Raw genomic sequence first — 230,686 nt, 5'->3', positions numbered from 1 at the left:
GGGTTTTTTGCCGGCGCAAACCCGTCGAGAAACCAGGCATCGACCTGCTGATTGAGGGAGTCATCAAGCTCAAGGGTCAGCTCGTTGATATCGCCGAACCATAAATCGAGGGTCACGCGTCCGTCGTCAAGCAGCAGCCGGTGGCAGCCGGCAACGGGCAGCGGCCACTGGGCCTGCAGTTGTTCCGCCCACGGCGCCAGCTCCGGCCAGTGCCGGTGGGAGAGGGCCAGATCGGCGGCGGTGAGCGGAAATTTTTCAAAACTGATGAAATGTAATCTTTGCAGGGTAGCTTCGGGGTAGTCACGGTGAAAAACGTCGAACGCCTGCCACAGCGTAAGGAAGTTGAGGCCGGTGCCGAATCCGCTCTCCGCCACCACAAACAGCGACTGGGAATGAACAGGAAAGCGTTCACCGAGGCGGTTGCCGCCGAGAAAAACATAGCGGGTCTCTTCCAGACCGTTGTCATTGGAAAAGTACACGTCGCCGAAATCTCGGGAAACAGGTGTACCCTCAGCGTTGAATTCCAGGTTGGCAGGTTGTATGGCGTTTTGTTTCACGTAAGTTACTCGAATCTCAAGGCGTAGAACGATCTTAACGATGTGTGCCGGGAGGCGCAAATTTATACACAAAATGGCTGATCGGACTTGTTCGGCGTACAAGTGTACGCTATTGTGCGACTCGAAACTTAAAATAGTGCGACTTACAGAGGTATTGAATGAAACGTGCAGTGATTACTGGCTTGGGCATCGTTTCCAGCATCGGTAACAACCAGCAGGAAGTCCTGGCATCTCTGCGTGAAGGACGTTCAGGGATCACTTTCTCTCAGGAATTTCAAGATTCAGGTATGCGCAGCCACGTATGGGGCAACGTTAAGCTGGATACCACCGGTCTGATCGACCGTAAAGTGGTTCGCTTTATGAACGATGCCTCCATCTACGCCTATCTCTCAATGCAGCAGGCCGTAGAGGACGCTGGATTGAAAGAAGAAGTTTATCAAAATAACCCGCGCGTCGGTCTGATCGCCGGTTCCGGCGGCTCTTCAAAATACCAGGTGTTTGGCGCAGATGCGATGCGTAGCCCGCGCGGCCTGAAGGCCGTTGGCCCGTACGTGGTGACCAAAGCGATGGCCTCTGCCGTTTCTGCCTGCCTGGCCACGCCGTTTAAAATCCACGGCGTCAACTACTCTATCAGCTCCGCCTGTGCGACTTCCGCACACTGTATCGGCAATGCCGTAGAGCAGATTCAGCTGGGTAAACAGGATATCGTTTTTGCCGGCGGCGGCGAAGAGCTGTGCTGGGAAATGGCCTGCGAATTCGACGCAATGGGCGCGCTGTCCACCAAATACAACGAAACTCCGGACAAAGCGTCCCGTACCTATGATACGCACCGCGACGGTTTCGTTATCGCTGGCGGCGGCGGTATGGTTGTGGTTGAAGAGCTGGAGCACGCTCTGGCACGCGGCGCACACATCTATGCGGAAATCGTCGGCTACGGCGCAACGTCCGATGGCGCCGACATGGTTGCCCCGTCTGGCGAAGGCGCAGTCCGCTGCATGCACATGGCGATGCAGGGCGTTGACACCCCGATTGATTACCTGAACTCCCACGGTACCTCAACGCCGGTTGGCGACGTGAAAGAGCTGGGCGCAATCCGTGAAGTCTTCGGTGATAACAGCCCGGCAATCTCCGCAACGAAAGCGATGACCGGCCACTCGCTGGGCGCCGCTGGCGTACAGGAAGCGATCTACTCTCTGCTGATGCTGGAACACGGCTTTATCGCCCCAAGCATCAACATCGACGAGATGGACGAGCAGGCCGCAGGCCTGAACATCGTGACTAAGCCGACCGAACGTGCGCTGACCACCGTGATGTCCAACAGCTTCGGTTTTGGCGGCACCAACGCCACCCTGGTGATGCGCAAACACGACGCATAGTCAGTCAGTAATTGAAAAGGGAGCCAGCAGGCTCCCTTTTTTGCATTATTGAGAGAGCCTGGCGCAGGGAGGCACACTCACCTCGTCTTACTCTGCGAACTGGAGTAAAGCATGTCCGCAGCGACAAAAACAACGAATCCCTCTTCGGCGAATATTTCGCTATTTCGCATTACGTTTTCCGTCTTTCTGACCTACATGACCGTTGGCCTTCCGCTGCCGGTGATCCCTCTTTTTGTGCACCACGAGCTCGGTTTTGGCAACACGATGGTTGGCATCGCCGTTGGAATACAGTTTCTGGCGACGGTTCTGACGCGAGGCTACGCCGGTCGCCTCGCCGACCAGTACGGGGCGAAACGCTCGGTGCTGCAGGGGATGCTCGCCTGCGCGCTGGCCGGCGCCGCGTGGCTGCTGGCGGCGCTCCTGCCGGTATCGATTGTAGCGAAATTTGCGCTGCTGGTGCTGGGCCGGCTAATCCTTGGCTTTGGCGAAAGCCAGCTGCTAACCGGTAACCTGAGCTGGGGGCTGGGCCTCGTCGGGCCGACGCGCTCGGGGAAAGTCATGTCATGGAACGGAATGGCCATCTACGGATCGCTGGCGGCCGGCGCCCCGCTGGGGCTGCTGATCTACACGCAGTACGGCGTTGCGGTGCTGGCCTGCGTCACCATGGCGCTGCCGCTCCTTGCCCTCGCCATTAACGGCACGGTCCGCAAGGTTCCGGCGCACGGCGGCGAGCGTCCGTCGCTGTGGAGCGTTGTCGGTATGATCTGGCGTCCGGGGATTGGCCTTGGCCTGCAGGGGGTCGGATTTGCGGTGATTGGTACCTTCGTCTCGCTCTATTTTGCCAGCAACGGCTGGGCGATGGCCGGCTTTACGTTGACCGCTTTTGGCGGCGCCTTCGTGCTGATGCGCATCCTGTTTGGCTGGATGCCCGATCGCTTCGGCGGGGTGAAGGTGGCGACGGTCTCGCTGCTGATTGAGGCCGCTGGCCTGACGCTGCTGTGGCTGGCGCCGGATGCCTGGGTCGCCTTAGCCGGCGCCGCGCTGACCGGCTGCGGCTGCTCGCTTATCTTCCCGTCGCTGGGCGTGGAGGTGGTGAAGCGCGTTCCGCCACAGGTGCGGGGCACCGCGCTGGGGGGCTATGCGGCGTTCCAGGATATTTCATACGGTATTAGCGGTCCGCTTGCCGGGCTGCTGGCGACGTCTCTGGGCTACTCGTCCGTCTTCCTGGCGGCGGCGGTCTGCGCCGCGCTGGGTATCGTCGTCACCCTGGTATCACTACGCAAGTAGGCCTATGGCTCGGCCCTCGGTGAGTGAGGGCCGGCCGCCTTGCGCGGAAGATAGTACTTCACCTGAAACTCAAACATGTTGGTATAGAGGATCGAGTAGTCGATAGGCTGGTGCTGTTCGTCTATCGCCTGGGTCTGCATGCGGATGATGGGATCTTTGGTGCTGATATGTAACAGTTTAGCCAGCTCGGGGGAGGGGAGAATGGGGACAATCGATTCGTAGCATCCGTCTATTCTCACCCCGCAGTCATTTTCAATGTAGGCAAACTTCGATTTTTTCATATGGGCAATCGTCAGGTCCGGAAAGCGCGTTGCCGAAAGCCAGGTCTCTTCTAATTGCATCGCAATATTGTCGATAAAACGCAGTCTTTTAGCATAATAGACGGGTTCTCCGTGCTGCAGTTGCAAGCCTTTAGCTATTTCCTCTGATGCCGGCTGTAATTCAAATTTGAGAATTTGGCTGGAGGGGGTTTTACCTTCATTACGGGCGATTTCAGTAAAACTGTCTAAATGGGTAACGGAAGCCTGAAAATGTTTATTTCGGATCCACGTTCCGGATCCATGACGGCGCTCAATTAAGCCGTCCTCCTCCAGCGTTTTTAGCGCCTTACGCAGCGTATTGCGTGAAACATTATAAAGTTCTGCCAATTCCTTTTCTGCTGGCAGAAGATCTCCGACGCTATAGGCTGGACTATTAATTTTGTTCTTCAGTAAATTAACTACGTTTTTATAGACCACTTTTGAACCTCTTAAATCCTTTTATAAACATCATGTTGTCATCACTGTACGATGAAGTTACGTCAACACGTTCATTTATTTCTTTGCTTTTGAACAACTTTTACATTGCTAACTGTGATCAAAACTGCGGATAAGAAAATTAACAATTATTACAGTGCTCGTCAATTGAGCCTCTTGAACAGGAAAAGGTAAGGGATATGAAAAATATATTGTTAGTGTGTGCCGCCGGGATGTCCACCAGTATGCTGGTAAAACGAATGCAGGATCGCGCCGGGGGGGCTGGTATTGCCGCTAATATCAATGCGCTGGCTATTTCTGAAGCCAAGGAAAAAATAAAAAAAAATGAGGTTGACGTTGTGCTGTTAGGGCCTCAGGTGCGCTTTCAGAAAAATGAAATAGAGGAAATCGCGCAAGGAAGAATACCGGTAGCGGTCATCGATATGAAAAGCTACGGGCAAATGGATGGCCACGCCGTTTTAGATAATGCCCTACAACTGCTGGCAGGCAAGTAATTACGCTAAAATTGCTCCGCCCCGCAGGTCGGGTATTGATTTCCAGCACGCCGGATGTGAATGCCTTCATCAATGATTCGCTAGTGAACGTTAATTATTAGAAAAGGGTTAATCATGAGTTTTATGGATAGCTTTGAACGGGGTATGGAGAAAATTTTGGTGCCGGTGGCCATCAAATTAAACTCTCAGATCCACGTCTCAGCAATTCGGGATGCATTTATTTTATCGTTCCCGATCGTTATGGCCAGCTCGCTAATTATTCTTATTAATTTCGCGATACTTTCACCCGATGGCTTTATCGCCAGTATTTTACATCTGGGAACGCTCTTTCCGAATTTGGCCGACGCACAGCAAATTTTCACCCCGGTAATGAACGGCTCGGTCAACATTATGGCGATACTGATTACCTTTCTTGTCGCGCGTAATATCGCAATAAGCTACCAGCAGGACGATCTGCTGTGCGGGCTGACGGCGATCGGCGCCTTTTTTGTGGTCTATACGCCGTACGTTATCATCGATGGGCAGGCCTATCTGACAACAAAATATCTCGGGCCGCAGGGGCTGTTTGTGGCGATTATTGTCGCCATTATCTCCAGCGAAGTATTTTGTCGCCTGGCGCGCAATCCGAAAGTGACGATTAGTATGCCAGCCGCGGTGCCGCCGGCGGTGGCGCGTTCATTCAAGGTGCTGCTGCCTATCTTCTTCGTGATGATCTCTTTTTCGATTATCAACTACCTGTTAACCCGCATTTCGCCAAACGGTCTTAACGATCTGATCTATACCCTGATTCAGGCGCCGCTAAAGGACATGGGCACCAATATCGTCACCGTTCTGGTGCTCGGGCTGGTGGCGAACTTCCTGTGGGTGCTGGGGATCCACGGTCCGAATACGGTAGCGGCAATTCGTGAAACTATCTTCTCGGAAGCGAACCTGGAAAACCTCTCCTGGGCCGCCTCACACGGCAGTACGTGGGGAGCGCCGTATCCGATTACGTGGACCGGCATCAATGATGCGTTCGCTAACTGCGGCGGTTCCGGTATGACGCTGGGCCTGCTGATCGCGATTTTTATTGCCTCCCGGCGTAAGGATTATCGCGATCTGGCGAAGATGGCTTTTGTTCCCGGGCTGTTTAATATTAACGAACCGGTCATGTTTGGCTTACCGATTGTGCTGAACCCGATTTTGGTTATTCCGTTTATCTTCGTGCCTTTTATTAATTCGCTCATTGGCTACTTCTTTATCAGCATGGAGTTTATTCCGCCAATCGCCTACGCGGTTCCGTGGACCACGCCGGGCCCGCTGATCGCCTTCTTTGGCACCGGCGGAAACTGGCTGGCGCTGTTTGTTGGGATCCTGTGCCTGGCCGTATCAACGTTGATTTACTTACCGTTTGTCATTGCGTCAAATAAAGTGAATACCGCCGCTGCGGCACAGTAGCGCGCGCCCCTCTGGCTTTACCTGCCTTCGGCCTCATGGCTGAAGGCAAATTATAAAAATATAAAAGGTACCCTATGTATTCAAGTAAATTGAAGGTTAGCTTATTGTCTTTATCCGTTCTGCTGGCTATTTCGTCAAGCAATACGGTGGCGGCTAAATTAACGATTGAACAGCGTCTTGAATTGCTGGAATCAGAGCTGTCGGCGAATAAAAAAGAATTACAGAAAACGCAATCGCAGCTCTCGACGTATAAAGATAAAGTGGCCGTGCTGCAGAAAAGTATTAAGGAGAATGAACAGCGCAAGGTCACGGCCGGCTACCCAACGGCGGCCTCGCCGGTGGCTGAAAATATCGTCAATGAAAATAACGAAGTCGGTGAAAAATCGGCACCGGCACAGGTGAAGGCGACGCAGCAGGTGGCGGTTATCAATACCGACGGCAAGAAGGCCAGAGTGGAGAGTATTACCATGAAGGATCTCAGCAAATTCGTTAAGGACGATATTGGCTTCAGCTATCAGGGATATCTGCGCTCGGGGTGGGGAACGTCTAACCACGGCTCGTCCCAAACCTATGCCGCCGGCTCTCTGGGCCGCTTTGGTAATGAGATGAGCGGCTGGTTTGACCTGACCCTCAATCAGCGGGTCTATAGCCAGGACGGCAAAACGGCTAACGCCGTGGTGACCTTCGATGGCAACGTGGGCGAGCAGTATAACGACGCATGGTTTGGCGATACCAATAACGAAAATATCCTCCAGTTCAGCGATATCTTCCTGACGACGAAGGGCTTCCTGCCGTTTGCGCCGGAGGCTGATTTCTGGGTAGGGAAGCATAAATTGCCCGAATATGAAATTCAGATGCTTGACTGGAAATCGCTGACTACCGATGTTGCCGCGGGTCTTGGGATCCAGAACTGGACGCTGGGCGTTGGCCAGCTGGACGCCTCGCTCAGCCGCAATGACGTGGATGTCTATTCGCGCGACTTCTCCCGGACCACGCAAATGAATACTAACTCTGTCGATCTGCGCTATCGCAACATCCCGCTGTGGGAGAAGGGCTCGCTGTCGTTAATGGGGAAATATGCCTTTGCCAATAAGAGTGACGAGCAGAAGGAAAATGAGGATAACAGCGGCTACTTCAAGCTGAAAGACACCTGGATGGTGACCGGTATTGTACGCCAGGAGCTGGAGCGTAAAGGCTTCAATGAGTTTACGCTCCAGGTGGCAAATAACTCTTACGCCAGCAGTTTCTCGAACTTCTCCGGCGCCAGCAACTCAATGGCGCATGGCCGCTACTATTATGGCGACCACAGCAACGGGGTAGCCTTACGTCTGATTTCGCAGGGGGAAACGTACCTCGCCGATCGGATTATTATGGCGAATGCGCTGGTCTGGTCGCACGGCAACGATATCTATAGCTACGAAAGCGGCGCGCACAGCGACTTTGACAGCCTCCGGGCGGTCATCCGTCCGGCCTGGATTTGGGATACCTGGAACCAGAGCGGGGTGGAGCTGGGCTGGTTTGCGCAGAAAAATAAAACTCAGCAGGGCAAGGACTTGAAAGAGTCGGCGTATAAAACGACGCTCTACCATGCGCTAAAAGTGGGGCCAAGCCTGTTGGGATCGCGTCCGGAAATTCGCTTCTACGGCACCTATATCAACATTCTCGATAATGAGCTGTCGCAATACCGCTTTAACGACAACAGCAAGGATGAGTTTATGCTGGGCGTGCAGGCTGAGGTCTGGTGGTAACCGTCCCCTGACCAGAGTAACGCCCGTCTCGTGCGGGCGCTACCGTAACGGTGATATTAGCCGCCCCGTTTCTCTGGCGGCAGGCGCTACGCAACCATCAGCCATATCAGCGCCAGCGCGGCCAGCGCCAGCAGGATAAGCCACGGCTTTTTGAGCCGTGCGGAGAGCGGGGTGGCCTCCGTTTGCAGCGAGGGGATCGCCAGGGTTTCCTGGGCGCGCGCCACCCGCAGCACGAAAACTTTGTTTAACAGCGTCAGTATCTGGCTGGAGCTCAGCGCCGACTGCGGCGTCACGTGCCAGCTGTTGCGGGCAAAATCGGCGATCTTCTGCCACTCCTGCGCTTCCAGCGGCTGCTTCAGCGCGGCCTGCAGCGAGTTGAGCGTCGGGCTGGCCTGGGTGCTTAGCGTTTGCCGCGCCTGAAGCCAGTAGGAGAGCGGGGTAAAATGCGTTGCCGGGATCAGCTCGCCGGTTTTCACGCCGCACAGCTCCAGCATCGATTGCCAGATAAGCTTGCCGGGCTCGCCGGTTGCGGCGGCAAGGCGGGTCACCAGCTGATTCAGCGTGTTGTGTTCCGCCGGCAGCAGCGGGCGCAGCGTAGGCTGACGCTGTTGGGGCGACGGAATCGACAGCCGGCCGTTTTGCAGCAGCTGCAGCACGTTCTCAAGCTGCTGCTGGGTCAGCGCGTGTAGCGTAGTTTGGCCATAATTCTGGCGAATATAATCGCTTACCGCCTGACGATTGTTGCCCTGGCTCAGCAGCTCGCCGAGCTGCGCCAGAGTCTGACGGTGGCGATGGTTTTGCTGCGCAACGGTCAGGCGCTGGTTCAGGTGACTTTCGGCGGCGGCAAAGTGGCATGCCAGCAGCGGCGCATCGCCTTTCAGTCCCAGATCGTGCTTGATTCCGGCCCACACTTCCGCGTTCTGCTGCGATGTTAGCGCCACCAGGCGGGTGATCAGTCGCTCGAGAACGGTGCGTTGTTGGGTGGTCAGCGAAAGCTCCCCGGCGACGGGCGCACCGGAGGGAGCCGTCCCCGGAGGGCGATCGGACATACCTGAAACGGGTTGTGTCATGATTAATCCTTTCCGTATTACTGTACTGAGGCCCGGTGATGATGTTCCTGGCGGCGAGATTATGGCACACTTCCCCGGTTTACTCTCGTTCTCAGACAGGTACTGAACCGTGAAAATCCTCGTTGATGAAAATATGCCCTATGCCCGTGAGCTTTTTAGCCGTTTGGGCGAGGTGAGGGCGGTCCCCGGCCGCCCAATTCCGGCTGAAGCGCTGACCGATGCCGACGCGCTGATGGTCCGCTCCGTCACTAAAGTCAATGAAGCGCTGCTTGCCGGAAAGGCTATTCAGTTCGTCGGCACCGCGACCGCGGGCACCGATCATGTCGATCAGGCGTGGCTCCAGCAGGCGGGGATCGGTTTTTCCGCCGCGCCGGGCTGCAACGCTATTGCGGTGGTTGAGTATGTTTTCTCGGCGCTGCTGATGCTGGCCGAGCGCGACGGCTTTGCGCTGACCGATCGTACCGTCGGGATTGTGGGGGTGGGCAACGTCGGCGGACGGCTGCAAAAACGTCTTGAAGCTCTGGGGATTAAAACGCTGCTTTGCGATCCGCCGCGCGCGGATCGCGGTGATGAGGGCGATTTCCGCAGCCTCGACGAGCTGGTTCAGCAGGCCGATGTGCTGACGTTCCACACGCCTTTATATAAAGAAGGGCAGTACAAGACGCTGCACCTCGCGGATGAGGCGCTGATTAGCCGTCTGAAGCCGGGAACGGTGTTAATTAACGCCTGCCGTGGTCCGGTGGTGGATAACGGCGCGCTGCTGAAGCGCCTGCAGGCCGGGCAGCCGCTGAGCGTGGTGCTGGACGTCTGGGAGCCGGAGCCGGATCTTAACCTTGAGCTGCTGGATCGCGTGGATATCGGTACCGCGCATATCGCGGGCTATACCCTTGAAGGGAAAGCGCGCGGGACGACCCAGGTGTTTGAAGCCTACAGCGCGTTTATCGGCCATCCGCAGCAGGTTGCGCTGGATACCCTGCTGCCGGCGCCGGAGTTTGGCCGTATCACCCTCCACGGCGCGCTCGATCAGGCAACCCTGAAAAGGCTGGTCCATTTGGTGTATGATGTGCGCCGCGACGATGCGCCGCTGCGAAAAGTGGCCGGTGCTGCGGGTGAATTTGACAAGCTGCGCAAAAATTACCAGGAACGCCGTGAATGGTCTTCGCTGTACGTACAGTGCAGCGATGAGCAGGCGGCGACGCTGTTGCGGCAGCTCGGCTTTAATGCCATACATCATCCTGTTCGTTAATATCTTCTTAATGACCCTGTTGGATACTCCTGCAGGGTCGCTTTTTTCCGGAGTAAACCACCATGTCTGAAGGCTGGAATATTGCCATACTGGGCGCAACGGGCGCCGTCGGCGAAGCCCTGCTCGAAACCCTTGCTGAACGTCAGTTCCCGGTGGGTGATATTTACGCCCTGGCGCGTAACGAAAGCGCGGGCGAACATCTGCGCTTCAACGGTAAGTCGGTCATCGTACAGGACGCCGCGGAGTTTGACTGGACCCAGGCCCAGCTGGCCTTTTTCGCCGCCGGCGTCGAAGCTACGGCGGCCTACGTTGATGAGGCGACTAACGCTGGCTGTCTGGTTATCGACCTCAGCGGCCTGTTCGCGCTGGAGCCGGACGTCCCGCTGGTCGTGCCGGACGTCAACCCATTTGTGCTGGCCGATTACCGCAATCGTAACGTTATTGCCGTGGCCAACAGCCTCACCAGCCAGCTGCTGGCCGCGCTGAAGCCGCTGATTGACGAAGGCGGCCTGTCGCGTATTCAGGTCACCAGCCTGCTCTCCGTTTCCGCCCACGGTAAAAAAGCCGTCAGCGCGCTGGCAGGCCAGAGCGCTAAGCTGCTCAACGGCATGCCGATTGATGAAGATGATTACTTTGGCCGTCAGCTGGCGTTCAATATGCTGCCGCTGCTGCCCGATCGCGAAGGCAGCGTGCTGGAAGAGCGACGCATCGTCGACGAAGTGCGGAAGATCCTCCAGGACGAAGGGCTGATGATCTCCGCAAGCGTGGTCCAGTCGCCGGTATTCTACGGCCATGCGCAGATGGTTAATTTCGAAGCCATGCGTCCGCTGGCCGCAGAAGAGGCGCGCGATGCCTTTGCGCGCGGGGAAGATATCGAGCTGTCCGAAGCGCGCGAGTTCCCGACCCAGGTTGGCGACGCCTCCGGCACCACCCAGCTCTCCGTCGGCTGCGTGCGCAACGATTACGGGATGCCGGAGCAGGTTCAGTTCTGGTCCGTTGCCGACAACGTCCGCTTCGGCGGCGCGCTGATGGCGGTCAAAACCGCCGAGAGGCTGGTGCAGGAGTATTTTTACTAATGTCTGAGCTGGAGCAGCTGCCGGTCTATAAAATCGCGCTGGGCATCGAGTACGACGGCAGTAAATATTACGGCTGGCAGCGGCAGAACGAAGTACGCAGCGTGCAGGAGAAGCTGGAAAAGGCGCTCTCGCAGGTGGCGAATGAACCGATTAACATCTTCTGCGCGGGCCGCACCGACGCTGGCGTTCACGGCACCGGCCAGGTGGTGCATTTTGAAACGCGTGCGCTGCGTAAAGACGCGGCCTGGACGCTGGGCGTGAATGCGAATCTCCCTGGTGACATTGCCGTGCGTTGGGTGAAACATGTGCCGGACGCGTTCCACGCGCGCTTCAGCGCAACGGCGCGCCGCTACCGTTACGTTATCTATAACCACCGGCTGCGCCCGGGGGTATTAAGCCAGGGAGTGACCCATTATCACCAGCCCCTGGATGCCGAGCGGATGCAGCGCGCGGCGCAGTGCCTGCTGGGTGAGAATGATTTTACCTCGTTCCGTGCGCTGCAGTGCCAGTCGCGTACGCCCTGGCGCAACATGAAGCACATTAGCGTCACGCGTTACGGCGCATATGTGGTGGTCGATATCAAAGCAAACGCCTTTGTACATCATATGGTAAGGAACATTGTCGGCAGCCTGATGGAAGTAGGGGCCGGTAACCAGCCAGAGAGCTGGATTGCAGAACTTCTGGCGGCAAAAGACAGGAAGCTGGCCGCCGCGACGGCCAAAGCCGAGGGATTGTATCTGGTGTCGGTTGATTATCCGGCCCATTTCGATCTGCCGGTGATGCCGATGGGCCCGCTGTTTCTGGCGGACTGACGTATACGCCTCATCCTTCAGGCTGCCGCGCTGCCGGCCGCGCTGGTTTCCCCGGACTCGCCTCTTGAGGTGGGCCCGGGAGCTACCGTTCGGCCGCCTGGCTGCGCCGTGAAGGATTTTACGTATTGCTATTAAGGACTCAAACGGTATGGACCTGATTCGCTTTTTAATTGATTTCATCCTGCATATAGATGTACACCTGGCCGAACTGGTTGCCGAGTACGGTATCTGGGTTTATGCCATTCTGTTTTTGATTTTGTTTTGCGAAACGGGTCTGGTGGTGACACCGTTCCTGCCGGGAGATTCGCTGCTGTTTGTTGCCGGGGCGCTGTCTGCGCTGCCGACTAACGATCTGAATGTGCATCTGATGGTGGTGCTGATGGTTATCGCGGCGATTGTCGGCGATGCCCTGAACTACACGATCGGCCGGCTGTTCGGGGAAAAGCTCTTCAGTAATCCTGACTCAAAAATCTTCCGCCGCAGCTATCTGGACAAGACCCACGCGTTCTACGAGCGTCACGGCGGCAAAACCATTATCCTCGCTCGCTTCGTACCAATTGTCAGAACCTTTGCGCCATTTGTGGCGGGAATGGGCCACATGTCCTATCGTCATTTTGCGGCCTATAACGTGGTTGGCGCGCTGCTGTGGGTGCTGCTGTTCACCTACGCAGGCTACCTGTTTGGCGATTTACCGATCGTCCAGGAAAACCTGAAGCTGCTGATTGTGGCGATTATTCTCCTGTCCGTGCTGCCGGGAGTGATTGAAATCATTCGCCACAAGCGCGCGGCGGCGAAGCAGTCAAAATAATCACCGTAGCCTAATCTTCTTCGGGCGGAGCGCCGCCGCCCGAAGAGTGAAGTGTGAGCGGTACGACCACTTTTTTATCCCATGTGACGGGATGTTATGATTTAATGTGCAACATTCATGGTCTGTAAGGGTCAAAAATGGCATTATGCGCCCCTTACGACAAAACTGGCATCGACCAGGTTCAGGCAGAAAGGTTATCAATGAGCTGGATTGAACGAATTAAAAGCAATATAACTCCCACCCGCAAGGCAAGCATTCCTGAGGGTGTATGGACCAAGTGCGACAGTTGCGGTCAGGTATTGTACCGCGCAGAACTGGAGCGCAACCTGGAGGTTTGCCCTAAGTGCGATCACCATATGCGTATGTCGGCGCGTAATCGCCTGCATAGCCTGTTGGACGAAGGTTCCCTCGTGGAGCTGGGAAGCGAGCTCGAGCCGAAAGATGTGCTGAAGTTCCGCGATTCGAAAAAATACAAAGACCGTCTGGCGTCGGCTCAAAAAGAGACCGGCGAGAAAGATGCGCTGGTGGTCATGAAGGGCACCCTGTACGACATGCCGGTTGTCGCCGTTGCTTTTGAATTCGCCTTTATGGGCGGTTCGATGGGCTCGGTGGTGGGCGCGCGCTTCGTACGTGCCGTTGAGCAGGCGTTGGAAGACAACTGCCCGCTGGTTTGCTTCTCAGCGTCCGGCGGCGCGCGTATGCAGGAAGCGCTGATGTCGCTGATGCAGATGGCGAAAACGTCAGCCGCGCTGGCGAAAATGCAGGAGCGCGGTTTACCCTATATCTCCGTGCTGACCGACCCGACGATGGGCGGCGTATCGGCGAGCTTTGCGATGCTCGGCGATCTCAACATCGCGGAACCGAAAGCGCTGATCGGCTTTGCCGGTCCTCGCGTTATCGAGCAAACCGTACGCGAAAAGCTGCCGCCAGGATTCCAGCGCAGCGAGTTCCTGATTGAAAAAGGGGCGATCGACATGATCGTACGTCGCCCTGAAATGCGCCTGAAGCTGGCCAGTATTCTGGCGAAGCTGATGAATCTCCCGGCACCGTGCCCGGAGGTTCCTCATGAAGGCGACGCGGTACCGCCGGTACCGGATCAGGAACCAGAGGCCTGATAATGCAGAGGGCAGGCCTGACGGTGCTGCCCTTTTTTTATATTCAAATAGCTACGCGACATCATCCTGACCTGACCGCTTCGCGGCACGCTGAAGGATGAGCGTATTTACCGTTAACTCTTGCGGACATCATGGAAAAAGAACCTATTCCTCAGGCCACGTCGCCCCTGGCTACGTGGCTTTCTTATCTGGAGCATCTGCACAGCAAAACTATCGATCTCGGGCTGACGCGGGTGAACGAAGTTGCCGGGCGGATGGCGGTAGTGAAACCCGCACCGTTCGTCTTTACGGTGGCGGGAACCAACGGTAAGGGGACCACCTGCCGTACGCTGGAGTCGGTGCTGATGGCGGCGGGCTATAGGGTCGGCGTCTACAGTTCCCCGCATCTGGTGCGCTACACCGAACGCGTTCGCGTGCAGGGAGAGGAGCTGCCGGAAGCGGCGCATACCGCCTCTTTCGCCGAAATCGAAGCCGCGCGCGGTGAAATCTCCCTGAGCTATTTTGAGTTCGGTACGCTCTCCGCGCTGTGGCTGTTTAAGCAGGCGCAGCTGGATGTCGTTATCCTTGAGGTCGGGCTCGGCGGTCGCCTTGATGCGACAAATATTGTTGATGCCGACGTGGCGGTGGTGACCAGCATTGCGCTCGATCATACCGACTGGCTGGGGCCGGATCGCGAAAGCATCGGCCGCGAAAAGGCCGGTATTTTCCGCTCAGGCCGGCCGGCTATCGTCGGTGAGCCGGATATGCCTCATACCATTGCCGACGTTGCGGCGGAAAAAGGCGCGGTGCTGCGGCGTCGCGGCGTCGACTGGCGCTACGAGAGCGGCGAGCAGGGGTGGGATTTCAGCGACGAGCAGGGGACGCTGGCGGGACTGCCGCTGCCTCAGGTACCCATGCCGAATGCGGCTACGGCGCTGGCGGCGCTGCGCGCCAGCGGGCTGGCGGTGAACGAACGGGCGATTCGCGACGGCATTAAGCAGGCGATGCTGCCCGGGCGTTTCCAGATAATTGGCGAAACGCCGCGCGTGATCCTCGACGTTGCCCATAATCCGCACGCGGCGGCCTATCTGGCCGGGCGTCTCAAAAGCCTGCCGAAAACGGGGCGCGTGCTGGCGGTTATTGGTATGCTGCATGATAAGGATATTGCCGGTACGCTGGCAAACCTGATGGCTGAGGTTGATTGCTGGTACTGCGCGCCGCTGGAAGGGCCGCGTGGAGCAACGGCGGAGCAGCTGCTGGAGCATTTGCGTACGGGTAGAGCCTGCGCAGACGTCGCTCAAGCATGGCATACGGCTATGGCCGATGCCGGACCTGAAGATACGGTGCTGGTGTGTGGCTCATTCCACACGGTAGCGCACGTAATGGAAGAAATAGACGCGGGGAGAATCGGTGGCGAGTAAGTTTCAGAACCGTTTAGTCGGGACGATTGTGCTGGTGGCGCTGGGGGTTATTATCCTCCCAGGGCTGCTTGACGGTCAGAAAAAACACTATCAGGATGAGTTTGCGGCGATCCCGCTGGTGCCAAAGCCGGGCGATCGCGATGAGCCTGATATGCTACCGGCGGCAACGCAGGCCTTGCCTGCCCAGCCTCCGGAAGGGGCGGCAGAAGAGGTGAGGGCCGGAAATGCGGCGGCGCCGTCGCTGGATCCGTCGCGCATCCCGATAAACAATAACAGCTTCGACGATGTCCAGGAGCCGGTTGTCGCGCCGAAGCCGCAGCCGAAACCTCAGGCCCAGCCGAAGCCGCAACCTCAGCCGCAGCCGAAGCCGGTCGAGAAGCCGCAGCAGCCGCCGCAGCAAACTGTCGCCCAGACGCCGGCGCCGAAGCCAGCTGAAATTCCTGCGCCGACCGGCAGAGCCTACGTGGTGCAGCTGGGCGCGTTGAAGAACGCGGACAAGGTCAACGAAATCGTCGGTAAGCTGCGCTCCTCCGGGTTCAAGGTTTACACGTCGCCTTCAACGCCGGTGCAGGGGAAAATCACCCGCATTCTGGTTGGCCCTGATGCGTCGAAAGATAAGCTGAAAGGCCAGCTTGGCGATCTGCAGCAGCTGTCGGGTCTGAGCGGCGTGGTGATGGGATACACGCCAAACTAGCCTTGCTATTCAGTCTGATAGCGTTGAGAGCGCCGAGGCTTGTGCCGGGAAAGGAGGCATTCTTCCTTGTGCGGTCAGAACGGTGGGCCGTCGGGCCCGCCACCCCGCTTGCTGTCGGCGAGCGAAGGGGCTGAATCCCTTACCTGACGCGCCCTGCAGAGGCGAAAGGCAGCATGGCGTTGAATGTTTTTTCAGCGCCATTTTTATTTCTGTAGGGCACGGAAATCCCTACGCAAACGTTTTCTTTTTCTGTTAGAATGCGCCCCGAACCGGACGACAGGGCGTAAAATCGTAGGATGTATATGGTCTGGATTGATTACGCCATTATTGCGGTGATTGGTTTTTCCTGTCTGGTAAGCCTGATCCGCGGCTTTGTTCGTGAAGCGTTATCGCTGGTAACCTGGGGATGTGCTTTCTTTGTTGCCAGTCATTACTACACTTACCTGGCTGTCTGGTTCACGGGCTTTGAAGACGAAATGGTCCGCAATGGGATTGCTATCGCGATACTGTTTATCGCAACGCTTATCGTCGGCGCTATCGTTAACTACGTGATTAGCGCACTGGTAGAGAAAACCGGCCTGTCGGGTACCGACAGGGTGTTAGGGATCTGCTTCGGCGCCCTCCGTGGCGTGCTGATTGTCTCGGCGATCCTGTTCTTTCTCGATAGTTTTACCGGTATGGCGAAGAGCGAAGACTGGCAAAAGTCGGAGCTTATCCCGCAGTTCAGTTTCGTTATCAGATGGTTTTTTGACTATCTGCAGAGCTCGTCAAGTTTCTTGCCCAAAGCATAAGCGTTGGGATGTAGCTGAACGAGGAAAAGACGTATGTGCGGTATTGTCGGTATCGCCGGTGTTATGCCGGTCAACCAGTCGATTTATGACGCGTTAACGGTGCTTCAGCATCGTGGCCAGGATGCCGCAGGCATCATCACCATTGATGCAAATAATTGCTTCCGCTTGCGTAAGGCAAACGGGCTGGTGAGCGATATTTTTGAGGCTCGCCACATGCAGCGTATGCAGGGCAACATGGGGATCGGCCACGTCCGTTACCCTACGGCTGGCAGCTCCAGCGCCTCCGAGGCTCAGCCTTTCTACGTTAACTCGCCGTATGGCATTACGTTGGCGCATAACGGTAACCTGACCAACGCGCACGAGCTGCGTAAAAAGCTGTTTGAAGAAAAACGCCGCCACATCAACACCACCTCCGATTCTGAAATTCTGCTCAATATTTTCGCCAGCGAGCTGGATAACTTCCGCCATTATCCGCTGGAAGCCGACAATATCTTTGCGGCAATTGCGGCGACCAATCGGCAGATTCGCGGCGCCTATGCCTGCGTGGCGATGATTATCGGCCACGGTATGGTGGCGTTTCGCGATCCGAACGGTATTCGCCCGCTGGTGCTGGGCAAGCGCGATATTGGCGACGGCCGTACCGAGTACATGGTGGCCTCCGAAAGCGTGGCGCTGGATACGCTGGGCTTCGAGTTCCTGCGCGACGTTGCGCCGGGAGAAGCGGTGTACATCACCGAAAAAGGCCAGCTGTTTACCCGCCAGTGTGCGGAGAACCCGGTCAGCAACCCGTGCCTCTTTGAGTACGTCTATTTTGCCCGTCCGGACTCCTTCATCGATAAGATCTCCGTCTACAGCGCGCGCGTGAATATGGGGACTAAGCTGGGCGAGAAAATTGCCCGCGAATGGGAAGATCTGGACATTGACGTGGTCATCCCGATTCCGGAAACCTCCTGCGATATCGCGCTGGAAATTGCCCGTATTCTCGACAAGCCTTATCGTCAGGGCTTCGTCAAAAACCGCTACGTCGGCCGTACTTTTATCATGCCAGGCCAGCAGCTGCGTCGTAAATCAGTACGTCGTAAGCTCAACGCTAACCGCGCCGAGTTCCGTGATAAAAACGTCCTGCTGGTCGATGACTCCATCGTCCGCGGCACCACCTCGGAACAGATTATCGAGATGGCGCGCGAAGCGGGTGCGAAGAAGGTCTACCTGGCCTCCGCTGCGCCGGAGATTCGCTTCCCGAACGTCTACGGCATCGATATGCCGACGGCCACCGAGCTGATCGCCCACGGTCGTGAAGTTGATGAAATTCGGCAGATCATCGGCGCTGACGGCCTAATCTTCCAGGATCTGAACGATCTGATCGACGCCGTGCGGGCCGAGAATCCGGATATTCAGCAGTTTGAGTGTTCGGTATTTAACGGCGTGTACGTCACTAAGGACGTCGATCAGCAGTACCTGGATTATCTCGACTCCCTGCGTAACGACGATGCCAAAGCGGTGCAGCGTCAGAACGAAGTGGAAAACTTAGAGATGCATAACGAAGGCTAAACCACGCCTTTGTCGTTAAAGCCCGCCGTCGTCAGACTGCGGGCTTTTTGTTTTTCAGGCCCCGGTTAGCGGGCCACCGGACTTGCGTCCGGTGCTATAATCCGGCAAAGTCTGCGACTCTAAGCAGAAGGGGCAACCATCGTGAAACGACTTATCATTGGAATTTCTGGCGCCAGCGGTGCCGTTTACGGCGTGCGGCTGCTCCAGATATTGCGCGATGTCGCGGATGTTGAAACCCATCTGATCATGAGCCAGGCGGCGCGGCAGACCCTGGCGCTGGAGACCGACTACTCCCTGCGTGAAGTTCAGGGGCTGGCCGACGTCGTCCACGATGCCCGCGATATTGCCGCCAGCATCTCTTCCGGCTCGTTTAAAACCGCCGGGATGGTGATACTCCCCTGCTCGATGAAAACGCTTTCAGGGATTGTTCATAGCTATACCGATGGTCTGCTGACCCGCGCGGCGGACGTGGTGCTGAAAGAGCGTCGTCCGCTGGTGCTTTGCGTGCGCGAAACGCCGTTCCACCTCGGACACCTGCGTCTGCTGGTCCAGGCGGCGGAAATGGGCGCGGTTATCATGCCCCCGGTTCCGGCCTTCTATCATCGTCCGCAAACTCTGGACGACGTGATCAACCAGACGGTCAATCGCGTTATCGATCAGTTCGATATTACGCTGCCGCAGGACCTGTTTGCCCGCTGGCAGGGGGCCTGACCGCGCGCTAAAATAGTGCGCTTTATGATTCTTTGCGCCTCTATGGTGCAATTTTGTCGCCCCGATCAAATCCTCAACATTTAATTTGTTTTTTTGCGTTTCGACGCTGCGGTTTCTCCGTTAATACTGGTATCTTCCCTTTCAAGACAATTCTGCAACTTTATATTAACAAATTTAACGCTGTTTCCAGCACGCACTGAGAAAATGGCACAAAAACTGCAGGATACGTCGGCACTACACATAACTAACAACGCACCGCATAACAACATCACGACACTTAAGGGTATTGTATGAAGAAGACGATTCTGGCCCTCTCTTTAATTATGGGAATTAGCAGTGCTTCCAGCGTCTTTGCAGCTCTGCCGCAAAGCATCCGCATCGGTACCGATGCCACCTACGCGCCATTCTCCTCTAAGGACGCCAAAGGTGATTTCGTCGGCTTTGACATCGATTTGGGTAACGAACTCTGTTCGCGTATCAAGGTAAAATGTACCTGGGTAGGGAGTGATTTTGATTCACTGATCCCATCGCTGAAGGCGAAGAAAATTGACGCCATCATCTCTTCATTATCGATTACCGAAAAACGTCAGCAGGAGATAGCCTTCTCTGACAAGCTGTATGCCGCAGACTCCCGTCTGATTGCGCCGAAAGGTTCCACCATCCAGCCGACCCTGGAGTCGCTGAAGGGCAAGCACGTCGGCGTACTGCAGGGCTCTACTCAGGAGTCTTACGGTAACGAACGCTGGCGCAGCAAAGGCGTTGATGTGGTGGCCTATCAGAACCAGGACCTGATCTACTCTGACCTCGCCGCCGGTCGCCTCGACGCCGCGCTGCAGGATGAAGTGGCCGCCAGCGAAGGGTTCCTCAAACAGCCTGCCGGCAAAGATTTCGCCTTTGCCGGCCCCTCGGTCAAAGACAAACAGTTCTTCGGTGATGGCACCGGCATTGGCCTGCGCAAGACGGACGGCGAGCTGAAGGCTGCCTTCGACAAAGCGTTGGGTGAAATGCGTAAAGACGGCACCTACGACAAGATGGCGAAGAAGTACTTCGACTTTAACGTTTACGGTGACTAAGCATGCCGTGGGCCCGGTATACCGGGCCCTTTAGCGTGGCGATAGCTATCAATGCCCCTTATTGGTGCATTCGTCGTGTCGGCGTTTCATTTTGGTGCAAAAAATGCATAGTTAAGCGTTTCTGATGCGAAAAAATTTGCTCCCCGGCGCAGAATGTTTTGCCATATCGGGGAGAAAAGTGGCACGATAACTGGCTTAAGTACTTCTAATAAACCCATTAGAATGACAGTTTGTTGAGGATAGTTATGAAAAAACTGGCGTTGTCTCTTTCCTTAGCGCTGGCCCTTTCCAGCGTTTCCACGGTATTCGCAGCAATTCCGCAAAAGGTTCGTATCGGTACAGATCCCACTTATGCCCCGTTTGAATCGAAAAATGCGCAGGGTGAGTTGATTGGTTTTGACATCGATCTGGCCAAAGAGCTGTGTAAGCGCATCAATACGCAATGTACCTTCATTGAAAACCCGCTGGACGCGCTGATCCCCTCTTTAAAAGCGAAGAAAATCGATGCGATTATGTCTTCGCTTTCTATTACTGAAAAACGCCAGCAGGAAATTGCCTTCACCGACAAACTTTATGCCGCCGATTCCCGCCTGGTGGTGAAAAAGGGCAGCGATATCACGCCGGATCTGACTCGCCTGAAGGGCAAGCGTATCGGCGTGCTGCAGGGTACAACCCAGGAAACTTACGGCAACGAGCACTGGGCGCCAAAAGGGATTGAGATTGTCTCCTATCAGGGCCAGGACAATATCTATTCCGACCTGACCGCCGGCCGCATTGACGCTGCGTTCCAGGATGAAGTGGCGGCAAGCGAAGGCTTCCTCAAGCAGCCGGTAGGTAAAGACTATCAGTTCGGCGGCCCGTCCATTAAGGACGAGAAGCTGTTTGGCGTCGGCACCGGCATGGGCCTGCGTAAAGAGGACAACGAACTGCGCGAAGCGCTGAACAAAGCCTTCGCTGAAATGCGCAAAGATGGCACCTACGACAAGCTGGCGAAAAAATATTTCGATTTTAACGTGTACGGCGACTAACCATCACGCGTACGCCACCGCGCGTATTTTAGCGCGCGGTGGTCGATGATAGACAGGGCAGACAGCATGCTGTACGGGTTTTCACAGGTAATATTGCAGGGCGCTCTTGTCACGCTGGAGCTGGCCCTTAGTTCGGTTGTGCTGGCGGTCCTGATTGGTCTGGCCGGCGCCGGCGCGAAGCTATCGAGCAATCGACCGCTGGCGCTGGTATTTGAAGGCTACACCACCTTAATTCGCGGCGTGCCGGATCTGGTGCTGATGCTGCTGATTTTCTACGGGCTGCAGATCGCGCTCAACACGCTCACCGATGCGCTGGGGATGTCGCAGTTTGATATCGACCCGATGATTGCAGGCATCATCACGCTGGGCTTTATCTACGGCGCGTACTTTACGGAAACCTTCCGTGGCGCCTTCCTCGCGGTACCGAAAGGACATATCGAAGCGGCGACCGCCTTTGGTTTCAGCGGCGGGCAGACGTTTCGGCGCATTCTGTTCCCGGCGATGATGCGCTATGCGCTGCCGGGGATCGGCAACAACTGGCAGGTTATCCTGAAAGCTACGGCGCTGGTTTCGCTGCTGGGGCTGGAGGATGTGGTGAAAGCGACGCAGCTGGCGGGAAAAAGTACCTGGCAGCCCTTCTATTTTGCCATCGTCTGCGGCCTGATTTATCTCGTATTTACAACGATTTCCAATGGTGTGCTGCTGCTGCTTGAACGCCGTTATACCGTGGGCGTGAAGAGGGCTGACCTGTGATTGAGATTATTCAGGAGTATTGGAAATCCCTGCTGTGGACCGACGGCTACCGCTTTACCGGCGTCGCCATCACCCTGTGGCTGTTAATCTCCTCGGTGGTGATGGGCGGCGTGCTGGCGATTTTTCTCGCCATCGGGCGCGTCTCCAGCAATAAGTACATTCAGTTTCCGATCTGGCTTTTTACCTATATTTTCCGCGGTACGCCGCTCTACGTGCAGCTGCTGGTGTTTTACTCCGGTATGTACACGCTGGAAATTGTCAAAGGCACCGAGCTGCTGAACGCCTTTTTCCGCAGCGGCCTGAACTGTACGGTGCTGGCGCTGACGCTGAATACCTGCGCCTATACGACGGAGATTTTTGCCGGGGCGATTCGTTCGGTCCCCGCCGGAGAGATAGAGGCGGCGCGGGCGTATGGTTTTTCATCGGCCAAACTGTATCGCTGCATTATTCTACCCTCCGCGCTGCGCATCGCGCTGCCGGCGTACAGTAATGAAGTGATTCTGATGCTGCACTCCACCGCGCTGGCTTTTACCGCCACGGTGCCGGATCTGCTGAAAATTGCCCGTGATATTAACTCAGCGACCTATCAGCCGTTTACCGCCTTCGGCATTGCCGCGGTGCTGTACTTAATTATCTCGTATGTGCTGATTAGCCTGTTCCGAAAGGCGGAAAAGCGCTGGCTGCAGCATATAAAACCTTCTTCGACGCACTGAGAACGCCATGTCCGAAAATAAATTAAACGTTATCGATCTCCATAAACGTTACGGCGAGCATGAGGTGCTGAAAGGTGTCTCGATGCGGGCAGAAGCCGGGGACGTTATCAGCATCATCGGCTCATCGGGTTCCGGTAAAAGTACCTTTTTGCGCTGCATTAACTTCCTTGAGAAACCGAGCGAAGGCACGATCGTTGTTAGCGGGCAGAATATTGGCCTGGTGCGCGATAAGGATGGTCAGCTCAAGGTTGCGGATAAAAACCAGCTGCGCCTGCTGCGTACCCGTCTGACGATGGTATTCCAGCATTTCAACCTGTGGAGCCACATGACGGTGCTGGAAAACGTCATGGAAGCGCCCATTCAGGTGCTGGGACTGAGCAAGCAGGAAGCGCGGGTGCGGGCCGAGAAGTACCTGGCGAAAGTCGGTATTGACGAGCGTCAGCAGGTCAAATATCCGGTGCATCTCTCCGGCGGTCAGCAGCAGCGCGTTTCCATTGCGCGCGCGCTGGCGATGGAGCCTGAAGTCCTTCTGTTCGACGAACCGACCTCCGCGCTTGACCCTGAGCTGGTGGGGGAAGTGCTGCGCATTATGCAGCAGCTGGCGGAAGAGGGGAAAACGATGGTGGTGGTGACCCACGAAATGGGCTTCGCACGCCACGTTTCCTCGCACGTTATTTTCCTCCATCAGGGGAAAATTGAAGAGGAAGGCCATCCTGATGAGCTTTTCGGTAATCCGAAGAGCCCGCGTCTGCAGCAGTTCCTCAAGGGTTCGTTGAAGTAAATTTCACGTTCTCCCCGGCGGGGTTAACCCTGCCGGGACAGGATCGGCGCTCCAGGCGATAGATCCAGTCATCGTAGTCAACGCCGTCCAGATGCCAGGCCTTCTCGAGGATCTGGATCCGCCGGAAACCGTGCTTTTCCAGCAGCCGCGAAGAACCTGAATTATCCCCGATGACCCACGCATTAATCGCGTTAACGCCGAGCCGGGCAAATCCATAGCGGCAAACCTCCTCCAGCGCTTCGCTGGCATAGCCATGACCCTGAGCCTCAGGCAGCAGGGCGTAGCCGACGTCGGCTTCGTGCGGATTTTTACTGCTGATGCGCAGGCCGATGTCGCCAAGGGCCTTGCCGCAGCCATCGCGAAGTACGAATACGCCGGATGCTTCGCGCCGCGCATCGAAGACGTTTCGCAGCGCCTCCTCGTCAAGGATCGGCCCCATAAAGCGCATCACCTGAGGGTCGCTGCGCAGGCGCAGGAAAAAAGGCCAGTCGGATTCGGTGAACGGGGAGAGCAGCAGGCGCGAGGTGGTTAGCGTAATCATAAGCGGGCCATGACGGGGGATCGTCCGTTAACCTTAACACCAGAAAGTCCCGGATAACACGATCCTGTCCCGATCGTTGCGGCGGTTACCCGGCGGTTGGAGAGGCTGGCTGCGGCTTGTCGAGCCCGTGAAAATAGTGCATCACGGTTTCGCTCTGCTGGGAGGCCCGCAGCTGCAGGGCCAGATTCAGGCTGTCGAGGACCTCCGCGTGTACCACCAGCGGTGAGTCTGCCGCAATTCTTGCTTCCGCGACCAGCCAGCTGACAATGGTTTTCCAGCGCCACAGCGGCGAGTTGCCTTTTACGCGCTGTACGGGGCCGGGGAATTTGCCGGAGCCGCGCGCCCCGTCTTTCAGCAGGGCAACGGCCTGTCGTGAAAGACCGGTGAGTTCGGCGATATCGCTGAGGCCCACCAGCGTGGCGTCAACGGACTCGACCCGGGCGTTCAGCTTCGATGCGGATTCGATGTTATCGATGGCAGACAGAATCGCCCGTTCGAGCGATTCGCTGTCGCGATCGAACTCCAGATACACCGCCGTTCCGTAAAAACAAACCAGCGCGTCGGCACAGCCGGCGCGATACAGCGCGTCCTCGAGATCTGGCGTGTGGGCGCTAACGCCTGATAGCGTCAGGGTAAAGTTATAGAGGGTCATAGTTTGCGATCCTTATGATTAAACCAGGCCGTCGACGTTGAGCGACAGCGGTCGACCATCCTGATAATTTGCCTCGCGTGGTTCTCGGGAACGGCAGGAGTAGACCAGATGCTCATCATGTGTTCGCGATGATTGGCCGTACCGCACATGAGCCGTCCGAAACAGTGCGCGCTTTTCCCGCCAGCAATAAAAATCCACCCCCGGGCGCGAGCATAGTCGATGGCTGCCCTGATGTGCTTATCCGGATGTTCCTTCATCAATGTGTCCTCTGATACTGAACGTTGTGTTGACGATTGTCAACAGTGTTGTGCTGAAAAAACAAACACCGGGACGTTATGACAGAGAGCAGGAAAGGACGCTGGAACGAGCTTCACGGCGATAAATGAACGGCGGCGGGAGATTGGATTACTGCGAGAGAGCTTCCACGGGCGGCAGGCGAGCAGGAGAGTCCGGGAGAGCGGTAAATCTCCCGGGATTAAATTGGGTTAGCCAAGGACGTCTTTTAACGCTTCTTCTAAATCGTACCAGCGAAAGCCAAAGCCCGCGGCTTCCAGGCGTTTTGGCAACGCGCGCTGGCCGCCGAGCACCAGAACCGAAGACTCACCCATAAGCAGGCGTATTGCCGCCGCCGGGACGCGAAAAATGGCCGGGCGATTTAGCGCGTGGCCAAGCGCGTGGGCGAACTGTTCGTTGCGTACCGGATAAGGCGAAACCATGTTAAAGGGGCCGCGCAGGTCGTTATCCAACAGCCACAGAATAGCGTTAACCATATCGTCGATGTGGATCCACGCCAGATACTGCCTGCCGCTGCCGATAGGGCCACCAAGGCCGAGCTTAAAGGCAGGGGTCATTTTGGCAAGGATGCCGCCTCTCGATGCCAGCACAACGCCGGTTCGCAGCAGGCAGACGCGGGTGCGGTCGCTTTGCGCTTCGCAGGCCAGCTGTTCCCAGCGGGCGCAGAGTTTGTGGGTGAACTCATTGTGCGGGGGCTCTTCTTCGGTGACAACAACCTCCCCCAGGTCGCCATAATAACCTGCCGCAGAGCCGCTAATCAGCACCGCAGGCGGGGTGTCGCTGGCGTTGATGAGCGCGACCAGCTTTTGCGTAATATCCCAGCGGCTGTGGCACAGGCGCTGCTTTTGCTCCGCGGTCCAGCGCTTGTCGGCGATAGACTCGCCCGCCAGATTGATAACGGCGTCAATGTCGTTGAGGTGCTGGTGATTGTCAAAGCCGCGCCACAGCGTGACGCGGGGATCGAGCCGGGCACGGGCTTTTTCCGGGCTGCGCGTGGATACCGTTACGTTATGCCCCAGCTCAAGCAGCCGGGGGATGAGATGCCGACCAATCAGACCGGTACCGCCGGTAAGCAGAATCTTCATAGCGCCTCCCTAAGAAGCCTACCGCCGCCAGCTCATGGTCATGGATACCGAGTCGGCGTAGCGGAGTGCATAAAGTTTATCGATCTCAACTTCAGCATAAGTGACCCAGTGATGTTCGCATGCGATATCGAGCACATCCTGAGTTAATTTTTCCAGTAAGGAGAAGCGGTTATTCTCAATATGGCTGATGATGCGCTTGGTGATGGTGCGGTAATTCAGCGCATCGTTGATATCTTCGCTGTTGCGGGATTGATCCGCCGGGTAGTGGATGGCGACGTTGACCACCACATCCTGACGGTTAGCGATCTCTTCCTCTTTAATACCAATAAAAGTACGCAAGCGTAGGTTCTTTATACGAATAATGGCGTCTGGCTGAGACATTGCAGGCTTCCTTCGTGTTGTCATTTCCGCAATCATACATGAAAGCAGGTCGTGCGAGCAGGGGGTTAATATTGTTGAATTTTCAGCAACGCCTGGGCGGTTGCGGGGCGCTGGCGAATACGCTCGAACCAGTTATGCACCGCCGGGAAGTTTGCCAGATCGATACGCTGGCGCTGATGCGCGCTAATCCACGGCCAGCAGGCGATATCGGCAATGCTGTAGCGCTCGCCGCCGAGCCACGGGCTGACCTCCAGACGCCGGTTGAGTACGCTATATAGCCGCTGCGTTTCCACCTGATAGCGCTCAATGGCATAGGGAACCGTCTGCGGTGCCGAATGGTTGAAGTGCTGATTTTGCCCCAGCATCGGCCCCAGTCCGCCCACCTGCCAGAACAGCCACTGCAGCGTAACGTGGCGCTCGCGCAGCTCGCCGCTCAGCAGCTTTGCCGATTTCTCGGCGAGGTAGAGCAGAATGGCCCCGGATTCGAACAGGCTCAGCGGCGCTCCGCCGTCAGCGGGAACGTGGTCAACTATCGCCGGGATTTTATTGTTGGGTGAAAGGCTGAGAAACTGCGGGCGGAACTGTTCGCCCTTGTTGATATCGACCCGAATCAGCCGATAGGCCAGCTCAGCCTCTTCGAGGAACAGAACGATTTTTTGGCCGTTTGGGGTGGGTGCGTAGTAAAGATCGATCATGATGTCTCCCGCCGTCGTGGGTCGCCAGTTTTCGAGTATAGGTGACCTGGCGTATTACGGGAGAGCAGGGGGGAAATTCAGCGCGCCGCGGTGGAAGGAGCCCGCATTTCGCGCACCAGGGCGATAAACGCCTGCAGCCCCGGCGGGATATGGCGACGGCCAGGGTAGTAGAGGGAGAGGCCGCCAAAAGAAGGGCACCAGTCGTCCATCACGCTGATGAGCCTGCCGCCGGCAAGATCGTCCTGGATAAACCAGTCAGAAATAAACGCCAGCCCGATCCCCGCCAGCGCCGCGCGGTGAATGGCCTGCATCTCGCTAAGAATAATGCGTGGCGGGACGTTAAGCGCCATTTTTTGCCCATCCCGCTCGAGCTCCCAGCGATAAATGCCGCCGTGCGACATACGCATGCCAATCCCCTGATGATGCATAAGATCGTCCGGACCTAGCGGAACGCCGTGCCGGGCAAAATAGTCCGGGGTGCCGACGATCAGCATCCGCGCGTCGGGCGTCAGGGCGACGGCAATCATGTCCTGCGGCAGCGACTCCGCCAGGCGGATCCCCGCGTCGTAGCCTTCGGCAACGATATCCACCAGCCGGGATTCGGTGGTGATATCCAGGCGCATGGATGGATAGCGCTTGAGGAAGGTCTCGAAAATATCAAACAGCAGGGCAACGCTTTCGCTCGGCGCGTTGATCCGCAGCGTCCCGCTCGGCATTTCAGGCCGGGTGGCGACCTCCTCCGAGGCGCGCTGGATTTCGGCTACGGCGGGCGCTATCCGCTCAACGTACCGCTGTCCGGCTTCGGTCAACGCGACGCTGCGGGTCGTACGATTGAACAGGCGCACGTTCAGGCGGGCCTCTAGTCCGGCAACGGCGTTGCTGACGGCGGTCGCCGACATACCCAGCTCCCGGGCCGCTGCCCGAAAGCTTTGCCGGTGCGCGACGGCGAGGAGAACTTCGAGTTCGGTAATACCGCTACGCTGCATAATTATCCCGATTTTCGTAACAGACTGTATTGATTATACCCGCTTATCGCGGCAATACGACGCTCCTATACTCCCGGATATCCAACAAGATGGGAAAATCATTATGCTGAACATCGACCAAATTTATATCAACGGCCAGTTTGTCACGCCGCACGGTAGCGAAGAGTTTGCGCTGTTTAATCCTACGACCGAAGAGGCGATTGGCCGGGTCCGACTGGCTGACGAACGGGACGCGGAGCGGGCAATTGCTGCGGCAAAGGCGGCATTTCCGGCGTGGTCGCGGACGACGAAAGAGGAGCGCCTGGCAGTGCTGGAACGCATGTATCTTGCCGTTCAGGCGCGGGAGGCTGACCTGCTGGAAGCGATTGTCACGGAATACGGCGCACCGGCTTCCCGCTCGCAGTGGATGGCGGCGTGGCCGGCGCAAACCATCAGGCAGGCGATGGTCACGCTGGAGCGTTTTGAGTTCGTTGAGCAGGCCGGCCGCGCCCGGGTGGTGATGACGCCGGTCGGCGTCGCGGGATTGATTACGCCGTGGAACAGCGATGCCGGTTTTATCTGCAGCAAGCTGGCGACGGCGATGGCGGCGGGCTGTACGGCGGTGATTAAGCCGAGCGAGATGAGCGCCTGGCAGACGCAAATTATTAGCGAGGCGCTGCACGCGGCCGGGATCCCGGCGGGCGTATTTAATATCGTCACCGGGCGCGGCGAGGTCGTGGGGGATGTGATTAACCATCACCCCGATATCGCAAAAATTTCGTTTACCGGCTCCACCGCTGTAGGCAAACATATTATCGAAAGCGGGGCGCAAACGCTCAAGCGCGTGACGCTGGAGCTGGGGGGCAAGTCGCCCACCGTGATTCTTGATGATGCGGATATCGAGCAGGCGGTTCCTCTGGCGCTGGCGGCCGGGTTTATGAACAGCGGGCAGGCGTGCGTTGCCGGCACGCGTATTTTGGTCCCCGCCCGACGCCAGGCCGAGCTTGAGCAGGCTATCGTACAGGCCGTGGAAGCCGACTATACGTCTGGCGACCCGCGCGATCCGCGGACCGCGATAGGCCCGATGGTCAGCCATAAGCAGTGGCTGCGGGTGCAGGATTATATCCGCCTTGGCGAGCAGGAGGGCGCCCGGGTGCTGACGGGAGGCGTTGGCCGGCCGCAGGGCATGGAAAAAGGCTGGTGCGTTAAACCGACGGTGTTCAGCGATGCGTATAATCAGATGCGTATCGCGCGGGAAGAGATTTTTGGCCCGGTGCTGGTCATTATCCCTTATCAGGACGAGGCTGAAGCGATTGCGATCGCTAACGACACCGCGTACGGACTGAGCGCGCTGGTATTATGCGGCGATCGCCAGCGCGGGACGGAGGTGGCGCTGGCGATTGAGTCCGGGCGCGTGCTGGTCAATACCCTCGAACATGAGCCGCAGGCGCCGTTTGGCGGGTTCAAGCAATCCGGGGTGGGGCGTGAAATGGGGAGATGGGGAATGCAGGCCTATCTGGAGCCGAAAACGCTGCTCATTGGCTAGTGCAAAATCCTCATGGTGCGGTAAGTGACATCCCTCAGAAGACAGGATATGTTGCTTTATCGCCCCATTATTAATTGAGGATGCCATGAGCCAGCCGGTCATTACCCTGTGGTCCGATTCCGATTTTTTCTCTCCGTACGTGATGTCAGTCTACGTTTCCCTGCAGGAGAAGAGCCTGCCTTTTACGCTTAAAACCGTCAATCTGGATAGCGGCGAACACCTGCAGGCAGGCTGGAAGGGATACTCCGCCACCCGGCGCGTGCCGCTGCTGGAGGTTGACGATTTTGCCCTCAGCGAATCATCCGCGATTAGCGAATATCTCGACGAGCGCTTTGCCCCGCCGGAGTGGGAGCGGCTCTATCCCCACGATCTGCAGAAAAGAGCCCGTGCCCGTCAGGTTCAGGCCTGGCTGCGCAGCGATCTGCTGCCCATTCGCGAAGAGCGCTCTACCGACGTTATCTTCGCCGGGCAAAAGAAACCGGCGCTGAGCGCGGCGGGGCGCAGGAGCGCGGAAAAACTCTTCGAGACCGCTTCCGGGCTGCTGGCCCACGGCGGCACCAATCTCTTCGGCGAATGGTCAATTGCCGATACCGATCTCGCGCTTATGCTCAACCGGCTGGTGCTTAACGGCGATGAGGTGCCGGAGCGGCTGGCTGATTACGCCTCCTTCCAGTGGCAGCGGGCGTCCGTTCAGCGCTATGCCGCACTGTCGGCTAAACGCGCCGGCTGATTCGCCTTCGCGGTTCCGCTATCATGGGGCATCGTAATGCGTGGAGATGAAAAAATGCGGCTGATGTTTGCATCGGATATTCATGGCTCTTTGCCCGCCGCCGAGCGCGTGCTGGAACGGTTTGCGCAGAGCGGGGCGCAGTGGCTGATTATTCTGGGTGACGTGCTCAACCACGGGCCGCGTAACGCTCTCCCTGAGGGCTACGCGCCGGCAGAAGTTGCCGGGAAGCTCAATGGCGCTGCGGCGCGCATTATTGCCGTACGCGGCAACTGCGACAGCGAAGTCGATCAGATGCTGCTGGACTTTCCCATCACCGCACCCTGGCAGCAGGTTCTGACTGAAAGGTGTCGGCTGTTTCTGACTCACGGGCATCTGTACAGCCCCGAAAAATTGCCGTCGCTCTGCGCTGGCGATGTCCTGGTTTATGGTCATACTCATATTCCGGTAGCCGAGAAGCGCGGCGATATTTTTCTCTTTAACCCCGGTTCCGTGAGCATCCCCAAAGGGGGATTTCCCGCCAGCTATGGCCTCCTTGAAGGGGATCGACTGCAGGTTTTAGCTCTCGATGATCATCAGGTTATTGCAGAGGTGGCAATTAACCCGTAATTTACCCCCAACCGTAAAGACGCGCCGCAAGAGCGCTTTAAAAAGTAAGGTTTCCTGATGGCGGAACAGAACGATTTGGCAAGCACAGAATGGGTAGATATCGTTAATGAAAACAATGAGGTGATTGCGCAATCCAGCCGCGAGCAAATGCGCGCGCAGTGCCTGCGCCATCGTGCAACCTACATTGTCGTTCATGATGGGATGGGCAAAATTCTGGTGCAGCGTCGTACCGAGATAAAAGATTTTCAGCCGGGCATGCTGGATGCCACCGCCGGTGGCGTGGTGCAGGCCGACGAGCAGCTGCTGGATTCAGCGCGTCGCGAGGCCGAAGAGGAGCTGGGCATTGCCGGCGTACCCTTTGCCGACCACGGCCAGTTCTACTACGAAGATAAGCACTGCCGCGTCTGGGGAAGCCTGTTTAGCTGCGTGTCGCATGGCCCCTTTGCTTTGCAGGAAGAGGAGGTCAGCGAAGTGTGCTGGCTGACGCCGGAAGAGATCACCGCCCGCTGCGATGAGTTCACCCCGGATTCGTTAAAAGCGCTGGCGCTGTGGATGACCCGCAATGCCAACAACGAGTCGGCAAAACCGGAAAAGCAGGAAGAGGCCGAGTAGCCACCTAGCAGCTATCCCGCAGGCATAAACTGGAGACGATGGGTTTTCTGCCGCTCCAGTTTCCTTCATTAAGGCGCTCAAGAAGCGCGCGTCCAGCTTCAATACCAATCTTGTGATGCGGTACCGCCATCGTGGTTAGCGGCGGCTGGCAGACCCGGCTGACATCGCTATCGCCGAAGCCGACGACCGCCAAATCGTCCGGGACTTTAATACGCCGACGCTGGCATTCGTACAGCGCGCCGCACGCCAGCTCGTCGGAGACGCAGACCAGCGCATCCAGCTCCGGCCACGCCAGCAAAAATTCCGGTAGCTGCGAAGCGCCGGTGGAGAAACTGGGGGGAAGCGCGGCGTTAATCACCCTATTCGGCGACATATGGTGGCGCAGCATCGCTTTGTACCACCCCTGCAGATGCTGCTGAAAAATCCACTGCTCCTGGTTGGCGCACAGCAGGCCGATATTCTGATAGCCGCGATGAATGAGCATTTCGGTGAGCTCGAACATGGCGGCAACGTTATCAATGCCGATATTCATGTCAATCGGGTCGGCGCGCATGGCGCCCATCTCCATCACCGGAATCGACGCGTTATTCAGCCAGTGGCGGACGGTATCGCTATGTTCAACGCTGAGCAGAATGGCGGCCGCAATGTTCGATGCCAGCAGCGTTTCCAGCAGCGTCTCTTCCTGTTCAAGACGATGCTGCGACTCCGCCAGCATAATCTGATAACCCGCCGGCTGCAGCACCTGCTGAAGCCCGGCAAACATCGCGGAGCAGCCCGCTTCGGCAAGATTTGGCACCACCATGGCTATCGTTCTTGAGGAGGCGGAAGCCAGCGCGCTGGCGGCCAGATTGGGCATATATCCCAGCTCCTGCACCGCGGCTTCGATTTTTTCACGAAGCTTGTCGGAAACCTGCTCCGGCGTGCGCAGCGCACGCGAGACGGTCATCGTGCCCACGCCGGCAAGCTGGGCAACATCGGCGATCGTCACCTTACCGGTACTACGCCGTTTTCGGGTTAGAGACATACACATTCCTGCTGAACAGACGCTTTTCATTAGCATCCATCACTTTACGTTTCAGGGAGTATACGCCTTAAATCCACATTTTTGCTGCGTTTTCATATGATGATTGCGAATTGATAGCGCTATCACAATTTTGAATGTTATCTGTTGGTAGCGCTATCTTTGTGATCGCCGTCGCAGCTAACTGCTGTGCGCTTGAATAAAGTTTGCCCATCTTTTGCTAAAAGACGGGGGAGATAAAATGCTCAGTAAATGGATCTTTGATGCCACTATCACGCTCCGACAGAGCGTAGAAGAGTGGCCTCAGGCTCTTGAGGTTTGTGCCAGGCCGCTGCTCGAGGCCGGCGTTATTGCGCCAGAGTACGTGACCGCGATTGTGGAACAACATGCGAAGCTGGGACCCTACTATGTGCTGGCGCCGGGGCTGGCAATGCCGCATGCGCGGCCGGAAGAGGGGGCCAGAGGCCTCGGCCTTTCGCTGCTGAAGCTGGAGCAGGGCGTGTCGTTTGGTTCAGAAGAGTTCGACCCGGTCGATATTATTATTATGCTGGCGGCACCCGACAAGCATAGTCATATCGAGATGATTTCCGCGCTGGCTGAATTATTTTCCAGCGACGAAGATATGGAGCAATTACATCAGGCGAAAACCCTGGAGGAAATTAAAACGATAATCGCGCGATTCTGATCTTATTCATAACCTGATTTATAACCCATTACGCCCGGCGTGATGCGGACCAACTGTACCCAAAAAAGGTGATAACAATGAAAATTATGGCGATTTGTGGTTCTGGCCTGGGCAGTAGTTTTATGGTTGAAATGAATATTAAAAAGGTGCTTAAAAAGCTCGAAATAGAAGCGGAAGTTGAACACTCCGACCTCTCATCGGCAACGCCGGGAGCGGCAGATTTATTCGTGATGGCTAAAGACATCGCCGCCAGCGCCAGCGTGCCGGAAAGCCAGCTGGTGGTGATTACCAACATCATCGACATCAATGAACTCGAAGCGCAGCTGCGCGCGTGGTTCGCCAAACAATAACTATTTGTAGCGAGGCGGATATGTTTATCCTGGAAACGCTGAATTTTGTTGTTGATATTCTGAAAGTGCCCTCGGTGCTGGTGGGGTTAATTGCGCTGATCGGCCTGGTGGCACAAAAAAAATCATTTTCTGACGTCGTCAAAGGAACGATTAAAACCATTCTTGGCTTTATTGTTTTGGGCGGTGGGGCGACGGTATTAGTCGGCTCGCTGAATCCGCTGGGAGGCATGTTTGAACACGCCTTTAATATTCAGGGAATTATTCCAAATAACGAGGCGATTGTTTCTATTGCCCTCGAAAAATACGGCGCGTCAACCGCGCTGATTATGGCCTTTGGGATGGTCGCGAATATTATCGTCGCCCGCTTTACGCGGCTGAAGTATATCTTCCTGACCGGGCATCATACCTTCTATATGGCCTGTATGATCGGCGTGATCCTCACCGTGGCGGGCTTCGAAGGCGTGGGGCTGGTGTTTACCGGCTCGCTGATCTTAGGCCTGGTGATGGCGTTCTTCCCGGCGCTGGCGCAGCGCTATATGAAGCGAATTACCGGAACCGATGATATTGCCTTCGGCCACTTCGGTACCCTGGGCTACGTGCTTTCGGGCTGGATTGGCAGCGTCTGCGGAAAAGGCTCCCGCTCCACCGAAGAGATGAATCTGCCGAAGAATCTCAGCTTCCTGCGCGACAGCTCCATCTCTATCTCCCTGACGATGATGATTATCTACCTGATCATGGCCGTGAGCGCGGGACGTGAGTATGTGGAAAGCACCTTCAGCGGCGGCCAGAACTATCTGGTCTACGCCATCATCATGGCGATTACCTTCGCCGCCGGGGTGTTTATCATCCTGCAGGGGGTGCGCCTGATCCTCGCGGAAATCGTGCCGGCGTTTACCGGCTTCTCAGAAAAACTGGTGCCGAACGCGCGTCCAGCGCTGGACTGCCCGGTGGTTTACCCGTATGCGCCCAACGCGGTGCTGATCGGCTTCCTGTTCAGCTTCCTCGGTGGTCTGGTGGGGCTGTTCCTGCTCGGACAAATGAATCTGGTGCTGATTCTACCGGGCGTCGTGCCGCACTTTTTCACCGGCGCGACGGCGGGAGTTTTCGGCAACGCCACCGGCGGCCGTCGGGGGGCGATGATCGGCGCCTTTGCCAACGGCCTGCTGATCACCTTCCTGCCGGTGCTGCTGCTGCCGGTTCTGGGGGCGATTGGTTTTGCCAATACCACCTTCTCTGACGCCGACTTCGGCGCAATCGGCATCGTGCTTGGCAACCTGGCGCGCTACCTGTCGCCGTTTGCGATTACGGGTCTTGTTGTGGCGCTGTTCGCTCTGCTGGTTGCGTACAACGTCTTTGCGAAGAAGAAATCTGCGGGCAATGGCGCGCAGGAGAATACCGGAGCCAAATCATGAATGTGCAAGAAGTGACCCAACTGGCGCGCGACATTCGCGTCGCCACGCTTAAATCGCTGACCAATCTGGGTTTTGGCCACTACGGCGGCAGCATGTCGGTGGTCGAAACGCTGGCGGTGCTGTACGGCGCGGTGATGAAAATCGACCCCGCCGACCCGGACTGGCCGGAGCGCGACTACTTTGTGCTGTCAAAAGGCCATGCCGGCCCGGCGCTCTACAGCACCTTAGCCATCAAGGGCTATTTCCCGATGGAAGAGCTCAGTACGCTTAACCATAACGGAACTCGCCTGCCGAGCCACCCGGATCGCCTGAAAACGCGGGGAGTTGATGCGACCACCGGTTCGCTGGGGCAGGGGATTTCCATCGCCGGCGGCATGGCGCTCTCGCATAAGCTGGCCGGGCGTCCGAATCGGGTATTCTGCATTGTCGGCGACGGCGAGCTCAACGAGGGGCAGTGCTGGGAGGCGTTTCAGTTTATCGCCCACCATCGCCTGAATAACCTGACGGTGTTTGTTGACTGGAACAAGCTGCAGCTTGACGGCACGCTCGACGAAATTATCCGCGCCTTCAACCTCGAGGAGAAGTTCCGCGCCTTCGGTTTTGACGCCATCACCGTGAAGGGGGACGATATCGTCGGGCTGCTGGAGGCGGTACGGCCCGTGCCGGCCGCCGACGCCCGTCCGCGGGTGGTGATCCTCGACAGCATTAAGGGGCAGGGCGTGCCGTATCTCGAGCAGCTCAGCAACTCCCATCACCTGCGCCTGACGGATGAGATGACTGCGGCGCTGAACGAGACGATTCGTCAACTGGAGGCCGCACATGATTAACGTCGCACCCGCAGGACAAAAAGACGCCGTGGAAATGCGTAAAGTGTACGCCGGATTTGTTGCCCGGCAGATTGAGGCCGGGAGTGACATTATCGCCCTCGAAGCCGATCTGATGAGCTCGATGGCAATGGACGGCGTGGCGCGGGATTATCCTCAGCACGTGATCAATTGCGGCATTATGGAGGCCAACGTTATCGGGACCGCCGCCGGCCTGTCGCTGACCGGACGCCTGCCGTTTGTTCATACCTTTACCGCGTTTGCCAGCCGCCGCTGCTTCGACCAGCTGTTTATGGCGCTGGATTATCAGCGTAACAACGTCAAGGTCATTGCCTCCGACGCCGGCGTTACCGCCTGCCATAACGGCGGCACCCATATGTCGTTTGAAGATATGGGGATCGTTCGCGGCCTGGCGCACTCGGTGGTGCTGGAGGTCACCGATGCGGTGATGTTCGACGATATCCTGCGTCAGCTGATGACGCTCAACGGTTTCTACTGGGTGCGCACCATCCGCAAGCAGGCGCCGAGCGTCTACGCCCCGGGTTCAACGTTTACCATCGGCAAGGGCAACGTGCTGCGGGAAGGCGAAGATATTACCCTGATTGCCAACGGCATTATGGTGGCCGAGGCGCTGGAGGCGGCGCGACAGCTTGAGCAGGAGGGCGTTAGCGCGGCAGTAATCGATATGTTTACCCTCAAGCCTATCGACCGCATGCTGGTGAAAAATTATGCCGAGAAAACCGGGCGCATCGTGACCTGCGAAAACCACAGTATTCACAACGGGTTGGGCTCAGCCGTCGCCGAGGTGCTGGTGGAAACCTGTCCGGTGCCGATGCGCCGCGTGGGGGTGAAGGAGCGCTATGGCCAGGTCGGTACCCAGGATTTCCTGCAGAAGGAGTATGGCCTGACGGCCCATGACATAGTGTCGGCGGCGAGAGAGCTGCTGTAAATAAAAAAGGCGACCACGCGGTCGCCTTTGTTTTTACCGACCGGCGAAGGCGCCGGCGGAGAGTATTACTGCTGCTGCTGAGACGACTGAATCGCGGTCAGCGCGATGGTGTAGACGATATCGTCTACCAGCGCGCCGCGGGACAGGTCGTTCACCGGCTTACGCATACCCTGCAGCATCGGCCCGATGGAGATCAGGTCGGCAGAACGCTGTACGGCTTTGTAAGTGGTGTTACCGGTGTTCAGATCCGGGAAGATGAACACGGTGGCACGGCCGGCAACCGGAGAGTTCGGTGCCTTGGATTTTGCCACGTCAGCCATCACGGCGGCATCGTACTGCAGCGGGCCGTCGATCATCAGGTCAGGACGTTTTTCCTGCGCCAGACGCGTCGCTTCACGCACTTTTTCGACGTCACTACCGGCGCCGGAGGTGCCGGTGGAGTAGGAGAGCATCGCCACGCGCGGTTCAATGCCAAAGGCAATCGCGGAGTCTGCGGACTGAATCGCGATCTCTGCCAGCTGTTCTGCGGTTGGGTCCGGGTTAATCGCGCAGTCGCCGTACACGTAAACCTGTTCCGGCAGCAGCATGAAGAACACGGAGGAGACCAGAGAGCTGCCCGGCGCCGTTTTGATCAGCTGCAGCGGCGGACGAATGGTGTTGGCAGTGGTGTGTACCGCGCCGGACACCAGGCCGTCGACTTCGTCCTGTTCCAGCATCAGGGTGCCGAGAACCACGTTGTCTTCCAGCTGCTCGCGAGCAACCGCTTCGGTCATGCCCTTGCTCTTACGCAGTTCGACCAGGCGAGCCACGTAGCTTTCGCGAACCACTTCCGGATCGACGATTTCGATACCAGAACCCAGCTCTACGCCCTGAGCGGCGGCAACGCGGTTGATCTCATCCGGGTTACCCAGCAGCACGCAGGTTGCGATACCGCGTTCAGCACAGATTGCCGCGGCTTTAACGGTACGCGGCTCGTCGCCTTCCGGCAGAACGACGCGTTTGCCCGCTTTGCGCGCCAGCTCGGTGAGCTGGTAGCGGAAGGCCGGCGGAGAGAGGCGACGGCTGCGCTCGGAGGTCGCAGTCAGGGACTCGATCCAGTCGGCGTTGATGTAGCTTGCCACGTATTCCTGAACTTTCTCGATGCGCTCGTGATCGTCAACCGGAACTTCCAGGTTGAAGCTCTGCAGGCTCAGAGAGGTCTGCCAGGTGTTGGTGTTAACCATGAATACCGGCAGGCCGGTAGCAAACGCGCGTTCGCACAGCTTGCTCACGCGGGCGTCCATTTCATAGGCGCCGGTCAGCAGCAGCGCGCCGATTTCTACGCCGTTCATCGCCGCCAGGCAGGCTGCAACCAGCACGTCAGGACGATCGGCGGAGGTCACCAGCAGTGAACCTGCGCGGAAGTGTTCCAGCATGTGCGGAATGCTGCGCGCACAGAAGGTAACGGATTTCACGCGGCGGGTATTGATGTCGCCTTCATTGATGATGGTGGCATTCAGGTGGTGCGCCATATCGATTGCGCGGGTGGCAATCAGATCGAAGCTCCACGGCACCGCGCCGAGGATCGGCAGCGCGCTGCCGTTCTGCAGCTGAGCCGGATCGATCTTGACCACTTTCGCTTTCGAAGAGTCATCGAAAATTTCAGACAGGTCGGGACGGGTGCGTCCCTGCTCGTCAACCGGCGCGTTCAGCTTGTTGACGATAACACCGGTAATGTTGGTGTTCTTCGCGCCGCCGAAGCTGTTGCGGGTCAGTTCGATACGCTCGTTCAGCTGTTCCTGGGTGTCGGTGCCCTGAGACATCACGAAGACGATTTCAGCGTTCAGGGTTTTGGCGATTTCGAAGTTCAGCGACTGGGCAAACTGGTGTTTACGCGTCGGAACCAGGCCTTCTACCAGCACGACTTCAGCATCCTGAGTGCTTGCGTGATAGTTAGCAATGATCTCTTCCATCAGCACGTCTTTCTGGTTGCTGGACAGCAGCGACTCGACGTGGCTCATCTTCAGCGGCTCTGCGGCCGGAAGGTTGGAATTCGCGCGCACGATGGCGGTCGTCTGGTCAGGCGCATCGCCGCCAGCACGCGGTTGCGCGATAGGTTTAAAGACGCTCAGGCGAACGCCTTTACGTTCCATAGCACGGATAACACCGAGGCTGACGCTGGTCAGGCCTACGCTGGTTCCGGTAGGGATTAGCATGATTATACGGGACACGATATATCCTCTTTCGTTACCGCCAGTATCAGGCGGGATACAAAAACTGCACCCCCCAGCTTTCCGTCATACTTCAAGCTGCATACGCGTTGGCTTTTGCCCTTGCGGGCCGCCGCGACGACGGATTTGTCGCTCACCCCGGTCACGTACTTCTCTTACGCTCCCGGGGATTTGCTGCGTCGCCGCTTTCCTGCAACTCGAATTATTGAGGGTTATCGCTGGCGGTGTGCAATCAGGCGGTCAGACGGTTGGCGTCTTGCGCGATAACCAGCTCTTCGTTGGTCGGGATGACCAGTGCAGGGCGGGTACCTTCTTTGTTGATGAAGCCGGACTTGCCGAAACGGGCTGCCAGGTTGCGTTCATGGTCAACATCGAAGCCCAGTACGCCCAGTTTGCCCAGAGACAGTTCACGCACCATCGCCGCGTTTTCACCGATGCCGCCGGTGAAGATAACCGCGTCCAGACGACCGTCCATCAGCGCGGTGTAGGAGCCGATGTACTTCGCCAGGCGGTGGCAGTAAACGTCCATTGCGCGCTTAGCGTCTGCTTTATCCGCGTAGTTGTCTTCAACATAACGACAGTCGCTGGTGACTTCAGTCAGGCCGAGCAGGCCGGACTCTTTGGTCAGCATTTTGTTGATAGCATCAACGCTCATGCCCAGGGAGTCGTGCAGATGGAAGATGATTGCCGGGTCGATATCGCCTGAACGGGTACCCATGACCAGGCCTTCCAGCGGGGTCAGACCCATAGAGGTATCAACGCACTGGCCGTTACGGATAGCGGAAACGGAACCACCGTTGCCCAGATGGCAGGTGATGATGTTCAGCTCTTCAACCGGTTTGTTCAGGACTTTTGCTGCTTCCTGAGTCACGTAGAAGTGGCTGGTGCCGTGGGCGCCATAGCGACGGACGCCGTGCTCTTTGTAGAGGCTGTACGGCAGGGCGTAGAGGTAAGACTCTTCCGGCATGGTCTGATGGAACGCGGTGTCGAACACGGCAACGTTCTTGTTTTTCAGGTGCGGGAAGGATTTCAGCGCTTCAGCAATACCGATCAGATGCGCCGGGTTGTGCAGCGGTGCGAAAGAGGCGGAATCTTTGATGCCCTGAATGACGGAATCGTCAATCACCACGGAAGTGGTGTATTTCTCACCACCGTGAACGATACGATGGCCAATTGCGGTCAGCTGAGCAGACAGTTCTGGTTTTTGTGCCAGAATAGTGTTAACGATAAAGTTAAGCGCTTCACTGTGAGCGGCGCCAGCGCCTAAATCTGCTTCTTGTTTGCTGCCATCCATTTTCCATTTGATACGCGCTTCAGGAAGATGGAAACATTCGGCTAAACCGGACAGATATTCGTCACCGTTGAGAGCATCAATGATAGCAAATTTCAGTGAGGAACTACCGCAGTTCAGAACCAGTACTAGCTTACTCGACATGGAAGTACCTTTTATGATACGTGGCTAAAAAAACGTCATAGAGTCACAAAGCGTAGCGCAGGATGACATCGACATTTATGATTAACATCATGCCTTGTTCTGTTTCCGGGCACGATGAGATAAGTACATTTGATTTTATGCCATTTTGGATAATTTTCAGACAATGGCAGAATATGCGATAATTTGACTAACCTGGTAAAAGGGTCTATCGCCCTTTCAGGTGGGCACAGGATACCTGATTGCCGCACCCATTGCCAAAATGTTTTGAACGTTGTCATGCACAGTTGGTGTTTTGCACAAATATTTTAAGATTTATATGTAAAGTTGAGGTACAGCCATGTCGACACCCGAGAATCGCCCCGTTAGCTTTTTCAGCTTGTTTCGTCGCGGGCAGCATTACACAAAGACCTGGCCTTTAGATAAACGCCTCGCCCCGGTGTTTATTGAAAACCGCATTATTCGCGCCACCCGCTACGCGATTCGTATCATGCCGCCGGTCGCCGTCTTTACGCTGTGCTGGCAAATTGCTCTCGGCGGCCAGCTGGGTCCCGCGGTCGCCACGGCGCTGTTTGCGTTGAGTTTGCCCATGCAGGGACTGTGGTGGCTGGGTAAACGTTCGGTGACGCCGCTGCCGCCGTCAGTATTGAACTGGTTTTATGAAGTTCGCGGCAAGCTGCAGGAGGCGGGACAGGCGCTGGCGCCGGTTGACGGTAAGCCGGATTACCAGGCTTTAGCTGACACGCTTAAGCGCGCCTTCAAACAACTGGATAAAACTTTCCTTGATGATTTGTAATTCCCTAAGGAAAACGCATATAAAAGAAGGCGCATGATTAATGCGCCTTCTTTTTTCACGTCGTAAAGTGCCACAGGAGTCAAAAAATGGAAATGACCAATGCGCAGCGCCTGATTTTATCCAATCAGTACAAGATGATGACGATGCTCGACCCGGACAACGCTGAGCGCTATCGCCGTCTGCAGACCATCATCGAGCGTGGCTACGGGCTGCAGATGCGCGAACTGGACCGCGAATTCGGCGAGCTGACCGAGGAAACCTGCCGTACCGTCATCGATATCATGGAAATGTATCATGCGATGCACGTCTCCTGGACTAACCTCAAGGACGGCAGCGAAATCGACGAGCGCCGGGTGACCTTCCTGGGGTTCGACGTGGCCACCGAAGCGCGCCTCCTCGGCTACGTGCGCTTTATCGTCAACGTCGAGGGGCGCTATAGCCACTTTGACGCCGGCACTCACGGCTTCAATTCGCAAACGCCGATGTGGGAAAAATATCAGCGTATGCTCGCCGCCTGGCACTCATGCCCGCGCCAGTACCATTTGAGCAGCAACGAAATTAATCAAATTATCAACGCCTGATGGAGGTTTCCGTGCAGTGTAAAGGTTTTCTGTTCGATCTTGACGGGACGTTAGTCGATTCTTTGCCGGTGGTGGAACGCTCGTGGTGTACGTGGGCGGATCGTTTCGGCATCCCGCATGATGAAGTGCTGAACTTTATCCACGGCAAGCAGGCGATAACCTCTCTACGCCATTTTTTACCCGGGCGTAGCGAAGAGGAGATTCAGGCGGAATTCCGCTACCTCGAAGCGGTAGAGGCGCAGGATACCGACGGCATTACGGCGCTGCCGGGGGCGGTTGCGCTGCTGACTCAGCTGGATAGTGCAGGCATCCCGTGGGCTATCGTCACCTCCGGTTCGGTGCCCGTCGCCCACGCGCGCCATCGCGCGGGGGGCCTGCCCGATGCTAAAATTTTCGTCACGGCGGAGCGGGTTAAGCACGGCAAGCCGGCGCCTGATGCCTATCTGCTCGGGGCCGAGCTGCTGGGGCTGGCGCCGCAGGCGTGTGCGGTAGTTGAGGACGCGCCGGCGGGATTGCTTTCCGGGTTAAGCGCCGGATGCCGTACGATTGCCGTTAACGTGCCTGCCGACGCGCCGCGTCTCGATGAAGCAGACTTTGTGCTGACCAGCCTCGAAGAGCTGGAGATTGTCCGGCAGCCGGACGGCAACGTTAGCGTTACGCTTAAAGCATAATCTCATGATTTAGCCCCGCGCTGGCGGGGCTTTTTTGTGCCACAATTTCGACTCCATCTTCAGACAAGGATAAGTTGTGAACGGTGAACTGATTTGGGTGCTGTCTCTTCTTGCCGTTGCGGTCGTGCTTTTTGCCACCGGAAAAGTGCGCATGGATGCTATCGCGCTGCTGGTGATCGTCGCCTTCGTTCTCAGCGATACGCTGACTCTCAGCGAAGCGTTTTCCGGTTTTAGCGATCCGAACGTTATTCTTATCGCCGCGCTGTTTATCATCGGTGACGGCCTCGTGCGCACCGGCGTCGCAAGCAAAGTCGGCAGCTGGCTGGTGAAGGTAGCGGGCAGCAGCGAAACAAAAATGCTGATCTACCTGATGCTGACCGTCGCCGGGCTGGGCGCGTTTATGAGCTCCACCGGGGTGGTGGCTATTTTTATTCCGGTGGTGCTGAGCGTTTCTGCACGCATGAATACCTCCCCGTCGCGCCTGATGATGCCGCTGAGCTTTGCCGGGCTTATCAGCGGGATGATGACCCTGGTGGCCACGCCGCCTAACCTCGTAGTCAACAGCGAGCTGATACGCGAAGGGCTGCAGGGCTTTAGCTTCTTTAGCGTGACGCCCATTGGCCTGGTTGTTTTGGTGCTGGGCGTTTTCTACATGCTGGCGGTTCGCTTTATGCTGAAAGGCGACGAGAGCGAGCTGACGCGCGACGGGCGTAAGAGAAGCACCTTTCGCGATTTAATCAAAGAGTACCATTTAACCGGCAGGGCGCGTCGCCTGGCGATCCGCCCCGGCTCACCGATGATTGGCCTGCGCCTCGACGATCTTAAGCTGCGCGAGCGCTATTGCGCTAACGTGATCGGCGTGGAGCGCTGGCGCCGTTTTCGGCGGGTGATTGTGAACGTGAACGGGGTATCCGAGTTCCGCGCCCGCGACGTCCTGCTGATTGACATGTCGGCATCGGACGTCGATTTACGCCAGTTCTGCGGAGAGCAAATGCTTGAGCCGATGGTGCTGCGCGGGGAGTATTTCTCCGACCAGGCGCTGGATGTCGGCATGGCGGAGGTGACGCTGATCCCCGACTCGGAGCTTATCGGCAAAACGGTGCGTGAAATCGCCTTCCGCACCCGCTTTGGTCTCAATATTGTCGGCCTGAAGCGGGACGGTAAAGCCCTCGATGGCGCGGTGGTCGATGAGTCCCTGCAGCTTGGGGATATCATGCTGGTGGTCGGCAACTGGCGGCAGATTGCCCTGCTGGCGAAGCGCGGGCGTGATTTTGTGGTGCTAAATATGCCGATCGAGGTTAACGATGCCTCACCGGCCCACAGCCAGGCGCCGCACGCTATTTTCTGCCTGGTGCTGATGGTGGCCCTGATGCTCACCGATGAAATTCCCAACCCCATTGCCGCCATTATCTCCTGCCTTTTGATGGGGAAATTTCGCTGCATCAACGCCGAGAGCGCCTATAAGGCGATTCACTGGCCGAGCATTATTCTGATCGTCGGGATGATGCCCTTTGCGCTGGCGCTGCAGAAAACCGGCGGCGTGGATTTAGTGGTTCAGGGACTGATGGACGTTGCCGGCAGCAAAGGGCCCTATTTAATGCTGGGCTGCCTGTTTGTGATGTGCGCGGCCATTGGCTTGTTTATTTCAAACACCGCAACGGCGGTGCTGATGGCGCCGATTGCGCTGGCGGCGGCGAACTCAATGGGCGTGTCGCCTTACCCCTTTGCTATGGTGGTGGCGATGGCGGCTTCGGCGGCGTTTATGACTCCGGTATCTTCACCGGTTAACACCCTGGTACTGGGTCCCGGTAAATACTCGTTCAGCGATTTTGTGAAGATCGGCGTGCCTTTTACCGTGCTGGTGATGGTGGTTTGCGTGCTGCTGATCCCGGTTCTGTTCCCGTTCTGAGCCCGGTTTCCTCATGGCCCGGCCGTCGGCCGGGCTGGCGTCGATTTTACAGCGGGGAGTCCTGGCTGATTTCATCCAGAGAGAGATGAAAGCTCGGGACAAACACCTGCATAAAATAATCCATTTCATCGCTGCGGCGGGATTCCAGCGTTTTCTCGAGCCGGCCTTTGGCCAGTAAAAATTCGTTATTTCCGGCCGACAGCTCTTCGAGGCATTTCAGATAGGCGCAGAGCGCATCGGCCTGCTTGACGATTGATTTTTCCTCTTCGCTGTAGCTGTGTTCATCAATCAGCGGCGCAAAAATATCGCGCAGTTCGGCGGGGACCATATCGATCAGCTTCTGCTGGGCAATTTTCTCAATGGCCTTATATTCCTGGGCGATCTGCGAGTTGAAATATTTTACCGGTGTCGGCAGATCGCCGGTTAAAACTTCCGACGCATCATGGTACATCGCCAGTAGCGCAATGCGCTCGGCGTTAACGTTGCCCGCAAACTTACGATTCTTAATTGCCGCCAGCGCATGGGCGACCATGGCGACCTGCAGACTATGCTCGGACACGTTTTCGGTGCGCACGTTGCGCATCAGCGGCCAGCGGTTAATCAGCTTCAGGCGGGAGAGGTGGGCAAAGAAATGACTCTGACTCATAAGGACCCTTAATCAGTGACGACATCGGGTTCCATTGTGCGCAGGGATTGCCGCCGGATGCAAATACCGGCGGCGGGTTCGACTTATCAGAGCTGGTGATAGCCGGAGAGGAAGCGGCCGAAACGTGAAATGGCCATTTCCAGATCGTCTTCGCGAGGCAGGGTCACGATACGCACGTGATCCGGCCAGGGCCAGTTAAAGGCGGTACCCTGTACCAGCAGCACTTTCTCCTGCAGCAGGAAGTCGAGCACCATCTTCTGATCGTCGTGAATGTTAAAGCGCTTAGCGTCGATTTTCGGGAACATATAGAGCGCGCCTTTCGGCTTCACGCAGGAGACGCCCGGGATCTCGTTAATCAGCTCCCAGGCGCGGTTACGCTGCTCATACAGGCGTCCGCCGGGAACAATAAACTCGCTAATGCTTTGATAGCCGCCAAGGGCCGTCTGAATGGCATGCTGCGCCGGAACGTTGGCGCACAGGCGCATGGAGGCCAGCATTTCCAGGCCTTCGATATAGCCCTTAGCGTGTTTTTTCGGTCCGTTCAACACCATCCAGCCCTGGCGGAAGCCGGCGACGCGATAGGTTTTTGACAGGCCGTTAAAGGTAATCGTCAGCAGATCGGGAGCCAGCGCGGCGATCGAGTGGTGCTGGGCTTCGTCGTACAGGATCTTGTCGTAGATTTCATCAGCAAAGATGATCAGATTATGCTGACGAGCAATTTCGACGATCTCCAGCAGCAGCTCTTTTGAATAGACCGCGCCGGTCGGGTTGTTCGGGTTAATAATCACGATCCCGCGGGTGCGTGGGGTGATTTTTGCGCGAATATCGTCGAGATCCGGGAACCAGTCGGCGGACTCATCGCAAAGATAGTGCACTGCTTTACCGCTGGAGAGCGATACCGCCGCCGTCCACAGGGGATAATCCGGCGCCGGGACCAGCATTTCGTCACCGCTGTTCAGCAGCGCCTGCATGGCCTGGACAATCAGTTCCGATACGCCGTTGCCGATATAAATATCTTCAACCGTCACGTCGCGCATGCCGCGGGCCTGATAGTGCTGCATGATAGCTTTGCGTGCCGAGTAGAGGCCCTTAGAGTCGCAGTAGCCCTGGGCGGTCGGTAAATTACGAATGACGTCAACGAGGATTTCATCCGGGGCATCGAAGCCAAACGGCGCCGGGTTGCCGATGTTCAGCTTGAGGACTTTATTGCCTTCTTCTTCAAGGCGCTTCGCTTCTTTGAGAACCGGGCCGCGGATGTCGTAACAGACGTTGTCTAACTTGCTGGATTTTTCGATAGGGGACATGAATCTTTGCCTTTTTAGCTGTTATCGCCACTCCCTGCCGTGGAAGTCAGCTCGGAACAATGTACTCTTCATCCCCGCTGTTTTGAAGGGTTAGCAGGAGAAGATTTTGCTAATGTCCTTTTTTTAGGGTAATCGATTTATCTGTTGATTGGCTTTAGCGTTTATAGAATATGCCTGTAAGTCGTATTTTATTGGTCAGATATTGTGGTTTTATCGCCATATGATGAGCGTTTATCTGGTTTGAGGCGGTGGGGAGGTCCTGCGCTGATACTTTTTTGCTCACAAAAAAGCGCTATGCTTTTAACTAACCGGGGAAGACTGTAGCGGTAATGTTAAATATACTTAATAAAAACATTTAAGAGATTAATGAGTCTTATTTTTTGGCAATGAATAATCCTGGTTTTGTTAATTTAATTAAAGTCCTGAAAAAATGTTTAAAATTATCTTTAATAATACTGATTTGCCCTTATAAATAAGGCTGTTTTCGGTTAGGATGTCGTTGTTAATATCAAATAAACCCCGAAAATAATGCGGGTTTTCTTATTAATATATTGTTATTGCAGGCTTTTTGTTTGTCGTTCAGCAAGCTTTTGCGCAGGCAGACTGCGTATTGACGTGCAGGGCTGCGCTGTAGATGGCTTTTTTGAATCAGATCACATAAAGCGGCTCGCCGTAATTAGAAAAAGCTTAGGCGTACGAACAAAATATGACTCAGAGGTTCCGCACAATTGACGCGGACGAGTACTTTCAAATGCAATAACGTTCTTCCAGCTGTCGCCCGTTTCCTTTTTGCGGATGACACGAGGCTCAAGGAATAGCCGGAAACCTGGAGCACAGCATCAACAAGGCAGGTCAGCGATAGCTACCTGTGAGTGAAGCAACATGATAAATGCAAATCGTCCAATACTAAATCTCGACCTCGATCTGCTGAGAACGTTTGTTGCCGTTGCCGATTTGAGTACGTTTGCTGCCGCCGCTACGGCAGTACGCCGTACCCAGTCTGCGGTGAGCCAGCAGATGCAGCGGCTGGAGCAGCTGGTCGGAAAAGAGCTCTTTGCCCGCCACGGGCGCAATAAGCTATTAACTGAGCAGGGCATTCAGCTGCTCGGCTATGCGCGTAAAATTCTGCGCTTTAACGATGAAGCCTGCATGTCGTTGATGTTTAGCAGCCTGCAGGGGACGTTGACTATCGGCGCCACCGACGAAACGGCGGATACCATTTTGCCGTTTTTGCTTAATCGGATTGGCAGCTTCTACCCGAGGCTGACCCTCGAAATTAAGGTTCTCAACCATACCGAGGTAGTTGAGAGGCTGGCAGACGGTGCGATAGATCTCGCGTTGACCACCCATCAGTCTGACAGCTTTGAAATGCTGACGCTGCGCACGTCGCCAACCCTGTGGTACTGCGCGGCGGACTACGTGCTGCCGCACGAGGCGTCGGTACCGCTGATCCTGCTTGAGGGGCCCGGGCCCTTTCGGGATGATATTACCTCGGCGCTCAATAGCGCGAAGACGCCGTGGCATTTGGCCCACTCGGCATCCTCACTGGCGGGCGTTAAAGCGGCGGTGAAAGCCGGACTTGGCGTGACGGCGCGGCCGGTTGAGATGATGAGCCCCGAGCTGCGGGTGGTTGGCAAGAGCGACGGCCTGCCGGGATTACCGGATACTCGCTACGTTTTGAGCTGCGATCCGCAGAGCGTGAGCGAACTGGCGCAGGCCATCTTTCAGTCGCTGAGCCAGGACCATAACCCCTGGTCGTCGGACCCGCTCTTTACCCCCGAAGGGGGAGGCCATACCCTCATCTCCTGAGGGGGATTTAAGCCACATTGATCACAAAAAGCTGGTAACAAAATGTAAATGCAAAAAAGAGCCGCTGAGGTGAGAATTAGACCCTGCGGTTCTTTTTTTTCTTATTTTACAGTGGTTTTTAATATATTGTTGTTTTATTGTTATTAATATCAGTTGTTTAGCGACAATCCGACCGACACTTCTCTACTTTTCCCTGCACTTTCAATAGTTCATGCTAATGTTAAAAAACCGGCCAGTTTGTTGCTGTTTTTTTGGTTTAATTAACAAAAGCGTGTCACAGATCAAGAAAATACCCCTCCTTAGGGGGAGGAATCGAGGCTAAATCCTGTCAAAATAGACGGGTAATTATGATTTACAATGGAAACGGACACGATTCAACAACACTAAATCCAATTGGTATGCAAGGTTATTTCGCATAAAAGGGCATTTAATGTTAATGAAAAAAACCTAATGTAAATTAATGTTGTTAAAACTTTTGTTGAAGTTGACAAAAGGTTAAAGAAAGGGGTAAAAAGCCAGCGCATATGGCCTTCTACGATAAGTAGGGACGCTTTTTTGCAAGGTTATTTTTTTTATTCCTCCCCGTGAAACGCTGTGGCGTTCATCTGCCAGTAAGAGCAGAGGGTTTAGCGCTACACTTTTTTGGTTAAGCAATGCGTATGTCAACATCCACTGAAGTCATCGCTCATCATTGGGCATTCGCTATATTTCTCATCATTGCCATCGGCCTGTGCTGCCTGATGCTTGTCGGGGGCTGGTACCTCGGCGGTCGCGCGCGCGCGCGAAGCAAAAACACGCCGTTTGAATCGGGGATCGACTCCGTTGGTTCGGCTCGCTTACGTCTTTCTGCGAAGTTTTATCTGGTTGCCATGTTCTTCGTTATCTTCGACGTGGAAGCCCTGTATCTCTACGCATGGTCGACCTCTATCCGTGAAAGCGGTTGGGTTGGCTTTGTGGAAGCCGCAATTTTCATTTTAGTGCTACTGGCTGGTCTGGTTTATCTCGTTCGTATCGGCGCACTGGACTGGACGCCTGCGCGTTCCCGTCGCACGTTGGTTAACTCAGAAACAGACAGTCCCACTAACCGTCATATGCAGTAAAAGCGAGGCAATAAGATGGATTATACGCTCACCCGCATAGATCCTAACGGTGAGAACGACCGTTACCCCCTGCAAAAACAGGAGATCGTAACTGACCCCCTGGAGCAAGAAGTCAACAAAAGCGTGTATATGGGGAAACTCGAACACGCGCTGCATGACATGGTGAACTGGGGCCGTAAGAACTCAATCTGGCCCTATAACTTCGGCCTTTCTTGCTGCTACGTAGAAATGGTGACGTCATTCACTGCGGTGCATGACGTCGCGCGTTTTGGCGCAGAAGTTCTGCGTGCCTCTCCTCGTCAGGCTGACCTGATGGTGGTCGCGGGCACCTGCTTCACCAAGATGGCACCGGTTATTCAGCGTCTTTACGATCAGATGCTGGAGCCGAAATGGGTTATTTCCATGGGGGCGTGTGCCAACTCCGGCGGTATGTACGATATTTATTCTGTCGTGCAGGGCGTAGATAAATTTATTCCGGTTGATGTTTACATCCCGGGCTGTCCGCCGCGTCCGGAAGCTTATATGCAGGCGCTGATGCTGCTGCAGGAATCCATTGGTAAAGAGCGCCGTCCTCTCTCGTGGGTGGTTGGCGATCAGGGCGTTTATCGCGCCAATATGCAGTCGGAACGTGAGCGTAAACGCGGCGAACGCATTGCAGTGACCAATCTGCGGACTCCGGACGAGATTTAATTTGCGCCTGCGGGCGGCGGCAAAATACTTCGCAAATCAATCTACAACAGCGCGAAGCGTCGCCCGGCAGTCACCACGGACCTTTTGCAATGGTGAACAATATGACCGATTTAAACGCGCATGACGCCGCACCAGCCTGGCAAACCCGCGATCACCTTGATGACCCGGTGATCGGCGAACTGCGCAATCGTTTTGGCCCGGATGCCTTTACCGTTCAGCCAACTCGTACCGGCGTACCGGTAGTTTGGGTGAAGCGCGAGCAGCTGCTTGAGGTGGCCGATTTCCTGAAGAGATTGCCAAAACCTTACATCATGCTGTTCGATCTGCACGGCATGGACGAACGTCTGCGCACCCACCGTGACGGGCTACCCGCCGCGGATTTCTCCGTTTTCTATCACCTGATTTCTATTGAACGCAATCGCGATATCATGCTCAAGGTAGCATTATCCGAAAACGATCTGCGCGTTCCGACATTGACCAAACTGTTCCCTAACGCCAACTGGTATGAGCGTGAAACGTGGGAAATGTTTGGCATCGATATCGAAGGCCACCCGCACCTGACGCGCATCATGATGCCGCCGACCTGGGAAGGCCACCCGCTGCGTAAAGACTATCCGGCACGCGCCACCGAATTCGACCCGTTTGAGCTGACGAAAGCGAAACAGGATCTGGAAATGGAAGCGCTGACCTTCAAGCCGGAAGAGTGGGGCATGAAGCGCGGGACCGAAAATGAGGACTTTATGTTCCTTAACCTCGGCCCGAACCACCCCTCCGCGCACGGTGCTTTCCGTATCGTTCTGCAGCTGGATGGCGAAGAGATCGTCGACTGCGTTCCGGATATCGGCTACCACCACCGCGGCGCCGAAAAGATGGGCGAGCGCCAGTCGTGGCACAGCTACATTCCTTACACCGACCGTATCGAATATCTCGGCGGCTGCGTCAATGAGATGCCGTACGTGCTGGCGGTAGAAAAGCTGGCGGGTATTACCGTGCCGGATCGCGTCAACGTGATTCGCGTGATGCTCTCCGAGCTGTTCCGCATCAACAGCCACCTGCTGTATATCTCCACCTTTATTCAGGACGTTGGCGCCATGACGCCGGTGTTCTTTGCCTTTACCGATCGCCAGAAAATCTACGATCTGGTAGAAGCCATCACCGGTTTCCGTATGCACCCTGCGTGGTTCCGCATCGGCGGCGTCGCGCATGACCTGCCGCGCGGCTGGGATCGCCTGCTGCGTGAATTCCTTGAGTGGATGCCAAAGCGTCTGGATTCCTACGAAAAGGCCGCGCTGCGTAACAGCATTCTGATTGGCCGTTCGAAAGGGGTGGCCGCTTACAATGCGAAAGAAGCGCTGGAGTGGGGCACCACCGGTGCTGGCCTGCGCGCCACCGGCATTGGCTTCGACGTGCGTAAATGGCGTCCGTATTCAGGCTATGAAAACTTCGACTTTGAAATCCCGACCGGCGGCGGCATCTCCGACTGCTACACCCGCGTGATGTTGAAAGTCGAAGAGCTGCGCCAGAGCCTGCGCATCCTTCAGCAGTGTCTCGATAATATGCCGGAAGGGCCGTTTAAGGCGGATCACCCGCTGACTACGCCGCCGCCGAAAGAGCGCACGCTGCAGCATATCGAAACCCTGATCACCCACTTCCTGCAGGTTTCCTGGGGCCCGGTGATGCCGGCCAACGAATCCTTCCAGATGGTTGAAGCGACGAAGGGTATTAACAGTTACTACCTGACCAGTGACGGCAGCACCATGAGCTATCGCACCCGTATCCGCACGCCGAGCTATGCGCACCTGCAGCAGATTCCGGCGGCGATTCGCGGCAGCCTGGTATCCGATCTTATCGTATATCTGGGTAGTATCGATTTTGTTATGTCAGACGTGGACCGCTAATTATGCACGAAAATCAACAACCACAAACCGAGGCTTTTGAGCTGAGTGCGGCAGAACGTGAGGCAATTGAGCACGAGAAGCACCACTACGAAGACCCGCGTGCGGCGTCCATCGAAGCGCTGAAGATCGTTCAGAAACAGCGTGGCTGGGTGCCGGATGGCGCGATCTATGCGATCGCCGACGTGCTGGAGATCCCGGCAAGCGATGTCGAAGGCGTTGCCACCTTCTACAGCCAGATCTTCCGTCAGCCGGTTGGCCGTCACGTTATTCGCTACTGCGACAGCGTGGTGTGTCACATCACTGGCTATCAGGGGATTCAGGCAGCACTTGAGCAAAAGCTGAATATCAAGCCGGGTCAGACAACGTTTGATGGCCGCTTTACCCTGTTACCGACCTGCTGTCTGGGTAACTGTGATAAAGGCCCAAGCATGATGATTGATGAAGACACCCACAGTCATCTGACGCCGGAAGGAATTCCTGATTTGCTGGAGCGGTATAAATGAAAAACGTTATCCGAACTCCCGAAACGCATCCGCTAACCTGGCGCCTGCGCGATGACAAACAGCCGGTATGGCTGGATGAGTATCAGAGCAAAAACGGCTACGAGGGCGCCCGTAAGGCGCTGCTGGGCCTGGCGCCGGATGAGATCGTCAACCAGGTGAAAGACGCCGGCCTGAAAGGGCGCGGCGGCGCGGGCTTCTCCACCGGTCTGAAGTGGAGCCTGATGCCGAAAGACGAATCCATGAACATCCGTTACCTGCTGTGTAACGCCGATGAGATGGAGCCGGGCACCTATAAAGACCGCCTGCTGATGGAGCAGCTGCCGCACCTGCTGGTGGAAGGCATGCTGATCTCCGCGTTTGCGCTGAAAGCGTACCGCGGCTACATCTTCCTGCGCGGCGAATATATTGAAGCGGCGGTTCATTTACGCCGCGCCATTGCCGAAGCGACCGAAGCCGGCCTGCTGGGCAAAAACATTCTCGGCACCGGTTTCGATTTCGAACTGTTCGTGCACACCGGGGCAGGGCGCTACATCTGCGGCGAAGAGACCGCGCTGATTAACTCCCTCGAAGGTCGTCGCGCCAACCCGCGCTCCAAGCCGCCGTTCCCGGCGAGCTCCGGCGTGTGGGGTAAGCCGACCTGCGTCAACAACGTTGAAACCCTGTGTAACGTCCCGGCCATTCTGGCCAACGGCGTCGAATGGTACCAGAACATCTCTAAGAGCAAAGATGCGGGTACCAAGCTGATGGGCTTCTCTGGTCGAGTGAAGAACCCGGGCCTGTGGGAGCTGCCGTTCGGCACCACCGCGCGTGAAATCCTCGAAGATTATGCCGGCGGTATGCGCGATGGCCTGAAGTTTAAAGCCTGGCAGCCGGGTGGCGCGGGTACGGACTTCCTGACCGAAGCGCATCTCGATCTGCCGATGGAGTTCGAAAGTATTGGCAAGGCGGGCAGCCGTCTGGGGACGTCGCTGGCGATGGCCGTTGACCACGAGATCAATATGGTATCGCTGGTGCGTAACCTTGAAGAGTTCTTCGCCCGCGAGTCCTGCGGCTGGTGTACGCCGTGCCGCGACGGCCTGCCGTGGAGCGTGAAGATCCTGCGCGCCCTTGAGCGCGGTGAAGGCCAGCCGGGTGATATCGAGACACTTGAGCAACTGTGTCGATTCCTTGGGCCGGGTAAAACCTTCTGCGCGCATGCGCCAGGCGCGGTCGAACCGCTGCAAAGCGCCATTAAATATTTCCGCGACGAATTCGAAGCAGGCATTAAGCAGCAGTTCAGTAATACCCATGCAATCAACGGGATTCAGCCGAACCTGCTTAAGACGCGCTGGTGATTCCCACAACTCATTCAGGCTGTAGCAAGGCGGCAGTCTGAATGAGGAAGTGGTAACGATTTTTTTAATTTGGAAGCATGCTAATGGCTACGATTCATGTAGACGGCAAAGAATACGAGGTCAACGGAGCGGACAACCTGCTAGAGGCTTGTCTCTCTCTCGGTCTTGATATTCCATACTTTTGCTGGCATCCGGCGCTCGGCAGCGTCGGCGCTTGCCGCCAGTGTGCGGTGAAGCAATATCAAAACGCGGAAGACACGCGTGGTCGCCTGGTGATGTCCTGTATGACACCGGCATCGGACGGCACTTTTATTTCCATTGACGACGGCGAAGCGAAGCAGTTCCGCGAAAGCGTGGTTGAGTGGCTGATGACCAACCACCCGCACGACTGTCCGGTCTGCGAAGAGGGCGGTAACTGCCATCTGCAGGATATGACCGTGATGACCGGTCATAGCTTCCGTCGCTACCGCTTTACCAAGCGCACCCACCGCAATCAGGATCTGGGGCCGTTCATCTCGCACGAAATGAACCGCTGCATCGCCTGCTACCGCTGCGTACGCTACTACAAAGACTATGCTGACGGCACCGATCTGGGCGTTTATGGCGCTCACGACAACGTCTACTTTGGTCGCCCGGAAGACGGCGTGCTGGAGAGCGAATTCTCCGGCAACCTGGTTGAAGTCTGCCCGACCGGCGTATTCACCGATAAAACGCACTCCGAGCGCTACAACCGTAAATGGGACATGCAGTTTGCGCCAAGCATCTGCCAGCAGTGCTCCATCGGTTGTAACATCAGCCCGGGTGAACGTTACGGCGAGCTGCGTCGTATCGAAAACCGCTATAACGGCACCGTCAACCGCTACTTCCTCTGTGACCGCGGTCGTTTCGGCTACGGCTACGTGAACCTGAAAGACCGTCCGCGTCAGCCGGTTCAGCGCCGCGGCGACGATCTGATCGCCCTCAACGCCGAGCAGGCCATGCAGGGGGCGGCGGATATTCTGCGCCAGTCGAAAAAAGCGATCGGCATCGGCTCCCCGCGCGCCAGCCTCGAAAGCAACTTTGCGCTGCGCGAGCTGGTCGGCGCCGAGAACTTCTATACCGGCATCGCTAAAGCCGAGCAGGAACGTCTGCAGATGATGCTGACGGTGCTGCGCGACGGCGGTATTCATACCCCGGCGCTGCGCGACATTGAATCCTACGATGCGGTACTGGTGCTGGGTGAAGATCTTACCCAAACCGGCGCCCGCATTGCGCTGGCCGTACGCCAGGCGGTGAAAGGTAAAGCGCGTGAAATGGCCGCGGCGCAGAAAGTCGCCGACTGGCAGATTGCCGCGATCCTTAATATCGGCCAGCGTGCGAAGCATCCGCTGTTTGTCACCAATATCGACGACACCCGTCTGGACGACGTCGCCGCGTGGACCTACCGCGCGCCGGTTGAAGATCAGGCGCGGCTGGGCTTTGCCATTGCACACGCGCTGGATGAAACCTCGCCGGCGGTGGAAGGCCTGAGCAAAGATCTGCAGGGCAAAATTGACGTGATCGTCCAGGCGCTGGCCGGGGCGAAGAAACCGCTGATTGTCTCCGGAACCAACGCCGGCAGCATCGAGATTATTCAGGCCGCGGCGAACGTCGCTAAGGCGCTGAAAGGTCGCGGCGCAGACGTCGGCGTGACTATGGTTGCCCGCGCGGTGAACAGCGTCGGTCTGGGGATGATCGGCGGCGGTTCGCTGGAAGAGGCGTTGAGCGAGCTGGAAACCGGCGCGGCCGATGCGGTTATCGTGCTGGAAAACGATCTGCATCGTCACGCTTCCGCCGCGCGCGTAGACGCTGCGCTGGCGAAAGCGCCGCTGGTGATGGTCGTTGACCATCAGCGCACGGCGATCATGGAAAAAGCGCATCTGGTGCTCTCTGCGGCAAGCTTTGCAGAAAGCGACGGCACGGTGGTCAACAACGAAGGCCGCGCCCAGCGTTTCTTCCAGGTTTATGACCCGGCCTACTACGATGCGAATACCGTGATGCTGGAGAGCTGGCGCTGGCTGCATTCGCTGCACAGCACCGTCGACAACCGCCAGGTTGACTGGACGCAGCTGGACCACGTCATTGACGCAGTGGTGGCTAAGCTGCCGCAGCTGGCAGGCATTAAAGATGCAGCGCCGGACGCGAGCTTCCGCATTCGCGGTCAGAAGCTGGCCCGTGAACCGCATCGTTACAGCGGCCGCACGGCGATGCGCGCCAATATCAGCGTGCATGAACCGCGCCAGCCGCAGGACAAAGACACCATGTTTGCCTTCTCGATGGAAGGGAACAACCAGCCGTCCGCTCCGCGTTCGCAAATTCCGTTTGCGTGGGCGCCGGGCTGGAACTCCCCGCAGGCGTGGAACAAATTCCAGGATGAAGTGGGCGGTAAGCTGCGCCACGGCGATCCGGGCGTGCGCCTGATTGAGGCTTCCGCCGAGGGCCTGGATTACTTCACCGCGGTGCCGGAAAGCTTCCAGGCCGAAGAAGGGAAATGGCGGATTGCGCCGTACTACCATCTGTTCGGCAGCGACGAGCTTTCACAGCGCTCGCCGGTGTTCCAGAGCCGCATGCCGCAGCCGTATCTCAAGCTTAACCCGGAAGATGCCGCGAAGCTTGGCGTCAACGCGGGGGCGATGGTCTCCTTCAGCGTTGAGGGTCATCTGCTCAGCCTGCCGCTGATTATCTCTGCGGGCCTGACGGCAGGGCAGGTTGGCCTACCGATGGGCATGCCTGGCATTGCGCCGGTTCTGACCGGAGCGCGTATTGATACTCTGCAGGAGGCAAAAGCATGAGTTGGTTAACTCCGGATCTCATCGACATTCTGTTAAGCATCCTGAAGGCGGTGGTCATTCTGCTGGTGGTTGTCACCTGTGGCGCGTTCATGAGCTTCGGCGAACGTCGCCTGCTGGGTTTGTTCCAGAACCGCTATGGACCTAACCGCGTCGGCTGGGGCGGTTCGCTGCAGCTGGTTGCCGACATGATCAAAATGTTCTTTAAAGAGGACTGGGTTCCGCGCTTTACCGATCGCGTGATCTTTACTCTGGCACCGGTTATCGCTTTTACCTCGCTGCTGCTGGCCTTCGCTATCGTGCCGGTCAGCCCGTCGTGGGTGGTGGCCGACCTGAACATCGGCATCCTGTTCTTCCTGATGATGGCAGGCCTGGCGGTCTACGCGGTGCTGTTTGCCGGCTGGTCGAGTAATAACAAATACTCGCTGCTGGGCGCGATGCGCGCCTCCGCGCAGACGCTGAGCTACGAAGTGTTCCTCGGCCTCTCCCTGATGGGCGTGGTGGCGCAGGCGGGATCGTTCAATATGGGCGATATCGTCAATAACCAGGCGCATCTGTGGAACGTTATCCCACAGTTCTTTGGCTTTGTTACCTTTGCGATTGCGGGCGTGGCCGTGTGTCACCGTCACCCGTTTGACCAACCGGAAGCCGAGCAGGAGCTGGCCGATGGCTACCACATTGAATATTCCGGCATGAAGTTCGGCCTGTTCTTCGTCGGTGAATATATCGGGATTGTCACCGTATCGGCGCTGATCGTGACGCTGTTCTTCGGCGGCTGGAATGGCCCATGGTTACCTCCGTTCATCTGGTTCGCGCTGAAAACCGCGTTCTTCATGATGATGTTCATTTTGATCCGCGCATCATTACCGCGTCCACGCTATGACCAGGTAATGTCCTTTGGCTGGAAGGTATGCCTGCCATTAACGCTGATCAACTTGTTGGTAACGGCGGCTGTCATTCTCTGGCAGGCGCAATAAGGGGTGAATTGACCATGACCTTAAAAGAATTATTGGTGGGGTTCGGCACCCAGGTCCGCAGTATCTGCATGATCGGGATGCACGCCTTCGCCAAACGTGAAACCCAGATGTACCCGGAAGAGCCGGTATATCTGCCGCCGCGCTATCGTGGCCGCATCGTGCTGACGCGCGATCCGGACGGCGAAGAGCGCTGCGTTGCCTGTAACCTGTGTGCGGTAGCGTGTCCGGTAGGCTGTATCTCTTTGCAAAAAGCAGAGACCAAAGACGGCCGCTGGTACCCGGAGTTTTTCCGCATCAACTTCTCACGCTGCATTTTCTGCGGTCTGTGTGAAGAAGCGTGCCCAACCACGGCGATTCAGTTGACCCCGGACTTCGAACTGGGTGAATACAAGCGTCAGGATCTGGTGTACGAAAAAGAGGATCTGCTGATTTCCGGTCCGGGCAAATACCCGGAATATAACTTCTACCGGATGGCGGGTATGGCAATCGACGGCAAAGATAAGGGCGAAGCAGAGAACGAAGCTAAGCCTATCGACGTCAAGAGCCTGTTACCGTAAGGAGAGGGCAATGGAATTCGCTTTTTATATCTGTGGCCTTATCGCCATCCTCGCAACCCTGCGGGTGATCACCCACACCAATCCGGTGCACGCGCTGCTGTACCTGATTATTTCGCTGTTAGCGATTGCTGGCGTGTTCTTTTCGCTGGGTGCGTACTTCGCCGGGGCGCTGGAGATCATCGTCTACGCCGGGGCCATCATGGTGCTGTTCGTCTTCGTGGTGATGATGCTTAACCTTGGCGGCAGCGAAATTGAGCAGGAGCGTAAGTGGCTGCAGCCGGGGATCTGGATCGGCCCGGCCATCCTCTCCGCGGTGCTGCTGGTGGTTATCGTTTATGCCATCCTCGGTCTTAACGATCAGGGCATTGAAGGCAATGCGATAAGCGCGAAAGAAGTCGGTATTGCGCTGTTTGGCCCGTACGTACTGGCGGTGGAGCTGGCCTCCATGCTGCTGCTGGCCGGTCTGGTTGTTGCATTCCATATCGGCCGCGAAGAGCGCGTCGGTGAGGTGCTGAGCAACCGCCAGAACGATAGCGACAAAAGAAAAATGGAGGAGCACGCATGATCCCCTTAACACATGGACTGATCCTCGCCGCGATCCTGTTTGTTCTCGGTCTGACGGGTCTGGTGATTCGCCGCAATCTGCTGTTTATGCTGATTAGCCTGGAGATCATGATCAACGCCGCGGCGTTGGCCTTCGTGGTTGCCGGAAGCTACTGGGGTCAGGCCGATGGTCAGATAATGTATATTCTCGCGATCAGCCTTGCGGCTGCGGAAGCGAGTATCGGTCTGGCGCTGCTGCTGCAGCTCCATCGTCGCCGCCAGAACCTGAACATCGATTCAGTAAGTGAGTTGCGTGGATGAACATGCTTTCCTTAACCATTCTTTTGCCATTGATTGGCTTTGTGCTGCTGGCCTTTTCCCGCGGGCGCTGGTCGGAAAACCTCTCCGCCACCGTGGGGATGGGGTCGGTAGGCCTGGCCGCGCTGGTTACGGCCTTCGTTGGGATGGACTTCTTTGCTAACGGCAGGCAGGCGATCAGCGTTCCGCTGTGGACGTGGATGTCGGTGGGCGATTTCAACATCGGCTTTAACCTGGTGCTGGACGGTCTCTCCCTGACCATGCTCTCCGTGGTTACCGGCGTCGGTTTCCTGATCCACATGTTCGCCTCCTGGTACATGCGCGGGGAAGAGGGCTACTCCCGCTTCTTCGCCTACACCAACCTGTTTATCGCCAGCATGGTGGTTCTGGTGCTTGCCGATAACCTGCTGCTGATGTACCTCGGCTGGGAAGGCGTGGGCCTGTGCTCCTATCTGCTGATCGGTTTCTACTATACCGATCCGAAGAACGGCGCTGCGGCGATGAAAGCGTTTGTGGTGACCCGCGTCGGCGACGTGTTCCTCGCATTCGCACTGTTCATTCTCTACAACGAGCTGGGGACCCTGAACTTCCGCGAAATGGTCGAGCTGGCACCCGCGCACTTCGCGGCCGGCAACAACATGCTGACGTGGGCGACCCTGATGCTGCTGGGCGGCGCGGTAGGTAAATCTGCCCAGCTGCCGCTGCAGACCTGGCTTGCGGACGCGATGGCGGGCCCGACTCCGGTCTCCGCGCTGATCCACGCCGCCACCATGGTGACCGCGGGCGTGTATCTGATTGCGCGTACGCACGGCCTGTTCCTGATGACGCCGGAAATTCTGCATCTGGTGGGTATCGTGGGTGCGGTGACGCTGGTGCTGGCAGGTTTTGCCGCGCTGGTACAAACCGATATCAAGCGCGTGCTGGCCTACTCGACGATGAGTCAGATTGGCTACATGTTCCTGGCGCTGGGCGTTCAGGCATGGGACGCGGCGATTTTCCATCTGATGACCCACGCGTTCTTTAAAGCGCTGCTGTTCCTGTCGTCTGGTTCGGTGATCCTCGCCTGCCATCACGAGCAGAACATCTTCAAAATGGGCGGCCTGCGTAAATCGATTCCTCTGGTGTACGTCTGCTTCCTGGTGGGGGGCGCGGCGCTGTCCGCACTGCCGCTCATCACCGCAGGCTTCTTCAGTAAGGATGAGATCCTCGCAGGCGCGATGGCTAACGGTCATATCAATCTGATGGTTGCCGGCCTGGTCGGCGCGTTTATGACCTCGCTGTACACCTTCCGCATGATCTTCATCGTGTTCCACGGCAAAGAGCAGATTCACGCTCACGCGGGCAAGGGGATTACCCATCACCTGCCGCTGATTGTTCTGCTGGTTCTGTCGACCTTCGTTGGCGCGCTGATTGTTCCGCCGCTGCAGGGCGTACTGCCGCAGACCACCGAGCTTGAGCACGGTCGCGTGATGACGCTGGAAATCGTCTCCGGGATCGTGGCTATCGCCGGTATCCTGATCGCCGCATGGCTGTGGCTGGGTAAACGCACGCTGGTGACCTCCATTGCCAATAGCGCCCCTGGCCGCCTGCTCGGCACCTGGTGGTACAACGCCTGGGGCTTCGACTGGCTGTACGACAAGGTGTTCGTGAAGCCGTTCCTCGGCGTGGCGTGGCTGCTGAAAAGCGATCCGCTGAACTCGATGATGAACATTCCGGCTATCCTCTCCCGCTTTGCAGGTAAAGGCCTGCTGCTAAGCGAGAACGGTTATTTACGCTGGTATGTCGCGTCAATGAGCATCGGTGCGGTTGTCGTGCTGGCGCTGCTGATGGTACTGCGTTGAGTTTGTTGGCTGGGTGAGCGACTGCCGGATGGCGCTGCGCTTATCCGGCCGACAAACCCTAAAAGAATTTTAGAATTCGTTGAAAATCTGTTCCTGAGGTACAGGCGTCATCGGCGAAGTCAGACCGGAGACCGCCAGCGCAGAGCAACCGCAGCGTACGAAAGTGCGCGAGGATGATTCGCGAAGCTCACCCCTACGGGGCCGTCCTTACGGACGTTCAAAACGCGATGCGTTTTGTGCGAGCACTGGCAGGATTCGGGCTGGCGAGCGAGATAGCCTGATCAGGAGTAAATATAAGGGACATACTCAGCTATGTTATTACCCTGGTTAATACTAATCCCCTTTATCGGCGGGTTCCTGTGCTGGCAGACCGAACGCTTTGGCGTGAAGATGCCGCGCTGGATTGCGCTGATTACCATGGGACTGACGCTGGTTCTCTCACTGCAGCTGTGGCTGCAGGGCGGCTATTCTCTGACACAGTCTGCGGGTATTCCCCAGTGGCAGTCTGAATTTGTCATGCCGTGGATCCCTCGCTTCGGTATTAGCATTCATCTGGCAATCGACGGTCTGTCGCTGCTGATGGTGGTGCTGACCGGCCTGCTCGGCGTACTGGCGGTACTCTGTTCATGGCGCGAGATCGAAAAGTATCAGGGCTTCTTCCACCTCAACCTGATGTGGATCCTGGGCGGCGTTATCGGCGTGTTCCTTGCCATCGACATGTTCCTGTTCTTCTTCTTCTGGGAGATGATGCTGGTGCCGATGTACTTCCTGATCGCGCTCTGGGGCCACAAGGCTTCCGACGGTAAAACGCGTATCACGGCGGCCACCAAGTTCTTCATCTATACCCAAGCGAGCGGGCTGGTGATGCTGATTGCCATCCTGGCGCTGGCGTTCGTGCACTTCAACGCCACCGGCGTGTGGACCTTCAACTATGAAGATCTGCTGAAGACGCCGATGTCCCACGGCGTGGAATACGTGCTGATGCTGGGCTTCTTCATCGCCTTCGCGGTGAAAATGCCGGTGGTACCGCTGCACGGCTGGCTGCCGGACGCGCACTCCCAGGCGCCGACCGCCGGTTCCGTTGACCTCGCGGGGATCCTGCTGAAAACCGCGGCCTACGGTCTGCTGCGTTTTGCGCTGCCGCTGTTCCCGAACGCCTCCGCCGAATTTGCGCCCATCGCTATGTGGCTGGGTATCATCGGTATTTTCTACGGCGCGTGGATGGCCTTCTGCCAGTACGATATCAAACGCCTGATTGCCTACACCTCCGTTTCTCATATGGGCTTCGTGCTGATTGCTATCTATACCGGCAGCCAGCTGGCCTATCAGGGTGCGGTGATTCAGATGATTGCGCACGGCCTCTCCGCTGCCGGTCTGTTTATCCTTTGCGGCCAGCTCTACGAGCGCCTGCACACGCGTGATATGCGCCAGATGGGCGGCCTGTGGAGCAAAATTAAGTGGCTGCCGGCGCTGTCGATGTTCTTCGCCGTGGCGACCCTCGGGATGCCGGGTACCGGTAACTTTGTCGGTGAGTTCATGATCCTGTTCGGCAGCTATAAAGTGGTGCCGGTGATTACCGTGATCTCCACCTTTGGTCTGGTGTTCGCTTCCGTCTACTCGCTGGCGATGCTGCATCGTGCCTACTTCGGTAAAGCGAAGAGCGAGATTGCGGCGAAAGAGCTGCCGGGAATGTCGCTGCGCGAGCTGTCGATTGTTCTGCTGCTGGTGGTTCTGCTGGTGCTGCTGGGTTTCTTCCCGCAGCCGATTCTGGACACCTCACATGCTGCGATGAGCAACATTCAGCAGTGGTTTGTTAATTCTGTTTCTACTACAAGGCCGTAATTCGCCATGACAATAACTCCACAACAACTGATCGCACTGCTACCGCTGCTGATCGTCGGCTTGACGGTGGTGGTTGTGATGCTCTCCATTGCGTGGCGACGCAATCATTTCCTTAATGCCACGCTGTCGGTTCTCGGGCTTAACGCCGCGCTGATATCGCTTTGGTTTGTCGGTCAGAACGGCGCGATGGACGTTACGCCACTGATCCGCGTTGACGGCTACGCCATGCTCTACACCGGGCTGGTGCTGCTGGCGAGCCTGGCGACCTGTACTTTTGCCTATCCGTGGCTTGAGGGTTACAAGGACAATAAAGAAGAGTTCTACCTGCTGGTGCTCATCGCCGCGCTGGGTGGCATTCTGCTGGCGGGAGCAAACCATCTGGCGGCGCTGTTCCTCGGTATCGAATTGATTTCGCTGCCGCTGTTCGGCCTCATCGGCTACGCTTTCCGCCAGAAACGGTCTCTGGAAGCCAGTATCAAATACACCATCCTCTCCGCCGCAGCCTCTTCTTTCCTGCTGTTCGGTATGGCGCTGGTGTACGCGAACTCCGGCAATCTCTCCTTCCTGGCCCTCGGTAAGAGCCTGGCGGATAACACCCTGCACGAGCCGCTGCTGCTGGCGGGTCTGGGGCTGATGATTGTCGGTCTGGGCTTTAAGCTGTCGCTGGTGCCGTTCCACCTGTGGACGCCGGACGTTTATCAGGGCGCGCCGGCGCCGGTATCAACCTTCCTGGCCACCGCCAGCAAGATTGCTATCTTCGGCGTGGTGATGCGTCTGTTCCTGTATATGCCGGTAGGCAACAGCGAAGCGGTGCGCATCGTGCTGGGCCTGATCGCCTTTGCATCCATCATCTTCGGTAACCTGATGGCGCTGAGCCAGACCAACATCAAACGCCTGCTCGGCTACTCCTCGATCTCCCATCTCGGCTATCTGCTGGTGGCGCTGATCGCCCTGCAGAGCGGCGAAATGTCGATGGAAGCCGTCGGCGTCTATCTGGCCGGCTACCTGTTCAGCAGCCTCGGCGCCTTCGGCGTGGTGAGCCTGATGTCCAGCCCGTACCGCGGCCCGGATGCCGACTCGCTGTACTCCTATCGCGGCCTGTTCTGGCACCGTCCGATTCTGTCTGCGGTGATGACGGTAATGATGCTGTCGCTGGCCGGTATTCCGATGACGCTGGGCTTCATCGGTAAGTTCTACGTGCTGGCGGTCGGCGTGCACGCGCACCTGTGGTGGCTGGTTGCCGCCGTGGTGGTGGGTTCGGCGATTGGTCTTTACTACTACCTGCGCGTCGCGGTAAGTCTCTATCTGAGCGCGCCGGAGAAACTGAACCGCGATGCGCCGTCTAACTGGCAGTACAGCGCCGGCGGTATCGTGGTGCTGATCTCGGCTCTGCTGGTGCTGGTACTCGGCGTCTGGCCGCAGCCGCTGATTAGCATCGTACAGCTGGCAACGCCGCTGATGTAAAGCGGCTACGGCTGCAAAAAAACCGCCGGTCTGCGATCGGCGGTTTTTTTATGCGCGTCGTTAAGCCGGGCCAGCCCGTTTAGCGGATGGGATAGACCATAAAATCCTCCGCCAGCAGGGTCTGCGGGAAGATCTCCCTGCACTCCGCCAGCAGGCGCTGACAGCCCTGCAGGTCGTAGCGCGAGCTGAAATGGGTGGCGATAAAGGTGCCAACTCCGGCATCGCGCGCCAGCGCCGCCGCCTGCTGGCTGGAGGAGTGCCCGCGAGCGTTCGCCTTCTCGGCCATCGCCTGTTCCAGGGTGGTCTCATGAATCATGACGTCCACGCCGCGCGCCAGCTCAAGCGCCGCCGCACAGGGCGCCGTATCGCCAAAGATGGCCAGCTTTTTCCCCGGCGTCGTCGGGCCAAGATAGCGCCGGCCGTCGACGATGCGCCCGTCGGCAAGCTCGACGCTTAGCCCCTGTTTGAGCTGCTGAAACAGCGGCCCGGAGGGAACGCCATCGGCGATAAGACGGGCCGCGTCGAGGGTGCCGGGCTTGTCGTGCTCTTCAATGCGGTAGCCGTAGCACTCCACCGGATGGTTTAGCGGCCAGGCCGTGACCCGATATCCGGCGTCGTCCAGAATAAGGCCGGGGCCAACTTCGACAATATCCAGCGGATAATCGGTCCACGAGCCGCTGAGGCGCAGCGCCACTTCGACAAACTCCCGCAGCCCTTTTGGCCCGTAGAGGGTCAGCGGCAGCGAGTTACCCTGCATTGAGCGGCTGCACAGCAGGCCGGGGAGGCCAAACAGATGGTCGCCGTGAAGATGGGTAATAAAAATTTTATTCAGCTTGCCGGGGTGCAGGGCGGTATGCAGAAACTGATGCTGGGTGCCTTCTCCGCAGTCGAACAGCCAGACCTCCGCCGCCGTTGGCTGTTGCAAATTCAGCACGATAGACGTCATATTACGCGTACGGGTCGGCACGCCAGCGGATGTCCCCAAAAAAGTTAATTCCATCGTCCTGTGTCCTTAGGGCGTGAGTCAAAAAACAGAGTATACCCGTCATCCCTCAGGTTGCGCGCGCGTTGGCTAAGCTTGTCGTCTTCATGCCGCCGGAATGATGCCGGGCCCACTTCAATAAAGGAATAATAGATGATGATATGGCAGGATCTCCACCACAGCGAGCTGACCGTCCCGCAGCTCTATGCGCTGCTAAAGCTGCGCTGTGAAGTCTTTGTCGTCGAGCAAAACTGTCCCTACCAGGACGTTGACGGCGACGATCTGAGCGGTGAAAACCGTCATCTTCTCGGCTGGCGCGGCGATGAGCTGGTGGCCTATGCGCGGATCCTGAAAAGCGCAGAGGATTTTGAACCGGTGGTGATTGGCCGGGTTATCGTCAGCCCGGCGGTGCGAGGGGAGAAGCTCGGCTATCAGCTGATGGAGAAGGCGCTTGCCAGCTGCGCCCGCCTGTGGCCGCAAAAGGCTATCTATCTCGGCGCTCAGGCACATCTGCAGCACTTTTACGCCAGCTTCGGCTTCCAGGCGGTGACCGAGGTTTACGACGAAGATGGGATCGCGCATATCGGCATGGCCCGCGAGGCCGCAGCGGACCCGCTCCTGCCCAGGTAGCCGCAGGCTATCACGACTTCCTGAATGACGGGCAGGCAGCCAAAGGCCACTCCCTCATCGTGGGTACTGCTATTTCTTGCCAGGACCCCGTATAATGTGGGGTTTTTATCCTGTGGAGGTTTGCGTGCTGTCTGTTTCCGCTGCGCTGGAAAGCTTACGCGGCTGCCTGAGCGATGAGTTCCCCGCATCGCCCGGCACGCGAATTTTCGATGTTTCGTTTCCTCTCCAGGACGCGTTTGATCCCCTGCTGTGGTGCGGGCGCCAGCCTCAGTGGCCGCAGTTTTACTGGCAGCAGCGCAGCGGCGACGAGGAGCTTGCTGCGCTCGGGGCGGTGAAAAGGTTCTCTTCGCTGGCCGAAGCGCAGCGTTTTTTACAGCATCAGCAGCATCAGGATCTGCGTATTTGCGGTCTGAATGCCTTCAGCCCGCAGGTCGGAGCGCTGGTGCTGCCGAGGCTGGAGTGGCGTAGGGTAGGAGGAACGGCGTCGTTGCGGCTGGTGCTGTGCAGCGCGACGTCGCTACGCGAAGATGCTCATGCGGCGCGCGAGTTTCTGCACTCCTTGACGGCGGAGCAGGCGCGGCCCGCGGCGATACCTGAGCTACTCAGCGAACGGCACGTCCCGGAATACCCGCGCTGGCGTGAGCTTATCCTGCAGGCTACCCGGGCCATTGCGGCCGCAGAGATGGAAAAAGTTGTCCTGGCGCGCGCCACGGACCTGCGCTTTGCCGCTCCCTTATATGCCTGGTCGATTGTGGCCGCCAGCCGCCGCAGCAACTTTAACTGCTTCCATTTCCTGATGGCCTTTAGCCCGCAGCAGGCGTTTTTCGGCTCAACGCCGGAGCGGCTGTGGCGCCGGCGCGGCACGCTGCTGCGCACCGAGGCGCTGGCGGGTACCGTTGCCGGCCATGCTGACGATCGCCGGGCGCAGGCGCTGGCCGACTGGCTAATGCACGACGATAAAAACCAGCGGGAAAACATGCTGGTGGTGGAGGATATTTGCCAGCGCATGCAGGATGAAGTGCAGATGCTGGAGGTGCTGCCGCCGCAGGTGGTACGCCTGCGTAACGTGCAGCATCTGCGGCGCTGCATCTGGACGGCGCTAAACGCACCCGACGATACCCGCTGCCTGCACCAGCTGCAGCCTACGGCGGCGGTCGCCGGGCTACCCAGGCGGGCGGCGCTGGACTTTATCACTCAGAATGAACCCTTTATCCGCGAATGGTACGCCGGTTCCGCCGGCTATCTGTCGCTGGCACAAAGCGAATTCTGCGTGGCGCTGCGCTCGGCGAAGGTGGAAAACGACACCCTCAGGCTGTATGCCGGCGCCGGTATCGTCAGCGGTTCCGAGCCTGAACAAGAGTGGCAGGAAATTGAAAATAAAGCCGCGGGGCTGCGTTCGTTGCTGCTGAGAGAAATGTAGATAAACGATGCATATCAATACTCCATCACTTTGTATTACCTATACTTAGCCTCAATATTTGATATCGGACAATTTCATGTCAGTAAGCGCATTTAACCGACGCTGGGCGGCGGTGATCCTTGAAGCATTAACCCGCCACGGCGTGCAGCATATTTGCATTGCGCCGGGGTCGCGCTCGACGCCCTTAACGCTGGCAGCCGCGGAAAACCGCGCATTGATTCCCCATACTCATTTTGACGAACGCGGGCTTGGCCACCTGGCGCTGGGGCTGGCGAAGGCCAGCCGGCAGCCGGTGGCGGTCATCGTCACCTCCGGTACCGCCACGGCCAATCTCTATCCGGCGCTGATTGAAGCCGGGCTGACCGGCGAAAAGCTGATTCTGCTTACCGCTGACCGGCCGCCGGAGCTTATCGACTGCGGCGCCAACCAGGCTATCCGCCAGCCGGGCATGTTCTCATCGCACCCGTCCGAAACCCTCTCTTTGCCGCGTCCGTCGCAGGATATTCCCGCGCGCTGGCTGGTTTCAACCATCGACCAGGCGCTGGGCGCGCTGCATTCCGGCGGCGTGCATATTAACTGCCCGTTTGCCGAGCCGCTGTATGGCGATATGGACGATACCGGCGTGAGCTGGCAGCAGCAGCTCGGGGAGTGGTGGCAGAGCGATACGCCCTGGCTGCGTCAGTCGCTGCATCTCGGTAGCGAAAAGCAGCGCGACTGGTTTTTCTGGCGACAAAAGCGCGGCGTGGTGATCGCCGGGCGCATGAGCGCCGCCGAAGGCGTACAGGCCGCCGCGTGGGCGAAAATGCTCGGCTGGCCGCTGATTGGCGACGTGCTTTCGCAAACCGGGCAGCCGCTGCCCTGCGCCGATTTATGGCTGGGTAACGGTAAAGCGGTCAGCGAGCTGGAGCAGGCGCAAATCGTCGTTCAGCTGGGCAGCAGCCTGACCGGAAAACGCCTTCTGCAGTGGCAGGCGACCTGCGAGCCCGAGGAGTACTGGCTGGTCGATAATTTACCCGGCCGTTTAGATCCGGCCCAGCACCGCGGCCGCCGTCTGGTCTGCCCGGTGGGGGAGTGGCTTGAGCTGCATCCGGCGGAAAAACGCCAGCCCTGGGCAACGACGCTGCCGGTTCTCGCGCAGCAGGCCTGGCAGGCGACGGTGGAAAGCAGCGAGCGCTTCGGCGAGGCCCAGCTCGCCCACCGCATTCATCGCTATCTGCCGGATCAGGGGCAGCTGTTCGTGGGCAATAGCCTGGTGGTGCGCTTAATTGACGCGCTCTCGCAGCTGCCGGTGGGATATCCGGTCTACAGCAACCGCGGTGCCAGCGGCATTGACGGCCTGCTGGCAACCGCCGCCGGCGTGCAGCGGGCCAGCGCCCGCCCTCTGCTGGCGATCGTGGGCGATCTTTCTGCGCTCTACGATCTGAATTCGCTGGCGCTGCTGCGCCATGCCTCGGCGCCGCTAGTGCTGATTATTGTCAACAACAACGGCGGGCAGATCTTCTCTCTGCTGCCGACGCCGCAGGAAGAAAGGCGCCAGTTTTATTTAATGCCGCAGGATGTCAACTTCGGGCACGCCGCGGCGATGTTCGATCTCGACTACCACCGCCCGGGCAGCTGGGACGAGCTGGAGACGGCGCTGTCCGACGCGTGGCGCATCCCTGGCGCGACCGTGATTGAGCTGGTGGTGAACGAAACCGACGGCACCCATACTTTGCAGCAGCTGCTGGCGAGGGTGAGTCGTCTATGAGCCTGCACGCCGAGTGCGAGCGCGGCCAGGCCAATCAACCCTGGCTGATTTTTTTACACGGTTTTTCGGGCGACAGTCGCGAATGGCAGCCGGTCGGGGAGGCGTTTAGCGCCCGTTCGCGGCTCTATATCGACCTGCCCGGCCATGGCGGTTCCCGCGATATTCAGGTCGGTGATTTTGCCGATGTCTGCCGGCTGCTGCAGGAGACGCTGGATAGTTACAGCATCCTTAACTACTGGCTGATTGGCTACTCCCTCGGCGGGCGCATCGCGATGGCCTTTGCCAGCCAGCCGCGCGACGGCCTGTGCGGGCTGGTTGTGGAGGGCGGTCATCCGGGGCTCGTTGACGATAGCGAGCGCCTGCAGCGTCGGCGCAGCGATGCGGCCTGGGCCGAACGCTTTCGTCACGAACCGCTGCCCCAGGTCTTTGCAGACTGGTACCAGCAGCCGGTTTTCACCTCACTGGATGCGCTGCAGCGGGCGGACTTAATCGCGCTACGCAGCCGCAACCATGGCGCCAATCTGGCCGCCATGCTGGAGGCGACGTCGCTGGCGGTCCAGCCCGATCTGCGCCCGGCGCTGCGCGCCTGCCGCTTTCCTTTTCACTATCTTTGCGGCGCGCGCGATGACAAATTCCGCGCGATAGCCAGCGATCTCGCCGCGACGATACACGTTATTCATCATGCCGGGCACAACGCGCATCGGGAAAATCCCGCCGCGGTAACCGCCTGCCTGGCGCAGTTTTTAGCAAGTTAACTAAAGGACATTCTATGATCTCTCTTGATGAAGCCATGCTCTACGCCCCCGTTGAATGGCACGATTGTTCCGAAGGCTATACCGATATTCGTTACCAAAAATCGACGGACGGTATTGCTAAAATCACCATTAACCGCCCACAGGTGCGTAATGCATTCCGTCCGCTGACCGTAAAAGAGATGATTCAGGCGCTGGCGGATGCCCGCTATGACGACAATATTGGCGTCATTATCCTGACCGGCGAAGGGGACCTGGCGTTCTGCGCCGGCGGTGACCAGAAGGTGCGCGGCGACTACGGCGGCTATCAGGACGATTCCGGCGTGCATCACCTGAACGTGCTCGATTTCCAGCGTCAGATCCGCACCTGTCCGAAACCGATCGTCGCGATGGTCGCCGGCTACTCCATCGGCGGTGGCCACGTGCTGCATATGATGTGCGACCTAACGATCGCCGCGGAAAACGCCATCTTTGGTCAGACGGGGCCCAAAGTCGGCTCCTTCGACGGCGGCTGGGGCGCAGCCTATATGGCCCGCATCGTTGGCCAGAAAAAAGCGCGTGAAATTTGGTTCCTGTGCCGCCAGTACGATGCGCAGCAGGCGCTGGATATGGGGCTGGTTAACACCGTCGTCCCGCTGGCCGATCTGGAAAAAGAGACCGTTCGCTGGTGTCGCGAAATGCTGCAAAACAGCCCAATGGCTCTGCGCTGCCTGAAGGCGGCGCTGAATGCCGACTGCGATGGTCAGGCGGGTCTGCAGGAGCTGGCGGGTAATGCCACCATGCTGTTCTACATGACCGAAGAGGGCCAGGAAGGGCGCAACGCATTTAATCAGAAGCGTCAGCCGGACTTCAGCAAATTTAAACGGAATCCGTAATGCGCCGGGCGCAGGTTTACCGCTGGCAGATACCGATGGACGCGGGCGTGGTTCTGCGCGAACGGCGGTTAAAAACCCGTGACGGGCTGTTCGTCCAGCTACAGGAGGGCGAGCGCGAAGGCTGGGGAGAGGTTTCTCCTCTGCCGGGCTTTAGCGAAGAAACCCTGGAAGAGGCGCAGGCTGCGCTGCTGGCGTGGGCGACGGCCTGGCGTCAGGGACAGGATCTTCCTTTTCCTGCGCAGCCCTGCGCGGCGTTCGGGATCAGCTGCGCGCTGGCCGAGCTGAATGAGCAGCTGCCGCAGGCGGCAGATTATCGCGCCGCGCCGCTGTGCACCGGCGATCCGGACGAGCTGTTTGCCAGGCTCGCGGCGATGCCGGGCGAGAAGGTCGCCAAGGTTAAGGTGGGCCTGTATGAGGCCGTACGCGACGGCATGGTCGTAAATCTGCTGCTGGAGGCTATCCCCGAGCTGCGGCTGCGTCTGGACGCCAACCGCGCCTGGACGCCGCTCAAGGCGCAGCAGTTCGCAAAATACGTGGATCCGCAGTATCGCGATCGCATCGCTTTCCTTGAGGAGCCGTGCAAAACCCGGGCTGATTCCCGCGCTTTTGCCCAGGAAACCGGTATTACCATTGCCTGGGATGAGAGCCTGCGTGAAGCCGATTTTTGCCTGCAGGCCGAGGCGGGAGTTGGGGCGGTGGTGATTAAGCCAACCCTTACCGGTAGCCTGCAAAAAGTGCAGGAGCAGGTTGTCGCCGCCCACGCTCTGGGGCTGACGGCGGTCATCAGCTCCTCGATTGAGTCGAGCCTTGGGCTGACGCAGCTGGCGCGTATTGCGGCCTGGCTGACGCCGCAGACCGTTCCGGGCCTCGATACGCTGACGCTGATGCAGTCCCAGCTGGTGCGCCCGTGGCCTGAAAGCACGCTGCCGTGCCTGTCAACGGATGCGCTGGAGCCGCTGCTGTGATCTTTCGTGACTGGCCGTGGCGCCACTGGCGTCAGCGGCGGGGCGAGGCGTTTGCTCTGCGGCTGAACGACGATAGCCTGACCTGGCAGCAGCTGTGCGAACGGGTTGACGCTCTGACGGCAGGGTTCGTGGCTCAGGGCGTAGGTGAGGGCGATGGCGTTATTTTGCGGGCCTACAATCAGCCGGCGGCGCTGCTGGCCTGGCTGGCGCTGCTGCAGTGCGGCGCCAGGGTGCTGCCGCTTAATCCGCAGCTGCCGTCGGCAATGCTGGCGCAGCTGCTGCCGTCCCTTGATGTCCATCATCTGCTGGCGCTTAGCGGCGACGATCTCGCCCTCGGCTATCCGCGGCTGGTTATGCAGGCTGTCGCCGGCGACCGCAGCCTGGCCTGGAGTGAAGATCGTCTGGCGTCGATGACGCTGACCTCGGGTTCTACCGGGCTGCCGAAGGCCGCGGTGCATACTTTCCGCGCTCATCTCGCCAGCGCGCAAGGGGTGTTGGCGATGATCCCGCTGGCCACCGACGACGACTGGCTGCTTTCCCTGCCGCTGTTTCACGTCTCGGGGCAGGGAATTCTCTGGCGCTGGCTGCTGGCCGGATCGCGACTGACGGTGCGGGAAAAGCGGCCGTTAGAACAGGCTCTGCAGGGATGTAGCCACGCGTCGCTGGTGCCAACGCAGCTGTGGCGGCTGCTCAACGGCGATGCGCAGGTATCGCTGAAGGCCGTTCTTCTGGGCGGGGCGGCGATCCCCGTCGAACTGACCGGGCAGGCCCGGGAGAAAGGTATTCGCAGCTGGTGCGGATACGGCCTGACCGAATTTGCCTCGACGGTGTGTGCCAAAGAGGCCGACGGCGAGGCGGATGTTGGACAGCCGTTGCCCGAGCGGGAGCTGAAAATTGTCGACGGCGAGGTTTGGCTGCGCGGGGCCTGCATGGCGGCGGGCTACTGGCGCGACGGCGGGCTGGTGCCGCTGGTTAACGAGCAGGGCTGGTTTGCCACGCGCGATCGCGGCGAGCTGCGTAACGGTAGGCTGACCATCCTTGGGCGTCTGGATAATCTCTTTTTCAGCGGCGGTGAGGGGATCCAGCCGGAAGAGGTTGAGCGGGTGATTATGGCTCATCCGCAGGTCCGCCAGGCGTTCATCGTACCCCTGGATGATGCCGAGTTTGGCCAGCGTCCGGTGGCGGTGGTCGAAGGCGATGAACGGTGCGACATGGCGGCTTTAGTGGCTTGGGTCGAGAATAAGCTGGCGCGCTTTCAGCAGCCGGTACGCTGGCTGGCGCTGCCCGAGGCGCTGAAAACCGGCGGCATAAAGATTTCGCGTCGGGCGTTACGCGAGTGGGTCAACGCGCATCGGGACGATGGCGCTTAGAGCGGCGGATAACTATCGCCAGTAAATCTTTGAATCATCTTTTGATGAAGGGATTGAATACGTTTTTATGATTGCAGTGATGCCGCTAATGCTCATCAGGGCGAACTTTCATCGGCAAAATTCGCGGTAGCGCATTGCCCGGGCTAAGTCATCCTCAGCCCGGCGGTGCGGAGTCTGCTTTCTGTCTGTGGGTTAAAAATCAGAGCAATCCTTTCAGCGATAACGTCTTTCGCGTGGCGACGTTCAGATCGTAGCGCGGCAAATCCTCGACGCTGACCCACGCATAATCCTGAAACTCTTCGTTAATGGTGACTTCTCGGTTGGCGCTGACGCAATCGAAAATCAGATAGATCATGTAGATCTCCTCCTGCCGGCCGTCGCTATAGGTTTTGACCCGCACGTCGTCGCTGAAGGTCCAGGGCGTAATGCTCGTCAGCCGCAGGGCTTCACCCAGCTCTTCGCGAATTTCACGCCTCAGGGCGTCCTCAATGCGCTCGCCAGGCTCCACGCCGCCGCCTGAAAGAGCCCACTGGCCGGGAAAAACGCCGCGATCGTCGGCCATCCTGCAGAGCAGATAGTGCCCTTCATGTTGAATCAGCGGGCAGACAATAGTCCTTTGGCGCATGGTATCTCCTTTGGATGAACGGTTAGCAAAGCATCTGGCTGCCAGTTTGCGAGCCGCCTCGGTAAACCGCAAGCGAAAACGCGCGCCCGGCGTTGGCGGTGGTAGGGTGGGGTGAAATGACGGACAGGAGGTCAGCATGAGCCGGGCGACAGCGCACTTCCCGCATGATGCCGTGTTTAAGAGCCTGCTGTCGGACCGGGCGACGGCGGCGGATTTTTTACTGATTCATCTGCCGGAAAATTTACGCGAGCTGTGCGACCTGCAGACCCTGCATCTGGAGTCCGGCAGCTTTATTGACGACGATTTACGGGCAAGCCACTCGGATATTCTCTATTCCGTGCAGACCCGGACTGGCGAAGGGTATATCTATCTGCTGATTGAGCATCAAAGCTCTGCGGATCGGCATATGGCTTTTCGTTTAATGCGCTACGCCGTGGCGGCGATGCAGCGTCATCTCGATAAAGGCCTGCAGCAGCTGCCGCTGGTGATCCCGCTGCTTTTCTATCACGGTAAGGCGAGCCCCTGGCCGCACTCGATGCGCTGGCTGGACGGATTTTCACAGCCAGAGATAGCCGAAAAGCTCTATAGCCAGCCCTTCCCGCTGGTGGATGTGACGACTATCCCGGATAGCGAGCTCCTGCAGCATCGACGCGTGGCCATGCTGGAACTGCTGCAAAAACATATTCGACAGCGGGATCTGATGGAGCTTCAGGCACAGGTAGTCAGCTTATTAGCGCTGGGATACACTAGCGAAAGACAGCTGCAGACGCTGTTGCACTATATACTCCAGGCGGGGAGTACCGCCGATCCCGTGGCATTTCTGCGTCAGCTGGCGCAAAGCGTGCCGCTACAGCCGCATAAGGAGGCGCTCATGAATATTGCTCAGTTCCTGGAAGACCGCGGTCGTCAGGAAGGGATGCAGCAGGGAAGGCAGCAAGGGCTTGAAGCAGGGCTGGAGGCAGGAATAGAAAAAGGCCGACAGGAAGGTGAACAAAAGGCCGCCGAGCGTATTGCGCTGGCGATGATCGACAGCGGACTTGAATTGCCTCTGGTCGCCGAGCTGACCGGCCTGTCCCTGCAGTGCCTGGCGCAGCTTAAGCACTAGCGCATAACTTTCACAACGCGGCGGCCGGATGGCTGCCGCTTTTTTTACGCCGCTATTTTTTTTGCCGATGCCCGGCACTGACGCCTGACGACGCGCCACGACGGCGCGCAGAACGCCTCTTTTTACCAGACATCTTCCCCTCGCCGGCGCTAATGACGGCGCAGCGACCGGCCAAATCCTGCGTTCCGGTAGCAACTGCTTACAATCCCAACAATAAAGGTCGTTTTAGGACATTGATTCCTCAGCATTCGGCAGTACAATTCTGCGGTTTTTGGGACATCTTTGATTCTTGATTTCTGGATAGAGTAAAAAATGAAAAAATGCATATTAATCGGCCTTGCCGGGCTGGCGTTGGTCTCCACGGCGGCAAACGCTATCAGCGTCACCGGGCAGGCCGGTGAGCACTACACCAACCTTGGCGCGGGTTTTGGTACCGAATCAAGCGGACTGGCGGTAACCGGCAACTGGCTGCACAGCGATAACGACGGCGACGCGGCAGGTTTAGGGCTGGGTTTAAACATTCCTCTGGGGCCATTCCTGGCAACGGTGGGTGGCAAAGGCGTATATACCAATCCGAAAAGCGGTGATGAAGGGTATGCGGCAGCGGTCGGCGGCGGCCTGCAGTGGAAAATTGGCGACAGCTTCCGCCTGTTCGGCGAATACTACTATTCACCGGACTCCCTCTCCAGCGGTATCCAGAGCTATCAGGAAGCTAACGCCGGCGCGAGCTGGACGGTTATGCGTCCTCTGAGCATTGAAGCCGGCTATCGCTATCTGAACCTGGCAGGTAAAGACGGTAACAAAGATAATACCATTGCCGATGGCCCGTACGTCGGCGTCAGCGCCAGCTTCTGATCCCCGGGCGCGGTATCATGCCGCGCCGATTTCCTGTCTACCCAGCCCGCACCTTTGCGTTATAGTATTTCCACTTATCAGGCTGGAGTTCACAATGTTAAACGTGGAAATGCTGTCCACCGGCGACGAAGTGCTGCATGGGCAAATCGTCGATACCAATGCCGCGTGGCTGGCGGATTTCTTTTTTAATCAGGGATTGCCCTTAACGCGTCGCAACACCGTTGGTGACGATCTTGATTCTCTGATCGCTATTTTACGCGAGCGCAGTGAGCATGCGGACGTGCTGATCGTCAACGGCGGTCTGGGGCCTACCAGCGACGATCTCAGCGCGCTGGCCGCGGCAACAGCTAAAGGCGAGTCGTTAATTCTGCACGCCGGATGGCTGGAGACGATGACGCGTTTCTTTGCCGAACGCGGACGACCGATGGCGGAAAGCAACCGCAAGCAGGCGGAAATTCCCGCCAGCGCGGAGATGATCGACAACCCGGTGGGCACCGCCTGCGGTTTTGCCGTTCAGCTCAACCGCTGTCTGATGTTTTTTACCCCCGGCGTGCCGTCGGAATTTAAGGTGATGGTTGAGCAGGAGATTTTACCCCGCCTGCGCGAACGCTTCCCGCTGTCTGCGCCGCCGCTGTGCCTGCGCCTGACCACCTTTGGTCGTTCAGAAAGCGACCTGGCGCAAAGCCTCAACCCGCTGCCGCTGCCGCCTGGTGTGGTGATGGGCTACCGTTCTTCGATGCCAATTATTGAGCTGAAACTCACCGGCCCCGCTGAACAGCGCGACGCGATGCTGGCGCTGTGGCCAGAAGTGCAAAAAGTGGCCGGCGAGAACCTGATTTTTGAAGGTACCGAAGGGCTGCCTGCGCAGATTGCGCGCCGCCTGCAGGAGCGGCAGCTGAGCCTGACCCTCAGCGAGCAGTTTACCAGCGGCCTGCTGTCGCTCCAGCTCTCCCGCGCCAATGCTCCGCTGCTGGCGAGCGAAGTGGTTCCCGCCCAGGAGGAGACGCTGGCGCAGTCGGCCCGCTGGACGTCAGAGCGGCGGGTGAAGCATTTTGCCGGCCTGGCGCTGGCGGTCTGCGGCCAGGAAGCAGATTACCTGAACTTCGTGCTCTCCACCCCGGAAGGCACCCACGCGCTGCGGGTTAAGCTCAGCGTCACCCGCTACAGCCTGCAGGTTCGCCAGGAGGTTTGCGCGATGATGGCCCTGAATATGCTGCGCCGCTGGCTGAACGGCCAGCCGGTAGCCGGCGATCACGGCTGGATTAACGTGGTCGAAACGCTGTCGATTTAAGCCGCCAATCGCGCCGGGAACCCCTCCCGGTGCGTTTTCAGTCCAGCCCGCTGTACTTATTTTTAAATATTCTGTGCGCTATCCTCCCTTTATACGCTGCGAAATGTCCACCCCGCTGGAATAACGCCGCTCATCCTGACCTGCAGCGGATTATTGAGCAGAGCATTCGCCGCATTCGCGCGGCGGGCAAAGCGGCCGGCTTCCTTGCCGTCGATCCGAAAATGGCGCAAAAAAGCCTCGAGTGGGGTGCCAATTTTGTCGCCGTTGGCGTAGATACTCAGCTCTATACCGACGCGCTGGATAGCCGGCTGGCGATGTTTAAGCCCGGCGCACGGCGGGAGGAGGAAAAGGGGAGCTACTGACCCCCCGTAATCATGGCGCAGAGGTTCAGGACAGCGCCTGCGCCAGCAGGGTGATGGGATGTTCACAGCGCTTGCTGGTGGACATCTCAATCTGCCATTTGCAGGTTTCACAATCGGTCACCACAATATCGGCGCCGCTCTCCTCAATCTGGCGGAAGAGCGGCGCGCCGATGGCCTGCGAAGAAGCGTAGTTCTCCGATTTAAACCCGTAGGTACCGGCGATGCCGCAGCATTGCGAATCAAGGACCTCCAGCCTCAGCCCGGGAATTTGCCGCAGCAGTTCGAGGCTATACAGCGACCAGCCCATCTTTTCCATATGGCAAGGGGTGTGGTAGACCACCTTAAGCGGCAGCGGCTTTAGCGCCAGGGTTCGCCCGCCGTCAAGCTGGCGCCAGATCCAGCGCGTCGCCAGCTCAACGTTGTCGCGCACGTCGCTATTGTCAACATCCAGCACGTGCGGATACTCATCGCGCAGGGTGAAAGTGCAGGTGGAGGAGGTGGCGATGGTCGGTAGCGCGCTTTCGCGCATGGCGGCGACGTTACTCAGCGCCTGCCTGCGGGCTTTGGCAAAAAAGCCGTTGGCAATTAGCGGCACGCCGCAGCATTTTTCTTTGGACAGCAGCTGTACCCCGGTGCCCATGGCGTTCAGTACGCGGATAAGATCTTTACCCAGCTGCGGATGGTTGTAGTTGACGTAGCAGCCGTGAAAGAACGCGACCTGGTCGCTAAACTGCGCCTGCCGCGCGGCGAGCTGGCGGTATGCCCGGCGGAAAGTGCCGAAACCGTATTTTGGCAGCGTCCGACGGTGATCTATCCTGAGCGCCGTATCGAGCAGCCGGCGCACCGGCTGTAGCCCCGTTACGGCGTTGACCAGCGGCGCAAACGGCGTAGAAAGCGTGCCCATAAGATCCGTATGGCTCAGCACCGCATCGCGTAGGCTGGGCTTCTGCTGGCCGTACTGCGCCCGCGCCCGCTGGATAATATCGCCGATTTTAACGTCAGAGGGGCAGGCGACCTCGCAGCGCTTGCAGTTTATGCAGTACTTCAGCGCCTCGTCATACAGCGCGCCGTCTTTTAGCCGCAGCCGCTCGCCGTCGGGTCCCGCCTGCTTAGGGCCGGGATAGCGCGGATTAACCCGGCTGACCGGGCAGGCGGTGGTGCAAACGGTGCATTTGATGCAGCTCTCAAAGCGGGTATCGTTCATCGTTCGCCTCCGGCAAGGTCGTTGATCTGTTTGGCGACGTGCAGCGCGGTGACCGCGCAAACGCCGCCGCCGCATCCCAGCTGAATGGCGTCAAAGCCGCCAAGCAGAGAACCGGCGGCAAACAGGTTGTTGAGCGGCCGACCCTGCAGCAGCGGACGCAGCATCGCATCCGTTTTAAGGCCGAAGCGCTGCCAGGGCTGCGAGGCGAAGAAATCCCGCTGATACCAGCTCTCGCGCGGCATGCTCTGCTGTAGGTCGAGGCCCAGAATCGGCTCGCGCACGCCATCGCGCCCGGCGATCAGGCCGTTGCTGAAGAAGCTGCCGCTGGCCAGGACGGTAAAGCGTGGCCGCAGCGGGATATCGCCATGGTTACGCGTCCATACCCTGTTGACCATTCCATCCTGATGGCTGATTTTCATCACCTCATCTCCGGCCAGCCAGGTTCCTCCGCCGCGAATAAAGCGGCGCTGGAGCTGGCTATGCAGGCGCATTCCCGGAACCGAAGGGGGCAGAGTTGGCAGCAGGCGCAGCGGGCAGGGCAGGCGCTCCTGTAGCCACAGATACAGGTGGTTATCGCTAAGGCCAAAGCAGGCGGGCAGGATCAGCAGGTCGTGCTCCTGCGCCAGCGGAAGTAGCGCGGCCAGCAGCGCCGGCCAGTGGCGCTCGTCATCCAGCACTCTGGCGATATTGGCGGCGCGAAATTCGCTCGGACTCTCGCGCAGGACGTCCAGCAGCGGTAAGTCGATTTCCGCCGCGCCGGCGTTCATCCCCTGCTGATTAAGCGACGCGGCGGCGAGGTGCGGCTGGAAGTCGGCAAAGCCGCCGATCCCGACCAGGCAGGGGCGCAGGGCGGTTAACGGATAAACGGGAACTTCCTGCGGGGAGAGCCACGCGGCGCGCAGGGTGCCGAGTGGCGTAATGCGCAGATGCGGCCGGTCGGCATCGCCCTGCATCACAATGCCGCTGGCGGCCAGCAGCGCCTGGGTTTGCGCCGCGTAGTCCATGACGAGTTCGACGCCGATCCTCGCGTAGGGATGCTCCGGAGCCTGGCCTGCCAGCCGGGAGAGACCCTGGGCAACCTCGGTCACCTTTTCGCCGTCGGGCAGCTCGGATAGCAGGTCCAGCGAGGCGGAGGAGAAATGCAGCGCGCTTTGACCGCGGCTGACGATCGCGCTGCGCAAACCGTATTGATTCAGGCTCAGCCCGCAAAGTAGCCCGGCGAGCCCGCCGCCGATAATCGCGCAATCAAATTTCATCCTGCTGCTCCTTTTGCAAACCGCACAGCCCGAGATAGACCCAGCGGGTGAATTCACTTTCGCGCAGCGCATCGCCCCAGGCGACGGGCTGTACGCCTTTCCAGCGTTCGTTTAAAAACTCGGAAAGCTGGGTCAGCGATTGGGCCGGCGTGGCGACATTGAAGCGCTGCAGCAGCCCGGCGGCGCGGCAGGCGCACAGCTCGCCCTGGCAGGTCCCCATCCCGATTCGGGTGCGACGGCGTAAATCGAGCAGGTTGTTGACCGCTAAATTTTCTACCGCGTACTGCACTTCCCCCGCGGTAACCGCTTCGCACTCGCAGACCAGGCTGCGATGCTGGCGGCTATCGCCAAGCCAGGCGGGCGTGCGATCGCCGTGACGGTACACGGCCGATCCCCGCAGCGGCGCGGGCAGAGAGATGATTTTTTGCAGCGTTGTTTCGACCGGCTCGCGGGAACCTGGTAAAGGCGCGTCGGCGGTGGTGCAGGGGACGGTGTTGCCGAGCTTGCGGCAAACGGCGTCCGTCGCCCATTCCGCCATCAGGCGGTAGGTCATCAGCTTGCCGCCGGTAATGGTGATAAACCCGGCCATCCCGTCGCGTTCGGCATGATCCAACAGCACAATACCGCGGCTGACGCTACGACCGCTGGGATCGTTATCGCTGGCCACCAGCGGGCGCACGCCGGAGTAGGCGCGCAGCACCCGGGTGCGGGCCATGATGGGGGTCAGCTTCTCGCCTTCGCGCAGCAGGGTATCGACTTCCGCGGCGGTGACCCGATTATCGTCAATTTCATCGTAGGGAATATGCACCGAGGTGGTGCCAATCAGGGAGATGGTATCCCCGGGAACCAGAATATCCGCATCGGCAGGCTTGCGGCAGCGGTTGATAACGTGGCGGTTAATGCGATGGTCGAGGATCAGCAGCGATCCTTTAGCCGGAAACATCGCAATGCGCAGATCGGCATATTCCGCGATCCGCTGTCCCCAGATCCCGGCGGCATTGACCACCACGCTGGCGCGCAGCGTGCGGCTTTCGCGGCGCTTATGGTCATAGCACTGCATGCCGTGGACCCGATCGCCGCTGCGCAGCAGGCCGGTGATTTCGCACCCGGTGAGGATGGTGGCGCCGTGTTCGCGGGCGTCCAGCATATTGGCCGCGCTCAGACGAAACGGATCGACCGTGCCGTCGGGTACCTGAACGGCGCCGAGAAGCGCGGGATTGACGGTCGGCTCAATGCGCAGCGCCTCGGCGGGCGACAGCTGGCGGGTCTCAATTCCGGCCTGCCGGCAGGCGTGAATAAAGGTCTGCTGCCAGGCAAGGTCGTCTTCGGGTAAGGTAATAAACAGCCCGTTAGTCGGTTCCACACAGTGGCGGGCGATGCGGCGCAGGATGTGGTTTTCGCTGATGCATTCGCGCGCCGATTCGCCGTCGGTCGCCGCGTAGCGGGCGCCGCTGTGCAGCAGCCCGTGATTGCGCCCGGTCGCCCCGGTGGCGATATCGTGGCGTTCTACCAGGGTTACGCGCAGCCCGCGGAGCGCGCAGTCGCGGGCGATCCCTGCTCCGGTTGCGCCGCCGCCAATGACAATGACATCACATTCACCGGTCTCGGCCATCTCTCTATCCCTCTACTTTCGTTTTACGCCATTTAGCCACACAAATAGTACGTATTGTTTGATTTCGAGCATATTCGCGCGTTTATCGAGCATGGAATGTGATTTCATGCTCACAATGGAATTTTTTGTCATATTTTTGTAACAAAGCGTGCGATATTTCACAGTATCGTCTGCGAGGTTTCCCTACCATCGCGCCATATCAGAAGTGGGTGATTAAATTAGGTTTTTTTTTACCTGTACCCATAAAAGCAAATGGCAACGGAGGCTGCTATGTTAAGTATTTTTAAACCCGCGGCGCATAAAGCGCGTTTACCCGAGGCGGAAATTGACCCGCACTATCGTCGACTACGCTGGCAGATTTTTATCGGTATTTTCTTTGGCTATGCCGCCTACTATCTGGTGCGCAAGAACTTTGCGTTAGCCATGCCGTACCTGGTGGAGCAGGGATTCTCTCGCGGCGATCTCGGCTTTGCGCTGTCCGGGATCTCCATCGCCTATGGCTTTTCAAAATTCATCATGGGCTCGGTATCCGATCGCTCGAATCCGCGCATTTTTCTGCCGGCGGGGCTGATCCTGGCGGCGCTGGTCATGCTGGTGATGGGCTTTGTGCCCTGGGCGACCTCCAGCATCATGGTTATGTTTGTGCTGCTGTTCCTCTGCGGCTGGTTCCAGGGGATGGGCTGGCCGCCCTGCGGGCGCACGATGGTGCACTGGTGGTCGCAGAAGGAGCGTGGGGGCATCGTTTCGGTATGGAACTGCGCGCATAACGTTGGCGGTGGGATCCCGCCGCTGCTGTTCCTGCTTGGGATGGCCTGGTTCAACGACTGGCACGCGGCGCTCTATATGCCGGCGTTTGGCGCGATCCTGCTGGCGGTATTTGCCTTTGCCATGATGCGCGATACCCCGCAGTCCTGCGGCCTGCCGCCGATTGAAGAGTATAAAAACGATTATCCGGATGATTACAGCGAACAGCATGAACAGGAGCTCACCGCCCGGCAGATCTTCCAGCAGTATATTCTGCCAAACCGGCTGCTGTGGTATATCGCCATCGCCAACGTCTTTGTCTACCTGCTGCGCTACGGCATTCTCGACTGGTCGCCAACCTACCTGAAAGAGGTGAAACACTTTGCGCTGGATAAATCCTCCTGGGCCTACTTCCTCTACGAATATGCGGGGATCCCCGGAACGCTGATTTGCGGCTGGATGTCGGATAAGGTGTTCAGAGGCAACCGTGGGGCGACCGGGGTCTTCTTTATGACGCTGGTGACCATCGCTACCGTCGTTTACTGGCTTAACCCGCCGGGTAATCCGGGCGTTGATATGGCCTGCATGATCGTTATCGGCTTCCTGATTTACGGTCCGGTGATGCTGATTGGCCTGCATGCTCTCGAGCTGGCGCCGAAAAAGGCCGCCGGTACCGCGGCGGGCTTTACCGGGCTGTTTGGTTATCTGGGAGGCTCCGTTGCCGCCAGCGCCATCGTCGGCTACACCGTCGACTTCTTCGGCTGGGACGGCGGGTTTATGGTGATGATTGGCGGCAGCGTGCTGGCGGTGCTGCTGCTGATTGTGGTGATGGTGGGTGAAAAGCGTCATCACCAGCAGCTGAAACAGTCCTGAGGAATGAGCATGAAAACGGCAATAACGACCTTGATGACCGGGATTTTGCTGGCAGGCTCCACGCTGAGCTTTGCCGCTCAGGCGGGGGATAAGATAGTCATTGCCCACCGTGGCGCCAGCGGCTATCTGCCGGAGCATACGCTGCCGGCGAAGGCGATGGCCTATGCCCAGGGAGCCGATTATCTCGAGCAGGACCTGGTGATGACCAAAGACGATCGGCTGGTGGTGCTGCACGACCACTATCTCGATCGGGTCACCGACGTGGCGGAGAGATTTCCGCAGCGCGCGCGTCAGGATGGCCGCTTCTACGCGATCGACTTCACCCTGGCGGAGATAAAAACGCTGAAGTTCAGCGAAGGGTTTGAACCCAAAAACGGTAAGAACGTCCAGACCTTCCCGGGGCGCTTCCCGATGGGAAAAGCGGATTTTCGCATTCATACCTTTGAAGAGGAGATTGAGTTCGTTCAGGGGCTGAACCACTCCACCGGGAAAAATATCGGTATCTACCCGGAAATTAAAGCGCCGTGGTTCCACCATCAGGAAGGCAAGGATATCGCCACCAGCGTCCTGCAGGTGCTGAAGAAGTATGGCTACACCAGCAAGCAGGATAAGGTGTACCTGCAGTGTTTTGATGCCAACGAGCTCAAGCGCATCAAGAACGAGCTGGAGCCGAAGATGGGGATGAACCTGAACCTGGTGCAGCTGATCGCCTACAGCGACTGGAATGAAACCCAGCAGCGCCAGGCGGATGGCAAATGGGTTAACTACAGCTATGACTGGATGTTTAAGCCCGGCGCGATGGGGCAGATTGCCCAATACGCCGACGGCATCGGCCCGGACTACCATATGCTGGTGGCGGCGAACGCCAGGCCGGGCCAGGTGGCGCTGACCGATATGGTGAAAGAGGCGCATCGCCAGCATCTGGTGGTCCACCCCTATACCGTCCGCGCTGACCAGCTGCCGGATTACGCCACCGACGTGAACCAGCTGTTCGACCTGCTGTATAACAAGGCTGGCGTCGATGGATTGTTCAGCGACTTCCCGGATAAGGCGGTGCAGTTTCTGCAGCAAGAGGGGGAACGCCGCTAGCCCGCGGCGTGAATGGTAGACCTGTCCGCGCCGCGAATGGCAAACCTGTCCGCGCCGGCTGGCGCGGATGGGATGTTGTCGGGCAGCTACATCTCGATTTCGATATCGCTTTTTGCCCGGCAGCAGCAGGGCAAAATCTCTCCCGGCTGAATAAACGCCAGCGGCTCGGTCAGCCAGTCAACCTGGCCGGACACCAGCCGCGTGCGGCAGGAGCCGCAATAACCTTCACGGCACTGATACTCCACGTCGATATTATGCGATTCCAGGGCATCAAGCAGGCAGCGGTGCTCATCCTGACACTCGAGATGAGTGTCAGAAATTTTCAAAAAAATGCGTTTCATCAGAGCTGGAAGTTGCTCAGGTCGTCGGCATCGACTTCGGCATCGATCTGCCCCACCAGGTAAGAGCTGACTTCCACTTCCTGCGGCGCAACCTGCACGTTATCGGATACCAGCCAGGTATTGATCCACGGGATTGGGTTAGAGCGGGTCTGGAACGGCAGATCGAGGCCAACCGCCTGCATGCGGATATTGGTGATGTATTCGACGTACTGGCAGAGAATGTCGCGGTTCAGGCCAATCATTGAACCATCGCGGAACAGATAATCCGCCCACTCTTTCTCCTGCTGAGCCGCCAGCACGAACAGGTCATAGCACTGCTGCCTGCACTCTTCGGCAATGTCGGCCATTTCCGGATCGTCGACGCCGGAACGCAGCAGGTTCAGCATATGCTGGGTGCCGGTAAGGTGCAGCGCTTCGTCGCGAGCGATCAGGCGGATAATTTTAGCGTTACCTTCCATCAGCTTACGCTCGGCGAAGGCGAAGGAGCAGGCGAAGCTGACGTAGAAGCGAATCGCTTCCAGCGCGTTAACGCTCATCAGGCACAGGTACAGTTTCTTTTTCAGCTCGCGCAGGTTCACGGTGACGGTTTTACCGTTAACGCTATGGGTGCCTTCGCCCAGCAGATGCCAGTAGCTGGTCAGCTCAATGAGCTCATCGTAGTAGCTGGAGATCCCTTCCGCGCGCTTCTGAATCTGCTCGTTGGTGACGATATCATCGAAGACCATCGCCGGATCGTTGACGATGTTGCGGATGATATGGGTGTAGGAGCGCGAGTGAATGGTTTCAGAAAACGCCCAGGTCTCTACCCAGGTTTCCAGCTCAGGAATCGAAATCAGCGGCAGTAGCGCGACGTTCGGGCTGCGGCCCTGGATGGAGTCCAGCAGGGTCTGGTACTTCAGGTTGCTGATGAAGATATGCTTTTCGTGATCCGGCAGCGCCTGATAATCGATACGATCGCGGGAAACGTCAACTTCCTCCGGGCGCCAGAAGAAGGAGAGCTGCTTTTCGATAAGCTTTTCGAAGATGTCATATTTTTGCTGATCGTAACGGGCAACGTTAACCGGCTGGCCAAAAAACATCGGCTCAAGCAGCTGATCGTTTTTGGTCTGAGAAAAGGTGGTATATGCCATTAAATGTGCGTCCTGTGATGTTATTGCCCCTCGCTCCGGCCCTACAGACGGGGCCGGGCTTTGATGTTCCCTCGCCATGGGGCGAGGGGGGCGTTATCAGATCTTACAAGCGCCGCTTTCGCAGCCGTCGTCCTGGATGGATGGCGCCAAATCGTCCTGCGCATCTTCCGCGCCATCACGGGTGTTGTGATAGTACAGAGTTTTTACGCCAAATTTATAGGCATTGAGCAGGTCTTTGAGCAGCTGCTGCATCGGCACTTTTCCGGACGGGAAGCGCGTCGGGTCGTAGTTGGTGTTGGCCGAAATCGACTGATCGATAAACTTCTGCATAATGCCGACCAGCTGCAGGTAGCCATCGTTGCTCGGCATTTCCCACAGCAGCTCGTAGCCGTTCTGCAGCTTTTCGTAATCCGGAACTACCTGGCGCAGAATGCCGTCTTTCGAAGCCTTGATGCTCACATGGCCGCGCGGCGGTTCAATACCGTTGGTGGCGTTAGAGATCTGCGAAGAGGTCTCTGAAGGCATCAGCGCGGAGAGGGTCGAGTTACGCAGGCCGTGGGTTTTGATCGACTCGCGCAGCTGCTCCCAGTCGTAGTGCAGCGATTCGCTAACGATAGCGTCGAGATCCTTTTTATAGGTATCGATCGGCAGAACGCCCTTGGCATAGGTGGTTTCGTTGAACCACGGGCAGGCGCCCTGTTCGATAGCCAGCTCGTTGGAGGCTTTCAGCAGGTAGTACTGAATAGCTTCAAAGGTTTTGTGCGTCAGGTTGTTGGCGCTGCCGTCGGAGTAGCGTTTGCCGTGTTTTGCCAGATAGTAGGCAAAGTTAATCACGCCGATACCCAGCGTACGACGGCCCATGGCGCCGCGTTTTGCCGCCAGAATCGGGTAGTCCTGATAGTCCAGCAGCGCATCCAGCGCGCGAACCGCCAGCACCGCCAGATCTTCCAGCTCGTCCAGGCTCTCAATCACGCCGAGGTTGAACGCTGACAGGGTACACAACGCGATTTCGCCGTTTTCATCGTTGACGTCATCCAGCGGCTTGGTCGGCAGGGCGATTTCCAGGCACAGGTTGGACTGACGAACGGGCGCGATAACCGGGTCGAACGGGCTGTGGGTGTTGCAGTGGTCAACGTTCTGGATGTAGATACGGCCGGTAGAGGCGCGCTCTTGCATCATCAGAGAGAACAGCTCAACCGCTTTGATCCGCTGCTTGCGGATGCTGTCGTCTTTTTCGTACAGGGTGTAGAGACGCTCAAACTCGTCCTGATCGGCGAAGAAGGCGTCATACAGGCCCGGGACGTCGGACGGGCTGAACAGGGTGATATCTTCACCTTTCAGCAGGCGGGTGTACATCAGCTTGTTGATCTGTACGCCGTAGTCCATGTGACGAACGCGGTTCGCTTCGGTGCCGCGGTTGTTTTTCAGCACCAGCAGGGTTTCAACTTCCAGATGCCACATCGGATAGAAAAGGGTGGCAGCACCGCCGCGCACGCCGCCCTGTGAACAGGACTTCACCGCGGTCTGGAAGTGCTTATAGAACGGGATGCAGCCGGTGTGGAAGGCTTCACCGCCGCGAATCGGGCTACCGAGAGCACGGATGCGGCCGGCGTTAATGCCGATGCCGGCGCGCTGGGAGACGTATTTCACAATCGCGCTGGAGGTGGCATTGATGGAGTCGAGGCTGTCGCCGCACTCAATCAGTACGCAGGAGCTGAACTGGCGGGTTGGCGTACGCACCCCGGACATGATCGGCGTCGGCAGCGAAATCTTGAAGGTAGACACCGCGTCATAGAAGCGCTTGACGTAGTCCAGACGGGTCTCGCGCGGGTAGTTCGAGAACAGGCAGGCGGCGACCAGAATGTAGAGGAACTGGGCGCTTTCATAAATTTCGCCGGTCACGCGGTTCTGCACCAGATACTTACCTTCCAGCTGCTTAACAGCCGCATAGGAGAAGCTCATATCGCGATCGTGCACGATGAACGAATCCATCTGCTTGAACTCTTCTTCCGTGTAGTCTTCCAGCAGATGAGTATCGTATTTACCCTTGTTGACCATCTTTGTGACGTGATCGAACAGCGCCGGCGGCTCGAACTGGCCGTAGGCCTTTTTACGCAGATGGAAAATCGCCAGACGCGCGGCGAGATACTGGTAATCCGGAGCATCGCGGGAGATAAGATCCGCCGCGGCCTTGATGATAGTTTCGTGAATATCGGCAGTTTTGATGCCGTCGTAGAACTGAATGTGGGAACGCAATTCTACCTGAGAAATCGAAACGTTATTCAGTCCTTCTGCCGCCCAATCCAGTACGCGATGGATTTTGTCGAGATTAATACGCTCGGTTGTACCGTCGCGCTTTGTCACCAGCAGACTCTGATTCATGTGGATTATACCTGTCCGTGAAAGAAAATATCCCCCGCTTATCCACAGAGAGCCGTTGTGACTAACTCTGTGGATAAATACTATATGTAGGGGGTTGTAGATAAAAAGAACGCTATATGGTGAGTATTCTAGTAAGGATTCTTTTGAGTACAAGAGTTGATTTTGACGTTAAATTGAGGTTGCGGAAGCGTAATAATAGCCGGGCCCACGTCGCATAAGGCCTGGCGAAGATGTCAATAAACTCAAAAATAAAAATGAAAATTTGATCGAGTGCTGATTTCTTCAGCGCCAGGAAAAATTACGCGGCTTGATGCCGCGCAATCATCATATGAAAAACTGCTGACGTTATGCGTTTTTCGCCGTTGTATGCAACATATAATTAACATCTACCCCCGGAGCCAGCTTGAAGGTATTGGTTAGCGGATTGAAATGGAGGCCGGTAATATGCTGCTCTTTCAGATTTGTCTGATCCACCCAGCCGATCAGCTCGGACGGCTTGATAAACTTCTTCGCGTCATGGGTCCCCTTGGGCACCATCTTCAGCACGTATTCGGCGCCGACTACCGCCATCAGCCACGCTTTGCCGTTGCGGTTGATGGTTGAGAAGAAGACCTGGCCTCCGGGCTTAACCAGCCGCGCGCAGGCGTGGACGACGGACTGCGGGTCGGGAACGTGCTCCAGCATCTCCATGCAGGTCACCACGTCGTACTGCTGCGCATGCTTCAGCGCGTGCTCTTCGACGGTCTCCTGGACATACTCAACCTGAACGCCGCTTTCCAGCGCGTGCAGCTTCGCCACCTGCAGCGGTTCAAAGCCCATATCCAGCCCGGTCACCGTTGCGCCTTCCCGCGCCATGCTCTCCGCAAGAATGCCGCCGCCGCAGCCGACGTCGAGCACTTTTTTGCCGAACAGGCCGCCGGAGCGCTGCGCAATATAGCCCAGCCGCAGCGGGTTGATGCGATGCAGTGGTTTGAACTCGCCCTCTAAATCCCACCAGCGCGAGGCGACGGCTTCAAATTTAGCGATTTCATTATGATCAACGTTGTGGGCCACCGACGGTTTTTCGGCATTCATGGGCGCTTTTACTCCTTTTCAGTTCAGACCTGCGAGTATATCAGCAGACCGCCATGAATAAACCGTCTATACCCGTCGCCTTTCGCACCGCCTCTTCGTTGGCCGCACGCGCTCACCCGAATCACTCACTACGGTGAGCTCATCGGGACTCCCGCGTTTGCCGCCTTGATGCGGTACGAAATTCATTGGGTATACCCGTCGCCTTTCGCACCGCCTCTTCGTTGGCCGCACGCGCTCACCCGAATCACTCACTACGGTGAGTTCATCGGGACTCCCGCGTTTGCCGCCCTGATGCAGTATGAAATTCATTGGGTATACCCGTCACCTTTCGCACCGCCTCTTCGTTAGCCGCACGCGCTCACCCGAATCTGAGCTCATCGGGACTCCCGCGTTTGCCGCCTTGGCGCGGTACGAAATTCATTGGGTATAGGTTTACCGGTATCACCGCGGCTGTGTTATAATTTGCGACCTTTGAATCCGGGATACAGTAGAGGGATAGCGGTTAGATGAGCGACCTTGCGAGAGAAATTACACCGGTCAACATTGAGGAAGAGCTGAAGAGCTCGTATCTGGATTATGCGATGTCGGTCATTGTTGGCCGTGCGCTGCCGGATGTCCGAGATGGACTGAAACCGGTACACCGTCGCGTACTTTACGCCATGAACGTATTGGGCAATGACTGGAACAAAGCCTATAAAAAATCCGCCCGTGTCGTTGGTGACGTAATCGGTAAATATCACCCTCACGGTGATACCGCCGTTTATGACACCATTGTCCGTATGGCGCAGCCATTCTCCTTGCGTTATATGCTGGTCGATGGCCAGGGTAACTTCGGTTCTGTCGATGGCGACTCCGCCGCAGCGATGCGTTATACGGAAATCCGTATGTCGAAAATCGCCCACGAGCTGATGGCCGACCTCGAAAAAGAGACGGTTGATTTCGTTGATAACTATGACGGCACGGAGCGAATCCCTGACGTCATGCCAACAAAAATCCCCAACCTGCTGGTAAACGGTTCGTCCGGTATTGCCGTCGGGATGGCGACTAACATTCCGCCGCACAACCTGACGGAAGTGATTAACGGCTGCCTGGCCTATATCGACGATGAGGACATCTCCGTTGAAGGCCTGATGGAACACATCCCAGGCCCGGACTTCCCGACCGCCGCCATTATCAATGGCCGTCGCGGTATCGAGGAAGCCTACCGTACCGGCCGTGGCAAAATTTATATTCGCGCCCGCGCTGAGGTAGAAACCGATGCGAAAACCGGCCGCGAAACCATCATCGTGCATGAAATTCCGTATCAGGTGAACAAGGCTCGCCTGATCGAGAAAATGGCCGAGCTGGTGAAAGAGAAGCGTCTGGAAGGGATCAGCGCGCTGCGCGATGAGTCTGACAAAGACGGCATGCGCATCGTGATTGAGATCAAGCGTGATGCGGTGGGTGAAGTGGTTCTTAACAACCTCTACTCGCTGACTCAGCTGCAGACCTCTTTCGGCATCAACATGGTTGCGTTGCACCACGGCCAGCCGAAGATCATGAACCTGAAAGATATTCTTTCCGCGTTCGTGCGTCACCGCCGTGAAGTGGTCACCCGTCGTACTATTTTCGAGCTGCGTAAAGCCCGCGACCGTGCGCACATCCTTGAAGCCCTGGCGATTGCGCTGGCAAACATCGACCCGATCATCGAGCTTATCCGCCGTGCGCCAACGCCTGCGGAAGCGAAAGCCGGGCTGGTTGCCAGAGCGTGGGATCTGGGCAACGTGTCGGCGATGCTGGAACGCGCCGGTGATGACGCCGCGCGTCCGGAGTGGCTGGAGCCAGAGTTCGGCGTGCGTGACGGTCAATACTATCTGACTGAACAGCAGGCCCAGGCGATTCTGGATCTGCGTCTGCAGAAGCTGACCGGCCTTGAGCATGAAAAACTGCTCGACGAATACAAAGAGCTGCTCGAACAGATTGCTGAACTGCTGCATATCCTCGGCAGCGCCGACCGTCTGATGGAAGTGATTCGTGAAGAACTGGAAGCGATGCGCGAACAGTTCGGCGACCCGCGTCGCACCGAAATCACCGCCAACACCGCTGATATCAACATCGAAGATCTGATCAACCAGGAAGATGTGGTGGTCACCCTGTCTCACCAGGGCTATGTGAAGTATCAGCCGCTGACCGACTACGAGGCGCAGCGTCGCGGTGGCAAAGGTAAATCGGCCGCACGTATTAAAGAAGAAGACTTTATCGACCGCCTGCTGGTGGCCAACACCCACGATACGATCCTGCTGTTCTCCAGCCGCGGTCGTCTCTACTGGATGAAGGTTTATCAGCTGCCGGAAGCCAGCCGCGGCGCGCGTGGACGTCCAATCGTCAACCTGCTGCCGCTGGAAGCCAATGAACGTATCACCGCCATCCTGCCGGTACGCGAGTACGAAGAGGGCGTGAACGTCTTTATGGCGACCGCGAGCGGTACCGTTAAGAAAACGGCGCTGACCGAATTTAGCCGTCCGCGTTCAGCCGGCATTATTGCCGTGAATCTGAACGAAGGCGACGAGCTGATCGGCGTTGATCTGACGAACGGCGAAGACGAAGCGATGCTGTTCTCTGCTGCCGGTAAAGTTGTGCGCTTTAAAGAGAGCGCAGTCCGCGCCATGGGCCGTACCGCCACCGGCGTGCGCGGTATCAAGCTGGCGGGTGAAGATAAAGTTGTTTCCCTGATCATTCCGCGCGGCGAAGGTGCGATCCTCACCGTGACCCAGAACGGCTACGGCAAGCGTACTGCGGCGGATGAGTATCCGACCAAGTCCCGCGCCACTCAGGGCGTTATCTCGATCAAAGTGACCGAGCGTAACGGCTCCGTGGTGGGTGCGGTACAGGTGGACGATTGCGATCAGATCATGATGATCACCGATGCGGGCACCCTGGTGCGTACTCGCGTATCGGAAGTGAGCATCGTGGGTCGTAACACTCAGGGCGTGATCCTTATCCGTACTGCGGAAGATGAAAACGTGGTCGGCCTGCAGCGCGTTGCTGAACCGGTTGATGACGAAGAGCTGGATGCCATCGACGGCAGCGTGGCGGAAGGCGATGACGATATCGCGCCGGAAACCGACGCTGAAGCTGATGATGACATCGCCGAAGATGATGAATAATCTGCGGTAATGTTGCGAAAAGGGCCGGGAATATCCCGGCCCTTTTTATTTGCCCGGCGCGGGTGATCCAGAGAGTATAACGTTGCGACAAAACGTGTTTACCGCTACCTTAACCCCATTCTGTTGAGTCCCTGACGGCCGAGCATCGCCACATTGAAATATCTTGCTTCTTTTCATACCACGCTAAAAGTTTCACGCTACCTGTTCCGGGCGCTGGCGGTCCTGCTGTGGATGCTGATTGCTTTCGTCTCGGTGTTTTACATTGTTAACGCGCTGCATGACCGGGAGTCGGAGATCCGCCAGGAGTTTAACCTCAACGCCGATCAGGCGCAGCGCTATATCCAGCGCACGGCGGACGTCATTAAAGAGCTGAAGTATGTTGCCGGCAATCGGCCGGGCGGCGGCCGTGAAGGCGACGCGCCGCCGGCGCAAAATGGCGACATCGCGGTTCCGGACTTCGAACCGCTCTATCCGGATTCAGATTGCGGAGCAATGAGCGGTACCTGGCGCAATTCGCTGCAGTCTCTGGCATGGTTTATGCGCTACTGGCGCGACAATTTCTCCGCGGCTTACGATCTCAACCGTATCTTTTTAATTGGCAGCGATAACCTGTGCATGGCGAACTTTGGCCTGCGCGAGATGCCGCTCGAACGAGACCAGGCGCTGAAGGTGCTGCACCAGCGTATTGAGCAGTATCGCGACGCCCCGCAAAGCGAACGCGGCAGCAATCTGTTCTGGATTAGCCAGGGCGTGCGTCCCGGCGTCGGCTACTTCTACGCGCTGACGCCGGTGTATATGGCCAACCGCCTGCAGGCGATGCTCGGCGTCGAGCAAACGATTCGCATGGAGAGCTTCTTCACGCCGGGCAGCCTGCCGATGAACGTCACGATCCTTGACGACAACGGCCAGTCGCTTATCTCCCTCGCCGGGCCGGACGCTAAAATCAAGGGCGAGGCCCGCTGGATGCAGGAACGGATCTGGTTCGGCTACACTTCCGGCTTCCGCGAGCTGGCCATGAAGAAGAGCCTGCCGCCATCCTCCCTGAGCATCGTCTATTCGGTATCGGTAGACCAGGTCCTTGAGCGCATCCGGATGCTGATCCTCAATGCAGTAGTGCTCAATATTCTGACCGGGGTGATGCTTTTCGCCCTCGCGCGAATGTACGAGCGGCGGATCTTTATCCCGGCGGAAAATGACGCCCAGCGCCTCGAGGAGCACGAGCAGTTTAACCGTAAGATTGTCGCCTCGGCACCGGTGGGGATCTGTATTCTGCGCACCCTCGACGGCACCAATATTCTGAGTAACGAACTGGCGCATAACTACCTCAATATGCTGACCCATGAGGACCGGCAGAGGCTGACGCAGATTATTTGCGGCCAGCAGGTCAATTTTGTCGATGTGCTGACCAGCAATAATACCAATCTGCAAATCAGCTTCGTTCATTCGCGCTACCGTAACGAAAACGTGGCCATCTGCGTGCTGGTTGACGTCAGCGCCCGCGTCAAAATGGAAGAGTCGCTGCAGGAGATGGCGCAGGCCGCAGAGCAGGCCAGCCAGTCGAAATCGATGTTCCTTGCGACGGTGAGCCACGAGCTGCGCACCCCGCTGTACGGAATTATCGGCAACCTCGATCTGCTGCAAACCAAGGAGCTGCCGAAGGGCGTCGATCGTCTGGTCACGGCGATGAACAACTCGTCCAGCCTGCTGCTGAAGATCATCAGCGATATTCTGGATTTCTCGAAAATTGAGTCCGAGCAGCTGAAAATCGAGCCGAGCGAGTTCTCGCCGCGCGAGGTGATGAACCACATCTCGGCGAACTATCTGCCGCTGGTGGTGCGCAAGCAGCTCGGGCTGTACTGCTTTATCGAGCCCGACGTTCCGCAGCTGATGTCCGGCGATCCGATGCGTCTGCAGCAGGTCATTTCTAACCTGCTGAGCAACGCCATCAAATTTACCGATACCGGCTGCATCGTCCTGCACGTTCAGTGCGCCGGCGACTATCTGCAAATCAGCGTGCGCGATACCGGGGAAGGGATCCCGGCCAAAGAGGTGGTGCGCCTGTTTGACCCGTTCTTCCAGGTCGGCACCGGCGTTCAGCGCAACTTCCAGGGAACAGGCCTCGGACTGGCGATTTGCGAGAAGCTCATCAGCATGATGGACGGCGATATTGCCGTGGAAACCGAGCCCGGGATGGGCAGCCGCTTTACCATCCGCATTCCGCTGTACGGCGTGCAAAACGGTGCGCCGCTGCTTGCCGATGGCCTGGTGGAAAAATGCTGCTGGCTCGCCATTCACAACACCGCCCTGACGATGTTTATCACCTCGCTGCTCAATCACCACGGCGTTAAGGTGAAAAGCTATGCCGGCGAGGCGCCGGAAGCCGACGATATTTTGCTCACCGATGATGAGTCCTGTACCGGCTGGTCAGGGGCCGCGGTCGTTATTTTCTGCCGCCGGCATATCGGCATTCCGCAGGAGCGCGCGCCGGGAGAGTGGCTGCATAGCGTCACGACGCCGCATGAGCTGCTGCCGCTGCTGGGGCGTATCCTGCACGTTGACGTGGCCAGCGCCGAACACGGCCCGGCGCTCTCGGCGCCGGAAACGCAGACGGCCAATCACGATGACATGATGATTCTGGTGGTGGACGATCATCCGATCAACCGCCGCCTGCTGGCCGACCAGCTCGGATCGCTGGGCTATCAGTGCGTGACGGCGAACGACGGGGTTGATGCGCTGGGCGTCCTGAGCAAGCAGCATATTGATATCGTGCTGAGCGACGTCAACATGCCGAATATGGACGGCTATCGCCTGACGCAGCGTATTCGCGAGCTGGGAATGACGCTGCCGGTTATCGGGGTGACCGCCAACGCGCTGGCGGAAGAGAAGCAGCGCTGCCTTGAGTCGGGTATGGACAGCTGTCTTTCTAAACCGGTGACGCTGGATATTATCAAGCAAACTTTGACGCTGTACGCCGCACGGGTGCGTAAGAGCAGACAATAGGTCGGAGATCTCTGGGGGCGGGCTGCTATGGCGGGTCGTTGCCCCGGATACGACGCATGATGGTCGCGCCGTATCCGGGAAGGTGAGCGTTACTCTTTGTCGGTTGCGCTCAGTGAAACGGAAGAGAGGTAGTTCAGCAGGGCAATGTCGTTTTCTACGCCGAGCTTCATCATGGCCGATTTTTTCTGGCTACTGATGGTTTTGATGCTGCGATTGAGCTTTCTGGCAATCTCGGTCACCAGGAAACCTTCGGCAAACAGGCGGAGCACTTCGCTCTCTTTCGGCGACAGGCGCTTATCGCCATAGCCGCTGGCGCTGATTTTTTCCAGCAGACGTGAAACGCTTTCCGGCGTAAATTTTTTGCCTTTCTGCAGCGCCGCCAGCGCCTTCGGCAGATCGGTCGGCGCGCCCTGTTTCAGCACGATCCCTTCGATATCCAGATCCAGCACCGCGCTGAGGATCGCCGGGTTATTGTTCATGGTCAGAACAATGATCGACAGATCCGGGAAATGGCGCTTGATGTACTTGATCAGCGTGATCCCGTCGCCGTATTTGTCGCCTGGCATGGACAGGTCGGTAATCAGAACATGGGCGTCTAATTTCGGCAGATTATTGATAAGTGCTGTGGAGTCTTCAAACTCGCCGACAACGTTAACCCACTCAATTTGCTCGAGTGACTTACGAATACCGAACAGTACGATCGGATGGTCATCGGCAATAATTACGTTCATAGTATTCATGTATTAGGCTACCTTGCTACAGCAAGCTCTTGACGTAAACGTCAATGTCGCTGATGTATTTTTCTATGCTTTGCGCATCTTTTTCACGAATCAGATGCTCAAGCGTTTCACATAACTGTTTGCCGGGTATCAGGTTAAGCATAGCAAACGCCCCTTTGAGGCGATGCGCAGTCTGGGCCAGCGCAGCTAAATCGCTTGTTGCCAGCTCAGTATACAGTCTCTTAACATCATCCGGAACCGTATCGGCAAACAGCGCATAATAGCCGCTGGCGTGCAGTTCGGCGTTGCTCCCGCTTCCCGGAGGAGAAGGTTGCACGTTTTCTTCCGCCAGCTGCTGTTCAATCAGTTGCAGAATCGCTTCCTGCATGGCCGTGCTGATATTGAAATTGACGCACAGTTGGCCTGGACCTATTTTTCGTATTCCGACCTCATCATCGCTTAAAAGCAAGCCAGAAGCAGTAAGATTAGACGGATTATCCGTTAAAAAGAGATCGTATTCTTGACTTGTCAGCCTCTCATCCGGCGTGATGCAGCTCGCTCCCCAGCTTTCAAGCTGACGCACGACAACCTTTCGGACCTCATTAGCCGTAATATCAAGCAATACAACCACGTCATCCAGCAGATGTTCGCCGGAGTCGCTCTCTTCTTCACTGGCCGGCATTTTGAGGTGCAGGGAGTAGCGGGTGCCCAGAGATTCGCGCGCTTTGATATTCATCTGGCCGCCGAGCTTGCGCGTCAGGCGATCGCAGAGCCAGAAGGTGAGCGCATTGGCCTTACCGTACAGATCGGCCTGGGTATCGTTAAGGAACGGGAAGTGCATATTATCGATTTCGTTTGCCGAAACGCCGTTGCCGGTATCGATAATGCGGAAGGTCAGACGATCGTCCGCAGAGTCGTCCTTGCTCACCTCGAGGGTGATTTTACCGATCTGCGTGGTGGTGACCGAGTACTGAATGAGCAGCAGCAGCGTGCGGCGCAGCGCGTCGCGGTCGCCGTAGCGTTGCTCATTCGCCGCCAGGGCGTTGTTAATCAGCAGCTGCAGGCCTTTGCGCTTAATCACGGGCAGCACTTCCGGCACCACTTCATCGATCAGCTCCTGAATCGAGAACCGATCCGGCGTGCTCTTCCAGCTATCGCTTTCCAGCAGGTTTGCCAGCTGAATTTCGTCAACCAGCTGCACCAGCTCATCCGCGTGCTGCGCCAGCCTGCGGCTTTCGGCAATGCCGAGCGCGGCCGCTTCTTCCGCCAGGCTGCGGGCGGGCTGCTTCAGCGCGGCGCCAATATGCTGCATAAACGCGGTGCGGCCCTGCTGGTTTTTCTCGTACAGGCGCTGGGCCTGCTTGAGCTTTTTACTCACCAGTACTTCCCGATCCTGATCGCGGATGATGAAGATCTGCGTGCGCGGCGCGACCTGGCTGCGGTACTGGCGAATCTCATACAGTTCGTTGTTCACCGTAGCCTGAATCACGCCCTGATGCTGATCCGCCATGTTGGTAATATTTTGCAGGTTGAGGTGCGGCAGCAGATGATCGGCGATGGGGTTGCTGATAATCGTGCGGTTAGCTTCTAAATCGTGAACCAGCAGCCCCAGCGGCAGCAGCGAGACAATCTCTTCATTTATTGCCCGCAGCGTACGATGCTCGCCGCTGGCGGCAGAGGAGACGCTCGTCCCGGTCTGACGGCTGCGGCCGCTGTAGTGGCGAAAGGTCGTGAGGCCAAACAGGGTCAGCGCCAGCAGGCCGATAATCAGCAGGAGCGGCAGCAGCACGTTCTGCAGCGACTCAATCATCAGGGTGCTGAATGGTACCACCCAGATCAGGCGCATCCCGGTGGTATTAATGGCGGTGATGATTTCAATCCGCGTGCCGTTGAAGTTGATGCTGACGTTATCAGACTCTTCTTTATCCGGATTGCCGGTCGCGCTTTGTGACGGGTCAGGCTCAAGGCGGAAGCTGTCCAGGGTCATGCCCGGTGGGATCAAATCGTTAATCGGCAGGTCGAAAGCGACCACGGTGGCCAGATGACCCGGCTGGTTGAAGGTGGTCCGCAGGGTGAAGTAGTGGCCGTTTTGCCATGAAAGCTGGCGCAGCGACGAGAAGGTTTCTCTTTCGTCGAGCGTGTTAGCCTGCAGCAGCATTTCCGCGCGGCGGGACTCCACCACGTTGCTAATCGTCGACTCTTTAAAGCTGGAAGAAAGGTCTTTCAGCGGCAGGGTCGAGACCAGAATCAGGCTGTTATCCAGCCCGTTGAGGTAGTACATCGACCAGGGAATGGTCTCTGCGCCCCACAGAATATCGAGATAGTTGGAAATTTTTTGCGTCATTTCCAGCGTTGAGCTGTCATGAGAGCCAAAAATCAGCGCCTCGGTCTTACGCCGCGGCTTTTCCAGATAATAGACATCCTGCTTTAACCGCGTTTCCTGTAAACCCTCGCCGGCGGTGCTGGAAGAGGTGGCGGCAATATTGTCGTAAATTTGCCAGGTGGCATAGCGCCAGGCATCGATGCGCTTGTGCAGCGCATGGCTCACGTCGACAACCTGATAGCTTTTTTCTTTTAACCAGGCGTTGACCGCGCTTTGCAGCGTCACGCTCATCGTCGCCAGCAGGACGATGACCATTAAAATGAAGAAACGGGTGATGCTGCCAGGCATCAGGGTGAATTTTTTCTGGGTCATCGTGTAGCAGTGCGACTCATCAATGTTTGTAAGCAGGATGTTGCACCAAGGTAGCTGGTAGCAGAGTGAATTCGCTAAGCAGTATAAAGGCTAATTTATCAAATCCATACTACAGAATGGCCTTCGGCGCTTTTTTGCTTTGGGATTTATCTTAAAGGAGCGTTGACAATAAAAATGTACAGCGGGATTGATTCTGTACAGTTATTTGCCGATTGCCTGCAGGAAATAGCACGAAATAACAAGAAATTACCCGGATAAGGACTTCCTGATGCGCGGAGTGTTTGATTAATAACCGTTATTTTTATCGCGGCTAGCACGGGTATAATTAAAGTTATGTAAAGAAGGGTAAAAAAAACCGGATGCGAAGCATCCGGTCGAAATAGGGGTAAACAGACATTCAGAACTGAATGACGGTAATAAATAAAGTTAATGATGATAGCGGGAGTTATTCTAGTCGCAGGCGACCATTTTGTTTTGTCATTCAGTGCTATACCTGACGTGTCGTGTAACTATCTGATGATAATTGGAAAAAAATATTTTCTTGATTATTGGTGCTTATTTTACGATTTCTCATCGTTGCGAAAAGTTCCCTTGAATTTACAAACTGAAACATCTTGTGCGCATTTTGAAACACCTTAGAAGTTTTCGTATCATATTCTTGTTGGATTATTCTGCATTTTACAGCACAATGAATATAGCCGACTGATTAGAAGGGTAATCAGTAAGCAGTGGCATAATAAAAGGCATATAACAAACAGAGGGTTAATAACATGAAAGTTAAAGTACTGTCCCTCCTGGTACCGGCTCTGCTGGTAGCAGGCGCAGCAAATGCGGCTGAAATTTATAACAAAGATGGCAACAAATTAGACCTGTACGGCAAAATCGACGGTCTGCACTATTTCTCTGACGACAAGAGCGCTGACGGCGACCAGACCTACATGCGTCTTGGCGTGAAAGGCGAAACCCAGATCAACGACCAGCTGACCGGTTACGGCCAGTGGGAATACAACGTTCAGGCGAACAACACTGAAAGCTCCAGCGATCAGGCATGGACTCGTCTGGCATTCGCCGGTCTGAAATTCGGCGACGCGGGCTCTTTCGACTACGGTCGTAACTACGGCGTTGTTTACGACGTAACTTCCTGGACCGACGTTCTGCCGGAATTCGGCGGCGACACCTACGGTTCTGACAACTTCCTGCAGTCCCGTGCTAACGGCGTTGCAACCTACCGTAACTCTGACTTCTTCGGTCTGGTTGACGGCCTGAACTTTGCTCTGCAGTATCAGGGTAAAAACGGCAGCGTCAGCGGCGAAGGCGCGACCAACAACGGTCGTGGCGCTCTGAAACAGAACGGTGATGGTTTCGGTACTTCCGTAACTTATGATATCTGGGACGGCATCAGCGCTGGTTTCGCGTACGGTCACTCTAAACGTACCGACGATCAGAATGCTGCGGGCCTGCGTGGCGACGGCAAATATGCTGAAACCTACACCGGCGGTCTGAAATACGACGCGAACAACATCTACCTGGCAACTCAGTACACCCAGACCTACAACGCGACTCGTTTTAGCGGCAATGGTGATGTTGATTCCGTTAGCGGCTATGCAAACAAAGCGCAGAACTTCGAAGTGGTTGCACAGTACCAGTTCGACTTCGGTCTGCGTCCGTCCGTGGCTTACCTGCAGTCTAAAGGTAAGGACATCGAAGGTTTCGGCGATCAGGATATCCTGAAATATGTTGACGTGGGCGCGACCTACTACTTCAACAAAAACATGTCCACCTACGTTGATTACAAAATCAACCTGCTGGACGACAACGATTTCACCCGTCGTGCCGGTATCTCTACCGACGATATCGTCGCTCTGGGCCTGGTTTACCAGTTCTAAGCACGCTGAAGTCACGAAAAAGGCGCCTCTGGCGCCTTTTTTTATGCCTCGTTTAAGGTGGCTGGTGTACTCTTGCTGCCTTAGCTAGAGGAACCGATTTTATGGATATCACTTTTTTCCGCGCCGCGCTGCTCGGCGTTTGCGTACTCCTTTCCGGCTGTGATTCAGCCACCTCACCTGCAGCTCAAAAGAGTGCTGCGACCGTGCTGGACGGCAAAACGATGGGCACATTCTGGCGGGTCAGCGTCATTAACGTTGATCAAGCGAAAGCCCAGGCGCTGCGGCAGAAAATAGAGTCCCAGCTGGACGCCGACGATCGCCTGCTTTCCACCTGGAAAAACGATTCAGCATTGATGCAATTTAACCACGCCACCTCCACCGAGCCGTGGCCGGTTAGCGAAGCGATGGCCGATATCGTCACCATGTCCCTGCGCATTGGCGCGAAAACGCACGGCGCGATGGATGTTACCGTCGGGCCTTTGGTCAATCTCTGGGGCTTTGGCCCGGATAAGCAGCCGGTAAAAACGCCGGATCCTCAGCAGATCGCGGCGGCAAAAGCGCGGACGGGGCTGCAGCATCTGACGGTGATTAACCGCGCGGATCGCCAGTATTTACAGAAGGATATTGCGGATCTGTATGTCGATCTTTCGACAGTGGGTGAGGGCTATGCCGCCGATCATCTGGCGCGTCTGATGGAGCAGGAGGGCATTTCTCGCTATCTGGTTTCCGTCGGCGGCGCGCTGGTTAGCCGAGGGATGAACGCCGACGGGCAGCCGTGGCGGGTGGCGATCCAAAAGCCGACCGATCGTGAAAACGCCGTCCAGGCCATCGTCGATATTAACGGCCACGGAATCAGCACCTCCGGCAGCTACCGCAACTATTACGAGCTGGATGGCAAACGGATCTCGCACGTGATCGATCCGCAAACCGGCAGGCCGATCGATCATAAGCTGGTCTCGGTGACGGTGATTGCGCCGACGGCGCTGGAAGCAGACGGCTGGGATACCGGGCTGATGGTCCTCGGCCCGCAAAAGGCGCAGGAGGTGGTGAGAGAGCAGGGGCTGGCCGTCTATATGATCGTCAAAGAGGGGGAGGGTTTTAAAACCTGGATGTCGCCGCAGTTCCGTACCTTCCTGGTTGGCGAAAAGAATTAAACAGCAAGATTTCGGGTTTTATTCGGCGGGCGATGAATCAGACTGGCTATACACTTAAAGCAGGAGCCGATGATGAAACCGATTATTGCTGATACCGATGACCGCCGCTGGCAGGCGGTATGCGATCGTGATGCCCGCGCCGACGGTCAGTTTGTGTTTGCCGTGCTGACCACCGGCGTTTGCTGCCGTCCCTCCTGCCGCTCGCGGCGGGCGCTGCGGGAAAACGTCCGTTTTTACCCTGATGTGGCGGCCGCCATCGCCGACGGATTTCGCCCCTGCAAGCGCTGTCAGCCGGACAAAAGCGATCCGCAGCGGCAGAAGGCCGAGAAAGTTGCCAGAGCCTGCCGCCTGCTTGAGCAGGAAGCGCCCATCACCCTTGAGGCGCTGGCCCATGAGCTGGCGGTCAGCCCGTACCACTTCCACCGTTTATTTAAATCCGTCACCGGCATGACGCCGAAGGCCTGGCAGCAGGCGTGGCGCGCGCGGCGTTTACGGGACGCCCTGGCGCAAGGGGAAAAAGTGACCCCGGCGGTGCTGGCCGCAGGCTTTCCCGACGGCAGCAGCTACTATCGTCAGGCCGACGCCGTGCTTGGCATGACCGCCAGCCAGTTTCGCCGCGGCGGCGATGAAACCGATATCGTCTACACGCTCGGCGACTGCGCGATTGGCCGCTGCCTGGTGGCGCAAAGCGAGCGCGGAGTGTGCGCCGTATTGCCCGGAGAGGGCGACGCGCCGCTGGACGAGCTGCGCCGCCTGTTTCCCCGCGCCCGGCTTCTGCCCGGCGACGCGCATTTTTCCGGGCGGGTGGCACAGATTTTTGCCCACATCGACGATAGCCGCCAGACCATAGATCTGCCGTTGGATATTCGCGGCACCGCCTTTCAGCAGAGGGTTTGGCAGGCCCTGCGCCAGATCCCGGCGGGCGAAACGCGCAGCTACCGCCAGGTTGCCGAAAGTATCGGCCAGCCGTCCGCCGTCCGGGCGGTAGCGGGGGCCTGCGCGGCCAACCGGCTGGCTATCGTCATTCCGTGCCACCGGGTGGTACGCGAAGGCGGGGCGCTGTCCGGCTATCGCTGGGGAACCGCCCGCAAAGCTCAGCTGCTGGCCCGGGAAGCACAAACCGAGGAGTCGTAATGCTCGATCTTTTTGCCGATACGCCCCCCTGGCAGGAACCGCTGGCGTCCGGGGCCACCATTCTGCGGCGCTTCGCCCGCCAGAACGCCCCGGCTCTGCTGCAGGCGCTGCTGGGCGTTGCCGACGTTTCGCCGTTTCGCCAGATGGTCACGCCCGGCGGCTACACCATGTCGGTGGCGATGACTAACTGCGGGCCGCTGGGCTGGACGACCAATATGCACGGCTATCTGTATGCTCCCGGCGATCCGCTAACGGGGCGCGACTGGCCGCCGATGCCGCCGATATTCTCCGAGCTGGCCGCGCAGGCGGCGCTTGCCTGCGGCTACGCGGGCTTTGTGCCCGACGCCTGCTTGATCAACCGCTATCAGCCCGGGGCGAAGCTCTCGCTGCATCAGGATAAGGATGAGCGCGATCTGCGTGCGCCGATCGTTTCCGTATCGCTGGGGCTGCCGGCGGTGTTCCAGTTTGGCGGCCTGCAGCGCAGCGATCCGCTGCGCAGAGTGCTGCTGGAGCACGGGGACGTGGTGGTCTGGGGCGGCGAGTCGCGGCTGTTTTATCACGGTATTCAGCCGCTGAAAGAGGGCGACCATCCGGACACCGGCGCCTGCCGTTACAACCTCACCTTTCGGCTGGCAGGCGATAAAGAATAAAAATAAGAATTATTCTTGATGTCATCGGCGAGCAGTTTACACTGCTGGCTGTTTTGCTTGCCCGGATTGCTGTTATGGAACTTCTTCTTCTTGTTTGGCGCCAGTATCGCTGGCCGTTTATTTCCGTCATTGCCCTGAGCCTGCTCAGCGCGGCGCTGGGGATCGGGCTTATTGCCTTTATCAATCTGCGGCTGATGACCGTTGTCGATACCTCGCTGACGGTGCTGCCGGAGTTTCTCGGCCTGCTGTTGCTGCTGATGGCGGTGACGCTGGGCTCACAGCTGGCGCTGACGACCCTTGGGCACCATTTTGTTTTCCGCCTGCGCGGGGAGTTCATTAAGCGCATCCTCGACACCCAAATCGAGCAGGTTGAGAAGATCGGCAGCGCCTCGCTGCTTGCCGGCTTAACCAGCGACGTACGCAACATTACCATCGCCTTTGTGCGCCTGCCCGAACTGGTGCAGGGCATTATCCTGACCTTTGGTTCCGCCGCCTATCTGGCGTGGCTGTCGGGAAAAATGATGATGGTGACCGCGCTGTGGATGTCGATAACCATCTGGGGCGGATTTATGCTGGTATCACGCGTTTATAAGCATATGGCAACGCTGCGGGAGACCGAAGACAAGCTATACCACGACTATCAGACGGTGCTGGAAGGGCGCAAAGAGCTGACGCTCAATCGCGAGCGCGCCGAATACGTGTTTAATCATCTCTATCTGCCGGACGCACGCGAGTATCGTCACCATATTATCCGGGCTGATACCTTCCACCTCAGCGCGGTAAACTGGTCGAATATTATGATGCTCGGCGCCATTGGCCTGGTGTTCTGGATGGCCAACGGCCTCGGCTGGGCGAATACCGCCGTGGCGGCGACCTACTCTTTGACCCTGTTGTTCCTGCGCACGCCGCTGCTTTCCGCCGTGGGCGCGCTGCCGACGCTGCTCAGCGCCCAGGTAGCCTTCAATAAGCTGCACAAATTCTCCCTGGCGCCGTACCGTGCCGAATTCCCGCAGCCGCAGGCGCACCCGCACTGGCAAACCCTGGAGCTGCGCGACGTCTGCTTCCATTACCCGGACAACAGCTTCGCCGTCGGGCCTGTCAATATGACCCTGAAACGCGGCGAGCTGGTGTTCCTTATCGGCGGCAACGGCAGCGGCAAGTCGACGCTGGCGATGCTGCTGACCGGGCTGTATCAGCCGGCTTCCGGTCAGATCCTGCTGGACGGCGAGGCGCTGGCGATAGACCGGCCGGAAGACTATCGTAAGCTCTTCTCGGCGGTATTTACCGACGTCTGGCTGTTTGACCAGCTGCTGGGGCCGGAGGGCAAAGCGGCCGATCCTGCGCGGGTGAGCCAGTGGATGGAGTACCTGAAAATGACGCATAAGCTGCGGCTGGATAACGGCAGGATCCTCGATCTGAAGCTCTCCAAGGGGCAGAAAAAGCGCGTGGCGCTGCTGCTGGCCCTGGCTGAAGATCGCGATATCATCCTGCTTGATGAGTGGGCGGCGGATCAGGATCCGCACTTCCGCCGCGAGTTTTATCAGGTGCTGCTGCCGCTGATGCAGCAGATGGGTAAAACTATTTTCGCTATCAGCCACGACGATCACTATTTTCAGCATGCCGATCGCCTGCTGGAGATGCGCGCCGGCCAGCTGGCGGAGCTGACGGGCCTGGAGCGCGAGCTGGCGACCCGCGATGCGGTCTCCCGCACCGCCTGAAAGCCGCGCCTGCCGACCCACGGCGGGCGCTATTGTTGATTTTTCCGCCGGACGAACCCGCCGGCGGTTATTATTTCCCCCTCCTCGCGCTATGCTTAGGGCACCTGGCCTGCTGGTCGGCCAACTATTCTCACAAGGATTGCCTGACCGATGTCCGTTTTGCATAAAAAAAGCGCCAGATTGCGCGACGAAGAGCGCGCCCGCCTCATTTGGCTGCTGAGCACTGATAAAGCCGTTACCTCCTCGCTGTTGGGCAAATTAACGCTGGCTGAACGCTATGACGACGGCACCCTTGCCGACGATCTGGCGGAAGTGGAAGTGCTGGTTTCCCACCTGCCGCCGCCGGATCTTGCCGATGCCCTCGAGGCGCTGCCTTACGACGCGCGTAACGCGCTGTGGCGCCTGGTTGCCGACGATAAACGCGGTGAAGTGCTGCTTGAGGCGTCGGAAAGCGTTTGGGGCGACCTCATCGATAAGATGAGCGATCGTGAGCTGCTGTTTACGCTGCAAAATCTGGATATTGATGAGCAGGTCTATATCCTGCAGCATCTGCCGCAAGACCTGACCGCACGCCTGCTGGCGGAGATGCCGGCGGAGAGGCGGGCACGTATCCGTCAGATGATGCGCTACGCCGACAATACCGTCGGCGCGATCATGGAGTTTGAGGTGATCACCGTTCGCCCGGAGGCGACGCTCGCCGCGGTGCAGCGCTACCTGCGGCGGTTAGGCAAAATGCCGGAAAACACCGATAAGCTGTTTGTCACCACCCGCAACAAGCTGCTGCTTGGCGAGCTGGAGCTGCAGACCATCCTGCTCAACGATGCGCAGAAGCGGGTAGGAGAAGTCATGGAAGGCGATCCTGTGACCTTTCAGCCGCACGAAGAGGCGGAGAAGGTCGCGCGCACCTTTGAACGTGACAACCTGCTGAGCGCCGCGGTGATTGATGCCGACGGCAAGCTGATGGGGCGCCTGACCATCGACGAAATCGTGGACGTGGTGTATGAAGAGACCGATAACGATTTACGTCGAATGGGGGGGCTGAGCAACGATGACGACGTTTTCGCCCCGGTGAGCAAAGCGGTGAAAACGCGCTGGGCGTGGCTGGCGGTCAACCTGTGCACCGCGTTTATCGCCTCGCGGGTAATCGACGGCTTTGAGCATACGATTTCGCAGCTGGTGGCGCTGGCGTCGCTGATGCCGATCGTCGCCGGGATCGGCGGTAACACCGGAAACCAAACCATCACCATGATCGTACGGGCGATGGCGCTGCAGCACATTCAGCCGGGAAGCTTCTCGTTCCTGATCCTGCGCGAAATGGGGGTTGCGGTGATTAACGGCCTGGTGTGGGGCGGGATTATGGGCGCCGTAACCTGGTGGCTCTACAGCGATCCGCAGCTCGGCGCCGTGATGACGCTGGCGATGATGCTCAACCTGCTGATGGCGGCGATGATGGGGGTGATTATCCCGATGGTGATGGTGAAGCTGGGACGCGACCCGGCGGTCGGCTCCAGCGTGATGATCACCGCCATCACCGATACCGGCGGCTTCTTTATTTTTCTCGGTCTGGCGACGATTTTCCTGATGTAGTCGACGGCCTGCCGCGCAGCCTGCGTGGGATCAGCGCCATTGCTACCAGGCCTGCCAGAACGCCAATAGCCAGATTGCTGGTGCCTACCGTTGCGGCAACGGTCACCAGCATGACCAGCGTTTCCGGCCACGGATTACGCTTCAGCTCGGCCGGACGAAGGCTGTGCCAGCTGAAGGTTTTGGCCGCCACAATGACCATCACTCCGGCCAGTACCGCCATCGGAATTTTTGCCATTACTTCGCTCAGCACGGTGACCAGCAGCAGCAGCACCGCGCCGGCGGCGAGGGTGGAGACGCGGCTGCGGCCTTTACCCATTTCAACGTTAACAATGGTCTGACCAATCATTGCGCAGCCGGCGATGCCGCCGTAGAGTCCGGCAAGAATATTGGCGATGCCCAGCCCGGCGCTCTCGCGCGCTTTGCTGGACGGGGTCTGGGTCAGGTCATCGACTAATTTGGCGGTCAGCAGCGACTCCATCAGGCCGACAAAGGCAATGCTCAGGGCGCAGGGCCAGATAATTTGCAGGGTGTCGAGATTGAGCGGCACCAGCAGGGCGGTGAACCCCGGAAGCCCGCCGCTCATTGAGCCCTCATCGCCGACGGTAGGCAGCAGCTGCCCGGTGGTGACGGTAAACAGGGTTAACACCACGATGGCAATCAGCGGCGCGGGGATCGCTTTAATATAGCGCGGCGCCCAGAGGACAATCAGCAGCGTCAGGACGAACAGGCCGAGGATCAGCGGCTGCTTGCTCCAAAAATGGGGAACCTGGGCGAAAAAGATCAGAATCCCCAGCGCGTTGACGAAGCCGGTCATCACCGCCTGCGGTATAAACCGCATCAGCCGGGCCATGCCGCCCAAACCAAACAAAATTTGAATAATACCGGCCAAAATGACGGCGGGCAGGATGTAGCCGACGCCGTGTTGATGCACCATCGGCCCAATCACCAGCGCCACCGACCCGGCGGCGGCGGTAACCATTGCGGGCCTGCCGCCGAGTACCGACATCGCAAGGCACAGCACAACGGACGCAATCAGGCTGACCTTGGGGTCAACGCCGGCAATCACTGAAAAGGAGATAACCTCCGGAATCAGAGCCAGAGCGGTCAGAACGCCTGCCAGAGCCTCTCGTGTGAACAGCGATGGTGAACGAAGTACGTGGCGAATGGCGCCTGTTGAAGCGGACGTAGCGTGGTCTGGAGCCTGAGGCATAGGAAGTTCGCAGGTTAGTTTAAGCCGGGACGAGTAAGCCTGAGCTTGCGTGCGGTCTGTCACAAAACGGAGGATGATAGCGCGGTCGCGCCGCTTATACCAGTACAAAATGTGATTTGTGGTACACATTTATTAAACATTTTTATAACAGATCTCAAAACTCAACTTAAATTTTAAACAATATTTAAATTTTTTATCTTCAGTGTTACTTTGATTCCTGATAATCGTGTCACCTGCGCTAAATAAAAAAAGCGAGTAAAGTAAGGCTCAAATTCGATGAAGAAAAAGATGGCCGTACCCAGCTCACCGGCGGTTGGTTCAAATACACCTCGGACCAACACCCGCCATGAGCAAGAGACGGATGTACTGTTGATTGGCGGCGGCATCATGAGTGCCACGTTGGGAACCTGGCTGCAGGAACTGGAGCCGGATTGGTCTATTACCATGGTCGAGCAGATGTCCAGCGTTGCTGAGGAGAGCTCGAACGGCTGGAATAACGCGGGTACCGGGCATGCGGCGCTGATGGAGCTGAACTATACGCCCCAGACCGCCAGCGGGATCAACATCGACAAAGCGGTCGATATCAACGAATCCTTCCATATCTCTCGTCAATTTTGGGCCCACCAGGTCACGCGCGGCATTCTGAGTAAGCCGAAATCATTTATCAACAGCGTACCGCACATGAGCTTTGTGTGGGGCGAAGATAACGTCAACTTCCTGCGCGCGCGCTACGCCGCTCTGCAGCAAAGCGAACTGTTCCGCGGTATTCGCTATTCCGAAGATCATCAGCAAATTAAAGAGTGGGCGCCGCTGGTGATGGAAGGGCGCGATCCGCAGCAAAAGGTTGCCGCGACCCGTACCGAGGTCGGCACAGACGTCAACTACGGCGAAATTACCCGCCAGCTGATTGCCGGCCTGCAGACCCACGCTAACTTCTCCTTACAGCTTGGCACCGTTGTGCGTCGCTTCAAGCGCAACGCCGATAAGAGCTGGACGGTCACCCTGGCGGACGCGAATAACCGTCGCCAGAAGCGGGTCATTAAAGCCAAATTTATCTTTATCGGCGCCGGCGGCGCGGCGCTGACGCTGCTGCAGGAGACCGGTATTCCTCAGGCTAAAGAGTACGCGGGCTTCCCGGTTGGCGGCCAGTTCCTGGTGTGTGAAAACCCGGAAGTCGTTAACCACCATCTGGCAAAAGTCTACGGTCAGGCCGAAGTTGGGGCGCCGCCGATGTCGGTGCCGCATATTGATACGCGTATTATTGACGGTAAGCGGGTGGTGCTATTTGGGCCGTTTGCAACCTTCTCCACCCGTTTCCTGAAAAACGGCTCTTTGTGGGATCTTCTGGCATCGACCAATACCTCAAATATTCTGCCGATGCTCAACGTCGGTCTGGATAATTTCGATCTGGTGAAATACCTGATTAGCCAGGTGATGCAGAAAGATAAAGATCGCCACGAGGCGCTGCGCGAATACTATCCGGAAGCGAATAAAGGCGACTGGCGCCTGTGGCAGGCCGGCCAGCGCGTGCAGATCATTAAGCGCAACGGTAAGAAGGGCGTGCTGCGTCTGGGAACCGAAGTGGTCAGCGATGATGACGGTACCGTAGCGGCGCTGCTGGGCGCATCGCCCGGCGCCTCGACCGCCGCGCCGATTATGCTGCAGCTGATGGAAACGGTCTTTAAGGATAAGGTAAATTCAGCCGCCTGGCAGGCGAAGCTGAAAGAGATCGTTCCCTCCTACGGCCTGCGTCTCGACGGCAATTCCGCGGCGATTGAGCAGGCGCTGGCGTGGACCAGCGAGGTTCTGCAGCTGCGCTATGAGCCGGTTTCAGTCGCGGATAAAGCCCCTCAGGCAGAGCTGAAACCGCTGACGGATAGCAAACCGATAGCGGATATCGCGCTGTAGAAGGCAAAACCGACGGCCCTGGCCGCCGGTTTCTTATTGCCCGCGGTTAGCGCTCGACGGCATTACCGATAGTTTCGTCTGCTCGCCAGATTCGGTACTTCACCTGTACGTTATCCGGCGTGTAAACCACCACCGGCAGCCTGCTGTTGTAGCGCAGCATGCCGGCGTCACCCAGCCCTGCGGTGACAAACTTCTCCACCTTCTTCCCGTCCGGGCAGGCCATCATGGTCGAAACCGGCGACGTCACTTTATCAAAGACGAAATAGTCGTAGCCCCAGCCTTCGAGGGTTTTGCTTTCCAGCTGACCCCCCAGGCGATGGCGGTTGCAGTCGACTTCCAGCGTCTGGCCAATCAGCAGCTCAACTTTATAGGCCGATTCGTCCTGCTGCGGCGGCAGCTGGATCACCTGACGCTTCATGCCTTTCTCCGCTTTCGGATAGGGCGCAATCTTTTCCAGAGGCTGTTCGGCGGCCAGTGCGCTGGTGGAGACACAGGCAACGGTCAGCAGGGAAACAGCAAACGTAGCGATTTTTTTCACGATCGATCATCCTTTGTTATCGTTCTTCAACGCTAAAAGGCTATCACTGTTTGCGCTATTAGTAAGAGTTATTTACCAATATTTGCATATAAAATAGCGTGATATGCTGCTTTGTTGTTGTGGTGTATAGGAATTTACTGAAAGTAATCTTAACTAAAGAACTATTGTCCACTGAATTGTATAGGTTTATCGCACCATGCTTTTCTTCGCGAAACCAGCATTGATAATCATCAATGAAAAACTTAATTTTCGCATGAAATTATTTCAGTCGCGCCGCGTAATATTCACCGCTTAGAATGATTCATCAGGGAAATTAATTGAAACGGAATTGTTATTAAAATTAGATTATTTATATGAGTGATGATAGATGAAAGTGAATAAAGCCATGTTGGCCGCGGTACTGGGGATGACGGCAGCCTTAGCGGGCTGTACCTCCGAGGCGCAGCGTTTAGCCAGCTGTGAAGCCAAAGGCGTATCGAAAGATACCTGTTATTTAGCTGAGCAAAATAAACAAGCTGCCCTTAACGCCGCCTATGAGAAACAGGCGATGGAGAACGCTGCCAGCGCCGTACAGCACGCACAAGGCGCTAAGGGTAACGTAAAGCACTTTGCGGGGATGGAGATCAAGTCCACCGGTACCGGGATTACCGTTGACGGTAAACCGGCTGCGGTGATTGAGAAGGAGCCTAAGGCAACGGTCTACCAGCAGGGGCTGTACAATTTTATTGTTTATACCAACGGCAAGATTGCGGTGACTGAAAACGGCACTTTCAAAGGCTACGCAAAATAAGAGTATGGCTCGCGCCGCGAACACCAGGAGGGGCAGGCGGCTCCTCCTGGTTTTTGTCAGCCGCCGCCTAAGGCAGCTGACGTCGCGCCGCTAACGGCTTACTCGTCGCGGGGTAGCTTGCCTTCCTCGATAAACTCTTCATCAATTTCATCGGTATTGCCGGCGTGTTCGCGGCCTGAGAGCAGATTCCAGCAGGCGATAAACAGCGCGGCGATCAGCGGACCGATCACAAAACCGTTAATACCGTAAATCTCCATTCCTCCGAGGGTGGCGATCAGAATCATGTAGTCCGGCATTTTAGTATCTTTACCCACCAGCAGCGGACGCAGGATGTTGTCCACCAGCCCGATAACGATCACGAAGAAGCCGACGACAAACGCCCCTTGCCATAGCTGATCGGTGGCGAAGAGGAAGATGGCCGCGGGAACCCAGACGATGGCTGAACCTACCGCCGGGATCAGCGACAGAAACGCCATGATCGCGCCCCACAAAATGCTGCCGTCAATTCCGGCAACGTAGAAGGCAATTCCGCCCAGGATGCCCTGGACCAGAGCGACGGCGACGGTACCCTTCACGGTTGCCCTGGCGACGGCGGCAAATTTGGCAAACAGGTGCTGCTTAACGTAATTCGACAGCGGCAGGGATTCGAGGATCAGCAGCACCAGATACGGGCCATCCTTGAGCAGGAAAAACAGCAGATACAGCATGACGCCAAAGCTAATGGTAAAGCCGAAAGTCCCTTTACCAATCAGAAATGCGCTGCCGGCCAGGTACTGGCCTCCTTTCAGCGCCGCGTCTGAGAGCTGTTTCTGAATCTGCTCGGCGCTGTCGAGATTATGCTCAGAGAGGAAGCTTCTGACCCACTCCGGGAGATGGGCAAACAGGCTCGCCACTACCGACGGAAACTGGGTGTCATTGTGCTCAAGCTTGGTGTAAACCACGTTCAGCTCGAGCGCCAGCGAGGAGATAATAATCGCCAGCGGAGTGAAGACAATCAGGCAGATAATCGCCACGGTGAGCAGTGAGGCCAGGCCATTACGTTCACCAAGCTTAGCGCGGATCTTGTTCTTCACCGGATTGAAGATCACGGCCAGAATCGCCGCCCACAGAATGGCTGAGTAATAGGGAGAAAGAACATCAAAAAAGGCAAGGCTGACTATCAGCAGAATCAGGATAAAAAATCCCTTGGTAATTCCATTAACTCTCATATTTATCTTCCTGGCGTATGACTGATACAGTCGAATGATAGAAGCTATTCCTCGATTTACAATCAGCACTATCGCAGTTTATTTTGCGGCGCGGCTCAAGAGCGGCGCCGCGGGCAGGTTTGCGTCACCTTTTGGGCACAAAGAACCGATGAGGGGATATTTTATAGGTTCTGATACGCAGGAATAGCGAGTAAGCGTGGGGTTATTGTCCGGGCTCACTCGTTAACGCTCCGGCGAAAAGCAGGCATAAAAAAACCAGCCTTAAAAGGCTGGTTTTTCAGGGATTTTTGGTCGGCACGAGAGGATTTGAACCTCCGACCCCCGACACCCCATGACGGTGCGCTACCAGGCTGCGCTACGTGCCGACGCGTGGCGGTAATATTACCCGTTCTCCTGGCGAATGCAAGCGGGGAACGACCAATTGATTCATAATTAATCAATCAGTTAGCGATAAAGCGCTTTTCATCCGTCAGGATCTGCAGCAGCAGGCTGAGCTGCGGTTTGCGATTGTCGATCTTCTTACCGTCGCTATTCCAGGTGCTGTAGGTTCCGTTGTGGTTCAACACTACGGTGACCTCCGGTGAGGTGACCGCCAGCGTATCGCCGTTCGCCGCGGTGACCCAGCCGCGGCGGCGCGCAGGGCTAAACAGGTCCTCACCCTGCGAATACTCGTTCGCCGGGGTAGAGACGTGCAGCAGGCGCTGCATCAGCGTGGTCATCACGTCTTTGTTATCGGTCAGCGTCGCGATATTCTGCGCCGGAACGCCCGGCCAGTGAATCACCAGCGGAACCTGCAGCTGATCTCTCGACCAGTCAAACTTGCCGTGCTGAGGATTAAGCGGCATGCCGTGACCGGCGGTGACGATAACCACCGTGTTATCCAGCTTGCCCGCCTCGCGAAGAGCGTTGAGCACCCGGCCAATCTGCGTATCGACCTCGCCCGCCGCGCGGCTATAGCGGCGCACGAAGTTCTGCTGCTGGCCGTCGTCAAGCGAGGTGCCGTTGAGCGAAATCCACGAGAACCAGCGGTTTTCATCCTGAGCGTAGCGATTCAGCCAGCCAATCCACTGGTTTGCCGTCTGCTCATCGCTTTGGGTTTTGGCGACCGGCAGGGAGAAGTCGGACAGCAGCGCCTGGCGATAGAGCGGGCTGCTGAAGCCGTCGGAAGAGAACAGGCCCAGCTGATAGCCCTGCTGGTTGAGTGCGGTAATCAGCGCGGCCGGAATACGGGCCGACAGCACGCCGTCCATATAGCCTGGTGAAATGCCGTAGAACAGGCCAAAAATACCGTTATCGGTGCTGTTGCCTGAGCTCATATGCTGGGTAAAGTTGACGCTATCTTTGGCGAAGCCGGCAAGCTCCGGCATGTTCTTCTCGAAACGCGAGTAGTTCAGGTTATCAACGGTAATCAGCAGCACGTTATAGCCGGCGCCGAGGTCGCGATAGCGCAGATCGCTCAGCGGATACTGTACTGAGACGGCTTCCGGAGCGCCTTGCTCCACCAGGCGACGCTGGTAATCCTGCGCGTCCAGCAGGCCGTGTTTCTCAAGGAAGCGGCGCGCGGTCATCGGATAGGAGAGCGGCAGGTTCGCCCGCTGCATGGTAATCGGACGATAGAAATTAGCATCCGCCCAGATATAGATCAGGTGGCTGCTGATAAAAGAGATAAAGAAAAGCCAGGCGACGGGGCGCGCGTAGTGGCGGCGGCGCGTCAGGCTGCGCAGCTTCTGCCAGCTCCAGGTCGCAAAGAGCATTTCCAGCAGGAAGATAATCGGCACGCTGATAAACATCAGCTGCCAGTCCCGCGCCATCTCGTTCTGATCCGGGTTAATAACCAGTTCCCAGACGATAGGGTTAAGATGCAGGTGGAAGCGGGTGAAAACTTCGCTATCAATCAGCAGCAGCGTCATTCCTGCGGTGGCCAAAATGACCGACAGGAAGCGCATAAGCCGCTGTGATATCACGACAAAGGTTAGCGGAAAGAGGATCAGTACGTAGCTGGTAAAGACCAGGAAACTGAAGTGACCAACGAGGCTGACGTACGAAAAAATGCGTCCGCCCAGCGTCGTTGGCCAGTCGGCGACAAAAAGATAGCGGCTGCCGAGCACCATAGCCAACAACATGTTGAACAGGGCGAACCAGTGCCCCCAGCTGACCATCTGGGAGACTTTTTCTCGGTAGGGCTGACGAAGAGTCACCATATAAAGTTGTTGGTTATCCTTAGTGCGCCGGGTCGTCGTTGATTGAGGACTGCAGAGCCTGGGCAAAAGAACGGGCGATCGCCTGACGCTGCGCCGGCGCGACGCTACTATTGATCAGGTTGGTCACCATATTGCCTAGCACCATCAGTGAAAGGTCAACGGGGGCTTTGTGTGTTTCCAGCACGTTGGTCAGCTCGCTGAGCAGCTGTTCGACGTGTTCATCACTATAGCGGGATAATTGCGGCATAAAAGTCAAAATCTGTTTGTTCGTGAAAGGGCAACATATTACCGTAGCAGCAGCTTTTTTTCCGCATTTTTTCGCCACGGCGCAAAAGCGCGCAGGATCGCGAGTCTCCGCTAGCCGAAGAGTCACGCGCCGGTTGCGTCGCCGTCCCGGCGGTGGTTGAATACCGCCCGGTCTAAAAGGAGAGTTTAACATGAGTCTGGATATCGACCAGATTGCCCTGCATCAGTTAATTAAACGTGATGAACAAAACCTTGAGCTGGTGCTGCGCGATTCGCTGCTGGAGCCTAATGCGACGGTCGTGGAGATGATGGCCGAGCTGCATCGTGTCTACAGCGCAAAAAACAAGGCCTATGGCCTGTTTAATGAAGAGAGCGAGCTGGCCCAGGCGCTGCGCCTGCAGCGCAAAGGTGAAGAAGATTTTCTGCCGTTCAGCCGTGCGGCGACCGGTCGTCTGCGCGACGAGCTGGCGAAGTATCCCTTCGCAGAAGGCGGGATCGTTCTGTTTTGCCAGTATCGCTATCTGGCGGTTGAGTATCTGCTGGTGGCGGTGCTGAACAACCTGAGCAGCATGCGAGTCAACGAAGAGCTGGATATCAGCTCCACCCACTACCTGGACATCAATCATGCCGACATCGTGGCGCGCATTGATTTAACCGAGTGGGAGACGAACCCGGAATCGACCCGCTATCTGACCTTCCTGAAGGGCCGGGTAGGGCGCAAAGTCGCCGATTTCTTTATGGATTTCCTCGGTGCCAGCGAAGGGCTGAACGCCAAAGCGCAGAACCGCGGCCTGCTGCAGGCGGTGGATGATTTTGCCGCCGACGCGCAGCTGGATAAGTCCGAGCGGCAGAACGTGCGTCAGCAGGTTTACGCCTACTGCAGCGAGCAGCTGCAGGCCGGAGAAGAGATTGAGCTCGAATCGCTCTCTAAAGAGCTGGCGGGCGTGAGCGAGAAGAGTTTCCAGGAGTTTACCGCTGAACAGGGGTATGAGCTGGAAGAGAGCTTCCCGGCGGATCGCAGCACTCTGCGGCAGTTAACTAAGTTTGCCGGCAGCGGCGGCGGGCTGACGATCAACTTTGATGCCATGCTGCTCGGCGAGCGCGTGTTCTGGGACCCGGCGACGGATACCTTAACCATTAAGGGCACACCGCCGAATCTACGCGATCAGCTCCAGCGCCGGACGTCCGGCGGCAGCTGAAACCAATCCCCTCGGCTGCAGGCCGGGGGGATTTCTCTCCCTTACTGCGCGTCGGCGCGGATCGTTTCAATGCCGCATTGTGCCAGCCGCGCCTGCAGCATCTCATCCACCGGGCTATCCACCACCAGCGTAGCGGCAAGGCTCAGCTCGCCGATGGCAAAAGCCGACGCCGAATTCAGCTTCTCCTGCGAGGCCATCACGATGGTTTCCGCCGCCCGCGCGGCCAGCGCCCGCTTAATGCCCGCTTCTTCATAGTCCCCGGTGGTGAAACCCGCATGATGATGTACGCCGGTGACGCCCATAAAAAACAGATCGGCGTTGATCCGCGCAATGCCTTCCAGCGCCGCGGCGCCGACGGCGACCAGCGAATGTTTAAACAGGCGGCCACCGATCAGGATCACCTCAATCAGCGGCCGATCGACCAGCGCGACGGCAATGCCGGGGCTGTGGGTCACGATGGTGCAGGCCAAATCGGCGGGCAGAAACTTCACCATCTCGGTGGTGGTGGTCCCGCCGTCAACGATAACCACCTGGCCCGGATGAATAAGCGCCGCCGCCCGGCGGGCAATCGCCTGTTTTGAATCGATTTGCACGCTTCTGCGCGTTGCTATCGGGGCAACGGCGGCCGACGCCGGCAGCGCGCCGCCGTGAACCCGCTGCAGCTTCCCTTCCGCCGCCAGCTCGCGTAAGTCGCGACGAATGGAGTCCTCCGAGACGCCAAAGCGCTGGCTGAGCTCCCCCGACATGACCTGTTTCTCGGCGCTAAGAATCTGCAAAATGAGCTGCTTTCGTTGGCTGGCGAGCATGTGGTTTCCTTCATGTTTGATCTTGTTTGTGCATGATTGTGCATGTTATGGTGCCTTCTGTCACCTGGTAAGGAGCAAAACATGCACATTGACGCACCATACGTTCGCAATATCCGCGAAACGCTGCTATCCGATAACTGGTATACGCTCAAAACATATACCTTTGAGCTGCTGCGGCGGGACGGGCGCTGGCAGGAGCAGAGCCGCGAAGCCTACGACCGCGGAAACGGTGCCGTTATTCTTCTCTACAGCCGAGAGAAAAAAACCGTGGTTCTCATCCGCCAGTTTCGCTTTCCGGTCTGGATTAACGGCCACGACGGATTTTTAATTGAGGCCGCCGCCGGGCTTTTGGATAACGCCTCCCCGGAAGAGCGAATTATCGCCGAAGCGCAGGAGGAGACGGGCTTTCGGGTGACCCGCATTGAGCGCGTTTTTACGGCCTATATGAGCCCCGGTTCGGTCACGGAAAAGCTGTACTTTTTTATTGCCGAATATTCGGCTGACGACCGGCAAAGTAGCGGCGGCGGGCTGGCGGAAGAGGGGGAAGATATCGAAGTGCTGGAGTGGCCGCTGGAGCAGGCGCTGCAGGCTATCCGCGACGGCGAGATCGTGGATGCCAAAACCATCATGCTGCTGCAGCACCTGGCGCTTAATTCAGACTCGCTCCTTGCCGCAGAACGGGCAAAGAGCGACACGGTCTAGCGCAGCTGGCGGGCGATAGCGCTGTACATCAGCGCGGCCTCCAGCGGCTGGGCGCTAAACGAAGGCTCCGCCTGCGGCCAGGTTGACCACTGGACGATAACCAGATGCTCAGCGCGATTGACCATAATCACCTGGCCATATATGCCGAGCGCCCACAGGGAATCCTTCAGCCCCTGCTGAGCCGTAGGTTCGACGTTTTTGGCATTGGCCGGAATGGCGTTATTCCACCACTGGAATCCGTAAATTCCGTCCGGGTGCGCCGCGGAGACCGAGTTCTGCGCCTGAGTCCAGGCGGAGGCCATATCGAACCAGCCGTCAGGCACCAGCGATTTGCCGTTGGCCAGGCGTCCGTCCCGGGCGACAAACTCACCGAAGCGTCCCCAGTCTTCAAGCGTGGCGTTGAAGCCGTGGGCGCCGACATCGTGCTTGCCTTGCTGATAGGCATGCCACACGCCATCCTGGGCCATGCCGCCAGGCCGCCATAGCGTTTGCTCCAGCCAGGCGGCAAGGGGCATGCCGGTTGCTCGCTCCACGATATCCCCCAGCAGCCACGCCCCGCCGGAGGAGTAGGACCACTGCTCCCCGGCCGGATGGGCGCGTTTCAGGGAGGCGACGATCTTACGTACGCAGTCGTAGGCCCCCGGATGCGCCTCGCACTGGGTCAGCCGCGCGAAGTGGGACTGCGGATTGGTGTAGTCTTCATTCCACTCTACGCCGGAGGTGTGCTGGATAAGCTGCTTCATGGTGACGCCGTCCCAGGCGCTGCCCTTCAGCTCCGGTTCATAATCGGTAATCAGATCATCCAAAGAGTGGATTTTCCCCTGCTGGATGGCGATACCGACCAGCGTGGAGACCACCGCTTTGCCCACCGAGCGCGATGTCCACAGTGTGGTATCCGTGTTGCCGGCGCCGAGGTACTTATAGGCAATTTTACCCTCTTTCAGTACCAGGAAACCGGTGACGTCCTGGCGCTTCAGGTAGTCCCGCAGGTTCCAGGTGTGGCCGTTCAGCGTATAGCTGACATTGGTCAGCGGCTTATCCGCCTGCTGGAGCGCAGCGGAGGCGCCGTGGTGAAAGACGTCCCCGGCATAGTTACGATAGTCGTTACGAAAACCAATTACCCGATCGGTCCGATCCCAGCTGAGCATCTCTTTAGCCGCCGGCAGCGTTTTATCAAACGGCGTCGGGCAGGTATCGAGCAGCACGCCGCCGCACTCCTGCTGCGGCTGGGCCTGCGCCAGCGCGGCGCCGGGTAGGGCGGTAAGCATCAGCGCCAGCGCCAGCGGTTTGATCGTTTTTATACTTGTCATCAGAAATTCCTTGTTAGCCATTACAACCCGATGCGCAGTATATAAATCGTCGGCCGCAGGCTAAAATCAGCCGATGGGGGATTTTCCCCCGCAAGGATGGGATGGTATGAAAACGCTGCAGTACTCTTTTGCGCAAATTGAGGCTTTTGCCACCGTCGCCGAAACGGGCTCGCTGTCACGGGCGGCGATTCGCCTTGGCAAAGATCGCACCACGCTACGCGATCTGCTGGATTATCTGGAAGATGCGCTGGGTTACGCGCTATTCCTGCGCCACGGACGCAGCCTCGCGTTAACCGCGGAGGGGGAGCAGCTTTTTCGCCAGGCGCACCTGCTGCTGCGTCAGGCGCAGGCCTTTGAATCCTTTGCCCGGACGCTGCCGGGCACGGCCTGGCAGGAGCTGAGGGTGGCGTATGACCCCTTTGTGCCGCGCGGCTTTCTCTGTGCGCTGGCCGATAATCTTGCGCAGCGCCAGCTGCGGATGAGCTGCTGGAGCGCATCGCGTCGCGAAGCCGAACAGGCGCTGGCCGACGGCCATGCCGACCTGGCGCTATGCCAGGCCAATAACCGCACCCTTGGCAGCGAGATGGAGTGGCGCGCGCTGGGGACCGTTGAGCTGGGATTTTATGCCGCAGAGCGGCTGTTTGCCGGCTATGCGAGGCCGCTGACGCTGCTGAACCTGGCGCTGGTGCCGCAGCTGGTGATGCATCGCCGCTCTGACGATCAGATTGCCCGCCGGCTGCAGATCTCCGGCCATACGCAGTATATGAATGAAATCACGCTGCTGCGTCACGCCATGCAGCAAGGGCAGGGCTGGGGATTTTTGGCCGATCACCTTCAGGCGCAGCGCTGGGATGGGGTGAGTAAAATCGACACCGAGGTCGGCAGTCAGGGGCTGAACGTCACGATGGTGATGCTCTGGCAGCCGGGCATGAACAAACACCAGGATCTGAAGACGGTTATCGATTTAGCGCCGGCTCTGTGGGCGCAAAGCACATAACAAAACGCCCCGGACCTTGCGGACCGGGGCGTTTCATACAACAACTGCTATCGGCTATTAAGCGCGAACGAAGTCGATGTGAGACAGTTTTGGCTTGAACGGGTGACGCTGAACAGCCTGAACCTTAACTTTCTCTTCTTTGCCATCGATAACGATGGTCAGAACTTCACCGTAGAACTCAGCTTTACCCTGAATGTTCCACAGTTTGTCCTGGTCCAGCTCAATTGCTACCGGAGTAGCTTCGCCGCCATAAATGATGGCCGGGAATTTATTAGCTGCACGCAGGCGGCGGCTCGCACCCTTACCCTGCTCTTTACGTACTTCTGCGTCGATAGTAAACATTGATGTCTCTCTATATTTAAATCCTGCTACAGGCGACCCAGCAGCAGGCAGATGATCTGCTTTGCGAATGCAAAAGCGGGCGGCATTATAGCCGCCAGAGGTTTTTACGGCAATCAAAACCTCAGCCTTAATGCCGATTAACGCAGTTCGTTGGCCCGGCGGAAGCGTCCCTGGTAGTCGAACATTTTCTCCCGCACCTGCCAGTATTGCCCCTTCATGCGGGCGACGACAAAGTCCGGATGGCGCAGCAGCCCCCGCTGAGCAAGGATATCGGCGGCGGTTATCCAGCGCAGCGGCACGCCGGGCGTGCGGGTGTGCGGGCGAATAAACAGCTGTTCAAACGCGGTGCGCTGGGCGGGCGTCTGCAGGCGGAAGCGCTCGCTGACGTCGGCGCCGTCTTCATCGTAGTAGGTAATTTTCAGCCACGGGCCTTTGTCGTCGGCACCGTGCTGCAGATCCATGCCGCTACAGCGCAGCACCAGCGCGTCTTTAAGCTTCAGCGCCGCCTTCAGCATATCATCGGGATCGACGAGGATCGTGTCGCACTCGCGGCAGCGGCGGGCGGCGATATCGTTCTCCGCATTACACTGCGGGCAGTTCTTAAAGCGAAAACGAAAGTCACACTGCTCGCGATGGCCCTCATCATCCTCAAACCAGCCCTGACAGCGGCGGCCAAAATGTTCGATCAGCGTGCCGTCGGCGGTGGTTTTGCCCCAGAAGGTATTGGCAAAACCGCAGGCCGGGCAGAAGACCTGCACCGGCACGTTGTCGCTCTTGCCTTTCGGCGTCCCGACTTCGGGCGCGTAGAGGTCGTGCGGGTTGCCGGCATAGTCGAGGATCAGGCAGTCGGTTTTTCCCGGCGCCAGGCGCAGGCCGCGACCGACGATCTGCTGGTAGAGGCTGACCGACTCGGTCGGACGCAGAATGGCGATGAGATCGACATGCGGGGCGTCAAAGCCGGTGGTCAGCACCGCCACGTTGACCAGATAGCGGTATTGCTGGGCTTTAAACGATTCAATAATGCGGTCGCGCTGCGGGCCCGGCGTTTCGCCGGTAATCAGTTCGGCCTCGCCTGCGGGCAGCAGACCGGTGATTTCCCGCGCGTGCTCCACCGTGGAGGCGAAAATCATCACCCCTTTTCGCGTCTGGGCAAACTCAACGATCTGGCTGACGATATGCGGCGTAATGCGCTGCTGTTTTTTCAGCTCGTGATTGAGGTCGGCCTCGCTGAACAGGCCATTGCTCTGCGCCTGAAGGCGGCTGAAATCGTACTGCACTACCGGCATATCGAGCCGCTCCGGCGGCGTCAGATAGCCGTGTTTAATCATGTAGCGCAGCGGCAGTTCATAGATGCAGTCGCGAAACAGCGCCTTCTCGTCGCCGCGCACCATGCCATGATAATGGAACTGATAGATCCAGCCCTTACCGAGGCGAAACGGCGTGGCGGTGAGCCCAAGCAGCCGCAGCTGCGGATTGACCTGCCGCAGGTGGGCGATAATTTGCTGGTACTGGCTATCGTCGTCATCGCTGATGCGGTGGCACTCATCGACGATCAGCAGCGAAAACTCCCCCTGGAACTGCTCAAGGTTGCGGGCAACCGACTGCACGCTGCCGAAAACCACCTTACCGTGGCTCTCTTTGCGCTTCAGCCCGGCGGCAAAAATATCGGCTTCCAGGCCAAGGGCAAGATATTTAGCGTGGTTTTGCGCCACCAGCTCTTTGACGTGCGCCAGAACCAGCACGCGGCCGCGGGCCAGGCGCGCCAGCTCGGCAATGACCAGGCTTTTGCCGGCCCCGGTCGGCAGGACGATAGCGGCGGGCTCATGGTGGCGACGAAACCAGGCTAAGGTGGCATCGACCGCCTCTTTTTGGTAGGGGCGTAATGTAAAATTCATGGCTTCACAGGCGTTAATTAACTCGCAAATAGTATGCCATGAATCTTTTCCCTTGAGTGGCGTTAAGAGCCCGTTATACTAGCCAATGAATTTCTTCTTTTTCGGGCGCTTGCCCGCTCCAGCATTATTACAGGCTAAAAAAATCTCATGCGACTTGATAAGTTTATCGCTCAGCAACTTGGCGTCAGTAGGGCTATTGCCGGACGTGAAATCCGCAGCAGCCGCGTTCTGGTGGATGGTGAAATCGTGAAAGACGCTTCGTTCAAGCTCCAGCCGGAGCATGACGTTGAGTATGACGGTAATACGCTTACCCAGCAGAACGGCCCGCGCTACTTTATGCTTAACAAGCCGCAGGGTTACGTCTGTTCTACCGACGATCCGGATCACCCGACGGTGCTCTATTTTCTTGACGTGCCGGTGGCGCACAAGCTGCATGCCGCAGGGCGTCTGGATATCGACACCACCGGCCTGGTGCTGATGACCGACGACGGCCAGTGGTCGCACCGTATAACCTCTCCGCGCCACCACTGCGAAAAGACCTATCTGGTGACGCTGGAAAACCCGGTAGCTGAAAACACCGCGGAGCAGTTCGCGCAGGGCGTTCAGCTGCACAATGAAAAAGAGCTGACCCGGCCGGCGGTTCTCGAAGTGATTACCCCGACGGAAGTCCGGCTGACCATCAGCGAAGGGCGCTACCATCAGGTTAAGCGGATGTTTGCCGCCGTGGGCAACCACGTTGTCGGCCTGCATCGTGAACGAATCGGCGCGATCGCTATGGACGACTCTCTGGCGCCCGGCGAGTATCGCCCGCTGACGGAAGAAGAGATTGCCAGCGTTGGCGTTCAGCATGCGCGGAGTAAAACGTGACGGCAAAGCAGAATTCTTCCCTGGGGATTGTGTTTATTCTTGGCCTGCTGGCCATGCTCATGCCGCTGTCGATCGATATGTATCTCCCGGCGCTGCCGGTGATCTCGGCGCAGTTTAACGTGCCGGACGGCAGCGCGCAGATGACACTCAGTACCTATATTCTGGGCTTTGCCTTTGGCCAGCTGCTGTACGGCCCGATGGCCGACAGCATCGGCCGTAAGCCGGTTATCCTCGGGGGGACGCTGATTTTTGCCGCCGCCGCGGTGGCCTGCGCGCTGTCGCAGAGCATCGAAATGCTGATCGCCATGCGTTTCTTCCACGGCCTCGCGGCGGCGGCGGCGAGCGTGGTGATTAACGCCCTGATGCGCGATATTTATCCGAAAGAAGAGTTTTCGCGGATGATGTCGTTCGTGATGCTGGTCACCACCATCGCTCCGCTGGTCGCGCCGATGGTGGGCGGGGCGGTGCTGGTGTGGTTCAGCTGGCATGCGATATTCTGGATCCTTGCGGTGGCGGCGCTGCTGGCTTCGGCAATGATCGCGTTCTTCATTAGCGAGACCCTGCCGCCGGAGCGGCGGCAGAAGTTCCACATTCGCACGACCCTCGGCAACTTTGCCACCCTGTTCCGCCACAAGCGCGTGCTGAGCTATATGCTGGCGAGCGGCTTCAGCTTTGCCGGGATGTTCTCATTTCTGAGCGCCGGCCCGTTTGTTTACATCAAGATTAACCACGTTTCCCCGCAGCACTTCGGCTACTACTTTGCGCTGAACGTGGCCTTCCTGTTCGTCATGACCATGATTAACAGCCGCTTTGTTCGGCGGGTTGGGGCGCTGAATATGTTCCGCGCCGGGCTGTGGATCCAGTTCGCAATGGCCGTGTGGATGGTGGTCTGCGCGCTGTTTGATGTCGGCTTCTGGGCGCTGGTGTTCGGCGTGGCCGCGTTTATCGGCTGCGTGTCGATGGTCTCCTCGAACGCGATGGCGGTCATTCTTGATGAGTTCCCGCATATGGCCGGGACGGCCTCTTCGCTGGCGGGAACCTTCCGCTTCGGCATCGGCGCGATTGTCGGGGCGCTGCTGTCGATGGCAACCTTCACCACCGCCTGGCCGATGCTGATCTCTATCGCTTTCTGCGCCAGCAGCTCCATTCTCTTCTACCTCTACGCCAGCCGGCGGCGAAAAGTCGCGCTTTGAATCGCATTTAAGGGGGCTAATTCAGCCCCTTTTTTGATGCATATCAACCGCGGCGGGCTTCGTTATTCTGCTATTTGTTTCTTTTATGTAAAATCAATTAGTGTAAAAAGTCGCAATGTTGCGATAAAAAAGTTGTTTTGGATCACAGAAACGGGTACATATAGCCCCGATCGGTTCCGCAGCGAAACTATAAAGTTCTGGATAATAAGCGGTTAACCCCGGCGCCGCGTCGGTGTAAACGTTTTCCACGCTGATACAGGACTAGTTGTCAACAATGTGTTAATATTGATGTAAATTTATTGTGAAGCATTTTGCTTCCGGGGAAAACCAGGTGAATACACAGCAACTCTCTATCGTACACCGACTGCCGCAAAGCTATCGCTGGCTGGCCGGTTTTGCGGGTTCAAGAGTTGAACCGATTCCGCAAAACGGCGCGCAGAGCGAAAATAGCCTCGTGGCGCTGAAGTTACTCAGCCCGGACGGCGAGAAAGCGTGGCCGGTTATGCATAAGCTTAGCCAGGCGCTCAGCGACATCGAAGTCGACTGCTCCATCGTTGAGTGTGAAGGGGAGCCGTGCCTGTTCGTCAACATGCAGGACGAGTTCGCCGCCACCTGTCGGCTGAAAAATTTCGGCGTAGCCATTGCCGAGCCCTTCTCCGGCAACAACCCGTTCTGACCGTCAGCCCAGCGCCAGCAGCTGGCGGGTATACTCCTGCTGCGGAGCGGTAAATACGCGCTCGCACTCTCCCTGTTCGACCACCTCTCCTTGCCGCAGCACCATCACCTGATGGCATAGCGTCCGCACGACGCGCAGATCGTGGCTGATAAAAATATAGGCCAGCTGGTGCTTTTGCTGTAAAGCTTTCAGCAGGGCTAAGATTTGCGCCTGTACGGTCTTATCCAGCGACGAGGTCGGCTCATCCAGGACGATAAGCTGAGGCTTAACGATCAGCGCCCGGGCGATGGCAATACGCTGCCGCTGGCCGCCGGAAAACTCGGCCGGGTAGCGCAGGCGCGTTTGCGCATCCAGCCCCACCTCCTGCATCACCTGAATGACCGCCCGTTCACGCTCGGCGGAGGTGAGCGTCGGCTGGTGGACGCGCAGCCCCTCCTCAATAATCTGCAAAACGTTTAGCCGCGGGTTCAGCGATGAGTTCGGATCCTGAAACACGACCTGCATCCGGCGGCGTAGCGGCAGCATCTGCCGACGGCTGCGGCCCTGCAGCGTCTGGCCATCAAAGGCAATAATCCCTTCCGAGGCAATCAGGCGCAGCAGCGCCAGCCCGGTGGTGCTTTTGCCGGAACCCGATTCGCCCACCAGTCCCAGAGTTTCCCCCGCGCGTAGCTGAAAGCTCAGGGCGTTCACCACCCGATTATGCTCAACCACCCGGCGCAGAAGCCCCCGACGAACCGGGAAAGCGACGCTGAGCCCGCTCGCCGCGAGCAGCAGCGGCGCATCGGGCGCCAGCAGAACCGGCAGCCCCGCCGGTTCGCTATCCAGCAGGCGGCGGGTATAGGGATGCTGAGGGGCCGAGAAAAGGGCGCGACAGCCGTTCTGCTCGACGCAGCGCCCGTTTTGCATCACCGCCACGCGGTCGGCGAGCTGGCGGACGATGCTCAGGTTATGGGTGATAAACAGCAGCCCCATGTTCAGCTCCTGCTTCAGTTCCCGCAGCAGCTGCAGAATTTGCGCCTGCACCGAGACGTCCAGCGCGGTGGTCGGCTCGTCGGCAATCAGCAGCTCCGGGCGGGTGAGCAGGGCCATGGCGATCATCACCCGCTGGCGTTCGCCGCCGGAGAGCTGATGCGGATAGTCCGCCAGCCGGCGAGGGGCCTGGCGAATGCCGACTCGCTCCAGGCAGTCGAGAATCTCTCCCCGGGCGGCTTCTTTGCGCATTCCGCGATGCAGAGAGAGCACTTCATAGAGCTGCTTTTCCAGGGTGTGCAGCGGATTGAGTGACACCATCGGCTCCTGAAAAATCATCGCAATACGGTTGCCGCGCACCCCGCGCAGGGTTCGCTCATCGGCATGCAGCAGCGACTGGCCGTGAAAGCGGATATCGCCGCTGGGGTAGCTTACCGGCGGCGAGGGGAGCAGGCGCAGCACCGACAGTGCGGAAACGCTCTTGCCGGAGCCGGATTCGCCCACCAGCGCCAGGGTTTCCCCCGCCGCAATGTGCAGCGACAGTTCGCTGACGACGGTCTGGGTTTCGCCCTGCTGGCGAAAGGCGATGGAGAGATTGTCAATTTCTAACAGAGGCTGCGCCATCTTATACCGCCTTACTCGGGTCGAAGGCGTCGCGAACCGCTTCACCAATGAAAATTAAAAGCGTTAACAGTACCGCGACGGACAAAAAGGCGGCGATCCCCAGCCACGGCGCCTGCAGGTTGTTTTTCCCCTGCAGCAGCAGCTCGCCAAGCGAAGGCGAGCCCAGAGGCAGGCCGAAGCCCAGAAAATCCAGCGAAGTCAGAGTGGTAATCGAGCTGCAGAGAATAAACGGCAGGAAGGTGAGGGTGGCGACCATCGCGTTGGGCAGCATATGGCGCAGGATAATGCTGCGGTCGTTAACCCCCAGCGCCTGCGCCGCGCGGATATAGTCGTAGTTACGGGTGCGCAGGAACTCGGCGCGCACCACGCCCACCAGCGTCATCCAGCCGAAGAGGACGGTAATCGCCAGCAGCCACCAGAAGCCGGGCTGCACGACGCTGGAGAGGAGAATAATCAAAAACAGCGTCGGCATTCCCGACCACACTTCAATAAAGCGCTGCCCCCAGAGGTCGATTTTGCCGCCGTAGTACCCCTGGATGGCGCCCGCCAGCACGCCGAGAACGCTGGAAAAAAGGGTTAGCAGCAGGCCGAACAGAATGGAGATCCGCGTTCCGTAGAGGATCCGCGCCAGCACGTCGCCGCCGTTGGCGTCGGTGCCCAGCCAGTTCTGCGATGACGGCGGCGAGGGGAAGGGGGATTGGGTGGCAAAGTTGATGGTCGTCGCCCCGAAGCGCACCGGCGCCCACAGCACCCAGCCGTGAGCCTCGAGCTGCTTCTGCAGCCACGGATCCTGATAGTCGGCGGCGGTGGCAAAATCGCCGCCGAAGGTCTTCTCGCTATATTCTTTTAAGAGCGGAACGTACAGGCTGCCGCGGTACTGCACCAGCAGCGGGCGGTCGTTGGCGATCAGCTCCGCGCCGAGGCTGCAGACGAAGAAGATTAAAAATAGCCAAAGCGACCAGTAGCCGCGGCGGTTGTGGCGAAAACGCGCCCAGCGGGCCTGGTTGACGGGACTCAAAAATGACATCAGCGGCCCTCAAAATCGATACGCGGGTCGACCAGCGTGTAGCAAATATCGCTGACGATATTAAGCAGCAGGCCAATCAGCGTAAAAATATACAACGTGCCAAACATCACCGGATAGTCGCGCGAAACCGTCGCCTCATAGCCCAGCAGCCCGAGGCCGTTGAGGGAGAACATCACCTCGATCAGCAGCGAACCGGTAAAGAACATGCTGATAAACATCGCCGGGAAACCGGCTATAACCAGCAGCATGGCGTTGCGGAACACGTGGCGCCACAAAATCTGCTTTTCACTTACCCCTTTGGCGCGGGCGGTGACCACGTACTGCTTGCGGATCTCATCCAGAAAGCTGTTTTTGGTCAGCATGGTGAGCGCCGCAAAGCCGCCAATCACCGTCGCCAGCACCGGCAGCGTGATGTGCCAGAGGTAGTCGAGGATCTTCTGATACCACGGCAGGCTGTCGAAATTAGCCGAGACCAGCCCGCGCAGCGGGAACAGGTCGAAATAGCTGCCTCCGGCGAAAATAACGATCAGCAGAATCGCGAACAGGAATGCCGGGATCGCGTAGCCGATGATAATCAGCGTGCTGCTCCAGATATCAAAATGGCTGCCGTTGCTGACGGCTTTACGGATCCCGAGCGGGATCGACACCAGGTAGATAATCAGCGTGCTCCACAGGCCGAGGCTAATGGAGACCGGCATACTGTTTTTGATCAGCTGCAGCACCGAGGCGCTGCGAAACAGGCTGTCGCCAAAATCAAAGCGCAGGTAGTCGCCGAGCATTTTTAGGTAGCGCTCGTGGAGGGGCTTATCAAAGCCGTAGCGATGGGTTATCTCGGCGATGACCTCCGGGTCGAGGCCGCGCCCGCCGCGATAGTGGCCCTCGCTGACGTTGCTTACGCCGGTGCGTGCGTGGCTGGCGGCCATTCCGCTGTCGCCCGCGCCCGGTATCCCGCCGTGATTGCCGAACTCAACGGCGGCAATGGCCTGATCGACCGGGCCGCCGGGGGCAATCTGGACGATAAAAAAGTTGATCGTAATGATCGCCCACAGGGTGGGGATAATCAGCAGCAGTCGGCGGATCAGGTATGCGCCCATCGTCGTTCCTCAGCGTCTGTCCGCGGGCAGTTTTGCCGCTTTGTTAACGTCATACCACCAGCTGTCAAAGCCGGAGGAGTATACCGGCCGCGTTGGCGGGAACGAGAACTTGTCCCAGCGGGCCGTTCTGTCCTGCGCCATATACCACATCGGCAGCATGTAGTAGTTCCAGGTGAGCACCCGGTCCAGCGCGCGGCCTAAGGGCAGCAGCTTCTGCTTATTGCCCTGCCAGCGAATAATCTGCGCGATAAGGCGATCCACGACCGGGCTTTGTACCCCCGGCGCGTTGTAGCTGGAGTGAATATAGGCCGAGTCCCAGGAGATCTGCAGGTCGGTACCGGGCCACGGCGTCGCGCGCCAGACCACCGGCATCATATCGTAATCCCGGCTGCGGCGGCGATTGCTGTACTGGGAATTATCAACCTGGCGAATATCCATGGTGATGCCGAGACGCAGCAGGTTGTGCTGAAAGGGCAGCACCCAGCGATCGTTACCGCCGGCGGGCAGCAGCAGCTCAAAACGCAGCGGCTTCCCGCTCTTGCCGTTCACCCGGCGCTGGTTTTTCAACACCCACCCGGCCCGGTTGAGCAGGTCGTCCGCCTTCAGCAGATTCGCCCGATCGAAACCGCCGCCGTCGGATTGCGGCGGCTGATAGAGCGCGGTGAAGACCTCGGGCGGCAAATCTTTTTTCATCGGCGTCAGCAGGGCTAGCTCATCGGCATCGGGCGCCGCGCGGGCCGCGTACTCGGTATTCTGGAAATAGCTGTTGGCGCGGCTGTAGGCGTTGTAAAACAGCGCCTTGTTCATCCATTCAAAATCGAAGGCGAGGGTAATGGCCTCGCGCACCTGACGATCGGCAAAAACCGGGCGCTGAATATTGAAGGCCAGCCATTGGGTATCCTGCGCCGAGGTATTCTGATACTCATCCTTCACGATGTAGCCGCGCGTAAAGTTGCGCCCTACGTAGCGGGTGGCCCAGTTTTTGGCCATCGTCTCTTCCCGCCGGTCTACCGCGCCGGCCTTAAAGGCCTCAAAGGCGACGTTATCGTCGAGATAGTAGTCGTAGCGGAGCGTATCGAAGTTCCAGCGCCCGCGGTTGACCGCAAGATTGGCCGCCCAGTAGGTTTTAACGCGCGAGTAAACGATGTACTGACCCATCCGCCAGTCGGTAATGCGATAGGGGCCGCTGGCCAGCGGCGGGGTGGAGAGCGGATCGCTGAGCTTATGGTCGCGCCAGAATTTTTCCGGCATCACCGGCAGGGTAAACAGGCTGAGCATGTTCTCTTTGCCCGCCTGGCCTAACTCAATGCGCACGGTGAGCGGGGCGATGGCCTTGACGCTTGTGCCTTTGTAGTACAGGCGAAACTGCGGGACGCCTTCGGTCATAAACTTCTGGAAGGTAAAAGCGACGTCGCTGGCGCGGATCGGCGTGCCGTCATGAAAGCGGGCCTGCGGATTGAGGGTGACCTCCACCCACGAAAAGTCATCGGCGTAGCGCGCCCCGTCGGCAATCAGCGGATAGTAGCTGCCCGCTTCGTCGTCGGAGGTGGTGAACAGCGTATCGTACAGGGCATCGGTACGCACGCCGGGGTTGCCGCGCAGCGCATAGCGGTTGAAGTTGTCGAAGGTGCCAATGGAGGCGAGCGTGATGCCGCCGCCTTTTGGCGCTGTCGGGTCGGCGTAGGCGAAATGACTAAAGCCGTCAGGGTATTTCGGCTCGCCGATAATGGCGAAGCTGTGGCTTTCTTTCACGGCCTGCGCCTGACCGTTAAGGCTAATAAAAGTAACTAATATCAGGCAAATACGCGCGAACATGGCCAGGTTATTATCCTCTGTTAGCAGGCCCTGAGCGGGCCCGTCCATAGATTAAATCATCATCATCGCCCGGCGGCGGCGAAGTATTTCGCCGGTTCGTCGTGCGCGGCGAGCAGCGTTTCCAGCGGCAGAGGCCGGCTTATCCAGTAGCCCTGCAGGTAGTGCACGCCGTGCTTGCGCAGCCACTCCGCCTGTTCAGGCGTTTCAACCCCTTCGGCAACGGTCAGGAGCTGCAGGCGGCGGCTCAGCGTCAGCACTGCATCAAGCACCGGCGAGGTGACGGTTTCGGTTCCGATAGCCTGTACGAAGCCGCGATCGATTTTCAAAAAGTCGAAGTTGTAGCGTTCAAGATAAATCAACGCGCTGTGGCCGGTGCCAAAATCATCAATCGCAATTTCAAAGCCCTCCTCGTGCAGCCAGTCAAAGATGGCCAGCGATCGGTTCTTATCGATCATCGCGCGTTCGGTTATCTCCAGCACTACGCTAAAGTGATTGGCCGGCAGGGCGGCGGCAAACTGCCTTAAATCCGGCTTAAAGCTGTCGGCGTGCAGGTGGGCCGGGGAGATATTCAGCCCGAGCTTGCTCCCCGCCGGGAGGATCTTTTGCAGCGTTGGCGCATCGCGCGCGATCAGCGCCAGCAGATGGTGGGTCAGCGGCACGATCATCTGCTGGGTTTCGGCCAGGTTGATAAAGACGTCCGGGGGGATCTCGCCGGCCACCGGATGGCGCCAGCGCATCAGTACCTCAACGCCGCTAATGTGCAGGGTATCGGCTTTGACGACCGGCTGATAGACGATGTAAAACTGGTCGTTCTTTATTCCCATCAGGATTGCTTTTCGCGGATCGGACTTGATCGATAGCACGTAATAGCCCAGCAGTCCCGCCAGCAGCCCGCATACCACGCCCAACAGCAGAGCGTACTGGGTGTTTTCAGCCAGCCAGCTGTTGGCGTAGAGGTAGACCTTGAGCGGCAGCCCTTTGATCTGCACTTCGCGAATCGGCTCGGAGAGCATCGTTTGCGGGTTAACCAGCCTGTTGCTGAAGGTCGAAATAGCGCTGTTGTTGACCACCAGCGCAATGCCGCTGAAGTCATTTTGCCGGGCAGAATAGAGAATATAGGGCGTCAGGTTGGTATTAATTGACACGAAAATGCCGTCGTTACCGCCGTGCGGGCTGCGTACCCACATCGCCAGCGCCGAGCTTTTTGGCATCATCGGCGTACCCGGCAGAATGGCCATATCGATGGGTTTAGTGATATCGAGCTGCGGAATAAGCTGCTCCAGGGGGCTGTTCATTGGGCCGGTTGCCGAGGAGCAAAACGCCTGGCCATTTTTCACCAGCAGAAACGCCCGCACGTTTGGGCTGAACGCGGCATGGGCGGTCAGGCCCGAGGCAACGTTCTCGCAATCCCGGTCGACCAGCGGCTGCAGGTCGGCAATGGTCTGATTAAGCTCGTGGAAGTACTCATTCAGGTAAACGTTGACGTTTTTGATGATGGAGTCAAAGCGTTCCGCGCGGTTGTGATAGATAACCATAAATTGAATGCTACCGGCCAGCAGGGCGACGATAACCCCAATCAGTGTGCTGGTCAGCCAGATTTTACGCCGGGGTGAGAAGTAGCGGGTAAGCATAGGCTATAGTCAGTCCGTGTTTATGAGGCGCGCTAATGGGGTGACAGAAAAACGATTTCACCGTTTCCATTTAAAGACATAGCTTATATTGCGGCTTTGCGAGGCGATGAGCAAAAAAAAACACTGCTAAGGCAGTGTTTTTTAATTTCCGTTCGTCAGCCAAGGGAAAACTGACGACGGAAGAGATTACGAACGGCTCAGTACACGGCGCGCTTCGTTATAGCGCTTTTTCCAGTACGGCTCGTTCATGCTGGAGATGGTCACACCGCTGCTGGTGGAAGCATGAACGAACTGGCTGTTGCCGATGTAGATACCCACATGGCGGCCAGTGGAACCCGCTCTGAACAGGACTAAATCACCCGTACGCAGCTGAGAACGTGAAATCGATTTGCCGGAATCCTGCTGCTCTGACGTTGAGCGCGGCAGTTCCAGACCAAACTGTTCGCGGAAGGTGCGCTGCACGAATGCCGAACAGTCGATGCCTTTCCGGGTGCTACCGCCAAGGCGGTAACGCACGCCTTTCCAGCTAGCATACTGGTCCATCAAACGGGACTTAACGTCCAGATTGCTAACCATTGTTTCAAATTCATCCTGAGAGGCTTGCAGTGATGATAAATCGCCACTACCCACACCAAGCGTCTCAGAATGCATATTCTTTGCGGTACTACTTGTCGAGCTACAGGCAGAGAGCAAAACTGCCACTGCTATCGCGGGAACGACCCGCAGGATATATCTCAAAATCGGCTGAGATTTGACCATGTTGTGTGTTTTCCCTTGTTGTCCTTAACGACAATGTCGTTATAAAAAATGCCAAACGTGTTAGAGCCTAAATACCTGGCAGCAATGAGACAATTCCTTAAATCTAAATTTGTGCAGTAACGCACAATTTAATTCTGATGCCGGTTTTACGTTGCTGGAAAGGCAAAACGAGAATGAGATTACCCTATCAACACTGGGATGGCGAGCGGTTTTGCGAGATTTCTTATAAGAATTTTTGCGACAAAAAGTGAATCATCGGGAAAGGCCAAAATAGCGGCAGAGATGGGTAAAAAATATGCAATTACCTCATTTCTAAGACGATTAATGTGACAGAAAGATGATTGTGGGGATAAAAAAGGTGAAACATAAAAAAAGGGACCGAGAACGATCCCTTATGGATATTTAATAATATGCGACGGGAATGTTAATTTTTGTGCGTTCCAGCGGGCAGGGTCCGGTCGAACCAGGCAATCATTTTGTCGCTCAATGGGGTCAGCAGAACCCAGGGCGCGCCGACCAGCAGCGCGGTTAATGAACCGACGGCAATATCGGTAAACCAGTGGGCGCCAATCATCACCCGCGGGAAGGCAAACACAACGAAAATGGCGAGGGAAATAGCAAACGCCCGACGGCCAAAATAGCGCCACATGAAGGTGGCGAAAATCAGCAGCATCATCCCGTGATCGCCCGGGAAGCTATCCTTCGAGGCATCTTTGGTCGGGAATGAGACCACGTCGCTGACCTTAACGATACCGCTAAACGAGAGCGACGGGCTGGCGCGCTTAACCGGCATCAGGTGCTGCGCCAGCTGGTTTATCACCACCGCCGACAGCAGCATGACCAGGCCGATGATGACGATTCGGCGGCGGCCGGCGCTTTGCTCCTTCAGCCAGAAGCTCAGCATCAAGGCTCCCATCGCCAGCAGAGAGCAGGCATCGAAAGCGCGGTTGTTGATAATCGCCAGCAGCCAGGTATAGCCGCGGCTGACGCCGACGTTGTGGTTAAAGAAGTGGAAAATGGCGGAATCCAGCGGAAACCACAGCCCGTGGTTGGCGGGCAGATACCATGATAAAAAAAGCGCAATACCCGCGGCGTTAAGCAGCAGGATAAGGGAGATTCGGGTTTTATTCATAACGGTCGCATATTGTGTAAAACGGCGGCAAACATAGCCGCCTTAACTTAAACGTAGCCTCAACAGAGTGGCTTGTAGTGCATTCCAGTCCGCCTCGCCGTCGCAGATAAGCTCTATGCGGCTGTCCGGCGGGGCGACGTTCTGCGTTTCAATATTGAGGTCCAGCCCCTGACGGTTAATCCGCACCAGGCCTTCGGCAATACGCATCACGCCCTTCACGCGGCCCACCGGGGCCAGCCGCGCCCACTCCAGCAGGCCAACGGTATCGAAGATGGTATCGGCGTCAAAAATCCAGCCGCAGGCCCGGTAGCCCTGGCCTTCGTTGAGGCTGCGGCGCCAGCGCTGGTGGCCGGGGAGAGTCAGCGCCGCGAGGCCCTTTTTCTGCCCGTGGCCGTGCGTATGCTCCGCGCTCTCCGGCAGCGGGAGAAGGTTCAGCCGCGGCAGGTCCAGCAGCGCCGGGTCAATACTTCCCTGGGTGGCGCTGACGTGCAGGCGTTTGCCGGCATACTCCTGCCACCAGACGCTGAAGGCGCGCTCGCTTTCAGCGGTCATCCGGTCGGTTTTATTGCTGATAATGACGTCGGCGGCGGCCAGCTGATCGCGGAAGTTTTCATTAGCCACCGCCTTCGGGTCCAGAAGCTGGCGGGGATCGAGGACGCACAGCGTCGCGCGCAGGTCGATCCACGGCTCGTAGACCGCGGCGGTGAGAATATCGAGGATCTGTTTCGGATGACCGAGCCCGGTTGGTTCAATCAGCAGCCGGTCCGGCTTCCCCTGGCGCAGCAGGGTATTTAGCCCGACCTGCATTGGCAGGCCGTTGACGCAGCACATGCAGCCGCCGGGAATTTCTTTGAGTAATGCGCCGCTATCGGCCAGCAAAGCGCCGTCGATGCCCACTTCGCCAAACTCATTGACCAGTACGGCCCATTTTTCATCTGCAGGCTTGTGGGCCAGCAGATGAAGAATCGAGGTCGTTTTACCGCTGCCGAGAAACCCCGTGATCAAGTTTGTTTTGGTCACATTTTCTCCAGGATAGAAATGTAATGTTGTAACAGTTGAGACTATCCTGACGAAAAAATGGGGAAAAGAGAAGTCTTACGACGGACAGAAAAGAATTCTGTCCGTTAAACCGCAGAAATTGTTAAGAATCCAGCGCGGCGGCGACGGCTTCGCGCGCGCCCAGCGACGAGAGCTGGCGCCAGGCCGAGGTCACGTTGGCGACAAATTCGGCGCTGTGGGGAAGGTCGTTGCCAAAAATCTCTTCGAGGGAGAGCAGGGCGCTGACCCGCTCTTGCTCATTGCTGCCGGCGACCAGGGCGCGGATTTTCTCCGCCAGCGGATCGCGAACGTCAATCGGCTGACCGGCATCGTCCACGCCGCTAACGTAGCGCATCCAGCCGGCGACGCCAAGCGCCAGCAGCGGCCAGCGGCTGTCGCGGGCAAGATGCACCCGAATACCGTCAAGCATGCGCTGCGGGAGCTTCTGGCTGCCGTCCATCGCGATCTGCCAGGTGCGATGCTTTAGCGCCGGGTTGCTGAAACGTTCGAGAAGACCGTCGGCATAGCTCGTCAGATCGACGTCTTCAATAGAGAGCGTCGGCGCCTGTTCATCAAGCATCAGCCGGCGCGCGGCGGCGCGCAGCACCTCATCCTGCATGCAGTCGCTGATATGCGCATTGCCCGCAAGGTAGCCGAGCCACGCGAGGAAAGAGTGGCTGCCGTTGAGCATTCGCAGCTTCATCTGCTCCCAGGGCAGCACGTTGTTGGTCATCTGCACGCCGGCGGTTTCCCACGCCGGGCGGCCGGCGACAAAGTTATCTTCAACCACCCACTGAATAAACGGCTCGCAGCTGATGGCGCAGGGATCTTCGACGCCCAGCGCGGCGCTGATTTCCGCCAGCGACTCGTCGGTGGCGGCGGGAACGATGCGGTCGACCATCGTACCCGGGAAGCTGACCCGTTCAGCAATCCACTGCGCCAGCTCCGGGCTGCGTTTCTGTGCCATTCCCAGCACGGCGTTTTTCACCACGTGGCCATTGTCGGGAATGTTATCGCAGGAGAGCACGGTAAACGGCGGCAGGCGGCGCTCGCGACGGCGGGCAAGCGCCTCGACCAAAATGCCCGGCACCGACTGCGGCAGCGTCGGGTTATCCAGATCGTGCACGATGCGCGGCTGTTTGAGATCAAGCAACCCGCTTGCCGGGTCGATGCAGTAGCCTTTTTCGGTAATGGTCAGAGAGACGATAGCGACCTGCGGTTCGCAAAACTTCTCGATTATCGCCGGGAGCGAATCGAGCTTAGCGTTCAGGCACTCGTGCACCGCGCCGACCACGATAGCCTTATTGCCCTGCGCCCCTTTCTCCAGCACGGTAAACAGGTGATCCTGCTGGCGGAGCTGGCTCATCAGCCGATCGCCGCTGAACAGACTTATTTCGCAGATCCCCCAGTCGCCGCCGCTGGCGTTTAGCACCCGGTCGGTAAGCAGCGCCTGGTGCGCGCGATGAAAGGCGCCAAAACCAAAGTGCACAATACGCGAGCGCAGCTGGCTGCGATCGTAGCGGGGAAGCTGCACGTCTTCCGGTAGCGTAGCTGTAGCAATAGTCGTCATTCTTTACACACCTGATTAACCAATGATTAACACGGCCAGTGTAAAGTTATATGACAACAAATTAAATTGGTGAGCCGTATTTATACGCTTAGTGTGAGCTGGATCAATCAATTTAGCGGGATAAATTGACCCTTTTGCGGAAGCCTGTATGGTAGTCGTCATTGATGTTCGCGTTATTGGTATAACAACTTTAAAGGGGTATAGCGATGGAGCAAACCTGGCGTTGGTACGGACCGAACGATCCGGTATCGCTTGATGATGTACGACAGGCCGGCGCGACGGGCGTGGTTACCGCGTTGCACCATATTCCGAACGGGCAGGTATGGCCCGTTGAAGATATCAAGCAGCGTCAGGCGCTGCTGGCGGAAAAAGGGCTGACGTGGTCGGTCGTCGAAAGCATCCCGGTGCATGAAGAGATTAAAACCCATAGCGGGCAATATGCAACCTGGATTGCCAACTACCAGCAGAGCATCCGCAACCTTGCGGCCTGCGGGATTGATACAGTTTGCTATAACTTTATGCCGATCCTCGACTGGACGCGTACCGATCTGGAGTATCAGCTAGCGGACGGCTCGAAGGCACTGCGTTTTGATCACATCGCTTTTGCGGCCTTTGAGCTGCATATCCTGCAGCGCGCCGGCGCGGAGGCCGACTACACCGAAGAGGAGCAGCGCCAGGCGCAGGCCTACTTTACGGCGATGAGCGCTGCGGAAGTTGAAAAGCTGACCCGCAATATTATTGCCGGCCTGCCGGGAGCCGAAGAGGGCTACACCCTCGATCAGTTCCGCGCGCGCCTGGCCGAATATGACCATATTAATAAAGCGCAGCTGCGTGAGAATATGGCCGTTTTCCTGCGCGCCATCGTGCCGGTATGTGAAGAGGTGGGCGTGCGCCTGGCCGTTCACCCGGACGATCCGCCGCGTCCGATCCTTGGCCTGCCGCGCATCGTGTCGACCATCGAGGATATGCAGTGGCTGAAAGAGGTTGTTGATAGCATTAACAACGGTTTTACCATGTGTACCGGCTCCTACGGCGTGCGCGCCGACAACGACCTGGTGAAGATGATTGAAACCTTCGGCGATCGCATTCACTTCACCCATCTGCGATCGACCTGCCGCGAAGAGAACCCGAAAACCTTCCACGAGGCGGCGCACCTGAACGGCGACGTCAATATGGTGGCGGTGGTGAATGCGATCCTGAGCGAGGAGCTGCGCCGCAAGCGCGCCGGCGATCTGCGGCCGATCCCGTTCCGCCCGGATCACGGCCATCAGATGCTGGACGATCTGCGTAAGAAAACCAACCCGGGATATTCGGCGATCGGTCGCCTGAAGGGGATGGCGGAAGTGCGCGGCGTTGAGCTGGCGCTGAAGATGACGAAGTACCCGGAACTGCTGTAGGTCACACAGTACGTCGGATAAAAAAATGCCCGTCAGCGGCGATGCTGGCGGGCATTTTTGCGTTGATTATCGGTGATTAAGCCGCCGTTCGATTAGTCGGCGCGGCCCATATAGCGGCTCTCTTCGATATGGATACGAATGCGTTCGCCCGAGCTCAGGTATTCCGGAACCTGCACCACGAGGCCGGTGCTCAGGGTTGCCGGTTTGTTGCGCGCGCTGGCGGATGCGCCCTTGATGCCCGGCGCGGTTTCAACAATCTCCAGATCGACGGTCTGCGGCAGCTCCAGCGCCAGCAGCTGGCCGTCCCAGGTCAGAACCTGCATGTCCGGCATGCCGCCTTCCGGAATAAACAGCAGCTCTTCTTCAATCTGCTCTTTGGTGAAGATATACGGGGTGTAATCTTCTTTATCCATAAACACGTATTCGTTGCCGTCGACGTAGGAGAAGTCAACGTAGCGGCGGGTCAGGGTCACGGTATCGACAATGTCGTCGCCCTTAAAGCGTTCTTCAACCTTCAGACCGGTACGTACGTCGGCGAAACGCATTTTGTACAGCGTTGCTGCGCCACGGGCGCTCGGTGACTGAATATCAATATTTTTTACAATCAGCAGCTTGCCGTTGTAATTCAGCACCATACCTTTTTTAATTTCATTCGCTCTTGGCATTGCGGTAATCCTGTAACTTAAAGGGTCAAAATATCGCGTAAAACTACTCGCGCCGGGCCTTTCAGGCAAGTGGAATTCGCGCGTTTTGCTATCTTCGGATAAAACGTTTAGGCTGCGTCTGAAAAAGCACCGTTAAGAGAGCCATCTATGGAATGTCGTACTGACTGCGGTGCCTGCTGTATCGCCCCCTCTATCTCATCCCCGATCCCCGGCATGCCTGACGGCAAGCCCGCGAACACGCGCTGCGTACAGCTGTCGGCGGGCAACCTGTGCAATATCTTTGGCTCCCCGCTGCGCCCCAAGGTTTGCGGCAGCCTGCAGCCGGAGCGCGAGATGTGCGGAACCCGGCGCGATGAGGCAATGGCGTACCTTATTCATCTCGAACGGCTCACCGCCGGCTAGCGGCGCCGTTTTATCCCCTCGGCTTAAATATCCCTGATGCGCCACAGGCACAGCTGGGCGATCGCCCCCATGCCGAGCGCGATCCAGAATACCGCGTGATAGCTCCAGATCTCGGCGACCACGCCGGCCAGCGACCCGGCAATAATCCAGCCGACGCGGATGGTATTCGCGTACAGCGTGGTCGCTGCACCCGCCTGACCCGGCATTAAATCCTGAAAATAGAGCATGCCAATTCCCGCGAGGATGCCAATGAAAATGGCGTTCAGCAGCTGTAAAGCCAGCAGCAGCCCGGGAGTGTGAACCAGCAGCATGCCGACGTAAAACAGCAGCCCGGCGACGGCGGCGACGCGCATCAGAAAACGCTTGCCGAAACGGCGGGCGTAATAGCCGGCGATCAGCATCGTCGGAATTTCAAGACCGGCGGCGGCGCCCATCATTAATCCGGCCAGCTTCTCCGGCAGGTGCAGCTCATTAATAATATAGAGCGGCATATTAATGATGTAGAGGCTGTTGATCCCCCACATCAGCGTGCAGACGCTGAACAGCAGCAGCGCGTCGCGGCGATGGGTGCGCGGCGCCTCCAGCTGGCCCGACGCCGCCCTGGGCTCTTTGCGCATGCTGGGCAGAAAGAACCACACTATCGCCCCGCAGAATACAAAGGCGACGGCGGCGCTGAGGTACATCACGGTAAAGCCGAAGCCCATCGCCAGCGCGTAGGCCAGCGGTGGGCCGATCACCCATGCCAGCGACACCTGGGCGCGCAGAATCGAGCTGAACATCACCGCCTCGCGGCCGGTTTTATCCGCATGCTCGCGGGCAAGGGCGAACATCTGCGGGTTGGCGGTGGAGCCGAAGCTGCTGAGGAATACCCCGACGAAAAGCAGAACAAAGTAGCTGCGGTTCCATGCAAACAGCAGGCAGGCCAGCACCCCCAGCAGGCAGCAGAAGACGATCAGCTGCTTACGATCCCCGCGGCGGTCCGAGCGCCCGGCGAGAAACTGGCTCACCAGAATGCCGATGACCGCGCTACCGGTAAAAAAGAAGCCGACCATCGCCGGGCGCACGTGCACTTCATTAGTCAAAAACAGGCTCAGGGTGGGCGTTTGCAACGCGCCGGCAATCCCGGTCAGAAAGGCGACTATCAGGAAGGCGGAAGAGGTTAAATCGAACCCGCGTCGGGGAAGGGCGGCGCTGCTGTTTTGCATGTGCTGTTATCTGTGGTTTCAGGAGTCGCGAAGTTTACGCCGCCCGTCAGAAAATGAACAGTAGTATGGCACTAATAAATCAAAAAGGCGTTTCAAAATATGACGTTCAGCAAAATGCTGAAGCTGAGGCCGTTCTTGCGGTACGGCTTCAGCAAAAATGTGCGTTATCTCTAACTTCTGTTATCAGGCTGGTAACTTATCTTGCGCGGTGATTAAGAAAGGTACAGACTCATTGAAACGTTTCAGCGTCATCAGGGTTTTCTTCAGCAGCACGGTGACGCATTTTTTCACCTGGCAGCTGAAACGATTCAACTCAGCAGGAGAGGAGATCCATGTTCCAGTTATCTGTGCAGGATATTCATCCCGGCCAGCAGGCCGGTAATAAAGAAGAGGCAATTCGGCAGGTTGCTTCTGCGCTGGTAAGCGCAGGCAACGTGGCGGAAGGCTACGTTAACGGGATGCTGGCGCGCGAGCAGCAGACCTCTACTTTCCTTGGTAACGGGATTGCGATTCCGCACGGTACCACCGACACGCGCGACCAGGTGCTGAAAACCGGCGTCCAGGTCTATCAGTTCCCGCAGGGCGTGACCTGGGGGGAAGGGCAGACGGCCTATGTTGCCATTGGTATCGCCGCCAGTTCTGATGAACACCTCGGGCTACTGCGTCAGCTGACGCACGTGCTAAGCGATGATTCTGTCGCCGAGCAGCTCAGGTCTGCCACCACGGCGGAAGAGCTGCGCGCCCTGCTGATGGGTGAAAAGCAGAGCGAGATGCTGAAGCTGGATAACGACACGCTGAGCCTTGATATTGCAGCCAGCGATCTGCTGACCCTGCAGGCGCTGAACGCCGCGCGGCTGAAAGAAGCCGGCGCCGTTGACGCCGCGTTTGTCAGCCGCACCATTAACGATAAGCCGCTGAATCTGGGTCAGGGTATCTGGCTGAACGACTGTGCTGAAGGCAACCTGCGCAGCGCCGTTGCCGTGAGCCGCGCCGCCAGCGCATTCACCGCCGATGACCAGCCGGTCTCGCTGCTGATTACCGTCGCGATGGCCGACGAGCAGCCGACCGCGGTGCTCAGTCGCCTGAGCAATCTGCTGATTGATAAAAAAGCTGACCGTCTGCTGAAGGCCGACAGCGCAACGCTGCTGGCGCTGCTGACCAGCGATGATGCGATTGCCGAGGACGTGCTGAGCGCTGAATTTGTCGTGCGCAACGAGCACGGGCTGCATGCGCGCCCGGGCACTATGCTGGTTAATACCATCAAACAATTTTCCAGCGACATTACCGTCACCAACCTCGACGGTTCCGGCAAGCCGGCCAACGGCCGCAGCCTGATGAAGGTCGTGGCGCTGGGAGTGAAAAAAGGTCACCGTCTGCGCTTTACCGCCCAGGGTGAAGATGCGCAACAGGCGCTGGATGCGATTGGCGAAGCTATCGCCGCAGGCCTTGGGGAGGGCGCATAAATGAGCAGACGTGTAGCAACGATTACTTTAAACCCGGCATACGATCTGGTGGGTTTCACCCCGGAAGTTGAGCGCGGCGAAGTCAACCTCGTCCGCACCACCGGCCTGCACGCGGCCGGAAAAGGCATCAACGTCGCCAAGGTTCTGAAAGACCTCGGTATTGACGTCACCGTCGGCGGCTTCCTCGGCAAAGATAACCAGGACGGTTTTCAGCAGCTGTTTAGCGAGCTGGGAATTGCCAACCGTTTTCAGGTTGTGCAGGGCCGTACCCGCATTAACGTCAAGCTGACGGAAAAAGACGGCGAAGTCACCGACTTTAACTTCTCCGGCTTCGAGGTGACTCAGGGTGACTGGGAGCGTTTCGTCAATGATTCCCTGAGCTGGCTGGGTCAGTTCGACATGGTTTGCGTCAGCGGCAGCCTGCCGTCAGGCGTCAGCCCTGAGGCCTTCACCGAATGGATGATTCGCCTGCGCAGCCAGTGCCCGTGCATTATTTTCGATAGCAGCCGCGAAGCGCTGGTTGCCGGCCTGAAGGCGGCACCGTGGTTAGTGAAGCCAAACCGCCGCGAGCTGGAGATTTGGGCCGGCCGCAAGCTGCCTGAAATGAAAGACGTGATTGACGCCGCCCACGCGCTGCGCGAGCAGGGGATTGCCCACGTGGTTATCTCGCTGGGTGAAGAGGGCGCGCTGTGGGTTAACGCCTCCGGCGAATGGATTGCCAAGCCGCCTTCAGTCGAAGTGGTCAGCACCGTTGGCGCCGGCGATTCTATGGTTGGCGGCCTGATTTACGGCCTGCTGATGCGTGAATCCAGCGAGCATACTCTGCGCCTGGCCACGGCCGTTGCGGCCCTGGCGGTGAGCCAGAGCAACGTTGGTATTACCGATCGTACCCAGTTGGCCGCAATGATGGCGCGCGTCGACTTACAACCGTTTAATTGACAGCAGGAGAGGCATAATGAAAACGCTGCTGATTATTGATGCCGGACTCGGACAGGCTCGCGCCTATATGGCGAAAACCCTGCTGGGCACCGCGGCGCAAAAAGCGCAACTCGAACTGATTGATAACCCGAACGATGCGGAGCTGGCTATCGTCCTCGGCTCAACGCTGCCTGCTGACAGCGCGCTGAACGGTAAAAAGGTGTACCTCGGCGATATTAACCGCGCCGTTGCCCACCCCGAGCTGTTCCTCGGCGAGGCGAAAAGCCACGCCACGCCTTACGCCGCGCCTGCTGCGGCGCCCGCTGCGGCCAGCGGCCCGAAACGCATTGTCGCCGTGACCGCCTGCCCAACCGGCGTGGCGCATACCTTTATGGCCGCAGAGGCTATCGAAACCGAAGCGAAAAAACGCGGCTGGTGGGTGAAGGTTGAAACGCGCGGCTCCGTCGGCGCGGGCAATGCGATCACGCCAGAAGAGGTGGCGCAGGCCGATCTGGTTATCGTTGCTGCGGATATTGAAGTTGACCTGGCGAAGTTTGCCGGTAAGCCAATGTATCGCACTACGACCGGCCTGGCGCTGAAGAAGACCGCCCAGGAGTTTGAAAAGGCGCAGCTGGAAGCCAAACCGTATCAGCCTTCCGGGCAGAGCGGACAGCAGGCGGATAGCGCGAAGAAAGAGGGCGGCGGCGCCTATCGCCACCTGCTGACCGGCGTCTCCTACATGCTGCCGATGGTGGTGGCGGGCGGCCTGTGTATCGCGCTTTCCTTCGCCTTCGGGATTAAAGCATTTGAAGTGAAGGATACGCTGGCGGCGGCGCTGATGCAGATCGGCGGCGGTTCAGCCTTTGCGCTGATGGTTCCGGTGCTGGCGGGCTTTATTGCTTTCTCCATCGCCGACCGTCCGGGCCTGACGCCGGGTCTTATCGGCGGTATGCTGGCGGTGAGCGGCGGTTCCGGCTTTATCGGCGGGATCATCGCGGGCTTCCTCGCCGGCTACGTGGCTAAGCTTATCAGCAAGAAGCTGAAGCTGCCGCCGAGCATGGAAGCGCTGAAACCGATTCTGATCATTCCGCTGGTTTCCAGCCTGATTGTCGGTCTGGCGATGATCTACCTGATCGGCAAGCCGGTTGCCGGTATCCTGGCGGGCCTGACCCACTGGCTGCAAACTATGGGGACGGCTAACGCGGTCCTGCTGGGCGCCATCCTCGGGGCAATGATGTGTACCGATATGGGCGGTCCGGTGAACAAAGCGGCGTACGCCTTTGGCGTCGGGCTGTTGAGTACCCAGACCTACGCGCCGATGGCGGCGATTATGGCGGCGGGTATGGTTCCACCGCTGGCGATGGGTATCGCCACGCTGGTGGCGCGCAACAAGTTTGACAAAGGCCAGCGCGAAGGCGGTAAAGCGGCCCTGGTTCTCGGACTGTGCTTCATCTCCGAAGGGGCCATTCCGTTCGCCGCCCGTGACCCGATGCGCGTTCTGCCATGCTGTATCGTCGGCGGGGCGGTAACCGGCGCCATCTCCATGGCGATTGGCGCCAAACTGATGGCGCCGCACGGCGGTCTGTTTGTTCTGCTGATCCCAGGCGCCATTACGCCGGTGCTCGGCTACCTGCTGGCGATTGTTGCCGGTACGCTGGTTGCCGGTCTCTCCTACGCGGTGCTGAAGCGTCCGGAAGTGCAGGCGGTTGAAAAAGCAGCCTGAGTAAAACCTTGATAAGCAAAAGGGCCGATAATTCGGCCCTTTCTTTTTTTAGCAGTTGGGATTCTCCCGGCATCGACCTCAGGCCGAGGCTTCCGCCGTCTGCTGCGCCCGCAGCCAGGCAATCTCTTCCGCCCAGATATCGGGATTCACGGTCTCGAGGATCAGCGGAATACCGTCAAAACGGCTGTCCTGCATGATCCAGCGGAAAGCGTCGTGGCCGATATTGCCTTCGCCGAGGCTATGGTGGCGGTCGACGCGGCTGCCGAAGGTGCTTTTGGCATCGTTGAGGTGCATCCCGCGCAGGTATTTGAAGCCGACGATGCGCTCAAAATCGGCGAAGGTTTTCTCACACTCTTCGGCGCTGCGCAGATCGTATCCGGCGGCAAAGGCGTGACAGGTGTCAATGCATACGCCGACGCGGGATTTATCCTCCACGCCGTCGATAATGGCGGCCAGATGTTCAAACTTAAACCCAAGATTGCTGCCCTGACCGGCGGTGTTTTCGATAACCGCGGTCACGCCTTCGGTTTTTTCCAGCGCGATATTGATCGAGCGGGAAATGCGCGCCAGGCACTCCTCTTCCGCTATCTGCTGCAGATGGCTGCCGGGATGGAAGTTCAGCAGCGTCAGCCCCAGCTGCTGGCAGCGGGTCAGCTCATCAATAAAGGCTTCACGGGATTTTTCCAGCGCCTCTTCGACCGGGTGGCCGAGGTTGATCAGATAGCTATCGTGCGGCAGGATTTGTCCGGGAGCGAAACGGTATTTTTCGCAGGCGGCTTTGAATTCAGCAATGGTTTCGTCGCTCAGCGGCGCGGCGCGCCACTGGCGCTGGTTCTTGGTGAAGAGGGCGAAGGCGGTCGCACCGATTTCGGCTGCGCGAATGGCGGCATTGGCCACTCCGCCGGAGGCGCTGACGTGCGCTCCAATATATTTCATAAAAAACTCCAGTTAAGCCGCTGCGGGGTGGGTAATGATAGCGGCTTAACCGAAGAGTTACATCATCCTTAACATAGCCGTCATACTTCAGGCCATCAGGGCGTGGACCGCCAGGTTAATCGCGCCGCCGCCGACAATCAGCCAGACGAACAGCACTAATGCCATCAGCAGCGGTTTGGCGCCGGCTTTTTTCAGCGCGCTAACGTGAGTGGTCAACCCCAGCGCGGCCATCGCCATCGCCAGCAGTACTGTATCGAGCGTTACCAGCGCGTCGACCGCCGCTTTTGGCAGCAGGTGGAAGGAGTTAAATATCGCCACCAGGATGAACATAATGGCAAACCACGGGATGGTGATTTTGCTTTTCTCACCGCTGCCGGCCGGGGCCAGCTGCTTAACGCGGGCGGCGAGGAACAGCAGGAACGGTGCCAGCATCATGACGCGCAGCATTTTGGCAATCACCGCCGCGTTCTCAGCGTCCGGGCTCACCGCATGGCCTGCCGCAACCACCTGCGCCACCTCATGCATGGTCGAGCCCATATAGATGCCGTAGGCTTCCGGCGTAAACCAGTGCGCCAGCAGCGGATACATCGCCGGATAGAGGAAGATAGCCAGGGTGCCGAAAATCACCACCGTGGCCACGGCGACGGTCACCTTGCTGGCCTCAGCCTTCACCACCGGTTCCGTTGCCAGAATCGCCGCCGCGCCGCAGATACTGCTGCCGGCGCCAATCAGCCAGCTGGTGTGCTTATCCAGGCCGAAGATTTTCTGCCCGAGGACGCAGGCGATAAAGAAGGTGCTGGTCAGCGTCAGAACGTCAATGGCAATACCGCTCACGCCAACGTCGGCAATCTGCGCGAACGTCAGGCGAAAGCCGTATAAAATAATACCGAGACGCAGCAGATGCTGTTTGGCAAAGATCACGCCGCCGTCGCAGGGCTGCCATATTTTGGGATAGAGCGTATTGCCGACGACCATGCCGAACAGGATGGCCAGCGTCAGGGCGCTGAAGCCGGCGCCGGCGATAGCGGGAAAGCTGCCTGCCCAGAGCGCTGCGCCGGTCACCACGGCGGTAAGCGCCAGTCCCGGGACAAAATGCCACAGTGTGCGATGTTTTGTCGGTAAAGTGAGTGCTGTCATAACCTTCTCCTTTGTCTGCGTAAAGATTACGACGCGCTGGTTTAAATATAAAATTGATTATATATTTATAATCAATCGTAATAAGTGGTAAACAAGCCTCTTCGCGGCTCGGTACGGCGCTACGCGCCGATGGTCGGGACGGCGAAGAGTGATGTCGGATAGACGAGCAAGGAAGGGTTATGCATATCACGCTACGGCAGCTGGAAGTTTTTGCTGAAGTTCTCAAGAGCGGTTCAACCACCCAGGCGTCGCAAATGCTGGCGCTTTCGCAGTCGGCGGTCAGCGCGGCGTTGACCGATCTGGAAGGGCAGCTGGGCGTGCAGCTTTTCGATCGCGTCGGCAAGCGGCTGGTGGTCAACGAGCACGGCAGGCTGCTCTACCCGCGCGCGCTGGCGCTGCTGGAACGTGCTATTGAAATCGAGCAGCTGTTTCGCGGCGACAACGGCGCGATCCGCGTTTATGCCAGCAGCACTATCGGCAACTATATATTGCCGGAAATCATTGCCCGCTACCGCCGCGATTTTCCCGACCTGCCGCTGGAGCTGAGCGTCGGCAACAGCCAGGACGTGATTAACGCCGTGGCCGATCTGCGGGTGGATATCGGGCTGATTGAGGGGCCGTGCCACGCGGCGGATATCATCGCCGAACCCTGGCTGGCGGACGAGCTGGTGGTGTTTGCCGCTCCCGGATCGCCGCTGCTGGAGGGCGAAGTGACGCTACAGCGGCTGGCGGAGGCGCCGTGGATCCTGCGCGAACACGGCTCGGGCACCCGGGAAATCGTCGACTATTTACTGCTATCGCACCTGCCGGCGTTTCAGCTGGGGATGGAGCTAGGCAACTCCGAGGCTATCAAGCATGCCGTACGTCATGGACTTGGAATTAGCTGCCTTTCGCGGCGGGTTATCGCCGAACAGCTGGAGGTGGGATCGCTGGTTGAGCTGAGCGTGCCGCTACCGCCGTTAACCCGCACCCTGTGGCGGATCCATCATCGCCAGAAGCATATTTCCAAAGCGTTACAGCGTTTTCTGCGCTACTGCGAGGTGTAAAAACGCGGGGGCCGGGGCGTTCGGATGAAGAGAGGCGGGGGATTATTGCTGGCAATTCCGCGATTTAGTGCTTTACTAATAATCCATGTTCGATCATGAACCTCTCTTATAACTTTGTATTTGTACCGGATGGATCGCCGATCGTCTGCTACAATCTCGCCTCGTTTTTTTGATGGATAGCATTTTCACATGGTTTCGGATACTAAAACCACAGAAGCGCCCGGCCTACGCCGTGAACTGAAGGCGCGTCACTTGACCATGATCGCTATTGGCGGTTCCATCGGTACAGGTCTTTTCGTTGCATCCGGTGCAACTATTTCCCAGGCAGGCCCCGGCGGCGCGCTGCTTTCTTATATTCTGATCGGTCTGATGGTCTATTTCCTGATGACCAGCCTTGGCGAGCTGGCGGCGTACATGCCGGTGTCCGGCTCCTTTGCCACCTACGGTCAGAACTATGTCGAAGAGGGCTTCGGCTTCGCGCTGGGCTGGAACTACTGGTATAACTGGGCGGTGACCATCGCCGTTGACCTCGTTGCCTCGCAGCTGGTCATGACCTACTGGTTCCCCGATGCCCCAGGCTGGATCTGGAGCGCGCTGTTCCTCGGCATTATGTTCCTGCTGAACTGGATCTCGGTCAAAGGCTTCGGTGAAGCAGAGTACTGGTTCTCGCTGATCAAGGTCGCCACCGTCATCATCTTTATCGTTGTTGGCGTGATGATGATCGTCGGCATCTTTGAGGGCGCGCAGCCGGCGGGCTGGAGTAACTGGGGTATCGATGATGCGCCGTTTGCCGGCGGCTTTGCGGCGATGATTGGCGTGGCGATGATCGTCGGCTTCTCGTTCCAGGGCACCGAGCTTATCGGCATCGCCGCGGGTGAATCAGAAAACCCGGAGAAGAACATTCCGCGCGCCGTGCGCCAGGTGTTCTGGCGTATTCTGCTGTTCTACGTGTTCGCGATTTTAATCATCAGCCTGATTATCCCTTATACCGATCCGAGCCTGCTGCGTAACGACGTGAAGGATATTTCCGTCAGTCCGTTTACCCTGGTGTTCCAGCATGCGGGTCTGCTGTCTGCGGCGGCGATCATGAACGCGGTGATCCTGACGGCGGTGCTGTCGGCGGGCAACTCCGGAATGTACGCCTCTACGCGTATGCTCTACACCCTGGCCTGCGATGGCAAAGCGCCGCGTATCTTCGCTAAGCTGTCGCGCGGCGGCGTGCCGCGTAACGCACTGTATGCCACCACGGTCGTGGCGGCGCTGTGCTTCCTGAGCTCAATGTTTGGCAACCAGACCGTTTACCTGTGGCTGCTGAATACCTCGGGGATGACCGGCTTTATCGCCTGGCTGGGGATCGCCATCAGCCACTATCGTTTCCGCCGCGGCTACGTGCTGCAGGGCAACGATATCAACGATCTGCCGTATCGTTCCGGGTTCTTCCCGCTTGGGCCGATCTTCGCCTTTGTCCTGTGCCTGATTATCACTCTCGGCCAGAACTACGAAGCGTTCCTGAAAGACACCATTGACTGGGGCGGCGTGGCGGCAACCTATATCGGTATTCCGCTGTTCCTGGTTATCTGGTTTGGCTATAAGCTTGCCAAAGGCACCCGTTTTGTCCGCTATAGCGAAATGAAGTTCCCGCAGCGTTTTAAGCAGTAGCGTTATTGATTGCCCCATAAAAAAACCCCGGATCCCCGGGGTTTTTTTTCGTCATTAGATAATCAGAAGCTATAGGTCAGGCCCAGGGTATAGCGGCGGCCGTCGAGTACCGTATCGTAGGTATCGTAAGCAATCTGCTTATCGAGAACGTTATACACCCCGGCGGAAACCAGCAGGTTTTTGTTGGCGTTATAGCGTAAGCCCAGATCGACCTGCGTATAGGAAGGCGTGCCCTGAGCCATCGAGGTACGGCTCAGATACTCTGAGGTTTTCCCGCGGAAGTTCAAACGACTCCAGAAACCGACGTCAGGCGTGGCCTGCCAGTCCAGGGTGGTATTGAACATGTTTTTCGGCATTTTATTTAAAGGCTTACCGGAGAACTGGCCGCTTTTCTGTTCTGACTGGGTATAGGTATAGTTCGCCGTCCAGTTCAGATCGCGAGTTATCTTCCAGCCGAAGGTTGATTCCACGCCGCGCATGTTAGCCTTGTCGACGTTGACGCGATCGCTGACGAAATCATAGCTGGTATTGCCGATGGTGCAGGCCGGGTCGGACTTGCTGTTACAGCGGCGAACTTCGGTAATTTTGTTTTTAAAGTCGGTATTGAATAGCGTAAGGCCGGCGTTGAGGTTGTCGTTGTTATCCCACAGTAAAGCAATCTCTTCGCTCAGGCTTTTTTCCGGCTTGAGGTCCGGATTACCTACGATAATACCGTCAAGACGGCCGCCGCCGGTGACCTGGCCCCAGTTGGCGGAGGACTGACGGAGATCCGGCGCGCGGTAGCCAGCGGATACGCCGCCTTTCAGCGTCCACTGCTCGGCCAGATGCCATACGCCGTAGCCGCGCGGCGTCCAGTTGGTGCCGTAGTTTTCATCTTTATCCATGCGCAGGCCGCCGGTGAGCGTAAAGCTCTCGGTCATCGCCCATTCGTCTTCCGCAAACAGCGCCCAGCTCCAGCGAGTCAGCTTACTTAGTCCATCCGCCGCCTCCAGCTGGTTGCCTTTATCGCTGAGCTTCTCATAGCGATACTGGCCGCCCAGCGTCAGGGTGTGATCGCCAAGGAAAACCTGATTCTGGTTATTGAGCGTCGTGTTGTACGACTTCATTTTGCGCCCGGGGTTGTTGGTCTCTTCCTGCTGGGCATAGCTGGTGGTGTTGAAGTGCTCATAGTAGCCGCTATGGGTCAGCGAGTAGGTGGTGTGTTCGTAGCGGGATTCGCTTTTGCTGTTTGGCTTACAGACATCGCCGCGGCAGCTCTCCTCCGCCATCGACATTCCCGGCGTGCTGTTGCGATCCTGCAGTTCGCGCGCGTAGTCGAGATCGAAGTCGTTTTTGTCGTCAGGCGTGAAGTTCAGCGTGACGCCGCCGTTGCGCATTCTCTGCTCGTTGAAGCCGTTTTCGATTTTATCTTCCGCGCGGCGGGAGAGCAGGCCGGTGACTTTCGCCCCCAGTAATCCGTCAATCAACGGGCCGGAAGCGTAAAGGTTGCTCTGGAACAGGTCGCCGGAGTCGTTATTTTCCTGGAACGTTGCGTCGCCGTGCAGCGACCCGGTCCAGGCCTTGGTGTTAGAGATTTTTTTGGTAATGACGTTAATCACCCCGCCCATGGCGTCGGAGCCATAGAGTGAGGACATTGGTCCGCGGATAACTTCGATCCGCTCAATGGACTCCAGAGGCGGCAGCCAGCCCTGTTCGATTCCCGAGTTATCGCTGTTTGGGCGAGTGCTGCGGGTGCTGACGCGCTTACCGTTCACGAGGAAAAGGGTGTACTGGGATGACATGCCGCGGATGCTGATATCGCTGCTGCTTCCGCCGCCTGTGACCACCACGCCGGGTACGTCTTTTAGCGCATCGGTAACGTCGCGGTAGGCCTTATCTTCAATCTGCTGTTTGGAGATAACGGAGATAGAGGCTGGTGCATTCTGGATCTTTTGTTCAAAACCGGTGGCCGTCACGACCATGGTGTCTGAATCAGCTGCGTGAACAAGCGGTGAGATGGTGGCTGCGTAAATGGCGGCGGCCAGTACCTTAACGCGAGGTATAGTCATTTTTACATTCCATTTCAAATGAATAAATCTCCATCGGGATAACCCTGAGAACCGTATTTATTTGTCTTGTAAGAACTCTGAATGATGGAGAGAAGAAGGAGGGATTGTACAAAAAAATGTTATTTTGTAAACATTAATGATAATTGAAATCATTTGTATTTACTTTGTAATGAGTTAAATGATTTTAAAATCAGAAGGATAGGAGTGTGTAAAGGTGGAGGGCGTCAGCCCTCCTGTTTTATTTGATGAGATATTGAGCGTGAAAACGCAGGTGGTCTTCGATAAAGGAAGCAATAAAGTAGTAGCTATGATCGTAGCCGGGCTGAATTCTCAGGGTCAGCGGCCACGCCTTTTGACGCGCAACTTCGGCCAGCACCGCCGGCTGCAGCTGCTGGGCGAGGAACGCGTCGCTGTCGCCCTGATCGATAAGCGTGGGGATCGCGTCGCTGGCCTGGCTGGCCTGCATCAATGCGCAGCTGTCCCACGCCTGCCAGCTGGCTTCGTCGGCGCCCAAATAGGCGCTAAACGCCTTTTGCCCCCACGGCACCCGGGCAGGGTTGACGATCGGTGCAAAGGCCGACACGCTGGCGAAACGGCCAGGGTTCTTCAGTGCTATAATAAGCGCACCGTGACCGCCCATTGAGTGGCCGCTGATTGCGCAGCGATCGCTAACGTTAAACTGTGCGCCAATCAGCTGCGGCAGCTCGTCGCGAAGATAATCGTACATGCGAAAATGCGCGGACCACGGCGCTTCGGTGGCGTTGAGATAAAACCCCGCGCCTTTGCCCAGATCGTAGGCGCTATCGTCGGCGACGCTATCGCCGCGCGGGCTGGTATCCGGCATCACCAGGACCAGGCCTAGCTCGGCCGCGATGCGCTGAGCGCCGGCTTTGGTGGTAAAGTTCTCATCGTTGCAGGTCAGGCCGGAGAGCCAGTACACAACCGGCGGCGGCGTGCTATCGCGCTGCGGGGGTAAGAAGATGCTGAACGTCATTGAACAGTTCAGCGTGGTGGAGTCATGCCGCCAGCGTTGCTGCCGACCTTCATAACAGCGATGCTCTTCAAGCAATTCCATGCCGGGCTCCTCAGAAAAGGGGATACGCGAGTCTGCAGACCCTACTTTACGAATATAAGCGGTAGCGGCCGCTGGGTGATTCTGCGTATGTGGACGTAATTTTTCATCATACAGATATTTCATACACTCGTGAGCAACTTTCACTTTCTCCTTTCGGGAACATATTGCATCATTAATGCAACTTTTAGCCAACATGCTCCGGCGGCTGTGCTATTGAGAATGACGCGAAGTCGTTCTTTTATTCGGGAAGTGGCAACTGGCGGGCGTTAGACGATTGACCGGCGCGATGTGGGAGACGTGGGACCATACGTGCGCTATCGATAGGTCACGCAAATTTCAATAATTATCGTTTCGGCTACTAGATTATGTGCGCTACCTCACGCACAATGCATGCAAACTTTGCCCTCAGAAGAGCAAAGAGCGCCACACCTGCAGGAGAACATAAATGTCATCACTGAGCAAAGAAGCCATACTCGTTCATGAAGCGCTGGTCGCTCGTGGGCTGGAGACGCCGTTGCGTCCGCCAGTACAAGAAATAGATAATGAAACTCGCAAGCGTCTGATTGCCGGACACATGACTGAGATTATGCAGCTGCTGAATCTTGATCTTAGTGATGACAGTCTGATGGAAACCCCGCATCGCATCGCTAAAATGTATGTCGATGAGATCTTTTCCGGACTGGACTACGCCAGGTTCCCCAAAATCACCGTCATCGAGAACAAGATGCAGGTTGATGAAATGGTTACCGTGCGCGATATCACCCTGACCAGCACCTGCGAACACCACTTCGTGACGATTGATGGTAAAGCGACGGTTGCCTATATTCCGAAAGATTCGGTCATTGGCCTGTCGAAAATCAACCGCATCGTGCAGTTCTTCTCCCAGCGCCCGCAGGTGCAGGAGCGCCTGACGCAGCAGATCTTAACCGCGCTGCAGACCCTGCTGGGCACCAGCAACGTGGCGGTATCGATTGATGCGGTGCATTACTGCGTGAAGGCGCGCGGTATTCGCGATGCAACCAGCGCCACCACAACCACCTCGTTGGGCGGTCTGTTTAAATCCAGCCAGAATACCCGCCAGGAGTTCCTGCGCGCCGTACGTCACCACAGCTAAAATCGGAGCAGGGTACATGGAAAGAAACGTCACGCTGGACTTCGTTCGTGGCGTCGCCATCCTGGGTATTCTGCTGCTGAATATTAACGCCTTCGGCCTGCCGAAGGCGGCCTATCTCAACCCGGCGTGGTCCGGGAGCCTCTCCGTTAGCGACGCCTGGACCTGGGCTATTCTCGACCTGCTGGCGCAGGTGAAATTCTTGACCCTCTTTGCCCTGCTGTTTGGCGCCGGGCTTCAGATGCTGCTGCCTCGCGGCAAGCGCTGGATCCAGTCGCGTCTGACGCTGCTGGCGCTGCTGGGGTTTATCCACGGGCTCTTTTTCTGGGATGGCGATATCCTGCTGGCCTATGCGCTGGTGGGGCTGGTGGCCTGGAGAATGATTCGCGATGCGCATCACCTCAAATCCCTTTTTAATACCGGCGTGATGCTGTACGTCATCGGCGTGGCGGTGCTGGTGCTGCTTGGCGTCATTTCCGGCAATGCGCCGAATCGCTCCTGGGTGCCCGACGCGGCAAATTTACAGTATGAGCAGTACTGGAAGCTGAACGGCGGCTTCGAAGCGATAAGCAATCGTGCGGATATGCTGTCGGATAACCTGCTGGCGCTCGGCGCGCAGTACGGCTGGCAGCTGGCGGGAATGATGCTGATGGGCGCCGCCCTGATGCGCAGCGGCTGGCTAAAAGGGCAGTTCAGCCTCAGCCACTACCGGCGCACCGGCCTCCTGCTGGTCATCGCCGGAATGGCGGTCAATATCCCGGCGATTTTCGCCCAGTGGTATCTCGCCTGGGATCCCCGCTGGTGCGCGTTCCTGCTGCAGGCGCCGCGCGAGCTCGGCGCGCCGCTGCAAACCATTGGCTACGCTTCTTTAGCTTGGGGCTTCTGGCCCCAGCTGTGTAAGCTGCGTCTGGTGACCGCCATTGCCTGCGTCGGGCGCATGGCGCTGACCAACTACCTGCTACAAACCCTCATCTGCACCACGCTCTTTTACCATCTTGGCCTGTTTATGAAGTTCGACCGCCTGCAGCTGCTGGCCTTCGTCGTTCCGGTTTGGGCGGTAAACCTCATATTCTCACTCTTCTGGCTGCGTCATTTCCGCCAGGGCCCGGTTGAATGGCTGTGGCGTCAGCTTACCCTGCGGGCCTCAGGGACATCATTAAAGAACACATCCAGATAACGATCTCGATCACAATCGTTAACAAAATGAATGTAAGCGTTTTCAGGCGTGTGACCTCACTCACGTAGCGCGCCGCGCGTCGCTGCCAGAATAGCCACCTTGCTGAACACAGGAGGTGGGTGTGACGTATTGCAATTCTCTACAGGTCGGTGAGCATGATCACCATTCGTGATGTCGCCCGTCAGGCGGGGGTTTCCGTCGCGACGGTCTCGCGCGTGCTGAATAATAGCGCGCTGGTGAGCCCGGATACGCGCGAAAGCGTAATGAAAGCGGTAACGCAGCTGGGCTACCGGCCCAACGCCAACGCGCAGGCGCTGGCGACGCAGGTCAGCGATACCATCGGCGTGGTGGTGATGGACGTATCGGATGCCTTTTTCGGCGCGCTGGTGAAGGCGGTGGATACCGTGGCCCAGCAGCATCAGAAATACGTGCTGATCGGCAATAGCTACCATGAAGCGGAAAAAGAGCGTAACGCCATCGAAGTGCTGATCCGCCAGCGCTGTTCGGCGCTGATCGTGCACTCCAAGGCGCTGAGCGACGAGGAGCTCGGTGATTTCATGCAGCATATTCCGGGGATGGTGCTGATTAACCGCATTGTGCCCGGCTACGCGCACCGCTGCGTCGGTCTGGATAACGTCAGCGGGGCGCTGATGGCCACGCGGATGCTGCTCAACCACGGCCACCAGCGGATCGGCTATCTCTCCTCAAATCACGGCATTGAGGATGACTCCCTGCGCCGGGAGGGGTGGTTCAGGGCGTTACAGGAACAAAGCATTATTGCCCCCGACAGCTGGGTAGGCTCCGGCTCGCCGGATATGCAGGGCGGCGAGGCGGCAATGGTCGAGCTGCTGGGGCGTAATTTAGGCCTCACCGCCGTTTTCGCCTACAACGACAGCATGGCGGCCGGTGCGCTGACCACGCTGAAAGATAACGGCATTGTCGTGCCGCAACATCTGTCGCTGATTGGCTTTGATGATATCCCTATTTCTCGTTACACCGACCCACAGCTGACGACGGTGCGCTATCCTATTATGTCGATGGCAAAACTTGCCACCGAGCTGGCGCTACTGGGGGCTGCGGGGAAACTCGACCATGACGCTCGCCACTGCTTTATGCCGACCCTGGTGCGTCGCCATTCGGTGACCCAGCGGCAAATTGTGGGGCCGATCACTAACTGAAAAGGGCGGGGATGTAACCGCTTTCAATCTGTGAGTAAATTCACAGTATATTAACATTCAACTGATTATGATGGCCGCGTTTACCAGTCCTGACCATTTTGTCACGGTGATTAATCACTTTTACAACGGGAACAAGGCGCTAAACTGCGAGTAAAGCCGTACCTTTGGAGCGTTACCCTACACGGAAGACAGAATTTACAGTCGTGAACCTTGTTGTGCGGTAACGTTAATGTAACAACTTCCCGCCAGCCGTTTTCACACCAATGACCCTGCATAAAAAAAACCGGAGATTCCATGAATAAGAAGGTGTTAACCCTGTCTGCAGTTATGGCGAGTATGTTATTTGGCGCCGCGGCACACGCAGCTGATACCCGCATCGGCGTAACCATTTATAAATATGACGACAACTTTATGTCGGTGGTGCGTAAGGCCATTGAGAAAGACGGCAAATCAGCGCCGGACGTTCAGCTGCTGATGAACGACTCGCAAAACGACCAGTCCAAACAGAACGATCAGATTGACGTCCTGCTGGCAAAAGGCGTCAAGGCGCTGGCCATTAACCTGGTGGATCCGGCCGCTGCAGGCACCGTTATCGATAAAGCGCGCGGACAGAACGTCCCGGTCGTGTTCTTTAACAAAGAGCCTTCCCGTAAAGCGCTGGACAGCTATGACAAGGCGTTTTACGTCGGTACCGACTCTAAAGAGTCCGGTATTATCCAGGGCGATCTGATCGCTAAACACTGGAAAGCCAACGCCGGCTGGGATCTGAACAAAGACGGCCAGATTCAGTATGTGCTGCTGAAAGGCGAGCCGGGCCATCCGGATGCTGAAGCGCGTACCACCTACGTCATTAAAGAGCTGAATGACAAAGGTCTGAAAACCCAGCAGCTGCAGCTGGATACCGCGATGTGGGACACCGCTCAGGCGAAAGACAAAATGGACGCCTGGCTCTCTGGCCCTAACGCTAACAAAATTGAAGTGGTTATCGCCAACAACGATGCGATGGCAATGGGTGCGGTAGAAGCCCTGAAAGCGCACAACAAGAGCAGCATTCCGGTCTTCGGCGTTGATGCCTTACCAGAAGCGCTGGCGCTGGTTAAATCCGGTGCAATGGCCGGTACCGTGCTGAACGATGCCAATAACCAGGCAAAAGCCACGTTCGATCTGGCGAAAAACCTGGCGGACGGCAAAGAGCCGGCTGCAGGCACCAGCTGGAAGATTGAAAATAAAATCGTTCGCGTTCCTTACGTTGGCGTAGATAAAGACAATCTGAGCCAGTTTATCGGCAAATAATATTTAATACTCGGTTTCGAGCTGCGGGAGAATACCATTTCGCAGCTCGATATTTATCGAGTAGATGTACGGGCGTATCAGCTATAAATAAAATCACTCGGGAAGCGTTGAGACCAACGCCGCCGGTAAAATGGCAGCCTGAAGGATCGCCAGCCGCTACGCCCGATTATTCCTGATACAGAACCAGACCCTTATTTTGGCGCTAATTCGTCAGCTAAGGGTGTGCATGAACGCAGCCAGGTATAACTATGGTCAGTAATAATAGCGAACGGTCGGGCGAATTTTTGTTGGAAATGAGCAGCATCAACAAATCATTTCCTGGCGTCAAGGCACTCGATAATGTCAACCTGAAGGTCCGTCCTCATTCTATTCATGCATTAATGGGCGAGAACGGCGCGGGAAAATCGACATTATTAAAATGCCTTTTTGGGATCTATCAAAAAGATTCCGGCAGCATTCTTTTTCAGGGAAAAGAGATCGACTTCCATTCGGCGAAAGAAGCCCTGGAAAACGGCATCTCAATGGTTCACCAGGAATTAAACTTAGTATTACAACGTTCGGTAATGGACAACATGTGGCTGGGGCGTTATCCCACCAAGGGCATGTTTGTCGATCAGGACAAAATGTATCGCGATACCAAAGCGATATTTGATGAACTGGATATTGATATTGACCCGCGCGCGCGCGTGGGGACGCTATCGGTATCACAAATGCAGATGATTGAAATTGCGAAGGCATTTTCCTATGACGCCAAAATCGTCATTATGGACGAGCCGACGTCGTCGCTGACCGAAAAAGAGGTCAACCATCTGTTTAAGATCATCCGTAAGCTGAAAGAACGCGGCTGCGGCATTGTCTATATCTCCCACAAAATGGAAGAGATTTTCCAGCTGTGCGATGAGATAACCATCCTGCGCGACGGCCAGTGGATTGCCACCCAGCCGCTGGAAGGACTGGACATGGATAAGATCATCGCCATGATGGTCGGCCGCTCTCTGAACCAGCGTTTCCCGAACCGTGAAAATACGCCGGGCGAGGTGATTCTTGAGGTGCGCAACCTGACGTCTCTGCGTCAGCCGTCGATCCGCGACGTCTCCTTCGACCTGCACAAGGGCGAAATCCTCGGCGTGGCCGGGCTGGTGGGGGCCAAGCGTACCGATATCGTTGAGACCCTATTCGGCATTCGCGAAAAGGCCAGCGGGACGATCAAGCTCCACGGTAAGAAAATTAATAACCATAGCGCCAACGAAGCCATTAACCACGGCTTTGCGCTGGTTACCGAAGAGCGCCGCTCTACCGGGATTTACGCTTATCTCGATATCGGCTTTAACTCCCTGATCTCCAATATTAAGAAATATAAAAATAGGGTCGGTTTGCTGGATAACTCACGCATGAAAAGCGATACCCAATGGGTTATTGACTCCATGCGCGTGAAGACTCCAGGGCAGCATACGCAAATTGGTTCGCTGTCCGGCGGTAACCAGCAGAAGGTTATTATCGGCCGCTGGCTGTTAACCCAGCCGGAGATTTTGATGCTTGATGAACCGACCCGCGGGATTGACGTCGGCGCTAAGTTTGAAATCTATCAGCTGATTGCCGAGCTGGCAAAAAGAGAGAAAGGGATCATTATTATTTCCTCCGAGATGCCGGAGCTGCTGGGTATTACTGACCGTATTCTGGTAATGAGCAACGGTCTCGTTGCCGGAATTGTTGAGACAAAAACCACTACGCAAAACGAAATTTTACGTCTTGCGTCGTTGCATCTTTAAGATCAGGGGCTTGCGATGAGCGCATTAAATAAAAAGAGTTTTCTCACCTACCTGAAGGATGGTGGGATTTACGTTGTTCTTTTGGTCCTGCTGGCCATTATTATTTTCCAGGATCCCACCTTCTTAAGTTTACTCAACTTAAGTAACATTCTGACCCAGTCCTCGGTGCGTATTATTATCGCGCTGGGCGTCGCGGGGCTCATCGTCACTCAGGGGACCGACCTGTCAGCCGGACGTCAGGTTGGCCTGGCGGCGGTTATCGCCGCAACGATGCTGCAGGCGGTGGATAACGCCAACAAGGTCTTCCCGGATATGGCAACCATGCCAATTCCGCTGGTGATCCTGCTGGTGTGCGCGATTGGTGCGGTGATTGGCCTGATTAACGGCATTATCATCGCCTACCTTAACGTAACGCCGTTTATTACTACCCTGGGCACCATGATCATCGTTTATGGGATCAACTCCCTGTACTACGATTTTGTTGGCGCCTCGCCGGTTTCCGGATTTGACAGCCACTTCTCGCACTTCGCTCAAGGGTTTATTGCGCTGGGGACGTTCCGCCTGTCGTATATTACCTTCTACGCGCTGATTGCCGTCTTCTTCGTCTGGATCCTGTGGAACAAAACCCGCTTCGGCAAAAACATCTTTGCTATCGGCGGCAACCCGGAAGCGGCGAAGGTTTCAGGGGTTAACGTGGCCCTTAACCTGCTGATGATTTATGCCCTGTCCGGCGTGTTTTACGCCTTCGGCGGGCTGCTGGAGGCCGGGCGAATTGGCTCCGCTACCAACAACCTCGGCTTTATGTACGAGCTGGATGCGATTGCGGCCTGCGTCGTCGGCGGCGTCTCCTTCAGCGGCGGCGTGGGTACCGTGTTCGGCGTGGTTACCGGCGTTATCATCTTTACGGTGATTAACTACGGGCTGACCTATATCGGCGTGAACCCGTACTGGCAGTATATTATCAAGGGCGCCATTATTATCTTCGCCGTTGCGCTGGATTCGCTGAAATACGCGCGCAAAAAATAACGTTCGATGCTTATCAGGCCCGCGCACTGCGCGGGCTTTTTTTTGGCTGTCTTATCGTACGGCGCGGCCCGCTACTTCTCTTTTTGCAGCTCCAGCAGCTGCTCAGGCGTTACCGCCGGATAGGACTGCGCCCCTTGAGGAACCTCTTGCTGCGACGGAATCGGGATCAGCGGGCCCAGAAAACGCGGCTCACGTTTGAACACGTAGAGGTCCGCGAGGGCGCCAAAGCGCGCGCCGAACTCACGCAGCCGCACGTTCCACATATCTTTTGGCGACGGGACCGCATAGCACTGCGCCTGAATGCCCATATGCAGGGCGATAAACAGCGCGCGCTCGCAGTGGAAGCGCTGGGTGATGATAATAAAATCGTTGGTGTCGAACACCTTGCGGGTCCGCACGATAGAGTCGAGGGTGCGGAAGCCGGCGTAGTCGAGCACGATATCTGCCGGATCGACGCCAGCTTTAATCAGGTCCCGGCGCATCGTCATCGGCTCATTATAGCTCTGCAGCGCGTTATCGCCGCTGAGCAGCAGATAGTTCACCTTGCCGCTGTTGTAGGCGTTGAGCGCGCCCTGAATACGGTAGCGGTAGTATTGATTGATGACCCCGGTGCGGTAGTACTTGGCGGTGCCGAGCACCACCCCAACCTGACGGTAGGGCAGATCCTGCAGTTCATCGTAGATATAGGGCGCGGTTTTCCAGCTCATCCAGCGGTCAAGACCCAGCACGGTCAACAGCAGCAGGCCGAACAGGACTAACAGGCTGTATAACACACGCTTTAACATTAACCTGGGCTCAACGGTAGACAATGAAGTGTTCAGGCTACTTTACCCGCCGGGCAAGAGCAAGAAACCATCGTTTGATTGCGGGGATTTTCAACAAAACGGGCCCGAGGCCCGTTTTATGGGTGATTTAACCGAGCAGCACGCGGTCAATACTGTGACAGCCGAGGGCTTTCAGCGTGGCCGCGGTGGCATCCCACTGGATCAGCGGCGCATCGGCTTTCTCGGCGAGAATGGCCCGCTGGATATCGGCATAATCATAGCCGTTCAGGCTGAGCAGGTTGAGGGCGCCCTGCAGCGGCGGCAGCGTCGGGTTAAAGGCGGCGTTTTCGGCATAGCTACCGGAGAAGAGCGTGCCGTCCTTCAGCTCCAGCGCGACGCCCGACGGCGACTGGCTGTAGGGCATGTGGCAGCGGTTTGCCGCCCGGATCGCCGCCTGCGCCAGCGCGTCGCCGCTCAGCGGGAAGCCGTGATCCTGCTCGTCCATCAGCAGCGTTTTGATCTCCAGATCCTTAGGACCAAACGCGTCCGGCAGATAGTGCTGCAGCGAATGCGCCTCGCGGCCCGGCAGGTGGATGCGCAGCACCTGGCTACTGTTGAGCTCATTCATAAACTGACGACAGTGGCCGCAGGGCGTGTAGTTAACGGTGATGGCCAGCAGGGATTTTTCGCCGCGTAGCCACGCATGGCTGATGGCGCTCTGCTCCGCATGGACGGTTTGCTGCATGGTCGCGCCGAGGAATTCCATATTGCCGCCGAAATACCAGCGCCCGCTGACGCCGCGCGCGATAGCGCCAACGTTAAAATGCGAGAGGTCGGCGCGCGCGCAGGCGGCGGCCAGCGGCAGCAGGGCAAAGGCCAGCGCGTCTTCGTCGAGGCCGGTTGCGCTTTGCAGCGCGGCGACCTGGTCTGCATCGAGCATGGCCGGGAAATGCGGGTCGGTCAGCATCGGGGCGATTGCCGTCTGCAGGTCTGCCGTCAGTTGAGGGAGAGCAGCTTGAAAACGTGGGTGCATGGCGTTGCCTCATAACAATGTAATGGAAATCTAGTGTACGGGCGGCGATGGCCTGTATATGTGATTAATATCTCATTGTTTGTGCAACTCCATTGCGTTGCATTAATAAATGTGACTTTAATCACAATTTATCCCACCGCGGCTAAAATGACCGGGAACAAAAACGGCGCAACCAGGGAGGTAATAATTCCGCACAGCACCAGCGCCAGCGAGCTGAAGGCCCCCTCCTGGTAATCCAGCTCCGCGCAGCGCGCGGTGCCCAGCGCGTGCGAGGCGGTACCCATCGACAGGCCGCGTGAGGCCTTGGTGCGGATGCGCATCAGGTTGAGCAGCGTATGGCCGAAAACCGCGCCGAGGATGCCGACGAAGATAACGCATACCGCGCTGATTGCCGGAATACCGCCAATGCTGCCGCTGACCGCCATCGCAATCGGCGTGGTGACCGATTTCGGCATGATCGACGCGGCGATTTGCGGCGTTGCGCCCATTAACAGCGCCACGGTGGTCCCGGTGACCATCGCCACCACGCTGCCGATAAAGCAGATGGTAATAATCGATTTCCAGCGGGCGCGAATCTGGTGGAGCTGCTCGTATAAAGGAAAGGCCAGCGCCACCACCGCAGGCTGCAGCAGATCGTTGAGGATCTTACTGCCCTGAAAATAGCGATCGTAGGAGATGCCGGTCAGCAGCAGAAAAGGGATGATGACCACCATCGCCACCAGCAGCGGGTTGAGCAGCGGAAATTTAAAGCGCGCTGCCAGCCTGCGGGCGAGGAAAAACACGATCAGCGTCAGCGGCAGTGACCACCAGATTTCATGCATCATTTTTGCTTCCTTTTTGGCCGACCACTTTGCGTTCGCCGTGCACCAGGTGAGAGCTCCAGCTGACAACCAGAAAAACGACCAGCGTGCTGATGGTACAGGAGACGGCGACCGGGCCGAGCTGAGCGCGGAGCAAATCCCAGTACTGCATTACGCCCACGCCGATGGGCACGAACAGCAGCGCCATATAGCGAATCAGCACGTTACAGCCGGGATTAACCCACTTCGGCGGCATAATCTGCAGCGCCAGCAGGACGAACAAAATCAGCATCCCGATAATGCTGCCGGGGATGGTGATGGGCAGCAGGGAGGCGATAAAAATCCCGGCGTACAGGCAGGCGTAAATCAGCACAAAAGCCCGCAGATACTGCCAGATAATAATCAGTGATTGACTCATGGTAATAACCCTTGATGAACCGCATTCATCATACAATTAAACCCGGAAATGTGCTACCGATCACATCATGAATAATACGCATAGCGGGGATAGATAAATGGAAGCCCCGCGCGGGCAGCGACACGGCTACGATGCCTGCGATAAATAATCAAGAAACCGGCTGAGGGCAAGCGATGGCGTTTCACTTTTTCGCCAGAATACCCCGACGCTACCTTTTTGTTCGATGCGCGGCAAATTAAGAATTGCCAGCTGCTGCTGTTCGGCAAAGCGCTGCGCCAGACGTAAAGAAAGAATAGAGATCATATCGCTGCTTTGCAGCAGATTGCTGGTGACGTTCATCGACGCCGACTCGATGGTATTTTCCGGCAGCATAACGCCGTTATCCACCAGGGCGTTGTCAATGCTCAGGCGGATCGGCGTGCCGGTTGGCCAGACTATCCAGCGCCAGTGGGCGAGGTCGGCCCAGCCGAGGCTCGGCATCTGCGCCAGCGGGTGATCGGGGCGGGCGACGAAGCACACCGGCTCGGTGTACAGCACCCGATAGTTAAGCGGCAGCTCCAGCGCCCGTCCGCCCACCCGTCCCACCACGACGTCCACCACTCCGGAGAGCAGATCGTGAAGCAGGGGGGTCATCACCTTTTCCTCAATGTTCAGATGCAGGCTCGGCATCTCCTTGAGCAGCGAGAGAATGGCCAGCGCAACGCAGTCGGTGGCCACCGGCGAACAGCCGATCATCAGGCTACCCACCAGCCCGCCCTGTTTAAAGCGCTCGATCTCATACTGCGAGCGGGACATATCGTTGATCAGCCTCTGGGCGTGCTGCAGCAGCAGCTTGCCGCCTTCGGAGGGGCGTAGGCCTTTGCTATGGCGTTCGAACAGCAGCATGCCGACCTCTTCTTCAAACTGAGTCAGCCATTTAGAGAGCGCGGGCTGGGTAATATTCATCATTTTCGCCACCTGCGTCAGGTTGCCCTGCTCGCCGAGCGCCACCAGCATTTGCAGATGATGCAGCTTCAGTTTTTGCGTCCAGTTTGCCATTAGCTATAACCTCCAGGTTATGTCTATGCCCGAGATACCATTGTACATTTCATCGCCTGGGTTACAAAATCGCAACATAAAAGAAATAAATACAACATCTCCTCCTCCCTACACTGAGGCATAACGATGACTCAACGACGTGAATTGCAAACGCTGCTGGACGCCGCTCCGATAGGTGCCCGGCAGTGGCGCGTGATTATCTGCTGTTTTCTGGTGGTCATGCTTGACGGTTTTGATACCGCCGCCATTGGTTTTATCGCCCCCGATATTCGCGCCCACTGGCAGCTCAGCGCCAGCGAGCTCGCGCCGCTGTTTGGCGCAGGCCTGCTGGGCTTAACCGCCGGCGCTCTGCTGTGCGGTCCGCTTTCCGACCGCTTCGGTCGCAAGCGGGTCATTGAGTTCTGCGTCGCGCTATTTGGCCTGTTTAGCCTGCTTTCGGCCTTTTCCCCCGACCTTGAGACGCTGGTTATCCTGCGCTTCCTCACCGGCCTTGGCCTCGGCGGGGCGATGCCGAACACCATTACCATGACCTCGGAGTATCTGCCCGCCCGGCGGCGCGGCGCGTTGGTGACCCTGATGTTTTGCGGCTTTACCCTCGGTTCAGCGTTAGGCGGCGTGGTCAGCGCCCAGCTGGTGGCGCAGATTGGCTGGCACGGCATCCTGGCGCTAGGCGGCGTTCTGCCTCTGCTGCTGGCCGCGGCGCTGCTGGCGGTGCTGCCGGAATCCCCGCGCTGGCAGATCCGCCGCCGGCTGCCGCAGCCGGTGATTGCGAAGACCGTCGGCGCCATTACCGGCGAGCGCTATGAGCACACCCATTTCTGGCTGGATGAACCGGCCACCGGCGCCAAAGGCAGCATCGGCCAGCTTTTCGTTGGCCGCCAACTGCCCATTACCCTGATGCTGTGGGTGGTGTTCTTTATGAGCCTGCTGATTATCTACCTGCTTTCCAGCTGGATGCCGACGCTGCTCAACCATCGCGGCATCGACCTGCAGCATGCCTCATGGGTCACCGCCGCTTTCCAGATTGGCGGCACCTTCGGCGCGCTGCTGCTCGGCGTGCTGATGGATCGCTTCAATCCGTATCGGGTGCTGGCGCTGAGCTACTGCCTGGGCGCGGTCTGCATCGTGATGATTGGCCTTAGCGAGAATGGCCTGTGGCTGATGGCGCTGGCGATTTTCGGCACCGGGATTGGCGTCAGCGGTTCGCAGGTGGGTCTTAACGCGCTGACGGCCACGCTCTATCCGACCCAGAGCCGCGCCACCGGCGTCAGCTGGTCAAACGCCGTCGGCCGCTGCGGAGCCATCGTCGGCTCTCTCTCCGGCGGCATGATGATGGCGATGAATTTCTCATTCGATACCCTGTTTTTCGTCATCGCCGTTCCGGCCGCGATTAGCGCAGGAATGCTGATTTTGCTGACCCTGGTGGTCCGCAATCCGATTACCGTACCCGACGCGCTGCCCTCCGCGGGCATCGTGAATAAATAAGGAGAACAATCATGTCTCAGCACGCAACGGAAGTTCCCGGCGGTCGCCAGCAGTTTTACGAGCATATATCGGGCCAGAACCTGACGCCTTTGTGGGAGTCGCTGCATCATCTGGTGCCGAAAACGCCGAACGCCAACTGCGCGCCGGCCTACTGGAATTATCAGGAAATTCGCCCGCTGCTGCTGGAAAGCGGCCGGCTGATTGGCGCCAAAGAAGCGGTGCGCCGGGTGCTGGTGCTGGAGAACCCGGCCCTGCGCGGCCACTCCTCTATTACCTCCTCGCTGTATGCGGGTTTGCAGCTGATCATGCCCGGCGAGGTGGCGCCGAGCCATCGACATAATCAGTCGGCGCTGCGTTTCGTCGTGGAGGGCGAAGGGGCCTTTACCGCCGTTGACGGCGAGCGGACGGCGATGCGTCCCGGCGACTTTATTCTCACTCCGCAGTGGCGCTGGCACGACCACGGCAACCCCGGCGATGAGCCGGTTATCTGGCTCGACGGCCTCGACCTGCCGCTGGTGAACTATCTGGGCTGCGGCTTTGCCGAAGATTACCCTGAGGATCAGCAGCCGGTCACCCGCAAGGAGGGCGACTATTTGCCGCGCTACGCCGCCAATATGCTGCCGCTGCGCCACCAGGTGGGCAACTCCTCGCCGATCTTTAACTATCGCTATGACCGCAGCCGCGATGCGCTGCATGAATTGACAAACATGGGGGCCGCCGACGAGTGGGACGGCTACAAAATGCGCTACGTCAATCCGCTCACCGGCGGCTACCCGATGCCGTCAATGGGCGCGTTCCTGCAGCTGTTGCCTAAAGGCTTTAGCTCGCGGACCGCGAAAACCACCGACAGCACTATCTACCACGTCGTCGAAGGGAGCGGGCAGGTTACCGTCGGCGAGCAAACCTTTACCTTCCAGGCGAAAGACATCTTCGTGGTGCCGACCTGGCACGGCGTCTCTTTCACCGCAGCGCAGGAGACGGTGTTATTCAGCTTCTCGGACCGCCCGGTCCAGGAAACCCTCGGCCTGTTCCGCGAAGCGCGCTACTAATCATAAGGACTCGATCATGACTCAATACGTTTTTGCTCCCCAGGCCCCGGTTACCGTTCCCGTTGTCGGCAGCGATGAACAGTTCCCCGTGCGCCGCGTCTACTGTGTGGGGCGTAACTATGCCGCTCACGCCCGTGAAATGGGCTTTGACCCGGACCGCGAGCCGCCGTTTTTCTTCTGTAAACCGGCCGATGCGGTGGTGGCGGTTGCCGCAGGCGAAACCCTCGATTTGCCCTATCCGGCGCAGACGGACAACTACCACTACGAAATCGAGCTGGTGGTGGCGATCGGCAAGCGCGGCAGCGATATTCCGCTGGAGCAGGCTCACGACTATATCTGGGGCTACGCGACCGGCCTCGATATGACCCGCCGCGACCGCCAGATGGAAATGCGCCAGATGGGGCGTCCGTGGGAAATCGGCAAGGCGTTCGATCTCTCCGCGCCGGTTGCGCCGCTGCACAGAGCGGATAGCGTGACGGTCAATGAGGCGGCGATCTGGCTGCAGGTGAACGGCGAAGACCATCAGCGTAGCGATATTCGCCATCTGATCTGGTCGGTTAACGAAACCATCAGCTATCTCTCCGGCTTCTTCGAGCTGCAGCCCGGCGACCTGATTTTCACCGGCACCCCGGAAGGCGTTGGCGCGGTAGTGAAAGGGGATGTGATTAGCGGCGGCGTGGATGGCCTGACGCCCATCGCCGTGCGCGTGGTATGAGGTGAGCGATGAAGCTATACAGTTTTTTCAATAGCTCCGCTTCATACCGGGTGCGTATCGCCCTGGCGCTGAAGGGGATCGCCTACCAGAGCGTGGGCGTCAATATTCGTATCGGCCAGCAAAACGCCCTCGAGTACCGACGGTTGAATCCGGTCGGGCTGGTGCCTACGCTGATGACCGACGAGGGCGAATCCCTGGGCCAGTCGCTGGCGATCGCCGACTGGCTCGACCGGCACTATCCGCAGACGCCGCTGTTGCCCCAGCAGGATCCGGCGCGGATGCGGGTGCTGGAGATCGTCTACGCCATCGCCTGCGATATTCATCCGATTAATAACATGCGCGTTTTGCGCTACCTTAGCGATGAGCTGAAGGTGAGCGAAGAGGACAAACAGCGCTGGTATGCGCACTGGGTCCAGCAGGGGCTCAGCGCGGTGGAGCAGCTGCTGCGCCACGCCCGGTCCGGCGCGTTCTGCGTCGGCGAGACGCCGACGCTGGCCGACTGCTGCCTGGTGCCGCAGTGGGCCAACGCCCAGCGCATGGGCTGCGACCTGAGCCACTATCCGCGCTGCCAGGCGGTCTATGACGCCTGTACCCGGCTTCCGGCGTTTATCGCCGCCGCGCCGGAAAATCAACAAGACAAAATTCCGGCCTAGGGGGACAGAGCATGGCGAAAGTGACGCGAGCAACGATTGTCGGCGGGGGAATTGGCGGCGCGGCGACGGCGCTCTCCCTGGCGCGCCAGGGCATCAAGGTGATGCTGCTGGAGAAGGCCCATGAGATCGGCGAAATTGGCGCCGGCATCCAGCTTGGCCCCAACGCCTTTTCGGCGCTGGATAGCCTGGGCGTGGGCGAAATAGCCCGCCAGCGCGCCGTCTTCACCGATCACATCACCATGATGGATGCGGTGAATGGCGAAGAGGTGGTGCAGATTAAAACCGGGCAGGCTTTCCGCGACCATTTTGGCGGCCCCTACGCGGTTATCCATCGGGCAGATATTCATGCCACCGTCTGGGAAGCGGCGTTAACCCATCCCGACGTGGAGTACCGCACCTCAACCCAGGTGGTCGATATCCGCCAGAGCGCCGACGAGGTGACGGTATTTGACGATCGCGGCAACGGCTGGAGTGCGGATATCCTGATCGGCTGCGACGGCGTGAAGTCGGTGGTCCGCCAGAGCCTGCTGGACGACTCGCCGCGGGTCACCGGCCACGTGGTGTACCGGGCGGTGGTTGAAGCGGCGGATATGCCGGAAGATTTGCGCATCAACGCGCCGGTGCTGTGGGCCGGGCCGCACTGCCATCTGGTGCACTACCCGCTGCGCGGCGGTAAGCAGTATAACCTGGTGGTGACGTTCCACAGCCGCCAGCAGGAGGAGTGGGGCGTACGCGACGGCAGCAAAGAGGAGGTGCTCTCCTACTTCCAGGGGATCCATCCGCGCCCAAGGCAGATGCTGGATAAACCCACCTCGTGGCGGCGCTGGTCCACCGCCGATCGCGAACCGGTCGAGAAGTGGGGCAACGAGCGTATCACTCTGGTCGGTGACGCGGCCCATCCGGTGGCGCAGTATATGGCCCAGGGCGCCTGCATGGCGCTGGAGGATGCGGTCACCCTTGGCAAAGCGCTGGCGCACTGCGACGGCGATGCCGCCCGCGCGTTTGCGCTGTATGAATCGGTGCGAATTCCGCGCACCGCGCGCATCGTCTGGTCAACTCGGGAAATGGGGCGGATCTACCATGCCGCAGGCGTCGAACGCCAGGTACGCAACCTGCTGTGGAAGGGCAAAACCCAGGCCGAGTTCTATCGCGGCATCGAGTGGCTGTACGGCTGGAAGGAAGATAACTGCCTGCAGCCGCGCTAGCGCAGGCCACCGCGGCGCCGGCGGCGGGAAAACCCGCACGGAGCCCTTTCAACCGGCACGGAGAGGCGCTAACATAGCGCCTCTTTTTTTCCGGGCAATGAATAACAATATGCGGGTATTACTGGCGCCGATGGAAGGCGTGCTCGATTCGCTGGTGCGCGAGCTGCTGACCGAAGTCAACGATTACGATCTGTGCATCACCGAATTTTTGCGCGTGGTGGACCAGCTGCTGCCGGCAAAATCGTTTTACCGACTCTGCCCGGAGCTGCATCACCACAGCCGGACGCCCTCCGGAACCCGCGTGCGCGTGCAGCTGCTCGGGCAGTATCCGCAGTGGCTGGCGGAGAACGCCGCCCGGGCGGTGGAGCTCGGCTCGTGGGGCGTTGACCTGAACTGCGGCTGCCCGTCAAAGCTGGTTAACGGCAGCGGCGGCGGCGCGACGCTGCTGAAGGATCCGGAGCTGATTTATCGCGGCGCGAAGGCCATGCGTGAAGCGGTGCCTGACCACCTGCCGGTGACCGTAAAAGTGCGCCTCGGCTGGGACAGCGGCGAGCGGCGGTTTGAAATTGCCGACGCCGTACAGCAGGCGGGCGCCAGCGAGCTGGTGGTTCACGGACGCACCAAAGAAGAGGGCTACAGGGCGGAGAGCATCAACTGGCAGGCGATCGGCGAGATCCGCCGCCGTCTGACGATCCCGGTGGTGGCCAACGGCGAAATCTGGGACTGGCAGAGCGCGCAGGCGTGCCTGGCGGCCACCGGCTGCGACTCGGTGATGATCGGCCGGGGAGCGCTGAACGTGCCGAACTTAAGCCGGGTGATAAAATACAACGAACCGCGGATGCCGTGGCCGCAGGTCGTGCTGCTGCTGCAAAAATATACCCGTCTGGAAAAGCAGGGCGATACCGGCCTCTATCACGTAGCCCGCATCAAGCAGTGGCTCAGCTATTTACGTAAAGAATATACCGAAGCGCTGGGGGTATTTAATGAGATCCGTACCCTAAAAACCTCTGCCGAAATTGCCGCCGCTATCGCCCGTTATTAATCTCAGGAGTGTTAATTCGCTCACAGATTATTACTTAGGAAGTTTCTGCTGATGGGAATTTCACTAAGGGAGTGATATTGTGCCGTTCTAATATTCAGGGTTGCTACTGATTACAGGCAAAACCTAAGCACTTCCGCCAGTCGTGGTGGGGAGTGCTTAGGTTTTTTTTTGCCTTCAATTTATGGGGGGTTTAATTATTAAATAAAACAATGAGTTGTAAATAAAGGTGCGATGCGGCTAAGCGGTTTAATGACCGACAACGCCCCTTTCTCCAAAAATAAAAAAATAAATTAAAAACGGGCAATTTTATTGCCTGCGGACAGCTATTACCTTTACTCAGTCAGGTTGGATATATCTATGAACGATAAAAAAATAAATCGCCTGTTCTCTCTGCTGGCATTTTCACTATTGACGCCGCCGGCCTTGGCTGCGCAACCGCCGGCGTGGAACGGTAGCGTGTTAGGTTTTGAAAACCCGCAAAAAGGGCTGCTGGGTGATATGGCAGGCATTCGCCCGATACTTACCGATCTGGGATTTAATTATAACCTCGGCTATCTCAATGAAATGGGCTATAACGCCGGCGGCGGCTACAACCATGATAAGCATCTGGCCTATATCGACCAGCTGGCGCTGACCTTTAACCAGGATCTCGAGCGCTGGACCGGGATCCCCGACGCGCGCATCGAAGGGAATATCGTCAACCGTAACCACGACGACAATCTGACCACCAGGCGGCTGCAGGATCCGCGGGTTAACTTTAACGATCTCTCCCAGGAGAGCTGGGGCGGGCAGTCCATTACCCGCCTCGGCTGGCTCACCTTCGCCCGCAGCTTTGACGACCGGCGCCTGACCTGGCGAATCGGCATGATGAACAAAGTGCAGACGTTCGATCAGATCATTCCCTGCGACTTCCAGCTGCTCTCGCAGTGCGGCGGTAAATCCGCCAACTCGCTGACGTGGAATAACTGGAACGTGCATACCTGGGGGACCACCTTCGAATATAAGCTGATGCCGACGCTCACCCTGAAGGGCGGGGTGATGGAGCAGAACCCGCAGGCCGCTTCCCGCAGCCACGCGTGGAGCTGGTCGACGAAAGGCAGTAAAGGCGTGCTGCTGCCGCTGGAAATTGAGGCTCGCCCGACGATTAACGACCTGCCTGGCGCCTATAACCTTGGCGTGCTGTTCACCAACGCGCCGCAGAGCGATCTCTATTACGGCAAATCCGGCGGCCCCGGCGCGACGGACCCCGACGGCTATGCTCAGCATAACCGGACCTGGTTCCTGTACGGCGGGCTCAACCAGCAGGTCACCCGGCACGCCGACGATCCTGAGCGCGGCATGAGCCTGTCGCTGAGCGGCAGCTACAGCGACCAGCGCAGCAACTATATTCATACCGCCGTGGCCGCCTCGATGCGCTATCGCGGCCTGTTTGACGCCCGACCGGCGGACTGGATTGGCTTTGGCCTGACCTGGATGGATATGAGCGACAGCTACGCCCGCAATCAGCGCTATATGAACCAAATCAGCGGCGCCACGGACTACTATGATGCCAGCTATCAGCCGGTGGCCGGACATTCGCTGAACGCCGAACTCTATTACCGCTTCCGCCCAATTTCCTGGCTCGAGCTGCAGCCAGGCCTGCAGTACTGGCACCGTCCCGGCGGCGTCGCAGAGACCCAGGATGCGTGGGTGGTGGAGTGGAAAACGGTGGTCACTTTCTAAAAAACGCCGCGGCGATACGCTGTTAGCCGCGATCTGTATCACGTTTCTCTGCCTGGGTAGTTGAGACAAAGAAAGAAGTTGCTACAGTGCTGGAGTTGGATTGCTACTGCTTAGGCAGGCAAAACCTGATTTCCTGGCATTTGTCGGGGGTCAGGTTTTTTTGTTTCCGGGGTTCATATGCAAATCGCCAAAGTTCTTAATAACAATGTGGTGGTTATTCTCGACGAGCAGCAGCGCGAGCAGGTCGTAATGGGGCGAGGGCTCGCCTTTCAGAAACGCGTCGGCGACTCGCTGGATGAAAGTAAAATTGAAAAGGTCTTCGCGCTGCACAGCGATGAGCTGGTGGGCCGCCTGGGGGAGTTACTCAGCCAGATACCGCTGGAAGTGATGACCACCTGCGACCGAATTATTGAGCTGGCGCGCGGGCGGCTGGGCAAACTGCAGGAGAGCCTGTACATCACCCTGACCGATCACTGCCACTTCGCCATTGAGCGGCAGAAAAACGGCGTGACCATCCGCAACGTCCTGCTGTGGGAAATTAAGCGGCTGTATCCGAAAGAGTTTGAGCTGGGGCAGGAGGCGCGGGCGATTATTGCCCGGCGGCTCGGCGTTGAGCTGGCCGAAGACGAGGCCGGGTTTATTGCCCTGCATCTGGTTACCGCCCAGCTCAACAGCGAAATGCCGGAAGTGATGCACGTCACCCGGGTGATGCAGGAAATTCTGCAGCTGGTGAAGTATCAGCTGCAGCTGAACTATGACGAAGAGTCGTTAAGCTACCAGCGCTTTGTTACCCACCTGAAGTTCTTCGCCCAGCGGATGCTGACCCGCACGGTGGTGGAAGATGATGACGTGACGCTGCACAGCGCGGTGAAGGACAACTACCCCAGGGCGTGGAAGTGTGCGGAAACCGTGGCTCGACATCTGCAGAAAAGCTATCAGCGGCAGCTGACGACGGAAGAGATTATGTTTCTTGCCATTCATATTGAACGGGTAAGAAAAGAGGGGCGTTAGCCTCCAGCGACCAAAAATTGGATTGTTACTGCATAACGCAGGCAAAACCTGAGCGCGACGCCATCCGGCGTTGTTCTCGGGTTTTTTTTTATTTTAACACTCAGTCACGGGCCGCCCGCGGGCGGCTGAAGTCAAGGAAAACAGCATGGAATATAAAGCACTCGCGCAGGATATTCTTAGCCGGGTTGGTGGCAAAGAGAATATTGTGAGTCTGGTTCACTGCGCTACACGGCTGCGCTTTAAGCTTAAAGAAAATAAAAAAGCGGACGCGGAAGGGCTGAAGATGAATCCGGGCGTCATTATGGTGGTCGAAAGCGGCGGCCAGTTTCAGGTGGTGATCGGCAACCACGTTCACGACGTCTGGCAGGCGGTGCGCAGCGAAGCCGGGCTGACCGACGACAGCGAGCCGGCGGCGGAAACGGGCGAGAAAACCTCGGTTCTCGGTCAGGTTATTGACGTGGTGTCCGGCATCTTTACCCCGTTTATCGGCGTCCTGGCGGCGTCGGGGATCCTTAAGGGCATGCTGGCGCTGGCGGTGGTGTGCGGCTGGCTGGCTCCGCAGCAGGCGACGTATCAGATCTGGTTTGCCGCCAGCGACTCGCTGTTCTTCTTCTTCCCGCTCTTTTTAGGCTATACCGCCGGCAAAAAGTTTGGCGGCAATCCGTTTATCACCATGGTTATCGGCGGGGCGTTAACCCACCCGCTGATGATTCAGGCCTTTGAGGCCAGCCAGGTATCGGGAGCCGGGGCGGCGTATTTCCTCGGCATTCCGGTGACCTTTATCAACTACAGCTCGTCGGTTATCCCGATCATTCTCGCCTCGTGGGCCAGCTGCTGGCTGGAGCGGCGCAGCAACGCGGTGCTGCCGGCAGCGATGAAAAACTTCTTCACCCCGGCCATTTGCCTGGCGGTGGTGGTGCCGCTGACCTTCCTGGCTATCGGCCCGGTTGCCACCTGGCTGAGCCAGCTGCTGGCCCACGGTTACCAGATTATCTACGCGGTTGCGCCGTGGCTGGCAGGGGCCGCAATGGGCGCCCTGTGGCAGGTGTGCGTGATCTTTGGTCTGCACTGGGGGCTGGTGCCGCTGATGATCAATAACCTGGCGGTGCTCGGTCAGGATTCTATGCTGCCGATGCTGCTGCCGGCGGTGATGGGGCAGGTGGGGGCCGCGCTGGGGATTTTCCTGCGCAGCCGCGACGCGCGGCAGAAGGTGCTGGCCGGGTCGGCTATCTCTGCCGGGATTTTTGGCGTCACCGAACCGGCTATCTACGGCCTGAACCTGCCGCTGCGTCGGCCGTTTATCTTCGGCTGCGTGGCCGGGGCGATCGGCGGGGCGATTGTCGGTTTTAGCAACACCCACGTTTACTCCTTCGGTTTTGCCAACATTTTCACCCTTGCGCAGATGATCCCGCCGCAGGGCATTGACACCACCCTGTGGGGCGGCGCGATCGGTATCGTTGCCGCGCTGGTTATCTCCTGCGTGCTGACCTTTGTCGCCGGGATGCCGAAGAGCGGCGCCGGGGAGGCCGCCGTCGTCACCGCTCCGGCAGGCGAAAACGATATTCTGGCCCCGATGTCCGGCAGCGTTCTGGCGCTGGAGAAGGTTCCCGACGGCACCTTCGCCAGCGGTCTACTGGGGCAGGGCGTGGCGATCATTCCCGCCACCGGCAAGGTCATCGCCCCGTTCTCTGGCGAAGTGGCCTCCCTATTCCAGACTAAACACGCGATTGGCCTGCTCAGCGACAGCGGCATTGAGCTGCTGATCCACGTCGGTATCGACACCGTTAAGCTCAACGGCGAGCCCTTTACCGCCCACGTGAAGGAAGGGGACAGGGTGCAGGCCGGTGACCTGCTGCTGGAGTTCGATCGCCAGGCGATTCTGGATGCCGGCTATGACCTGGCAACCCCGATTATTATCAGTAACAGCGACGGCTATCGCAGCGTTGATATTGTATCTGGCAGCGTGGTTGACGCCGGCCAGCCGCTGCTGTCCGTCAGCCATTAATCACAGGAGAGAGAGATGAAGACATTCCCAAAAACATTTTTATGGGGCGGCGCGACCGCGGCAAACCAGGTGGAAGGGGCGTATCTTGAAGAGGGGAAGGGGCTGTCGACGTCAGACGTTCAGCCGCACGGCGTATTTGGCGACGTGGTTGAACGCGTGGCCGGCGACAGCGGCATCAAGGATATCGCCATCGACTTCTACCACCGCTATCCGGAAGATATCAGCCTGTTCGCGGAGATGGGCTTTAACTGCCTGCGGGTGTCGATTGCCTGGACGCGCATTTTCCCCAACGGCGACGATAGCGAAGCGAACGAAGCCGGACTGGCCTTCTATGACCGGCTGTTTGATGAGCTGGCGCAGCACAACATCACCCCGCTGGTGACGCTGTCGCATTACGAAATGCCGTGGGCGCTGGTGAAAAACTACGGCGGCTGGGGCGGGCGCGAGGTCATCGGCTTCTTTGAGCGCTATGCGCGCACGGTGTTTGCCCGCTATCAGCATAAGGTCAAGCTGTGGCTCACCTTTAACGAAATCAACATGTCCCTGCATGCGCCGATGACCGGCGTCGGTCTGCCGGAGGGCAGCAGCAAGGCGGCGGTCTACCAGGCGATACATCATCAGCTGGTGGCAAGCGCGCTGGCGGTTAAGGCCTGCCATGAGATAGTCGAAGACGGGAAAATCGGCAATATGCTGCTCGGCGGCCTGATGTATCCGCTCAGCTGCCGTCCTGAAGATATCTTTGAGACCCTGCAGCAGAACCGCAGCTGGCAGTTCTTCGGCGACGTGCAGTGCCGTGGCGCCTATCCGGGCTATATGCTGCGCTATTTCCGCGAGCAGGATATCAGCCTTGAGATAACCGACGCCGACCGCGCGGCGCTGAAGGAGACCGTCGATTTTATCTCCTTTAGCTACTACATGACCGGCTGCGTGACCGCCGACGAGGAGCTGAATAAAAAGGCGCGCGGTAACATTCTCAGCATGGTGCCCAACCCGCACCTCGCGAGCTCGGAGTGGGGCTGGCAAATCGACCCGCTGGGCCTGCGCACGCTGCTTAACGTCCTGTGGGATCGCTATCAAAAGCCGCTGTTTATCGTGGAAAACGGCCTCGGCGCGAAGGACAAGGTCGAAGCGGACGGCAGCATCAATGATGACTACCGCATCGCCTACCTGAACGATCATCTGCTGCAGGCGCGGGAGGCTATCGACGACGGCGTCGAGCTGATGGGCTACACCAGCTGGGGGCCCATCGACCTGGTGAGCGCCTCGAAGGCCGAACTCTCCAAGCGCTACGGTTTTATTTACGTCGATCGTGACGACGAGGGGAAAGGTACGCTGGCGCGCAGCAGGAAGAAGAGCTTTAGCTGGTATAAAGAGGTTATTGCCAGCAACGGCGCCAGCCTGAAAGAGTAAGCCGCTCCGGGCCGCCAGCCGGTTACGCCGGCTTACGCGCGCGCAGTAAAAAGATCATCGGCCGTTCTTTTTCTTCATCGAGGCCCGGCTGGGCGGCAATTTGCGCCGCCGTCGGGCCCCATTCGTCAAGATGTTCAATCACGAAGCCGGCGGCAACCAGCAGGTTTATCCAGCTGGCGAGCTTGCGGTGCTGTTTTTTTACCCCATCGGCAAACCAGTTGCTGATGCGCTCACCCTCCTGCTGATAGTGGCTGACCGGCCAGCTTTTTTGCCCCGCGGCATCTTCCTGCCAGCCCTGACGCAGCGGCGCGGTATAGACCGGATGTTCGGCGGAAAAGAGCAGCGTGCCGCCGGGGGTTAACGCCTGATAAACGGTGGCGAACAGCGGGGCCACGTCCGGCAGATAGTGCAGGGCCAGCGAGCTGTAGACCAGCTCGCAGCCGTTGGCGGGCAGCGTCAGGGTCTGCAGATCGGCGCAGCGGTAGTCAATATCCTGACCCTCGCTCATTTCGCGCGCGCGTTCGAGCATGCGGCTGGAGATATCCAGCCCGCTCACCTGCGCCGCGCCCTGGTCGCGAGCCCAGCGGCAGAACCAGCCGTAGCCGCAGCCGAGATCGACCACCCGCAGGCCGGATAGCGGCGGCAGCATCTGCTGAATGGCGGGCCACTCCGGCGCGCCGTCAAGGCCCTTTACCGAACGGTCGAGGGTAGCGTAGCCGGCGAAAAAACGCGGATCATCGTAAATATTCTGGCTCATGTTCACTCCGTGAATTCATTTATTTATTTTTAACCATATGATTTGGCAAGCCACACGCTTTACTTAACGGCGCGAAGGCAATTAATTTATTATAACCGACCTTATTAAGTCATCTGACCTATCTCATGAACCTGAATCTGAGCAAACGCGTTATCGCCGGGCTGCCCCTGGTCATTGCGCTGGCCGGCTGCGCGCCGTCACACGATACCGGCACCGCGCCGCAGCAGCAGACCCCTGCCTCCCATGTGGCAACGGAGCTGCCTACCAGCGTGAAAAACGGCTGGCCGCACGACAGCTGGTGGCAAGAGTACCGCGATCCGCAGCTGAACGGCCTGATTCAGCGCGCCTTAGCCAACGCGCCGGATATGCAGATTGCCGACCAGCGGATAAAGCTGGCGGAAGCCCAGGCGCGGATGTCGCAGGCCAACCTTGGCCCGGAGATGGACTTTTCCGCCAACGTTGAGCGGCAGAAAATGTCCTCAGAGGGGCTGATGGGGCCTTTCGCGACCGATACCGATGGCAACACCGGGCCGTGGTACACCAACGGCACCTTCGGCCTGACGGCGGGCTGGGATCTGGATCTGTGGGGGAAAAATCGCGCGCTGGTGAAGGCCCGCATCGGCGAAGTGAAGGCGCAGATAGCCGAGCAGGCGCAAACCCGGGAGCTGCTGGCCAGCAGCGTGGCGCGCCTCTACTGGCAGTGGCAGACCGAGGCGGCGGTGAAAAACGTGCTGCAGCAGCTGAAGGATGAGCAGAACAATATCGTCAGCGTCGATCGCGCGCTGTACCAGCGTGGGATCACCAACTCGGTTGAGGGGGCGGAGAACGATATCAACGTCAGCAAAACCGATCAGCAGCTGGCCGATGTCACCGGCAGCATGAAGGAGATTGAGGCGCGTCTGATGGCCTTAACCAACGGCCAGAGCCGGGCGCTGAACCTCCGTCCGGCGCCTCTGCCCGCCGTCAGCACGCAGATGCCGACCGAGCTGGGCTACGAGCTGCTGGCGCGCCGCCCGGATCTGCAGGAGGCGCACTGGTATATCGAAGCCTCTTTAAGCGAGGTGGATGCGGCGAAAGCGGCGTTCTATCCGGATATTAACCTGATGGGCTTCCTGCAGCAGGATGCCCTGCACTTAAGCGATCTGTTCCGCCACTCGGCGCAGCAGATGGGGATCTCAGCGGGCCTGACGCTGCCTGTCTTTGATAGCGGCCGCCTGAACGCTAACCTGGATATCGTCAGCGCGCAGAACAATCTGTCGGTGGCAAAGTATAACAAAGCGGTCGTTGACGCGGTGAATCAGGTAGCGAAGGCGGCGAGCCAGGTAGAGACCCTGATGGAGAAAAATCAGCAGCAGCAGCAGGTCGAAAAAGACGCCGGGCGGATGGTGGATCTGGCGCAGGCGCGGATGAACGCCGGGATCCTGCCGGGTTCGAAAGTGAGTATGGCGAAGCTGCCGGCGCTCGAAGAGCGGATTTCCGCGCTGCGCCTGCACGGTCAGTGGCTGGACGCCAACATTCAGCTGACCTCCGCGCTGGGCGGCGGCTACCGCCAGGCCGCGAAGTAGCGGCGTTGCCCGGCGGCAGCGCCGGTCGGGCATCCGGCTACTCTTTCCTCTGCGCCTCGCGGCGCTTTAGCCACCAGTGCGCGGCGAACACCAGCACAACCGCAAGGATCAGCCAGACTGCGTGCTTGAGATGACCATCAAGATGATGCAGCCACGGGCCAATGGCTTCTCCCCCCAGGTAGCCGAGGGTGGTAAACAGCAGCGCCCAGACGATCGCCCCGAGGATATTGAGCGGCAGAAAGACCTTCGGCGGCAGGCGGCTGGCGCCGATCAGCAGCGGGCCGATGATGCGAAAGCCGTACATAAAGCGCGTCCCGATGACGAACAGGTAGGGGCGGCGCTGGATCATGCGCTGCGCCTTACGGATCCGCGCCTGCTGGCGAGAAAAGCGTCGCAGCAGCCGGCCGCCAAAATGCCTGCCGAGCAGGTACAGCAGCTGATCGCCAATCATCCCGCCCAGCGCCACGGAAATGACCACCAGCGGAAACTTCAATAAGCCCTGATGCGCCGCCACCCCGCCAAGGAGGGTGATAGTTTCGCCTTCCGCTATGCTGCCGATGACCAGCGCAGCGTAGCCATAATGGGAAATCAGGTTATTGATATCCATACAAAAAATCCTCCCTCCTCGCGGCATCTTTCCGGCAGCGCCGACGCGCGGCCTGTGCCAGGCCCGGCCGCCACTCTTAACCGTCCTGAATGACGCGACGTTTTTACCCTAAAGCCTAAGCATACACCCTGGCGCTTAAAATGAGGTTAAGTGCCTTTTTATCGCTGTACGCAAAATAATCTCTCAGGGTGAATTATACTTGTATCACTGCTGTACGAAGCCGTGACAAGGGGGACGCTATGAACCATGTCTGGGGACTCTTCTCTCATCCGAATCAAGAGATGAGCGTTATCAAGAGCGAAAACGAAACGATTTCGCATCACTATACGCACCACGTGCTGGTCATGGCGGCGGTTCCGGTTATCTGCGCGTTTATTGGCACCACGCAGCTGGGCTGGAACTTCGGCGATGGCACCGTGATAAAACCGTCGCTGTTTACCGGGCTGGCGCTCGCGGTGCTGTTTTATGCCGTGATGCTCGCCGGGGTGGCGGTGATGGGGCGGGTCATCTGGTGGATGGCGAGAAGCTATCCGCAGCGGCCCTCGCTAAAACGCTGCATGGTGTTTGCCGGCTACGTCGCGACGCCGCTGTTTTTAAGCGGGATCGTGGCGCTCTATCCGCTGGTGTGGCTGTGCGCGTTTGTCGGCACGGTGGCGCTGTTTTACACCGGCTACCTGCTCTATCTCGGGATCCCAACCTTCCTGAGTATCAATCGTGAAGAGGGGCTAAGCTTTGCCAGCTCCACCCTCGCAATCGGGGTGCTGGTGCTGGAAGTGCTGCTGGCGATAACCGTTATCCTGTGGGGCTACGGATACCGGCTGTTCTAACAACGTACATTGCCAGCATAAATGGATTTTTATGCTGGCAATGCAGCATTTGCTCACTATTCTTATTAGCCAGGCGCGGCCGTGGCGCGGTATGATTGCTCCCGCCAGCGTCGTTTTTGCTTCAGCGCCGCAGCGTACGTACAAACGTGCAAAAATACTTTTCAGAATGCTCACCATGCCGAAATTTCGAGTTTCTTTGCTCAGCCTGACTTTGCTGCTGGCTGTTCCTTTTGCGCCCCAGGCGATAGCAAAAACCCCCGCGACCGTTCACGCCATGCAGCCGGATATCGCTTCCGGTAGCGCGATGATCGTCGATCTTGCGAGTAAAAAAATTGTCTACCAGAGCCAGCCGGATCTGGTTCGCCCGATGGCCTCCATCACCAAAGTGATGACCGCCATGGTGGTCCTTGATGCCCATCTGCCGCTGGATGAGATGCTGAGCGTGGACATCAGCCACACCCCGGAAATGAAGGGGATCTATTCACGCGTGCGCCTGAACAGCCAAATCAGCCGCCGCAACATGCTGCTGCTGGCGCTGATGTCTTCAGAAAACCGCGCCGCCGCGAGCCTCGCCCACCATTATCCCGGCGGCTATGACGCCTTTATTCGCGCGATGAACGCCAAGGCGCAGGCGCTGGGCATGACCCATACCCGCTACGTCGAGCCGACCGGCCTGTCGATCCATAACGTCTCGACCGCGCGCGATCTGACTAAGCTGCTGATTGCGACCGAGCAGTATCCGCTGATTGGCCAGCTGAGCACCACCAAAGAGGATATGGCCACGTTCGCCCAGCCGGCCTACACGCTGCCGTTCCGCAACACCAACCACCTGGTGTATCGCGATAACTGGAATATTCAGCTGACCAAAACCGGCTTTACCAACGCCGCGGGCCACTGCCTGATCATGCGCACGGTGATTAATCAGCGCCCGGTGGCGCTGGTGGTGATGGATGCGTTCGGCAAATATACGCACTTTGCCGACGCCAGCCGCCTGCGGACGTGGATTGAGACCGGGAAGGTGATGCCGGTTCCGGCTTCGGCTCTGAGCTATAAAAAGCAGCGCGAAGCGCAGATGGCGGATGCGATGCTGAAAGGCGGCGCGCAGACCGCGCAGAACGATTAATCGGACGCCAGGCTTTGCCCAAAGCGCCGGCTCGGGGATTGCCCGTCCCGGCGCTTTTGCGCTCTCCCCGCAGGCGACGCCGCTGCGGGTTCTCGCCCACATCTACTCCGGGATCGTCAGATCGCCGTCGCCAAGCCGGCGCTGCATAATCAGCGTATCCCGCCAGTCGCCCATCTTGTAGCCCACGCTGCGCAGCTGCCCCGCCACGCTAAAGCCAAATTTTTTGTGGATCGCCAGCGAACCGGCGTTATTGTGCCCGTCGCCGATGATCGCCAGCATCTGCCGCCACGGCCCCTGCTCGCACTTCGCGATGAGCTGCGACAGCAGGGCGCTGCCGATGCCGCGTCCGCCCATGCCTGATTCGACGTAAATCGACTCTTCAAGGGTGTAGCGATAGGCCGGGCGAGGGCGGTAAAAGGTGGCGTAGCAGTAGCCGACGATGGACCCACGCCACAGCGCCACCAGCCACGGAAGGCCGTTGTCGCGTACGGTTTTAATCCGCTTGCGCATTTCGTCGACGGTGGGGGGAATATCTTCAAAGGAGGCGCGCCCGTTGAGGACGTGCCAGACGTACAGCGCGGCGATGGCGTGAGCATCATCGGGCAGGGCTTCGCGGATTTCTAATTCAGCGCTGTGTAACATATCCGCTTCGGACATGGTGGGGCTCCTTAAGCCAGGTTTACCGGGGACGCGTTTTCTTCGGCATGCAGCGTAATACATAACCCCGGTAGATGAATAGCCCCGGCAGGGATCGTTCTTCGGCCCGGCCGCACGCGGGCGAGGTCAGGCCGAAGAAGTTCGCGGTTAGCCTCTGCGCCTACGAGGCGCTGCCGTCGCTCTCCCGGCGCTCGCCCCAGTATTTTTGCTTGCTGGTTTTGCCGATCCCCGGGTTCATGCTGTTGGTCGGGTCGTTCTGGCGGTAGAACTGCTTTAAGCTCTCCGGCGCTTCGTAAAGATGCCCGACGTTGTGCTCGGCGGGATACTGCGCGCCGCGCGCTTTTAGCAGCACCAGCATTTTCTCCTTCAGCTCGTGGGCATCCACGCCTTTCTTAACGATGTAGTCCTGGTGGAAGACGTGGCACATAAAGTGACCGTAGTAGAGCTTATAGACCAGCTGGTCGTCGATTTCGGCCGGCAAATGCTCAAACCACTCGGTGTCGTTGCGGCGCAGGGCGATATCCAGCGCCAGAATATCCTCCACCTCGTCGGCGTGAACGGCCTGGTAGCGGATGGCGGCCCCCGCCGCGGCGAAGCGGTGCAGGAACGCCTTGCTGCCTTCTTCCGCCGTGCAGACGAAGAAATCGCCCTCGGCCTGTTTAAAGTACTCCGTCAGCCACGCCTGGGCTTCCTCGACGCCGTCGCCCGCCATCTTCAGCAGCAGGTGATGCTCATATTTATCGCGCCAGATTTTCATTCGCTCCGGCAGGTGCGCCGGGAAAACGTGACCGATTTTTTGCATAAAGCGGTCGGTGAAGTGCGGCTTAAACAGCGGCACCTTCTCCAGCATCGCGTCGGTGCGGCCCTTCATGGTGAAGAAGAACGGCATTTTGTCGGTGCCGAGCTTGTCGATCATCAGGAAGGTGTCCTTGCCGTAGCGCTCGGCGATATCGTAGATATCGCGGTGCATATATTCCCCCGCCACCGGCAGATTTTTAAATTCAGCAAGAATATGACGACGGATTTCGGTCAGCACTTCAGGCCTGTTGCTGCCGATGTAAAACACCTGCTGGCGCTTTTCCGCCGGGAAGGTGTCCAGACGGGCGGCAAAGACCGCCAGCTTGCCGGCGCAGCCCGAAGACTCAAACAGGCGATCGGGGTCGGCGTTGTAGCGCGCCGGCGTGTCGGCGGTGACGTCGCGTACGCGGGTGACGTAATCATGATCGTGGGCGTGGCGGCCGTCGTGAAGGACGTCTTCATCTTTAATTCGATCGTCGTCGAGGCTGCTGAGGATCTGCTCCGGGGTGGTGCCGAGGTCGATGCCCAGATGGTTAACGAGGCGCAGCTTGCCCTGCTCATCAATCTGCGCAAACAGCGACATCTCGGTATAGGCCGGGCCGCGCTGAACCAGCGAGCCGCCAGAGTTATTGCAGATACCGCCGATGACCGATGCGCCGATGCAGGAGGAGCCAATCACCGAGTGCGGCTCGCGGCCAAACGGCTTCAGCGCCTTCTCCAGCGAATAGAGCGTGGTGCCCGGGAAGGCCAGCACCTGCTCGCCTTTACCCAGCAGATGCAGCTTGTCGAGGCGCAGGGTGCTGATAATCACGATGTCGCGATCGTAATCGTTGCCGTTCGGGGTGGAGCCTTCGGTGAGGCCGGTATTCGCCGCCTGCATGAGAATAATTTTATCGGCCTCCACGCAGGCGCTCAGCACCCGCCAGAGTTCCAGCAGCGTTCCGGGAAAGACCACGGCCAGCGCGTCGCCGTGGCCGGAGCGGAACCCTTTGCGATAGCGCTGGGTTTTGGCCGGATCGGTTAGCAGGTGCGAGGAGCCAACCAGCCGCGCCAGCTCTGTCAGAAATGCGTTGTTTTGTGATGTTGCTGCAGATGACATGATCCACTCCTTGTGGTGGGACAAAAAATTCTGCACTAAGAATAGCGCTTTGTATGACAATTTGGTGCAAGAATGTTGCGAAAAATCAGAGCAGAAGCCGAGCTTTCTACAGGCGTCTCGCCTATGTTTATGGCAAACTGCGGTTTTTATTATACTTGTCGCCTTACCCGCTGCGCGCCGCCGGCCTCGCCCTTTACGGGCCGGCGTCGGAACGACGAGCGCCGCAGTTCGAAATTGATAAAGTATAGGTTTCGCCAAAATCCTCGCTACTGGAAGAAAGAGAGATAACCATGAAATGGCTCTGTACTGTAGGCCTCGCCGTTAGCCTGGCGCTGCAACCCGCGCTGGCGGATGAACTGTTCGGCAACCATCCTTTGACTCCGCAGGCGCGGGATGCCTTCGTCAGCGAACTGCTGAAGAAGATGACGGTGGACGAAAAAATAGGCCAGCTGCGGCTGATTAGCGTCGGGCCGGATAACCCAAAAGAGGCGATCCGCGAGATGATCAAAGAGAGCCAGGTCGGGGCTATCTTTAACACCGTGACCCGCTCGGATATCCGCGTGATGCAGGACCAGGTAATGCAGCTCAGCCGGCTGAAAATTCCGCTGTTCTTCGCCTACGACGTGCTTCACGGTCAGCGCACCGTCTTCCCGATTAGCCTCGGCCTGGCCTCCTCCTTTAACCTCGACGCGGTGAACACCGTCGGGCGTATTTCGGCCTATGAAGCCGCCGACGATGGCCTCAACATGACCTGGGCGCCGATGGTGGACGTCTCCCGCGATCCGCGCTGGGGACGCGCCTCCGAGGGCTTTGGCGAAGATACCTATTTAACCACCATGATGGGCAAGGCGATGGTTGAGTCGATGCAGGGCAAGAGCCCGGCGGACCGCTACTCGGTGATGACCAGCGTGAAGCACTTCGCCGCCTACGGTGCGGTGGAGGGCGGTAAAGAGTACAACACCGTCGATATGAGCCCGCAGCGCCTGTTCAACGACTATATGCCGCCGTACAAAGCGGGGCTGGATGCCGGCAGCGGCGCGGTCATGGTGGCGCTTAACTCGCTCAACGGCACCCCGGCCACCTCCGACGCGTGGCTGCTCAAAGAGGTGCTGCGCGACGACTGGGGCTTTAAGGGCATTACCGTTTCCGACCACGGGGCGATCAAAGAGCTTATCAAGCACGGCGTTGCCTCCGACCCGGAGGATGCGGTGCGCGTGGCGCTGAAGTCCGGCATCAATATGAGCATGAGCGACGAGTACTACAGCAAATACCTGCCGGATCTGGTGAAGTCCGGCAAGGTGACGATGGCGGAGCTGGACGACGCCACGCGCCACGTGCTCAACGTCAAATACGACATGGGCCTGTTCAACGATCCGTACAGCCACCTGGGGCCGAAGGAGTCAGACCCGCAGGACACCAACGCCGAAAGCCGCCTGCATCGTAAAGAGGCCCGGGAAGTGGCGCGTGAAAGCCTGGTTCTGCTGAAAAACCGTCTCGAGACGCTGCCGCTGAAAAAATCGGGCACCGTGGCGGTTATCGGGCCGCTGGCCGACAGCAAGCGCGACATGATGGGCAGCTGGTCGGCGGCGGGGGTTGCCGATCAGTCGGTTACCGTGCTCACCGGGATTAAAACGGCGCTCGGCGATCGGGGCAAGGTGGTATACGCCCGCGGCGCCAACGTGACTGACGATAAAGGCATCGTAGATTTCCTCAACCTGTATGAAAAAGCGGTGCAGGTCGACCCGCGCACGCCGCAGGCGATGATTGACGAGGCGGTCGCCGCCGCGAAGCAGTCCGACGTGGTTGTCGCGGTTGTCGGCGAAGCGCAGGGGATGGCGCACGAGGCCTCCAGCCGCACCGATATCACGCTGCCCCAGAGCCAGCGCGATTTAATCAGCGCCCTCAAAGCCACCGGTAAACCGCTGGTTCTGGTGCTGATGAACGGTCGCCCGCTGGCGCTGGTCAAAGAGGATCAGCAGGCTGACGCGATGCTGGAGACCTGGTTTGCCGGCACCGAAGGCGGCAACGCCATTGCCGACGTGCTGTTCGGCGACGCCAATCCGTCCGGCAAGCTGCCGATGTCGTTCCCGCGCTCGGTCGGGCAGATCCCGGTCTACTACAGCCACCTCAATACCGGTCGTCCTTACAACGCCGACAAGCCGAATAAGTACACCTCGCGCTACTTCGACGAGGCCAACGGCCCGCTCTATCCGTTCGGCTACGGCCTGAGCTACACCACCTTCAGCGTCTCTGACGTCAAAATGTCGGCACCGACCATGCAGGCCGACGGCAGCGTGACCGCCAGCGTGCAGGTAACCAATACCGGCAAGCGCGAAGGGGCCACGGTTATCCAGCTGTACCTGCAGGACGTGACCGCCTCGATGAGCCGTCCGGTGAAAATGCTGCGCGGCTTCAAGCGCGTGACCCTCAAGCCGGGCGAGACGCAAACCGTCAGCTTCCCGATTGAGGTCGACGCCCTGAAGTTCTGGAACCAGAAAATGAAATACGCCGCCGAGCCGGGCAAATTCAACGTCTTTATCGGCGTCGATTCCGCTCGCGTGAAGCAGGGTGAGTTTGAATTGCTCTAGTTCGGGCCGGCGCGATGCGCCGACTTTGCTCCTCTATCAGGCCGGGTAACCGGCCTTTTCTTTTCCTTTCATCGCGCATTTGCGCTACGCTTTTCTCTTAAGCTTCTGTAAATGGGGCGCAAATTAAAGAGGGAAGCGGGATGAGGATTGCAAGCAAATGGTCGGGCGCGCTGGCGCTGGCAGCCCTGGTGAGCCTGCCGCTGCAGGCGGCTGAGCCGGTTAAAGTAGGCTCAAAAATTGATACCGAAGGGGCGCTGCTGGGCAATATTATTTTGCAGGTTCTTGAGAGCCACGGCGTAAAAACGGTGAATAAAATTCAGCTTGGCACCACGCCGGTGGTGCGCGGCGCCATTACCGCGGGCGAATTAGATATTTATCCTGAGTACACCGGCAACGGGGCCTTCTTCTTTAAGCAGGAGAACGACCCGGCGTGGAAAAACGCGCAGCAGGGTTATGAGAAGGTCAAAACCCTGGACGCCGAGAAGAATAAGCTCATCTGGCTAACGCCCGCACCGGCCAATAACACCTGGACCATCGCCGTGCGTCAGGATGTGGCGCAAAAAAATCATCTCACTTCGCTGGCCGACCTGAGCGGCTATCTGCAAAAGGGCGGCGAATTCAAGCTGGCGGCCTCCGCGGAGTTTATCGAACGCCCGGATGCGCTCCCGGCCTTTGAAAAGGCCTACGATTTCAAGCTTAATCAAAGCCAGCTGCTGTCGCTGGCCGGCGGCGACACGGCGGTGACCATCAAGGCGGCGGCGCAGCAGACCTCCGGCGTCAACGCGGCGATGGCCTACGGGACCGACGGGCCGGTGGCCGCGCTCGGGCTGCAAACGCTGAGCGACCCGAAAGGCGTGCAGCCGATCTACGCCCCGGCGCCGGTGGTGCGCGAAGCGGTGCTGAAGGCCTATCCGCAGATGGCGCAGTGGCTGCAGCCGATCTTCGCCAGCCTTGACGAAAAAACGCTGCAGCAGCTTAACGCCAGCATTGCGGTGGAAGGGCTGGATGCGAAGAAAGTTGCCGCAGATTATCTGCAGCAAAAAGGGCTGTTGAAGTAGGTTTTGGTGGCTATTCGTTGCTATAACCGCGTTTCTCTGCTGCTGGCGCTTTTACTGCTGATGATGGTGGCGCTGCCGTTTGTTAACTATGCGCCGAACCGGCTGCTCTCCGGCGAGGCGCGCTGGCTGTGGCAGAGCTGGCCGTGGCTGGCCGCCGCGCAGCTGGGCATGGCGGCTGCGGTCCTGCTGCTTTGCGCGCTCCCGGGCCGCTTACCGCTGCTGTTAACCTTTCTGATAGCCGATGCGCTGCTGCCGCTGCTGTGGTACGGCGGCGGGCAGGCGGCGCTGCAGCTGGCGCAAAGCGGGTCGTCGCTGGCGCGCACGTCGCCGGGCAGCGGCCTGTGGCTGTCGCTGGCGCTGTGCCTGCTGCTGGCCAGCGATGCGATACGGCGCCTGACGGCACGCACCCTGTGGCGCTGGTTGCTCAATGCGCAAATCTGGCTGATTCCCTGCGTCCTGCTGGCGACGGGGAGGCTTGACTCGCTCTCGCTGCTAAAAGAGTACGCCAGCCGCCAGGATATCTTTGACGATGCCCTGCGCCAGCACGTGCTCCTGCTGCTCGGGACGCTGCTGCCCGCTCTGCTCATCGGCGTACCTATGGGCGTGTGGGTCTGGCGGCAGCCGCGCTGGCAGGCGTCGGTGTTTACCTGCCTCAACGTCATTCAAACTATCCCTTCGGTGGCGCTCTTTGGCCTGCTGATTGCGCCGCTTGCCGGCCTGACGCGCCGCTTTCCCGCGCTGGCTGAGGCCGGCATCTCCGGCACCGGAACGGCGCCCGCCCTGATTGCGCTGGTGCTCTACGCGCTGCTGCCGCTGGTGCGCGGCGTGGTCACCGGCCTGCAGCAGGTGCCGCGCGAAGCGCTGGAAAGCGCGGCGGCGATGGGCATGAGCGCTTTCCAGCGCTTCTGGCAGGTACAGCTGCCGCTGGCGCTGCCGATACTGCTGCGCAGCCTGCGGGTGGTGAGCGTGCAAACCGTCGGTATGGCGGTGGTGGCGGCGCTGATCGGCGCCGGGGGATTTGGCGCCCTGGTCTTCCAGGGCCTGCTCAGCAGCGCGCTGGACCTGGTGCTGCTCGGGGTGATCCCGACGATTGCGCTGGCAGTGGTGGTGGATGCGCTTTTTGCGCTGTGGGGCGCGTTGCTAAAAGGAGAGGCCGGTGATTGAATTTGACGGCGTAAGCAAATCGTTTGCCGGGCAGCCGGCGGTGAAAAACCTCAACCTGCACCTGCGGGAAGGGGCATTCTCGGTGCTGATCGGCACCTCGGGCTCGGGCAAGTCGACGACGCTGAAGATGATCAACCGGCTGGTCGAGCACGACAGCGGCACCATCCGCTTCGCCGGCCAGGATATCCGCGAGCAGCCGGTGCTGGCGCTGCGCCGGCGGATGGGCTACGCCATCCAGTCGATAGGCCTGTTTCCCCACTGGACGGTGGCGCAGAATATCGCCACCGTCCCGCAGTTGCAGAAGTGGCCGCGCCAAAAAGTGGCGGCGCGGGTTGATGAGCTGATGGCGCTGCTGGGGCTGGAGGCCACGCTGCGGGCGCGCTATCCGCACCAGCTTTCCGGCGGCCAGCAGCAGCGGGTTGGCGTGGCGCGGGCGCTGGCGGCCAATCCGGAGGTGCTGCTGATGGACGAACCCTTCGGCGCGCTCGATCCGGTGACTCGCGAGGCGCTCCAGCAGGAGATGATCCGCATTCACCGGCTGCTGGGGCGCACGATCGTGCTGGTCACCCACGATATTGACGAGGCGCTGCGGCTGGCGGATCACCTGGTGCTGATGGACGGCGGGGAAGTGGTGCAGCAGGGGGAGCCGCTGCAGATGCTGCTGCAGCCGAAGAACGACTTTGTTGAGACCTTTTTTGGCCGCAGCGAGCTCGGCGTGCGCCTGCTGTCGCTGCGCGGCGTCGGCGACTATCTGCGTCGCGATGAACGTCTCGCCGGAGATACCCTCAACGTGGCGATGACGCTGCGCGAAGCGCTGTCGCTGTTCGTGGCCCACCGCCGCGAGGTGCTGCCGGTGGTGGATGAACGGGGGGCCGCGTGCGGGACGCTGCATTTTGCCGATCTGCTGCGCGAGGGGGGTCGGCATGAAGGTTCTGCGTGATCCGCTGCTGTGGCTGCTGGCGCTGTTTATCGCCATTCTGCTGGCGCTTCCCTACAGCGCGCCGCTGTTTAGCGCCCTGTTTCCGGAGCTGCCGCGCCCGGTCTATCAGCAGCAGAGCTTTCTTGCCCTGACCCTCGCCCACTGCTGGCTGGTGGCGCTCTCCAGCCTCGCGGCAACGCTTATCGGCGTAGGGGCGGGGATTGCGGTAACCCGCCCCGCGGGCCGCGAATTTCGCCCGCTGGTGGAGACCATTGCCGCCATGGGGCAGACCTTTCCGCCGGTGGCGGTGCTGGCGATTGCGGTTCCGGTACTGGGGTTTGGCTGGGAGCCGGCGCTGATCGCGCTGGCGCTGTACGGCATTCTGCCGGTGCTGCAGGGCACGCTGGCGGGGCTGAGCGCGGTGCCCTCGGGGGCGCTTGAGGTAGCGCAGGGAATGGGGATGACCGGCTGGCAGCGGCTGGTAAAAGTCGAGCTGCCGCTGGCGGCGCCGGTGATGCTGGCCGGTATTCGCACTTCGACGATCGTCAATATGGGAACGGCGACGATTGCCTCAACCGTCGGGGCCAATACGCTCGGCACGCCGATCGTCATTGGCCTGAGCGGGTTTAATACCGCCTATGTTCTGCAGGGGGCGCTGCTGGTGGCGCTGGCGGCGATCGTGGTCGACCGCGGATTTGAGCGGCTGAATCAGCGAATCAGCCGACACCGCCGCGAACGATAAAGGAGTAACCGGCAAGCATAACGCCGCTGATCCCGCCGATAGCCATAAATAAGAACAGGGTAATAACCGCAATTTTTGCTGGCTTCATAATAGGCTCCTGATGTTAACGGGGCGATTATACGGTGAAGCGCAGGTGTTAATGAAACATTAATTGCTATTTAGCCAGATAACGCGCCCCTGCTGCTGCCACTCCAGCAGCTGCTCCTGCTCGGCGGGAGCGGGCGTTTCGCCGCACCACACCAGCAGGGTGCTCTCGGGGAACAGCTCCGGGCGAATCTGCGTCAGCGAGTGGGCGACGACGTCGACCCGCCAGCCCTGTTCGCTGGCTACCCAGCCTTCGAGCCACAGCCGGGTAATGTCGCCGCTGTTCCAGCCCACCACCAGCGCGTGGCTGCCGGGGCGCTTCCAGGCGCTGGCGAGGCTTTGCGCAATATGGTTGATGAGGATCCCGTCGAGAATGCCGCGCAGCGCGATAAGCGTCGGCTGGGGGCTGAGCAGGCGGTGGCGTAAAGGAATGAAGAGGTGGTTGACCAGGGTGTGCGCGGAGTAGCTGTGGCTGCGCTCTTTTATCCACGACCGCAGGCGATGGTAGCTGCCGTCGTGGAGCAGCGTCAGCACGATCTCCTGCTGTTCGCGCCAGCCGCCTTCCTCCTGCGGGTCGCTGTCGGCGAGCAGCGTTTTGACTTTTCCTACCTGAACGCCGGAGTCAATCCAGCGCTTAATTTCGCGGATGCGGTCAATTTCCTGCTCGTTGAACAGGCGGTGGCCGCCGTCGGTACGCTGAGGTTTAAGCAGTCCGTAGCGCCGCTGCCAAGCGCGAAGCGTTACCGGATTAACATCGCAAAGCTGGGCTACTTCGCCAATCGTATAAAGCGTCATCTCTTCCCCTCCCGCAGAATTCTCCTCCCTATAACTGTAGAAGCTGTTTGTGGAAGGGGAAATATTTGCTTATTTTTTGTTCTGTCATAAGAGAGCGAGGCGCTAAGAAGTGTGATCTCGGCCATGAATGTTCATTTTCTTGTAGCGCTTCAAAGAAAGATTTTCCCCGGCGGTGTATGTTACGCGCTTTCAGGTGATGTGTGGTCTGCGGGTATGTACGAGTTCGATCTGGTGTTGCTGCTGCTTCAGCAGATGTGCGTCTTTTTAGTCATCGCGTGGCTGATGAGCAAGACGCGGCTGTTCATCCCCCTGATGCAGGTTACCGTCCGTCTGCCGCACAAGCTGCTGTGCTACGTCACCTTCTCCATTTTTTGCATTCTCGGGACCTATTTCGGTCTGCATATCGAAGACTCTATCGCCAATACCCGGGCCATCGGCGCGGTGATGGGCGGCCTGCTCGGTGGGCCGGTGGTCGGTGGCCTCGTCGGGCTGACCGGCGGGCTGCACCGCTACTCGCTTGGCGGCATGACCGCGCTAAGCTGCATGGTTTCCACCATTGTTGAAGGGCTGCTTGGCGGGCTGGTGCACAGCATCCTCGTCAAGCGCGGGCGGCCGGATAAGGTCTTTAGCCCGCTGACCGCCGGGGCGATCACCTTCTTTGCCGAACTGGTGCAGATGATGATTATCCTGCTGATCGCGCGCCCGTTTCAGGACGCCCTCCATCTGGTGCAGAGCATTGCCGCGCCGATGATGGTCACCAACACCGTTGGCGCCGCGCTGTTTATGCGTATCCTGCTCGATAAGCGGGCGATGTTTGAAAAATACACCTCGGCGTTTTCCGCCACCGCGCTGAAGGTCGCGGCCTCGACGGAGGGGATCCTGCGCCAGGGATTTAACGAAGAGAACAGCATGCGGGTGGCGCAGGTGCTTATCCAGGAGTTGGATATCGGCGCGGTGGCGATAACCGATCGCGACCGGCTGCTGGCCTTCACCGGCATCGGCGACGATCATCATCTGCCCGGCAAGCCAATCTCCTCCCTCTACACCCAAAAGGCGATCGACAGCGGGGAGGTGGTGTATGCCGACGGCAACGAGGTTCCCTATAGCTGCTCAATCCACCCGCACTGCAAGCTCGGCTCGACGCTGGTGATCCCGCTGCGCGGCGAGAACCAGCGGGTGATTGGCACCATCAAGCTGTACGAGGCCAAAAACCGGCTGTTCAGCTCAATCAACCGCACGTTGGGCGAGGGGATTGCCCAGCTGCTGTCGGCGCAAATTCTTGCCGGGCAGTATGAGCGGCAGAAGGCGCTGCTCACCCAGTCGGAAATTAAGCTGCTGCATGCCCAGGTTAACCCGCATTTTCTGTTCAACGCCCTCAATACCCTGAAGGCGGTGATCCGCCGCGACAGCGACCAGGCCGGCCAGCTGGTGCAGTACCTGTCGACCTTCTTTCGCAAAAACCTGAAGCGGCCGTCGGAGATTGTCACCCTGGCGGATGAGATTGAGCATGTGAACGCCTACCTGCAGATTGAAAAGGCGCGTTTCCAGGCCAATCTACAGATTCAGATGCTGGTGCCCGAGGCGCTGGCGCATCACCAGCTGCCGGCGTTTACGCTGCAGCCGATCGTTGAAAACGCCATTAAGCACGGCACCTCGCAGCACCTTGGGGTGGGTGAGATTATCATTCGCGCCAGCCAGGATGAGCGCTGGCTGCAGCTGGATATCGAAGATAACGCCGGGCTGTATCAGGCCAATCCGGACGCCAGCGGACTCGGCATGAGCCTGGTGGACCGGCGGCTGCGGGCGCGATTTGGCGCCGAGTGTGGAATTACCGTGACCTGTGAAGCCGAGCGCTTTACCCGCGTTACGCTGCGACTGCCCGTGGAGGAGAGCGCGTGTTAAAAGTACTGATAGTTGATGATGAGCCGCTGGCGCGTGAAAACCTGCGGATCCTGCTGGAAGCGCAGAGCGATATCGAGGTCGTGGGAGAGTGCGGTAACGCCGTTGAGGCGATCGGCGCGGTGCACAAGCTGCGCCCGGACGTGCTGTTCCTCGATATCCAGATGCCGCGCATCAGCGGGCTGGAGATGGTCGGCATGCTCGACCCGGAGCATCGGCCCTATATCGTGTTCCTGACCGCCTTCGACGAATATGCGGTTAAGGCGTTCGAGGAGCACGCGTTTGACTATCTGCTCAAGCCGATTGAGGCCGCGAGGCTGGATAAAACCCTCGCGCGCCTGCGCCAGGAGCGGAGCCTGCAGGATATCTCGCTGCTCGACGGCGCTCAGCAGGCGCTGAAATATATCCCCTGCAGCGGCCATAGCCGGATCTGGCTGCTGCAGATGGAGGACGTGGCGTTTGTCAGCAGCCGGATGAGCGGTATTTACGTTACCGACAGCGAAGGGAAGGAGGGCTTCACCGAGCTGACCCTGCGCACCCTCGAGAGCCGAACGCCGCTGCTGCGCTGCCACCGTCAGTATCTGGTCAATATGGCCCACCTGAAGGAGATCCGTCTCGAGGAGAACGGCCAGGCCGAGCTGCTGATGCGCGCCGGGCATACGGTGCCGGTCAGCCGCCGCTACTTAAAAAGCCTGAAAGAGGCGATTGGTCTGTAAAACGGCAGAATCGTGGTAGACTTAGCGCCAGTATTTTTCATCATGAAGGCATTATGATCAGCAACGATATCCTACGTAGCCTGCGCTACACCTTGAAAACCAATAATGATGGCCTGGTGCGTATTTTCGCGCTCGGCGATTCCGTCGTCAGCGCAGAGCAGCTGGTACCGTGGCTGAAAAAAGAGGATGAGGATGGCTTCCAGCGCTGCCCGGATATCCTCCTGTCGATCTTCCTGAACGGTCTGATTTACGATAAACGCGGTAAAGATGAGTCCGCGCCGCCGCTGGCGGTTGAGCGTCGGGTAAATAACAATATTGTGCTGAAAAAGCTGCGTATCGCCTTCTCCCTGAAGACCGACGATATTCTCGCCATTCTGACCCAGCAGCAGTTCCGCGTCTCGATGCCGGAAATTACCGCCATGATGCGCGCGCCGGAGCATAAAAACTTCCGCGAGTGCGGCGATCAGTTCCTGCGCTATTTCCTGCGTGGCCTGACCGAGCGCGTTCACGCCGCTAAAGCCTGAGTTGTAGCCTCAGGCGGCCCGGCTGGCGCAACGCTTAGCCGGGCGAAGGCCTACTTCACTTCCTGAAAACCCTGCTCTTCGAGCAATTTTTCCGACACCGACATCGACACAAACTGCCGCGAGCAGTCGGTAAACATCGATCCCGGCAGCTTGCACAGCTCGCCGATCTTCGCCTCGTTAAAATCGACGCTCAGATGCTCCAGGGCATAGCTGTCTTTATAGTCGATGGTCTGCTCCACGCCCTTTATGCTGCGGTAAACGCTGCTCATCGGTTCAATAATCGCCCGCGCCTGCTCTTTATTGCTGGCGCCGATGGTTTTGTAGGGGATGGTGTTGTTGGCATCCTGGCGCAGCACCTTATCGCCATCATAATAGTAGGTAAAGCTGAGCTCGACGCCTTCGGCCGCGCGGTTAAAGGTTTTGCTCTGCTCTTTTTTATTGTCGCAGCCGACCAGCGCCGTGGCCAGCAGAGCGGCGACGGCAATTGCGGTCAGCCCGTGTGTGTATTTCATCCCGGTTCCCTGTGTTGGTATGTATACCGTTCCGTTGTCAGAATAGCGTATTGATTATTGTTCTGATTGGCAGGCTGTGCAACTCAGCAAAAAAAAACGCTGCCGGGGCAGCGTCTTACGCGGAGATTATTTGACCTGTTGGCCTGGCTGGGCGCCGCTGTCCGGGCTGAGCAGGAAGATATCTTTCCCGCCAGGGCCCGCCGCCATCACCATCCCTTCAGAGATGCCGAAGCGCATCTTGCGCGGCGCGAGGTTCGCCACCATCACCGTCAGACGACCAATCAGCGCCTGCGGATCGGGGTAGGCGCTGCGGATGCCGGAGAAGACGTTGCGCTTCTCGCCGCCGATATCCAGCGTCAGGCGCAGCAGCTTGTCGGAGCCGTCGACGAATTCGGCGTTTTCGATCAGCGCGATGCGCATATCCACTTTGGCAAAATCATCAAAGCTGATGGTTTCCTGCAGCGGATCGTCCGCCAGCGGGCCGGTGGCCGGAGCCGAGAGCGCCTTCACCTCTTCCTTCGATGCCTCAACCAGCGCCTCAACCTGCTTCATTTCGATGCGGTTATACAGCGCTTTGAAGGTGTTGACCTTATGCGCCAGCAGCGGCTGCTGGATAGCATCCCAGCTCAGCTCGCTGTTGAGGAACGCTTCGGCGCGCGCGGTCAGCTGCGGCAGCACCGGCTTGAGCCAGGTCATCAGTACGCGGAACAGGTTGATACCCATGGAGCAGATAGCCTGCAGATCGCCATCGCGGCCTTCCTGTTTAGCGACTACCCACGGGGCCTGCTCGTCAACGTAGCGGTTAGCCACGTCGGCCAGCGCCATGATTTCACGGATGGCTTTACCGAACTCGCGGCTGTCCCAGGCTTCGCCAATGCTTGCTGCCGCATCGGTGAAGGTTTTGTACAGCGCCGGGTCGGCCAGCTCAGCGGCCAGCACGCCGTCGAAACGTTTGGCGATAAAGCCGGCGTTGCGCGACGCGAGGTTAACCAGCTTGTTGACGATGTCGGCGTTGACGCGCTGAATGAAGTCTTCGAGGTTGAGGTCGATATCGTCGATGCGCGAAGAGAGCTTGGCGGCGTAGTAGTAGCGCAGGCTGTCGGCATCAAAGTGGTTCAGCCAGGTGCTGGCCTTGATGAAGGTGCCGCGCGATTTAGACATTTTCGCGCCGTTAACCGTCACGTAGCCGTGAACGAACAGGTTGGTTGGCTTGCGGAAGCCGCTGCCTTCCAGCATCGCCGGCCAGAACAGGCTGTGGAAGTAGACGATATCCTTGCCGATAAAGTGATACAGCTCGGCGTCAGAGTCTTTCTTCCAGTAGGCGTCAAAGCTTTCGCTATCGCCGCGCTTGTCGCACAGGTTTTTGAATGAGCCCATGTAGCCGATCGGCGCGTCCAGCCAGACGTAGAAATATTTGCCCGGCGCGTTGGGGATTTCGAAGCCGAAGTACGGCGCATCGCGGGAGATGTCCCACTGCTGCAGACCCGACTCGAACCACTCCTGCATCTTATTCGCCACCTGCTCCTGCAGCGCGCCGCTGCGGGTCCACGCCTGCAGCATCTCGCTGAAGGAGGGCAGGTCGAAGAAGAAGTGCTCGGATTCACGCATCACCGGCGTCGCGCCGGAAACCACCGATTTCGGCTCGATAAGCTCGGTCGGGCTGTAGGTCGCGCCGCACACTTCGCAGTTATCGCCGTACTGATCCGGTGATTTGCATTTCGGGCAGGTTCCCTTCACGAAACGGTCGGGGAGGAACATCCCTTTTTCCGGATCGTAGAGCTGAGAGATGGTGCGGTTTTTAATAAAACCGTTCTCTTTCAGGCGCGAGTAGATAAGCTCCGACAGCTCGCGGTTTTCGTCGCTGTGGGTGGAGTGGTAGTTATCGTAGCTGATGTCGAAACCGGCAAAATCGGTCTGGTGCTCCTGACTCATCTCGCCAATCATCTGCTCCGGAGAGACGCCAAGCTGCTGAGCCTTCAGCATGATCGGCGTGCCGTGGGCGTCGTCGGCGCAGATGAAGTTGACCTCGTGGCCGCGCATTCGCTGGTAACGGACCCAGACATCAGCCTGGATGTGCTCCAGCATGTGGCCGAGGTGGATTGAGCCGTTGGCGTACGGCAGTGCGCACGTTACCAGAATTTTCTTCGCGACTTGAGTCATAGTGAGCATTACATCTTCTGTTGTAAAAAGGGCTTCCGATATTACCAAAAGGGCACTGGGTGCGCCATAAATGGCTGACCATATATGGATAATCCTCAGCTGTGATAAACTCAATCATTACTGAAAGCATCTCATAACAACAAAGGAGTCGGGATGAATTCGCAATCCCAGGCCAAATCCCCCGAACGTCTACGCGCGATGGTCGCCGGAACGCTGGCTAATTTTCAGCACCCCACTTTGAAGCATAATCTCACCGCGCTGAAGGCGCTGCACCACGTTGCCTGGCTGAACGACACCGTGCATATCGAGATTCAGATGCCGTTCGTCTGGCACAGCGCTTTTGAAGCCCTGAAAGAGCAGTGCAGCGCCGAGCTGCTGCGCATTACCGGCGCGCAGGCTATCGACTGGAAGCTGACGCACAGCATCGCTACCCTGAAGCGGGTGAAAAACCAGCCGGGCGTCAACGGCGTGAAGAATATTATTGCCGTGAGCTCCGGCAAGGGCGGCGTCGGGAAATCGTCTACGGCGGTCAACCTCGCGCTGGCGCTGGCGGCGGAAGGGGCTAAGGTCGGTATTCTCGACGCCGATATTTACGGCCCGTCAATTCCTACCATGCTGGGCGCTGAAGATCAGCGTCCCACCTCGCCGGACGGTACCCATATGGCGCCGATTATGAAATTCGGCCTCGCCACCAACTCCATCGGCTATCTGGTGACTGACGAGAACGCCATGGTGTGGCGCGGCCCGATGGCCAGTAAAGCGCTGATGCAGATGCTGCAGGAGACGCTGTGGCCGGATCTCGACTACCTGGTGCTGGACATGCCGCCGGGCACCGGCGACATTCAGCTGACGCTGGCGCAGAACATCCCGGTGACCGGCGCGCTGGTGGTCACCACGCCGCAGGACATCGCGCTAATCGATGCCAAAAAGGGCATCGTGATGTTCGAAAAAGTGGAGGTGCCGGTGCTGGGTATCGTGGAGAACATGAGCATGCATATTTGCAGCAACTGTGGTCACCATGAGGCTATCTTTGGCACCGGCGGTGCGGAGAAGCTGGCGGAAAAATATCACACTCAGCTGCTCGGCCAGCTGCCGCTGCACATTCATCTGCGCGAGGACCTGGATAACGGTACCCCGACGGTGATCGCCCGTCCGGAAAGCGAGTTTACCGATATCTATCGCCAGCTGGCAGGGCGCGTAGCGGCCCAGCTCTACTGGCAGGGTGAGGTTATCCCCAGCGAGATCGCCTTCCGCGCGGTGTAACCATCGCGGATAAAACAACGCCCGGGACTTCGCTGCGCCATGCGGGAGCAGCAGAAGGACCGGGCGTTTTTCGTGGCGGCTTGCGGCCGCTACGCGCAATCAGTGCTGGTAGAAAATCTCGCCGTCGTAAATTTTGACAATTTTGCCTTCAGGCTCGGTGACCAGCACGTAGCTGCCGCCCATGTAGGTCCAGTGGGTGTTGGCGTCTGGCGCAGGCAGGTGGCGCTGCTGCCACTGCTTGATGGTGTACTCCGGGGTCATATACAGCGGCGGTACGGTATCGCCTACGCGAAACTGCTGGAAGTCGGAGGTCACGCCGTCCAGCTCATATTTCTGCAGATCGGCGGCGGACGCCGAGCAAACGGCGCCGGTGCCGGCCAGCAGTACGCCCAGAAGCAGCATTTTTGTTTTACGCATAAATTCCTCATTATTATCCTGGACACAAAATCGCAGCCTCGTATCATTCCGAAGCATGAGGGCGATGGCAAGTACTGGTTGATTAAAAATGTAAGCAAACGATGGTGCCGATTACGCGATTCAGCAAACCGCGCCTGTTTTAGGAAAAATCCGGGGATCCGGAGGTGGGAGTGACTATGTTCAGGCTGGAAGATCTGACGTTATTTGTCCGCGCAGCGGCGCTGGGCAGCTTCAGCGACGCGGCGCGGGAGGTCGGGCAGCAGCCGGCGCAGGTGAGCGCGGCGATTAAGCGCCTGGAGACCACGCTGACTATCCGCCTTTTTGCCCGCTCAACCCGCAGCCTGCGCCTGACCCCCGAAGGGGAGACCTGGCTGCCCTATGCCACGCAGATGCTCGATACCCTGCAGGCCGGGCTACAAAAGATTCAGCTGCCAGATGACCAAATCCGCGGCACGCTGCAGATTGCGGTGCCCTCCGACCTCGGGCGCAACCTGCTGCTGACCGTGTTTCGCGGATTTCGCCAGCGCTACCCGGAGCTCAGGCTGCGCATCCTGTTCTCCGATCACCGCACCGACGTGTTTAAAGATCCGGTCGACGTGGCCTTTCGCTACGGCGAAAACGACGACGCGTCGTTTATCTCGCTGCCGGTGGCGGCGGAAAACCGCCGGGTGCTGGTGGCCTCCCCGGCGTGGATCGCCGAACACGGCGAACCGCAGACCCTGGAGGAGCTGGCGCAGCGTAACGCTCTGCTGTACGTGCTGCGCGGCAGGCAGTTCGATCGCTGGCCGTTAAGCCTGGCGGGCGAGGTTCAGCACCTGCAGGTTTCCGGCGCGATCGTCAGCGACGATGCGGAGGTGATTCGCCGCCTGGCGATTGCCGGGGAGGGGTTTGCCTACAAATCCTGGCTCGACGTCAGCGACGATATTCGCGCCGGGCGGCTGCAGGTTCTCCTGCCGCAGTATCAGGGCGACCGGGTGCCGCTGAATATGATTTGCCCGCACCGCAAGCAGCTCTCCGCCGCGGTGCGTTTGCTGTATGAAGAGGTGAAGGCCCGCTGCGAGGCGCTGCACAACCAGCGCCCGGCGCCTTAGTGCCTTACCAGCGTCGCGAAGTAGTAGACCAGCGGGATCGCGAGGATCCACAGCCCTAACGGGATCTCGCGCCACTTTCCGGCCACGCTCTTAATCACCACGTAGAACAGCAGCCCGCCGGCGATGCCGGTACCAAAGCTGTTGGCAATCAGGGTGATCATCACCATCATCAGCACCGGCAGCCCGTCGGTAAAGTTGGCTAAATCGACCTTGCGCAGGCCGCTGAACATATTCAGGCCGATCAGGATCAGCGCCGGCGCGGTGGCCTCTTTGGGGATCATCAGCGCAATCGGGGTAAACAGCAGCATCAGCAGGAACATCACCGCTGCCGCCAGCGCCGTCAGCCCGGTTTTACCGCCGGCTTCGGCCGCCGCGGAGGACTCAATCAGCGCGGTGGCCGCCGGGATCCCGACCCACGGCCCGATGGCCGCAGCAATGGAGTCAACCATAAACGGCCGGTTGATGTGCGCCATATTGCCTTCTTCATCCAGCAGGCCCGCCTCGCCGCCTACCGCCAGAGTGGTTCCCATGGTGGAGAAAAACTCGGAGGCGAAAAAGATAAACAGAAACGGCAGAAAGGCGATATTCAGCGCGCCGAGCATATCGACGTGGCCGAGCACCGGAGTCAGCGAGTGCGGCATGGCGATAAAGCTGGTCGGCAGCCGGGTGACGCCGAACGGGATCCCGACAAGGGTGGCAACGAGGATCGCCCACAGGATCGCGCCCGGAATGCGCCGCGCCTGCAGCGCAATGGCGAGAAACAGGCCGCACAGCGCTACCAGCGCGCCGGGGGAGAGGAAGTCGCCGAGCATCAGGGCGTTGGTTTTCGCATTCGCTAGCACCAGGCCGGCGTTGCGAAAGCCGAGAACCGCCACGAACAGCCCGATGGAGGCGGTGAGCCCCAGCTTGATCGACTGCGGCACCGAGCGGGTCACCACCTCGCGCAGGCCGAATTTGGTCAACAGGAAGAACAGAATCCCGGACCAGCAGGCGATGCCGAGACCGATTTGCCAGCCGATACCTTCGCTCCCGGCCAGGGTGACGCCCACCAGCACCGACCCGCCGATGCCGGGGCCGACGATAAACGGCAGGTTAGCGTAGAACGCCATCAGCAGCGTGCCGGCGACGAAGACCAGAATGGTTCCGGTGGTAACCGCGCCTTTATCCATTCCGCCGACCGCCAGCAGGCCGGGAATAACCACCAGCAGATAGGCGGCGGCGAGAAAGCCTGTGACCCCCGCCAGGCACTCGGTGCGCAGCGTGCTGCCGCGGGAGTAGAGGGCAAATCGCCGTTCCAGCCAGCGGCCCCGGGTTGATGCAGGAAGCGTGTTGTCAGCCATTATCAGGCTCCGTGATTATTGTTGTGGGTATGCTCCGGGGTTTCCCGGCAGGCTATCAGCGGGTCGACGATCCGGCGGGTGGTGCCGTCGGTCAAGCCCAAATCGGTCAAATGCGGCCCGGCGTTGCAGGCGAGGCAGGTCCCCTCGATGGCCTTAAACACCCGGTACGGCGGCTCCCAGTCGGCAATTTCGGCGCTCAGGTCGCGCAGCTCGCGGAACTGGCGCGCCAGCTCCGGCGCCGGCAGGTCGGAAAGCATCCCGGCAATCGGCATGGCGACGTGAGCCAGAATCTCTCCCCGCTGCGCCAGCGCCATGCCGCCGCCGGAAGCGATCAGCCGGTTGGCGGCCCGCGCCATCTCTTCGGCGTCTCGCCCGAGTACCACGAGGTTGTGCGAGTCGTGGGAGTAGCTGGTGGCAATCGCCCCGCGCAGCTCGCCCCAGCCCTCAAGCAGGGCAATCTGCGGCGTCGCCTGATGGCGACCGTGGCGGTGCTTGACCCAAATCAGGCTGAAGCCGTCGGGCAGCTGGACTTTGCCGTCGCGGATCTGCACCTCAACTTCCCCCCACTGCGTAAAGCGCGCGCCGCGAATATGCCGCAGGCGGGCAACGCCGTGGTGAATACCGCCCACCTTAAGGATAAAGTCCTCGGCGCTCAGCGGCGCAAGCTGCAGGGTATCGCGCGGCGGCGTGACGCCGGTGGCCGCAGGGATCGGCCGGCACAGCCGTCCGTCCCGGGCAATCAGCTTCCCGGCGATGTAAACCTCCTGCGCCTGCAGCTTATCCAGCGCCGGGAACACCACCAGGTCCGCGCGGCGGCCGGCGGCAATCAGGCCTAAATCATTGCGCTGCAGGCGAATCGCCGCGTTCAGCGTGGCGAAGCGCAGGGCATCGGTGGCCGGCAGGCCGTGCCCAATCAGCAGGTTGAGCAGGGCGATAACGCCGCCTTTTTCCAGCAGCATATCCGGCGGCACGTCGTCGGTGCAGACGGTGATCTGCGAGGAGAGGTGCGGCAGGGTTTTCAGCGCCTTGACGATATCCTCCAGCAGATAGGGGTGCGAGCCGCGAATCTGCAGCGTCAGGCCGGCGCGCAGCTTTTCCAACGCATCCTCCGCCGAGGTGAGCTCATGATCGGAGGTGACGCCGGCGGCCAAATAGGCCTGCAGGTCCGCGCCGTTCAGCCCGCGGGCGTGGCCTTCAATCAGCTTGCCGCTGTTGAGGCCCGCCTGGACTATCTCCTGCATCCGCTCGCTGGCGTGCAGCACGCCGTGCATATCCATCACTTCCGCCACGCCGCGCACTTCCGGCCACGCCAGCATGGTGGTCATCTCTTCGCCGGCAAAATCGGCGCCGGACATCTCCAGCCCCGGCGTGGACGGGACGCTGGAGGGGGCGGCGACCATCACCTCCAGCGGCAGGTTGCGGCTGGCGGCAACGGCGTAGCGCACGCCCTCCACGCCGAGCACGTTGGCCAGCTCGTGCGGATCCCAAAATACCGCCGTTGTTCCCTGGGCGAGGACGATTTCCGCGTAGCGCTCGGGGGGGAGATGGGAGCTTTCGAGATGGACGTGGGTATCCATCAGCCCCGGGGAGAGGTAGGCGCCCTGCAGGTCGCGGGATTCAGCGGCGTCGCTGCGGCTGCCGCGCGGATGGACGCTGGCAATCATCTCGCCGACGATGCCGACGTCGGCGGCGCGGATTTCCCCGGTGACCATATCAACGATCTGCCCTCCGGTGAGTAATAGGTCGAAGGGTAATTCGCCCCGGGCGGCCTGTACGGCGCGGCGGCGGTTTTCAGCACTGCTGGACATAACAACTCCGGCACAAGGATAATGGCGCTACTCTAGGGGCACGGCAAACGTTTGCCCAGATGAATAAATTTATCGCCCGATAAGCTCGGGTTATTCTGCCTACTCACCCTCAGCGATGGATAACATGACCGAACCGTGGCAGCGGCTGCCCGCGCTTTCTCTCAAGCAGCTCCAGTATTTTGTTACCCTGGCGCAGCTGCGTCACTTTACCGATACCGCCAACCGGCTGGCCATCAGCCAGCCGGCGCTGAGCAGCGCGCTGCGCCAGGTTGAAGCGGTGCTCGGCGGCAGGCTGGTGAACCGCACCGCCTCATCGGTGACGCTGACCGAACTGGGCGCGGCGATCCTGCCCCACGCGCAGCGCGTGCTGAGCGTGGCCCAGCTGGCGTTTCAGGATATGCAGCAGATTGTTGAAGCCGGCGGCGACGGCACGGTGCGCATCGGGCTGATGCCGTCGGTCAGCTCGCTGCTTTTTCCCCTGCTGCCGCAGACCCTGGCCGAAACCTTTCCGCGCCTGCGGGTCGAGTTTCACGATCGGGCCAACGACGCGCTGGTGCGCGAACTGCTGAGCGGGCAGATTGATTTCGCCGTGGGCGCCATCGACAGTTCGATCCCCGCAGAGCTGCAGGTCTATCCGCTGCGCGAGGACCCGTTTGTGGCGGTGCTGCACGGCGACGATCCGCTCGCCGGCCAGCCGCATCTGCCGTGGAAGCTGCTGGCCGGCCGCGATATCGCGGTGTTCTCGAAGGGCAATATCCAGCGGCTGGTGGGGGCGCTGGCGGAGAGCCATCGCCTGACGCTGAATACGCGCTACCAGGTGGACTATATCGAAACGCTGTATGGCCTGGTGCGCTCGCGCCTGGCGATAGCCATTCTTCCCGAGCTCTATACCACCCACCTATGCGATCCGCAGCTGAAGATAGCCCAGCTGCAGCAGCCGGCGCTGAGCCGCACCGTGGCGCTGATGCGCGGGCCGCAGACGCTACCGCCGCTGATTGAGTCGAGCTTCGCGTTGCTGCTGAGCTCGCTGCGGGAGGTGAACCCCTAATCAGCCGGACGAGGTTTGAGCGAGCGACCTACGGCAGGTGCTTAATCAGCACGTCGACGCTGAGATGGTTAATGTACTCGAGGGAGTGGGAAGCCATCACCCCCAGCAGCCGGTTGCGGTGTCCGGCAATAATCAAATCGACGCTGCGCTGATGCACGCACGCTTCGACGTCGGCAAAGCGGCGGGCGGTGACCAGCGCCAGCGTCTGCACCGGCAGGGCGACGGTGGTCGCCAGTTCGTTGAGCAGGGCTTTGGCCTGGATAACCTCCTGCGAGACGTCATCATCCATCAGGCAGTCGGAAACGTAGTTCAGCGCCCGATAGTCGGTGCTGATATGGGCGATGGTTATCTTCATGGCGCTCTCTTCGGCCATTTTAGCCGCGTGCTGAAGCAGCGGGATCCCGTCAGTGCTGCTGTTAATCAGCACCAGCGCATGGTGATAAACGGACATAGCCCACCTCGGTTGGTTATCTGCGAAAATCATTATTCCCACTGCTAATCTTGTGCCCGGGTAGCGGCGAAAGCAAATCGATATGTGCGTAAAAAGGGCCGGGAAATCAGAGCGGGAAGCGCAGGGGAGCGGTCGCGGGAAATGGCCAAAAAAATCCCCCGCGACCGGCGGCCTCGGGGGATGATAATCGGCTCAGTTACGGAGTAACGATATTGAACCAGAACTCAAACTTGTCCATGTAGCTCAGCATTTCGTCCAGCTTCGCAGCATTACCGGTAATTTTCACCTCACCGTGATCAACCGCCTGCTTCAGCGTCTCTTGCTTGAGGATAATCTTGTTCAGCGTATCGCGATCGAGGGTGATGTTGGCATCCGCGTTGTCGGCGACCGCGTTGGCGGTGTGGTTCAGAACGCCGTTTTCCAGCTCCAGCTTGTATTTGCCGCCGTCTTTACCCAGATCGACGTTGAGGATCGCCTTCGCCGCGCCGGCTTTTTCGCCGTTAATATGCACGCCCAGGTAGTCGAAGAACATTTCCGGGGTCATCGCGCGGACCGTATCCGGGCTGGCGGTGTTCGGCGTTGGCAGCTTCTGCACGCCGTTACGCAGCTCCTGCGCGCCGGTGAGGTAGAAGTTACGCCAGGTGCCGGCTTCCGCCTGGTAGCCCAGCTGCTCCAGAGCATCCGCTTCGAGGTTACGCGCGTCCTGGTTTTGCGGATCGGCGAACACCACTTTGCTGGTGACCTGCGCTACCCAGCGATAGTTACCCTGGCGGTAATCCTCTTTGGCTTTGCTGAGGATATTGCCGGCGCCGCCCATATATTCGACAAACTTCTTCGCAGCCTGCTCGGGCGGCAGCTCGTCGAGGGTGGCCGGGTTGCCGTCGAACCAGCCGAGGTAGTACACGTAGGTGGCCTTGACGTTATGGCTAACGGAACCGTAGTAGCCCCGGCTTGACCACTGCTTCTCCAGCGCTTCCGGGAGCTTGAAGTTCGCGGCAATTTCGTCGCGGGTCAGGCCTTCGTTAGCCATGCGCAGGGTCTGGTCGTTGATATAGCGGTACATGTCGCGCTGGCCTTTCATCAGCTTAACAATGTTGTCGTTGCCCCAGGTCGGCCAATGGTGCTGCGCGATAATCACGTCGGCGTCGCTGCCCCAGCGGTCGATGGCGGCGTTGATGTATTTCGACCACGCCAGCGGATCGCGGATTTTTGCGCCGCGCAGGGAGTAGGTGTTGTGCAGCGTGTGGGTCACGTCTTCCGCCGCTTCGATCATTTTCTTCTCTTTGACGTACCACAGCATTTCCGACGGGGCCTCAGAGCCCGGCGCCATCATGAAATCGTAGGTCAGGCCATCAATCACCTCTTCCTGCCCGGTTTTGGTGATGTAGTTTGTCGGCTGGAGCAGCGTAACGGTACCGGCGGAGGTGGTGGTCCCCAGACCCGCGCCAACCTGACCTTTAGCGTCGGGCTTGAGCAGGTTGCCGTACATATAGCTGGCGCGGCGGCTCATCGCCGTACCGGCCATGATATTTTCCGAAACCGCTTCTTTCATAAAGCCGTCCGGCGCGTAGATTTTGACTTTGCCCGACTTAACGTCGGCTTCGTCAACCACGCCGCGAATGCCGCCGTAGTGGTCAACGTGGCTGTGGGTGAACAGCACCGCGACCACCGGCTTCTTGCCGCGATTGGCGTAGTAGAGGTCCAGCCCCTCTTTGGCCGGTTCGGCGCTCAGCAGCGGATCGATGATGGTAATACCTTTATCACCTTCGATAATGGTCATGTTGGAGAGGTCGAGGTTGCGAATCTGGTAAACGCCGTCGGTGACCTTGAACAGACCGCCGATATTGATCAGCTGGGACTGGCGCCACAGGCTAGGGTTTACGCTATCCGGAGACTTTTGGCCTTCTTTAACGAAGTCGTATTTCGCCGGATCCCAAATAACGTTGCCCTGTTCGCCTTTAATCATGCTCGACGGCAGCGCGGCGATGAAGCCTTTATGCGCGTTTTCAAAATCGGTTTTATCGGCAAACGGCAGCTTGTTGTACAGCGCGCTATTGGCCTGACGGGTGGCAGGCGTCGCATCGTTCGCCTGAACCTGCGCAAAAGCGGAAGCCGACAGCGAAACCAGAACACCGGCCATCGCCAGGTGCTTAGCAATCTGATTTAATTTCATTAAATGACCTCTTAGATTATTTGTGCCGGAATCAATAATAAATATGATGCGGCTAATGCAAATGCGGATTCATTACCGGCTATTGTAAGTAGAATAGATGGCGTTAATAGTCCCATATGGGACTGCCTGGAAAATAACAACGGTAGGCCTCGAATCCACGCCGGACTCGCTGCTATACTGAGCTTACGGCAGAATAGGATGAGGGTATGCGGTGAATTTTCAGGAAATACACGGCTATTACAGCACGTTAGGGATTGATAGCTATCTGGATGAAATCATTCAGGAAGGCGAGATCGTGTCCTTGCCTGCCAATAAAAAATTAGACGTCAAGGCCGGCTATATTTATTTTTGTACCGGCGGTTCTTTATCAATATTAATGCCGGAGAACGGTCTTAATATCGGGAATAGCATTGAGCATATGCCGATTGGCCTAATGGAAAGGTACTGCCCGCTGGCTAAGTTTGAATATATGGGGAGCGCGCCGGTGAGGATTATTAAAATATCCTATGAGGCGTTTGACCGTATCTTTATCCAAAATAATCCGCAGCGCGTGCAGGAGCTGGCGACGATTCTGGTGTATATGACTATTTTCACCATCGACCTGCATAACGAGCGTCGGCAGCTGACCAGCTACCAGACCATTCGGCCGATGCTGTTTCGCTATCTCTACCGGCAGAATACGCATGAGGGTGAAAACGAAGGCCTGGCGCTGTTTATCATCAAGCGAACCAATCTTTCGCGGACCCACGTTTTCCGGGTGCTTGCCGATCTTAAGGCCGGGGGCTACATCACGATGGCAAGAGGAAAGCTGGTGTCTATCGACCGGGCGCTGCCCGAGGAGTATTAGCGGAGAGAAATCCCGGGACCGGAGGCCGCGGGGGGAGGTTTACGGCGTCACAATATTGAACCAGAACTCGAATTTGTCCATGTAGCCCAGCATTTCATCCAGCTTCGCCCCGTTACCGGTGACCTTCACTTCACCCTTATCTTCAGCCTGTTTCAGCGTTTCTTCTTTCAGGATGATTTTGTTCAGGGTCGCACGGTCCAGCACGATAGTGGCATCCGCATCTTTCGCCTCGGCCTTAGCGGTGTGGTTCAGCACGCCGTTTTCCAGCTCCAGCTTATACTTGCCGCCGTCGTTGCCGAGGTCGATGTTGAAGACCGCTTTGGCTTTACCGGCTTTCTCACCGTTGATGTGTACCGCCAGATAGTCAAAGAACATTTCCGGGGTCATCGCGCGGACGGTATCCGGGCTGGCGGTGTTTGGCGTCGGGCCTTTCACCACGCCGTTGCGCAGCTCCTGCGCGCCGGTGAGGTAGAAGTTGCGCCACGGACCGGATTCAGCCTGGTAACCCAGCTGCTCCAGGGCATCTGCTTCCAGATTGCGCGCGTCCTGGTTTTGCGGATCGGCAAAGACGATTTTGCTCACCACCAGGGCTACCCAGCGATAGTTACCCTGGTCATAGTCCTCTTTGGCCTTCTTCATGATGGCGTCGGCGCCGCCCATGTAATCAACAAACTTTTTAGCCGCTTCTTCCGGCGGCAGTTCGTCGAGGGTGGCCGGGTTGCCGTCGAACCAGCCGAGGTACAGCACGTAGGTGGCCTTCACGTCGTGGCTGACGGAACCGTAGTAGCCGCGGTTGGCCCAGGTGTGCGCCAGGCTGTCCGGCAGCTTGAATTTGGCGGCAATTTCGTCGCGGGTCAGCCCTTCGTTAGCCATGCGCAGGGTCTGGTCGTTGATGTAACGATAGAGGTCACGCTGGCTCTTCAGCAGGTTGACGACGTTTTCGTTGCCCCAGGTCGGCCAGTGGTGCTGAGCCATGATGATCTCAGCTTTGTCGCCCCAGCGAACGATCGCTTCGTTGATATATTTCGACCACGGCAGCGGCTCGCGAATTTTGGCCCCGCGCAGGGAGTAGGTGTTGTGCAGGGTATGGGTGACGTCTTCCGCCGCTTCGATGAGTTTCTTCTCTTCGATATACCACAGCATTTCAGACGGTGCTTCAGAGCCCGGCGCCAGCATGAAATCATAGGTCAGGCCGTCGATAACCTCTTTCTGGCCGTCTTTTTCAATGATGTTGGTCGGAGCAATCAGGGTTACGGTGCCGGCGGAGGTGGTGGTACCCAGCCCTGCGCCTACCTGGCCGGTGGCTTCCGGCTTGAGCAGGTTGCCGTACATATAGCTGGCGCGACGGCTCATGACGTTACCGGCCATGATGTTTTCCGCCACGGCGGCTTCCATAAAGCCGGACGGCGCATAGACTTTCACTTTGCCCGACTTCACGTCGGCTTCATCAATGACGCCGCGTACGCCGCCGTAGTGGTCAACGTGGCTGTGGGTGTAGATCACGGCCACCACCGGCTTTTGGCCGCGGTTTTTGTAGTACAGGTCCATGCCCACTTTCGCGGTTTCAGCGGATACCAGCGGGTCAACGACGGTAATGCCTTCTTTACCTTCGATGATGGTCATGTTGGAGAGATCGAGATTGCGGATCTGATAGACGCCTTCGGTCACTTCAAACAGGCCGCTGATGTTAATCAGCTGAGACTGACGCCACAGGCTTGGGTTGACGGTATCCGGCGCCTTTTCCCCTTCTTTGATGAAGGCGTACTGCTGAGGATCCCAGATGACGTTGCCCTGCTCGCCTTTGATGACATCGCCAGGCAGAGCGGCAATAAAGCCTTTGTGCGCGTTGCTAAAATCGGTGTTGTCGGAGAAGGGCAGCTGGTTGTAAAGGGCGTCGTTTGCCTGTTTGGTGGCGGCGGTCGCTTCTTTAGGGGAGGTATCGGCCCAGGCGGAAAGGGCGCAGGTCGATAGCACCCCGGCTAGCGCCATTCCCTTTACTATTGGTGTCAATTTCATTGGAATCCTCATCATTTTTCGGTGATTCACTCGGTAATATCGATGTGACGACGGGTTACACCTTGTAACGCTTCCTGAAAGGATAATCACTTGTTTCAAAAGGGCGAATTTTTGGTTACATAAATCTTCATTTAGTTCATAAATTACTACTTTAGTACTAGATTTGTTGCCGGGCGTTTCTATGGCATAGGGTATCTTTCAGGCAGCAGAACGAAGGCCGTCTGGCCCAACAATGTGCTAAGGAGGCGCGGCGCGATCGAAAAAAACAGACGATTGGCGTGCAGGAAGTGCGGGAAAGGGCCGCTGCTGCGGCCGCTGGGAAACAGCATGAGCCTGCTGCTCCAAAGGACACGCTTTTTGTCTGGGGGATTAGCTGAGGTTAAAATAGTGACCAGGCAAGATATAGTGATAACGCTAAAATTAATTAAGAAATAAAGGGCTTTATAGATACCTAAGCCCCGTTAATTATTAAAACTCTCTGCCGAGGGTAAGATAGCCATTAAACCTGACAGAACACTCATCTTTATTCATAAGGCTCGAAGCAATGAATATGTCTTTCTTCCCTTGGTTATTGGTGTAAGTATATTTTGCGGTAATTGATTTGGCGTGATTTGCATAGTAGCTGGAAAAATAATCGCCCGTGGGGATTGTCGCTTTGCCTTTATCGACATCATTTTCTCGATCCACGTTAGCCAGTGATTCTGCATACAGTTCAGAAACGGCTGTCGTATTGATTACCTCTACCGCCGTTTTATCTCTTTGAATCGCGGATATATCAATTTTTAAATCCTTTGAAATAGCGTCGAGCAAGGATGACTCCATTGATGCGCCAACAGAAGCGCAGCTGGGATCCTCGGCATAAGAAGCGAAGTGAACCGCAGCCAGGGTGAAGATTAATGTTTTTCCGATCATTTTTAATCTTCCACTACCAGAGTTTTATCGCTACTGGCCGCAACGATCTTTCGATAGGGCAATTTTAGAATGATGCAACCGTCTGAGGCTTCTCCCGGATGCGCTGAACTATCGCCATGTATCATAAAACCATCGCGCCCACACATCTGATTTTCAATATAGGGGGTAAGTCTCATGGTCCATGCTTTGGTTTTACGGTGATAGAAAGGATCGCCAATAGTATAAGTCCCCCTGGGTATGGGCCCTTTACCCTTGATGCACTCGTTAGCTGAATCATTTTTAAAGCCAGGTCTACCAGAGTAGTTAGCATCGAATTGATAAGTACCATTCAGATAAAAACTATGAGAGCTTACTTTATAAACCCAGGTCATTATGCGACCTCCTTATTACCATTCCATGAATCTGAGTGAATTATATTCCCATCAAGATAATGCCATGTGATTTTCCTATACGCTAAATAGAAAGCTTCAAGATGGTTATGTTTTTCAAATATAGGACTTTTAATATCGAACATGAAAGGTTCAATTTCATTGATTGTTACGTTTTCCATCGTGATGCGGAAATATTCTTCTTCTTGTCCATTGTAATTAATTCGATAAAACTTCAACACAGCCAGCCTGAACTTTTTCCCGGTTGAAACGCTTCTGTAGAGGTATGGGGATGAGCTATCTAACTCTTTGATTAGTGCGTAGTCTCCGTGCTGGCGTTTACTCGTAATCTTTCCGGTTAGATCATCAGTTGGTAACTCTACACTATGCATGAGTTCTATAATTTCAATAGAACCTTCTCTATCCTGCATATCAACAGAACCTTTAACTTGATTTCCCGAATCATCGGTTAACCATAGATAAACAGGTATTGCCATTATTATAAGACCTCGTTTTTGTGTGGTTTGAGCAATAATCGTACACTTCCGTAATTGATATCAGGAGTGGAAATTTCAGGGAAAATTCTGAAAATCCGGTACTATTCTCTCTGGAATAGTGCTTAAAGTTAAATGAGTTAAGTTAAGTTAAGTTAAGTTAAGTTAAGTTAAGTTAAGTTAAGTTAAGTTAAGTTAAGTTAAGTTAAGTTGTACGGTCTATTAAGCGGAGCTAAATCCACCGAAAGATAAATGATTGATAATGCCTGAAGCGATAGGGACGGTTAGGTACAAAAAGAGGTACTGACGACGGGGTGTTTAGGTGTATATTGCTGTTCTGATCAAATTCATCTTTCAGATATAACTGTCTGTAAGTATAAAAATTTATCTACATGACTCGGGGTGCCCTTCCTTGTGAAGGCTGAGAAAGACCCGTACCACCTGATCTGGATAATGCCAGCGTAGGGAAGTCAGAGACCACAAGGTCGTTGCTTCTTCATCGCCTGGCTGGAGCAAACGATGCAAGCTGAGCCACTGAACCCCGCGCATATCGCGCATCTGCGACACCTTTTTCGCCGCCACTCCCCCCTTATTCACTGCATGACCAACGACGTGGTGCAGACGTTCACCGCCAACGTCCTGCTGGCGATTGGCGCTTCACCCGCGATGGTGATTGACCCGCAGGAGGCCAGCCAGTTTGCCGCCATCGCCGACGCGCTGCTGATTAACGTCGGTACCTTAACCGTCGACCGCGCCGACGCCATGCGGGCGGCTGTCCGTAGCGCGCAACAGGCCGGCAAGCCATGGGCGCTGGACCCGGTTGCGGTCGGCGCGCTTACGCTGCGCAGCGAATTCTGTCGTGACCTGTTAACCCTGCAGCCGGCCGCCGTTCGCGGCAACGCCTCGGAAATTATGGCCCTGGCGGGGATGAGCGGCGGCGGGCGCGGGGTCGATACCACCGATACCGCGGCGGCGGCGCTGCCGGCCGCCCGGGCGCTGGCGCGTCAGCTGAATACGGTGGTGGCGGTGACCGGTGAGGTGGATTACGTCACCGACGGCCAGCGCACGCGCGCCGTCAGCGGCGGGGATCCCCTGATGACCCGCGTTGTTGGCACCGGCTGCGCCCTCTCTGCGGTCGTTGCCGCCAGTACGGCGCTGCCCGGCGACCGGCTGGAAAACATCGCGGCGGCCTGCGGCCTGATGAAGCTGGCGGGCGGGCTGGCGGCCCGTCAGAGCGGCCCGGGCAGCTTTACCCCGGCGTTCCTTGATGCGCTGTACGAGGAGGACCAGCAATGAAGCGGATTAACGCCTTAACGATTGCCGGCACCGACCCCAGCGGCGGCGCGGGGATTCAGGCCGATCTGAAAACCTTCTCTGCCCTCGGGGCCTACGGCTGCTCGGTGATCACCGCGCTGGTGGCGCAGAATACCCGCGGCGTGCAGTCGGTGTACCGCATCGAGCCTGACTTTGTTGCCGCCCAGCTGGACTCGGTGTTCAGCGACGTGCGTATTGATACCACCAAAATTGGCATGCTGGCGGAGACGGATATCGTTGAGGCCGTGGCCGAGCGGCTGGCGCGCTACCGGATCGCCAACGTGGTGCTGGATACGGTGATGCTGGCGAAAAGCGGCGATCCGCTGCTCTCTCCCGATGCGATCGCGACGCTGCGCACCCGGCTGCTGCCGCAGGTTTCGCTGATAACGCCCAACCTGCCGGAGGCCGCGGCGCTGCTGGATGCGCCCCACGCGCAGAATGAAAAAGAGATGCTCGAGCAGGGCCGGGCGCTGCTGGCGCTGGGCTGCGGCGCGGTGCTGATGAAGGGCGGCCATCTCGATGATGCCGAAAGCCCGGACTGGCTCTTTAGCGCCGAAGGCGAGCAGCGCTTCACCGCCCCGCGGATCCTCACCAAAAATACCCACGGCACCGGCTGTACGCTCTCCGCCGCGCTGGCCGCGCTGCGTCCGCGCTACGGCGACTGGGGGCAAACGGTCGCCGAGGCTAAAGGCTGGCTCTCCGCGGCGCTGGCGCAGGCGGATTCGCTGGAGGTGGGGGAGGGGATTGGCCCGGTGCATCATTTCCACGCCTGGTGGTAAGCCTGATATACTGACGCCAGATTTCAGTCAGGAAAAGACAAATGGAACAGGCGCATACCCGGTTGATTCACCAGCTCGTTGAACGCATGGCCGCGAAGGATAACGCGCCGCTGTACATCAGGTTTGCCGACACCATCAAAGAGGCCGTGCGCAGCGGCTGGCTGGAAAACGGCAATATCCTGCCCGGCGAGCGCGATCTGAGCCAGCTCACCGGCGTATCGCGCATCACCGTGCGCAAGGCGCTGCGGACGCTGGAAGATGAGGGCGTGGTCACCCGCGCCCAGGGCTACGGCACCCGGGTTAACAATATTTTCGAGTATTCGCTGAAGGAGGCGCGCGGCTTTACCCAGCAGGTTGTGCTGCGCGGCAAAAAGCCAGACACCCTGTGGGTCAATAAGCGGATCGTCAAATGCCCGGAGGAGGTCGCGCAGCAGCTGGCGATTGCTGCCGGCAGCGACGTGTTTATGCTCAAGCGCATTCGCTACGTGGATGAAGCGGCGGTATCGCTAGAGGAGTCGTGGGTTCCCGCGCATCTTATCCACGACGTCGAGGCGATCAGCGTCTCGCTGTACGACTACTTCCGCAGCCGGCAGATCCTTCCCCAGCGCACCCGTTCCCGGGTCAGCGCCCGCATGCCGGACGCCGAGTTTCAGTCGCATATTCAGATGGATAGCGCGATCCCGGTGCTGGTGATCAAGCAGGTTGCCCTCGATCAGCACCAGCACCCTATCGAATACAGCATCAGCTACTGCCGCAGCGATCTATACGTCTTTGTGTGCGAGGAGTAGAGTTTCGCGATCCGGGGCGCAGTCGCCGCCCCGATGGCTGACCACCCATGCCGCCACGGCATTCCCCAGCGTCACCGCCTCCTGCAGGCTCCAGCCGGCGGCAAGTCCGGCCAGGGTGCCGCCCGCGTGGCTGTCCCCGGCGCCGATGGTATCGACCACCGTCGCCGGGAAGGCCGCGACCTCTCCGCAGGCCTGCGGGCTGAAATACCACGCGCCTTCTTTATCCAGGCGGACGATCAGCGGGGCGCCGTACTTTTTCAGCCACCCGGCGCCGAACTCGCTCACCTCGGCGGAGAAGCCGTTGGCCTCGGCGGCAATCAGCGCCTCCTGACGGTTAACGGAAACCAGCGGCTTCAGCGCCATCAGGCGCGCCATTAATGCCTCGGGGATATCGGCAATGCGCGGACCAAAGTCGATAAACGGCGTGACGTCACGCTGCTGCTCCAGCCACGCCACCAGCCGCTCGCCGCTGGGGGAGGCCAGCTGGTAGCCGGAAAGATAGACCAGGCCGCTGGGCCCGGCGCTGAGCGGCGTGAGCCAGTCGTCGCGCCACTGGTTTTCGACGCCGCTGAAGGACATAAACGTGCGCTCTCCGTCCGGCTCCACCAGCGCCAGGCACCAGCCGTTGTCGCCGCTGGCGCGGGTGATAACGCTGGTTATCCCCTCCTGCGCCAGGCGATTGCGGATAATTTCCGCCCACACGCCTTCGCCGATGGGCAGGGCATTTTGCGCCGCGATGCCCAGTCTTTTGAGCGCCACCGCAATATTCAGGGCGCAGCCGCCGACGTTGACGCTCTGCTGCTGCAGCTCGATATCGCAGCCGCGCCACGGCAGGGCGTAGGCGTCGGCAATCACGTCAATCACCGCGGCCCCGATAACCGTCACCGGCCTGACGGCGGTGAGAGTCGCGAGCTTATCGCTCAGCTGACGGCTATTCATTGCGCCTCCCGCTGCCGGCGGTAGCGGCCGAGGGCGTCGGCGTAGCGCGTGAAGTCCAGCTTATTGACCTCGTCCAGACGCGCTTTGAGCCGGCCATCGATGGCCGCTATACCGTTTAGCGCCCCGCAGATGGCGGTGGCCATCGCGCCGATGGTGTCGGTGTCGCCGCCAAGGTTGGCGCAAAGCGCCGCGCAGCGGTTAGGGTCGGTGCCGGCAAGCTCAACCATCGCCACGGCGCAGGGCACGGATTCGATGGTGCTGGTTCCGGCCCCCACCAGCTGATAAAGCTGCTCGCAGGCGGACTCGACTCCGCCCGCGCCGCGCACGGTGCGGAGCGCTAGCTCAATGCGCAGGGCCAGCGAGGCGCTAAAGGTCGTGACGCGCTGCTGCTGGGCATGATGGGCGATGGTCGGAAGCGCGTCGGCGATGGCGGACCAGCTTGCGCCGTCAACGGCACGCGAGATGGCCCAGGCGATGACCGTCGCGCCGGCGATGGCTAAATCAGATTTATGCGTCGGGCTGGAGGCGGCGGCAACCTCGTGAATAAAGGCGTCGAGGTCGGCGGTCGGCAGCAGGCATCCCAGCGGTGAGGCGCGCATGGCCGCGCCGTTGGTCACCCCGTTATTCTCCAGCTCGCTCACCGGCGTGCCGCTGCGAATGGCCTTTAGGGCGATTTTTGACGTCGGCCCGAGGACGTTTTTATTAAAGGCGTCAAACTCCTCCGCCCAGCGCAGGATATGGCGGCCGATGGTATCGGGAACAATCCGCCCGTCGCACTCGATGATGGCATCGGCGAGGCACAGGGCCATCGAGGTGTCGTCGGTGAACTCGGCCTCGGCAAAGTAACAGGCGGCATTGTTTTCCGCCGGGCCGGGCAGGAAGCGGTCGATCCAGCCGAAATGGGCCTTCACCCGCGATCTTGGCCACAGCTCCGACGGCATGCCCATCGCATCCCCTAACGCCTGCCCGTAAAGGGCACCGAGAATACGTTCTGCTTTCATTTGACTTCCTCTTGTGTAAGCGCAGCATCCTGCGCGTCGATCTCAATGGTGGTGATGTCTTTGTCCGACTCGCGGAAGAACACCATGAACAGGACGGCGATAACGGCAATCATGATGGCGCCGAACGTCCACATCCCTGCCCAGTTAAAGGTATGACCGTTCACCGGCGTCGGGTAGGCAAACATTTTCTCCATCATCACGCCGCCGAGGCGGTAGCCCAGCAGGCTGCCGAACCCCTGGCAGCAGAGGGTGATGAGCCCCTGGGCGGCGTTGCGCATCGCCACCGGCGCCTTTTTATCGACGTAGATATAGGCGGTGACGTAATAGAAGTCGTAGCTGACACCGTGCAGCAGAATACCGAGGAACATCAGCGTATAGGTGAAATAGTTATCTGCCGCGCCGTAGACGAAAAAGCCGTAGCGAATGGCGGCGGTAATAAGACCAAGTAACAGAACCTTTTTAATACCAAAGCGCTTAGTGAAGAACGGCAGCGCCAGCATAAAGAAGATTTCAGAGAACTGGCCGAGGGTCATCCAGCCGGTGGCGTTTTTCATCCCCGATTCGCTGAGATAGCCGTTGGCAAAGATGTAGTAGAAGGCCAGCGGCATGGCGAAGAGGAACGAACAGAAGAAAAAGACGAGGAAGTTGCGGTCGCGCAGCATAATCAGCGCGTCCAGCCCCAGCATCACCTTGAGGCTCAGCTTGCCGGTGCTCTTCGGCGGCGTATCCGGCAGGCACAGCGCAAAAATCCCCAGCACCAGCGAGCTGCCCGCGGCGATCAGCAGCGGTACGTTAGTGGGTGAGATATCGCTCAGGCCGAGCATTCCCGGCAAGAAACCGCACACCAGCCCGGAGCCGATCCAGCCGATGGTCCCCATCACCCGAATGCGCGGGAAATCGCGTTCGACGTCGGCGACGTTGGAAAAGGCGATGCTGTTGGTTAGGGCGATGGTCGGCATGTAGGTGAGGGAGTAGGCCAGCAGCAGCGGGAAGAAGCCGCTGAAGGTGGTCTGCTGCGCGGCGAAGTACATCAGTATCGCCCCGGCAAACATCAGAATCGCCAGCACTTTTTGCGCAGAGAAAAAGCGATCCGTCAGCGAGCCGACCAGCACCGGAGAGAGAATGGCGGCAATGGCGGTACAGGCATAGGACCAGCCAATTTCGCCGGCGCTGAAGCCGCTTTTACTCAGCCACAGCCACAGAGGAACAAACCACGCTCCCCAGATAAACCACTCAACGAACATCATGAACGACAGCTTTGCTGTAGTTTTCATTTGGAGATCCTTCATGACAGGTAAGGTACGCATTTAGAGTACCACTTGATAATACCTTTGAAATACCATTGAGCTGATTGTTTGAGCAAGCTAACACTTTTTCGTATCTGAATCGTGCCAGCAGAAGTTGCTGAAAAAATGCGATCCCGGCTGGAAAATATGCTAAGTCGGTACCAGGCTTAACCTGCCCAAAAAAGTTGGGTCAGGAACATTGACGCCGGCCGCGGCCGGCCTTACGGGAGTTATTGCTATGACTGATATTACGCAATTGCTTGGCAAAGATGCCGACAGCCTGTTACAGCACCGTTGTATGACTATTCCAGCCGATCAGCTCTATTTACCGGGAGCGGATTACGTCGACCGGGTGATGGTTGATAACAATCGTCCGCCGGCGGTGCTGCGTAATATGCAAACCCTGTACAACACGGGGCGCCTGGCCGGCACCGGCTACCTGTCGATTCTACCGGTTGACCAAGGCGTGGAGCACTCGGCGGGCGCCTCTTTTGCCGCCAACCCGCTGTACTTCGATCCGAAAAATATCGTTGAGCTGGCGATTGAGGCCGGCTGTAACTGCGTGGCGTCGACCTACGGCGTGCTGGCCTCGGTATCGCGCCGCTACGCGCACCGCATTCCGTTCCTCGTGAAGCTGAATCACAACGAGACCCTGAGCTACCCGAACACCTTTGATCAGACGCTGTACGCCAGCGTTGAGCAGGCCTTTAATATGGGCGCGGTGGCGGTTGGGGCGACTATCTATTTCGGTTCCGAAGAGTCGCGCCGCCAGATCGAAGAGATCTCTGCGGCGTTCGAGCGCGCGCACGAGCTGGGGCTGGTCACCGTGCTGTGGGCCTATCTGCGCAATCCGGCATTTAAGAAAGATGGCGTCGACTATCACGTCTCCGCCGACCTGACCGGCCAGGCTAACCACCTTGCGGCGACCATTGGCGCGGATATTGTGAAGCAGAAAATGGCGGAAAATAACGGCGGCTATAAGGCGGTTAACTTCGGCTATACCGACGACCGCGTCTACAGCAAGCTGACCACCGACAACCCGATCGACCTGGTTCGCTACCAGCTGGCGAACTGCTATATGGGGCGGGCGGGGCTGATTAACTCCGGCGGCGCGGCGGGGGGCGAAACGGACCTGAGCGATGCCGTGCGTACGGCGGTCATCAACAAGCGCGCCGGCGGCATGGGGCTGATCCTCGGACGTAAAGCCTTCAAAAAATCGATGGCCGACGGCGTGAAGCTGATCAACGCCGTGCAGGACGTCTATCTCGACGGCAAGGTAACCATAGCCTAGGCATGTCTTTTATGTCTTTGAATGTCGTTTATCGAATGCTCTGAAGCCAGCTGAAACTGCGGGTGTTGTCGGCCTCAAAATCGCTGAGACGCTGCCGACAGGCCGGGGCAGCCCGCATGGATGCGGGCTGAGGGCCGTGATTTACAGGGACGTTACCTCGGCCCGACCCGACAGCCTGACGGCATCGGTCGAAGGGACCGCGCAGCGGCGATTTTGGCTGGCCGGAGCCCGGGGGTACAGGGGGCGGCGGCGATGGGCCGCCCCCTGTGCGCTCCCTGCGCTACGGGGAACATAGGGCAGGGAAACCGCCGGGGAGCGCAACATCCTGCGGAGCAAGAAAATATCCTCCGCCGCGGCGACCACCAAACCTCATGCGGCGGCGATGGGCCGCAACATCCTGCGGAGCAAGAAAATATCCTCCGCCGCGGCGACCACCAAACCTCATGCGGCGGCGATGGGCCGCAGCATCCTGCGGAGCAAGAAAATACCCGCCAGCCGCCGCTACTCCCTTATCAGCCTTGCCGTCTTCTGCAGAGCCAAATAAGCCTCATAGCGACGCTGGTGAACCTCCTGATGCCGGGTCGCGCTGAAATAGGTCTTATCCACCCGGGTAAACCGCTTCATCGCCTCCGGCAGCGACGCGCAAACCCCGCCGGCGACGGCGCCCAGAATCGCCGAACCCAACAGCACCGGCTCGCTGCACTCGGTGCTCATCACCGGAATGCCGCAGGTATCGGCCAGCAGCTGGCGAACCAGCGGATGCTGCCCCGCGCCGCCGCTAATCACGATATTCTCGCTACGCACGCCGCAGGCCTCCTGGGCATCAAGGATCTGCCGCAGGCCGTAGCCGATACCGCACAGCCCGGCCACGTACAGCGCCAGCAGATTATCGATATCACTTTCCATTCCCAGTCCGGCAACGATCGCCCTGGCGCCAGGATCCGCCAGCGGGGCGCGGTTGCCTAAGAATTCGGGCACCACGTGCAGGCCGGCGGCGAGGTGTACCGCCTCGGAGGGGCTCTCCAGGCGGGCCAGCACCCGGTCCGCGAGATAGACCGGCAGCGGCAGCCCGGCCTCCTGCGCCAGCTGGCGGGCCTCGTGCGCCGCCGGATGGAAGCTCAGCAGCCGGTCGATAGCGGCGCCGGCCGCGCTCTGGCCGCCTTCATTCAGCCAGAAGCCCGGCACCATTGCCGAATAGTACGGACCCCAGACGCCGGGCACGAAGATAGCTTCCTGCGAGGTGGTCATGGTGCAGGAGGAGGTGCCGAACACGTAGGCCATATTGCTGAGCGCACCGTCGAGCACCCCAACGGTGCCGATGCCGCCGGCGTGGGCGTCAATCATGCCAACCGCCACCGGCGTGCCGACGGGCAGGCCCATCTGCTGAGCGGCGACGGCGGTAAGGCCGCTGCCGCAGGGCGTTCCCGGATCGACAATGCGCTGGCCGATGCGCGCAAAGTCTTCATCCGCCAGCTCGGCGAGCCCAATCTGGCGGAAGTAGTCGGCATCCCAGCGCTGCTCGTGGGCCAGATAGGTCCATTTACAGGTGACGGTACAGACCGAGCGGGCCTCGTCGCCGGTGGCGCGCCAGGTGAGGTAGTCCGCGAGGTCAAAAAAGTGTCGCGCCTGCTGATAAACCTGCGGGCGGTTCTCCTTCAGCCACAGTATCTTCGGCGTCTCCATCTCCGGCGAGATAATGCCGCCGACGTACTGCAGCACCGGATGACGGGTGGCGTTAATCTTTTCCGCCTGCCCGGTCGCGCGGTGATCCATCCAGACGATAATGTCGCGGTTGGGGTCTTCTGAAGGACCCACCGCCAGCGGCGCGTCGTTTTCACCGACCACCACCAGCGAACAGGTGGCGTCGAAGCCAATGCCCGCTACCGAGTCCGGCGCGGCGCCGGCGCGCGCGATCGCGGTTTTAATACAATCGCACACCGCCTGCCAAATCTCGCTGCTGGATTGTTCAACCATGCTGCCCGCGCTGCGAAAGAGGGTAATCTCCCGCGTCGCGTGGGCGAGCAGTTCACCATTGAGGTTGAAAATGCCCGCCCGCACGCTGCCCGAGCCGACATCGACGCCAATAATGGTTGGTGTATCGCAGTTCATAGAGCCATCCTTTAGCCAGCCTGATTGAAGAGTTAGAGATCCACGCTGTTAGGCAGGATAACGAGGTCGCGCACGGTGACGTTCTTCGAGCGGGTCACCATAAACAGCACGGATTCAGCCACCTCAATCGGCTGCATCAGGCTGCCGTTGGCCAGCGCTTCCTCCATTTTTTCTTTCGGCCAGTCGTCGAGCAGGGCGGTCACCACCGGGCCGGGCAGCACCGCGCCGACGCGTACGCCGTGCTGCGACACCTGACGGCGGGTGGTGTGCACGAAGGCCTGCACCGCAAACTTCGAGGCGGTGTAGATAGGCTCCCAGATAACCGGCACCACTCCGGCAATGGAGCTGGTGAAGATGATATCGCCGGACTTCTGTGCGATCAGGTGCGGCAGTACGCTGCGCACGCAGCGGAAGGCGGCGTTGGTGTTGAGATGCAGCACGCGATCCCACACGTCCGGATCGCCTTCGGCCACCGGTCCGCCGATATAGGCACCGGCGTTGGCGTGGAAGATATCCAGCCCGCCCGCCAGCTTAAGAATGCCGGGCAGAATATTATCGACCTGTTCGCCCTGCATCAGATCCACCTGCAGGGCAAAGGCGTTTTCGCCCAGTTCGGCCACAATCTTATTTAGCTTTTCGCCTTCGCGGTCGATCAGCACCACCTTCGCGCCTGCCGAGAGCAGGGTTTTGGCGCATTCAAGGCCGATACCGGAAGCCGCGCCGGTCACCGCAGCGACTTTACCATTGAGAGAAGTATTCATAGAGGATACAGAGTGGTTCATTTTATAATCCTTCACCGAGTCTATTTTGGTAAATCGATCTGGCCCGCAATAAGCCGGGACCAGCGTTGGAGTCAGGCACTAAATCTTGCTAAGATTTTGAATATCAGCATCATTTATTTATATACGCTGGATACTGAGCGGCGTGCGACCTGGCGTGCCGGGGAGCATAGTGGTAGCTCAATCGATGAAGCTAATGTGCGCCAGCTTCATCGATTGAGCAAGTGGGTAAATTAACAGCGAAATGAATTTGTGACGCAAGTTGGGAAAATGAAAAAAATCACTATCTACGATCTGGCGGAATTATCCGGCGTCTCGGCAAGCGCGGTCAGCGCGATCCTCAACGGCAACTGGAAAAAGCGCCGTATCAGCGCGAAGCTGGCGGAGAAGGTTACCCGGATTGCCGAAGAGCAGGGCTATGCGATCAACCGCCAGGCCAGCATGCTGCGCAGTAAAAAATCCCACGTGATCGGCATGATCGTCCCTAAATATGATAACCGCTACTTCGGATCGGTGGCGGAAAGCTTTGAAGAGATGGCGCGCGAGCGCGGCCTGCTGCCGATTATTACCTGTACCCGCCGCCGCCCGGAGCTGGAGATTGAAGCCGTGAAGGCGATGCTCTCATGGCAGGTGGACTGGGTGGTGGCCACCGGGGCAACCAACCCGGACAAAATTACCGAGCTGTGCCAGCAGGCGGGCGTGCCCGCCGTCAACCTTGACCTGCCGGGCACCATTGCGCCGTCGGTGATTTCCGATAACTACGCCGGGGCGCGGGCGCTGACCGATAAAATCCTCGATAACAGCCTGCGCCGGCACGGCAGCCTCGCACCGCTGACCTTCGTCGGCGGACGCAGCAGCGATCACAACACCCTTGAGCGCCTGCGCGGCTTTCACGACGCGCATCGGGCGCGCGGCCTGAACGTGCCGGCGGAAAATATTCTCGCCCCCGGCTACTCGAAAGGCAAAGTTGAGGCCAGCATGCAGGCCCGCTTCGGCGCGCCGGATGAGCATCTGCAGGGCTTCTTCGTCAACTCCACCATCTCGCTTGAAGGGGTCGTCCGCTGGCTGGCCCAGCGGGGACTGACCGGCACCGGGCAGCCGCCGATGGGCTGCTTCGACTGGGATCCCTTCGTCTACCTGCTGGGGCACGATATTGACATGGTTCAGCAGAACGTGCCGGCGATGCTGGAGGCGGTGTTCGGCATTATCGATTCCGGCGATGCCGCTAAGCAGCTGGTCGAAATTCCGCCGCTGCTGATCGGCAGCCGGGAGCTTATCTGAGCGCCGCGCGGGCGCTAGCGCGTTAGCAGCCAGCGGGCGGTGTGTTCATCGGTCACCAGGCCGTTGATCCAGCCGCCTTTCAGCGCGGCCAGAATCGCCGGACGCTTGTATTCGCCGCAGGCCACCGCAATGCGCGGGCAGCGGTTGTGGCGGATATCGTAGCTGGTGATCATCTGGTTGATATTGCTCTCCACCACGCCGCCTTCGGCATCAATAAAGCGGCCAAGGATCTCGCCGATCCCGCCCTGCGCCGTCAGCTCGTCCAGCTGCGCCTGATTAATAAATCCGTCCTTGAAGATTGGGCTTTGCGTGCCCAGCGGGCCGATACCGACGAAAATCACGTCCGCCTGCTGCGCGACGCCCGACACGCTCTGAAACAGCCGGCTGGTGCACCACATCCGGTGCTCGTCCGCCGTTTGCGCGTAGCGCGGCGCCGGCCACTGGTAATACTTGGCCTGAATTTTCCGCGCCAGCAGCAGGGGAACGTCGTCGTAGTAGTTGCACTGTCCGTCGGCATCCATCGCGCTTATCAGCGCCACGCAGCGGGTGTTGAAGCTGTCGAAATCGATGCGCTGCATGGTTTTCTTCAGCGTCAGCCCGGAGCCAATGCCGATGATTTTGGCCTTATCGTCCTGCAGATAGCGGGCCATCAGCTGGTAGCAGCCGAACGACACGCTGTCGAGGGTGCTCTCCTCGCTGTAGGCCGGGACGACGTTGCAGTCGATAAGCCGATATTTTTCCTGCAGCAGCTGGGCGTAGTCGAGGCAGTTTGCTACCGGATGATGTAGCCCAATCGAGACGATCCCTTCCTCTTTCGCCGCGGCAATCAGCCGCTGGACCACCGGCCTTGAGGTGCCGAGCTGGCTGGCTATCTCGCTCTGATTCTGGCCGGCAATGTAGTACATCCACGCGGCGCGGACCTTCTGATCCAGCCTGATGTCATCTTCTTTACTCACGGTTCCCTGCCTTAAGTTGGCGGCCGTGGCGATAAGCATGTCTTTTCGCGGGCCCGCTAATTTTGACTGTTAGCCGCATTTTGGCCGCGGCTCAGAAAACAGGCAAGCTTTTGCTCTCTTTTGGTCATTTGTAATTTGTTTGGGTAATTGCTCTTTTGTGATCTATGGCTCTTAATTAGGTCAAATGATCATCTACAGTGAGCCACATCACTCAAGGAGATCAGAATATGAATCAGCAATACACATGGCTTCACATCGGTTTGGGTTCTTTTCACCGTGCGCATCAGGCGTGGTACCTGCATCGCCTGATCGCCAGCGGCGATAAGCGCTGGCATATCGCCGCGGGCAACATTCGCGACGATGCCGAGCAGGTGGTGCAGGCGCTGGCCGCGCAGGGCGGGCGCTACGTGCTGGAGACCGTTAGCCCGGAAGGCGAGCGCGAATATGAAGAAATCACCTCTATTCAGAAGCTGCTGGCGTGGCAGAAGGGGCTGCAGCCGCTGATTGACGAAGGGGCCAACCCGCAGACTAAGGTGATTGCCTTCACCGTTACCGAAGGGGGCTACTACCTCAATACCAGCCATCGCCTGGAGATCAGCAACCCCGATCTGGTTGCCGATCTGCAGGGCGACTGCAAGACCATTTACGGCACCATCGCGCGTATTCTGGAAAAGCGCATGGCGGATAACGCCGGGCCGCTGACCCTGCTGAACTGCGATAACGTCCGCCACAACGGCGAGCGCTTCCACGACGGGCTGGTGGAGTTCCTGCAGCTAACCGGCAGGCAGGCGCTGGTCGAGTGGCTGGCGGCGAATGCGAACTGCCCGAATACCATGGTTGACCGCATCACGCCGCGCCCGGCGGCAGATCTGCCGGCGCGCATCAAAGCGCAAACCGGCATTGACGATCGGGCACCGGTGATGGGCGAAAGCTTCATTCAGTGGGTAGTGGAGGATAATTTCCGCGCCGAACGGCCGAACCTGGAAGCCGTTGGCGTTGAGATGGTGGACTCGGTTATCCCTTACGAAGAGGCGAAAATCCGCGTTCTCAACGCCTCGCACAGCTGCATCGCCTGGGCGGGCACCCTCATCGGCCAGCGCTATATCCACGAAAGCACGTTCACCGAGTTCATCTACGCCATTGCCGATCGCTACGTCACCGAAGACGTGATCCCGTGCCTCGGCGATAACGGTATCGACCTCGCGACCTATCGCGACGTGGTGCTCAAGCGCTTTACCAACCCCTACATCCAGGACACCAACCAGCGGGTGGCGGCGGACGGCTTCTCTAAAATCCCGGCGATGATCGCCCCGACTCTGCAGGAGTGCTACCAGCGCGGCGCGCGCCCGGAAGCGACGGCGATGCTCCCGGCGCTGTTCTTCGTCTTTATGGAGCAGTGGCATAAGGGAACGCTGCCGTATCAATACCAGGACGGGATCCTCGACGCGCAGGCGGTGCACGAGATGTTTGAGGCCAGCGACCCGATCGCCGTCTACGCCAAAGACCGGGCGCTATTTGGCGCGCTGGCGGAGAACGAGGACTTCCTGGCGCTGCTGCGCGAGAAGATTGCCGCAGTTTATACGCTGATTAAGTAAGAGGTGGCTATGTACTTAGGGATCGATCTTGGCACGTCGGAAGTGAAAGCGCTGGTCATTGACGAGAACAACGACGTCGTCGCCAGCCATAGCGCGCCGCTGAGCATTCAGCGGCCCCATCCCCACTGGTCAGAACAGGCGCCGCAGGCGTGGTGGGAAGCCACGGAATATCTGATGACCACTCTGCGGGAAAAGTGCGGCCCTCACTGGTCGGCCATCAAGGCGATTGGCCTTTCGGGGCAGATGCACGGCGCGGTGCTGCTGGACGAGCGCGGGGAGGTGATCCGCCCGGCCATCCTGTGGAACGACACCCGCTGCGCCGACGAGTGCCGCGAGCTGGAGGAGATGGCCCCCGAACTGCACCAGGTGGCGGGAAACCTGGCGATGCCCGGCTTTACCGCGCCAAAGCTGCTGTGGGTGCGCCGCCACGAGCCGGCCAACTTCCAGCGCACGGCGACGGTGATGCTGCCGAAGGACTATCTGCGCTACCGGATGACCGGCCGCAAAATCTCCGACATGTCGGACGCCGCCGGGACGCTGTGGCTGGACGTGGCGAAGCGCGACTGGTCCGATGCGCTGCTGGACAAGTGCGGCCTGTCGCGCAGCCATATGCCGACGCTGGTCGAAGGCTGCGAGGTCTCAGCAACCCTCGATCCGCAGGTGGCGGAGCGCTGGGGGCTCAACGCGTCGGTGGTGGTGGCCGGCGGCGGGGGCGATAACGCGGTCAGCGCCATTGGCGTTGGGGCGGTCTCGCCGGGGGATGCCTTTATCTCTCTCGGGACCTCCGGCGTGCTGTTCGTGGTCACCGACGCCTATCGTCCGGCGCCGCAGTCGGCGGTTCACGCCTTCTGCCACGTGCTGCCGAACCTGTGGCATCAGATGAGCGTGATGCTCAGCGCCGCCAGCTGCCTGCAGTGGTTCTGCCGTCTCACCAGCACCACCGAGGTCGCGCTGCTGGAGGAGATTGCCCAGCTCAGCGAGGAGGAGAAAGCCAGCGCGCCGTTCTTCCTGCCGTATCTTTCCGGCGAACGCACCCCGCATAACGATCCCGATGCCCGGGGGATGTTTTGGGGGATGACGCACTCCAGCCTGCGCGCGCAGCTGGGCTATGCGGTGCTGGAGGGCGTGAGCTTTGGCATCAACGACGGGCTGCAGGTGCTGAAGGAGAGCGGCACGCGGATTGAACAGTGCTCGCTGGTCGGCGGCGGCGCCCGAAGCCCGTTTTGGGCCCAGCTGCTGGCGGATATTCTCGCGATGCCGGTGGTCACCCATAAAGGGGGCGAAACCGGCGGCGCGCTGGGGGCGGCGCGGCTGGCCTGCCTGGCGGCAGGGAAACCGCTGGCCGCGGTGTGCGAAAAGCCGGAAGTCTGGCAAACCTGGCGCACGACGCCGGCCCGCCATGAGGCACTGATGCAGCGCTATGCGCAGTTTAAAGCCTTATATCTCAACGACCTGAATTACCGTCAGCGCTAAATATAAATAACATACCCTAACGAGTTCGGGCTGCGGGAAAGCAACGCGCCTGCGGCCTGAACGATGAGGGGTAGAACAACCGCTCCGGTGGCGTCATCGGAGCGAACTCCTGTACCCTGCAAACGAGGTCATTATGTCCGCAACCAATAAACAGTGGCTCGGTCTGCCCCTGAATCTGATATGGGGATACATTGCTATCGCCGTGTTTATGACCGGCGACGGTTTCGAGCTGGCTTTTCTCTCGCACTATATCAAAGAGCTGGGCTTCACCCCGGCGCAGGCCTCCTTCGCCTTTACGCTGTACGGCCTGGCCGCCGCGCTCTCGGCGTGGATTTCCGGCGTGGTGGCGGAGATCATCACCCCGCAGAAAACGATGATGATCGGCTTCGTGCTGTGGTGCGTGTTCCACGTTCTGTTCCTGATTTTTGGCCTCGGACACGCTAACTATCCGCTGATCCTGCTGTTCTACGGCATTCGCGGCTTTGCCTATCCGCTGTTCCTCTACTCGTTCATCGTGGCGATTATTCACAACGTCAAAAGCGACAGCGCCAGCTCGGCGCTGGGCTGGTTCTGGGCAGTCTATTCCATCGGCATCGGCGTGTTCGGCAGCTACATCCCGAGCTTTACCATCCCGCATATCGGCGAGCTCGGCACCCTGTGGCTGGCGCTGGCGTTCTGCGTCACCGGCGGCGTCATCGCGATGGTCGCGCTGCGCAAAATCGAAACGCCGCGGCATATGCAAAACCTGACCACCCGCGAGAAGTTTGCCGAGCTGGGCCGGGCGGTCACGCTGCTCTACAGCAATCGCAATATTCTGCTCTCCAGCGTGGTGCGTATTATCAACACCCTGTCGCTGTTCGGCTTTGCGGTCATTATGCCGCTGATGTTTGTTGACGAACTGGGCTTCACCACCTCGGAGTGGCTGCAGGTGTGGGCGGTGTTCTTCTTCACCACCATTTTCTCCAACGTGCTGTGGGGGATCCTCGGCGAGAAGCTGGGCTGGATCAAAGTGGTGCGCTGGTTTGGCTGTGTCGGCATGGCGCTCTCGAGCCTCGCCTTCTACTACATTCCGCAGCACTTCGGGCATAACTTCGCCATGGCGCTGATCCCGGCGGTTGCGCTGGGGATCTTTGTCGCCGCCTTCGTGCCGATGGCCGCCGTGTTCCCGGCGCTTGAGCCGAAGCATAAAGGGGCGGCCATTTCGGTCTATAACCTGTCGGCGGGGCTCTCCAACTTCCTCGCCCCGGCGATAGCGGTGGTCCTGCTGCCGTACTACAGCACCATCGGGGTGGTTATCGCCTACACCGCGCTGTACGTGCTGGCGTTCTTCCTGTGCGCGTTTATCCGCGTCGAGCAGCCGGGCTTTAGCCAGCAGCCGGCCGGCAGCGGTAAAAGCGTTGAATTTTCCTGATGAGAGTCTACGGGCCGCGTTAGCAATATCGCGGCCCGCCTGAGGTGGATGATGAGTATTAAAGCGGTAATTTTTGACATGGACGGCGTGCTGATTGACTCGGAAGGCCTGTGGCGCCAGGCGCAGATGGAGGCCCTGGCCTCTCTGGGCGCGACGGTCAGCGTTGAGGAGTGCGAAACCTTGACCAAAGGCAAGCGGCTGGACGACATTGCGCGCATCTGGTGCCGCCACTGTCGGCTCAGCGTCGCGCCGCAGCGCCTGCAGCAGGCTATCCTGCAGCGGGTCACCGGCCTGATTACCGCCAGCGGCGAGGCGATGGAGGGGGTCAATGACGCCTTAGCCCATTTCCGCCGCTGCGGCTATAAGATTGCGCTGGCGACCTCCTCGTCCCATCAGGTGATTGCCGCCGTGCTGGATAAGCTCGCCCTGCGCCCGTGGTTCGACGCGATCTCCAGCGCCGACGACGAAGCGTGGGGCAAGCCGCACCCGGCGGTCTACCTCGCAACCCTGCGCAAGCTCAACCTCCGCGCGGAGCAGTGCCTGGTTATTGAAGATAGCGCCAGCGGCTTCCAGGCCGCCCGGGCCGCGGGCATTCCGACGATAGCGGTGACTGAAGATTGCCAGCATCAGCAGTTCCACGGCGCGGTTGCCCGCCATCACTCCCTAACCGAGCTGCTGCTGTCGCGCGACGAACGCGTTAAGGCGGCCGGATAATCACGAACCGGTGAGCGCAGGATCCCTGGAGGTGTAAACGGTCGGTTTATCTCTTTTCTGCGCTCATTTTTCACGCTTTTCCCCTGGCGATCGTCCTCACATTTCCCCTCTCTTTTGTGAAAACAATCACGTCCTGTCGTGCCGATGCCCAAAATTCGGCCGTTGCATAGCGGAATTTGTCCGAGGCAGTGTTAATGATTTGTGCTTAGATTAATAATTGAAACGCTTTTTCAATTATGTGAACTCATTCACCATGCTTAACAGTTGGGCGAATTTTGGCCATATGGGTTCAGGTGCATCGTACTAAGGACAAAGAATGAAAATTGAATCTGTAAACGTCACCGTTTTTCACTATCCCACCCGGCGGGTTGCCGATAGCGCCGGGCACTCCCACCCGGGAGCGGAAGGGCTGGCGAAAATGGCGATGCTGACCATCACCGCCGATGACGGCACCCAGGGCTACGCCTTCGCACCGCCGGAAGTGGTGCGCCCGTTTGTGGTGGACACCTTTTTCCGCAGGGTGCTGGTAGGCCAGGATCCCTTTAATCGCGAGCGCATCTGGCAGGATCTTAACCACTGGCAGCGCGGCAGCGCCCACCAGCTGACCGAGCGCGCGCTGTCGTTTGTCGAGCAGGCGCTGTGGGATCTGCTGGGCCGCAGGCTCAATATGCCGGTCTATAAGCTGCTGGGCGGCTATCGCGATAAGGTGCCGGCCTACGGCAGCACCATGTGCGGGGACGATCTGCCCGGCGGCCTGTCGACGCCGGACGAGTTCGCGGCGTTTGCCGAAAAGCTGGTGGCGCGCGGCTACAGGGCCATCAAGCTGCACACCTGGATGCCGCCGATCGCCTTTGCGCCGAATCCGAAGATGGATATCAAAGCCTGCGCCGCGGTACGTGAAGCGGTTGGCCCGGACGTTGAGCTGATGATTGACGGCTACCACTGGTACAGCCGCGCCGAGGCGCTGTGGATTGGCAGGGAGCTGGAAAAGCTCGACTTCGCCTGGTTTGAAGAGCCGATGGAGGAGGATTCGATGTCGTCCTACGCCTGGCTGGCGGAAAACCTGACCATTCCGATCGTCGGCCCGGAGAGCTTCGGCGGCAAGCATCATATGCGCGCTGAATGGGTGAAGGCCGGAGCCTGCGATATTTTACGCGCCGGGGCCAACGGCGTCGGCGGGATTACGCCCACCATGAAGGTGGCGGCGCTGGCGGAGTCTTTCGGCATGGACTGTGAGGTTCACGGCAACGGGGCGGCGAGCCTGGCGGTGGTGGGTGCGATCCGCAACTGCCGCTGGTACGAGCGCGGTCTGCTGCACCCGTTCCTCGATTACGACGCGCCGGCCGCCTATCTCAACAGCATCGTTGACCCGATGGATGAGCAGGGCTTTGTGCATTTGTCACAGCGCCCGGGCCTCGGGGAAGACATCAACTTTGCGTATATCGAAGCCAATACCGTTAGCCACGACTGATTAATAAAAAGTCCGCATGCCGAAGGCATAGCGGATATGGCCGAACGGATAACCATTATAAACAGGCCCTGAGTCAGCCGCTGCGGCGCCAATGATGACGGGCGTGTACCCTACAGGCGAAAGATAGATGAAGAGATCCTCCTTACTGGGAGCGTGCCTGCTCGCGCTCGCCGTGACGCTGGGGAGCGGGGCGAGCTACGCCAAAACGCCGCCCGACCAGCTGATCGTCGGTATGAATATGAATAACCTGCTGACACTCGACCCGGCGGCCATGACCGGCAACGAGGTGGTGGGGGTGGTGGTCAATCTTTACGATTCACTGGTTGAACTGGACCCCGAGCAGCTCACCAACGTGCGCCCGGCGCTGGCTAAATCCTGGGAGATAAGCCCGGACGGCGCGACGCTGACCTTCCATCTGCACGACAACGTGACGTTTCACTCCGGCAATCCGCTGACCGCGGCCGACGTGGTGTGGTCGATGCGGCGGATCCTGCACCTTAACCTCGCCCAGGCCTCGGTGTGGAAATCCTACGGCTTCAGCAAAAGCAATATCGATAGGCAGGTGACGGCGCTGGACGACGTGACGGTGCAAATCACCCTGCCGAAGGCCAACGATCCGCAGCTGGTGCTCTACTCCCTCGGCGCGCTTGGCAACCTTGGCGTGATCGACAGCAAAACGGTGCAAAGCCACGCGCAGGATAACGACTGGGGCAACCGCTGGCTGACCACCCACGAAGCCGGGTCGGGGCCGTTTATGCTGGAAACCTGGCAGGCGAAGGAGGTGCTGCGCATGCAGCGCAACCCGAACTACTGGCGCGGGGAGGCGAAGATGAGCCGGGTGGTGTTGCGCCATTTTCAGGAGTCGCAAACGCTGCGCCTGATGATTGAGAAGGGCGATCTCGACATCGCCAACAATATGGCGGTATCGGATATCAACGCCCTGCGCAGCAACCCGCAGCTGAGCGTCGATGCGGTGCAGCGCGGAACGATGTACTACGTGGCGATGAGCATGAAGGAGGCGCACTTCGCCAACCCCAGGGTGCGCGAGGCGCTGCGCTACCTGATTGACTATCAGGGGATTAACCGGGCGCTGATGCCGGGCTACGGGGTGCTGCACCAGCGG

Annotated in this window: 203 protein-coding genes, 1 tRNA gene, 2 pseudogenes and 1 riboswitch (2 of these 207 only partly in view); of the genes and pseudogenes, 125 read left to right on the top strand and 81 right to left on the bottom strand. The window is 58.3% G+C overall.

The genetic code is table 11. From position 1 onward, the window contains the following. Positions 1 to 557 carry the 5' end (the start) of a bifunctional tRNA (5-methylaminomethyl-2-thiouridine)(34)-methyltransferase MnmC2/FAD-dependent 5-carboxymethylaminomethyl-2-thiouridine(34) oxidoreductase MnmC1 gene (gene mnmC / locus EDF75_RS11275; RefSeq protein ID WP_166646156.1) on the bottom strand. Its footprint begins 1,432 nt before the window's first position, so only the first 557 of its 1,989 coding nucleotides appear in the window; its start codon is at positions 555 to 557; its stop codon lies off the left edge, out of view. A gap of 158 nt (positions 558 to 715) precedes the next feature. On the opposite strand from mnmC, the gene fabB reads away from it, so the two are divergent. After that, the gene (gene fabB, locus EDF75_RS11270; RefSeq protein WP_045856114.1) at positions 716 to 1,933 is read left to right on the top strand and encodes a beta-ketoacyl-ACP synthase I; all 1,218 of its coding nucleotides are present in this window, start codon (positions 716 to 718) and stop codon (positions 1,931 to 1,933) included. A 111-nt stretch (positions 1,934 to 2,044) separates the two neighbouring features. After that, positions 2,045 to 3,220, top strand: coding sequence for an MFS transporter (locus EDF75_RS11265; RefSeq protein ID WP_133599281.1), 1,176 nt, complete (start codon positions 2,045 to 2,047; stop codon positions 3,218 to 3,220). A gap of 2 nt (positions 3,221 to 3,222) precedes the next feature. Here EDF75_RS11265 and EDF75_RS11260 read toward each other — a convergent pair whose 3' ends face one another. Next, the gene (locus EDF75_RS11260; RefSeq protein ID WP_133599279.1) at positions 3,223 to 3,957 is read right to left on the bottom strand and encodes a GntR family transcriptional regulator; all 735 of its coding nucleotides are present in this window, start codon (positions 3,955 to 3,957) and stop codon (positions 3,223 to 3,225) included. 197 nt (positions 3,958 to 4,154) lie between these two features. Between EDF75_RS11260 and EDF75_RS11255 the strand changes: the two genes are divergently transcribed. From EDF75_RS11255 to EDF75_RS11245, 3 genes are all read left to right on the top strand, one after another. Further along, positions 4,155 to 4,469 carry a PTS sugar transporter subunit IIB gene (locus EDF75_RS11255; protein WP_133599277.1) on the top strand — a complete coding sequence of 105 codons (315 nt, stop codon included), beginning with the start codon at positions 4,155 to 4,157 and terminating at the stop codon, positions 4,467 to 4,469. Positions 4,470 to 4,583: 114 nt separating this feature from the next. Next, entirely contained in the window at positions 4,584 to 5,906 is a 1,323-nt protein-coding gene (locus EDF75_RS11250; protein ID WP_133599275.1) for a PTS sugar transporter subunit IIC, read from the top strand. 74 nt (positions 5,907 to 5,980) lie between these two features. Beyond that, a complete protein-coding gene (locus EDF75_RS11245; RefSeq protein ID WP_133599273.1) occupies positions 5,981 to 7,654 on the top strand; it encodes a carbohydrate porin in 1,674 nt (557 codons plus the stop codon). An 86-nt stretch (positions 7,655 to 7,740) separates the two neighbouring features. On the opposite strand, the gene flk is transcribed toward EDF75_RS11245, so the two are convergent. Next, positions 7,741 to 8,724: a flagella biosynthesis regulator Flk gene (flk, locus tag EDF75_RS11240; protein ID WP_133599271.1), complete on the bottom strand. Its 984-nt coding sequence runs from the start codon at positions 8,722 to 8,724 to the stop codon at positions 7,741 to 7,743. A 109-nt stretch (positions 8,725 to 8,833) separates the two neighbouring features. Between flk and pdxB the strand changes: the two genes are divergently transcribed. The 10 genes from pdxB (at position 8,834) to EDF75_RS11190 (ending at position 18,928) form a co-directional block, all read left to right on the top strand. Further along, a complete protein-coding gene (gene pdxB, locus EDF75_RS11235; protein WP_159236768.1) occupies positions 8,834 to 9,970 on the top strand; it encodes a 4-phosphoerythronate dehydrogenase PdxB in 1,137 nt (378 codons plus the stop codon). 62 nt (positions 9,971 to 10,032) lie between these two features. Continuing rightward, positions 10,033 to 11,046 (top strand): aspartate-semialdehyde dehydrogenase, encoded by a 1,014-nt coding sequence (locus EDF75_RS11230; RefSeq protein WP_133599269.1) that lies wholly within the window; start codon positions 10,033 to 10,035, stop codon positions 11,044 to 11,046. After that, positions 11,046 to 11,858: a tRNA pseudouridine(38-40) synthase TruA gene (truA, locus tag EDF75_RS11225; RefSeq protein WP_133599267.1), complete on the top strand. Its 813-nt coding sequence runs from the start codon at positions 11,046 to 11,048 to the stop codon at positions 11,856 to 11,858. The genes EDF75_RS11230 and truA overlap by 1 nt, the downstream gene beginning before the upstream one ends. A gap of 148 nt (positions 11,859 to 12,006) precedes the next feature. Beyond that, a complete protein-coding gene (locus tag EDF75_RS11220; RefSeq protein ID WP_045856102.1) occupies positions 12,007 to 12,666 on the top strand; it encodes a DedA family protein in 660 nt (219 codons plus the stop codon). Positions 12,667 to 12,866: 200 nt separating this feature from the next. Further along, positions 12,867 to 13,781, top strand: coding sequence for an acetyl-CoA carboxylase, carboxyltransferase subunit beta (accD, locus tag EDF75_RS11215; RefSeq protein WP_041146597.1), 915 nt, complete (start codon positions 12,867 to 12,869; stop codon positions 13,779 to 13,781). Between the two features lie 131 nt (positions 13,782 to 13,912). Continuing rightward, positions 13,913 to 15,181 carry a bifunctional tetrahydrofolate synthase/dihydrofolate synthase gene (gene folC, locus EDF75_RS11210; RefSeq protein ID WP_133599265.1) on the top strand — a complete coding sequence of 423 codons (1,269 nt, stop codon included), beginning with the start codon at positions 13,913 to 13,915 and terminating at the stop codon, positions 15,179 to 15,181. Further along, entirely contained in the window at positions 15,171 to 15,875 is a 705-nt protein-coding gene (dedD, locus tag EDF75_RS11205; RefSeq protein WP_133599263.1) for a cell division protein DedD, read from the top strand. The genes folC and dedD overlap by 11 nt, the downstream gene beginning before the upstream one ends. Before the next feature lie 302 nt (positions 15,876 to 16,177). Continuing rightward, positions 16,178 to 16,666, top strand: coding sequence for a colicin V production protein (cvpA, locus tag EDF75_RS11200; RefSeq protein WP_041147709.1), 489 nt, complete (start codon positions 16,178 to 16,180; stop codon positions 16,664 to 16,666). A gap of 33 nt (positions 16,667 to 16,699) precedes the next feature. Beyond that, positions 16,700 to 18,217 carry an amidophosphoribosyltransferase gene (gene purF, locus EDF75_RS11195; protein WP_045856095.1) on the top strand — a complete coding sequence of 506 codons (1,518 nt, stop codon included), beginning with the start codon at positions 16,700 to 16,702 and terminating at the stop codon, positions 18,215 to 18,217. Between the two features lie 141 nt (positions 18,218 to 18,358). Next, positions 18,359 to 18,928 carry a UbiX family flavin prenyltransferase gene (locus EDF75_RS11190; protein ID WP_041146593.1) on the top strand — a complete coding sequence of 190 codons (570 nt, stop codon included), beginning with the start codon at positions 18,359 to 18,361 and terminating at the stop codon, positions 18,926 to 18,928. An 80-nt stretch (positions 18,929 to 19,008) separates the two neighbouring features. Here EDF75_RS11190 and EDF75_RS27070 read toward each other — a convergent pair whose 3' ends face one another. Further along, positions 19,009 to 19,170, bottom strand: a complete 162-nt coding sequence (locus EDF75_RS27070) for a hypothetical protein (protein ID WP_166646155.1) — start codon at positions 19,168 to 19,170, stop codon at positions 19,009 to 19,011. A 48-nt stretch (positions 19,171 to 19,218) separates the two neighbouring features. On the opposite strand from EDF75_RS27070, the gene argT reads away from it, so the two are divergent. From argT to hisP, 5 genes are all read left to right on the top strand, one after another. Beyond that, positions 19,219 to 20,001 carry a lysine/arginine/ornithine ABC transporter substrate-binding protein ArgT gene (argT, locus tag EDF75_RS11185; protein ID WP_133599261.1) on the top strand — a complete coding sequence of 261 codons (783 nt, stop codon included), beginning with the start codon at positions 19,219 to 19,221 and terminating at the stop codon, positions 19,999 to 20,001. A 245-nt stretch (positions 20,002 to 20,246) separates the two neighbouring features. After that, positions 20,247 to 21,029 (top strand): histidine ABC transporter substrate-binding protein HisJ, encoded by a 783-nt coding sequence (hisJ, locus tag EDF75_RS11180; RefSeq protein ID WP_133599260.1) that lies wholly within the window; start codon positions 20,247 to 20,249, stop codon positions 21,027 to 21,029. 66 nt (positions 21,030 to 21,095) lie between these two features. Beyond that, complete coding sequence (locus tag EDF75_RS11175) at positions 21,096 to 21,782, top strand: histidine ABC transporter permease HisQ (RefSeq protein ID WP_041146590.1); 687 nt, start codon at positions 21,096 to 21,098, stop codon at positions 21,780 to 21,782. Further along, positions 21,779 to 22,495: an ABC transporter permease gene (locus tag EDF75_RS11170; RefSeq protein WP_041146589.1), complete on the top strand. Its 717-nt coding sequence runs from the start codon at positions 21,779 to 21,781 to the stop codon at positions 22,493 to 22,495. Before EDF75_RS11175 ends, EDF75_RS11170 begins: the two co-directional genes overlap by 4 nt. Before the next feature lie 7 nt (positions 22,496 to 22,502). Continuing rightward, a complete protein-coding gene (hisP, locus tag EDF75_RS11165; RefSeq protein ID WP_133599258.1) occupies positions 22,503 to 23,276 on the top strand; it encodes a histidine ABC transporter ATP-binding protein HisP in 774 nt (257 codons plus the stop codon). Here the strand turns inward: hisP and EDF75_RS11160 are convergent. The 7 genes from EDF75_RS11160 to EDF75_RS11130 all read right to left on the bottom strand — a co-directional run bounded on the left by EDF75_RS11160 (position 23,257) and on the right by EDF75_RS11130 (position 27,910). Next, positions 23,257 to 23,817 (bottom strand): GNAT family N-acetyltransferase, encoded by a 561-nt coding sequence (locus EDF75_RS11160; protein ID WP_133599256.1) that lies wholly within the window; start codon positions 23,815 to 23,817, stop codon positions 23,257 to 23,259. The two genes, hisP and EDF75_RS11160, sit on opposite strands and share 20 nt — an antisense overlap. Before the next feature lie 85 nt (positions 23,818 to 23,902). Beyond that, complete coding sequence (locus tag EDF75_RS11155) at positions 23,903 to 24,469, bottom strand: helix-turn-helix transcriptional regulator (protein WP_133599254.1); 567 nt, start codon at positions 24,467 to 24,469, stop codon at positions 23,903 to 23,905. Further along, on the bottom strand, positions 24,466 to 24,726 hold the full coding sequence (locus EDF75_RS11150) for a hypothetical protein (RefSeq protein WP_132512364.1): 261 nt from the start codon (positions 24,724 to 24,726) through the stop codon (positions 24,466 to 24,468). The genes EDF75_RS11155 and EDF75_RS11150 overlap by 4 nt, the downstream gene beginning before the upstream one ends. Positions 24,727 to 24,954: 228 nt before the next feature. After that, positions 24,955 to 25,848 (bottom strand): TIGR01777 family oxidoreductase, encoded by an 894-nt coding sequence (locus EDF75_RS11145; RefSeq protein ID WP_133599252.1) that lies wholly within the window; start codon positions 25,846 to 25,848, stop codon positions 24,955 to 24,957. Positions 25,849 to 25,866: 18 nt separating this feature from the next. Next, complete coding sequence (gene folX, locus EDF75_RS11140) at positions 25,867 to 26,229, bottom strand: dihydroneopterin triphosphate 2'-epimerase (RefSeq protein ID WP_041146583.1); 363 nt, start codon at positions 26,227 to 26,229, stop codon at positions 25,867 to 25,869. Between the two features lie 65 nt (positions 26,230 to 26,294). Then, the gene (gene yfcG / locus EDF75_RS11135) at positions 26,295 to 26,924 is read right to left on the bottom strand and encodes a GSH-dependent disulfide bond oxidoreductase (protein WP_045856078.1); all 630 of its coding nucleotides are present in this window, start codon (positions 26,922 to 26,924) and stop codon (positions 26,295 to 26,297) included. 77 nt (positions 26,925 to 27,001) lie between these two features. Further along, positions 27,002 to 27,910, bottom strand: coding sequence for a LysR family transcriptional regulator (locus EDF75_RS11130; protein WP_133599250.1), 909 nt, complete (start codon positions 27,908 to 27,910; stop codon positions 27,002 to 27,004). Positions 27,911 to 28,013: 103 nt separating this feature from the next. Between EDF75_RS11130 and EDF75_RS11125 the strand changes: the two genes are divergently transcribed. From EDF75_RS11125 to yfcD, 4 genes are all read left to right on the top strand, one after another. Then, a complete protein-coding gene (locus EDF75_RS11125) occupies positions 28,014 to 29,435 on the top strand; it encodes an aldehyde dehydrogenase family protein (RefSeq protein WP_133599248.1) in 1,422 nt (473 codons plus the stop codon). Between the two features lie 85 nt (positions 29,436 to 29,520). Beyond that, positions 29,521 to 30,165, top strand: a complete 645-nt coding sequence (gene yfcF, locus EDF75_RS11120; protein WP_133599246.1) for a glutathione transferase — start codon at positions 29,521 to 29,523, stop codon at positions 30,163 to 30,165. Between the two features lie 54 nt (positions 30,166 to 30,219). Next, a complete protein-coding gene (gene yfcE, locus EDF75_RS11115; protein ID WP_133599244.1) occupies positions 30,220 to 30,771 on the top strand; it encodes a phosphodiesterase in 552 nt (183 codons plus the stop codon). A 57-nt stretch (positions 30,772 to 30,828) separates the two neighbouring features. Continuing rightward, the gene (gene yfcD, locus EDF75_RS11110; RefSeq protein ID WP_045856070.1) at positions 30,829 to 31,383 is read left to right on the top strand and encodes an NUDIX hydrolase YfcD; all 555 of its coding nucleotides are present in this window, start codon (positions 30,829 to 30,831) and stop codon (positions 31,381 to 31,383) included. A 4-nt stretch (positions 31,384 to 31,387) separates the two neighbouring features. Here the strand turns inward: yfcD and EDF75_RS11105 are convergent, their stop codons facing one another. Continuing rightward, positions 31,388 to 32,407: a LacI family DNA-binding transcriptional regulator gene (locus EDF75_RS11105; RefSeq protein ID WP_133599242.1), complete on the bottom strand. Its 1,020-nt coding sequence runs from the start codon at positions 32,405 to 32,407 to the stop codon at positions 31,388 to 31,390. 238 nt (positions 32,408 to 32,645) lie between these two features. Between EDF75_RS11105 and EDF75_RS11100 the strand changes: the two genes are divergently transcribed. The 5 genes from EDF75_RS11100 (at position 32,646) to EDF75_RS11080 (ending at position 36,624) form a co-directional block, all read left to right on the top strand. Beyond that, on the top strand, positions 32,646 to 33,089 hold the full coding sequence (locus EDF75_RS11100) for a PTS sugar transporter subunit IIA (RefSeq protein WP_076945798.1): 444 nt from the start codon (positions 32,646 to 32,648) through the stop codon (positions 33,087 to 33,089). Between the two features lie 77 nt (positions 33,090 to 33,166). After that, positions 33,167 to 33,439: a PTS sugar transporter subunit IIB gene (locus EDF75_RS11095; protein ID WP_041146575.1), complete on the top strand. Its 273-nt coding sequence runs from the start codon at positions 33,167 to 33,169 to the stop codon at positions 33,437 to 33,439. Positions 33,440 to 33,459: 20 nt separating this feature from the next. After that, positions 33,460 to 34,851, top strand: a complete 1,392-nt coding sequence (locus tag EDF75_RS11090; protein ID WP_045856066.1) for a PTS ascorbate transporter subunit IIC — start codon at positions 33,460 to 33,462, stop codon at positions 34,849 to 34,851. Next, entirely contained in the window at positions 34,848 to 35,678 is an 831-nt protein-coding gene (locus EDF75_RS11085; RefSeq protein ID WP_159236757.1) for a transketolase, read from the top strand. The genes EDF75_RS11090 and EDF75_RS11085 overlap by 4 nt, the downstream gene beginning before the upstream one ends. Continuing rightward, positions 35,671 to 36,624 (top strand): transketolase family protein, encoded by a 954-nt coding sequence (locus EDF75_RS11080; RefSeq protein WP_133599238.1) that lies wholly within the window; start codon positions 35,671 to 35,673, stop codon positions 36,622 to 36,624. The genes EDF75_RS11085 and EDF75_RS11080 overlap by 8 nt, the downstream gene beginning before the upstream one ends. Positions 36,625 to 36,689: 65 nt before the next feature. Here the strand turns inward: EDF75_RS11080 and pta are convergent, their stop codons facing one another. Beyond that, positions 36,690 to 38,834, bottom strand: a complete 2,145-nt coding sequence (pta, locus tag EDF75_RS11075) for a phosphate acetyltransferase (RefSeq protein WP_133599236.1) — start codon at positions 38,832 to 38,834, stop codon at positions 36,690 to 36,692. Between the two features lie 232 nt (positions 38,835 to 39,066). After that, positions 39,067 to 40,269: an acetate kinase gene (gene ackA / locus EDF75_RS11070; RefSeq protein WP_133599234.1), complete on the bottom strand. Its 1,203-nt coding sequence runs from the start codon at positions 40,267 to 40,269 to the stop codon at positions 39,067 to 39,069. A gap of 337 nt (positions 40,270 to 40,606) precedes the next feature. Between ackA and yfbV the strand changes: the two genes are divergently transcribed. From yfbV to EDF75_RS11050, 4 genes are all read left to right on the top strand, one after another. Continuing rightward, on the top strand, positions 40,607 to 41,062 hold the full coding sequence (gene yfbV / locus EDF75_RS11065) for a terminus macrodomain insulation protein YfbV (protein WP_041146569.1): 456 nt from the start codon (positions 40,607 to 40,609) through the stop codon (positions 41,060 to 41,062). 86 nt (positions 41,063 to 41,148) lie between these two features. Then, entirely contained in the window at positions 41,149 to 41,643 is a 495-nt protein-coding gene (locus EDF75_RS11060; protein WP_041146568.1) for a YfbU family protein, read from the top strand. 11 nt (positions 41,644 to 41,654) lie between these two features. Then, complete coding sequence (locus EDF75_RS11055; protein WP_076945850.1) at positions 41,655 to 42,314, top strand: sugar phosphatase; 660 nt, start codon at positions 41,655 to 41,657, stop codon at positions 42,312 to 42,314. Between the two features lie 76 nt (positions 42,315 to 42,390). Beyond that, a complete protein-coding gene (locus EDF75_RS11050; protein ID WP_133599232.1) occupies positions 42,391 to 44,223 on the top strand; it encodes an SLC13 family permease in 1,833 nt (610 codons plus the stop codon). Between the two features lie 46 nt (positions 44,224 to 44,269). Here the strand turns inward: EDF75_RS11050 and yfbR are convergent, their stop codons facing one another. Continuing rightward, positions 44,270 to 44,869: a 5'-deoxynucleotidase gene (yfbR, locus tag EDF75_RS11045; RefSeq protein ID WP_133599230.1), complete on the bottom strand. Its 600-nt coding sequence runs from the start codon at positions 44,867 to 44,869 to the stop codon at positions 44,270 to 44,272. An 86-nt stretch (positions 44,870 to 44,955) separates the two neighbouring features. Then, positions 44,956 to 46,173: an alanine transaminase AlaA gene (alaA, locus tag EDF75_RS11040; protein WP_041146565.1), complete on the bottom strand. Its 1,218-nt coding sequence runs from the start codon at positions 46,171 to 46,173 to the stop codon at positions 44,956 to 44,958. 882 nt (positions 46,174 to 47,055) lie between these two features. Here alaA and EDF75_RS11035 point away from each other — a divergent pair. The 14 genes from EDF75_RS11035 to nuoN all read left to right on the top strand — a co-directional run bounded on the left by EDF75_RS11035 (position 47,056) and on the right by nuoN (position 63,856). Then, positions 47,056 to 47,982, top strand: coding sequence for a LysR family transcriptional regulator (locus EDF75_RS11035; protein WP_133599228.1), 927 nt, complete (start codon positions 47,056 to 47,058; stop codon positions 47,980 to 47,982). A gap of 653 nt (positions 47,983 to 48,635) precedes the next feature. Further along, entirely contained in the window at positions 48,636 to 49,082 is a 447-nt protein-coding gene (gene nuoA / locus EDF75_RS11025; RefSeq protein WP_004865103.1) for an NADH-quinone oxidoreductase subunit NuoA, read from the top strand. A gap of 15 nt (positions 49,083 to 49,097) precedes the next feature. Beyond that, entirely contained in the window at positions 49,098 to 49,772 is a 675-nt protein-coding gene (nuoB, locus tag EDF75_RS11020; protein WP_002913178.1) for an NADH-quinone oxidoreductase subunit NuoB, read from the top strand. 89 nt (positions 49,773 to 49,861) lie between these two features. Then, on the top strand, positions 49,862 to 51,670 hold the full coding sequence (nuoC, locus tag EDF75_RS11015) for an NADH-quinone oxidoreductase subunit C/D (protein ID WP_041146563.1): 1,809 nt from the start codon (positions 49,862 to 49,864) through the stop codon (positions 51,668 to 51,670). A gap of 2 nt (positions 51,671 to 51,672) precedes the next feature. Further along, positions 51,673 to 52,173 carry an NADH-quinone oxidoreductase subunit NuoE gene (gene nuoE / locus EDF75_RS11010; RefSeq protein ID WP_041146562.1) on the top strand — a complete coding sequence of 167 codons (501 nt, stop codon included), beginning with the start codon at positions 51,673 to 51,675 and terminating at the stop codon, positions 52,171 to 52,173. Beyond that, the gene (gene nuoF / locus EDF75_RS11005; protein WP_045856046.1) at positions 52,170 to 53,507 is read left to right on the top strand and encodes an NADH-quinone oxidoreductase subunit NuoF; all 1,338 of its coding nucleotides are present in this window, start codon (positions 52,170 to 52,172) and stop codon (positions 53,505 to 53,507) included. The genes nuoE and nuoF overlap by 4 nt, the downstream gene beginning before the upstream one ends. An 83-nt stretch (positions 53,508 to 53,590) precedes the next feature. Next, entirely contained in the window at positions 53,591 to 56,317 is a 2,727-nt protein-coding gene (gene nuoG / locus EDF75_RS11000) for an NADH-quinone oxidoreductase subunit NuoG (protein ID WP_133599226.1), read from the top strand. Next, entirely contained in the window at positions 56,314 to 57,291 is a 978-nt protein-coding gene (nuoH, locus tag EDF75_RS10995) for an NADH-quinone oxidoreductase subunit NuoH (RefSeq protein WP_076945791.1), read from the top strand. Before nuoG ends, nuoH begins: the two co-directional genes overlap by 4 nt. A gap of 14 nt (positions 57,292 to 57,305) precedes the next feature. Next, positions 57,306 to 57,848, top strand: coding sequence for an NADH-quinone oxidoreductase subunit NuoI (gene nuoI / locus EDF75_RS10990; protein ID WP_015365590.1), 543 nt, complete (start codon positions 57,306 to 57,308; stop codon positions 57,846 to 57,848). A gap of 10 nt (positions 57,849 to 57,858) precedes the next feature. Then, positions 57,859 to 58,413: an NADH-quinone oxidoreductase subunit J gene (gene nuoJ / locus EDF75_RS10985; RefSeq protein WP_133599224.1), complete on the top strand. Its 555-nt coding sequence runs from the start codon at positions 57,859 to 57,861 to the stop codon at positions 58,411 to 58,413. Then, positions 58,410 to 58,712: an NADH-quinone oxidoreductase subunit NuoK gene (nuoK, locus tag EDF75_RS10980; protein ID WP_002913148.1), complete on the top strand. Its 303-nt coding sequence runs from the start codon at positions 58,410 to 58,412 to the stop codon at positions 58,710 to 58,712. Before nuoJ ends, nuoK begins: the two co-directional genes overlap by 4 nt. Then, positions 58,709 to 60,550 carry an NADH-quinone oxidoreductase subunit L gene (nuoL, locus tag EDF75_RS10975; RefSeq protein WP_133599222.1) on the top strand — a complete coding sequence of 614 codons (1,842 nt, stop codon included), beginning with the start codon at positions 58,709 to 58,711 and terminating at the stop codon, positions 60,548 to 60,550. The genes nuoK and nuoL overlap by 4 nt, the downstream gene beginning before the upstream one ends. A gap of 312 nt (positions 60,551 to 60,862) precedes the next feature. Further along, positions 60,863 to 62,392 carry an NADH-quinone oxidoreductase subunit M gene (nuoM, locus tag EDF75_RS10970; RefSeq protein WP_133599221.1) on the top strand — a complete coding sequence of 510 codons (1,530 nt, stop codon included), beginning with the start codon at positions 60,863 to 60,865 and terminating at the stop codon, positions 62,390 to 62,392. 6 nt (positions 62,393 to 62,398) lie between these two features. Continuing rightward, the gene (gene nuoN, locus EDF75_RS10965) at positions 62,399 to 63,856 is read left to right on the top strand and encodes an NADH-quinone oxidoreductase subunit NuoN (RefSeq protein WP_133599219.1); all 1,458 of its coding nucleotides are present in this window, start codon (positions 62,399 to 62,401) and stop codon (positions 63,854 to 63,856) included. A 79-nt stretch (positions 63,857 to 63,935) separates the two neighbouring features. Here nuoN and rnz read toward each other — a convergent pair whose 3' ends face one another. Beyond that, positions 63,936 to 64,856 carry a ribonuclease Z gene (gene rnz / locus EDF75_RS10960; RefSeq protein WP_133599217.1) on the bottom strand — a complete coding sequence of 307 codons (921 nt, stop codon included), beginning with the start codon at positions 64,854 to 64,856 and terminating at the stop codon, positions 63,936 to 63,938. A gap of 135 nt (positions 64,857 to 64,991) precedes the next feature. Between rnz and EDF75_RS10955 the strand changes: the two genes are divergently transcribed. The 7 genes from EDF75_RS10955 (at position 64,992) to menE (ending at position 72,597) form a co-directional block, all read left to right on the top strand. Further along, positions 64,992 to 65,468, top strand: coding sequence for a GNAT family N-acetyltransferase (locus EDF75_RS10955; RefSeq protein ID WP_133599215.1), 477 nt, complete (start codon positions 64,992 to 64,994; stop codon positions 65,466 to 65,468). 124 nt (positions 65,469 to 65,592) lie between these two features. Then, positions 65,593 to 66,888, top strand: coding sequence for an isochorismate synthase MenF (gene menF, locus EDF75_RS10950; protein WP_133599213.1), 1,296 nt, complete (start codon positions 65,593 to 65,595; stop codon positions 66,886 to 66,888). A 76-nt stretch (positions 66,889 to 66,964) separates the two neighbouring features. Then, positions 66,965 to 68,635, top strand: a complete 1,671-nt coding sequence (gene menD / locus EDF75_RS10945) for a 2-succinyl-5-enolpyruvyl-6-hydroxy-3-cyclohexene-1-carboxylic-acid synthase (protein WP_133599211.1) — start codon at positions 66,965 to 66,967, stop codon at positions 68,633 to 68,635. Then, on the top strand, positions 68,632 to 69,390 hold the full coding sequence (menH, locus tag EDF75_RS10940) for a 2-succinyl-6-hydroxy-2,4-cyclohexadiene-1-carboxylate synthase (RefSeq protein ID WP_133599209.1): 759 nt from the start codon (positions 68,632 to 68,634) through the stop codon (positions 69,388 to 69,390). Before menD ends, menH begins: the two co-directional genes overlap by 4 nt. A 14-nt stretch (positions 69,391 to 69,404) precedes the next feature. Continuing rightward, positions 69,405 to 70,262 (top strand): 1,4-dihydroxy-2-naphthoyl-CoA synthase, encoded by an 858-nt coding sequence (gene menB, locus EDF75_RS10935; protein WP_041146549.1) that lies wholly within the window; start codon positions 69,405 to 69,407, stop codon positions 70,260 to 70,262. Further along, positions 70,262 to 71,227 carry an o-succinylbenzoate synthase gene (gene menC / locus EDF75_RS10930; protein WP_133599207.1) on the top strand — a complete coding sequence of 322 codons (966 nt, stop codon included), beginning with the start codon at positions 70,262 to 70,264 and terminating at the stop codon, positions 71,225 to 71,227. The genes menB and menC overlap by 1 nt, the downstream gene beginning before the upstream one ends. Continuing rightward, positions 71,224 to 72,597 (top strand): o-succinylbenzoate--CoA ligase, encoded by a 1,374-nt coding sequence (menE, locus tag EDF75_RS10925; protein WP_133599205.1) that lies wholly within the window; start codon positions 71,224 to 71,226, stop codon positions 72,595 to 72,597. The genes menC and menE overlap by 4 nt, the downstream gene beginning before the upstream one ends. Before the next feature lie 199 nt (positions 72,598 to 72,796). Here menE and nudI read toward each other — a convergent pair whose 3' ends face one another. Beyond that, positions 72,797 to 73,222 carry a nucleoside triphosphatase NudI gene (gene nudI, locus EDF75_RS10920; protein WP_133599203.1) on the bottom strand — a complete coding sequence of 142 codons (426 nt, stop codon included), beginning with the start codon at positions 73,220 to 73,222 and terminating at the stop codon, positions 72,797 to 72,799. A 136-nt stretch (positions 73,223 to 73,358) separates the two neighbouring features. Between nudI and EDF75_RS10915 the strand changes: the two genes are divergently transcribed. The 4 genes and pseudogenes from EDF75_RS10915 to EDF75_RS10900 all read left to right on the top strand — a co-directional run. Continuing rightward, on the top strand, positions 73,359 to 74,327 hold the full coding sequence (locus EDF75_RS10915; protein ID WP_095100601.1) for an Rpn family recombination-promoting nuclease/putative transposase: 969 nt from the start codon (positions 73,359 to 73,361) through the stop codon (positions 74,325 to 74,327). Between the two features lie 312 nt (positions 74,328 to 74,639). Further along, the gene (locus tag EDF75_RS10910) at positions 74,640 to 75,182 is read left to right on the top strand and encodes a YfaZ family outer membrane protein (RefSeq protein WP_133599201.1); all 543 of its coding nucleotides are present in this window, start codon (positions 74,640 to 74,642) and stop codon (positions 75,180 to 75,182) included. A 94-nt stretch (positions 75,183 to 75,276) separates the two neighbouring features. Beyond that, complete coding sequence (locus EDF75_RS10905; protein WP_133599199.1) at positions 75,277 to 76,473, top strand: nicotinamide mononucleotide deamidase-related protein YfaY; 1,197 nt, start codon at positions 75,277 to 75,279, stop codon at positions 76,471 to 76,473. Positions 76,474 to 76,592: 119 nt separating this feature from the next. Further along, positions 76,593 to 76,835: pseudogene (locus EDF75_RS10900) on the top strand (aldolase/citrate lyase family protein); the annotation flags it as partial. A gap of 25 nt (positions 76,836 to 76,860) precedes the next feature. On the opposite strand, the gene glpC reads toward EDF75_RS10900, so the two are convergent. The 3 genes from glpC to glpA are packed head-to-tail and all read right to left on the bottom strand — an operon-like array spanning position 76,861 to position 80,907. Continuing rightward, positions 76,861 to 78,039, bottom strand: coding sequence for an anaerobic glycerol-3-phosphate dehydrogenase subunit GlpC (gene glpC, locus EDF75_RS10895; protein WP_133599197.1), 1,179 nt, complete (start codon positions 78,037 to 78,039; stop codon positions 76,861 to 76,863). Beyond that, a complete protein-coding gene (gene glpB / locus EDF75_RS10890) occupies positions 78,036 to 79,295 on the bottom strand; it encodes a glycerol-3-phosphate dehydrogenase subunit GlpB (RefSeq protein WP_133599195.1) in 1,260 nt (419 codons plus the stop codon). The genes glpC and glpB overlap by 4 nt, the downstream gene beginning before the upstream one ends. Next, positions 79,285 to 80,907 carry an anaerobic glycerol-3-phosphate dehydrogenase subunit A gene (gene glpA / locus EDF75_RS10885; RefSeq protein ID WP_133599193.1) on the bottom strand — a complete coding sequence of 541 codons (1,623 nt, stop codon included), beginning with the start codon at positions 80,905 to 80,907 and terminating at the stop codon, positions 79,285 to 79,287. The genes glpB and glpA overlap by 11 nt, the downstream gene beginning before the upstream one ends. A 270-nt stretch (positions 80,908 to 81,177) precedes the next feature. Between glpA and glpT the strand changes: the two genes are divergently transcribed. Both glpT and glpQ read left to right on the top strand, forming a co-directional pair. Continuing rightward, positions 81,178 to 82,524 carry a glycerol-3-phosphate transporter gene (glpT, locus tag EDF75_RS10880; RefSeq protein ID WP_133599191.1) on the top strand — a complete coding sequence of 449 codons (1,347 nt, stop codon included), beginning with the start codon at positions 81,178 to 81,180 and terminating at the stop codon, positions 82,522 to 82,524. A 9-nt stretch (positions 82,525 to 82,533) separates the two neighbouring features. Beyond that, positions 82,534 to 83,613 carry a glycerophosphodiester phosphodiesterase gene (glpQ, locus tag EDF75_RS10875; RefSeq protein ID WP_133599189.1) on the top strand — a complete coding sequence of 360 codons (1,080 nt, stop codon included), beginning with the start codon at positions 82,534 to 82,536 and terminating at the stop codon, positions 83,611 to 83,613. Between the two features lie 86 nt (positions 83,614 to 83,699). Here the strand turns inward: glpQ and yfaE are convergent, their stop codons facing one another. The 4 genes from yfaE to ubiG form a co-directional block, all read right to left on the bottom strand. Continuing rightward, on the bottom strand, positions 83,700 to 83,954 hold the full coding sequence (yfaE, locus tag EDF75_RS10870) for a class I ribonucleotide reductase maintenance protein YfaE (RefSeq protein WP_045855971.1): 255 nt from the start codon (positions 83,952 to 83,954) through the stop codon (positions 83,700 to 83,702). Next, complete coding sequence (nrdB, locus tag EDF75_RS10865) at positions 83,954 to 85,084, bottom strand: class Ia ribonucleoside-diphosphate reductase subunit beta (protein ID WP_133599187.1); 1,131 nt, start codon at positions 85,082 to 85,084, stop codon at positions 83,954 to 83,956. The genes yfaE and nrdB overlap by 1 nt, the downstream gene beginning before the upstream one ends. Before the next feature lie 96 nt (positions 85,085 to 85,180). Then, positions 85,181 to 87,466, bottom strand: a complete 2,286-nt coding sequence (gene nrdA, locus EDF75_RS10860; RefSeq protein WP_133599185.1) for a class 1a ribonucleoside-diphosphate reductase subunit alpha — start codon at positions 87,464 to 87,466, stop codon at positions 85,181 to 85,183. Positions 87,467 to 87,811: 345 nt separating this feature from the next. Continuing rightward, positions 87,812 to 88,540 carry a bifunctional 2-polyprenyl-6-hydroxyphenol methylase/3-demethylubiquinol 3-O-methyltransferase UbiG gene (ubiG, locus tag EDF75_RS10850; protein WP_041146530.1) on the bottom strand — a complete coding sequence of 243 codons (729 nt, stop codon included), beginning with the start codon at positions 88,538 to 88,540 and terminating at the stop codon, positions 87,812 to 87,814. A 506-nt stretch (positions 88,541 to 89,046) separates the two neighbouring features. Between ubiG and gyrA the strand changes: the two genes are divergently transcribed. Both gyrA and rcsC read left to right on the top strand, forming a co-directional pair. After that, positions 89,047 to 91,686 carry a DNA topoisomerase (ATP-hydrolyzing) subunit A gene (gene gyrA, locus EDF75_RS10845; RefSeq protein ID WP_133599183.1) on the top strand — a complete coding sequence of 880 codons (2,640 nt, stop codon included), beginning with the start codon at positions 89,047 to 89,049 and terminating at the stop codon, positions 91,684 to 91,686. A gap of 153 nt (positions 91,687 to 91,839) precedes the next feature. After that, positions 91,840 to 94,686, top strand: coding sequence for a two-component system sensor histidine kinase RcsC (rcsC, locus tag EDF75_RS10840; RefSeq protein WP_133599181.1), 2,847 nt, complete (start codon positions 91,840 to 91,842; stop codon positions 94,684 to 94,686). 89 nt (positions 94,687 to 94,775) lie between these two features. Here rcsC and rcsB read toward each other — a convergent pair whose 3' ends face one another. Further along, positions 94,776 to 95,426 carry a response regulator transcription factor RcsB gene (gene rcsB, locus EDF75_RS10835; RefSeq protein ID WP_041146527.1) on the bottom strand — a complete coding sequence of 217 codons (651 nt, stop codon included), beginning with the start codon at positions 95,424 to 95,426 and terminating at the stop codon, positions 94,776 to 94,778. Positions 95,427 to 95,442: 16 nt separating this feature from the next. Beyond that, complete coding sequence (gene rcsD / locus EDF75_RS10830) at positions 95,443 to 98,100, bottom strand: phosphotransferase RcsD (RefSeq protein ID WP_133599179.1); 2,658 nt, start codon at positions 98,098 to 98,100, stop codon at positions 95,443 to 95,445. Positions 98,101 to 98,870: 770 nt separating this feature from the next. Between rcsD and EDF75_RS10825 the strand changes: the two genes are divergently transcribed. From EDF75_RS10825 to mgtE, 6 genes are all read left to right on the top strand, one after another. Then, positions 98,871 to 99,986: a porin OmpC gene (locus tag EDF75_RS10825; RefSeq protein WP_133599177.1), complete on the top strand. Its 1,116-nt coding sequence runs from the start codon at positions 98,871 to 98,873 to the stop codon at positions 99,984 to 99,986. A 101-nt stretch (positions 99,987 to 100,087) separates the two neighbouring features. Beyond that, positions 100,088 to 101,140, top strand: a complete 1,053-nt coding sequence (gene apbE / locus EDF75_RS10820) for an FAD:protein FMN transferase ApbE (RefSeq protein WP_133599175.1) — start codon at positions 100,088 to 100,090, stop codon at positions 101,138 to 101,140. Positions 101,141 to 101,212: 72 nt separating this feature from the next. Beyond that, a complete protein-coding gene (ada, locus tag EDF75_RS10815) occupies positions 101,213 to 102,274 on the top strand; it encodes a bifunctional DNA-binding transcriptional regulator/O6-methylguanine-DNA methyltransferase Ada (RefSeq protein ID WP_133599455.1) in 1,062 nt (353 codons plus the stop codon). Then, complete coding sequence (gene alkB / locus EDF75_RS10810) at positions 102,274 to 102,924, top strand: DNA oxidative demethylase AlkB (RefSeq protein ID WP_133599173.1); 651 nt, start codon at positions 102,274 to 102,276, stop codon at positions 102,922 to 102,924. Before ada ends, alkB begins: the two co-directional genes overlap by 1 nt. A 74-nt stretch (positions 102,925 to 102,998) precedes the next feature. Next, positions 102,999 to 104,642 (top strand): multidrug ABC transporter permease/ATP-binding protein, encoded by a 1,644-nt coding sequence (locus tag EDF75_RS10805; RefSeq protein WP_133599171.1) that lies wholly within the window; start codon positions 102,999 to 103,001, stop codon positions 104,640 to 104,642. A 150-nt stretch (positions 104,643 to 104,792) separates the two neighbouring features. Further along, a complete protein-coding gene (gene mgtE / locus EDF75_RS10800; protein WP_133599169.1) occupies positions 104,793 to 106,229 on the top strand; it encodes a magnesium transporter in 1,437 nt (478 codons plus the stop codon). On the opposite strand, the gene EDF75_RS10795 is transcribed toward mgtE, so the two are convergent. Both EDF75_RS10795 and EDF75_RS27325 read right to left on the bottom strand, forming a co-directional pair. After that, positions 106,192 to 107,439 (bottom strand): SulP family inorganic anion transporter, encoded by a 1,248-nt coding sequence (locus tag EDF75_RS10795; protein WP_133599167.1) that lies wholly within the window; start codon positions 107,437 to 107,439, stop codon positions 106,192 to 106,194. The two genes, mgtE and EDF75_RS10795, sit on opposite strands and share 38 nt — an antisense overlap. A gap of 173 nt (positions 107,440 to 107,612) precedes the next feature. Continuing rightward, positions 107,613 to 107,837, bottom strand: coding sequence for a hypothetical protein (locus EDF75_RS27325; RefSeq protein ID WP_243733532.1), 225 nt, complete (start codon positions 107,835 to 107,837; stop codon positions 107,613 to 107,615). Between EDF75_RS27325 and mqo the strand changes: the two genes are divergently transcribed. Continuing rightward, a complete protein-coding gene (gene mqo / locus EDF75_RS10790; RefSeq protein WP_243733527.1) occupies positions 107,728 to 109,347 on the top strand; it encodes a malate dehydrogenase (quinone) in 1,620 nt (539 codons plus the stop codon). The genes EDF75_RS27325 and mqo overlap by 110 nt on opposite strands. A 46-nt stretch (positions 109,348 to 109,393) precedes the next feature. Here mqo and eco read toward each other — a convergent pair whose 3' ends face one another. Further along, positions 109,394 to 109,885 carry a serine protease inhibitor ecotin gene (gene eco / locus EDF75_RS10785; protein WP_041146517.1) on the bottom strand — a complete coding sequence of 164 codons (492 nt, stop codon included), beginning with the start codon at positions 109,883 to 109,885 and terminating at the stop codon, positions 109,394 to 109,396. Positions 109,886 to 110,252: 367 nt separating this feature from the next. On the opposite strand from eco, the gene EDF75_RS10780 reads away from it, so the two are divergent. Next, the gene (locus tag EDF75_RS10780) at positions 110,253 to 110,675 is read left to right on the top strand and encodes a hypothetical protein (RefSeq protein ID WP_133599163.1); all 423 of its coding nucleotides are present in this window, start codon (positions 110,253 to 110,255) and stop codon (positions 110,673 to 110,675) included. A gap of 98 nt (positions 110,676 to 110,773) precedes the next feature. Here the strand turns inward: EDF75_RS10780 and EDF75_RS10775 are convergent, their stop codons facing one another. The 4 genes from EDF75_RS10775 to EDF75_RS10760 form a co-directional block, all read right to left on the bottom strand. Continuing rightward, complete coding sequence (locus EDF75_RS10775; RefSeq protein ID WP_133599161.1) at positions 110,774 to 111,883, bottom strand: AI-2E family transporter; 1,110 nt, start codon at positions 111,881 to 111,883, stop codon at positions 110,774 to 110,776. A 288-nt stretch (positions 111,884 to 112,171) separates the two neighbouring features. Next, a tRNA-Pro gene (locus EDF75_RS10770) sits at positions 112,172 to 112,248 on the bottom strand. 75 nt (positions 112,249 to 112,323) lie between these two features. Next, positions 112,324 to 114,084: an LPS biosynthesis-modulating metalloenzyme YejM gene (yejM, locus tag EDF75_RS10765; RefSeq protein ID WP_133599159.1), complete on the bottom strand. Its 1,761-nt coding sequence runs from the start codon at positions 114,082 to 114,084 to the stop codon at positions 112,324 to 112,326. A gap of 19 nt (positions 114,085 to 114,103) precedes the next feature. Next, positions 114,104 to 114,331, bottom strand: a complete 228-nt coding sequence (locus tag EDF75_RS10760; RefSeq protein WP_015583825.1) for a YejL family protein — start codon at positions 114,329 to 114,331, stop codon at positions 114,104 to 114,106. A 190-nt stretch (positions 114,332 to 114,521) separates the two neighbouring features. On the opposite strand from EDF75_RS10760, the gene yejK reads away from it, so the two are divergent. Then, positions 114,522 to 115,529: a nucleoid-associated protein YejK gene (gene yejK, locus EDF75_RS10755; RefSeq protein ID WP_133599157.1), complete on the top strand. Its 1,008-nt coding sequence runs from the start codon at positions 114,522 to 114,524 to the stop codon at positions 115,527 to 115,529. 41 nt (positions 115,530 to 115,570) lie between these two features. Here yejK and EDF75_RS10750 read toward each other — a convergent pair whose 3' ends face one another. Further along, positions 115,571 to 116,335: a DeoR/GlpR family DNA-binding transcription regulator gene (locus tag EDF75_RS10750; protein ID WP_133599154.1), complete on the bottom strand. Its 765-nt coding sequence runs from the start codon at positions 116,333 to 116,335 to the stop codon at positions 115,571 to 115,573. Between the two features lie 81 nt (positions 116,336 to 116,416). On the opposite strand from EDF75_RS10750, the gene EDF75_RS10745 reads away from it, so the two are divergent. Further along, positions 116,417 to 117,037, top strand: a complete 621-nt coding sequence (locus EDF75_RS10745; RefSeq protein WP_133599152.1) for an NUDIX domain-containing protein — start codon at positions 116,417 to 116,419, stop codon at positions 117,035 to 117,037. Here EDF75_RS10745 and EDF75_RS10740 read toward each other — a convergent pair. Then, complete coding sequence (locus EDF75_RS10740; protein WP_133599150.1) at positions 117,034 to 118,347, bottom strand: serine hydrolase domain-containing protein; 1,314 nt, start codon at positions 118,345 to 118,347, stop codon at positions 117,034 to 117,036. The genes EDF75_RS10745 and EDF75_RS10740 overlap by 4 nt on opposite strands. Positions 118,348 to 118,453: 106 nt before the next feature. Here EDF75_RS10740 and EDF75_RS10735 point away from each other — a divergent pair, with 106 nt between their 5' ends. After that, positions 118,454 to 119,344 carry a LysR family transcriptional regulator gene (locus EDF75_RS10735; RefSeq protein ID WP_041146507.1) on the top strand — a complete coding sequence of 297 codons (891 nt, stop codon included), beginning with the start codon at positions 118,454 to 118,456 and terminating at the stop codon, positions 119,342 to 119,344. Positions 119,345 to 119,401: 57 nt separating this feature from the next. Here EDF75_RS10735 and rplY read toward each other — a convergent pair whose 3' ends face one another. Together rplY and EDF75_RS10725 are read right to left on the bottom strand one after the other, a co-directional pair. Beyond that, complete coding sequence (gene rplY, locus EDF75_RS10730) at positions 119,402 to 119,686, bottom strand: 50S ribosomal protein L25 (protein WP_095100671.1); 285 nt, start codon at positions 119,684 to 119,686, stop codon at positions 119,402 to 119,404. 137 nt (positions 119,687 to 119,823) lie between these two features. Continuing rightward, entirely contained in the window at positions 119,824 to 121,581 is a 1,758-nt protein-coding gene (locus EDF75_RS10725; protein WP_133599149.1) for a DEAD/DEAH box helicase, read from the bottom strand. Between the two features lie 147 nt (positions 121,582 to 121,728). Here EDF75_RS10725 and rsuA point away from each other — a divergent pair, with 147 nt between their 5' ends. From rsuA to EDF75_RS10705, 3 genes are all read left to right on the top strand, one after another. Further along, positions 121,729 to 122,448, top strand: coding sequence for a 16S rRNA pseudouridine(516) synthase RsuA (gene rsuA, locus EDF75_RS10720; RefSeq protein ID WP_045855922.1), 720 nt, complete (start codon positions 121,729 to 121,731; stop codon positions 122,446 to 122,448). Then, positions 122,445 to 123,641 (top strand): Bcr/CflA family multidrug efflux MFS transporter, encoded by a 1,197-nt coding sequence (locus EDF75_RS10715; RefSeq protein WP_133599147.1) that lies wholly within the window; start codon positions 122,445 to 122,447, stop codon positions 123,639 to 123,641. Before rsuA ends, EDF75_RS10715 begins: the two co-directional genes overlap by 4 nt. A 331-nt stretch (positions 123,642 to 123,972) precedes the next feature. Beyond that, complete coding sequence (locus tag EDF75_RS10705) at positions 123,973 to 124,317, top strand: YejG family protein (protein ID WP_041147706.1); 345 nt, start codon at positions 123,973 to 123,975, stop codon at positions 124,315 to 124,317. Positions 124,318 to 124,320: 3 nt separating this feature from the next. On the opposite strand, the gene yejF is transcribed toward EDF75_RS10705, so the two are convergent. From yejF to EDF75_RS10660, 9 genes are all read right to left on the bottom strand, one after another. Next, a complete protein-coding gene (yejF, locus tag EDF75_RS10700; protein WP_133599145.1) occupies positions 124,321 to 125,910 on the bottom strand; it encodes a microcin C ABC transporter ATP-binding protein YejF in 1,590 nt (529 codons plus the stop codon). 1 nt (position 125,911) lies between these two features. Further along, a complete protein-coding gene (locus tag EDF75_RS10695; RefSeq protein WP_133599143.1) occupies positions 125,912 to 126,937 on the bottom strand; it encodes a microcin C ABC transporter permease in 1,026 nt (341 codons plus the stop codon). Next, a complete protein-coding gene (locus EDF75_RS10690) occupies positions 126,937 to 128,031 on the bottom strand; it encodes a microcin C ABC transporter permease YejB (protein WP_133599140.1) in 1,095 nt (364 codons plus the stop codon). The genes EDF75_RS10695 and EDF75_RS10690 overlap by 1 nt, the downstream gene beginning before the upstream one ends. A 9-nt stretch (positions 128,032 to 128,040) precedes the next feature. Further along, the gene (locus EDF75_RS10685; protein ID WP_133599453.1) at positions 128,041 to 129,846 is read right to left on the bottom strand and encodes an extracellular solute-binding protein; all 1,806 of its coding nucleotides are present in this window, start codon (positions 129,844 to 129,846) and stop codon (positions 128,041 to 128,043) included. A 62-nt stretch (positions 129,847 to 129,908) separates the two neighbouring features. Next, complete coding sequence (locus EDF75_RS10680; protein ID WP_133599138.1) at positions 129,909 to 131,477, bottom strand: cyclic di-GMP phosphodiesterase; 1,569 nt, start codon at positions 131,475 to 131,477, stop codon at positions 129,909 to 129,911. Positions 131,478 to 131,663: 186 nt separating this feature from the next. After that, a complete protein-coding gene (mepS, locus tag EDF75_RS10675; RefSeq protein WP_041146498.1) occupies positions 131,664 to 132,236 on the bottom strand; it encodes a bifunctional murein DD-endopeptidase/murein LD-carboxypeptidase in 573 nt (190 codons plus the stop codon). A gap of 424 nt (positions 132,237 to 132,660) precedes the next feature. After that, positions 132,661 to 133,368: a phosphatase PAP2 family protein gene (locus tag EDF75_RS10670; RefSeq protein ID WP_133599136.1), complete on the bottom strand. Its 708-nt coding sequence runs from the start codon at positions 133,366 to 133,368 to the stop codon at positions 132,661 to 132,663. A 42-nt stretch (positions 133,369 to 133,410) separates the two neighbouring features. Beyond that, complete coding sequence (locus tag EDF75_RS10665; protein WP_133599134.1) at positions 133,411 to 134,388, bottom strand: CobW family GTP-binding protein; 978 nt, start codon at positions 134,386 to 134,388, stop codon at positions 133,411 to 133,413. Between the two features lie 121 nt (positions 134,389 to 134,509). Continuing rightward, positions 134,510 to 135,976 carry a mannitol dehydrogenase family protein gene (locus EDF75_RS10660; RefSeq protein ID WP_133599133.1) on the bottom strand — a complete coding sequence of 489 codons (1,467 nt, stop codon included), beginning with the start codon at positions 135,974 to 135,976 and terminating at the stop codon, positions 134,510 to 134,512. Between the two features lie 206 nt (positions 135,977 to 136,182). On the opposite strand from EDF75_RS10660, the gene uxuA reads away from it, so the two are divergent. Continuing rightward, complete coding sequence (gene uxuA / locus EDF75_RS10655; protein ID WP_133599131.1) at positions 136,183 to 137,373, top strand: mannonate dehydratase; 1,191 nt, start codon at positions 136,183 to 136,185, stop codon at positions 137,371 to 137,373. A gap of 92 nt (positions 137,374 to 137,465) precedes the next feature. On the opposite strand, the gene yeiP is transcribed toward uxuA, so the two are convergent. Further along, complete coding sequence (gene yeiP / locus EDF75_RS10650) at positions 137,466 to 138,038, bottom strand: elongation factor P-like protein YeiP (protein WP_041146493.1); 573 nt, start codon at positions 138,036 to 138,038, stop codon at positions 137,466 to 137,468. 147 nt (positions 138,039 to 138,185) lie between these two features. Here yeiP and EDF75_RS10645 point away from each other — a divergent pair, with 147 nt between their 5' ends. Continuing rightward, positions 138,186 to 138,440, top strand: a complete 255-nt coding sequence (locus EDF75_RS10645) for a YkgJ family cysteine cluster protein (RefSeq protein ID WP_041146492.1) — start codon at positions 138,186 to 138,188, stop codon at positions 138,438 to 138,440. Between the two features lie 23 nt (positions 138,441 to 138,463). Here EDF75_RS10645 and setB read toward each other — a convergent pair whose 3' ends face one another. After that, positions 138,464 to 139,645, bottom strand: coding sequence for a sugar efflux transporter SetB (gene setB / locus EDF75_RS10640; protein WP_041146491.1), 1,182 nt, complete (start codon positions 139,643 to 139,645; stop codon positions 138,464 to 138,466). A 332-nt stretch (positions 139,646 to 139,977) separates the two neighbouring features. Here setB and fruB point away from each other — a divergent pair, with 332 nt between their 5' ends. From fruB to fruA, 3 genes are read left to right on the top strand one after another with little or no spacing between them, the layout of a single operon-like run. Next, positions 139,978 to 141,108: a fused PTS fructose transporter subunit IIA/HPr protein gene (fruB, locus tag EDF75_RS10635; RefSeq protein ID WP_133599128.1), complete on the top strand. Its 1,131-nt coding sequence runs from the start codon at positions 139,978 to 139,980 to the stop codon at positions 141,106 to 141,108. Beyond that, complete coding sequence (gene fruK / locus EDF75_RS10630) at positions 141,109 to 142,047, top strand: 1-phosphofructokinase (RefSeq protein ID WP_041146489.1); 939 nt, start codon at positions 141,109 to 141,111, stop codon at positions 142,045 to 142,047. A 16-nt stretch (positions 142,048 to 142,063) separates the two neighbouring features. Further along, positions 142,064 to 143,749, top strand: coding sequence for a PTS fructose transporter subunit IIBC (fruA, locus tag EDF75_RS10625; RefSeq protein WP_133599127.1), 1,686 nt, complete (start codon positions 142,064 to 142,066; stop codon positions 143,747 to 143,749). A gap of 78 nt (positions 143,750 to 143,827) precedes the next feature. On the opposite strand, the gene nfo is transcribed toward fruA, so the two are convergent. Then, entirely contained in the window at positions 143,828 to 144,685 is an 858-nt protein-coding gene (gene nfo, locus EDF75_RS10620) for a deoxyribonuclease IV (RefSeq protein ID WP_128877543.1), read from the bottom strand. Between the two features lie 87 nt (positions 144,686 to 144,772). After that, positions 144,773 to 145,822 (bottom strand): YeiH family protein, encoded by a 1,050-nt coding sequence (locus EDF75_RS10615; RefSeq protein WP_133599125.1) that lies wholly within the window; start codon positions 145,820 to 145,822, stop codon positions 144,773 to 144,775. 179 nt (positions 145,823 to 146,001) lie between these two features. Between EDF75_RS10615 and yieE the strand changes: the two genes are divergently transcribed. Both yieE and EDF75_RS10605 read left to right on the top strand, forming a co-directional pair. Further along, a complete protein-coding gene (yieE, locus tag EDF75_RS10610) occupies positions 146,002 to 146,868 on the top strand; it encodes a DNA-binding transcriptional regulator YeiE (protein WP_095100714.1) in 867 nt (288 codons plus the stop codon). Positions 146,869 to 147,057: 189 nt separating this feature from the next. Next, positions 147,058 to 148,527 carry an amino acid permease gene (locus EDF75_RS10605; protein ID WP_133599123.1) on the top strand — a complete coding sequence of 490 codons (1,470 nt, stop codon included), beginning with the start codon at positions 147,058 to 147,060 and terminating at the stop codon, positions 148,525 to 148,527. Positions 148,528 to 148,589: 62 nt separating this feature from the next. Here the strand turns inward: EDF75_RS10605 and EDF75_RS10600 are convergent, their stop codons facing one another. Both EDF75_RS10600 and fghA read right to left on the bottom strand, forming a co-directional pair. Next, entirely contained in the window at positions 148,590 to 150,575 is a 1,986-nt protein-coding gene (locus tag EDF75_RS10600; RefSeq protein ID WP_133599121.1) for a ligand-gated channel protein, read from the bottom strand. Between the two features lie 238 nt (positions 150,576 to 150,813). After that, the gene (gene fghA, locus EDF75_RS10595) at positions 150,814 to 151,650 is read right to left on the bottom strand and encodes an S-formylglutathione hydrolase (RefSeq protein WP_133599119.1); all 837 of its coding nucleotides are present in this window, start codon (positions 151,648 to 151,650) and stop codon (positions 150,814 to 150,816) included. A gap of 445 nt (positions 151,651 to 152,095) precedes the next feature. On the opposite strand from fghA, the gene folE reads away from it, so the two are divergent. The 6 genes from folE (at position 152,096) to mglC (ending at position 159,204) form a co-directional block, all read left to right on the top strand. Next, entirely contained in the window at positions 152,096 to 152,764 is a 669-nt protein-coding gene (gene folE, locus EDF75_RS10590) for a GTP cyclohydrolase I FolE (RefSeq protein ID WP_041146481.1), read from the top strand. Between the two features lie 16 nt (positions 152,765 to 152,780). Then, complete coding sequence (yeiB, locus tag EDF75_RS10585) at positions 152,781 to 153,938, top strand: DUF418 domain-containing protein YeiB (protein WP_133599117.1); 1,158 nt, start codon at positions 152,781 to 152,783, stop codon at positions 153,936 to 153,938. Positions 153,939 to 154,093: 155 nt separating this feature from the next. After that, positions 154,094 to 155,116, top strand: coding sequence for an HTH-type transcriptional regulator GalS (gene galS, locus EDF75_RS10580; protein ID WP_133599115.1), 1,023 nt, complete (start codon positions 154,094 to 154,096; stop codon positions 155,114 to 155,116). A gap of 294 nt (positions 155,117 to 155,410) precedes the next feature. Beyond that, positions 155,411 to 156,409, top strand: a complete 999-nt coding sequence (mglB, locus tag EDF75_RS10575) for a galactose/glucose ABC transporter substrate-binding protein MglB (protein ID WP_133599113.1) — start codon at positions 155,411 to 155,413, stop codon at positions 156,407 to 156,409. Between the two features lie 248 nt (positions 156,410 to 156,657). Continuing rightward, entirely contained in the window at positions 156,658 to 158,178 is a 1,521-nt protein-coding gene (gene mglA / locus EDF75_RS10570; RefSeq protein WP_133599111.1) for a galactose/methyl galactoside ABC transporter ATP-binding protein MglA, read from the top strand. 15 nt (positions 158,179 to 158,193) lie between these two features. Continuing rightward, complete coding sequence (gene mglC / locus EDF75_RS10565; protein WP_041146477.1) at positions 158,194 to 159,204, top strand: galactose/methyl galactoside ABC transporter permease MglC; 1,011 nt, start codon at positions 158,194 to 158,196, stop codon at positions 159,202 to 159,204. 71 nt (positions 159,205 to 159,275) lie between these two features. Here the strand turns inward: mglC and sanA are convergent, their stop codons facing one another. The 5 genes from sanA to EDF75_RS10540 all read right to left on the bottom strand — a co-directional run bounded on the left by sanA (position 159,276) and on the right by EDF75_RS10540 (position 163,257). Then, positions 159,276 to 159,989, bottom strand: a complete 714-nt coding sequence (gene sanA, locus EDF75_RS10560) for an outer membrane permeability protein SanA (protein ID WP_045855872.1) — start codon at positions 159,987 to 159,989, stop codon at positions 159,276 to 159,278. Positions 159,990 to 160,116: 127 nt separating this feature from the next. Further along, positions 160,117 to 161,001 carry a cytidine deaminase gene (cdd, locus tag EDF75_RS10555; protein ID WP_133599109.1) on the bottom strand — a complete coding sequence of 295 codons (885 nt, stop codon included), beginning with the start codon at positions 160,999 to 161,001 and terminating at the stop codon, positions 160,117 to 160,119. Positions 161,002 to 161,129: 128 nt separating this feature from the next. Next, complete coding sequence (locus EDF75_RS10550) at positions 161,130 to 161,825, bottom strand: CidB/LrgB family autolysis modulator (protein WP_123709330.1); 696 nt, start codon at positions 161,823 to 161,825, stop codon at positions 161,130 to 161,132. After that, positions 161,815 to 162,219, bottom strand: a complete 405-nt coding sequence (locus EDF75_RS10545) for a CidA/LrgA family protein (RefSeq protein ID WP_041146472.1) — start codon at positions 162,217 to 162,219, stop codon at positions 161,815 to 161,817. Before EDF75_RS10545 ends, EDF75_RS10550 begins: the two co-directional genes overlap by 11 nt. A gap of 126 nt (positions 162,220 to 162,345) precedes the next feature. Continuing rightward, positions 162,346 to 163,257 (bottom strand): LysR substrate-binding domain-containing protein, encoded by a 912-nt coding sequence (locus EDF75_RS10540; protein WP_041146471.1) that lies wholly within the window; start codon positions 163,255 to 163,257, stop codon positions 162,346 to 162,348. Between the two features lie 126 nt (positions 163,258 to 163,383). Between EDF75_RS10540 and mhbT the strand changes: the two genes are divergently transcribed. The 10 genes and pseudogenes from mhbT (at position 163,384) to EDF75_RS10490 (ending at position 175,554) form a co-directional block, all read left to right on the top strand. Then, a complete protein-coding gene (gene mhbT / locus EDF75_RS10535; RefSeq protein WP_133599107.1) occupies positions 163,384 to 164,742 on the top strand; it encodes a 3-hydroxybenzoate transporter MhbT in 1,359 nt (452 codons plus the stop codon). 11 nt (positions 164,743 to 164,753) lie between these two features. Further along, positions 164,754 to 165,791, top strand: a complete 1,038-nt coding sequence (gene gtdA / locus EDF75_RS10530) for a gentisate 1,2-dioxygenase (protein WP_133599105.1) — start codon at positions 164,754 to 164,756, stop codon at positions 165,789 to 165,791. A gap of 16 nt (positions 165,792 to 165,807) precedes the next feature. Then, the gene (locus EDF75_RS10525) at positions 165,808 to 166,506 is read left to right on the top strand and encodes a fumarylacetoacetate hydrolase family protein (protein ID WP_133599103.1); all 699 of its coding nucleotides are present in this window, start codon (positions 165,808 to 165,810) and stop codon (positions 166,504 to 166,506) included. A gap of 8 nt (positions 166,507 to 166,514) precedes the next feature. Further along, the gene (gene maiA / locus EDF75_RS10520; protein WP_133599101.1) at positions 166,515 to 167,159 is read left to right on the top strand and encodes a maleylacetoacetate isomerase; all 645 of its coding nucleotides are present in this window, start codon (positions 166,515 to 166,517) and stop codon (positions 167,157 to 167,159) included. A gap of 11 nt (positions 167,160 to 167,170) precedes the next feature. Next, positions 167,171 to 168,364 (top strand): 3-hydroxybenzoate 6-monooxygenase, encoded by a 1,194-nt coding sequence (locus EDF75_RS10515; RefSeq protein ID WP_133599099.1) that lies wholly within the window; start codon positions 167,171 to 167,173, stop codon positions 168,362 to 168,364. Between the two features lie 109 nt (positions 168,365 to 168,473). After that, the gene (gene dusC / locus EDF75_RS10510; protein WP_045856435.1) at positions 168,474 to 169,406 is read left to right on the top strand and encodes a tRNA dihydrouridine(16) synthase DusC; all 933 of its coding nucleotides are present in this window, start codon (positions 168,474 to 168,476) and stop codon (positions 169,404 to 169,406) included. A 357-nt stretch (positions 169,407 to 169,763) separates the two neighbouring features. Next, positions 169,764 to 171,128: a carbohydrate porin gene (locus EDF75_RS10505; protein WP_133599097.1), complete on the top strand. Its 1,365-nt coding sequence runs from the start codon at positions 169,764 to 169,766 to the stop codon at positions 171,126 to 171,128. Positions 171,129 to 171,305: 177 nt separating this feature from the next. Beyond that, positions 171,306 to 172,139 (top strand): transcriptional antiterminator BglG, encoded by an 834-nt coding sequence (gene bglG, locus EDF75_RS10500; RefSeq protein WP_045855861.1) that lies wholly within the window; start codon positions 171,306 to 171,308, stop codon positions 172,137 to 172,139. 32 nt (positions 172,140 to 172,171) lie between these two features. Beyond that, positions 172,172 to 174,144: pseudogene (gene bglF / locus EDF75_RS10495) on the top strand (PTS beta-glucoside transporter subunit IIABC). 15 nt (positions 174,145 to 174,159) lie between these two features. After that, complete coding sequence (locus EDF75_RS10490) at positions 174,160 to 175,554, top strand: glycoside hydrolase family 1 protein (protein ID WP_133599093.1); 1,395 nt, start codon at positions 174,160 to 174,162, stop codon at positions 175,552 to 175,554. A 22-nt stretch (positions 175,555 to 175,576) separates the two neighbouring features. Here the strand turns inward: EDF75_RS10490 and EDF75_RS10485 are convergent, their stop codons facing one another. Further along, entirely contained in the window at positions 175,577 to 176,311 is a 735-nt protein-coding gene (locus tag EDF75_RS10485; protein WP_133599091.1) for a class I SAM-dependent methyltransferase, read from the bottom strand. A gap of 125 nt (positions 176,312 to 176,436) precedes the next feature. Between EDF75_RS10485 and mdtQ the strand changes: the two genes are divergently transcribed. Further along, entirely contained in the window at positions 176,437 to 177,876 is a 1,440-nt protein-coding gene (gene mdtQ / locus EDF75_RS10480; protein ID WP_133599089.1) for a multidrug resistance outer membrane protein MdtQ, read from the top strand. A gap of 37 nt (positions 177,877 to 177,913) precedes the next feature. Here the strand turns inward: mdtQ and EDF75_RS10475 are convergent, their stop codons facing one another. Next, a complete protein-coding gene (locus EDF75_RS10475) occupies positions 177,914 to 178,483 on the bottom strand; it encodes a DedA family protein (protein ID WP_133599087.1) in 570 nt (189 codons plus the stop codon). A gap of 239 nt (positions 178,484 to 178,722) precedes the next feature. Here EDF75_RS10475 and EDF75_RS10470 point away from each other — a divergent pair, with 239 nt between their 5' ends. Both EDF75_RS10470 and pbpG read left to right on the top strand, forming a co-directional pair. Continuing rightward, positions 178,723 to 179,310 (top strand): Yip1 family protein, encoded by a 588-nt coding sequence (locus EDF75_RS10470; protein ID WP_041146458.1) that lies wholly within the window; start codon positions 178,723 to 178,725, stop codon positions 179,308 to 179,310. A gap of 175 nt (positions 179,311 to 179,485) precedes the next feature. Then, positions 179,486 to 180,433: a D-alanyl-D-alanine endopeptidase gene (gene pbpG, locus EDF75_RS10460; protein WP_095100767.1), complete on the top strand. Its 948-nt coding sequence runs from the start codon at positions 179,486 to 179,488 to the stop codon at positions 180,431 to 180,433. A 102-nt stretch (positions 180,434 to 180,535) separates the two neighbouring features. On the opposite strand, the gene EDF75_RS10455 is transcribed toward pbpG, so the two are convergent. Then, a complete protein-coding gene (locus EDF75_RS10455) occupies positions 180,536 to 181,090 on the bottom strand; it encodes a GNAT family N-acetyltransferase (protein ID WP_041146457.1) in 555 nt (184 codons plus the stop codon). A 160-nt stretch (positions 181,091 to 181,250) separates the two neighbouring features. Further along, complete coding sequence (gene dld / locus EDF75_RS10450) at positions 181,251 to 182,987, bottom strand: D-lactate dehydrogenase (protein ID WP_133599085.1); 1,737 nt, start codon at positions 182,985 to 182,987, stop codon at positions 181,251 to 181,253. Positions 182,988 to 183,277: 290 nt separating this feature from the next. On the opposite strand from dld, the gene bglX reads away from it, so the two are divergent. The 5 genes from bglX (at position 183,278) to EDF75_RS10425 (ending at position 189,458) form a co-directional block, all read left to right on the top strand. Continuing rightward, positions 183,278 to 185,575 carry a beta-glucosidase BglX gene (gene bglX, locus EDF75_RS10445; protein WP_133599083.1) on the top strand — a complete coding sequence of 766 codons (2,298 nt, stop codon included), beginning with the start codon at positions 183,278 to 183,280 and terminating at the stop codon, positions 185,573 to 185,575. A gap of 140 nt (positions 185,576 to 185,715) precedes the next feature. Next, the gene (osmF, locus tag EDF75_RS10440; protein ID WP_133599081.1) at positions 185,716 to 186,633 is read left to right on the top strand and encodes a glycine betaine ABC transporter substrate-binding protein OsmF; all 918 of its coding nucleotides are present in this window, start codon (positions 185,716 to 185,718) and stop codon (positions 186,631 to 186,633) included. Positions 186,634 to 186,639: 6 nt separating this feature from the next. Next, on the top strand, positions 186,640 to 187,797 hold the full coding sequence (locus EDF75_RS10435) for an ABC transporter permease (protein ID WP_133599079.1): 1,158 nt from the start codon (positions 186,640 to 186,642) through the stop codon (positions 187,795 to 187,797). Next, entirely contained in the window at positions 187,790 to 188,737 is a 948-nt protein-coding gene (locus EDF75_RS10430; RefSeq protein ID WP_045855838.1) for an ABC transporter ATP-binding protein, read from the top strand. Before EDF75_RS10435 ends, EDF75_RS10430 begins: the two co-directional genes overlap by 8 nt. Continuing rightward, positions 188,721 to 189,458, top strand: a complete 738-nt coding sequence (locus EDF75_RS10425) for an ABC transporter permease (protein WP_133599077.1) — start codon at positions 188,721 to 188,723, stop codon at positions 189,456 to 189,458. The genes EDF75_RS10430 and EDF75_RS10425 overlap by 17 nt, the downstream gene beginning before the upstream one ends. On the opposite strand, the gene EDF75_RS10420 is transcribed toward EDF75_RS10425, so the two are convergent. Both EDF75_RS10420 and EDF75_RS10415 read right to left on the bottom strand, forming a co-directional pair. Next, positions 189,433 to 189,546: a protein YohO gene (locus EDF75_RS10420; RefSeq protein ID WP_071844955.1), complete on the bottom strand. Its 114-nt coding sequence runs from the start codon at positions 189,544 to 189,546 to the stop codon at positions 189,433 to 189,435. The two genes, EDF75_RS10425 and EDF75_RS10420, sit on opposite strands and share 26 nt — an antisense overlap. A gap of 59 nt (positions 189,547 to 189,605) precedes the next feature. Next, on the bottom strand, positions 189,606 to 190,337 hold the full coding sequence (locus tag EDF75_RS10415; protein ID WP_133599075.1) for a MerR family transcriptional regulator: 732 nt from the start codon (positions 190,335 to 190,337) through the stop codon (positions 189,606 to 189,608). Positions 190,338 to 190,550: 213 nt separating this feature from the next. Between EDF75_RS10415 and EDF75_RS10410 the strand changes: the two genes are divergently transcribed. From EDF75_RS10410 to EDF75_RS10400, 3 genes are read left to right on the top strand one after another with little or no spacing between them, the layout of a single operon-like run. Beyond that, positions 190,551 to 192,239, top strand: a complete 1,689-nt coding sequence (locus EDF75_RS10410; RefSeq protein ID WP_133599073.1) for a sensor histidine kinase — start codon at positions 190,551 to 190,553, stop codon at positions 192,237 to 192,239. After that, positions 192,233 to 192,952: a two-component system response regulator BtsR gene (gene btsR / locus EDF75_RS10405; RefSeq protein WP_095100785.1), complete on the top strand. Its 720-nt coding sequence runs from the start codon at positions 192,233 to 192,235 to the stop codon at positions 192,950 to 192,952. Before EDF75_RS10410 ends, btsR begins: the two co-directional genes overlap by 7 nt. 53 nt (positions 192,953 to 193,005) lie before the next feature. Next, complete coding sequence (locus EDF75_RS10400) at positions 193,006 to 193,476, top strand: YehS family protein (RefSeq protein WP_045855829.1); 471 nt, start codon at positions 193,006 to 193,008, stop codon at positions 193,474 to 193,476. A 50-nt stretch (positions 193,477 to 193,526) separates the two neighbouring features. Here the strand turns inward: EDF75_RS10400 and EDF75_RS10395 are convergent, their stop codons facing one another. Together EDF75_RS10395 and metG are read right to left on the bottom strand one after the other, a co-directional pair. Continuing rightward, positions 193,527 to 193,988, bottom strand: a complete 462-nt coding sequence (locus EDF75_RS10395; RefSeq protein WP_133599071.1) for a YehR family lipoprotein — start codon at positions 193,986 to 193,988, stop codon at positions 193,527 to 193,529. Between the two features lie 126 nt (positions 193,989 to 194,114). After that, positions 194,115 to 196,148: a methionine--tRNA ligase gene (gene metG / locus EDF75_RS10390; RefSeq protein ID WP_133599451.1), complete on the bottom strand. Its 2,034-nt coding sequence runs from the start codon at positions 196,146 to 196,148 to the stop codon at positions 194,115 to 194,117. 153 nt (positions 196,149 to 196,301) lie between these two features. On the opposite strand from metG, the gene apbC reads away from it, so the two are divergent. Beyond that, the gene (gene apbC, locus EDF75_RS10385) at positions 196,302 to 197,411 is read left to right on the top strand and encodes an iron-sulfur cluster carrier protein ApbC (RefSeq protein ID WP_133599069.1); all 1,110 of its coding nucleotides are present in this window, start codon (positions 196,302 to 196,304) and stop codon (positions 197,409 to 197,411) included. Positions 197,412 to 197,510: 99 nt separating this feature from the next. Here apbC and EDF75_RS10380 read toward each other — a convergent pair whose 3' ends face one another. Then, the gene (locus EDF75_RS10380) at positions 197,511 to 197,828 is read right to left on the bottom strand and encodes an RcnB family protein (RefSeq protein WP_045855823.1); all 318 of its coding nucleotides are present in this window, start codon (positions 197,826 to 197,828) and stop codon (positions 197,511 to 197,513) included. Positions 197,829 to 198,004: 176 nt separating this feature from the next. Between EDF75_RS10380 and EDF75_RS10375 the strand changes: the two genes are divergently transcribed. Further along, positions 198,005 to 198,919: a LysR family transcriptional regulator gene (locus tag EDF75_RS10375; protein WP_133599450.1), complete on the top strand. Its 915-nt coding sequence runs from the start codon at positions 198,005 to 198,007 to the stop codon at positions 198,917 to 198,919. Here the strand turns inward: EDF75_RS10375 and EDF75_RS10370 are convergent. Together EDF75_RS10370 and EDF75_RS10365 are read right to left on the bottom strand one after the other, a co-directional pair. After that, positions 198,916 to 200,259, bottom strand: coding sequence for an NCS2 family permease (locus tag EDF75_RS10370; protein ID WP_133599067.1), 1,344 nt, complete (start codon positions 200,257 to 200,259; stop codon positions 198,916 to 198,918). The genes EDF75_RS10375 and EDF75_RS10370 overlap by 4 nt on opposite strands. 2 nt (positions 200,260 to 200,261) lie before the next feature. Further along, positions 200,262 to 202,067, bottom strand: a complete 1,806-nt coding sequence (locus EDF75_RS10365; protein WP_133599065.1) for an adenine deaminase — start codon at positions 202,065 to 202,067, stop codon at positions 200,262 to 200,264. A 124-nt stretch (positions 202,068 to 202,191) separates the two neighbouring features. Between EDF75_RS10365 and EDF75_RS10360 the strand changes: the two genes are divergently transcribed. Next, positions 202,192 to 203,115, top strand: coding sequence for a LysR family transcriptional regulator (locus tag EDF75_RS10360; protein ID WP_133599063.1), 924 nt, complete (start codon positions 202,192 to 202,194; stop codon positions 203,113 to 203,115). 28 nt (positions 203,116 to 203,143) lie between these two features. Here EDF75_RS10360 and EDF75_RS10355 read toward each other — a convergent pair whose 3' ends face one another. After that, positions 203,144 to 203,566, bottom strand: coding sequence for a universal stress protein (locus tag EDF75_RS10355; protein WP_133599061.1), 423 nt, complete (start codon positions 203,564 to 203,566; stop codon positions 203,144 to 203,146). 196 nt (positions 203,567 to 203,762) lie between these two features. After that, positions 203,763 to 205,739: an alkyl/aryl-sulfatase gene (locus EDF75_RS10350; protein ID WP_133599059.1), complete on the bottom strand. Its 1,977-nt coding sequence runs from the start codon at positions 205,737 to 205,739 to the stop codon at positions 203,763 to 203,765. A 211-nt stretch (positions 205,740 to 205,950) separates the two neighbouring features. On the opposite strand from EDF75_RS10350, the gene EDF75_RS10345 reads away from it, so the two are divergent. Further along, the gene (locus tag EDF75_RS10345; protein WP_133599057.1) at positions 205,951 to 206,586 is read left to right on the top strand and encodes a helix-turn-helix domain-containing protein; all 636 of its coding nucleotides are present in this window, start codon (positions 205,951 to 205,953) and stop codon (positions 206,584 to 206,586) included. Between the two features lie 39 nt (positions 206,587 to 206,625). Here the strand turns inward: EDF75_RS10345 and EDF75_RS10340 are convergent, their stop codons facing one another. From EDF75_RS10340 to EDF75_RS10325, 4 genes are all read right to left on the bottom strand, one after another. After that, positions 206,626 to 208,602 carry an alkyl/aryl-sulfatase gene (locus EDF75_RS10340; RefSeq protein WP_133599055.1) on the bottom strand — a complete coding sequence of 659 codons (1,977 nt, stop codon included), beginning with the start codon at positions 208,600 to 208,602 and terminating at the stop codon, positions 206,626 to 206,628. Between the two features lie 468 nt (positions 208,603 to 209,070). Beyond that, on the bottom strand, positions 209,071 to 209,511 hold the full coding sequence (locus tag EDF75_RS10335; RefSeq protein ID WP_374756748.1) for a Shiga toxin A subunit: 441 nt from the start codon (positions 209,509 to 209,511) through the stop codon (positions 209,071 to 209,073). 5 nt (positions 209,512 to 209,516) lie between these two features. Beyond that, entirely contained in the window at positions 209,517 to 209,885 is a 369-nt protein-coding gene (locus tag EDF75_RS10330; protein ID WP_133599051.1) for a tlde1 domain-containing protein, read from the bottom strand. Continuing rightward, positions 209,885 to 210,379 (bottom strand): Hcp family type VI secretion system effector, encoded by a 495-nt coding sequence (locus EDF75_RS10325; protein ID WP_133599049.1) that lies wholly within the window; start codon positions 210,377 to 210,379, stop codon positions 209,885 to 209,887. The genes EDF75_RS10330 and EDF75_RS10325 overlap by 1 nt, the downstream gene beginning before the upstream one ends. A 385-nt stretch (positions 210,380 to 210,764) precedes the next feature. Then, positions 210,765 to 210,861: riboswitch (TPP riboswitch) on the top strand. 34 nt (positions 210,862 to 210,895) lie between these two features. Between EDF75_RS10325 and thiM the strand changes: the two genes are divergently transcribed. From thiM to EDF75_RS10310, 3 genes are read left to right on the top strand one after another with little or no spacing between them, the layout of a single operon-like run. Further along, positions 210,896 to 211,672 (top strand): hydroxyethylthiazole kinase, encoded by a 777-nt coding sequence (gene thiM / locus EDF75_RS10320; RefSeq protein WP_133599047.1) that lies wholly within the window; start codon positions 210,896 to 210,898, stop codon positions 211,670 to 211,672. Continuing rightward, positions 211,669 to 212,469, top strand: a complete 801-nt coding sequence (thiD, locus tag EDF75_RS10315) for a bifunctional hydroxymethylpyrimidine kinase/phosphomethylpyrimidine kinase (RefSeq protein WP_133599045.1) — start codon at positions 211,669 to 211,671, stop codon at positions 212,467 to 212,469. The genes thiM and thiD overlap by 4 nt, the downstream gene beginning before the upstream one ends. A 41-nt stretch (positions 212,470 to 212,510) precedes the next feature. Then, entirely contained in the window at positions 212,511 to 213,257 is a 747-nt protein-coding gene (locus EDF75_RS10310) for a GntR family transcriptional regulator (RefSeq protein ID WP_133599043.1), read from the top strand. On the opposite strand, the gene EDF75_RS10305 is transcribed toward EDF75_RS10310, so the two are convergent. The 3 genes from EDF75_RS10305 to EDF75_RS10295 are packed head-to-tail and all read right to left on the bottom strand — an operon-like array spanning position 213,231 to position 216,471. Beyond that, complete coding sequence (locus EDF75_RS10305) at positions 213,231 to 214,196, bottom strand: PfkB family carbohydrate kinase (protein WP_133599041.1); 966 nt, start codon at positions 214,194 to 214,196, stop codon at positions 213,231 to 213,233. The two genes, EDF75_RS10310 and EDF75_RS10305, sit on opposite strands and share 27 nt — an antisense overlap. Continuing rightward, on the bottom strand, positions 214,193 to 215,197 hold the full coding sequence (locus EDF75_RS10300; protein WP_133599039.1) for an ADP-ribosylglycohydrolase family protein: 1,005 nt from the start codon (positions 215,195 to 215,197) through the stop codon (positions 214,193 to 214,195). Before EDF75_RS10300 ends, EDF75_RS10305 begins: the two co-directional genes overlap by 4 nt. Further along, the gene (locus tag EDF75_RS10295; protein WP_133599037.1) at positions 215,194 to 216,471 is read right to left on the bottom strand and encodes a nucleoside permease; all 1,278 of its coding nucleotides are present in this window, start codon (positions 216,469 to 216,471) and stop codon (positions 215,194 to 215,196) included. The genes EDF75_RS10300 and EDF75_RS10295 overlap by 4 nt, the downstream gene beginning before the upstream one ends. Positions 216,472 to 216,721: 250 nt before the next feature. Here EDF75_RS10295 and fbaB point away from each other — a divergent pair, with 250 nt between their 5' ends. After that, entirely contained in the window at positions 216,722 to 217,774 is a 1,053-nt protein-coding gene (gene fbaB / locus EDF75_RS10290; RefSeq protein WP_133599035.1) for a class I fructose-bisphosphate aldolase, read from the top strand. A gap of 501 nt (positions 217,775 to 218,275) precedes the next feature. Here the strand turns inward: fbaB and EDF75_RS10280 are convergent. Next, a complete protein-coding gene (locus EDF75_RS10280; protein ID WP_133599034.1) occupies positions 218,276 to 219,883 on the bottom strand; it encodes an FGGY-family carbohydrate kinase in 1,608 nt (535 codons plus the stop codon). Between the two features lie 32 nt (positions 219,884 to 219,915). Further along, a complete protein-coding gene (locus EDF75_RS10275) occupies positions 219,916 to 220,665 on the bottom strand; it encodes an SDR family oxidoreductase (RefSeq protein WP_166646154.1) in 750 nt (249 codons plus the stop codon). A gap of 267 nt (positions 220,666 to 220,932) precedes the next feature. Between EDF75_RS10275 and EDF75_RS10270 the strand changes: the two genes are divergently transcribed. Further along, positions 220,933 to 221,943 carry a LacI family DNA-binding transcriptional regulator gene (locus tag EDF75_RS10270; protein WP_133599032.1) on the top strand — a complete coding sequence of 337 codons (1,011 nt, stop codon included), beginning with the start codon at positions 220,933 to 220,935 and terminating at the stop codon, positions 221,941 to 221,943. A 14-nt stretch (positions 221,944 to 221,957) separates the two neighbouring features. Here EDF75_RS10270 and EDF75_RS10265 read toward each other — a convergent pair whose 3' ends face one another. Then, the gene (locus EDF75_RS10265) at positions 221,958 to 222,899 is read right to left on the bottom strand and encodes a sugar-binding transcriptional regulator (protein ID WP_045856427.1); all 942 of its coding nucleotides are present in this window, start codon (positions 222,897 to 222,899) and stop codon (positions 221,958 to 221,960) included. 227 nt (positions 222,900 to 223,126) lie between these two features. Here EDF75_RS10265 and dalD point away from each other — a divergent pair, with 227 nt between their 5' ends. The 6 genes from dalD to EDF75_RS10235 all read left to right on the top strand — a co-directional run. Further along, the gene (gene dalD / locus EDF75_RS10260) at positions 223,127 to 224,494 is read left to right on the top strand and encodes a D-arabinitol 4-dehydrogenase (RefSeq protein ID WP_133599030.1); all 1,368 of its coding nucleotides are present in this window, start codon (positions 223,127 to 223,129) and stop codon (positions 224,492 to 224,494) included. A 9-nt stretch (positions 224,495 to 224,503) separates the two neighbouring features. Continuing rightward, the gene (gene xylB / locus EDF75_RS10255; protein ID WP_133599028.1) at positions 224,504 to 225,967 is read left to right on the top strand and encodes a xylulokinase; all 1,464 of its coding nucleotides are present in this window, start codon (positions 224,504 to 224,506) and stop codon (positions 225,965 to 225,967) included. Between the two features lie 133 nt (positions 225,968 to 226,100). Then, positions 226,101 to 227,378: an RbtT/DalT/CsbX family MFS transporter gene (locus tag EDF75_RS10250; RefSeq protein WP_133599026.1), complete on the top strand. Its 1,278-nt coding sequence runs from the start codon at positions 226,101 to 226,103 to the stop codon at positions 227,376 to 227,378. 51 nt (positions 227,379 to 227,429) lie between these two features. Next, complete coding sequence (gene hxpB / locus EDF75_RS10245) at positions 227,430 to 228,092, top strand: hexitol phosphatase HxpB (protein WP_133599447.1); 663 nt, start codon at positions 227,430 to 227,432, stop codon at positions 228,090 to 228,092. A gap of 316 nt (positions 228,093 to 228,408) precedes the next feature. Continuing rightward, entirely contained in the window at positions 228,409 to 229,563 is a 1,155-nt protein-coding gene (locus EDF75_RS10240; RefSeq protein ID WP_133599024.1) for a mandelate racemase family protein, read from the top strand. Between the two features lie 127 nt (positions 229,564 to 229,690). After that, a protein-coding gene (locus EDF75_RS10235; protein WP_133599022.1) for an ABC transporter substrate-binding protein crosses the window boundary here: on the top strand, positions 229,691 to 230,686 show its 5' portion. The gene runs 627 nt beyond the window's last position; only the first 996 of its 1,623 coding nucleotides appear in the window; the start codon lies at positions 229,691 to 229,693; the stop codon falls past the right edge of the window.

It is taken from the genome of Klebsiella sp. BIGb0149 (assembly GCF_004362605.1).
Classification (GTDB): domain Bacteria; phylum Pseudomonadota; class Gammaproteobacteria; order Enterobacterales; family Enterobacteriaceae; genus Klebsiella; species Klebsiella terrigena.
This window is presented reverse-complemented; position numbering and strand designations above follow the sequence as displayed.

Bases quoted from the DNA above. Each gene is read 5' to 3' on its own strand.
- alkB (WP_133599173.1), top strand. From the start codon at position 102,274: ATGCTCGATCTTTTTGCCGATACGCCCCCCTGGCAGGAACCGCTGGCG.
- EDF75_RS11265 (WP_133599281.1), top strand. From the start codon at position 2,045: ATGTCCGCAGCGACAAAAACAACGAATCCCTCTTCGGCGAATATTTCG.
- fruA (WP_133599127.1), top strand. From the start codon at position 142,064: ATGAAAACGCTGCTGATTATTGATGCCGGACTCGGACAGGCTCGCGCC.
- EDF75_RS11160 (WP_133599256.1), bottom strand. From the start codon at position 23,817: ATGATTACGCTAACCACCTCGCGCCTGCTGCTCTCCCCGTTCACCGAA.
- EDF75_RS10485 (WP_133599091.1), bottom strand. From the start codon at position 176,311: ATGAGCCAGAATATTTACGATGATCCGCGTTTTTTCGCCGGCTACGCT.
- mglA (WP_133599111.1), top strand. From the start codon at position 156,658: ATGGTCAGTAATAATAGCGAACGGTCGGGCGAATTTTTGTTGGAAATG.
- fghA (WP_133599119.1), bottom strand. From the start codon at position 151,650: ATGGAATTGCTTGAAGAGCATCGCTGTTATGAAGGTCGGCAGCAACGC.
- mgtE (WP_133599169.1), top strand. From the start codon at position 104,793: ATGTCCGTTTTGCATAAAAAAAGCGCCAGATTGCGCGACGAAGAGCGC.
- nuoK (WP_002913148.1), top strand. From the start codon at position 58,410: ATGATCCCCTTAACACATGGACTGATCCTCGCCGCGATCCTGTTTGTT.
- EDF75_RS10645 (WP_041146492.1), top strand. From the start codon at position 138,186: ATGGAATGTCGTACTGACTGCGGTGCCTGCTGTATCGCCCCCTCTATC.
- EDF75_RS10350 (WP_133599059.1), bottom strand. From the start codon at position 205,739: ATGAAATTAAATCAGATTGCTAAGCACCTGGCGATGGCCGGTGTTCTG.
- EDF75_RS10615 (WP_133599125.1), bottom strand. From the start codon at position 145,822: ATGACAGCACTCACTTTACCGACAAAACATCGCACACTGTGGCATTTT.
- EDF75_RS10275 (WP_166646154.1), bottom strand. From the start codon at position 220,665: ATGAACCACTCTGTATCCTCTATGAATACTTCTCTCAATGGTAAAGTC.
- EDF75_RS10760 (WP_015583825.1), bottom strand. From the start codon at position 114,331: ATGCCGCAATTATCCCGCTATAGTGATGAACACGTCGAACAGCTGCTC.
- fruK (WP_041146489.1), top strand. From the start codon at position 141,109: ATGAGCAGACGTGTAGCAACGATTACTTTAAACCCGGCATACGATCTG.
- yejF (WP_133599145.1), bottom strand. From the start codon at position 125,910: ATGGCGCAGCCTCTGTTAGAAATTGACAATCTCTCCATCGCCTTTCGC.
- menD (WP_133599211.1), top strand. From the start codon at position 66,965: ATGTCAGTAAGCGCATTTAACCGACGCTGGGCGGCGGTGATCCTTGAA.
- nrdA (WP_133599185.1), bottom strand. From the start codon at position 87,466: ATGAATCAGAGTCTGCTGGTGACAAAGCGCGACGGTACAACCGAGCGT.
- nuoH (WP_076945791.1), top strand. From the start codon at position 56,314: ATGAGTTGGTTAACTCCGGATCTCATCGACATTCTGTTAAGCATCCTG.
- EDF75_RS10270 (WP_133599032.1), top strand. From the start codon at position 220,933: ATGAAAAAAATCACTATCTACGATCTGGCGGAATTATCCGGCGTCTCG.
- EDF75_RS10775 (WP_133599161.1), bottom strand. From the start codon at position 111,883: ATGAGAGTTAATGGAATTACCAAGGGATTTTTTATCCTGATTCTGCTG.
- ubiG (WP_041146530.1), bottom strand. From the start codon at position 88,540: ATGAATGCCGAAAAACCGTCGGTGGCCCACAACGTTGATCATAATGAA.
- argT (WP_133599261.1), top strand. From the start codon at position 19,219: ATGAAGAAGACGATTCTGGCCCTCTCTTTAATTATGGGAATTAGCAGT.
- nuoG (WP_133599226.1), top strand. From the start codon at position 53,591: ATGGCTACGATTCATGTAGACGGCAAAGAATACGAGGTCAACGGAGCG.
- EDF75_RS10380 (WP_045855823.1), bottom strand. From the start codon at position 197,828: ATGCGTAAAACAAAAATGCTGCTTCTGGGCGTACTGCTGGCCGGCACC.
- apbE (WP_133599175.1), top strand. From the start codon at position 100,088: ATGGATATCACTTTTTTCCGCGCCGCGCTGCTCGGCGTTTGCGTACTC.
- hisP (WP_133599258.1), top strand. From the start codon at position 22,503: ATGTCCGAAAATAAATTAAACGTTATCGATCTCCATAAACGTTACGGC.
- EDF75_RS10425 (WP_133599077.1), top strand. From the start codon at position 188,721: ATGAAGGTTCTGCGTGATCCGCTGCTGTGGCTGCTGGCGCTGTTTATC.
- EDF75_RS11100 (WP_076945798.1), top strand. From the start codon at position 32,646: ATGCTCAGTAAATGGATCTTTGATGCCACTATCACGCTCCGACAGAGC.
- rcsD (WP_133599179.1), bottom strand. From the start codon at position 98,100: ATGACCCAGAAAAAATTCACCCTGATGCCTGGCAGCATCACCCGTTTC.
- rplY (WP_095100671.1), bottom strand. From the start codon at position 119,686: ATGTTTACTATCGACGCAGAAGTACGTAAAGAGCAGGGTAAGGGTGCG.
- EDF75_RS11060 (WP_041146568.1), top strand. From the start codon at position 41,149: ATGGAAATGACCAATGCGCAGCGCCTGATTTTATCCAATCAGTACAAG.
- yfaE (WP_045855971.1), bottom strand. From the start codon at position 83,954: ATGAAACGCATTTTTTTGAAAATTTCTGACACTCATCTCGAGTGTCAG.
- EDF75_RS10365 (WP_133599065.1), bottom strand. From the start codon at position 202,067: ATGTCCAGCAGTGCTGAAAACCGCCGCCGCGCCGTACAGGCCGCCCGG.
- EDF75_RS10795 (WP_133599167.1), bottom strand. From the start codon at position 107,439: ATGCCTCAGGCTCCAGACCACGCTACGTCCGCTTCAACAGGCGCCATT.
- dusC (WP_045856435.1), top strand. From the start codon at position 168,474: ATGCGGGTATTACTGGCGCCGATGGAAGGCGTGCTCGATTCGCTGGTG.
- dld (WP_133599085.1), bottom strand. From the start codon at position 182,987: ATGTCATCTGCAGCAACATCACAAAACAACGCATTTCTGACAGAGCTG.
- EDF75_RS10685 (WP_133599453.1), bottom strand. From the start codon at position 129,846: ATGTTCGCGCGTATTTGCCTGATATTAGTTACTTTTATTAGCCTTAAC.
- EDF75_RS10550 (WP_123709330.1), bottom strand. From the start codon at position 161,825: ATGATGCATGAAATCTGGTGGTCACTGCCGCTGACGCTGATCGTGTTT.
- EDF75_RS11155 (WP_133599254.1), bottom strand. From the start codon at position 24,469: ATGACCCTCTATAACTTTACCCTGACGCTATCAGGCGTTAGCGCCCAC.
- EDF75_RS10240 (WP_133599024.1), top strand. From the start codon at position 228,409: ATGAAAATTGAATCTGTAAACGTCACCGTTTTTCACTATCCCACCCGG.
- EDF75_RS10515 (WP_133599099.1), top strand. From the start codon at position 167,171: ATGGCGAAAGTGACGCGAGCAACGATTGTCGGCGGGGGAATTGGCGGC.
- glpT (WP_133599191.1), top strand. From the start codon at position 81,178: ATGTTAAGTATTTTTAAACCCGCGGCGCATAAAGCGCGTTTACCCGAG.
- thiD (WP_133599045.1), top strand. From the start codon at position 211,669: ATGAAGCGGATTAACGCCTTAACGATTGCCGGCACCGACCCCAGCGGC.
- folC (WP_133599265.1), top strand. From the start codon at position 13,913: ATGGAAAAAGAACCTATTCCTCAGGCCACGTCGCCCCTGGCTACGTGG.
- purF (WP_045856095.1), top strand. From the start codon at position 16,700: ATGTGCGGTATTGTCGGTATCGCCGGTGTTATGCCGGTCAACCAGTCG.
- EDF75_RS11035 (WP_133599228.1), top strand. From the start codon at position 47,056: ATGATAAATGCAAATCGTCCAATACTAAATCTCGACCTCGATCTGCTG.
- EDF75_RS10280 (WP_133599034.1), bottom strand. From the start codon at position 219,883: ATGAACTGCGATACACCAACCATTATTGGCGTCGATGTCGGCTCGGGC.
- EDF75_RS10330 (WP_133599051.1), bottom strand. From the start codon at position 209,885: ATGACCTGGGTTTATAAAGTAAGCTCTCATAGTTTTTATCTGAATGGT.
- EDF75_RS10415 (WP_133599075.1), bottom strand. From the start codon at position 190,337: ATGACGCTTTATACGATTGGCGAAGTAGCCCAGCTTTGCGATGTTAAT.
- xylB (WP_133599028.1), top strand. From the start codon at position 224,504: ATGTACTTAGGGATCGATCTTGGCACGTCGGAAGTGAAAGCGCTGGTC.
- EDF75_RS11255 (WP_133599277.1), top strand. From the start codon at position 4,155: ATGAAAAATATATTGTTAGTGTGTGCCGCCGGGATGTCCACCAGTATG.
- hxpB (WP_133599447.1), top strand. From the start codon at position 227,430: ATGAGTATTAAAGCGGTAATTTTTGACATGGACGGCGTGCTGATTGAC.
- EDF75_RS10400 (WP_045855829.1), top strand. From the start codon at position 193,006: ATGATCAGCAACGATATCCTACGTAGCCTGCGCTACACCTTGAAAACC.
- EDF75_RS11080 (WP_133599238.1), top strand. From the start codon at position 35,671: ATGATTAACGTCGCACCCGCAGGACAAAAAGACGCCGTGGAAATGCGT.
- nuoM (WP_133599221.1), top strand. From the start codon at position 60,863: ATGTTATTACCCTGGTTAATACTAATCCCCTTTATCGGCGGGTTCCTG.
- flk (WP_133599271.1), bottom strand. From the start codon at position 8,724: ATGACACAACCCGTTTCAGGTATGTCCGATCGCCCTCCGGGGACGGCT.
- EDF75_RS10805 (WP_133599171.1), top strand. From the start codon at position 102,999: ATGGAACTTCTTCTTCTTGTTTGGCGCCAGTATCGCTGGCCGTTTATT.
- yieE (WP_095100714.1), top strand. From the start codon at position 146,002: ATGCATATCACGCTACGGCAGCTGGAAGTTTTTGCTGAAGTTCTCAAG.
- EDF75_RS10355 (WP_133599061.1), bottom strand. From the start codon at position 203,566: ATGTCCGTTTATCACCATGCGCTGGTGCTGATTAACAGCAGCACTGAC.
- nuoA (WP_004865103.1), top strand. From the start codon at position 48,636: ATGCGTATGTCAACATCCACTGAAGTCATCGCTCATCATTGGGCATTC.
- EDF75_RS10725 (WP_133599149.1), bottom strand. From the start codon at position 121,581: ATGAATTTTACATTACGCCCCTACCAAAAAGAGGCGGTCGATGCCACC.
- EDF75_RS10505 (WP_133599097.1), top strand. From the start codon at position 169,764: ATGAACGATAAAAAAATAAATCGCCTGTTCTCTCTGCTGGCATTTTCA.
- nuoE (WP_041146562.1), top strand. From the start codon at position 51,673: ATGCACGAAAATCAACAACCACAAACCGAGGCTTTTGAGCTGAGTGCG.
- yejM (WP_133599159.1), bottom strand. From the start codon at position 114,084: ATGGTGACTCTTCGTCAGCCCTACCGAGAAAAAGTCTCCCAGATGGTC.
- EDF75_RS10475 (WP_133599087.1), bottom strand. From the start codon at position 178,483: ATGGATATCAATAACCTGATTTCCCATTATGGCTACGCTGCGCTGGTC.
- dalD (WP_133599030.1), top strand. From the start codon at position 223,127: ATGAATCAGCAATACACATGGCTTCACATCGGTTTGGGTTCTTTTCAC.
- nfo (WP_128877543.1), bottom strand. From the start codon at position 144,685: ATGAAATATATTGGAGCGCACGTCAGCGCCTCCGGCGGAGTGGCCAAT.
- EDF75_RS11250 (WP_133599275.1), top strand. From the start codon at position 4,584: ATGAGTTTTATGGATAGCTTTGAACGGGGTATGGAGAAAATTTTGGTG.
- EDF75_RS10525 (WP_133599103.1), top strand. From the start codon at position 165,808: ATGACTCAATACGTTTTTGCTCCCCAGGCCCCGGTTACCGTTCCCGTT.
- EDF75_RS10690 (WP_133599140.1), bottom strand. From the start codon at position 128,031: ATGGGCGCATACCTGATCCGCCGACTGCTGCTGATTATCCCCACCCTG.
- cvpA (WP_041147709.1), top strand. From the start codon at position 16,178: ATGGTCTGGATTGATTACGCCATTATTGCGGTGATTGGTTTTTCCTGT.
- EDF75_RS10470 (WP_041146458.1), top strand. From the start codon at position 178,723: ATGAACCATGTCTGGGGACTCTTCTCTCATCCGAATCAAGAGATGAGC.
- EDF75_RS10310 (WP_133599043.1), top strand. From the start codon at position 212,511: ATGGAACAGGCGCATACCCGGTTGATTCACCAGCTCGTTGAACGCATG.
- mdtQ (WP_133599089.1), top strand. From the start codon at position 176,437: ATGAACCTGAATCTGAGCAAACGCGTTATCGCCGGGCTGCCCCTGGTC.
- fabB (WP_045856114.1), top strand. From the start codon at position 716: ATGAAACGTGCAGTGATTACTGGCTTGGGCATCGTTTCCAGCATCGGT.
- EDF75_RS10915 (WP_095100601.1), top strand. From the start codon at position 73,359: ATGAGCCGGGCGACAGCGCACTTCCCGCATGATGCCGTGTTTAAGAGC.
- glpA (WP_133599193.1), bottom strand. From the start codon at position 80,907: ATGGCCGAGACCGGTGAATGTGATGTCATTGTCATTGGCGGCGGCGCA.
- apbC (WP_133599069.1), top strand. From the start codon at position 196,302: ATGAATTCGCAATCCCAGGCCAAATCCCCCGAACGTCTACGCGCGATG.
- EDF75_RS11220 (WP_045856102.1), top strand. From the start codon at position 12,007: ATGGACCTGATTCGCTTTTTAATTGATTTCATCCTGCATATAGATGTA.
- mhbT (WP_133599107.1), top strand. From the start codon at position 163,384: ATGACTCAACGACGTGAATTGCAAACGCTGCTGGACGCCGCTCCGATA.
- folE (WP_041146481.1), top strand. From the start codon at position 152,096: ATGTCATCACTGAGCAAAGAAGCCATACTCGTTCATGAAGCGCTGGTC.
- EDF75_RS10540 (WP_041146471.1), bottom strand. From the start codon at position 163,257: ATGGCAAACTGGACGCAAAAACTGAAGCTGCATCATCTGCAAATGCTG.
- EDF75_RS11150 (WP_132512364.1), bottom strand. From the start codon at position 24,726: ATGAAGGAACATCCGGATAAGCACATCAGGGCAGCCATCGACTATGCT.
- bglG (WP_045855861.1), top strand. From the start codon at position 171,306: ATGCAAATCGCCAAAGTTCTTAATAACAATGTGGTGGTTATTCTCGAC.
- nuoL (WP_133599222.1), top strand. From the start codon at position 58,709: ATGAACATGCTTTCCTTAACCATTCTTTTGCCATTGATTGGCTTTGTG.
- EDF75_RS11105 (WP_133599242.1), bottom strand. From the start codon at position 32,407: ATGTCTCTAACCCGAAAACGGCGTAGTACCGGTAAGGTGACGATCGCC.
- truA (WP_133599267.1), top strand. From the start codon at position 11,046: ATGTCTGAGCTGGAGCAGCTGCCGGTCTATAAAATCGCGCTGGGCATC.
- yfcE (WP_133599244.1), top strand. From the start codon at position 30,220: ATGCGGCTGATGTTTGCATCGGATATTCATGGCTCTTTGCCCGCCGCC.
- fbaB (WP_133599035.1), top strand. From the start codon at position 216,722: ATGACTGATATTACGCAATTGCTTGGCAAAGATGCCGACAGCCTGTTA.
- EDF75_RS10660 (WP_133599133.1), bottom strand. From the start codon at position 135,976: ATGACGACTATTGCTACAGCTACGCTACCGGAAGACGTGCAGCTTCCC.
- EDF75_RS10395 (WP_133599071.1), bottom strand. From the start codon at position 193,988: ATGAAATACACACACGGGCTGACCGCAATTGCCGTCGCCGCTCTGCTG.
- setB (WP_041146491.1), bottom strand. From the start codon at position 139,645: ATGCAAAACAGCAGCGCCGCCCTTCCCCGACGCGGGTTCGATTTAACC.
- EDF75_RS11245 (WP_133599273.1), top strand. From the start codon at position 5,981: ATGTATTCAAGTAAATTGAAGGTTAGCTTATTGTCTTTATCCGTTCTG.
- uxuA (WP_133599131.1), top strand. From the start codon at position 136,183: ATGGAGCAAACCTGGCGTTGGTACGGACCGAACGATCCGGTATCGCTT.
- EDF75_RS10420 (WP_071844955.1), bottom strand. From the start codon at position 189,546: ATGAAGCCAGCAAAAATTGCGGTTATTACCCTGTTCTTATTTATGGCT.
- nuoC (WP_041146563.1), top strand. From the start codon at position 49,862: ATGGTGAACAATATGACCGATTTAAACGCGCATGACGCCGCACCAGCC.
- sanA (WP_045855872.1), bottom strand. From the start codon at position 159,989: ATGTTAAAGCGTGTGTTATACAGCCTGTTAGTCCTGTTCGGCCTGCTG.
- bglX (WP_133599083.1), top strand. From the start codon at position 183,278: ATGAAATGGCTCTGTACTGTAGGCCTCGCCGTTAGCCTGGCGCTGCAA.
- yfcD (WP_045856070.1), top strand. From the start codon at position 30,829: ATGGCGGAACAGAACGATTTGGCAAGCACAGAATGGGTAGATATCGTT.
- menC (WP_133599207.1), top strand. From the start codon at position 70,262: ATGCGCCGGGCGCAGGTTTACCGCTGGCAGATACCGATGGACGCGGGC.
- glpQ (WP_133599189.1), top strand. From the start codon at position 82,534: ATGAAAACGGCAATAACGACCTTGATGACCGGGATTTTGCTGGCAGGC.
- EDF75_RS27070 (WP_166646155.1), bottom strand. From the start codon at position 19,170: ATGTGTAGTGCCGACGTATCCTGCAGTTTTTGTGCCATTTTCTCAGTG.
- EDF75_RS10325 (WP_133599049.1), bottom strand. From the start codon at position 210,379: ATGGCAATACCTGTTTATCTATGGTTAACCGATGATTCGGGAAATCAA.
- fruB (WP_133599128.1), top strand. From the start codon at position 139,978: ATGTTCCAGTTATCTGTGCAGGATATTCATCCCGGCCAGCAGGCCGGT.
- EDF75_RS10780 (WP_133599163.1), top strand. From the start codon at position 110,253: ATGAAAGTGAATAAAGCCATGTTGGCCGCGGTACTGGGGATGACGGCA.
- hisJ (WP_133599260.1), top strand. From the start codon at position 20,247: ATGAAAAAACTGGCGTTGTCTCTTTCCTTAGCGCTGGCCCTTTCCAGC.
- glpB (WP_133599195.1), bottom strand. From the start codon at position 79,295: ATGAAATTTGATTGCGCGATTATCGGCGGCGGGCTCGCCGGGCTACTT.
- gtdA (WP_133599105.1), top strand. From the start codon at position 164,754: ATGTCTCAGCACGCAACGGAAGTTCCCGGCGGTCGCCAGCAGTTTTAC.
- osmF (WP_133599081.1), top strand. From the start codon at position 185,716: ATGAGGATTGCAAGCAAATGGTCGGGCGCGCTGGCGCTGGCAGCCCTG.
- nuoF (WP_045856046.1), top strand. From the start codon at position 52,170: ATGAAAAACGTTATCCGAACTCCCGAAACGCATCCGCTAACCTGGCGC.
- maiA (WP_133599101.1), top strand. From the start codon at position 166,515: ATGAAGCTATACAGTTTTTTCAATAGCTCCGCTTCATACCGGGTGCGT.
- EDF75_RS10955 (WP_133599215.1), top strand. From the start codon at position 64,992: ATGATGATATGGCAGGATCTCCACCACAGCGAGCTGACCGTCCCGCAG.
- pbpG (WP_095100767.1), top strand. From the start codon at position 179,486: ATGCCGAAATTTCGAGTTTCTTTGCTCAGCCTGACTTTGCTGCTGGCT.
- EDF75_RS11230 (WP_133599269.1), top strand. From the start codon at position 10,033: ATGTCTGAAGGCTGGAATATTGCCATACTGGGCGCAACGGGCGCCGTC.
- EDF75_RS10305 (WP_133599041.1), bottom strand. From the start codon at position 214,196: ATGAATAGCCGTCAGCTGAGCGATAAGCTCGCGACTCTCACCGCCGTC.
- EDF75_RS10455 (WP_041146457.1), bottom strand. From the start codon at position 181,090: ATGTCCGAAGCGGATATGTTACACAGCGCTGAATTAGAAATCCGCGAA.
- EDF75_RS10490 (WP_133599093.1), top strand. From the start codon at position 174,160: ATGAAGACATTCCCAAAAACATTTTTATGGGGCGGCGCGACCGCGGCA.
- rsuA (WP_045855922.1), top strand. From the start codon at position 121,729: ATGCGACTTGATAAGTTTATCGCTCAGCAACTTGGCGTCAGTAGGGCT.
- EDF75_RS10410 (WP_133599073.1), top strand. From the start codon at position 190,551: ATGTACGAGTTCGATCTGGTGTTGCTGCTGCTTCAGCAGATGTGCGTC.
- EDF75_RS11145 (WP_133599252.1), bottom strand. From the start codon at position 25,848: ATGAAGATTCTGCTTACCGGCGGTACCGGTCTGATTGGTCGGCATCTC.
- EDF75_RS10695 (WP_133599143.1), bottom strand. From the start codon at position 126,937: ATGTCATTTTTGAGTCCCGTCAACCAGGCCCGCTGGGCGCGTTTTCGC.
- metG (WP_133599451.1), bottom strand. From the start codon at position 196,148: ATGACTCAAGTCGCGAAGAAAATTCTGGTAACGTGCGCACTGCCGTAC.
- yfbR (WP_133599230.1), bottom strand. From the start codon at position 44,869: ATGAGTCAGAGTCATTTCTTTGCCCACCTCTCCCGCCTGAAGCTGATT.
- yejK (WP_133599157.1), top strand. From the start codon at position 114,522: ATGAGTCTGGATATCGACCAGATTGCCCTGCATCAGTTAATTAAACGT.
- yeiB (WP_133599117.1), top strand. From the start codon at position 152,781: ATGGAAAGAAACGTCACGCTGGACTTCGTTCGTGGCGTCGCCATCCTG.
- EDF75_RS10300 (WP_133599039.1), bottom strand. From the start codon at position 215,197: ATGAAAGCAGAACGTATTCTCGGTGCCCTTTACGGGCAGGCGTTAGGG.
- mepS (WP_041146498.1), bottom strand. From the start codon at position 132,236: ATGGTCAAATCTCAGCCGATTTTGAGATATATCCTGCGGGTCGTTCCC.
- EDF75_RS11090 (WP_045856066.1), top strand. From the start codon at position 33,460: ATGTTTATCCTGGAAACGCTGAATTTTGTTGTTGATATTCTGAAAGTG.
- EDF75_RS10545 (WP_041146472.1), bottom strand. From the start codon at position 162,219: ATGAGTCAATCACTGATTATTATCTGGCAGTATCTGCGGGCTTTTGTG.
- EDF75_RS10375 (WP_133599450.1), top strand. From the start codon at position 198,005: ATGTTCAGGCTGGAAGATCTGACGTTATTTGTCCGCGCAGCGGCGCTG.
- yfcG (WP_045856078.1), bottom strand. From the start codon at position 26,924: ATGATCGATCTTTACTACGCACCCACCCCAAACGGCCAAAAAATCGTT.
- alaA (WP_041146565.1), bottom strand. From the start codon at position 46,173: ATGTCCCCTATCGAAAAATCCAGCAAGTTAGACAACGTCTGTTACGAC.
- EDF75_RS11125 (WP_133599248.1), top strand. From the start codon at position 28,014: ATGCTGAACATCGACCAAATTTATATCAACGGCCAGTTTGTCACGCCG.
- EDF75_RS10370 (WP_133599067.1), bottom strand. From the start codon at position 200,259: ATGGCTGACAACACGCTTCCTGCATCAACCCGGGGCCGCTGGCTGGAA.
- EDF75_RS10250 (WP_133599026.1), top strand. From the start codon at position 226,101: ATGTCCGCAACCAATAAACAGTGGCTCGGTCTGCCCCTGAATCTGATA.
- EDF75_RS10605 (WP_133599123.1), top strand. From the start codon at position 147,058: ATGGTTTCGGATACTAAAACCACAGAAGCGCCCGGCCTACGCCGTGAA.
- nuoJ (WP_133599224.1), top strand. From the start codon at position 57,859: ATGGAATTCGCTTTTTATATCTGTGGCCTTATCGCCATCCTCGCAACC.
- EDF75_RS10360 (WP_133599063.1), top strand. From the start codon at position 202,192: ATGACCGAACCGTGGCAGCGGCTGCCCGCGCTTTCTCTCAAGCAGCTC.
- nuoB (WP_002913178.1), top strand. From the start codon at position 49,098: ATGGATTATACGCTCACCCGCATAGATCCTAACGGTGAGAACGACCGT.
- nuoI (WP_015365590.1), top strand. From the start codon at position 57,306: ATGACCTTAAAAGAATTATTGGTGGGGTTCGGCACCCAGGTCCGCAGT.
- EDF75_RS10340 (WP_133599055.1), bottom strand. From the start codon at position 208,602: ATGAAATTGACACCAATAGTAAAGGGAATGGCGCTAGCCGGGGTGCTA.
- EDF75_RS10905 (WP_133599199.1), top strand. From the start codon at position 75,277: ATGTTAAACGTGGAAATGCTGTCCACCGGCGACGAAGTGCTGCATGGG.
- EDF75_RS10670 (WP_133599136.1), bottom strand. From the start codon at position 133,368: ATGAATAAAACCCGAATCTCCCTTATCCTGCTGCTTAACGCCGCGGGT.
- ada (WP_133599455.1), top strand. From the start codon at position 101,213: ATGAAACCGATTATTGCTGATACCGATGACCGCCGCTGGCAGGCGGTA.
- nudI (WP_133599203.1), bottom strand. From the start codon at position 73,222: ATGCGCCAAAGGACTATTGTCTGCCCGCTGATTCAACATGAAGGGCAC.
- nuoN (WP_133599219.1), top strand. From the start codon at position 62,399: ATGACAATAACTCCACAACAACTGATCGCACTGCTACCGCTGCTGATC.
- EDF75_RS11175 (WP_041146590.1), top strand. From the start codon at position 21,096: ATGCTGTACGGGTTTTCACAGGTAATATTGCAGGGCGCTCTTGTCACG.
- yfbV (WP_041146569.1), top strand. From the start codon at position 40,607: ATGTCGACACCCGAGAATCGCCCCGTTAGCTTTTTCAGCTTGTTTCGT.
- EDF75_RS10735 (WP_041146507.1), top strand. From the start codon at position 118,454: ATGAAAACGCTGCAGTACTCTTTTGCGCAAATTGAGGCTTTTGCCACC.
- EDF75_RS10600 (WP_133599121.1), bottom strand. From the start codon at position 150,575: ATGACTATACCTCGCGTTAAGGTACTGGCCGCCGCCATTTACGCAGCC.
- mqo (WP_243733527.1), top strand. From the start codon at position 107,728: ATGGCCGTACCCAGCTCACCGGCGGTTGGTTCAAATACACCTCGGACC.
- yfcF (WP_133599246.1), top strand. From the start codon at position 29,521: ATGAGCCAGCCGGTCATTACCCTGTGGTCCGATTCCGATTTTTTCTCT.
- cdd (WP_133599109.1), bottom strand. From the start codon at position 161,001: ATGCACCCACGTTTTCAAGCTGCTCTCCCTCAACTGACGGCAGACCTG.
- EDF75_RS10680 (WP_133599138.1), bottom strand. From the start codon at position 131,477: ATGCTTACCCGCTACTTCTCACCCCGGCGTAAAATCTGGCTGACCAGC.
- EDF75_RS11095 (WP_041146575.1), top strand. From the start codon at position 33,167: ATGAAAATTATGGCGATTTGTGGTTCTGGCCTGGGCAGTAGTTTTATG.
- EDF75_RS10740 (WP_133599150.1), bottom strand. From the start codon at position 118,347: ATGACAAGTATAAAAACGATCAAACCGCTGGCGCTGGCGCTGATGCTT.
- menH (WP_133599209.1), top strand. From the start codon at position 68,632: ATGAGCCTGCACGCCGAGTGCGAGCGCGGCCAGGCCAATCAACCCTGG.
- rcsB (WP_041146527.1), bottom strand. From the start codon at position 95,426: ATGAATACTATGAACGTAATTATTGCCGATGACCATCCGATCGTACTG.
- galS (WP_133599115.1), top strand. From the start codon at position 154,094: ATGATCACCATTCGTGATGTCGCCCGTCAGGCGGGGGTTTCCGTCGCG.
- ackA (WP_133599234.1), bottom strand. From the start codon at position 40,269: ATGTCGAGTAAGCTAGTACTGGTTCTGAACTGCGGTAGTTCCTCACTG.
- folX (WP_041146583.1), bottom strand. From the start codon at position 26,229: ATGTCTCAGCCAGACGCCATTATTCGTATAAAGAACCTACGCTTGCGT.
- thiM (WP_133599047.1), top strand. From the start codon at position 210,896: ATGCAAGCTGAGCCACTGAACCCCGCGCATATCGCGCATCTGCGACAC.
- EDF75_RS11085 (WP_159236757.1), top strand. From the start codon at position 34,848: ATGAATGTGCAAGAAGTGACCCAACTGGCGCGCGACATTCGCGTCGCC.
- EDF75_RS10825 (WP_133599177.1), top strand. From the start codon at position 98,871: ATGAAAGTTAAAGTACTGTCCCTCCTGGTACCGGCTCTGCTGGTAGCA.
- nrdB (WP_133599187.1), bottom strand. From the start codon at position 85,084: ATGGCATATACCACCTTTTCTCAGACCAAAAACGATCAGCTGCTTGAG.
- gyrA (WP_133599183.1), top strand. From the start codon at position 89,047: ATGAGCGACCTTGCGAGAGAAATTACACCGGTCAACATTGAGGAAGAG.
- glpC (WP_133599197.1), bottom strand. From the start codon at position 78,039: ATGAACGATACCCGCTTTGAGAGCTGCATCAAATGCACCGTTTGCACC.
- accD (WP_041146597.1), top strand. From the start codon at position 12,867: ATGAGCTGGATTGAACGAATTAAAAGCAATATAACTCCCACCCGCAAG.
- mglB (WP_133599113.1), top strand. From the start codon at position 155,411: ATGAATAAGAAGGTGTTAACCCTGTCTGCAGTTATGGCGAGTATGTTA.
- EDF75_RS10295 (WP_133599037.1), bottom strand. From the start codon at position 216,471: ATGAAAACTACAGCAAAGCTGTCGTTCATGATGTTCGTTGAGTGGTTT.
- EDF75_RS10750 (WP_133599154.1), bottom strand. From the start codon at position 116,335: ATGCTCGCCAGCCAACGAAAGCAGCTCATTTTGCAGATTCTTAGCGCC.
- rnz (WP_133599217.1), bottom strand. From the start codon at position 64,856: ATGGAATTAACTTTTTTGGGGACATCCGCTGGCGTGCCGACCCGTACG.
- menB (WP_041146549.1), top strand. From the start codon at position 69,405: ATGATCTCTCTTGATGAAGCCATGCTCTACGCCCCCGTTGAATGGCAC.
- EDF75_RS10910 (WP_133599201.1), top strand. From the start codon at position 74,640: ATGAAAAAATGCATATTAATCGGCCTTGCCGGGCTGGCGTTGGTCTCC.
- EDF75_RS10745 (WP_133599152.1), top strand. From the start codon at position 116,417: ATGCACATTGACGCACCATACGTTCGCAATATCCGCGAAACGCTGCTA.
- mglC (WP_041146477.1), top strand. From the start codon at position 158,194: ATGAGCGCATTAAATAAAAAGAGTTTTCTCACCTACCTGAAGGATGGT.
- yeiP (WP_041146493.1), bottom strand. From the start codon at position 138,038: ATGCCAAGAGCGAATGAAATTAAAAAAGGTATGGTGCTGAATTACAAC.
- EDF75_RS11130 (WP_133599250.1), bottom strand. From the start codon at position 27,910: ATGCAGCGTAGCGGTATTACCGAACTCGAAGTTCTCCTCGCCGTCGCG.